This window comes from Colwellia sp., from assembly GCF_013214175.1.
Lineage (GTDB): Bacteria > Pseudomonadota > Gammaproteobacteria > Enterobacterales > Alteromonadaceae > Colwellia.
In genome coordinates this window covers 634388-865073 of the sequence record NZ_JABSPA010000002.1, presented here as the reverse complement: position 1 = coordinate 865073, position 230686 = coordinate 634388, and the positions used below count along the sequence as shown (strand labels likewise).

Annotated in this window: 184 protein-coding genes, 1 other RNA gene and 1 riboswitch (2 of these 186 cut by a window edge); of the genes, 71 read left to right on the top strand and 114 right to left on the bottom strand. The window is 39.6% G+C overall.

The features are described 5' to 3' along the window. The 4 genes from asd to HRT55_RS06695 all read left to right on the top strand — a co-directional run. Positions 1–131, top strand: the final stretch of a protein-coding gene (gene asd, locus HRT55_RS06710) for an archaetidylserine decarboxylase (protein WP_291619846.1). It extends 763 nt beyond the left edge of the window; the window shows 131 of its 894 coding nt (coding positions 764–894); its start codon lies off the left edge, out of view; its stop codon occupies positions 129–131. Between the two features lie 152 nt (positions 132–283). Then, on the top strand, positions 284–664 hold the full coding sequence (locus HRT55_RS06705) for a BlaI/MecI/CopY family transcriptional regulator (protein WP_291612721.1): 381 nt from the start codon (positions 284–286) through the stop codon (positions 662–664). A 99-nt stretch (positions 665–763) separates the two neighbouring features. Next, entirely contained in the window at positions 764–2836 is a 2073-nt protein-coding gene (locus tag HRT55_RS06700) for a M56 family metallopeptidase (protein ID WP_291619844.1), read from the top strand. Positions 2837–2943: 107 nt separating this feature from the next. Continuing rightward, the gene (locus tag HRT55_RS06695) at positions 2944–3948 is read left to right on the top strand and encodes an alpha/beta fold hydrolase (RefSeq protein ID WP_291619842.1); all 1005 of its coding nucleotides are present in this window, start codon (positions 2944–2946) and stop codon (positions 3946–3948) included. Between the two features lie 12 nt (positions 3949–3960). Here HRT55_RS06695 and HRT55_RS06690 read toward each other — a convergent pair whose 3' ends face one another. After that, a complete protein-coding gene (locus HRT55_RS06690; RefSeq protein ID WP_291619840.1) occupies positions 3961–4881 on the bottom strand; it encodes a cation diffusion facilitator family transporter in 921 nt (306 codons plus the stop codon). An 80-nt stretch (positions 4882–4961) separates the two neighbouring features. Here HRT55_RS06690 and trmL point away from each other — a divergent pair, with 80 nt between their 5' ends. Further along, the gene (trmL, locus tag HRT55_RS06685; protein ID WP_291620446.1) at positions 4962–5426 is read left to right on the top strand and encodes a tRNA (uridine(34)/cytosine(34)/5-carboxymethylaminomethyluridine(34)-2'-O)-methyltransferase TrmL; all 465 of its coding nucleotides are present in this window, start codon (positions 4962–4964) and stop codon (positions 5424–5426) included. Positions 5427–5789: 363 nt separating this feature from the next. Here trmL and gpsA read toward each other — a convergent pair whose 3' ends face one another. Genes gpsA through HRT55_RS06665 form a run of 4 tightly spaced genes read right to left on the bottom strand, consistent with a single transcriptional unit; the run spans position 5790 to position 8140 of the window. Beyond that, a complete protein-coding gene (gpsA, locus tag HRT55_RS06680; RefSeq protein ID WP_291612731.1) occupies positions 5790–6794 on the bottom strand; it encodes an NAD(P)H-dependent glycerol-3-phosphate dehydrogenase in 1005 nt (334 codons plus the stop codon). Positions 6795–6843: 49 nt separating this feature from the next. Beyond that, positions 6844–7341 carry a protein-export chaperone SecB gene (gene secB, locus HRT55_RS06675; RefSeq protein ID WP_291612733.1) on the bottom strand — a complete coding sequence of 166 codons (498 nt, stop codon included), beginning with the start codon at positions 7339–7341 and terminating at the stop codon, positions 6844–6846. Between the two features lie 54 nt (positions 7342–7395). Continuing rightward, positions 7396–7656 carry a glutaredoxin 3 gene (grxC, locus tag HRT55_RS06670; protein ID WP_291620444.1) on the bottom strand — a complete coding sequence of 87 codons (261 nt, stop codon included), beginning with the start codon at positions 7654–7656 and terminating at the stop codon, positions 7396–7398. A gap of 58 nt (positions 7657–7714) precedes the next feature. Then, entirely contained in the window at positions 7715–8140 is a 426-nt protein-coding gene (locus HRT55_RS06665; protein ID WP_291612734.1) for a rhodanese-like domain-containing protein, read from the bottom strand. Positions 8141–8349: 209 nt separating this feature from the next. On the opposite strand from HRT55_RS06665, the gene gpmI reads away from it, so the two are divergent. The 3 genes from gpmI (at position 8350) to HRT55_RS06650 (ending at position 12098) form a co-directional block, all read left to right on the top strand. Then, complete coding sequence (gpmI, locus tag HRT55_RS06660; protein WP_291620442.1) at positions 8350–9915, top strand: 2,3-bisphosphoglycerate-independent phosphoglycerate mutase; 1566 nt, start codon at positions 8350–8352, stop codon at positions 9913–9915. Between the two features lie 59 nt (positions 9916–9974). After that, entirely contained in the window at positions 9975–11210 is a 1236-nt protein-coding gene (locus HRT55_RS06655; protein WP_291619838.1) for a peptidoglycan DD-metalloendopeptidase family protein, read from the top strand. 108 nt (positions 11211–11318) lie between these two features. After that, positions 11319–12098 carry a divergent polysaccharide deacetylase family protein gene (locus HRT55_RS06650; protein ID WP_291619836.1) on the top strand — a complete coding sequence of 260 codons (780 nt, stop codon included), beginning with the start codon at positions 11319–11321 and terminating at the stop codon, positions 12096–12098. Between the two features lie 18 nt (positions 12099–12116). Here the strand turns inward: HRT55_RS06650 and HRT55_RS06645 are convergent, their stop codons facing one another. Continuing rightward, positions 12117–12881, bottom strand: coding sequence for a serine protease (locus tag HRT55_RS06645; protein ID WP_291619834.1), 765 nt, complete (start codon positions 12879–12881; stop codon positions 12117–12119). A 197-nt stretch (positions 12882–13078) separates the two neighbouring features. On the opposite strand from HRT55_RS06645, the gene HRT55_RS06640 reads away from it, so the two are divergent. From HRT55_RS06640 to HRT55_RS06620, 5 genes are all read left to right on the top strand, one after another. Beyond that, entirely contained in the window at positions 13079–13918 is an 840-nt protein-coding gene (locus HRT55_RS06640) for a patatin-like phospholipase family protein (protein WP_291619832.1), read from the top strand. 123 nt (positions 13919–14041) lie between these two features. Further along, positions 14042–15682, top strand: a complete 1641-nt coding sequence (locus HRT55_RS06635) for an acyl-CoA ligase (AMP-forming), exosortase A system-associated (protein WP_291619830.1) — start codon at positions 14042–14044, stop codon at positions 15680–15682. Between the two features lie 17 nt (positions 15683–15699). Further along, complete coding sequence (locus HRT55_RS06630) at positions 15700–16950, top strand: pyridoxal-dependent decarboxylase, exosortase A system-associated (protein ID WP_291619828.1); 1251 nt, start codon at positions 15700–15702, stop codon at positions 16948–16950. An 89-nt stretch (positions 16951–17039) separates the two neighbouring features. After that, positions 17040–17864, top strand: a complete 825-nt coding sequence (locus tag HRT55_RS06625; protein ID WP_291619827.1) for a PEP-CTERM/exosortase system-associated acyltransferase — start codon at positions 17040–17042, stop codon at positions 17862–17864. A gap of 77 nt (positions 17865–17941) precedes the next feature. Then, positions 17942–19615: an FAD-binding protein gene (locus HRT55_RS06620; protein WP_291619825.1), complete on the top strand. Its 1674-nt coding sequence runs from the start codon at positions 17942–17944 to the stop codon at positions 19613–19615. Positions 19616–19724: 109 nt separating this feature from the next. Here HRT55_RS06620 and HRT55_RS06615 read toward each other — a convergent pair whose 3' ends face one another. From HRT55_RS06615 to arfB, 3 genes are all read right to left on the bottom strand, one after another. Further along, positions 19725–20576, bottom strand: coding sequence for an HDOD domain-containing protein (locus tag HRT55_RS06615; protein WP_291619823.1), 852 nt, complete (start codon positions 20574–20576; stop codon positions 19725–19727). A 115-nt stretch (positions 20577–20691) separates the two neighbouring features. Next, positions 20692–21543, bottom strand: coding sequence for a DUF2797 domain-containing protein (locus HRT55_RS06610; RefSeq protein WP_291619821.1), 852 nt, complete (start codon positions 21541–21543; stop codon positions 20692–20694). Between the two features lie 133 nt (positions 21544–21676). Then, positions 21677–22090 (bottom strand): alternative ribosome rescue aminoacyl-tRNA hydrolase ArfB, encoded by a 414-nt coding sequence (gene arfB, locus HRT55_RS06605; protein ID WP_291614126.1) that lies wholly within the window; start codon positions 22088–22090, stop codon positions 21677–21679. A gap of 53 nt (positions 22091–22143) precedes the next feature. On the opposite strand from arfB, the gene HRT55_RS06600 reads away from it, so the two are divergent. Both HRT55_RS06600 and HRT55_RS06595 read left to right on the top strand, forming a co-directional pair. Beyond that, entirely contained in the window at positions 22144–22452 is a 309-nt protein-coding gene (locus HRT55_RS06600; protein WP_291619819.1) for a GIY-YIG nuclease family protein, read from the top strand. Positions 22453–22601: 149 nt separating this feature from the next. Continuing rightward, positions 22602–23324 (top strand): DUF3581 family protein, encoded by a 723-nt coding sequence (locus HRT55_RS06595; RefSeq protein WP_291619817.1) that lies wholly within the window; start codon positions 22602–22604, stop codon positions 23322–23324. Between the two features lie 13 nt (positions 23325–23337). Here HRT55_RS06595 and HRT55_RS06590 read toward each other — a convergent pair whose 3' ends face one another. Beyond that, a complete protein-coding gene (locus HRT55_RS06590) occupies positions 23338–23889 on the bottom strand; it encodes a hypothetical protein (protein ID WP_291619815.1) in 552 nt (183 codons plus the stop codon). 131 nt (positions 23890–24020) lie between these two features. Between HRT55_RS06590 and HRT55_RS06585 the strand changes: the two genes are divergently transcribed. After that, positions 24021–24959 (top strand): DNA ligase, encoded by a 939-nt coding sequence (locus HRT55_RS06585; protein ID WP_291619813.1) that lies wholly within the window; start codon positions 24021–24023, stop codon positions 24957–24959. A gap of 14 nt (positions 24960–24973) precedes the next feature. Here HRT55_RS06585 and HRT55_RS06580 read toward each other — a convergent pair whose 3' ends face one another. Continuing rightward, entirely contained in the window at positions 24974–25873 is a 900-nt protein-coding gene (locus HRT55_RS06580; RefSeq protein WP_291619812.1) for a class I SAM-dependent methyltransferase, read from the bottom strand. Between the two features lie 156 nt (positions 25874–26029). Beyond that, entirely contained in the window at positions 26030–27454 is a 1425-nt protein-coding gene (locus HRT55_RS06575) for a sodium-dependent transporter (RefSeq protein WP_291619810.1), read from the bottom strand. A 248-nt stretch (positions 27455–27702) separates the two neighbouring features. Here HRT55_RS06575 and HRT55_RS06570 point away from each other — a divergent pair, with 248 nt between their 5' ends. Then, entirely contained in the window at positions 27703–28620 is a 918-nt protein-coding gene (locus HRT55_RS06570) for a hypothetical protein (RefSeq protein WP_291619808.1), read from the top strand. 132 nt (positions 28621–28752) lie between these two features. Here the strand turns inward: HRT55_RS06570 and HRT55_RS06565 are convergent, their stop codons facing one another. The 7 genes from HRT55_RS06565 to HRT55_RS06535 all read right to left on the bottom strand — a co-directional run bounded on the left by HRT55_RS06565 (position 28753) and on the right by HRT55_RS06535 (position 38830). Next, positions 28753–29595 carry an HDOD domain-containing protein gene (locus HRT55_RS06565; protein ID WP_291619807.1) on the bottom strand — a complete coding sequence of 281 codons (843 nt, stop codon included), beginning with the start codon at positions 29593–29595 and terminating at the stop codon, positions 28753–28755. Between the two features lie 146 nt (positions 29596–29741). Beyond that, positions 29742–30218, bottom strand: coding sequence for a winged helix-turn-helix transcriptional regulator (locus HRT55_RS06560; RefSeq protein ID WP_291619806.1), 477 nt, complete (start codon positions 30216–30218; stop codon positions 29742–29744). Positions 30219–30367: 149 nt separating this feature from the next. Then, the gene (gene putA / locus HRT55_RS06555) at positions 30368–34207 is read right to left on the bottom strand and encodes a bifunctional proline dehydrogenase/L-glutamate gamma-semialdehyde dehydrogenase PutA (RefSeq protein ID WP_291619805.1); all 3840 of its coding nucleotides are present in this window, start codon (positions 34205–34207) and stop codon (positions 30368–30370) included. Between the two features lie 302 nt (positions 34208–34509). Continuing rightward, complete coding sequence (locus HRT55_RS06550; protein WP_291619803.1) at positions 34510–37089, bottom strand: EAL domain-containing protein; 2580 nt, start codon at positions 37087–37089, stop codon at positions 34510–34512. 108 nt (positions 37090–37197) lie between these two features. Beyond that, positions 37198–37500, bottom strand: a complete 303-nt coding sequence (locus HRT55_RS06545; protein WP_291619802.1) for a hypothetical protein — start codon at positions 37498–37500, stop codon at positions 37198–37200. 148 nt (positions 37501–37648) lie between these two features. Then, entirely contained in the window at positions 37649–38371 is a 723-nt protein-coding gene (locus HRT55_RS06540; RefSeq protein ID WP_291619801.1) for a 16S rRNA pseudouridine(516) synthase, read from the bottom strand. 30 nt (positions 38372–38401) lie between these two features. Continuing rightward, on the bottom strand, positions 38402–38830 hold the full coding sequence (locus tag HRT55_RS06535; RefSeq protein ID WP_291619800.1) for a hypothetical protein: 429 nt from the start codon (positions 38828–38830) through the stop codon (positions 38402–38404). A 518-nt stretch (positions 38831–39348) separates the two neighbouring features. Here HRT55_RS06535 and HRT55_RS06530 point away from each other — a divergent pair. The 5 genes from HRT55_RS06530 (at position 39349) to HRT55_RS06510 (ending at position 46745) form a co-directional block, all read left to right on the top strand. After that, on the top strand, positions 39349–40587 hold the full coding sequence (locus HRT55_RS06530; protein WP_291619799.1) for an HlyD family efflux transporter periplasmic adaptor subunit: 1239 nt from the start codon (positions 39349–39351) through the stop codon (positions 40585–40587). Positions 40588–40681: 94 nt separating this feature from the next. After that, positions 40682–41431 (top strand): ABC transporter ATP-binding protein, encoded by a 750-nt coding sequence (locus HRT55_RS06525; RefSeq protein ID WP_291619798.1) that lies wholly within the window; start codon positions 40682–40684, stop codon positions 41429–41431. Next, positions 41428–43920 (top strand): ABC transporter permease, encoded by a 2493-nt coding sequence (locus HRT55_RS06520; protein WP_291619797.1) that lies wholly within the window; start codon positions 41428–41430, stop codon positions 43918–43920. Before HRT55_RS06525 ends, HRT55_RS06520 begins: the two co-directional genes overlap by 4 nt. Positions 43921–44050: 130 nt before the next feature. Next, positions 44051–45403 carry a sigma-54 dependent transcriptional regulator gene (locus HRT55_RS06515; protein ID WP_291619795.1) on the top strand — a complete coding sequence of 451 codons (1353 nt, stop codon included), beginning with the start codon at positions 44051–44053 and terminating at the stop codon, positions 45401–45403. Next, a complete protein-coding gene (locus HRT55_RS06510) occupies positions 45393–46745 on the top strand; it encodes a PAS domain-containing sensor histidine kinase (RefSeq protein WP_291619793.1) in 1353 nt (450 codons plus the stop codon). The genes HRT55_RS06515 and HRT55_RS06510 overlap by 11 nt, the downstream gene beginning before the upstream one ends. Before the next feature lie 102 nt (positions 46746–46847). Here HRT55_RS06510 and HRT55_RS06505 read toward each other — a convergent pair whose 3' ends face one another. The 6 genes from HRT55_RS06505 to HRT55_RS06480 form a co-directional block, all read right to left on the bottom strand. Beyond that, positions 46848–51146 (bottom strand): collagenase, encoded by a 4299-nt coding sequence (locus HRT55_RS06505; RefSeq protein WP_291619791.1) that lies wholly within the window; start codon positions 51144–51146, stop codon positions 46848–46850. Between the two features lie 389 nt (positions 51147–51535). Continuing rightward, positions 51536–51991 carry a hypothetical protein gene (locus tag HRT55_RS06500; protein ID WP_291619789.1) on the bottom strand — a complete coding sequence of 152 codons (456 nt, stop codon included), beginning with the start codon at positions 51989–51991 and terminating at the stop codon, positions 51536–51538. Positions 51992–52412: 421 nt separating this feature from the next. Further along, positions 52413–52871, bottom strand: coding sequence for a hypothetical protein (locus HRT55_RS06495; protein ID WP_291619787.1), 459 nt, complete (start codon positions 52869–52871; stop codon positions 52413–52415). A gap of 338 nt (positions 52872–53209) precedes the next feature. Further along, on the bottom strand, positions 53210–53929 hold the full coding sequence (locus HRT55_RS06490) for a DUF4238 domain-containing protein (protein WP_291619785.1): 720 nt from the start codon (positions 53927–53929) through the stop codon (positions 53210–53212). 106 nt (positions 53930–54035) lie between these two features. Next, positions 54036–54491 (bottom strand): PH domain-containing protein, encoded by a 456-nt coding sequence (locus HRT55_RS06485; protein WP_291619783.1) that lies wholly within the window; start codon positions 54489–54491, stop codon positions 54036–54038. Between the two features lie 134 nt (positions 54492–54625). Further along, positions 54626–54985 carry a hypothetical protein gene (locus HRT55_RS06480; RefSeq protein WP_291619782.1) on the bottom strand — a complete coding sequence of 120 codons (360 nt, stop codon included), beginning with the start codon at positions 54983–54985 and terminating at the stop codon, positions 54626–54628. 586 nt (positions 54986–55571) lie between these two features. On the opposite strand from HRT55_RS06480, the gene HRT55_RS06475 reads away from it, so the two are divergent. Both HRT55_RS06475 and HRT55_RS06470 read left to right on the top strand, forming a co-directional pair. After that, positions 55572–56204: a protocatechuate 3,4-dioxygenase gene (locus HRT55_RS06475; protein WP_291619780.1), complete on the top strand. Its 633-nt coding sequence runs from the start codon at positions 55572–55574 to the stop codon at positions 56202–56204. Between the two features lie 540 nt (positions 56205–56744). Then, complete coding sequence (locus HRT55_RS06470) at positions 56745–62018, top strand: hypothetical protein (RefSeq protein WP_291619778.1); 5274 nt, start codon at positions 56745–56747, stop codon at positions 62016–62018. A 154-nt stretch (positions 62019–62172) separates the two neighbouring features. Here HRT55_RS06470 and HRT55_RS06465 read toward each other — a convergent pair whose 3' ends face one another. The 18 genes from HRT55_RS06465 to HRT55_RS06380 are packed head-to-tail and all read right to left on the bottom strand — an operon-like array spanning position 62173 to position 78040. Continuing rightward, complete coding sequence (locus HRT55_RS06465) at positions 62173–63072, bottom strand: hypothetical protein (RefSeq protein ID WP_291619776.1); 900 nt, start codon at positions 63070–63072, stop codon at positions 62173–62175. Beyond that, positions 63072–63971 carry an FAD:protein FMN transferase gene (locus HRT55_RS06460; RefSeq protein ID WP_291619774.1) on the bottom strand — a complete coding sequence of 300 codons (900 nt, stop codon included), beginning with the start codon at positions 63969–63971 and terminating at the stop codon, positions 63072–63074. Before HRT55_RS06460 ends, HRT55_RS06465 begins: the two co-directional genes overlap by 1 nt. Positions 63972–64029: 58 nt before the next feature. Continuing rightward, positions 64030–65250, bottom strand: coding sequence for a DUF3570 domain-containing protein (locus HRT55_RS06455; RefSeq protein WP_291619772.1), 1221 nt, complete (start codon positions 65248–65250; stop codon positions 64030–64032). Positions 65251–65285: 35 nt separating this feature from the next. Further along, positions 65286–65894, bottom strand: a complete 609-nt coding sequence (locus HRT55_RS06450) for a DUF4266 domain-containing protein (RefSeq protein ID WP_291619770.1) — start codon at positions 65892–65894, stop codon at positions 65286–65288. Next, positions 65891–66427, bottom strand: coding sequence for a thioredoxin-like domain-containing protein (locus HRT55_RS06445; RefSeq protein ID WP_291619768.1), 537 nt, complete (start codon positions 66425–66427; stop codon positions 65891–65893). The genes HRT55_RS06450 and HRT55_RS06445 overlap by 4 nt, the downstream gene beginning before the upstream one ends. A gap of 11 nt (positions 66428–66438) precedes the next feature. Continuing rightward, positions 66439–67764: a hypothetical protein gene (locus tag HRT55_RS06440; protein WP_291619767.1), complete on the bottom strand. Its 1326-nt coding sequence runs from the start codon at positions 67762–67764 to the stop codon at positions 66439–66441. Then, a complete protein-coding gene (gene tadF / locus HRT55_RS06435) occupies positions 67754–68359 on the bottom strand; it encodes a tight adherence pilus pseudopilin TadF (protein ID WP_291619765.1) in 606 nt (201 codons plus the stop codon). The genes HRT55_RS06440 and tadF overlap by 11 nt, the downstream gene beginning before the upstream one ends. Beyond that, positions 68349–68852 (bottom strand): TadE/TadG family type IV pilus assembly protein, encoded by a 504-nt coding sequence (locus HRT55_RS06430; protein WP_291620441.1) that lies wholly within the window; start codon positions 68850–68852, stop codon positions 68349–68351. The genes tadF and HRT55_RS06430 overlap by 11 nt, the downstream gene beginning before the upstream one ends. Position 68853: 1 nt before the next feature. Then, the gene (locus tag HRT55_RS06425) at positions 68854–69696 is read right to left on the bottom strand and encodes a tetratricopeptide repeat protein (RefSeq protein ID WP_291619763.1); all 843 of its coding nucleotides are present in this window, start codon (positions 69694–69696) and stop codon (positions 68854–68856) included. Next, positions 69696–70595 (bottom strand): type II secretion system F family protein, encoded by a 900-nt coding sequence (locus HRT55_RS06420; RefSeq protein WP_291619761.1) that lies wholly within the window; start codon positions 70593–70595, stop codon positions 69696–69698. The genes HRT55_RS06425 and HRT55_RS06420 overlap by 1 nt, the downstream gene beginning before the upstream one ends. 11 nt (positions 70596–70606) lie before the next feature. Continuing rightward, positions 70607–71539, bottom strand: a complete 933-nt coding sequence (locus tag HRT55_RS06415; RefSeq protein WP_291613072.1) for a type II secretion system F family protein — start codon at positions 71537–71539, stop codon at positions 70607–70609. Then, the gene (locus tag HRT55_RS06410) at positions 71536–72999 is read right to left on the bottom strand and encodes a CpaF family protein (RefSeq protein WP_291619758.1); all 1464 of its coding nucleotides are present in this window, start codon (positions 72997–72999) and stop codon (positions 71536–71538) included. The genes HRT55_RS06415 and HRT55_RS06410 overlap by 4 nt, the downstream gene beginning before the upstream one ends. Further along, the gene (locus tag HRT55_RS06405) at positions 72999–74306 is read right to left on the bottom strand and encodes an AAA family ATPase (protein ID WP_291619757.1); all 1308 of its coding nucleotides are present in this window, start codon (positions 74304–74306) and stop codon (positions 72999–73001) included. Before HRT55_RS06405 ends, HRT55_RS06410 begins: the two co-directional genes overlap by 1 nt. After that, complete coding sequence (locus tag HRT55_RS06400; protein ID WP_291619755.1) at positions 74306–74908, bottom strand: CpaD family pilus assembly lipoprotein; 603 nt, start codon at positions 74906–74908, stop codon at positions 74306–74308. Before HRT55_RS06400 ends, HRT55_RS06405 begins: the two co-directional genes overlap by 1 nt. A gap of 44 nt (positions 74909–74952) precedes the next feature. Then, positions 74953–76389: a type II and III secretion system protein family protein gene (locus tag HRT55_RS06395; protein ID WP_291619754.1), complete on the bottom strand. Its 1437-nt coding sequence runs from the start codon at positions 76387–76389 to the stop codon at positions 74953–74955. A 1-nt stretch (position 76390) separates the two neighbouring features. Further along, positions 76391–77287, bottom strand: coding sequence for a Flp pilus assembly protein CpaB (cpaB, locus tag HRT55_RS06390; RefSeq protein ID WP_291619753.1), 897 nt, complete (start codon positions 77285–77287; stop codon positions 76391–76393). Between the two features lie 26 nt (positions 77288–77313). Beyond that, positions 77314–77802 carry a prepilin peptidase gene (locus HRT55_RS06385; protein ID WP_291619752.1) on the bottom strand — a complete coding sequence of 163 codons (489 nt, stop codon included), beginning with the start codon at positions 77800–77802 and terminating at the stop codon, positions 77314–77316. Positions 77803–77839: 37 nt separating this feature from the next. Further along, positions 77840–78040: a Flp family type IVb pilin gene (locus HRT55_RS06380; RefSeq protein ID WP_291613057.1), complete on the bottom strand. Its 201-nt coding sequence runs from the start codon at positions 78038–78040 to the stop codon at positions 77840–77842. 186 nt (positions 78041–78226) lie between these two features. Between HRT55_RS06380 and HRT55_RS06375 the strand changes: the two genes are divergently transcribed. Beyond that, positions 78227–80341: a hypothetical protein gene (locus tag HRT55_RS06375; RefSeq protein ID WP_291619751.1), complete on the top strand. Its 2115-nt coding sequence runs from the start codon at positions 78227–78229 to the stop codon at positions 80339–80341. Here the strand turns inward: HRT55_RS06375 and glpK are convergent. The 8 genes from glpK to rsmI all read right to left on the bottom strand — a co-directional run bounded on the left by glpK (position 80338) and on the right by rsmI (position 94987). Continuing rightward, positions 80338–81825, bottom strand: coding sequence for a glycerol kinase GlpK (gene glpK, locus HRT55_RS06370; protein ID WP_291619750.1), 1488 nt, complete (start codon positions 81823–81825; stop codon positions 80338–80340). The two genes, HRT55_RS06375 and glpK, sit on opposite strands and share 4 nt — an antisense overlap. A gap of 263 nt (positions 81826–82088) precedes the next feature. Beyond that, positions 82089–84491 carry a penicillin-binding protein 1C gene (gene pbpC, locus HRT55_RS06365; protein ID WP_291619749.1) on the bottom strand — a complete coding sequence of 801 codons (2403 nt, stop codon included), beginning with the start codon at positions 84489–84491 and terminating at the stop codon, positions 82089–82091. Continuing rightward, positions 84472–89451, bottom strand: coding sequence for an alpha-2-macroglobulin (locus tag HRT55_RS06360; protein WP_291619748.1), 4980 nt, complete (start codon positions 89449–89451; stop codon positions 84472–84474). Before HRT55_RS06360 ends, pbpC begins: the two co-directional genes overlap by 20 nt. Positions 89452–89863: 412 nt before the next feature. Further along, positions 89864–90276, bottom strand: an RNA gene (gene rnpB, locus HRT55_RS06355) — RNase P RNA component class A. Between the two features lie 54 nt (positions 90277–90330). Beyond that, positions 90331–91329 (bottom strand): hypothetical protein, encoded by a 999-nt coding sequence (locus HRT55_RS06350; protein ID WP_291619747.1) that lies wholly within the window; start codon positions 91327–91329, stop codon positions 90331–90333. Next, positions 91319–91855 carry a sigma-70 family RNA polymerase sigma factor gene (locus HRT55_RS06345; RefSeq protein WP_291619746.1) on the bottom strand — a complete coding sequence of 179 codons (537 nt, stop codon included), beginning with the start codon at positions 91853–91855 and terminating at the stop codon, positions 91319–91321. The genes HRT55_RS06350 and HRT55_RS06345 overlap by 11 nt, the downstream gene beginning before the upstream one ends. Before the next feature lie 99 nt (positions 91856–91954). After that, a complete protein-coding gene (locus HRT55_RS06340) occupies positions 91955–93799 on the bottom strand; it encodes a VWA domain-containing protein (protein ID WP_291619744.1) in 1845 nt (614 codons plus the stop codon). A 336-nt stretch (positions 93800–94135) separates the two neighbouring features. Continuing rightward, positions 94136–94987 (bottom strand): 16S rRNA (cytidine(1402)-2'-O)-methyltransferase, encoded by an 852-nt coding sequence (rsmI, locus tag HRT55_RS06335; RefSeq protein ID WP_291619742.1) that lies wholly within the window; start codon positions 94985–94987, stop codon positions 94136–94138. Positions 94988–95159: 172 nt separating this feature from the next. On the opposite strand from rsmI, the gene HRT55_RS06330 reads away from it, so the two are divergent. From HRT55_RS06330 to HRT55_RS06315, 4 genes are all read left to right on the top strand, one after another. Continuing rightward, positions 95160–97205, top strand: a complete 2046-nt coding sequence (locus tag HRT55_RS06330; protein ID WP_291619740.1) for a penicillin-binding protein activator — start codon at positions 95160–95162, stop codon at positions 97203–97205. Continuing rightward, complete coding sequence (locus HRT55_RS06325; protein ID WP_291619738.1) at positions 97192–97587, top strand: YraN family protein; 396 nt, start codon at positions 97192–97194, stop codon at positions 97585–97587. The genes HRT55_RS06330 and HRT55_RS06325 overlap by 14 nt, the downstream gene beginning before the upstream one ends. Before the next feature lie 67 nt (positions 97588–97654). Further along, a complete protein-coding gene (locus HRT55_RS06320) occupies positions 97655–98245 on the top strand; it encodes a phosphoheptose isomerase (RefSeq protein ID WP_291616811.1) in 591 nt (196 codons plus the stop codon). Beyond that, the gene (locus HRT55_RS06315; protein ID WP_291619737.1) at positions 98246–98860 is read left to right on the top strand and encodes a BON domain-containing protein; all 615 of its coding nucleotides are present in this window, start codon (positions 98246–98248) and stop codon (positions 98858–98860) included. A gap of 88 nt (positions 98861–98948) precedes the next feature. On the opposite strand, the gene HRT55_RS06310 is transcribed toward HRT55_RS06315, so the two are convergent. From HRT55_RS06310 to rplM, 7 genes are all read right to left on the bottom strand, one after another. Continuing rightward, positions 98949–99428, bottom strand: coding sequence for a ClpXP protease specificity-enhancing factor (locus tag HRT55_RS06310; RefSeq protein WP_291619736.1), 480 nt, complete (start codon positions 99426–99428; stop codon positions 98949–98951). Continuing rightward, complete coding sequence (sspA, locus tag HRT55_RS06305; protein WP_291616817.1) at positions 99428–100069, bottom strand: stringent starvation protein SspA; 642 nt, start codon at positions 100067–100069, stop codon at positions 99428–99430. The genes HRT55_RS06310 and sspA overlap by 1 nt, the downstream gene beginning before the upstream one ends. Positions 100070–100161: 92 nt before the next feature. After that, positions 100162–100884, bottom strand: a complete 723-nt coding sequence (locus HRT55_RS06300; RefSeq protein WP_291619735.1) for a cytochrome c1 — start codon at positions 100882–100884, stop codon at positions 100162–100164. Next, positions 100884–102161, bottom strand: a complete 1278-nt coding sequence (locus HRT55_RS06295) for a cytochrome bc complex cytochrome b subunit (protein ID WP_291619734.1) — start codon at positions 102159–102161, stop codon at positions 100884–100886. The genes HRT55_RS06300 and HRT55_RS06295 overlap by 1 nt, the downstream gene beginning before the upstream one ends. Next, positions 102161–102763, bottom strand: coding sequence for a ubiquinol-cytochrome c reductase iron-sulfur subunit (gene petA, locus HRT55_RS06290; RefSeq protein WP_291619733.1), 603 nt, complete (start codon positions 102761–102763; stop codon positions 102161–102163). Before petA ends, HRT55_RS06295 begins: the two co-directional genes overlap by 1 nt. Positions 102764–103436: 673 nt before the next feature. After that, positions 103437–103829 carry a 30S ribosomal protein S9 gene (gene rpsI, locus HRT55_RS06285; RefSeq protein ID WP_291617123.1) on the bottom strand — a complete coding sequence of 131 codons (393 nt, stop codon included), beginning with the start codon at positions 103827–103829 and terminating at the stop codon, positions 103437–103439. A 3-nt stretch (positions 103830–103832) separates the two neighbouring features. After that, positions 103833–104261, bottom strand: coding sequence for a 50S ribosomal protein L13 (gene rplM / locus HRT55_RS06280; protein WP_019027184.1), 429 nt, complete (start codon positions 104259–104261; stop codon positions 103833–103835). Positions 104262–105011: 750 nt separating this feature from the next. Here rplM and HRT55_RS20945 point away from each other — a divergent pair. From HRT55_RS20945 to yacG, 7 genes are all read left to right on the top strand, one after another. Continuing rightward, positions 105012–105437, top strand: a complete 426-nt coding sequence (locus HRT55_RS20945) for a prepilin-type N-terminal cleavage/methylation domain-containing protein (protein WP_367241201.1) — start codon at positions 105012–105014, stop codon at positions 105435–105437. Between the two features lie 396 nt (positions 105438–105833). Further along, positions 105834–107534 (top strand): type IV-A pilus assembly ATPase PilB, encoded by a 1701-nt coding sequence (gene pilB, locus HRT55_RS06270; protein WP_291619732.1) that lies wholly within the window; start codon positions 105834–105836, stop codon positions 107532–107534. A 111-nt stretch (positions 107535–107645) separates the two neighbouring features. Further along, positions 107646–108905: a type II secretion system F family protein gene (locus tag HRT55_RS06265; RefSeq protein WP_291619731.1), complete on the top strand. Its 1260-nt coding sequence runs from the start codon at positions 107646–107648 to the stop codon at positions 108903–108905. Positions 108906–109055: 150 nt separating this feature from the next. Further along, positions 109056–109922 (top strand): A24 family peptidase, encoded by an 867-nt coding sequence (locus HRT55_RS06260; protein WP_291620439.1) that lies wholly within the window; start codon positions 109056–109058, stop codon positions 109920–109922. A 215-nt stretch (positions 109923–110137) separates the two neighbouring features. Then, positions 110138–110746, top strand: a complete 609-nt coding sequence (coaE, locus tag HRT55_RS06255) for a dephospho-CoA kinase (protein WP_291619730.1) — start codon at positions 110138–110140, stop codon at positions 110744–110746. Positions 110747–110811: 65 nt separating this feature from the next. Continuing rightward, positions 110812–111564: a cell division protein ZapD gene (gene zapD, locus HRT55_RS06250; RefSeq protein WP_291619729.1), complete on the top strand. Its 753-nt coding sequence runs from the start codon at positions 110812–110814 to the stop codon at positions 111562–111564. A 272-nt stretch (positions 111565–111836) separates the two neighbouring features. After that, positions 111837–112073 carry a DNA gyrase inhibitor YacG gene (gene yacG, locus HRT55_RS06245; RefSeq protein WP_291619728.1) on the top strand — a complete coding sequence of 79 codons (237 nt, stop codon included), beginning with the start codon at positions 111837–111839 and terminating at the stop codon, positions 112071–112073. Positions 112074–112096: 23 nt separating this feature from the next. On the opposite strand, the gene mutT is transcribed toward yacG, so the two are convergent. From mutT to HRT55_RS06230, 3 genes are all read right to left on the bottom strand, one after another. Then, complete coding sequence (gene mutT / locus HRT55_RS06240; protein WP_291619727.1) at positions 112097–112540, bottom strand: 8-oxo-dGTP diphosphatase MutT; 444 nt, start codon at positions 112538–112540, stop codon at positions 112097–112099. Positions 112541–112639: 99 nt separating this feature from the next. Further along, a complete protein-coding gene (gene secA, locus HRT55_RS06235; RefSeq protein ID WP_291619726.1) occupies positions 112640–115321 on the bottom strand; it encodes a preprotein translocase subunit SecA in 2682 nt (893 codons plus the stop codon). Between the two features lie 101 nt (positions 115322–115422). Further along, positions 115423–116319, bottom strand: a complete 897-nt coding sequence (locus HRT55_RS06230; RefSeq protein WP_291619725.1) for a M23 family metallopeptidase — start codon at positions 116317–116319, stop codon at positions 115423–115425. Positions 116320–116377: 58 nt separating this feature from the next. On the opposite strand from HRT55_RS06230, the gene HRT55_RS06225 reads away from it, so the two are divergent. Beyond that, positions 116378–116884 carry a DUF721 domain-containing protein gene (locus HRT55_RS06225; RefSeq protein ID WP_291619724.1) on the top strand — a complete coding sequence of 169 codons (507 nt, stop codon included), beginning with the start codon at positions 116378–116380 and terminating at the stop codon, positions 116882–116884. A gap of 148 nt (positions 116885–117032) precedes the next feature. On the opposite strand, the gene lpxC is transcribed toward HRT55_RS06225, so the two are convergent. The 17 genes from lpxC to HRT55_RS06140 all read right to left on the bottom strand — a co-directional run bounded on the left by lpxC (position 117033) and on the right by HRT55_RS06140 (position 138420). Then, the gene (gene lpxC / locus HRT55_RS06220) at positions 117033–117950 is read right to left on the bottom strand and encodes a UDP-3-O-acyl-N-acetylglucosamine deacetylase (RefSeq protein WP_291619723.1); all 918 of its coding nucleotides are present in this window, start codon (positions 117948–117950) and stop codon (positions 117033–117035) included. 281 nt (positions 117951–118231) lie between these two features. Next, the gene (gene ftsZ, locus HRT55_RS06215) at positions 118232–119392 is read right to left on the bottom strand and encodes a cell division protein FtsZ (protein WP_291619722.1); all 1161 of its coding nucleotides are present in this window, start codon (positions 119390–119392) and stop codon (positions 118232–118234) included. A gap of 145 nt (positions 119393–119537) precedes the next feature. Beyond that, entirely contained in the window at positions 119538–120773 is a 1236-nt protein-coding gene (ftsA, locus tag HRT55_RS06210; RefSeq protein ID WP_291619721.1) for a cell division protein FtsA, read from the bottom strand. A 13-nt stretch (positions 120774–120786) separates the two neighbouring features. Then, on the bottom strand, positions 120787–121656 hold the full coding sequence (locus tag HRT55_RS06205; RefSeq protein ID WP_291619720.1) for a cell division protein FtsQ/DivIB: 870 nt from the start codon (positions 121654–121656) through the stop codon (positions 120787–120789). Between the two features lie 21 nt (positions 121657–121677). Then, positions 121678–122640, bottom strand: coding sequence for a D-alanine--D-alanine ligase (locus tag HRT55_RS06200; RefSeq protein ID WP_291619719.1), 963 nt, complete (start codon positions 122638–122640; stop codon positions 121678–121680). Next, complete coding sequence (gene murC / locus HRT55_RS06195; RefSeq protein WP_291620437.1) at positions 122640–124055, bottom strand: UDP-N-acetylmuramate--L-alanine ligase; 1416 nt, start codon at positions 124053–124055, stop codon at positions 122640–122642. The genes HRT55_RS06200 and murC overlap by 1 nt, the downstream gene beginning before the upstream one ends. Before the next feature lie 133 nt (positions 124056–124188). After that, positions 124189–125421 carry an undecaprenyldiphospho-muramoylpentapeptide beta-N-acetylglucosaminyltransferase gene (gene murG, locus HRT55_RS06190; RefSeq protein ID WP_291619718.1) on the bottom strand — a complete coding sequence of 411 codons (1233 nt, stop codon included), beginning with the start codon at positions 125419–125421 and terminating at the stop codon, positions 124189–124191. After that, positions 125421–126662: a cell division protein FtsW gene (gene ftsW, locus HRT55_RS06185; protein WP_291620435.1), complete on the bottom strand. Its 1242-nt coding sequence runs from the start codon at positions 126660–126662 to the stop codon at positions 125421–125423. The genes murG and ftsW overlap by 1 nt, the downstream gene beginning before the upstream one ends. A 110-nt stretch (positions 126663–126772) precedes the next feature. Further along, positions 126773–128188 (bottom strand): UDP-N-acetylmuramoyl-L-alanine--D-glutamate ligase, encoded by a 1416-nt coding sequence (gene murD / locus HRT55_RS06180; RefSeq protein WP_291619716.1) that lies wholly within the window; start codon positions 128186–128188, stop codon positions 126773–126775. A gap of 91 nt (positions 128189–128279) precedes the next feature. After that, positions 128280–129362, bottom strand: coding sequence for a phospho-N-acetylmuramoyl-pentapeptide-transferase (gene mraY / locus HRT55_RS06175; RefSeq protein WP_291615737.1), 1083 nt, complete (start codon positions 129360–129362; stop codon positions 128280–128282). Further along, complete coding sequence (gene murF / locus HRT55_RS06170; protein ID WP_291619715.1) at positions 129362–130957, bottom strand: UDP-N-acetylmuramoyl-tripeptide--D-alanyl-D-alanine ligase; 1596 nt, start codon at positions 130955–130957, stop codon at positions 129362–129364. Before murF ends, mraY begins: the two co-directional genes overlap by 1 nt. Continuing rightward, a complete protein-coding gene (locus HRT55_RS06165) occupies positions 130954–132561 on the bottom strand; it encodes a UDP-N-acetylmuramoyl-L-alanyl-D-glutamate--2,6-diaminopimelate ligase (RefSeq protein ID WP_291619714.1) in 1608 nt (535 codons plus the stop codon). The genes murF and HRT55_RS06165 overlap by 4 nt, the downstream gene beginning before the upstream one ends. After that, on the bottom strand, positions 132554–134317 hold the full coding sequence (locus tag HRT55_RS06160) for a penicillin-binding transpeptidase domain-containing protein (protein ID WP_291619713.1): 1764 nt from the start codon (positions 134315–134317) through the stop codon (positions 132554–132556). Before HRT55_RS06160 ends, HRT55_RS06165 begins: the two co-directional genes overlap by 8 nt. Before the next feature lie 107 nt (positions 134318–134424). After that, a complete protein-coding gene (gene ftsL / locus HRT55_RS06155) occupies positions 134425–134733 on the bottom strand; it encodes a cell division protein FtsL (protein WP_291619712.1) in 309 nt (102 codons plus the stop codon). Between the two features lie 2 nt (positions 134734–134735). Then, complete coding sequence (rsmH, locus tag HRT55_RS06150) at positions 134736–135686, bottom strand: 16S rRNA (cytosine(1402)-N(4))-methyltransferase RsmH (RefSeq protein WP_291619711.1); 951 nt, start codon at positions 135684–135686, stop codon at positions 134736–134738. Positions 135687–135746: 60 nt separating this feature from the next. After that, a complete protein-coding gene (gene mraZ, locus HRT55_RS06145) occupies positions 135747–136205 on the bottom strand; it encodes a division/cell wall cluster transcriptional repressor MraZ (RefSeq protein ID WP_291620433.1) in 459 nt (152 codons plus the stop codon). 379 nt (positions 136206–136584) lie between these two features. Then, entirely contained in the window at positions 136585–138420 is a 1836-nt protein-coding gene (locus HRT55_RS06140; RefSeq protein ID WP_291619710.1) for an acyl-CoA dehydrogenase C-terminal domain-containing protein, read from the bottom strand. Between the two features lie 454 nt (positions 138421–138874). On the opposite strand from HRT55_RS06140, the gene HRT55_RS06135 reads away from it, so the two are divergent. Then, a complete protein-coding gene (locus HRT55_RS06135; protein ID WP_291619709.1) occupies positions 138875–139834 on the top strand; it encodes a hypothetical protein in 960 nt (319 codons plus the stop codon). A 95-nt stretch (positions 139835–139929) separates the two neighbouring features. On the opposite strand, the gene HRT55_RS06130 is transcribed toward HRT55_RS06135, so the two are convergent. From HRT55_RS06130 to HRT55_RS06110, 5 genes are all read right to left on the bottom strand, one after another. After that, complete coding sequence (locus tag HRT55_RS06130; RefSeq protein ID WP_291619707.1) at positions 139930–140859, bottom strand: Dyp-type peroxidase; 930 nt, start codon at positions 140857–140859, stop codon at positions 139930–139932. A gap of 92 nt (positions 140860–140951) precedes the next feature. Beyond that, positions 140952–141872: a hypothetical protein gene (locus tag HRT55_RS06125; protein ID WP_291619706.1), complete on the bottom strand. Its 921-nt coding sequence runs from the start codon at positions 141870–141872 to the stop codon at positions 140952–140954. A gap of 13 nt (positions 141873–141885) precedes the next feature. Further along, positions 141886–144774 (bottom strand): ATP-binding protein, encoded by a 2889-nt coding sequence (locus tag HRT55_RS06120; RefSeq protein WP_291619704.1) that lies wholly within the window; start codon positions 144772–144774, stop codon positions 141886–141888. 384 nt (positions 144775–145158) lie between these two features. Next, complete coding sequence (locus tag HRT55_RS06115) at positions 145159–148398, bottom strand: efflux RND transporter permease subunit (RefSeq protein WP_291619702.1); 3240 nt, start codon at positions 148396–148398, stop codon at positions 145159–145161. 2 nt (positions 148399–148400) lie between these two features. Further along, on the bottom strand, positions 148401–149633 hold the full coding sequence (locus tag HRT55_RS06110; RefSeq protein WP_291619700.1) for an efflux RND transporter periplasmic adaptor subunit: 1233 nt from the start codon (positions 149631–149633) through the stop codon (positions 148401–148403). A gap of 432 nt (positions 149634–150065) precedes the next feature. On the opposite strand from HRT55_RS06110, the gene HRT55_RS06105 reads away from it, so the two are divergent. Further along, positions 150066–150920 carry a S1-like domain-containing RNA-binding protein gene (locus HRT55_RS06105; protein WP_291619698.1) on the top strand — a complete coding sequence of 285 codons (855 nt, stop codon included), beginning with the start codon at positions 150066–150068 and terminating at the stop codon, positions 150918–150920. 186 nt (positions 150921–151106) lie between these two features. Here the strand turns inward: HRT55_RS06105 and HRT55_RS06100 are convergent, their stop codons facing one another. Continuing rightward, the gene (locus HRT55_RS06100; RefSeq protein ID WP_291619696.1) at positions 151107–153620 is read right to left on the bottom strand and encodes a TonB-dependent receptor; all 2514 of its coding nucleotides are present in this window, start codon (positions 153618–153620) and stop codon (positions 151107–151109) included. Between the two features lie 128 nt (positions 153621–153748). After that, on the bottom strand, positions 153749–154078 hold the full coding sequence (locus HRT55_RS06095; protein ID WP_291619694.1) for a hypothetical protein: 330 nt from the start codon (positions 154076–154078) through the stop codon (positions 153749–153751). 202 nt (positions 154079–154280) lie between these two features. Here HRT55_RS06095 and traF point away from each other — a divergent pair, with 202 nt between their 5' ends. Further along, positions 154281–155564, top strand: coding sequence for a conjugal transfer protein TraF (traF, locus tag HRT55_RS06090; protein ID WP_291619692.1), 1284 nt, complete (start codon positions 154281–154283; stop codon positions 155562–155564). A gap of 253 nt (positions 155565–155817) precedes the next feature. On the opposite strand, the gene HRT55_RS06085 is transcribed toward traF, so the two are convergent. From HRT55_RS06085 to HRT55_RS06075, 3 genes are all read right to left on the bottom strand, one after another. Then, the gene (locus HRT55_RS06085) at positions 155818–156960 is read right to left on the bottom strand and encodes a succinylglutamate desuccinylase/aspartoacylase family protein (protein ID WP_291620431.1); all 1143 of its coding nucleotides are present in this window, start codon (positions 156958–156960) and stop codon (positions 155818–155820) included. Positions 156961–157005: 45 nt separating this feature from the next. Beyond that, a complete protein-coding gene (locus HRT55_RS06080) occupies positions 157006–158253 on the bottom strand; it encodes a PLP-dependent decarboxylase (RefSeq protein WP_291619689.1) in 1248 nt (415 codons plus the stop codon). A gap of 177 nt (positions 158254–158430) precedes the next feature. After that, on the bottom strand, positions 158431–159180 hold the full coding sequence (locus HRT55_RS06075; protein WP_291619687.1) for a 2,3,4,5-tetrahydropyridine-2,6-dicarboxylate N-succinyltransferase: 750 nt from the start codon (positions 159178–159180) through the stop codon (positions 158431–158433). Positions 159181–159351: 171 nt separating this feature from the next. After that, a riboswitch (Lysine riboswitch) is annotated at positions 159352–159603 on the bottom strand. Positions 159604–159770: 167 nt separating this feature from the next. On the opposite strand from HRT55_RS06075, the gene HRT55_RS06070 reads away from it, so the two are divergent. The 3 genes from HRT55_RS06070 to arcA all read left to right on the top strand — a co-directional run bounded on the left by HRT55_RS06070 (position 159771) and on the right by arcA (position 163351). After that, positions 159771–160835, top strand: a complete 1065-nt coding sequence (locus tag HRT55_RS06070) for a methyltransferase (RefSeq protein WP_291619685.1) — start codon at positions 159771–159773, stop codon at positions 160833–160835. A gap of 23 nt (positions 160836–160858) precedes the next feature. Beyond that, complete coding sequence (locus tag HRT55_RS06065; RefSeq protein WP_291619683.1) at positions 160859–162493, top strand: sensor histidine kinase; 1635 nt, start codon at positions 160859–160861, stop codon at positions 162491–162493. A 156-nt stretch (positions 162494–162649) separates the two neighbouring features. Then, on the top strand, positions 162650–163351 hold the full coding sequence (gene arcA, locus HRT55_RS06060; RefSeq protein WP_291619681.1) for a two-component system response regulator ArcA: 702 nt from the start codon (positions 162650–162652) through the stop codon (positions 163349–163351). Between the two features lie 122 nt (positions 163352–163473). Here arcA and HRT55_RS06055 read toward each other — a convergent pair whose 3' ends face one another. Next, positions 163474–163830, bottom strand: a complete 357-nt coding sequence (locus HRT55_RS06055) for an Hpt domain-containing protein (protein WP_291619679.1) — start codon at positions 163828–163830, stop codon at positions 163474–163476. A 249-nt stretch (positions 163831–164079) separates the two neighbouring features. Here HRT55_RS06055 and folE2 point away from each other — a divergent pair, with 249 nt between their 5' ends. The 3 genes from folE2 to HRT55_RS06040 all read left to right on the top strand — a co-directional run bounded on the left by folE2 (position 164080) and on the right by HRT55_RS06040 (position 171526). Then, the gene (folE2, locus tag HRT55_RS06050; RefSeq protein WP_291619677.1) at positions 164080–165006 is read left to right on the top strand and encodes a GTP cyclohydrolase FolE2; all 927 of its coding nucleotides are present in this window, start codon (positions 164080–164082) and stop codon (positions 165004–165006) included. A 610-nt stretch (positions 165007–165616) separates the two neighbouring features. Continuing rightward, the gene (gene gltB, locus HRT55_RS06045) at positions 165617–170077 is read left to right on the top strand and encodes a glutamate synthase large subunit (protein ID WP_291619675.1); all 4461 of its coding nucleotides are present in this window, start codon (positions 165617–165619) and stop codon (positions 170075–170077) included. A gap of 9 nt (positions 170078–170086) precedes the next feature. Next, positions 170087–171526, top strand: a complete 1440-nt coding sequence (locus tag HRT55_RS06040) for an FAD-dependent oxidoreductase (RefSeq protein ID WP_291619673.1) — start codon at positions 170087–170089, stop codon at positions 171524–171526. 144 nt (positions 171527–171670) lie between these two features. On the opposite strand, the gene folA is transcribed toward HRT55_RS06040, so the two are convergent. The 4 genes from folA to rplU form a co-directional block, all read right to left on the bottom strand. Further along, positions 171671–172198: a type 3 dihydrofolate reductase gene (folA, locus tag HRT55_RS06035; protein WP_291619671.1), complete on the bottom strand. Its 528-nt coding sequence runs from the start codon at positions 172196–172198 to the stop codon at positions 171671–171673. Positions 172199–172347: 149 nt separating this feature from the next. Then, the gene (cgtA, locus tag HRT55_RS06030) at positions 172348–173511 is read right to left on the bottom strand and encodes an Obg family GTPase CgtA (protein ID WP_291619669.1); all 1164 of its coding nucleotides are present in this window, start codon (positions 173509–173511) and stop codon (positions 172348–172350) included. Between the two features lie 182 nt (positions 173512–173693). Beyond that, positions 173694–173951, bottom strand: coding sequence for a 50S ribosomal protein L27 (rpmA, locus tag HRT55_RS06025; protein WP_011045240.1), 258 nt, complete (start codon positions 173949–173951; stop codon positions 173694–173696). Between the two features lie 16 nt (positions 173952–173967). After that, positions 173968–174279 (bottom strand): 50S ribosomal protein L21, encoded by a 312-nt coding sequence (gene rplU / locus HRT55_RS06020; RefSeq protein ID WP_291611503.1) that lies wholly within the window; start codon positions 174277–174279, stop codon positions 173968–173970. Between the two features lie 271 nt (positions 174280–174550). Between rplU and ispB the strand changes: the two genes are divergently transcribed. Continuing rightward, entirely contained in the window at positions 174551–175534 is a 984-nt protein-coding gene (gene ispB / locus HRT55_RS06015) for an octaprenyl diphosphate synthase (RefSeq protein WP_291619661.1), read from the top strand. A 265-nt stretch (positions 175535–175799) separates the two neighbouring features. Here ispB and mdh read toward each other — a convergent pair whose 3' ends face one another. Next, a complete protein-coding gene (gene mdh / locus HRT55_RS06010) occupies positions 175800–176735 on the bottom strand; it encodes a malate dehydrogenase (protein ID WP_291619659.1) in 936 nt (311 codons plus the stop codon). Between the two features lie 238 nt (positions 176736–176973). On the opposite strand from mdh, the gene argR reads away from it, so the two are divergent. After that, a complete protein-coding gene (argR, locus tag HRT55_RS06005) occupies positions 176974–177447 on the top strand; it encodes a transcriptional regulator ArgR (RefSeq protein ID WP_291611595.1) in 474 nt (157 codons plus the stop codon). A gap of 43 nt (positions 177448–177490) precedes the next feature. Here the strand turns inward: argR and HRT55_RS06000 are convergent, their stop codons facing one another. Next, a complete protein-coding gene (locus HRT55_RS06000; protein WP_291619657.1) occupies positions 177491–180916 on the bottom strand; it encodes an ATP-binding protein in 3426 nt (1141 codons plus the stop codon). Positions 180917–181162: 246 nt separating this feature from the next. After that, on the bottom strand, positions 181163–182584 hold the full coding sequence (locus HRT55_RS05995) for a PhoH family protein (RefSeq protein ID WP_291620429.1): 1422 nt from the start codon (positions 182582–182584) through the stop codon (positions 181163–181165). 331 nt (positions 182585–182915) lie between these two features. On the opposite strand from HRT55_RS05995, the gene rapA reads away from it, so the two are divergent. The 3 genes from rapA to HRT55_RS05980 all read left to right on the top strand — a co-directional run bounded on the left by rapA (position 182916) and on the right by HRT55_RS05980 (position 187686). Continuing rightward, positions 182916–185843 carry an RNA polymerase-associated protein RapA gene (rapA, locus tag HRT55_RS05990; RefSeq protein ID WP_291619655.1) on the top strand — a complete coding sequence of 976 codons (2928 nt, stop codon included), beginning with the start codon at positions 182916–182918 and terminating at the stop codon, positions 185841–185843. A gap of 125 nt (positions 185844–185968) precedes the next feature. Beyond that, positions 185969–186652: a pseudouridine synthase gene (locus tag HRT55_RS05985; RefSeq protein ID WP_291619653.1), complete on the top strand. Its 684-nt coding sequence runs from the start codon at positions 185969–185971 to the stop codon at positions 186650–186652. Between the two features lie 74 nt (positions 186653–186726). Then, positions 186727–187686: a DUF3530 family protein gene (locus HRT55_RS05980; RefSeq protein ID WP_291619652.1), complete on the top strand. Its 960-nt coding sequence runs from the start codon at positions 186727–186729 to the stop codon at positions 187684–187686. Between the two features lie 96 nt (positions 187687–187782). Here the strand turns inward: HRT55_RS05980 and djlA are convergent, their stop codons facing one another. Continuing rightward, positions 187783–188598 carry a co-chaperone DjlA gene (gene djlA, locus HRT55_RS05975; protein WP_291619651.1) on the bottom strand — a complete coding sequence of 272 codons (816 nt, stop codon included), beginning with the start codon at positions 188596–188598 and terminating at the stop codon, positions 187783–187785. A 168-nt stretch (positions 188599–188766) separates the two neighbouring features. Here djlA and HRT55_RS05970 point away from each other — a divergent pair, with 168 nt between their 5' ends. The 7 genes from HRT55_RS05970 (at position 188767) to HRT55_RS05940 (ending at position 198156) form a co-directional block, all read left to right on the top strand. After that, a complete protein-coding gene (locus HRT55_RS05970) occupies positions 188767–191079 on the top strand; it encodes an LPS assembly protein LptD (RefSeq protein ID WP_291619650.1) in 2313 nt (770 codons plus the stop codon). Positions 191080–191133: 54 nt separating this feature from the next. Next, complete coding sequence (surA, locus tag HRT55_RS05965) at positions 191134–192435, top strand: peptidylprolyl isomerase SurA (protein ID WP_291619649.1); 1302 nt, start codon at positions 191134–191136, stop codon at positions 192433–192435. Further along, positions 192435–193415: a 4-hydroxythreonine-4-phosphate dehydrogenase PdxA gene (gene pdxA / locus HRT55_RS05960; protein WP_291619648.1), complete on the top strand. Its 981-nt coding sequence runs from the start codon at positions 192435–192437 to the stop codon at positions 193413–193415. Before surA ends, pdxA begins: the two co-directional genes overlap by 1 nt. An 18-nt stretch (positions 193416–193433) precedes the next feature. Beyond that, a complete protein-coding gene (gene rsmA, locus HRT55_RS05955) occupies positions 193434–194339 on the top strand; it encodes a 16S rRNA (adenine(1518)-N(6)/adenine(1519)-N(6))-dimethyltransferase RsmA (protein ID WP_291619646.1) in 906 nt (301 codons plus the stop codon). A gap of 269 nt (positions 194340–194608) precedes the next feature. Continuing rightward, complete coding sequence (locus HRT55_RS05950) at positions 194609–195460, top strand: symmetrical bis(5'-nucleosyl)-tetraphosphatase (RefSeq protein ID WP_291619644.1); 852 nt, start codon at positions 194609–194611, stop codon at positions 195458–195460. A gap of 194 nt (positions 195461–195654) precedes the next feature. Next, positions 195655–197673 (top strand): methyl-accepting chemotaxis protein, encoded by a 2019-nt coding sequence (locus HRT55_RS05945; RefSeq protein WP_291619641.1) that lies wholly within the window; start codon positions 195655–195657, stop codon positions 197671–197673. Between the two features lie 276 nt (positions 197674–197949). Then, positions 197950–198156 (top strand): cold-shock protein, encoded by a 207-nt coding sequence (locus HRT55_RS05940; RefSeq protein WP_057182578.1) that lies wholly within the window; start codon positions 197950–197952, stop codon positions 198154–198156. Positions 198157–198542: 386 nt separating this feature from the next. Here HRT55_RS05940 and murA read toward each other — a convergent pair whose 3' ends face one another. From murA to mlaF, 7 genes are all read right to left on the bottom strand, one after another. After that, on the bottom strand, positions 198543–199805 hold the full coding sequence (gene murA / locus HRT55_RS05935) for a UDP-N-acetylglucosamine 1-carboxyvinyltransferase (protein WP_291619639.1): 1263 nt from the start codon (positions 199803–199805) through the stop codon (positions 198543–198545). 111 nt (positions 199806–199916) lie between these two features. Beyond that, entirely contained in the window at positions 199917–200177 is a 261-nt protein-coding gene (locus HRT55_RS05930; protein WP_291619637.1) for a BolA/IbaG family iron-sulfur metabolism protein, read from the bottom strand. Positions 200178–200209: 32 nt separating this feature from the next. Further along, complete coding sequence (locus HRT55_RS05925; RefSeq protein WP_291619635.1) at positions 200210–200512, bottom strand: STAS domain-containing protein; 303 nt, start codon at positions 200510–200512, stop codon at positions 200210–200212. A 3-nt stretch (positions 200513–200515) separates the two neighbouring features. After that, positions 200516–201304 (bottom strand): ABC transporter substrate-binding protein, encoded by a 789-nt coding sequence (locus tag HRT55_RS05920; RefSeq protein ID WP_291619634.1) that lies wholly within the window; start codon positions 201302–201304, stop codon positions 200516–200518. Beyond that, positions 201297–201770: an outer membrane lipid asymmetry maintenance protein MlaD gene (gene mlaD / locus HRT55_RS05915; protein WP_291619632.1), complete on the bottom strand. Its 474-nt coding sequence runs from the start codon at positions 201768–201770 to the stop codon at positions 201297–201299. The genes HRT55_RS05920 and mlaD overlap by 8 nt, the downstream gene beginning before the upstream one ends. Positions 201771–201837: 67 nt before the next feature. Continuing rightward, positions 201838–202614, bottom strand: coding sequence for a lipid asymmetry maintenance ABC transporter permease subunit MlaE (mlaE, locus tag HRT55_RS05910; protein WP_291619630.1), 777 nt, complete (start codon positions 202612–202614; stop codon positions 201838–201840). 55 nt (positions 202615–202669) lie between these two features. Beyond that, positions 202670–203485 (bottom strand): phospholipid ABC transporter ATP-binding protein MlaF, encoded by an 816-nt coding sequence (gene mlaF / locus HRT55_RS05905; RefSeq protein WP_291619628.1) that lies wholly within the window; start codon positions 203483–203485, stop codon positions 202670–202672. A 560-nt stretch (positions 203486–204045) separates the two neighbouring features. On the opposite strand from mlaF, the gene HRT55_RS05900 reads away from it, so the two are divergent. From HRT55_RS05900 to mgtE, 12 genes are all read left to right on the top strand, one after another. Continuing rightward, positions 204046–205026, top strand: a complete 981-nt coding sequence (locus HRT55_RS05900; protein WP_291619626.1) for a calcium/sodium antiporter — start codon at positions 204046–204048, stop codon at positions 205024–205026. Positions 205027–205051: 25 nt separating this feature from the next. Continuing rightward, complete coding sequence (locus tag HRT55_RS05895; RefSeq protein WP_291619624.1) at positions 205052–206017, top strand: KpsF/GutQ family sugar-phosphate isomerase; 966 nt, start codon at positions 205052–205054, stop codon at positions 206015–206017. Next, on the top strand, positions 206017–206562 hold the full coding sequence (gene kdsC, locus HRT55_RS05890) for a 3-deoxy-manno-octulosonate-8-phosphatase KdsC (protein ID WP_291619622.1): 546 nt from the start codon (positions 206017–206019) through the stop codon (positions 206560–206562). Before HRT55_RS05895 ends, kdsC begins: the two co-directional genes overlap by 1 nt. After that, positions 206559–207128, top strand: a complete 570-nt coding sequence (gene lptC / locus HRT55_RS05885; protein WP_291619620.1) for an LPS export ABC transporter periplasmic protein LptC — start codon at positions 206559–206561, stop codon at positions 207126–207128. Before kdsC ends, lptC begins: the two co-directional genes overlap by 4 nt. Then, positions 207091–207735, top strand: coding sequence for a lipopolysaccharide transport periplasmic protein LptA (lptA, locus tag HRT55_RS05880; RefSeq protein ID WP_291619618.1), 645 nt, complete (start codon positions 207091–207093; stop codon positions 207733–207735). The genes lptC and lptA overlap by 38 nt, the downstream gene beginning before the upstream one ends. Continuing rightward, a complete protein-coding gene (lptB, locus tag HRT55_RS05875) occupies positions 207725–208480 on the top strand; it encodes an LPS export ABC transporter ATP-binding protein (RefSeq protein ID WP_291619616.1) in 756 nt (251 codons plus the stop codon). The genes lptA and lptB overlap by 11 nt, the downstream gene beginning before the upstream one ends. Before the next feature lie 106 nt (positions 208481–208586). Beyond that, positions 208587–210104, top strand: a complete 1518-nt coding sequence (locus HRT55_RS05870; protein WP_291619614.1) for an RNA polymerase factor sigma-54 — start codon at positions 208587–208589, stop codon at positions 210102–210104. 26 nt (positions 210105–210130) lie between these two features. Continuing rightward, positions 210131–210418: a ribosome hibernation promoting factor gene (gene hpf, locus HRT55_RS05865; RefSeq protein WP_291611565.1), complete on the top strand. Its 288-nt coding sequence runs from the start codon at positions 210131–210133 to the stop codon at positions 210416–210418. 109 nt (positions 210419–210527) lie between these two features. Beyond that, positions 210528–210998, top strand: coding sequence for a PTS IIA-like nitrogen regulatory protein PtsN (gene ptsN, locus HRT55_RS05860; protein ID WP_291619612.1), 471 nt, complete (start codon positions 210528–210530; stop codon positions 210996–210998). A gap of 21 nt (positions 210999–211019) precedes the next feature. Further along, positions 211020–211874 carry an RNase adapter RapZ gene (gene rapZ, locus HRT55_RS05855; RefSeq protein ID WP_291611569.1) on the top strand — a complete coding sequence of 285 codons (855 nt, stop codon included), beginning with the start codon at positions 211020–211022 and terminating at the stop codon, positions 211872–211874. Between the two features lie 30 nt (positions 211875–211904). After that, positions 211905–212180: an HPr family phosphocarrier protein gene (locus HRT55_RS05850; RefSeq protein ID WP_291620427.1), complete on the top strand. Its 276-nt coding sequence runs from the start codon at positions 211905–211907 to the stop codon at positions 212178–212180. 194 nt (positions 212181–212374) lie between these two features. Continuing rightward, a complete protein-coding gene (gene mgtE, locus HRT55_RS05845; RefSeq protein ID WP_291619611.1) occupies positions 212375–213733 on the top strand; it encodes a magnesium transporter in 1359 nt (452 codons plus the stop codon). A 205-nt stretch (positions 213734–213938) separates the two neighbouring features. On the opposite strand, the gene pmbA is transcribed toward mgtE, so the two are convergent. Continuing rightward, positions 213939–215300 (bottom strand): metalloprotease PmbA, encoded by a 1362-nt coding sequence (pmbA, locus tag HRT55_RS05840; protein ID WP_291619609.1) that lies wholly within the window; start codon positions 215298–215300, stop codon positions 213939–213941. Positions 215301–215553: 253 nt separating this feature from the next. Here pmbA and yjgA point away from each other — a divergent pair, with 253 nt between their 5' ends. Beyond that, positions 215554–216078: a ribosome biogenesis factor YjgA gene (yjgA, locus tag HRT55_RS05835; protein WP_291619607.1), complete on the top strand. Its 525-nt coding sequence runs from the start codon at positions 215554–215556 to the stop codon at positions 216076–216078. Between the two features lie 127 nt (positions 216079–216205). Here yjgA and tldD read toward each other — a convergent pair whose 3' ends face one another. From tldD to HRT55_RS05790, 9 genes are all read right to left on the bottom strand, one after another. Then, positions 216206–217651, bottom strand: a complete 1446-nt coding sequence (gene tldD, locus HRT55_RS05830) for a metalloprotease TldD (RefSeq protein WP_291619605.1) — start codon at positions 217649–217651, stop codon at positions 216206–216208. Between the two features lie 46 nt (positions 217652–217697). Beyond that, positions 217698–218585 (bottom strand): carbon-nitrogen hydrolase family protein, encoded by an 888-nt coding sequence (locus HRT55_RS05825; protein WP_291619603.1) that lies wholly within the window; start codon positions 218583–218585, stop codon positions 217698–217700. Continuing rightward, positions 218578–222546: a YhdP family protein gene (locus tag HRT55_RS05820; RefSeq protein ID WP_291619601.1), complete on the bottom strand. Its 3969-nt coding sequence runs from the start codon at positions 222544–222546 to the stop codon at positions 218578–218580. The genes HRT55_RS05825 and HRT55_RS05820 overlap by 8 nt, the downstream gene beginning before the upstream one ends. A 49-nt stretch (positions 222547–222595) precedes the next feature. Beyond that, positions 222596–224053 (bottom strand): ribonuclease G, encoded by a 1458-nt coding sequence (gene rng, locus HRT55_RS05815; protein WP_291619599.1) that lies wholly within the window; start codon positions 224051–224053, stop codon positions 222596–222598. Between the two features lie 22 nt (positions 224054–224075). Further along, entirely contained in the window at positions 224076–224705 is a 630-nt protein-coding gene (locus HRT55_RS05810; RefSeq protein ID WP_291619597.1) for a nucleoside triphosphate pyrophosphatase, read from the bottom strand. A 165-nt stretch (positions 224706–224870) separates the two neighbouring features. Next, a complete protein-coding gene (gene mreD / locus HRT55_RS05805; protein ID WP_291611585.1) occupies positions 224871–225350 on the bottom strand; it encodes a rod shape-determining protein MreD in 480 nt (159 codons plus the stop codon). After that, entirely contained in the window at positions 225350–226249 is a 900-nt protein-coding gene (mreC, locus tag HRT55_RS05800) for a rod shape-determining protein MreC (RefSeq protein ID WP_291619595.1), read from the bottom strand. The genes mreD and mreC overlap by 1 nt, the downstream gene beginning before the upstream one ends. A gap of 174 nt (positions 226250–226423) precedes the next feature. After that, positions 226424–227467: a rod shape-determining protein gene (locus tag HRT55_RS05795; RefSeq protein ID WP_291619594.1), complete on the bottom strand. Its 1044-nt coding sequence runs from the start codon at positions 227465–227467 to the stop codon at positions 226424–226426. A 180-nt stretch (positions 227468–227647) separates the two neighbouring features. After that, positions 227648–230686: the 3' portion of a LamG domain-containing protein gene (locus HRT55_RS05790; protein WP_291619592.1), read on the bottom strand. The gene runs 2013 nt beyond the window's last position; the window shows 3039 of its 5052 coding nt (coding positions 2014–5052); its start codon lies beyond the right edge, outside the window; its stop codon occupies positions 227648–227650.

Here is a 230686-nt window from a genome sequence, read left to right as displayed (position 1 = left end):
TTAAGCTGGGTTCAACGGTAGTTAGCACCTTCGCTCCAAAAATGTTGAGTGAATTTGCAGTAAATGCTGGTTCTGGCACAGTCACCCGCCTTGGCGAACTCTATGCTTCATTAGATACGACGGAAAAATAGACTATTTACTCAGTACGAATACCAAGCAACAAAACGGTTGCTCATTTAGTGTACTCGATATAAGCTTAGACAAAATACGATTAAGTTCGTAACTTGTCTAAGTATTATAATAATAGTTAGCCTGATAAAAAACATCAAAAAAGGAAGTGTACATGGCGCATGATAAATCTACTCTGAAGCCCACAGAAGCAGAGTTAACATTACTCAATGTTCTTTGGAAAATGGGTCCCGCTACTGTAAGACAGGTTCATGATGTTGTTAGTTCGACGCAAAAAACTGGTTACACCACCGTTTTGAAAATATTACAAATAATGCATGAAAAGACATTAGTCATTCGTGATGAAAGCAATCGAGCTCATGTTTATGCTGCGGCAAATAGCCAAACACAAACGCAAACATCACTTATCAGAGATTTAATCACAAAAGCCTTTGGTGGCTCTACCTCTAAACTGGTAATGCGCGCTATTGATGACTCAACCAGCACTGAAGAAATTAATGATATTCGTCAGCTGCTAAATTCATTAGAAAAATAGTACAACTCTACTTTGACTATGTTTGATCAATTATTTAATAGCCCTTTTTTATATAGCTTATCGCTAACCTTAGTGCACTTTGTGTGGCAAGGCTTATTGGTGGCCTTCATTCTAAAGTCGGCGTTATTTATTATTGATAAAAACAAGTCGATATTGCGTTATGCCGTGGCAACATTGGCAATGTTTTCAAACGCAGCACTAGCACTACTTACCTTTTTCATGGTGTACCCAGATACAAGCTCAGGTATTAATAGTAATCTTAGCCCTATTCCGTTAACCAGTTTAGTCAATGAGTTAACTCAGAAAAGTGCATTATTAAGCTATCATGAACTACTGCCTTCAATATTAGCTCACTCCTTGCCTTACCTTTCATTGCTTTGGCTGACGACAATTACCATACTGGCTTGCAAGCTTTTAATTGAAGTTCGAAATGTAAATAACTTACCTTTGCATTCGAGTATTTCCCCCTCTTCCGCTTTGCTCATCCGCTTTAATGAATTAGCTCAGCAGATAAAATTAACTAAAACGCCCAAGTTACTCATCTCATTAAAAGCCGAAGTACCTATGGCAATAGGCTGGTTAAAACCTGTAGTTTTACTACCCGCTAGCATGGTCACTGGCTTAGATTCTGCGCAACTTGAAATGCTTATTTTACATGAACTGGCTCATATTCGTCGTCATGATTATTTAGTTAACTTTTTACAAACACTTATCGAGTTATTATTTTTCTTCCATCCAAGCGTGCATTGGATTGGTAAACAAATGCGTAATGAACGAGAATATTGCAGTGACGATATTGCCGTACAGCATTGTGGTGATGCCATTGCCTATGCGCACACGTTAACGGATACCGCCTCGTTATGCGCCAAAAACCATTTTCACACCATTCCAACCATGGCAATGGCAGCATCGGGTGGTGATTTAAAAGCGCGCGTACTGCGCCTTGTTGATCACCATTGTGCACCGAGTAATAACACCAGTAAATGGCTCGCTGCCATTAGCCTTTTGCTAGCATTAACCTTACTTAGCATAAATCAATTGCTGACCATGCCATTCGCCCAACAGCTAAATGATCAATTCCCATGGCAAGAAAGTAATTCACTTAGCAAAAATATATTCCAATCAAGGTTAACTGGCTTTGATAACAGCCATGCAGAAAAACAGACAATGGCAAACGACTCAATTGCTCAGCAATTACTAAGTCGTGAAAATAGCTTTGCCAAACCTGCCCTCGTCGGCATAGCTAATAATGAAAATAATACTAAGACAGCATTTATTAATAACAGTAAATTAACGACTGCGGCACTTAAATCTTTAGCGGTTATACAGAGTCAAGTGTCTGTCGAGCCAGTACTTAAAACAGCGCCTATCTTTAACCAAGAGTTTGGCAAGGATAAAATAAAAACAGCTGAGCTTGCCCTTACCTATGAGCAAGTAACATTCCAGAAACAGCTGGACAACTCGAATGAAAAACAAACTTTAGCTCAGCTTAACCTAGCTAATGATGAAGTAAGTAAGATCAAGGGTGACTTAGTAGGTAAAACATCGGCACAGACTATTATTGAGCCTAAGCAGACTATATATACGCCAACAATGAACACCCTAACTCAATCAAGCCAAATAACGAAAGCCAAGCAAGCGTTTAAGTCAGCCGTTATAACTACTAAGCTGGACCCCATAGAAAGTTTCGATAAAAAGTTTCCGGTGACATTCAATAACGCATTGCCGAGTAATACCAGCGCTTATACTCACGTGTCATATCGCCAAGAGATCGACCAGTTAGCCCGACAAAATGATCTATATGTCGCCTCACACGCTCTTAATTCAATAACTAGTGTGATAAACAAAGTAAATGAATTAGCTGTTTCCTCTAACCAAACAGCCATAGAAGCACCAAGTTCACATGAAGCTAAGTTGTTGAACTCAATCAGCCCAGTTTATCCAAGCCTAGCTAAACGTCGTGGCATTGAGATGGAAGTGAAGGTAAATTTCACCATCGATCGTTATGGTAAAGTAAAAGATATTAATTTTAGTCCGCAGAGTAAACTTATCTATTTCAAATCGGCTATCCGCTCAGCAATTCGGAAATGGCGCTTTAGTCCCGCAACAAAAAACAACCGCACAATTGAAAGTAAAATGAGTAAAATATTCTCTTTTAGCTTGCATGCATAATTTGCATATTTCATAGTAAAATTTAGAGTAAATCCTGCTTCACCCCGAGTAATATCAATTATACTGTTCAGTAATCATTACTGTTTATCTACTTATAGGGTTTCTACGTGAGCCATTCCGCACAGTTTAATCAAGAAGTAAATCTTAAAGGGAAGTTGCCTGAGCAAATAACAACCTTCTGGCAGCAAGGCTTGTTTAATTCTTTTTTAGGAACTGATGAAGTAAGTATTCATTACGCACAGTTTATTCAGCAAGAAGCTGAACGACCAACAATCGTCATAGTACCTGGTCGATGTGAAAGCTATTTAAAATACCAAGAACTCACCTTTGATTTATACCAGCAAGGCTATAGTATTTTTATTATCGATCACCGAGGTCAAGGCTTATCAGGACGATTACTTACCAATTTGAACAAGGGTTATGTTGTTAAATTTCAGCACTACGTAGAGGATTTACGATATTTCATTGAAAATATTGTAACTCAGCACTGTTCCGATAAACCCTACCTATTAGCTCATTCCATGGGTGCTGCCATTGCCACTCGCTTTATGCAAGATTCAAGCAATGCCATTAAAGCAGCAGTAATCTCATCACCTATGTTGGGATTCAATTCAGGGCTATTACCAACGGCCATCGCTGAAATGATGATAGCGGTCAAACTAGCACTCAATAACTTAATCAGTAATAACCCTTGGTATTTTTTCGCTCAAAAAGACTACTCACCAGTCAGTTTTGACCATAATAGGCTAACTCACTCAGTGCAGCGCTACCAAATATTTATCAACTTATACAAGAATAACAAGAGCATTCAACTTGGCGGAGTCACTAGCCATTGGTTAGCAGAGGGCATAGCAGCACAAAAGCAGATTTTCACTCAGCTAGCTCAACTTAAGACGCCGATATTACTGTTGCAAGCAGGTGACGACATTGTAGTTTGCCAACGAGCACAAGATGATTTTTGTCAGCAGTTACATGCCTTACAACCGCAATCTTGCCCCAAGGGAATACCAAGTAGGCTTGATGGCGCCTTGCACGAATTATTCTTTGAAGTAGATGATTATAGAAACAGCGCCTTAAATCAGAGCCTTGCTTGGTTTAAACAACATAAGTAACACCTTAAGAATTTAGCTTGTAGTGTTTTTAGACTGCTCACTTTGCACCACAGAGCTAGGATCGTGGTGAATAAAGACTTCACAAGGGGCGAGCAAGTGGCAAATTTCAGTTTCAATTTCGTCGCCAATGCTATGCGCTTCAAATAACGATAAGTCATCACTTAATTCTAAATGAAATTGCACAAAACGCTGCACTCCCGACTGTCTAGTACGTAGCTCATGAATGCCTTTTGCTTGGCCATGGTTTAATACAATAGCTCTTATCTGTGCTAGTTCATCATCACTTAACTCACTATCCATTAACTGGGCAACACTTTGCACCATAATTTGACCCGCGCCAAAAACGAGGTATAAGGCAACTAATATGGTGAACACACCATCCGCATGTAACCATATACCTTGACTCAAAATAATGGCCGCTAAAACCCCTAGGTTGAGCAATAAATCTGATTGATAATGCAAGGCATCACCACTGATAATAATGGAGCCTGTACGCTTTATTACATAGCGCTGAAAAGCAACTAAACAGAGGGTTAAGGCAATAGAGATAATCGTCACCCAAATAGCCACTTCACCTTGCACTATCGGTTGCGGATTAAGTAAACGAGAAACACCACTAAAAATAAGGATTATGGCCGAGCCAAGTACAAATGCTGCCTGCACTAGCCCAGCTAAACTTTCAGCTTTACCATGACCAAAACTGTGCTCTTTATCGGCTGGAGCCAGAGCAAAACGCAGAATAACGATACTCATTATCGAAGCAAATAAATCTAAAATAGAGTCAGTGGTAGATGCGAGCATAGCACTCGAATCTGTGACCAGCCAAGCATAGAGTTTAATCACTACTAAGATCAAGGCTATTGAGGTTGAAGAGATAGCGGCTAGCCGCACCCAGAATGCATATTCATCCGTTGATATTGATCTTTTCGCCATAGCTAATCCTTGAAGAAAAATTAAGATCTGAAAGTCATTAATCGTTATAATAACAAAAATTTAATCAGATGATGATTGTTATGCTAGATGTTGTACTTTTTCAACCGCAAATCCCGCCAAATACTGGCAATATAATCCGTTTATGCGCCAATTCAGGCTTTCGTTTGCATTTAATTGAGCCATTAGGTTTTGATTTAGATGATAAAAAATTACGTCGTGCTGGATTAGACTATCATGAATTTGCTGCGATACAACGTCATGCAAACTTCAAAGCCTTCATTGATAAAGAGCAGCCAAAACGAATATTAGCCATAACTACTAAGACCAACAATTTTTACGGTGATGTTAGTTTTAAAACCGGGGATTATTTATTGTTTGGCTCAGAGACGGCAGGATTACCCGAAGAAGTTCGTGTACAAATCCCTGATGAAGATAAAATTAGAATTCCGATGTTAAAAGAAAGCCGCAGCATGAACTTATCAAACGCAGCAGCCGTAATTGTTTATGATGCCTGGCGTCAACTAGGTTTTCCTAACGCGGTATAATACCAAGTCCATTAAGTTAGTTCTCACTCAGAGCTTGCCAGCGGTTTGAGAATAAATAGAATTTTTTTGCATATAGTCACTCTATATGAAAGAAATTCTGTGCAGTTATCGAATCACTGGAAAGCTCCCAAAGGGCGAGCTTAAAAGGCTTACATGCTGCGTTATTGATTTTGATAAGGGAATAACCATTATCTACAATCAATGCCTTGCCTCTAAGCCTTTTAACTCTCGCTGATTGGGAAGAAACTTATTGGAATTGGTATAATCAGTTTTCTATAAGTGATAGCAACAAAAAAGGGTAAATCAGTCTTTGACCGATTTACCCTTTTTAATATTCACATTATTGATAAAAAAGTGAAAGAATTACTCAAATTTCTTATCACGAGAAAGTAAGTCAGCAGCTGCTAACTTGGCATCCTTTCCGCGGTAAAGTACTTGATAAACTTGCTCAACAATTGGCATTTCCACACCATGTCGTTGGGCTAGCATATAAACTTCTCTAGTATTACGATAGCCTTCAACTACTTGACCGATATCAGTAATCGCTTGCTCAACTTCACTGCCCTTACCTAATGCTAAACCAAAACGACGATTACGAGATTGGTTATCGGTACAGGTAAGTACCAAATCACCTAAACCCGCCATGCCCATAAAGGTTGCTGGCTCAGCATTTAACGCTAAACCTAAGCGGGTCATTTCAGCTAAACCACGGGTAATTAAGGCTGTACGTGCATTAGCACCAAAGCCAATACCATCGGCTATACCCGCCGCAATAGCGATAACATTTTTAACGGCACCACCGAGCTGTACACCAATAAAATCTTTATTAGCATAAACTCGAAATAGTTTTTCACAATGCAATAAGTCTGACAACTCAGCAACAAAATCATCATCCTCAGAAGATAACGAAATAGCGGTAGGAAAACCTGAAGCCATTTCTTTTGCAAAGGTAGGGCCTGATAACACCGCTAAAGAAACATTGTCACCGAGTATTTTAGTGGCAACTTTCTGCAACAAATCACCGGTATCAGGATCCAAGCCTTTGGTAGCCCAAGCAATTTTTTCATTGCCCGTTAACATTGGTTTAATTTGTTTAAGCATATCTGCAAAAGCATGGCTTGGCACCACAACTAAAATATTATTACTTGCTTGCACTGCCTTTTTTAAATCAGCTTCTAACACTAATGCTTCAGGAAAAGGACAGTCGGCAAGATATTTATTATTTTCTCTATCTTGTGCCATAGTAGCGACATGATTAGCATCACGCCCCCACAACAAGGTTTTATGACCATTTCTGGCTAAACAAATTGCTAGCGCTGTGCCATAAGACCCAGCACCAAGCACAGTAATTTTTGCAGCTAAAGACATATACAACCCAATTTATAAACTAATGATATTTTCAACGAAGTGCTAATAACTAGTGTGTTTCAGTACTTTGCGGCACGTTTTCTTGTGCGGCACGTTGTTGTACATAAGAAGCATATAAACCTTCAAAATTAACGGGTGTTAAGTTAAATTGTGGGAATGAACCACGGTTTACTAGGCTTGCTACTGTCTCACGAGCATACGGGAATAATGTTGTTGGGCAAAAAGCACCAATAGTATGGGCTAACTGTGCTTCAGGTAAGTTACCAATAGTGAAGATACCCGCTTGTTGTACTTCAGCTAAGAAAGCAGTTTTGTCTTCTACTGTAGCCGTAACAGTTACCGATAAGACAACTTCATAAGTATTATCAGCTAATTTAGTGGAGCGAGTATCAAGATCTAATTTGATTTCAGGTTTCCAATCTAGTTGAAAAATTGCCGGAGAATTTGGCGTTTCAAAAGAAACATCTTTAGTAAAAATACGTTGAATGGCAAATTCTGGAGATTGTGCTGCTGCTTCATTGTTTGCTACTTGATTTTCTTCAGCCATGAGAGGCTCCTATTTTATAATTGTTATAATTTTTTAATTTAATGGAATTGAGTATTAGTTTACGGCTAACAGTCCATCCAACTGATTATTCATTTCTAAGGCCACTAACTGATCGCAACCACCGACATGTTCATCATTAATAAATATTTGTGGAACGGTATAACCACCATTACTGCGTTCAATCATGGTACTACGTTTAGTCATATCACCATCGATCTTGATTTCATTGTATTCAACTGACTTACCTTTTAGTAAGGCAAGAGCATGGGTACAATAAGGGCAGTACATTTTGGTATATATATCAATTTTTACCATTTTTATTTCTCTGTCATAAATGAGTGACATGGATCAGTTCTGTGGTCCAGCTATATAATTACTTAGCTACAGGTAAACCTGCACCTGTCCAACTGTTCATACCACCTTTAAGCACACTAACACGGCTGAAACCAGCTTTAAATAAATCGTTAGCTATTTGCACTGCACTCATGCCGGCAGCACATACTACAATGATGGGTTTGTCTTTATATTTTTCAAGACTAGTCAGGCCTTTTTCTTTGATTTTTTCACTAGGTAAGCTGATAGCCTCAAGAATATGACCGGCTTTAAACTCTTTGTCCTTACGGATATCAAGCGCAATACCTTCTTCTCTATTCATTAAAAAAGTTAAATCTTGTGTGCTTATTTGTTTAATCGGTGACATTTTCATTTTAATTGTCGTGACGATAATCATTACCACTAAGGCAACCCAAACCGCGCTCAGCATGCCATTTTCGCCTGCAAAAGTAATTAATTGTTCCATAAATAAAGCCCATTTTTATCAAATTTCGAATCGGCACATTATACGCAAACCACTTAAAATTGCGAGCATATCCCGCGAGCTACAACTTAGTAAGCCAACATGGAACATTTCAATGTTAAATCCTTAGTGAATAACACCATCCTAGGGTGTACAATACTTGCCCATAAAGCATGGAAAAGACTAAACAAAAACTAAATATAACGGGGAAAATAATGGCGAATAAGAAATCAACGGTACTGATGATTCTAGATGGTTGGGGATACAGAGAAGAAACTAGCTCAAACGCGATTCATCGAGCGCACACACCAGTATTAGATGATTTAAAAGCCAATTACCCTAATATGCTGATTGATACTTCAGGCATGGCAGTTGGCCTACCCGAAGGGCAAATGGGTAACTCTGAAGTAGGTCATGTAAACTTAGGTGCTGGCCGTGTGGTTTACCAAGACTTTACTCGTATTACTAAAGCAATCAGCGATGGTGAGTTTAAGCAGAACCCAACCTTGTGCCAAGCGGTCGATAAGGCTGCAGCTAGCAATAATGCAGTGCATATTTTTGGGTTACTTTCTCCTGGCGGCGTTCATAGCCATGAAGAACATATCTTTGCCATGATGGAGTTAGCCAAACAGCGTGGCGCTAAAAAAGTTTATTTACATGCATTTTTAGATGGTCGCGATACGCCGCCACGAAGTGCACAAGCCTCTTTAGAAAAAGCCCAACAAAAATTCTCCGAACTATTTACTGATGCTGACACAGGTGAAGGACAAATCGCTTCTGTTATTGGTCGTTACTATGCCATGGATAGAGATCAACGCTGGGAACGCGTTGAAGCGGCTTATAACTTGATGGTTAGTGGTACAGGGTTACATCAATACACTAGTGCCTTAGATGCTCTTGCAGCGGCCTATGAACGTGATGAAAATGATGAGTTTGTCGGCGCCAGCGCAATAACTACGCCATCGGGTGAAACTATCAAGGTAGCTGATGGTGATGCGTTAATTTTTATGAACTTTAGAGCAGACCGAGCACGTCAATTTAGTCGTTGCTTCACTGAAGAAAACTTTGACGGCTTTGCCCGCAAAAGCATTCCTGCTATCGGCGACTTTGTTATGCTGACCCAGTATGCTGCTAGTATTGATGCACCTTCGGCCTTTGCGCCAGCGACACTCAATAATGTTATGGGTGAATGGTTAGCTAAACATAATAAAACTCAATTACGCATTTCTGAAACAGAGAAATATGCCCATGTCACTTTTTTCTTTAGTGGCGGTAAAGAAGATACTTTTACTGGCGAAGAACGAATCTTAGTGCCATCACCCGATGTGGCAACCTACGATTTACAGCCTGAAATGAACTCTACCCTACTTACCGATAAACTCGTTGGTGCAATTGACAGTGGTAAATACGACTTTATCGTTTGTAACTATCCAAATGGCGACATGGTTGGCCATACGGGTAACTTTGATGCTGCAGTGAAAGCCTGTGAAGCTGTAGACTCTTGTGTTGGTCGAGTAGTTACTGCTTTACAAAAAAATGGCGGTGAATGCTTGATTACTGCCGATCACGGTAATGCCGAGCAGATGGAAGATCCTATTTCAGGTCAAGCGCATACAGCCCATACTTGTGAACCTGTACCGCTAATTTATGTTGGTCGTCAGGCTACCCCAGCAACATCTGGCACGTTAAGTGATATCTCACCCAGTATATTGCACCTAATGGGCATGGAACAACCAGAAGAAATGACCGGTTCAATCTTAATGCCACTTACGAAGTGATAGTAAATCTATAGTCCATACCCATGAGGTCTCGATAAAAATCTTCACCTTGAGATAACATGGGTTTAAGTGATATATTGGCTGTTGATTTATTGTCACTTTCGATTACGAGATTGTTTATCCACACTTATTTATCAAATAAACACCTATCGCCGCTTGCCGCCGTAAGCTTATTAATACTAAGTTTACTGTGTGCTTTTCCCGCGCAAGCTGAACAAAGTAATCGTAATAAAACAACACAAACACAAAACCGTGCCAAACTCAGTGATGTTCAACAAGCCATTGCTAAGCAAGAATCCAATATTTTTGATACCAATAAACAACGCAGCAATCTAGAGCAACAACTAAAAACCGATGACCTTGCTATTGCTAAAGTCGCTAAAGCAATCAATAAAATTGAGGTTGAGCTCAGTAACACCCAAGTAAAAATAACCACGCTAGCCAAAGAAAAAAAGCAATTAACCTTAGCAAAACAACAACAAGAGCGTTTATTAGCTCAGCAACTTAGAGCTGCATATACCACAGGCCAGCACGATTATTTGAAATTACTGCTTAACCAAGATCAAAGTGAGAAAATTCAGCGTACCATCAGTTACTATCAATATTTAAATCAGGCAAGAACAAAAGAGATAGATCAATTTCAAGTGACCATAGCGCAATTACTGCAAGTAAGCACAGAACATCAAGAGCAAGTTGAGTATCTACAACAGCTAAAAATAGAGCAATTACAGCAAGATACCCAATTACGGTCCAGTAAAACTCAGCGAAGTAAAACCTTATCTAAGCTAAGCCGAAAATTACTTTCCAGCCAACAGCAATTAAATAAACTTAAAGCCGAAGAAGATAACTTAAACCAAGCATTAAATAAGCTAGCCGCAATTATTCAAGCAGAAATAGATTTAACCGGCTTAAGCAAGTTAAAACGAAAGTTATCTTGGCCTGTTAAGGGACGCATGTTGCACCGCTTTGGCACTCGAAAACAAGGTTACTTAAAGTGGAAAGGGGTATTAATTACTGCGCCAATTAGTCGCCAAGTACAAACTATTCATAATGGTACCGTGTTATTTTCTGACTGGCTGAAAGGTTATGGTTTATTAACCGTTATTGACCACGGCAATGGCTATATGAGCCTTTACGCGCACAATCAAACCTTACTCAAATCCGTTGGCGATCGTGTCGAGACTGGTGAGCCTATCGCTTTAGTCGGCCAAAGTGGCGGCCAAGAACAATCAGGGCTTTATTTTGAAATTCGTCACCGAGGCAAAGCCCTTAATCCAAAGCTATGGTGTAAATAAGGCGTCAGCATTTATTTATTCAGGTAATTGAGTTAAAAGCTATTTTTTTTAGCTAAATTACTGCTAGGCTTTTATTAAATATAATAATTATAAGAATCCCATTATCCTGTGCTAATTACTCTTTTAAAAAATATGCCTTTTAAATCTACGCTTTCCCTAGTACTTTTTTCGCTGATAAGTTATCAAAGTCACGCTGAAACTAATCAAGTTGCTATTATTATCGATGATATGGGTTATAGATACACAGATAAACACGCCTTAACCTTACCGGGTGATATTACTTATGCCTTTTTGCCGCATACCACCTACGGAAAAAAACTTGCCATACTGGCCAATAACGACAACCACGATGTGCTAATTCATATTCCAATGGAGTCTAAGAATAGAGAGAAATTAGGTCCTGGGGCGTTAACTAGTGCTATGGATGAAGATGCCTTTAAAAAAAGTTTAACCAAATCCTTTGCTGAAATCCCGTTTGCAATTGGTATTAATAATCATATGGGCAGCTACCTCACGCAACTTTATCAACCTATGGCTTGGACCATGGACTTTTTAAAACAACATGAGTTACTCTTTTTAGACAGTAAAACCAGCCCACATTCAAAGGCGAAACAAGCGGCGCTAGACTATGGCGTGCCAGTAAAATCAAGACACGTTTTTTTAGATAATGAATTAACTGATGAATATATTAGTCAACAATTTAAACAACTAATAGCGATTGCCCAAAAACATCAAACTGCAATTGCTATTGCTCATCCGCACCCTGAAACAATGGCAGCATTGAATAAGTTGATCCCAACATTAGCCTTACATGGGATAGAGTTAGTGCCGCTATCCCATTTATATCCAAACTCAAGTGCGAGTATAGTTACAGCGGTTAGCGAGTAGAGCCTATGGAAAGGTTTGCTATATTGAAATATCATGCTCTCTAAGCACTTGCTGTAAATACTTTACTGGAATTGCGTAAGTGATACCGCTGGGATTACTAATAACCGCTTCTTTTGTCGACTGAACAAACACTTTATTGATTATGCCAACAACCTCGCCAGTTTTCATATCATACATAGCGCTACCACTATTCCCCGGGTAGGCAGTGGCATCAAGTTGATAAACTAAGTAGGGGTTGCGCATTCTTTTAAGCATTTTTAAATTGATTTGCTCCGCAGATACTGCCGGGACAACGGTTGGTGTAATGCTGGCGATGATACCTCGGTGAGTAACTGGGTATAAACCTAACACGCCGCCAATAGGGAATCCGGTAAAAGCAATAAAACTACCGTCTGGGATAAATTCACCACTAGCTAGTTTCATTGCCGGTAAGGCAGGTCCCGATATTTTTAAAATAGCTAAATCATATAAACTGGAAGTCGCCACGATTTCAGCTTCTCTGACTTTGGCATTTTTACCTGTGCCAATAAAAACTGCCATTTTTTGTAATAGGCTTTCATTTAATAAGGTCGGTAGTACATGGTCATTGGTAACTATGTAACGGCCATCACCAATGACAAAGCCGGTGCCCCTTAAGATGTTTTGCGGGCGACTAGTCGGAGTATGCACGCCAATACCAACAACTGATGGTTTAATTTTTGCAACGACTTCAACAAAGTCTGCATGAGCGTATGGCATAACAAAAAAAACAAAAAAACTAATAATCTGTAGGTATCGTCTCATAATTTTCCCTAAATAATTGATGCGATAATGGTGAACAAAACAAAGTCTACCCTAAAGCCTCGCTGATATAAAATACTTTACCTTATACTTGCTAGACAATAATTTTCGCAAAATCGCTAACTTTGTTCATAATTAAGGCTGAAGTCTGCAGTTAAAAATGTAATTAGCCGAGCTATCCTTTGTTATAAGGGGGTTAAATGAATAATACTATTGTACCTATATTTGCTGGTGGCGGTACTCGTCTACCGGCTCATTTAGGTGTGTTAAAAGCACTAGAGTTACTTGATATCAACTTTGAAGATTTAGTTGGCGTATCTGGCGGTAGCATTATTGCCAGTTTTTATGCCGCTGGTTTAACATTAAATGAGATTAAAACCATTGCTTTGAAAACTAACTACAATGATTTTCGTGGTTTCTCATTACTTAAGCTTATTCGTCACGGAGGGTTATGCTCAGGCGATGCTTTTGAGCGTTGGGTAGACAATCATTTACAGGGAAAAACGTTCTCTCAATTAGAAAAGAACCTTCATATAGTTGCTACCGATGTCACTAACGGTAAACCCGTTATTTTTGATGCTGAATTAACCCCTGATATGAAGGTGTCACAAGCAGTACGTTTTTCCATGTCTATCCCACTAGTCTTTAGCTTTAAGCCCTTTGGCAAGCGAATTATGGTTGATGGTAGTATTTTATCTGAAGATGCCTTACATCGAGATTGGGATCATAAAGGTACACCAGTGCTATGTTTTCGTTTACGCGGTGAGCATGAATATGATCAACTCGATGTTAATGGCTTATTTCCTATATTTAACTATGTCACCTTACTTATTCGTACTTTTATGACCACTATTTCCCGTGAATATATTAACGAGAATTTTTGGCATAACACCATAGTGATTAATATAGGTGAGTATTCCGCAGTTGACTTTAAAATGACGACAGAGCAAAAACATCAGCTCTATAAAATAGGCTTTCAAACAGCAATGGAAGTTATTCCGCTAAAAGTGAATATGGTAACTCATGAGATAGCTCATTAAATTATAAGCATTCATTTAACAGCACTTGCCTAGATGATGCTTTCACCGTCATAATAGCCTTGATAAATATACTTATATAACTAACCTGAGCTCAGCTTAGTTAGTCAATTTTCAGGAAGATAAATGACCACCTTTGTTCATGAGCTAATTAGCCATAGTGCACAGCGCTCTCCCAATTCAATCGCGCTGCAAATAAAAGCTAACCAGCTTAGCTATGCTCAACTTGAAAAAGAAGTGAATAAGGTAGCACAAGGTTATTTATCACTCGCTATTAGCCAAGGCGATCGAGTAGGTGTTTATTTAGCCAAGAATCAAGAAAATGTACAAAGCATGTTTGCTTGCTCTTTACTCGGTGCTGTTTTCGTCCCTATTAACCCAGTATTAAAAGCCAAACAAGTTCACTATATTGCCAATGATTGTCAAATAAAACTGCTCATTACCAATAATTCCCGACTAAAGGCATTAGCACCATTACTGGAAAGATTTAGCTCTTTAGTAACCATCATAGTCATTGATGCCGATGAACAAGCATTAGCGCAACAGGCTTTTAGTGAACAATTAACTATTACTAGTTGGCAAAGCTTTATAAACCAAGGTCAACAAGTCAGCAAAGACCTGAAAAATTCTATTGACCCTAATGATCTAGCCGCCATTTTATACACCTCTGGCAGTACCGGACAGCCAAAAGGTATTATGCTGAGCCACGAAAATATTATTCTCGGGGCAAAATCAGTGAGTATGTATTTACAACAGAGCGCTCACGACAACATTCTCTCGGTATTACCCTTAAGTTTTGATTATGGCCTAAATCAATTAACCAGTTGCTTCCTCGTAGGGGCAAAATGCATATTACTCGATTACTTAATGGCAACCGATGTAATAAAAGTCATTGCCAAATATGAAATTACTGGCTTAGCCGCGGTGCCGCCACTTTGGCTGCAGCTTAGTAAAGCAACATGGCCAAAAGGCACGGCACAATCAATGCGTTATTTTACCAACTCTGGCGGCGTACTCCCTTTGCCAACTTTAGCCGCATTACGAAAAAACATGCCCCAAGCTAAGCCCTATCTTATGTATGGTTTAACTGAAGCTTTCCGCTCTAGTTTTTTATCACCACAGGAAATAGACAACAGACCCAACTCAATGGGCAAAGCCATTCCTTATGCGGAAATTTTAGTTTTACGAGAAGATGGTAGTACCTGCGATAGCGATGAAGTAGGCGAATTAGTTCATGTTGGCCCATTGGTAACCTTAGGTTACTGGCAAAATGCAGCAGCTACTGCCGATCGCTTTAAAACAACACCTAAACAAGCAATCAATGCTCAAGGCACACCACTAGCGGTATTCTCTGGTGACTATGTTAAACGTGATGCCGACGGGTTCCTCTATTTTATTTCAAGAAAGGACGCCATGATTAAAACGTCTGGTTATCGGGTCAGTCCAACAGAAATAGAGTCGGTATTGTTACAACTACCCCAGGTAGATGAAGCGGCGATAATCCCTAGCCCCTCAATTGAATTAGGCCAAGCTATAATCGCACTTGTTGTCTGCTCTAGCGACAACAAAGAAGAAGTCCAAACCCAAACCCAAACCCAAACCCAAACCCAAAAAAGTATCATCAGGCATTGCCAACTTAACTTACCTAACTATATGATACCAAAAGAGGTAATATTTTTACCGGAATTACCGCGTAATGCCAATGGTAAAGTAGATACCAAGCTATTGCAGAAGAATTATAACAAACAAGCATACTCACTTAATTGATAATAACTGGTAGCAACATGAAGCAATCACAGACCAACTTAACAACATCACTCAAGGACTTTCTACCGACAAGTAGCGAACTTTCTGTTGGTAAGTTATCGTTAAATCAAATAGAAAAACTGGTATCAAAGACACCTTTTTATGCTTATGACCGACAGCTCATTATCAATAGAGTCAGTCAATTAACCAAAATTTTACCGAAAGAGGTTTCGCTACATTACGCCATAAAAGCCAACCCTTACCCTAGTTTGGTGCAATTGATGGCTGGACAAGTGTCAGGCTTTGATGTTGCCTCAAAAAAAGAAATGCTCTTGGCAATTCAAACGGGAATGCCGGTAAGTAAAATTAGTTTCGCTGGCCCGGGGAAAACTGTCGAGGATATTGAGGCCGCCATAATTGCCGGAGTAACGCTGCATGTTGAGTCAGAGGGTGAAATAGCTAAGATTGAACTGGCTGCCAAACATTTAAAGCTAAAAGCAAATATTGCCATTAGAGTTAATCCTCAATTCGAGCTTAAATCCTCAGGTATGAAGATGTCAGGTGGCGCTAAACCTTTTGGTATTGATGAAGAGAAAGTTCCTCAGGTGCTAAAAGACCTGCCTCTAGCACAAGTAAACTTACGCGGTTTTCATATTTTTGCTGGCTCACAAAACCTCAATGCCGATGCAATCATCTCAGCCCAACAACAAACATTTGCTTTAGCACAACAATTAGTCGAATTAGCAAATAAGTTAGCTAAAACAAAAATAGCTTACCTTAATATTGGTGGCGGTTTTGGCGTGCCCTACTTTGCTAACGAGCAACCATTAGCCGTTACCCTAATTACTGAGAACTTAACCGCTCTTATAAAGCAATATAAAACCTTAGTTGAAGGCGTAGAACTTATCTTAGAATTAGGTCGTTATTTGGTGGCAGAAGCGGGTATCTATGTATGTAAAATTGTTGATATTAAGGTCTCTCGTGGCACAAAATATTTAGTGTGTGATGGCGGTTTGCATCATCACTTGGCTAATTCAGGTAATTTTGGCCAAGTTATCCGCAAGAACTATCCGCTGGCCATTGGCAACAAACTCAATGGCAATGAGCTAGAGCAGGTTAACATTGTCGGGCCATTATGCACGCCGCTTGATATTTTAGCCGACAAAATCATATTACCTAAAGCCATTCTTGGCGATTATGTTGTAGTCTTTCAATCGGGTGCATATGGTGCTTCAGCAAGCCCTAAGGACTTTTTAAGTCAGCCCCAATTAAGTGAAATATTACTTTAAACCATAATTTGACATTAATGATAGCTAAACTAGGTTAACGACTATACTCGTATTAACCTAGTTATTTTCAATTTCATCATGGAATAATAATGAACTGGAATAAACGATTGTTGAACACACCTATTATTGGTGTAATCACTAAAAAAATTGTCTCTGCGAAGGCAAGTAGAGAAGCGCATAGTATTTCAGATCATTTCACTGAATTTTTGCAACCTCATGTTGCCTTAAACCAAGAGTTAAGAGAAGAAGCCTTTAAAATTCGTCATAATGTTTACTGCGAAGAGCTCGCTTTTGAAGATATTAGAGAAAATGGCCAAGAAACAGATGAATTTGACTCTCAATCTCTTTTTTCGTTAATTAAGCATAAACCTACAGAAACATTCACCAGCTGTGTGCGTTTAGTTACCTCAAAAGGCCCTGATGAATTGCTGCCCATAGAAAAATATTGTATGGACTCAATAACCAACGAAGAGCTTAGCCCTAAACGCTTTAACCGTGCTGAAATAGCGGAAATATCACGACTAGCGGTAAAATCTGATTTTCGCCGTCGTAAAGCCGATCACTATAAGGGCTCAGGTACAGGGGTTATTAGTGAGATTAGCTATTCGGAAACAGAATTACGTTGCTTCCCTTTTATTGCTATAGGTTTATATATGGCAGCAGCAACCATGGGCATGAACACGGGTATACGCCATGTCTATGTAATGATGGAACCGAGACTCGCGCGAAGCATGAAATTTATTGGCATTACCTTTCAACAACTTGGCCCTCCCGTTGATTACCATGGTTTACGCGCTCCCTATTACATCAACCCTGAAATATTTATGAAAGATCTTTCCCCCGGCTTTAAAAGTCTTTATAAAACTATTGAAAAAGACATCTGCTTGCAACTAAAACAAATGGACTTAACTTAACTTAACTTAACTAAGCTTAATTTAATCAAAATATAAACTACTACAACTTAACAGCGGCTTACCGCTAAGTGCCTCTCATGTCACCACAACTTGCTTCCCTCATTGAAAACGTCCTGACTAGCGATTCTAGTTTTTCATTTGACTCTCAGCAGCTTTCACCTTTTATGCTGGGCACAGAAGGACTCGCTTTCTTTGATAAAAAACAAAGACAGCTAATGGGCGTTATTACACTGAGCCAAGCTAGCGAGATTAAGCTAATACTAGATTTAGCCAACCAATGCGCCAAAAATGAAGAACTCGCTTTTTCTTTATATCCAATCAGTACTGGCAACAATTGGGGCTATGGCACTAGTCAACCAACGGGCCTAAGTAATAATATTATTCTTTTAGATTTAGGCCGCTTAACAAACATAACTCACTTTGATAGCGAGTTAGGTCTAGTTACCCTAGAGCCAGGAGTCACCCAGCAACAATTAAGTGACTTTTTACATCAGCATAATCATGATTATATGGTGCCCGTCACGGGCGCTGGCCCGAGTTGTTCCATACTAGCCAATGCGTTAGAGCGTGGCTACGGTATAACGCCTTATACCGACCATTTTAGTGCCGTTACCAGTATTCAAGGATATTGGGCTAATGGCAGACCTTATCAGTCTGCGGTTAACGAACTAGATGCCAGTGAGGACAAGTTAGTTGATAAAACCTTTAAGTGGGGACTTGGTCCTTATCTAGAAGGGCTTTTTACTCAGTCAAACCTTGGTATTGTCAGTCAAATGACCATTCGCTTAGCGAAAATAAAACCTGATTTCACTTCTTTTTTTATCCAAATGCAAGATGATGCCTTGCTTGAAAAAGCAGTGCCTTTGATCAGGGACGTATTACAAAGCTATGAAGGAATTGTCGGGGCAATTAACTTAATGGATCAACGTCGCTTATTATCAATGTTTGCCAAGAATCCGAATGGTAGCGATGCTCACCAAGTCATGCATAGTAAAGATATTAATGAGCTAGCTACCGATTTAAGAGCGCCTAGCTGGACAATTGTTGGCAGTATTTACGGTACTACCCGAGTCGTTAATGCGGTAAAAAAAGAAATAAACAACATTTTCAAGCAACTACCATGCAAGCGTATCTACTCAAATAGTCCGACCATTGTCCTCGCAAATAAAGTGATTGATACTTTACCCCCCTGGTTAATCAAGAAAATACCGACGCTAACTAAGGTCGCTGAGCAGCTTGATTCATTTAATAAAGGTAAAGAAATAATGCTAGGCAAGCCTAATAAAGTTGCCTTGAAATTGGCTTATTGGCGGCATAAAGACGCAGATGGCTTTGATAAGGAGAAGCTATCACCTGGTCAAGACGGTTGTGGTTTACTTTGGTATGCGCCTTTAATTACCATGAAAGCAAAAAAAATGCGCGAGTTTGTCGAGTTTATTAGAGAAACTTGTCCAAAATTTAATATTGAACCTTTTATTACTTTTACCAACTTAAAACACGACTGCGTTGACAGTACCATCCCTATTGTCTTTGATTTAAGCAACCCCAAGGCGGTTAATGATGCCCATAACTGTTTAAAAATGCTGGTTGAAGAAGGGCTGAAAAAAGGTTTTGTTCCTTATAGGCTTAATGTTGATCAGCAGCAATGGCTACTCAATAAAGACAGTGACTTTTGGCAAACCGTTAATCAACTCAAAACTAGCTTAGACCCTAATAATATTTTGAGTCAAGGAAGATACAACCCTCGCTAATTAAGCCCGGTATCATCATGCAAGGTTAGCCTTACTTACTTGCACAAAAAAGCCCGATAAGTTTACCTTTATCGGGCTTTATATAAATCGTAGTTAACTTAAAGTTAGCTTAATAAAGCATAGAGGCGCCAGGGTTTAATATTGTTAATAAACTAAAACGCTCTAAATCACAATAATTAACGGCATTTTCTAACATGTCTTTATCAATACAAAGTAGCTCTAATTGCTCTTTGGTTAACAAATCACTGTAATCTAAACTTTGTCCTTTAAAGACCTGGGTTTTGCTCATCACTCGTTTGGCAACATATAACAGCTGTGTTTCGGTACTGTATTGACTTAAATCGTCAACATCTTGGTCACGAATGGGGGCAAAAATGCTATAAGGTAATTGCCATTCTTTTAGTAGTCCGGCAGAGCATTCTCCAAAGGTAAAGCCCAGCACCTCAGATTGTTTAACCCAAGGTAATAAATTGATATCCTGACTTGCACAAGCACTCTGCTTATCGGCTGCAATTTGATGAACAAGTAACTCACCTAAATTATGCAGTAAACCTAAAATAAATAGGCGTTCTGCATGAATAATCCCTAAGCTAGTACCTAAAAACTTCATTAGCAAAGCACAATCAATACTCTTAATCCAAAAGTCATCAAGGTAATCTTGGTTAGCATCAATTTTCTTAAAGGCTTCAGTGGTAAAAAAAGCAATAACTAGGTTATAAACTTCAGTAATACCTAATACCAAAACAGCTTTAGAAATGGTATCTATTTTACCCGGATAATTAAAAAACGGACTATTCGCAAGTTTTAGAACTGTACCCGCAAGGGCAGGATCAAGCAGAATAACTTCTGAAATATCATCTATGGTTGATGCTTCATCATCAATTAACTCTCTAATTCTAATAAAAGAATCAGACAAAACAAAAATTTCACTAGCTTGCTCTACATAATCATCTGCGGTCATACTTTTTCCTTAAACACTGCAGTCTAAATTCCGACATCTTAAGTTACTTAACTTAGCTATTTGCTCTTAGGATAATTATAGCTAAGTGTAATCAGTTATTCTCAAGTTCAAACAACTAATAGTCAATACTTATTTGATATGAGCTGAACTTTCTCATATTGATAACACCCTTATCAAAAATCAAATACTGACCTTTAATACCCAATAATACTCCGGAAACTATCGGTGTTTTATCAAAATTAAAAGAACTAATTTTTGTTAAGTACTCACTTACAGGGAAATGAATATCTTGTACATTTGCATCCAACTCTTGCACCGCATCACTACCAAATTTAAGCCTAAGTTGCGATAAGCGCAAACTAATCTCGGGGATTAACTCTTCTGCTTTAGCCTTTAGGTCTATCGGCTCAGGTTCACCTTTTAACATGGCGCGCCAATTGGTTTTATCGCTAATAAACTCTGCCAATGCGGTTTCGACAAGGCCAGACTGTAAGCGCGTGCTCACTTTAAAAATAGGTAAAGCCTGGCAAGCGCCTTGGTCTATCCAGCGAGTCGGTAATTGAGTGTGTCTGGTTATACCTACTTTTAAGCCTGAACTATTTGCCAAGTAAACATAATGGTCGACAAAACAGTTCTTTTCACCCCACTCAGGCTCACGACAAGTACCTAAATGAAAGTGACAAGTTTCAGGCTTCATAATACACATGTCACATTGGGCAAGTTTACTCATACATGGGTAACAATACCCCTGAGAATAACTCTTTTTAGTGCGCTTGCCACAGTGCTTACAAGCTATATCACCAGTAAAATGTAAGCTTATTTTTTTACCTATTAAAGGATTCAATTCAATACTTTGCTTAGTACCATCTCTGTTAAGACTCGCTAAAGGCAGTTGGTACTGTACTAAATTATTACTATCAAGTTGCGCGGTAAGTTTTTCTATCGCGCCGACTTCACTCATTGGCATAGTTGCTCTCTATTTTTATGGGTATCAGGTTTTATGTTTTTTCGTAAAGGACTTTTGAATTTCATTGCTTGCTCAACCGCTTAAGTATTATCTTGTTAATAACAAGGTAATACTTAAGCGGTTTTCTTTAACATTAGAACTGTACTTTCTTTCGTGTTTGTTTGACGACTTTCCGATTTGCTTTGCCAGCTAAGCGTCTCTTCACCGAACCCTTGGTTGGTTTTGTCGCTCGTCGATTTTTTTGTACTACCATCATTGATAGAATAAAATCTTTTAAACGCGCTAACGCATCCACTTTATTCATTTCTTGGGTACGAAATTTTTGTGCTTTGATGATAACAACGCCATCTTTAGTTACACGACTATCTTTAGAAGCAAGTAAGCGCTCCTTATAGACGGCAGGTAATGAGGAACGCTTAATATCGAAACGCAGGTGAATAGCTGTTGCCACCTTATTAACACGTTGGCCACCATTACCCGTAGCGCGTATTGCACTCAACTCTATTTCCCAATCCGCCAAGCTGACATTATTTGATATTTCAAGCACTTTTATTTACCATTATTTACTTTTACTTTCTTTGATATTGATTATTGCGTTATATGACTACAGATAACATGACAACACAGAGCATGACAGAACATAACAAGACAACGGCTTGGTGGGTTTATTTACTTCGCTGTAACGATAATAGCTTATATGCTGGTGTTACCACAGATATTCAACGCCGAGTTACCGAGCATAATAACAGTAAACTTGGCGCAAAATATACCCGTGCGAGACGACCTGTTAGCTTGGCTTACCTCGAGGCAGCAGACAATAAAAGCTCGGCTTGCAAAAGAGAGTATCAAATCCGCCATCTCACGAAAAACAAAAAAGAGCAACTAGTCCGTAGATATCAAGGACCCTGAAACAAATATTTTTCAGTGCCAATAAGTATCCATAAACAAAAGTAACAGGTCTGCTCAGTTAGAGATGTGCACTATTTTTTCGATTTAAAGTAAAAGTGCTGTTAGAATGCTGCGATCGAATATGTTTTACTCAATATGAAGTTGCACTGATGTCTATTAAAGAAATGTTTATTGAAAATTATTGTCCTATTAGCGCTGATAAAATCAGCTTCACTCGTCAACAAGCTAGTGACTTTGCTAAGCAAGTAGCAGATGATTTTAACCCTTTACATAATATCGATGCTAAACGTTTCTGTGTACCCGGTGACTTATTGTTTTCAATCATTATCGCAAAATCTGGGCTTCATCAACAAATGACCTTCAATTTTTCTGGTATGGTTAACGACAATGTTCATTTAACCTTTCCACAGCAAATTGACACTAACTTTGATATCAAAGATGAGAAAGATAAAACCTGTTTGAGTGTTAATGTTAGTGGTGAAAAAACACATAACCCGACATTAATCAATGCGCTAACAAAAGCCTATGTAGATTTTTCTGGTCACACTTTCCCTGATATTTTAGTTAAGTTGATGGCTGAAAATAAGGTAATGATCAACCCAGCTCGCCCTATGGTAATGTATCAATCTATGTCTATTGACTTACATACTTTAGAAGCTGAATCTGTCACTTTGCAACTTGCTAAAACAAGCTTATCTATAGAGGGTAAACGCGGTAATGCTTGGCTTGAATTTGATTTATTATCAAACGGTAAAGTTATTGGTCATGGTAAAAAGCACATGTTATTAAGTGGCTTACGTGCTTATGATCAAGAAGTTATTGATACCATGGTTGAGCAATACCATGCAAGTAAAGCAGATTACCAAGCTTAAATCGGCCACTAAATCATCTGCTGTACTTTTGCTCAAATAAACCTTGTTTTTGTAATTTATCTTCAGTGCAATAAGCAAAAACATTAAGATTCTTGGGGCTCTGGCACTTCATCGGTTGCTGATAAAACTGTAACCAAGCCAGCCTCTTGTCTCCTTGATATTTTGCTTTAATGACAATTGCGCTATCTTGATTAAAGGTTACCCGCTGCTTTGATGAATTTAAGATTTCTTTATTCATTTTTGTGTAATAAGTACTCTTACTTGCCAACACCTTTTTCTTTGATTTCTTTTTTGACTTTTTCTTTTTTGTGCCGTATTTCGACTTAAATGACGCTAAAGAGCTATTCTCACACTGCCACCACTTATCTCTTGCTTTATCCTCTTTGGCCCGTAAAGTTTGCCCCCTTTTTAAAGAGTAGCTTTTACGCTGCGTAGCTTGAATATTATGGAGTTTCTCTAGCAAAGGCTTGCACCTTTTTTTAGCGGATGAAGCCGTGCTAAATGTTAACAGCACAGCTACGATAGCGGCATATACAACAGTAAGAAAAGTAAATATTTTCATCATAGCAATCCTTGCTAACCTAGTTAGTTTAACCGAAATCACTCAGCTAAAGACCTTAATCATTAAGGTATTCATTTTCCAAATATAGACTAAACTTTACTTTTTACCAAGATCGAATTACATGGAAGTTAGTGATGAAAAAGTACAGTTTACTTATTTTATTTACCCTAATTTTAATAATCGGCCCGCCCGTAAAAGCACAGCAAGAACCGCCCAATAATCGACAAAAGAACCCTCAACAAAATCAACAGCAGAAGAAGCCTAGCAAACCTAAGCTACAGCACGCTATTAGCTATCGTAAAGTAGCGGATATTAGTCAGTATTTTGTTTCTGAAAAACTTGATGGTGTACGCGGTTATTGGGATGGCAAACAATTAATCACTCGCCAAGGTAACTTAATTAACAGCCCTACTTGGTTCACTCAATACTGGCCTACTCAGCCTATGGATGGTGAATTATGGATAGCACGAAGTCAATTTCAGTCATTACTTTCCTGTGTGAGTAAACAACAGGCAGAAGAAAATCAAACAATTAGCTGCTGGCGAAATATCCGTTTTATGATGTTTGATCTACCAAACCACCCAGGAGACTTTAGCAAGCGGGTTAAAAAAATGCGGGCTTTATTGACACAGATCCAATCACCCTATTTAGCTATGATCAGCCAAGTGCGATTTTACAGCTTAAGTGCCCTTGAGGATAAATTGAATGACGTAGTCACAACGCAAGGTGAAGGGCTTATGCTGCACCTTGCCAGTGGCCACTATAAAATTGGCCGTAACTCCGCATTAATGAAGCTGAAGAAAAATCAAGATGCAGAAGCTACTGTCATTGCTCATACCAAGGGAAAAGGTAAGTATCAAGGGCAGCTTGGCGCCATTGAAGTTAAATTAGCAAATGGCGTTGTTTTTAAGATAGGCTCTGGCTTTAGTGATTACCAACGTGCCAATCCGCCAGAGATTGGCACTACCATTACCTTTAAATATAACGGACTAACACAGGCAGGTATCCCCAGATTTGCCCGTTTTTGGCGCATTAAAACCATTGAACGGCAAACCCGCAAAGCTAGCCCTTAAAAAAATTCATATTGTTAACTTGGCTGATAAGTGAAGATCAAAACTTTAAGGCCTTTACCCTCATGTGCTTCTTTAAAGACTTCAGGGTTTTCTATGCGCTGTTCAAATTTACAATCAGGGCATTCACGCGCCACTTCTTCTTTTAAAAAGTTGTCATCTAAATCTGGGGAGTTTAAACATAACATCAAGGTTGCACCGGGGTTCATCCACTGTGGAATTCGGCGAATTATCTTGGCGTAGTCACGCTCAATATTGACACTACCTTTCTGGAATGACGGCGGATCGCAGATTAAAATATCATAAGGGCCATATTTTTTAATACGGCTGTTCGATTTGAAAATATCGACACCTTCAAAAACAATGTGTTTACCCTGTTTTTTAGCCAACAAGTTAAGCTGGTGATTTTCCCTACCTTTACTTAACGAGGCTTTACTTAAGTCGATATTAACTGTCTTACTGGCGCCACCAGCGATAGCACTTAATGAAAAAGCACAGGTATAAGCAAATAGGTTTAGAACATTTTTGTCTTGTGCATGCTGCCTTAGCCAGGCTCTACCATTACTCATATCCAAAAATAAGCCACTATTTTGTGCCTTGCCAAACTCGATATGATAATTAAGCCCTTGCTCACTGACCACAGTGTTACTTATTGGCTCCCCGAGTAATAATTCTGTTGGCGAAAATTTTTCATAGCGATGCTGTACTTGCACCGAGCGACACTCTTTAACTAAGGCTTTTAATGCATTAGCTTGCTCTGCCAGCCATTTGCTATCTACCGCTTGATATAAGGTGATAAGAATAACTGGCGATAACCAATCAACATTAACGTGGTTTAAGTTAGGGAAAGCATGTCCTCGACCATGAAATAGTCGTTGGGCGTCGGTAAAGTCGGTACTAGTAATATGTTCAATCATGGCTGGTAATATGTTCTATCGTGGCTGAGGTTCGGATATTTAATAACTAAGAGTTAAAAGTAAAAAACGCCCAATAATAACATTAATACGAAATCTATTAAGTTATTGTTGAGCGTTTAAATCGGTTAGAGCGTTTATATCCGCTGAAGTGCTTAACTAAAAACCAAACAGGCTTACCGCGAAAAATTTAGTTGCTACGGTATTAATAAAGATAAGTAAAACTATGGCTGGGATAAAAGTACCCAATGAAAAGTTAATATATTTCTCTACCCATGAGCCTTTATAATTTTCGTTACCAATACTTAGCTCTTCCGATAATTGCTTCTTCTTCCAGCGATAGCTAACAAAAACACAAACTAAGAAGCCATTCAGCGGTAAAATCGTATCGTAGAAAACATCATAAACAACATCAAAAAATGACTTAGTACCACCGGCATAGGAAGTGAACTCAGTAAAAAATGACACCATACCAAAAGACGCCATGGCAAATAAAGTTAATATCCCAGCAGTAACGGTTAAGTAACCTAAGGCTTTTTTACGGCTTTGTTTTTTCTCAGTAACTAAATATGAGACCGGTACTTCTATGATAGAGACCAGTGATGTAATAGCAGCAAAGAAAACTAATAAGAAAAAGAAAGCGGCTACGGCACTAGCACCAACATAACCTAATGAGGTTTGCAGAGCTAAAAATATTTTAGGTAAGAAAGTAAAGATTAATGATACTGAACTGTCACTGAGTTCAGCAGGGTTAATTTCAGGATTAAATGAAAATACCGCCGGTAGAATCATCAAACCAGCAATAAATGCCACACCGGTATCGGTAAGTGCTACCAGCTTAGCAGAGTTAGGAATATTGGTTTCTTTATTTATATAAGAGCCATACGTTAGCAATATGCCCATACCTAAAGACAAGGAGAAAAAGGCTTGTGATAAAGCGCCATTAACCACGCTCGGCGTTATTTTACTAATATCGGGTACTAAGAAGAAAGTCACACCTGCCATGGCATTATCAAGAGTTAAGACAAATGCCACCATTATTATCAGCATCACCAACAAAGTCGGCATTAAGGTTTTAGCGGCTCTTTCAATGCCATCTTTTACCCCTGCGGCCAGAATAAAGCTAACAATGCCTGCTACTGCGACTAAGGCAAGATACAAATAAGGACTGTTAATAAACTCACCAAAGCCGGCACCACTTGCTAGGTAATCTAAATGCCCAGTTAGCGTTAAAACAATATAACCAAAAATCCACACCGTGATAACCATATAAAAAACAGCAATCATAAACGGAGTCAATACTCCTAAGAAGCCAGCAGCCCCCCAAAACTTACTGCCTTGGCTTAAACTTTTAAATGCCCCAACAGGCTCTTTAGCGGTATTGCGACCAACAGCCATTTCAGCAATCATCACAGGTAAACAAATAAGAAAAACAAAAACCGCATACATTAGTAAAAATGCTCCGCCACCATTTTTCGCGGCATTGACCGGAAAGCCAACTAAATTACCAATACCCACGGCAGAGCCTGCGGCTGCTAAAATAAATCCAATTCGTGAGCTAAAGTGCTCTCTTGAAGCCGACATACTTATCCTTTTTTTTATAATTATTATGATAACGTGATAAAACTGATCTCTCGATGCTAGCAAGCTTTAACAACTTTGTCTTCTTTTTAGCTAAGCTATACTTTGATCAATAAAATAACAAAGTGCTACTGTGTATATTCTTGATTACGGACTCAAGTAAAACATCTAACATATGGGCTTTTTCTACTGTTAAATGACTCGTTTTATCAGCCGATAAAACCATAACTCACTTACAGGTCAGCTATTTAATGCAAAAATCTTTCATCATTATCATTTTATTATTTTTTTGTTGTTATTGCCCGACGAGCATTGCACGAGATAAAATATACTGGTTCAGCTATGATGAAAAAAATTCTAGTCTGTTAAATCAAGCCACTAGTGTGCCAACCTCTACGGTAATAGATACCACGCGCTTGTTGATGAAATCCTTACCGCAATACCAATTTAGCGTTGAATTTGCCCAAAGCCCGAGTATCGCAAGGTTATTAAAAAAACTTCCCAACAGTTGTTCGCCAAATAGAGTTAAAACGCCCGAACGTTTAAGGGATAATATTTTTAGTTTACCGCTTAATATTGCTTTAGATTTACGTCTTTATTATAAAGGAAATTCTATAGCTAGCGCTCTACCGCAAAGTGCCCTAAATAAAGACCAGCAGTTGATATCATTAGCTTCGTTATTTACCAGTAATTCTACTTATACTTTAGGCATTGATAGAGGTAGGTCTTTGGGGGTGTTCTTAGATAAGCAAATAGCTAGCTTGGACAAACATAACCTAGTGATTAGGAGTGGCGGAGAGTCCACTACTTCGCTGGTCAAAATGCTATTAAAAAATCGCATTGATTACATTATTGATTATCCAATTAGTGTTAATGAGGCACTAAAAAATTCAGTAACAACTATCACACTAGACTCGTTAGAGATAGCGGGCTCGCCAGGATATATTATTGGTTATGTCGCTTGTAATAAAGGCCCTTTAGGTCAAAAAATCATCGCGGATATTAATAAATCATTACAAAATCTTTATCTTAGTTATAGCTTTTACCAGGCACACACCCGTTATTTAGATAACAATGATTTAGTAAACTTTAATCAAGCTTATCAAGCAGTATTTCAAGTTCAAATTCCTCTAGAAAATAACCTTTGGAAAATGAACGCTGAAAAGTAACCTCTGACAATCGAGCACTAAAAATGGACCTCTGATTTGCCAGAAGCCAAAGCTTAGCAAGCGTTTTGTTAGAAAAAGTTAGATTAGAAAACTTTAGATTAGCGGCATAAACAGCCATTGAATCGAGATGATTTATTTAGAAAAAAGCTTGGGATTCATAATAGATAAAATACTGGTTGCTTCACTTTCGGCAAACTCAGCAGCTTGCGAGAGATCCTCTGCAGACAGACCCAGCGACTGACATAAAGATTCATCAATTACATCATCATAAGAAAATTCGCTACTGTGGCTATCAATTAACGCCAGCCGGGAAGCCAAATTTAGAATTTTAACATCTTGATTAATTTCAATACTCGCTGCAGCATTAAAATGGCGAATAGGTAGAATAATTTTTTCGGGCAGCTGCCATATTTTGAGTAAATCAGCAGATACATCCGTATAGGTAAAACCTAAGGCAAGCTCTTGCAACTGCCAGGGTAGTTGATCTTTACCATATTGCTCACAACGCTGAGCAACTTCTGGATTTATTTTAGCGACTAATAACTCGCCGAAATTTTGTAATAAGCCGGCAATAAATAAGCGCTCAATATCACGTTTGCCAGCACTAATAGCTAAGTTTTTAGAGGCCAGGCCGCAATAAACACTCATACGCCAAAAACGTTTTAAATCAATGGCTTGATTTTCAAAGTGCTTAAACGCGGAGGCGGCAACATCGACTAGCATCATATTATAAATAGCCTGCGTGCCAATGATGGTAATCGCGCGCGAAATAGTACTAATTTCGCCAGGGAAGCTATAAATGGCACTGTTGGCTATTTGTAATAATCGAGAGGTCATCGAAGGATCAATACCAATAACATCAGCAAAATCAGAAATTTCAGCGCTGTCATCGGCCATCAAGGCTTTTACTTTAAAGCAGGCATCAGGTAGAGCAAACGAGCCGTTAGCTTGTAATGCGTATTCATGTGCGTTCATAGTCACTCCTTAAGATAGACCCTTGAAGTAAAACATTATAAATCTAGACCTTAAATATATAGCAAAGCTATATCCGCTTAACAATGTTAATTTTATCTTAAAATCAGACGATTACCGAAAATTAAGCTTAGCTAAGTAAGGTTAAGCTAGTCAAACGGTACGCCTCTGTCATGCTTGATATGTTCTGTCACCATATAGGTACTTGTTTGTGCAATGGCCGGTAAATCAGTTATTTTTTCTAATACTTGTCGGTAACCTTCCATATCAGCAAAACGAATTTTCAATAAATAGTCATAACCACCGGCAATTAAATGACATTCGACCACTTCTTTAATGGTTACCACTTCTTTTTTAAATATCTTAAAAGTATCGGAAGTGCTGCGGTTTAAAGTCACCTGCACAAAGGCAGTCATGCTGTAATTAAGTTTACTAGCAGATAAAAATGCCCCGTAACGCTCAATATAACCTTCGCTTTCTAAACGCTTGACTCGATCTAAACAAGGGCTAGCACTTAAGTTAACCTTTTTAGCTAACTCAACATTTGAAATTCTACCATCGGCTTGTAGCGTAGATAAAATAACTCTATCGATTCGATCTAAGGGCTTTGTTTTGTTATTAGTCATATAAACACTATTTAGTAGGGGTTATTGTTGATACTGCCATATCAATATTAATATAACTTTAGCAGAAAAAAAACAAAAAACGCGAACTCTACTCAAGAGTAAAGTTCGCGCTTTATTTAAAGTCACTTGAAAGTTGTTACATCAACTAACTAGTCTTCTTCAACCATGGTCATTAGTGAAGTATTACCACCTGAGGCGGTAGTATCAATACTAATGGTTTTCTCAGTAATTAAGCGTTGAATTAAGTTATCAAAATACTCAGAGCTTATTACCGGTAAAATAGCGCCGTAACGTTGTGCTAATTTTTCACTGACATAGTGCTTATTCTCACAATTACTATCAACCACCACACCCGATAAAGCAGGGTGAGCTAGCAAAGTTTCTAAGTGACATAATTTAGCCACTTGAAAAACACCTTTACTGGCACCGGTAGCATTAAACTTATCTCTAAAGGCTAACGCTTCTTGGTAAAACAAGTCAGAAACAACAGTAATAACGGTATTACCGGTCGCAAGTGCTGTCACTATCGATTGTACCCAGAAGTGGAAGCTGACTTTCTCATCGGCATAACAAATAATATTACCGCGGTTTTCCAAGTAAATAATATTGGATTCACCCGTTGGCCCAGGTAATTCTTGTGGCTTTTTCAAACGTTTTTCAATATTAATAAGCTGCGAACGTGCGGCGGCTAAAGTCAGGTTTAAATCGTCGGCTAAATCATCAACAATTTCTACATGGGCTATTTTAGCAAGTAACTGACGTACACAAGAAATACGAGTGTTTAACTCAGTTAAGCGCCACTCTTTCTCGGCCCAGTTCGCTTTGTCCATTAAACGTGTAGCTTCATGCTTCTCTGCGGCACTGCCAGTTAAGTTAGCAATTTTTTCTATCGGTAAATTAAAGCTGCTAGCATCTGGCGTTGCCTTTTCTTTAACTAAACGTGTTAAGTAACTTGGACCACCCGCTTTTGGACCAGTACCCGAAAGACCACGACCACCAAAAGGCTGTACACCAACAACAGCGCCAATCATATTACGGTTAATGTATATATTACCGGCACGCGATAATTTTGCTAGTTCAATGGCTCTTTGCTCAATACGTGTATGAATGCCCATAGTGAGACCAAAACCGGTGCCATTAATTTTATCAACAACACTTTCAATTTCATCCCCTTTGAAACGCACAATATGTACACAAGGACCAAAAACTTCTTTCGTTAATACGCTAATATCATCAATTTCATATAAGCGTGGCGCAAAGAAGAAGTGACCCTCTTCATCAACTACTTCATCAGAAAACTCACATTGGTATAATAATTTACCATGAGACTTCATATACTCGGCGTGGGCATTAAGCGCATCAAGGGCTTTTTGATCAATTACCGGGCCAATATCAGTGCTTAATTTTGCAGGGTTACCAACATGTAATTCAGCTAAGGCACCTTGCAGCATAGTAATAACATCATCAGCAATGTCTTCTTGTAAAAACAGTACTCGCAGTGCCGAACAACGTTGACCAGCACTTTGGAAACCCGATGAAATAACATCGTCTACCACTTGCTCAGGTAAAGCCGTTGAGTCAACGATCATACAGTTCTGACCGCCAGTCTCAGCAATTAATGGTACTTGGTCACCACCACGTTCAGCTAGGGTTTGTGAAATTAATGTGCCTGTTTCTGTCGAGCCAGTAAACATAACGGTTTGGATACGGCTATCAGGAATAATAGTATTACCTACCGCACTACCGCGCGCTATAACCGCTTGTACTACGTTTTCAGGTAAACCTACAGACTTCATTAATTCAATGGTACGTAAGGCAATTAAACCGGTTTGCTCAGCAGGTTTTGCTAGCACGGTATTACCGGTAGCAATTGCCGCAGCGACTTGCCCTAAGAAAATAGCTAGCGGGAAGTTCCACGGGCTAATACATAAGACGACACCACGAGCTTCTAGTCTTTCATCATCGCTTAATTCAATCGCGCGAGCGGCGTAGTAACGACAAAAATCAACGGCCTCACGTACTTCATCAATACCATCTTGGGCGACTTTACCGGCTTCTTTGATACACAAAGCGATAAGCTCATCGGTATGGCGTTCTAAAATATCAGCAATGCGGCACAGTAACGCGGCACGTTCAGTGACAGGTGTTTGTGACCAAGTAGTAAACGCAGTGTCAGCTTTACCAATCATTGCCAACATATCATCTTTGCTAGCATGTTGATGGAAACCAATAATTTCAGAGCGCTTAGCTGGGTTCATCACCGCATTAGCCCCTTCAGGTACATCATTTTTGTTAAGTAAATGCTCAACAAACCAAGTATCTAAAGACGCTTTTAGTGGCGTAATTTCATTAATATCGCTTAAGTCTAAACCCTTAGAATTATCACGACCTTGCGTTCCTTCAACTTTCTCTTCACCACGATACAGATCAATAGGCATCATGATTTGATTATTGTATTTAGCTTTTAAACGCTGAGTTTTTTCTACCGGATCTTCTAATAATGATTCAACTGGTTGTGACTCATCAACAATGGCATTAACAAAAGATGAGTTAGCGCCATTTTCTAATAAACGGCGTACCAAGTAGGCAAGTAAGTCTTCATGATGACCTACCGGCGCATAAATTCGACATTGAATGCTTTCATCTTTAACAATTTGATCATACAGAGAATCACCCATGCCATGTAAACATTGGAATTCAAAGCCAGCTTTATCATCGCCAGCGAGTTCAACAATAGTTGCCGCAGTGTAAGCATTATGCGTGGCAAATTGTGGGTAAATAGTATCGCGGTATTCTAGTAATTTGTTGGCACAAGCATGATAAGAAACATCAGTCGATGACTTACGGGTAAAAACAGGGAAATGACTTAAGCCATCTTTTTGAGCATTTTTAATCTCAGTATCCCAATAAGCCCCTTTAACTAAACGCACCATCATTTTTCTGTTTGTGCGCAAGGTTAAATCACGCAACCACTCAACCACAAAAATGGCGCGTTTTTGGTAGGCTTGTAGTGCTAAACCAAAGCCTTGCCAATCACCTAGGTCACTATCACTAAACACAGCTTCAATAATATCTAAGGAGATATCTAAACGCTCAGATTCTTCAGCATCAACCGTTAAGCCAATGTTGTATTGCTTAGCTTGTAAACATAACGCCTTTAACTTAGGTACTATTTCTGCCATGACTCGGCCTTTATGAGAAAACTCATAACGCGGATGAATAGCAGATAATTTAATTGAAATACCAGGTACTTTACGTGGATCATTTTTACCTGAAGCAACGGCTACTTCACCAATGGCAGTAATAGCATCTTCATAGGCTTTAAAGTACTTATCGGCATCAGCCATAGTACGTGCGCCTTCACCCAGCATATCGTATGAATAAACATAACCTTGCTGCTCTTTGGTCGCAGCACGCACAGTAGCGGCTTTAATGGTTTCACCCATAACGAACTGTTTGCCCATAATTTTCATGGCATAGTTCATTGATTTACGAATGACGGGTTCACCTAAACGGCCAATAGTTTTTTTCAATAAACCAAAGTGATCTTTTTTACGTTTATCTGCGTAATCAACCATAGAGCCAGTCAATAACAAGCCCCATGATGAAGCATTAACAAATATGGAATCACTGGCACCTAAGTGAGAGCTCCATTGACCTTGAGAAATTTTATCGCGAATAAGTTCATCTTGTGTATGTTTGTCTGGCACACGTAATAACGCTTCCGCCAAACACATTAATACCACACCTTCTTCTGAAGAAAGTGAATACTCATTTAGTAACGCATCAATTGCGCCTTTACCTTCCTGATCTTGACGAATTTGCACTACCATCTTACGGGCACGTTCCCAAGCACGACTACGGGCGCTAACGTTAACTTCAGCAATAGGTAGAATGTGGTCAACGGCAACATTTTCATCGATACGATAAAATTCACGAATTTTTTGTCTAATCGGGCAATCAGTGATTAATGAACCAGTAAAAAGCATGGCTATTTCCTTAAATGCAAGCAGGCTAATTCCTGCTTTAGTTATAGTCGAATTCCTATTAATAAATAAAACATTAATAAGTGACAACATTAAATATATAAGCGAAGTTTAGGAGAACAGCCACAGAATGTGCTGGTTATTTTGCGGACTTTCCGAATTATCCTAGGGTTAAATGGCGAATTGTCAGAATAATATACTGAAAATCATCCATCTAATGAGTTACTGGATGATTTGTGTGCGGGCAGATTGTCGACGTGAGTGGATTCTTACCAAGTGAGTTACTTAGTTATTTACTTGGTTTCTTACTTAGTTATTTTCTCAATAATATAATCAGTGGCATCTTTTGGCGACATCGGTTTGGCAAAATAATAGCCTTGTCCGTATATACAGCCTTTTTCTTGCAATAATTCAGCATCAGCTAAATTTTCTATGCCTTCACCGACAGTAGCCATTTGTAAGTTATTAGCTAAATCGACTATGGTACGAATAATGGCACTATGATTTTCATGCTCATGGACATTACTAATGAAGGAGCGATCAATTTTTAGTACATCAATGGGGAAGCGGTGCAAATAACCTAAACTTGAGTAGCCAGTACCAAAGTCATCGAGCAATATTTTCACGCCCATATCCTTTAAAGCTTGCATATTAGTCAGTACTATTTCAGCATTTTCCAACAAAGCGCGCTCGGTTAACTCAACCCGTAAGTTGTGCGGCGCTAACCCTGTTTCTCGCAACACCTTCTCAATATCTTGCGGTAAGCTAGTACTAAAAAATTGTTTAGAAAATAAATTACAGCTGACATAAAGGTCATCACAACCAATCTCATCCTGCCAAAGTTTAAGCTGCTGACAAGCTTTCTCAATAATCTGCAGATCAATGACTTGAATTAAGTCGGTATCTTCAGCCAGTGGGATAAAATCATTAGGATAAACAAAACCGCGTTTAGTACTTTGCCAGCGAGCTAAGGCCTCAAAGCCTTTAAGCTCTAGGTTATCGAGTTGAATTATTGGTTGAAAATAAGGAATAAACTCCTGCCAAGCAATCGCTTCACGAATATCCGCCTCAAGACTTAAAGCGTTTTGTACTTTTTGATGCATACTGTCATCAAAGACTTCATAACGCCCTCTGCCATTATCTTTGGCATGATACATAGCCGTATCAGCATCTCTTAGCATGGTATTAGCATCATCATAGCGCTTATTACTAAACGAAATACCAATACTAGTCCCTGTGTATACCAGCTGATTATCGATAGTAAAGGGTTCTTGTAGAAATGTGGTGATGCGCTCTGCTACGTCAAAAGCTTCATCATTTGAAGGTAAGTCTTCAATTAAAATGACAAATTCATCGCCACCTAAGCGAGCAACGGTATCTTTGTCACGGACAATAGCCAGTAATTCTCGGGCGATTATTTTTAACAGCAAATCGCCAGCATGATGCCCTAAACTGTCATTAACCACTTTAAAACGATCTAAGTCTAAAAACAGTACCGCAAAAGAAAAATCATCTTTGCGCTTAGCACAGGCAATCGCGTGATTAAGTAAATCAAGAAACACAGTTCGGTTCGGTAGCCCGGTTAAACTATCATGGGCAGCTGTGTGCTTTAATAATTTTTCCGCTTGTTTACGCTGGGTAATTTCATCTTCAAGGGCTAAGGTGCGCAGCTTAACTTGCTGTTCAAGTAATTCATGACTACGTCGCTCAAAATCGGCTAGCTCTCGGCGTTTAATGGCCACAGAAACATGGTTAGAAACGAAATTAAGCAGCTCGGCATCTTGTTGATTGTAAGTAGTTTTATAATGGTAGCTTTGTAACACCATAACACCGAGTAACTGCCCTGAATAAATCAGCGGCACACCAAGCCAAGAGTGAATATCGTCTTGTGGTTTCGAAGTTTCACCGGCAAGGTGCAAGCTCATCATTTCTTGATAGGTCAATAACACAGTTTCTCTACGGCGTAACACTAATTCAGAATAGCGGTTAGAGAGCTTTCTAGTTTGGAAATCGTTAATTAAATTACTAGGATGTTCGTCTTCATAATAAGAAAAATGTAACGTTTGGCTATCTTGTTCATATTTGGCAATGTAGAAATTTTTGGCATTAATCAACTGACCAATAATATTGTGCACCTTACTATAAAAGGTATCTATATCGATTTCGATATCAGTAGTTAACTCAGATATTCGGTATAATGACTCTTGTAATAACTCTGACTTTTCTCGCTCACGAATTTGCGCCATTAACTCTTTAGTTCGGGCATTCACTGCATTTTTTAAGCGTTGCTGATCTTGTAAACGCACCATAGCACCAACAACGTGTTGGGCGGCGAAAGTAAGCAGATTTAAATCAGCTTCGTTATAACGAATATGTTCATCATAACTTTGTATGGTGATTGTGCCGATAACTAGGCCATTGTGCAGTAAGGGTACACCTAACCAGTCAGTACCTCGGGCACCAAATTGTTTAATTTTATAGTTATCGAAAAGTTTTTTTTCTAAGTCAGGCGTCAGTAGTAGCGGTTGTTTTGACTCAATAACTAAATTAGTAAATGAGCCCTCATAATCTTGATAATCGATAAGGCCTGAAGGCATTTCATCTTTTTCATCGATAAAATAAACAAACTCTAAGGTATCAAAAGTTTGATCGTATAAAACAATAAAAAAGTTTTCCGCGGTCATCAACGAGGCAATAGTGTTATGCACTTGCGGATAGAAGCTATCTAGATCATTACACTCTTGGGATAAGTGATTAAGTTTAAATAAGGCGGTATAACGGGCTTGTAAGTCGGCATTTTTTTTCTCTAAAAAATCAACGTTTTCAGACAGCTTAACAATACTTGCTTCTTTAGCATGTATTAACTGTTCTGCAGATTTACTCATTTTAGTCTGTTGATTTTCTGCTTTCAAAATTACCATACCGTTTAATTATTTCGCTCTCGTATACCTTAAGCATTTGATAAATAAATTAACAAACATAACGGAGTTTGTTTATTGCTGCGCTTCTATATCAGCTGATTTATTCACTGCTTTTATCTTATGTTTATTACCGCAGATAGCCGCTTGATGTTCATCACGGTAATAACGAATTTCAATACAATCTTGTTGGTAGCGACGCTCTAACTCAGTACGAATAAGTACATCACCTTTGGCATTCACAATTTGTTTGTGCAATACCTGACACTGTTGAATTTGTTCCGATGCTAGAGTGACATCTTCACAGGCATTCTCAACACTCGAACAACTTGCCAATAAGATAATAACCGGCACAACCAATAACAATGATTTATTCATTTAACAATTCCATTAACAATTACTTTAACTTTGATACATTATTTTACGCTATGACATTATACCCAAGCAAGACTAAAATGCGAGTACCGATATTATTATCAATAACATCAATCAATTAGCAGAAAAAACATCTGTTTTCGATTCATTTTTAAGCACTTATGTTAAGCACTTCGGCTGCCGATAACGGCCGACTTGCACCACTGCTTAATGTTTCATCTAAGCTCAACTGGCCAATAGCATAACGATGTAATACGACAACTTTATTATCAAAGCGCCCAAACATACGTTTTATTTGATGATAACGCCCTTCGGTTAAAATCACCTTGGCCTTAAAAGGGGAGATAATCTCCAGCTCTGCCGGTTGTGTGGTTATTTTTTCATAGGAAAAATACATACCTTGGGCAAAAGCACTGATGTATTCATCGGTTAGCGGCTTCTCCAGTGTCACATGGTAATGCTTGGCAACCTTATGCTCAGGAGAGGTGAGGCGCTCAGACCAGCGGCTATCATTAGTTAACAATACCAACCCAGAGGTATTTAGATCGAGGCGCCCTACTATATGTAAACTCTCTCGAGTTTCCTGCTCAAACTGTCCAATAAGTAAATCAATGACTGTTTTATGTTTGTCATCTTTGGTGGCGCAAACAACACCCACAGGCTTATTGAGCATAATGTAATATGTTTCATTCGCTTGTAAGACCGCATTGTCTAAGGTGATATGTGAAAACTGATCAACAAGTTGCGCAATATCACTTGCTAACACACCATCGACATAAACGCGTTTTTGCGCTAAAACCAAACGTACAGCTTTGCGATTAAATTTGCAGAACTCACTAATAAAACGGTCTAAGCGTGTGGTATTAATAGCCATAAACTTTATTTCCTCCCGAGATGCTAACAATCATATGCTAGCCAGAGACTGCTGCTGAGCGATTAAATTGAGTACTTTATGTAACTTTTTTTCGATAAAACCAGTGAGTATCTTTGGCTGCAATTCGAGTAAAGTCAGCTCTGAATCAGTAATAGCTATAATACAAAGTAATTGCTGCTCAGCTTCATTAAAGCTACTAATCACGTCATCAGAGAAATGGCTGACAATGACTTCACTTGCTGGTAATTTTTCAATTTCTTTATGCCGCTTATTAAAACTGGTGGGCGTTTCTAAAGATAACTGAATAATTAAAATATCATTTTCGTTGCCATACCAATTAGCTGTTAAGGTTTGAAAATTAAACTGTGCCTCAAGCTTATTACTAATGGATTTTATTTTGGCAAATTGGTCGAGTAAGTCATTATTTACTTTAATAGTCAGTGGTAGCGCGTCGGTCATATTTTAGGCTCTGTATCGATGAAGTAATAAAATCGCTAGATAAACCTAACCTAAGCACCGTCTAGACATAACATTGGCACAACTTTAAAAACTGTTTGCTATGCCGCATATAATACCCCTGTTACCAACAAACTTCAGCTTGTTCAAGCAATGACATGTAAATGAATTGCCCCCTGTGATTAACAGCTAAAGACCATTTCGCCGTTGCTAGAAAATTTTGCTCAACAACTTTGTTAATCTAGCCCAGATGCCAAAAAGAGAACATTACACCACATTACAACAGCCAAGATAAATAAGGTGTTCACTCGCTACCTACAAAGCTGGCATCTCATTCATAAATAAGCTCATAAGCAAAACCATAAATGAATTCACTTTCGAACATCAGCCATTTAAAAACGAACATAATTAACTTTATATAATCCAACAAAAACACTAAAACACTGATTTAATGACAATTATAATATTGGCACAGTTATTTCATTACTACTTTCATCAGTTAAGAATTACAGTGAAACTTTATGAAAATTGCGCTAACTAAAAAGCAACCTTGGAAGAAATGGACCGCCATTGCCAGCTTCACTTTATTAATGGGCTACGCCGGCTATAGCGTCAGTGGTAAAGCAACAAAATCTATCCCGCTGAGCCAACTAAGCTTTCAAACGGTAGCTAAAGGCGACCTAGATATCTATGCTAGTGCCTATGGTGAATTTGCTTCCGCGAAAGAACGTCTATTAACCGCGCCTGCTTTAGGTAAGGTCTCTGAAATTTTAGTTCGCCCTGGTACCAAAGTTAATCCTGACACTATCATTTTACACTTAACAAACCCAAAATTAGTGCAGGAAGTAAACGCCGCCAATGGTCAGCTTGCTCAACAATTAGCGCAAAGAGAAGCCTTTAAATATGAACAACAAAGTGAACGCTTAAACTACCAAGGCCGTATTGCTGATATTGAAGCTGAAATTGAAAAAGCGCAGTTAGAGCTATCAGTGAACAAAAACCTAATGGATTTAGGCGTTTCTTCAAAAATAGAATTACAACGCGCTAAATTAGCCGTTAAGCAAGAAAGTAGAAGGCTAGGTTTTGAAAAGAAAAAATATAAACAGTTTATTGAGATGCAAGGTCATCAGCTAACCCAGCGCGACATCACCATCACTCAGCAACAAGCACAAGTTGCCCTACTTGAGCAGCAGCTTGATGATATGAAAGTCAAAGCCGGCATTAAAGGCTCACTGCAAACCTTAGAAATTGAATTAGGTCAAAGTGTACAATTAGGTCAGTCGTTAGCAAAAGTCGGTAGTGACGAAGAGTTAATTGCTCGTTTACGTTTACCACAGAACCAAGCAGATCAAATAGATATCAATGCTCTGGTATTGATTGATACTCAAAAAGGCATTATCAAGGGCCATATCACCCGTATCGAAAGTGTGGTCAGTAACGGCTCGGTTCTAGCTGAAGTGGTTATTGATGAAGCATTAACATCCAATGCCCGCCCAGCGTTGTCCATCTCTGCACAAGTTTTTGTTAGAAATCAACAAGGCGCTAACTACATAGAGCAAGTACCCGGTTTTCGCCCACGCAGCAAACAAAGTGTTTTTGTCCGCGATACTAACAACAACTTGAACCAAAGAAACGTCACTTTTGGCGAGCTTTCAGGAAATAAATTAGTGATCACTGCCGGACTCCAGTCTGGCGAGCAACTCGTCAGTAGTGATACGCAAAAATATAACCAGTATCAACAATTGAGCATCACCGACTAGCAAGTTAATTAACAGCATAAATATACAAAAAATAACAAACAATAAAACTGACGGCTATGCCTGCAGCAATAACGATAATATTAAGGAAAATGCCATGAAAAACGTAGTTACCATGTCCAACATTCACAAGCGTTACGACAGCCAACAAATCGAGACCCACGCCTTACAAGGTATTAGTTTAGAAATAAACCAAGGTGAGTTTGTTGCCATCACCGGTCCTTCTGGCTGTGGTAAATCAACATTATTGTCAATTATGGGTTTGATGGACTCTGCCAGTGAAGGTGATTATCAGCTGGCTAATATTGCCACCAATGACTTAAAAGTAGATCAACGTACACAAATTCGTAATGAACATATTGGTTATGTTTTTCAGTCTTTCAATTTAATTGATAGCTTAACTGTATTTGAAAATGTTGCATTGCCGTTAGAGCACAGAGGCTGTAAAAAAGCAGAAATAAAACAACGAGTAGAAGAAGTACTCAGCCAGGTTGATATGTTGCACCGACAGCATTATCGTCCAAATCAACTCTCTGGTGGTCAGCAACAACGTATTGCTATTGCTCGTGCCCTTGTAGGTAAACCCGACTTGATCTTAGTTGATGAGCCAACGGGTAACTTGGACAGTAAAAACGGTGACCAAGTGATGTCTCTACTAGCGCAACTTAACAAAGCTGGCTCCACCATAGTGATGGTAACTCATGATAGCCGTTATTCACGTTGTGCTAGTCGTCAAATCCAACTGCTAGATGGTCAAATTGTTTCAGAAATAAGTACTGACCCGAGCGTAGAAAATGACCCTGGAGTACACACTCTAGATGAAAAAACATTGCAGGGGGTTGCATGAGTTTATTAAAAAAAGCCTTATACCAAGGCATAAACCGGATATTTTCATTACCGCGCTTAAGTGTGCCGTTAATTTTAACCCTTGGCTTAACCTTAGGCGCGGTTTTAAGTGTTGTGTCAATTTCATCGACCTTGCTCTATCAACCGCTGAAAGGCGTTAAAAACGAGGCTTCACTGCAAACCTTTGACTATCGCTTTAATATGTCAGATACCTTAAGTGTTTCCTATTGGAACATGAATCGCTTAGTCGACTTTAGTGAGCACTTTGCTGATGTCGGTGAATGGGCAGCTATTGCCCCCTCTGAGCAAGATGTTGTCGTTAATAACACCACCTTTGCTACTACCCGTTATGACGCCTCCAGTAACATTATTTCAGTGCTAGGTAGCCAGTTATTATTGGGCGATGATGTCACGGTTGAATCCCCAGAAAAGTATGTCTGGATATCACAAAGCCTTTGGCAAAGCGCATTTTCTGGCGTTAAGTCAGTCATTGGTAAACAAGTTACCATTACCAATAAAAACTATATCATTGCCGGCGTTATTGAAGATGTTATGGCAATAAAAAGTAACCAAGCGATTTTAGCGCAGCAAGTGTGGTTTATCGCCAACCTGACTAAAATAAAAGCGCAAAAAGATAATATCGGTAATATTAGTAATGATATTGATAACCTTATTCTCAAGTCGGCTAATGGCCAAGCACAGCTACCATCACAAGCAGAAGTTGATGCTTGGTTAGAAGACTATGTCACCCGTAATGTCGATGATGAGCAGGTACAAATGTTTTTGGACTTTATTACTACTACCAATAAAGTCGCTAAGGCCAGCAGTTATCGCAGCAATATGTTAGGGGAAACTGAAAGTTTACTTATCGCCTTATTTACCGCAGTAATCGGCTTGTTATTAATGGCGACACTTAACTTACTGAATTTATTTATTGCTCATTATCAAGGCAGAACCAAGGAGTTTGCCATTCAAATAAGCTTAGGCGCCAGTCTAACAAAAGTTAGATTACTGGTATTACTTGAGAACCTACCAAGCTTTATTCTCGCGGCATTAACAGGCTTATTAGTTACCGGCTGGGCGATAAGAAGTTTACCGTTAATTGCCGGTGATAGCTTACCTATGATGGATGCCATTGCAATTAATAGCACTACCGTATTAGCTTCAATCACCATCATCTTAGTACTAAGTGTATTATTTAGTGCCCTTGCACTGGTTGATATTGATAAACAGGCTTTAGGCAATAACTTAAACAGCAGTGGTAAAGGCATTCAAGCACAAAGTAATCAATGGTTAAGCCGGGTATTAATGGTACTGCAATTATCTATTGCCTCGATATTACTGACCGCTTCAGTGATGATCGCCATGCAAAGCTATCAAGCTGTTTACCAAGAAACTGGTTATGATCTTGGCAATAGCTATGAAATTTCCATGACAGTTAGCGATGAAGAGTACATTACCCAGTTAAATACCTTCGACTCTTACGGTAAGAGTGAGGCTAAACAGCTGCTTGATGGCTTATCTCGTTTAATCGAGCAACAAGTACCTAATAGCCAAGTAATTGCCCCTAACTATGGTCCACTATCTGATTCATTACGGGTAAATGTTTTTCGTGATGATGTATCAGGTGAGCGGGTTATTCATCAAATAAAAATCTTAGGGGCTAATTATTTCTCAACCTTTAATATCCCAATGTTAGCTGGAGCTAATGTCAGCCAAGCGCAAATCGATAATGATGAAGATCGAATTGTCATTGATGAAAATATGGCAAAATTATTATTCTCGGAATTTACTTACCAAGAGGTTATTGGCAAGACCATTCAAATGAGCCCTGATGGCTCTATGCCTCCAGTAATTGTTACTGGCATAGTTGGTAATACCTTGAGTCAAACAGGTATTGCTGACCCGTTAGGTTTACCATCCATATATTCTCATAGAGTAAGACCTGGCACTACCATGCAGTTTACTGTGATGTTGCCTGAAGGAGCTACGGTTACGCCAGCAATGTTAGCCAGTGAAGTTAAACGCCAATTCCCGCGTTTAACAAATGTCACGGTAGAATCATTAGCGGATGTTTGGCAAAGACAAACACTCAATCAAAGACTTAGTTTATGGATAGTACTGGCTATGACTGGCTTAACACTTTTCCTTGCTGCCATAGGTGTCGCAGGTCTTACACAAATGACCACTAACCACAGAAAGTATGAACTTGCCGTGCGTATGGCAACTGGCGCTAAACAAGCTAAATTAGTTAGCTTTATCTTAAAAGATGCGCTGGCAATGTTAGTGGTAGGTTTAGGTTTAGGTTTTATTGTCTCTGTCTTAGGTTATGCACAAATATCACAAAACTTAGAGATGTTACCTGACTTTAACTGGTTAGCCATGGTTGGCTTAGATGCAGCCTTGGTTGTTATCGTTATTATGTCGGTCATTATGCCCGCATGGCGAGTAATTAGTAGCGATCCTATGCAAGCTTTGCGTGAAGATTAATTACCTCAACCATGGTAGTGTGGCATAGAATTAACAAAGGAAACGACTGACCTCGTTTCCTTTTCTTTTACTTTGCTTTACCTTCACTTATACCTTAGTGAAACTCACCGCTTAACCTTATGGAAACCCTATGACCAATGCCACCATTTTAATTGCTGATGATGATGAAGATATCCGTTTAGCGTTAAATTTATTACTCAGCTCTGAGGGTTACCAGATCATTGAGGCGGCCAATGCCAAAGAGATCATCATTCAAAGCAATCGGCAACAGCCAGATTTAGTGCTGCTCGATATGAATTTCTCTCGTGATACCACCAGTGGTCAAGAAGGCTTAGCCATTTTAGAACAGTTACAGCCACTAAATATTCCGGTAATTTTAATGACAGCATGGGGCTCAATTGAGCTGGCAGTGCAAGGTTTACAAAAAGGCGCTAGTGACTTTATCGAAAAGCCATGGAATAAACTAAAACTGTTAAACAGTATCAAACAACAATTAAGTTTCTCTCGGGTAAAAGAGCAAAACCAAGGCTATCGACAATTACTAGCCCCAGAAAATAAAAAGGCCTGGGTTTGTCAATCCCCTAGCATGCAGGCCATTGAAACCTTAATTGGACAAATAGCGCCAACCGATGCCAATATTTTAATTTTAGGTGAAAACGGTACCGGAAAATCACTGCTGGCCGAGCGTATTCATCAACTATCTTTACGCCAGCATGCACCATTAATCACGGTAAATATGGCCGCTATTCCTGAAAATTTATTTGAAAGTGAACTCTTTGGTCATCAAAAAGGCGCTTTTACCGATGCCAAACAAAATCGTATTGGTCGCTTCGAGCTTGCCGATAAAGGTACCCTATTTTTTGATGAAATTGGTTCCTTGCCACTATCACTGCAACCTAAATTATTACGGGTTTTAGAAACCGGCCAATTTGAAATTTTAGGTTCAAGCCAAACGCAAGTGGCTGATGTGCGTTTAATTAGCGCCACCAATGCCGACCTTAACCAACTAGTCAGTAAACAAGCTTTTCGCCAAGACTTGTTATATCGCTTAAATACCTTGGTGATTACCATTCCGCCACTGCGCGAACGCCTTGAAGATATTGCCGCATTAGCTGATAACTTTATCTCCAAGTTCAGTGACAAATATGGCAAGCATGCTTTAGCTATCAGTGCTTGTGCGCTCAATAAATTAAAACAACATAATTGGCCCGGGAATATCCGCGAATTAAGCCATGTTATTGAACGCGCAGTTTTACTTAGCACTACCAATGAAATAACGGCGCTACAACTGTTATTAGATAATGCCAACAACATTAGCGATGAGGTGGTATTACAACCGCTAGAACAAGCAGAAAAACAGCTAATTGAAAAAGCCATGACAGTCACAGGTGGGCAAGTAATAGAGGCGGCGAAATTATTAGATATTTCACGTAATGCCCTTTATCGCCGCTTAGAAAAATTTGCCATTCATCATGCGGAGTAGTCAAAAAACAAATAGCCTGAAGGCGCTAGCCAAACCGCTAACATTTAAGTTTAGTCATGAACAATGGCTAGCTTTTGGCTTAGCTTGCACACTCACCATTATATTCAGCTTAACAGCAGCGCTTACTTATAAAATGGGCTGGAGTAAGTTGGCAATTGCTACTTTACTATTTTGTCTCTGCTACCCCTTAATTTGGCTCGCTTGGCGAAGTTATCATTTCTGGCGACAAGCTATTATGCAGCTAACTACCTATACGCAAGTTATCCGCGAGGGCGAAACCAACTTACGTTTTAAAGCACAACACCCAGACAATTTACTGGCTGAATTACAGCAAGAAATATCGGCACTCGCCATAGGTAACGCCGATAAAGTACAACAAAACCAAACACTGGAAAATGTGCTTAGCCACATTCTCGACTCTTGGCCTATTCCGGTGTGTTTGTTCGATGAAAATACTCAGTTAAGTTATCGCAATATTGCCATGAAGGAAAAAATCCAGCAGCCCATGCTTATTGGTACCAAGGCAGCAGATTTAGGCTTTTTCATGGAAAATGGCAATTTAAGCCATAAGCAGTTTAATCATCAATGGCAGTGTCAAAGTATTAGCTATCTATTTCAACAGAAGAAATGTCATATCTTTTCTGCGTTAGATATTTCTCAGCCCTTACATCAACAACAAAGCATTACCCAACAAAACCTTATTAGGGTATTAGCTCATGAACTACGTAATTCGTTAACACCAATGGCATCGATGGCAGATACCTTATTATGTAACGATAGCTTTAATGAAGAACAGGTCCGCATGGTACTGGGTAGGATTAAGCTACGTAGTGAGCGCTTACTCAGCTTTATTAATCAATATAGTCAACTAAGCCACTTGCCAGCACCTAAATCAACTTGGTTTGATTTTAATGACTTACTTGATGAAGCCAAAGCCATGATCACTGAGCCCTGCACTATACATTATCAAGGTAGTGCCCAATGTTATGCTGACGAACAACAAATGGTGCAAATATTAATTAATATTTTCAAGAATTCTCAAGAAGCTTGCGATAAAGAACACTGTGCAATCAGCATCAGTCTTTACTACCAACAAGACAGCATGCAAGCTCAGCAACAAGGCAAACAGATTATTGAAATTATCGATAATGGCCCAGGCTTTGCTAATCTTGATAACGCCTTAACACCTTTTTACACCACTAAAAGTCATGGTTCAGGTATAGGTTTGTCGCTTTGTGCGGAAATAACCCGTAATCATGGTGGTGACTTCACCCTAGAAAACACTGGCAATGGTGCAAAAATCACTATGTCATGGCCGGTAGGTAATAAAACTTCCCCGTAAATTTAACACTGCATTTTTAACTAGCATAAAAAACGGGCCTAATGGCCCGTTTCAATTTAGTAACTACCTTTTATCAATAGTTACTCATTTTAGCTATTTATGCTATTTCACATCAACTTGCACAGCTACGTCACTTCCTGCGCTCTCAACTGCAATATAAAACCAACCTGTTGGCGGGTTATTAACAGTGATGCTTTGCTCAGTAGTACCTGCATTTGTAGACTTATGGCTATGACTAGCGGCAGTAGGCCAGCTAGTTCCAGTATAAAGTTCAACTGCACCAGTACCATGGGCAGTATTCACTTCAATACTGGTAACGCTGTCATCTAAATAGATGTAATAACTATTATGGCCATTACCCGAACAAACCGCAGCACCAGTTTCTAAAGCACCATAAGTAAATGGCGCTAATGTAGTACAAGCGTTAGTAATTGTACCCGTTACTGGCGGCTCTACTGGTGGTGTTACTTCGCCAGTTAAACTTACTTTGAAAGTAACATCAGCATAATTACTGGTACTTTCTAAAGTAATGTAGCGCCAGCCTCGGTTTGCGGTAACTTGCAAGGACTGCGTTGTGCCTACAGCTGCAGAAGACCCTTGCGCATTTGCTGCGGTAGCCCAATTATCGGCGTTAAAATAAATACCGACATCACCGTTACCACCAGCTGTGCTTAAGAATAACTGGGTATTATCTGCTTCAACCCATACGTAGAATGAACCACGACCGCCTGCAACACATTCGTTATTTTCCAGTGTTAATTTGCCACTAGTAATAGTTGCTGCGCCACAATCAGGTACGGTAACACCGCCGCCGTTAGTTGCATCATTTGGATACGGGTCAGAGTTATCACCCATGCCGTCACCGTCAGAGTCTAACCATTCAGTTGCATCATTAGGGAAAGCATCACTGTTGTTACCATGACCGTCGCCATCAGTGTCTAACCATTCAGTTGCATCATTAGGGAAAGCATCGCTGTTGTTACCATGACCATCACCGTCAGTATCTAACCATTCAGTAGGATCGTTAGGGAAAGCATCAACACTATCTAAATGTCCGTCGCCGTCAGTATCAACATCACCATTCGGCGTTGGATCGCTGTTGTCGCCAATACCATCACCATCAGTATCTAACCATTCAGTTGCATCAAAAGGGAAAACATCGGCGTTATCACCAACACCATCACCATCACTATCCTTCGTTTCCGTTGCATCAAATGGGAAAGCATCTAAGCTATCAATTACACCATCACCATCTGAATCTAATGGCTGAGTACCGCCGCCACCGCTTAGCTCATTAGTAATAACATAATCATTGCTAGTGTTTTCTTCGGTCATTACCGCAACACCTAAACACTGATTGCTTTCATCAGTAATTGCCGCACGGCGGTTACCAAACCATTTCCAGGTAGCAACACTGTCATAGCTTTCGCCAGTAGCAAGCGTAGTAAAACCAAAATCAACATTTAGCTCACCAGTTACATTATCAACGCGATGAACACGCACTGGTTTGTCACTGTTATTGATAAAGGAGAAGTCTGCTTCAAATGGACCGGTTAAATGTTGCTGCATCAATGCACAACTACCTATGGTATTTGCTGCTGGAATCACTTCTGCAGCCGCGGCATTAGCTACCATAGTTTGGTCAACAGTAAAGCTAGCAATAGCATTGTTTAACACACCAACACTTAAACAATTTAAACTGCTGTCAGTTACCATTAAGCGGCGATCACCGTACCAAACGTCATTGCTGTAACTTGCGCCCGGCTCTAATACGCCATAACCATGAGTAAAGCCAGTACCACCACTGCTGGTGATTATGCTGCCCTTGGTATTATCAATTCTAAATAAACGAACGGCGGTGTCAGAGGTATTAGTAATAGTAAATTCATGGGATTGATCCATAATCAAATGCGGTTGCGCTAAAGCACAACTACCCATTTGGTTTAAGGCAGGAATCACTTCAGCTACTACATCTTTTACTAATTCAGCTTCAATAGTGAAAGTATTAGTATTTTCAGCCATCACGGCAACACCAATACAGTTCATGTTGTTATCAGATAACATCATGCGATCGTCAACTTTCCAAGTACTTGAACTGTAACTGTCACCTTGATTTAAAGTTTTATAATTCTTGCCAAAATTAGCTGTACCTTTAGTGCTATCTACCCAGAATAATGACACGGGTGTATCTGTGGTATTGGTAAAGCTAAAGTTGGTGGTTGCTGCATCAAAATAACGAGTATATTGCTGAACTAAGTCACAGCTGCCAATCATATCTTGTGCTGGTATTTGTGCAGCAATTGGTGCAACCGTTGTAGAGTTGGCCAGCATATAAGTCTCAAAACCTGCTCCGGTGCGTTCTACTGCACCTTTAAGCGCAGCTTTATAAGCGGCATTGTCGCCAGATTTTAGGGTTGCAGCAATAAGTTCGACTTCATTTTTATGCTCTTCACCTAAGTAACGCATTGCAAAGTAACCCCAAGGATATAAGTTATCGTACTCATATCCCATAAAGACGATGTTATACAATGGTGGAATGGTTTCACCTGATAAAGTATTTAACGTACGGGTATGATCTTTACCCATAGCCATGTATTCAGCCATACCTTCAGCCCAGGCAGCATTAGGATCAAAGGTGCCATATGAACCGGCTTTATTATATCGGCCATCAAGGTAATGAACGAACTCATGTCGTAAGTTATAGATTTGATCAATATATTGACATGAACCGCCTAACCAAGCGTCAGGACATTGCATAGCAATAAAGCGTGCTTGGTTGCCTTGCGCAGTTGGAGTACCTTCTAAATACATACCACCGTTATCGGTAGCTATGCCAAAAAATTCTGGCGCATATTTTTCATAATCTTCCGGGCTAGCAAAAGCGACAACTTCAATGTGTTCATTTAAGTCACCGGTAACCGGCGTACCTGCAGTATTGAAGAATGCATGGAATTCCGTTTCTTGTAAGGCCATATCAGCACAAGATTGATCAAGTGTTGCTTGGCTAATAGAAGCTTGTGCACGAATAGTGATATTCGCAGTACAATCATAACTAACCGTTAAAATATCAGCTTCTTTTGGTGGTACAACACAACTACCAAATAACGGGTCACCTGCTGAACAAGTACGTCCCGCATTTTCTAAGTATTTTTTGGTGATAATTGTTTCTGTTGTTTCAACAGAGATAGTTGCAATAACTTTTTCACGAGCTTCTAAAATAGTGCTATCAAAACGAGCTTTCGCTTCATCAGTGGCAATTGAAGCGAGTTTACCCATAGCGATAAATGAATGTGGCATGATCCACTTTCTATCCGCTTCTTTACTCCAACGCATATCAAGAGAGGTTTCACCTAAAAAGATAAATGAGCGCATTACCGATAACACATCAAGCATGTTGGTATTGATAGCAGACTTTATTGAAGCATCACCATAATAAGCGGCATCACCTAGCGCGCCCATCAATGCCATTGTGGTATCGCCACCATTACTGATGCCAAACGGATTGCTTTGCTCAGAATAATATTGAATTATCGCTAATAAATGCGGTAGCTGATCTTTAAAATAAGCTGAGCTAGCGTCATTTCTGAAATTTGATAAGGCGGTGGCATAACCTTCTTGGATGACACTACCTGCCGGAGCAATGAAGTTGCTCATTTGACTAACGGCTAAAAGCGCTGTGCTTAACTTTGAGGCTTCGGCATCAGTTAATGCGGCGGCATTATATTTATAAGAGGCTAAGAAATATAATAATTGGTTTAAATCAGGATCGGTTAAATCATCGGCTTTGGCTAGGTAATGAATCGCCTGCGATACATCATCAATAGGGTCATTAGCCGCGCCGGCAATACCAGCAAAGTCACTATAACTTGCCACTAAAATTGCTGCTATAGCGGGGCCATATTGTGCTTTAGACGAAATAGTGGCCGCTGGTACATCGACAAAAACATTAGTATTGTAAATGACGTAATCACCCATTGGTGGTGGCACATCACCACCGCTGATGGTTACAGTTAAACTAGTCTGCTCAATATTACCGTCAATTTTAAAGTAACGTTCACCTGCACGTGAAACAAATGTCAGGCTTTCTTCATTTGTACCCGGGGTAATACTACTTAGCTCGACATTGCCGCTCCAATCATTACCATCGTAAAGCTTAATAGCGGCATCAGTACCGTTAAATGTTCCGCCGGAAGTGGTAATAGTTACGTTACTATTTTCATAAGGCACAGTCACATATAAGTAATGACCATAATCGGTGATACAGTGAGTTTGGTTGGCAGGAACTTCGCCTTGACGGTCTAAGGTTTTAGCGCCGCACATTGTTGCTGCTTGAACGCTGGTCATGTTTAACGATAAAAATATCGCGCTGGCTAGTAATGTTTTCTTAGCAGTTAGTTTCATATTTCTTAAGCCTATTCTTAATATAGCGATTAGGTATTTCGTCCGTGTAGCAAAGTAAGCATATTGTATTTTTTATTACTCTCATTGCATCTAACGCGTACATCCCTCTCTGGTCGAAACAAATGTGTAAAGATGTTTCAATATGTTTTATATAATATTTTGTATACAATATTCAAGCAGTATATTAATAAGAATTTCTTCGTACTTTATTAACGAAACTTTTATCGTTTGTTATTAGGATGTTACGAGATATGAATAATTAGACATAAAAACAGTGGAATTACTCAAACTTGAACGTTAAGCAGAAATTAGTAACTTGATTTCAAAGTGGAGGGGATTAAACATTATCAACAACAACAACCGATATCCTTATCGGTTTATTGAACTAATTAGCCTTTAGTTTCTTGGTTTGGCAGTGGCTTTTTCGGCTCTCCTGGCGGTATTAATGAATTGTTTTCAGGATGTCTGTGCTGATTTTCATGACCATGAGCTTTTGGTTGCTGAGCACTGCGGTGATCTGCTGGCTGTTGATGTTTATTTGCCAAAAGTCTGGCGTTACTATCGCTGTTAGCTGAAGGAGCTGCGGCGCTAATAACGTCACTATCTCCCTCGGTATTTTTCCGACTGTTGTTCACAGTATTCAATGGAGTAGCGGTTAACTGAGCATTATCCGCAAGCCCGTCATTTTTACTGCTACTTTCCAGTGTACTGGTCAATACTTTTTTGTCCTCTATACCATGCTGAGCTTGGTTGGCTGGTTGTATTTGGTTATAAATAAGCCCAGCAGTAATTCCAACAAAAAGTATACCGAGTGCCACCTTAGTTTTATTCATGCTTTTATTCATATTGACTCTCCAATCAAATCAAAAAACTGTATATTGAATACAATAAGCTATCATGGAATTTGATTTAGGTTCAAGTGTAATTAAGTTACTCCTCCTGCAACTTGGCTTGAAATATCTTTTACTGCAGATAAGGAATTGATAGCAAGTCATCAGTAATAATGATGAAAGTTAAGCTAAAAAAGTAAGTGTTCCAATACTTTAAAGAATTCTATTTAATAAAGAGGTAACGCTTAATTAACGTCATTTAACTCATGCTTAACTCGGTATTTATCGGTGTGATGTAATGATTAAATTACCATGATTTGTGACTACGCATCATGACTTTTGAAATAATCAGTAGCGGTGATTTGGATTAGATTTTTTATCGATAACGCCCGTAGTTGTTGAGCGCTGCTTTTTGCGCTTCCACAGCATACGTTTGTTAAGTAGCTGATTCCCGTTTACTGACTTTTTCAACAAACTTAATTTCCGGGTGTTCGTCGGCCACAACTTCGACACATTCATCCTCTGTAGAAATTAAATGAGACCATTCATCTTCATAACCCGATATAAATGTGATTGGACTTTCTTTGCTCCATAGATGCCCTTTGATAAGAGCGCAGTTGGGGGACTTCTTTCCGGGTGTCCATAGTTCAAGTAAACCACCTTCATCTAATAAGCGAAAGCCACTAACAACTTTGAACATTACATCATAAACAGCTTCAGTTTCTAAATGAAAAACACTTACAATTAAAGCATAATCGCTGTGTCTCTTAGATCCTCGAAGTTCATAGGCTGGACCCTTAGGATACTCAACAGAAAAGTTCTTTCCGTTCCAAGATAAATCAACGATAAATATTGTACCTTCGTTGAAAGGTGTGTCCCACTCTTTAACTTCCATACATTCTCTCTTAATGCCGGACGAAAGCTACTTAACGCCCTGTTAATGACTTGCAATAAAACACATAACAAAGCAAATACAACAACTTACAAGTGCAACCATTGAGTACCCTTGTTATTTGTAGCACATGTATAGCGTTTTTATTTACAAATTTATTGCGTGAACAATATCACTAAAACGTCGCTAAATACCACCAAGAGGTCATTAGCGGTAAACTTATTTTAACTATCCATTGGTTAAAAGATAATGCTCACTTTTACCACTTTGCTGACATTAGCATTTAACCTGCAATATTGATTTGGATTAGGTTTTGTATTGATAATTACCATAGTCACTTGTTAAGCGTACTCTGCAACAGTTCTACCAAATATTATATCCTTTGATTTTATAAATGACCTTGTATTAGCATCAATTGATTGATCTAGTGATAATTCGTGTACCGGTTGGCCTGTAAGTAAACACATAGATGGTGTTATGGGGATAAATAGATCATCTTCAGGTGTATCAGGAACGATTAAGTCTCGGTGAGGACTATTAACTAAGCACCAATTTAAATTGTCATAACTTCTTTCATACATCATAACTTGCCCTCGTAGTTCAAAGCCTCTTATGTTCCTTGCTGGAAACGTACCACTTTCATCTACATAATGTACATGTAACTCATCTAAATGATTTTTTTCATTCAGCTCTGTCACTGTTGAAGTAAGTTTAGAAGCCTCATTTACGAGTCGTTCTTCGCTATCCAGAGCTGCACGATATTTCCATAAAGCCAAGAAGCGGGTAATAACTCGATGCTGATCCTTTGGTATTTCATAACAACCACGTTGTAATATTTTCTCGGTTACAGATTGAAATTCGTCTTCGATACGCTTACCAAAACTTTTTTCAGTTGATTGATCCCACACTCGATTAACCCAAAACACCGTGTTATTAGGTTTAGCTAAAAATCTTTTACCTGAGGCTTTTCTAAATACTTCAACACTTCCGCCTTCTGCACAAAACCTCTTAATAGAGCGAGACGGAAAAACATGCTGTTTTTTAACTATGATACTACTCATACTTACCTGTACGCTTAACGCCTTGCTAATCGGAAAATAATGGTTGGCTATAATCTCGAAGCGATGGTTAACTGTTATTTTTCCGTTTCAGCAATTTGTTATAATTTTAGTTCTGCTGAGTATCTATGGCTTGCATAGCTTCTTTTCGAAAGATAAGTGGAGCATCTATATTTGGTATTGGGGTTTTTCCACCACCAGTACCATTAATAATTAAAGTACCAAAGCCAAAAATCCGACCCAATATACTTTGATCGATAATAAAACTCTCTACCTTATTGTGATTCAACTCAACAGTGTTTCTGCGAATAAACCCTGTTTTTGCTATAATACGTTTTGAGGTCACTGCTAATTCAGTTGTTTTTCTAATTACAAATGCCTTTATAAACATATAAATAGAAAACATAAATAAAAAGGCTCCAAATGCGTTCACCCCTTCTTTTTGCCCTATTAAAAATATACTTAAAGCAAAAGCTATAATGCTTGGAATAAAAATAAACCAATGAATAGACGCTTTATGTATGACCTTTTCATCATTTAATAAATTTTTATTTACATAACTCAATTTTAAATCTCCTTATATTTCGATAAATTATAACGCCTAAATAACAGGCTAAGTAATGGTTAGCTAAAATTGTGTAGTAAAGTGACACGTAGCCAACTGTTATGTCCTTGTTGATTTTTATTATGTTTGATGAGTTACCAAGTTAAATTTTGTTTTGAAGCTTTATTTTGCTCGTTGTACATCATGAAAATTGTATTGTAGTTACACATTCCGACACTACAATATTGGCGAATTACATTATCAAGTAATTTCCTATTATCGACTTTAGTTAACTTCTTGAAAGAATTAAGCTCTTCTTTTTCCATCATTCGAAGGGTTGAAGGATCTCCCATGCCAATCTGGCTATATGTTTTTTTTACACTTAATTTTATTTGTTGAATTACTTTCTTTTTTTCTGCGTCACCACCTTTGAAGTCTAGAGGGTGAATTATACTCGCAGCTATTGCTCCTGTTGAAACGAATATTGATAATAGTAAAACAATACACTTATTCATTATTTTCTCCTTAATGCGAATTAAAAACATAACTCTAATTTAATTCGTATTAATATCCCATATTTTCAGTACCTTATAAACTGAAAACATTATATTTCTGAGACTTATCAGTAATATCCAATATAGAAATAGATCCTATTTTACACAATATCAATGAGTTAGTATTTAGAATGGTTGATTTGGGCTTATTACTACGACTTATCAGTAATAAGCCACCATTCATTTATTAGAAAATATATGGCAAAAAAATATTAACCTAAGGTCTATATAGCGCACTCAGTTGCCATTATTTTATAGCTATTTATAAAATATTTTTTAATTTTCTCACTACTTTTGACGAAAAATAGAGTTGTTGATCATAATAAAATGAGACGCCTTAACCATGGGTCGTTCCGCATCCTAGTGGACGCAGCTTCAAGTGGCTTGGGTATTAATAAAATGATACAAAAAGTCGCTAGCCAGTTGCTTAATTAAACTGATAACTTTCAATCTGGAAATTAGTTAAAAGCTGCGGTTAGGCTATTGATAAGCTGACTGCTAGCTAGTGATTAGCCTTGATACATTATTTATCAGTAAGGGAATACAAGTGAAAGAAATACAGCGCCGTAAATTTTTAAAAACGACCTTACTAGGCTCAGTGGCCAGCCTATTTACTAGCAGTTTACAGGCAAGAGTAATCACGCCAAGTGAAATGGAAGGGCCTTTCTACCCCATCACACCACAAAAAGATCAAGATGCTGATCTAACCAAAGTAGCAGGTAAAACTGGCCTTGCCCAAGGTGAAATTATTGAAGTATTTGGTCAGGTATTAGACCAAGAGTTAAACCCTGTTGAAGATGTAAGTATTGATCTTTGGCAAGCCAATAGTTTTGGCCGCTACCATCATCCTCATGATACCAATGAAGCCCCCTTAGATGAAAACTTCCAAGCTTGGGCTATTCTACAAAGTGGCGCTGAAGGTCACTATAGTTTTAAAACCGTTATCCCCGGTGCATACCCGATAAGCACTAGCCGACAAAGAACACCTCATATTCATTTTAAAATATCAAAAAAAGGCTATGAATCGCTGCTGACACAAATGTACTTTCCAAACCAAGAACTAAATGACCAAGATGTTTTATTCAACAGAAAGTCTGTTGAGCAACAAGCTATGATGACAGCTAAAACAACGAGTAAAAACAATAAATATCAATATAATATCATTATAGATAAGTTGTAAATCAGTGCAGAGTTAACATAAGCCTTACCTTGTATAAGTAGTTTCGGATTTTCGATTAGGCTCCGCATCAATATTAACTAGCTCTTGTAACACCACCTTTAGCCTTACATGCTCCACAAAGATTATCGGGCCCTTCTCTGCCCTACACTTATCATCAGCTCACTCCGCCCATGCTTCAACTAGTCATTTGAGCCTATCAATTTTGGGCAGGTAAAACCCCTTCACCAATACAAGCTATCAACGAAGGTAATTATTTATCTGCCTGCCTACTTGCCTACCTACATAATGAATAAAGCTTAGTCATGAACATAATAAGTTAACCAAGCAGAGCATTAGAGTTAATTATTCCCCCTCAGTAGAACATATTTAATAAATAATCAATAAAACAGCATAAAGACTTACAAATGATAACGATTCGCATTATAATTCACACGGAATTTTTACAGATGCTTAACAATTAGCTTAGTCTTTCTTTTATTAATTAAAGAATTTAAAAGCATTCGAGGTTAGGTATATCTAGTTAATAAAGGAAGTAAACTCATGAGACTTATCAGCCCCCAATTGCTGGCACTTTCATCGCTCTTGTTAGGTTTAACTGGCTGTGGTTCAGACAGTAAAACAGAACCTGAGCCTATAGCGGCAACTCAACAAATTTCAGGTGTTGCCGTCGATGGTTATTTAGCCATGGCAAAAGCTTGTATAGATATAAATAATAATTTTCAGTGTGATGGCGACAGTGAATATCAAGTACTCACTGATCAAGATGGTCGTTTTGAAATAGTCGCTCCCGAGGGCTTAGATGTTAAAGCGCCATTACTTGTTACCACGTCAGCGGGTATCACCATAGATAGTGACCATCCAGGACAAACCATAAGCCAAGCCTATTATTTACTAAGTGATTATAAAAAGCCTGAGGTAGTTTCACCGCTAACTACCTTGGTTTATGCAAAAACACATACTTTAGGCGATAGCGCCCAAGCCGAAAAAATATTAATGCAACAGCTAGGTTTATCCGATGTCAGCATGCTTTATACCGACTTTGTCGCAGCAAAAAACGACACAAGTTTAACAGCAGAACAAAGACTAGAGCACAGCAGGCTACATCTTTTTTCTCAAGTAGTTACTGATATTATTGCCCAAGGTTTAGCTCAGTCTGCAACTAACACTAGTGATGAAGAAAAATCGCAAGTAGCAAAACTATTTACCGATAAGCTAGCTGACTTGCCAGTAGAACATGTTAGTGAGCAAGTGAATGAAGCTATCAACACGGGTGAGGAATCAAGCACACTAGCCGAGGTGTTTTTACAATCCACACCTAGTTTAATTGTTTCAAAAAGCGAGATAGACTCTGGAATAATAACGCCGGTTATTATTCCAGGTCCGGTTACGCCAGGTCCGGTAACACCTGGTCCGGTAACACCTGATCCGGTTACGCCTGATCCGGTAACACCTGATCCGGTAACACCTGATCCGGTAACACCTGATCCGGTAACACCTGATCCGGTTACGCCTGATCCGGTAACACCTGATCCGGTTACGCCTGATCCAGTTACACCTGATCCGGTTACGCCACCAGCAATAATTAATCCAATAGCACCAATAAATGCAGTTATTGACGATGCTGCCAATACATTTGGCTGGAGTCTTGTGACTGGTTATAGCCAATTAAGTGACTACCAATACTCAAATGACAACGGCACCAATTGGCAAGATGTCAGTGCAAACCCTCAGTTATTAGCAAACCAGTATTATCCAGTAGGCACTGTGCAGGTTCGCATTAAAGCTGACAGTACAATTTCCCGTAATGCTGGAGCAATATTAGCCAGCAATACAGCCTATTTATTAGTACCAAGTGCGCCAAGTAATGGCGTAGTAACTAACGGAGGCCTTAGTGGTAGCAGTAGCTTTGCGTTCGACTTAGTTACCGGCTTTAGCCAATTAAGCCATTATCAATACTCAACCAATAGCGGACAAACTTGGCTGGCAGTTAGCGCCAAGCCAATTGTATTAGCAGAAAAGATATATGCGATAAATCAAGTACAAGTCAGAGTTAGCAGCAACCTTGCCGCTGGTAACCTTGCTGGTTTTGCCCTCAGTAACCAAGAAGAATTTATTTCTGAACTAGCACCAGCACCCAAAGCCGTGCTGATTAAATATTTGTATAAAAACAATGGTATACGTTGGGAAATGTTAGGGGCATACCGAGAAGCAAGCCATTATGAATATACCAATGATAAAGGTATTACTTGGCAACCTGTAGTTAGTAACACACAACATATTGGCCATAAAGCTTATGATAGAGCTGATGTTGGCATACGAGTCAAAGAGCTCGCTAACGGTCAAGGTGCTGCCGCAGGTGAAATCAGTTGGGTTGCAGACAGTACTGCTACCGATATTTTTAAAGAGCTAGCTTATACCTGGTTAAATGAAAGCAGAGAAGCAGAAAAGTTAAGCTTATATGGTAGCTGGGATAAAAGTGATAGCAGTTGTTTAATTGATCACAATGCCACAACACCTACTTACTGGTTAAAAGTCACTTCGGTAAAAACTGCTCAATTTGATCAGAAATTCGATGAAGCAATAGCTAACAGCCCATGTGGGATCAGCGGCTGGCAGTGGTTAACTCCTGATGAACTAATATTAATGTCTCAAGCAGCTACTCATACCGAGTTGGCTGACTTCAGTGATAATGGTAACTATGGTAAAAAATATTTAACAAAAAACAATAGCAATGATGTCGTTGCTATTCGAGGCGGTGCACTGGTTAGTAACCCCCCTTCATATAAATCAGAAAATATGCTGTTAAGATGGCAATACCCCGGTGCTAGCCAAGCTATTACCAAGATCAATGCCTTAGTGACTAAGTTACAAACAGAAGTTAGCAACAATAGCAGTGATTATGATACTGCTCGTTTAGATACTGATGCACTTTTAGCTTCATATACTAGCGCCAGCAGTGTCGCTAATTACCTAGCAGTAAATAATAACTTAGTGGCTAGCCAAACAAGTTTAAATACTGGCGCTTTACTGGTTAATACGCAGTTAGTTACTAGCACTAATGACTTTAACAGCTTATCGTTTTTAGCTAATTTTGTCAGTCAAGACGTATTAGCAAGTACCGCAGAAAAACAAGCTGCGCAAACGGCAGTAACCTTGGCAACAACAGATTTAGCCACGCAAAAAAATCATGATGAGCAGTTAATTTCCCTGCAACAACAATTAAGCCAATTAGAGCAAACCCTAATTAACATTGATGCTGCCCTAGTTAGTAAAGCCGATCTTGATAACTCAACTACAGCATTAACAACAGCGCATACTAGTTACCCGGCAGCAATAAATGCTTTAGGTGGTGCAGAGCAATACACCCTAGCTATGCAAGCAGCAACAACTTGGTATCAAATAAATGGACAATTTACTTTAGCTACTGAGCAATTAACTCACTACCAAAGTCTCCTTGATGCATTACCACTAGATATGCATATCGATGCTTTAGCTGAGTTGACCTTGACACAAACAGACCTTGATACTGCGGTATTACCCTTTAGCGTGGCTGGCTTTATTAGCGATCAGCAAACCATTAAACAAGCATTTGAGACCGCTTACCAAGCGGGTTTTGTCACAGCTGTGGCTGATGCCATGGTAGGTACACACTTTGCCAAACTCGATTTAGCAGGTCATTATATGCCGACAACAGCCACTTTTCAGCAAGGATGGCGCTGTGTTGCTGACCTTAGGCACGAAGGTAAAAGTCGTATTTGGTCGCTCATGGAAAAAGGCACCACAGGCAGTGTTGATAATGTTGCTTATGCTGATAGCAGCGGACGCAATCTAACTCAAGTTGGTGGTTTACAAGCCTTATACAATAGTCAGGCTATTTGTGGGTTTGATGATTGGACTATCCCAACACCAAATCTATTAGAGTCATTGGCGACAGTCGATTACACCAGCAGCAAAAAAACCATTGATGGCACGGTATTCCCCCATCATCAAGGAGCCACCAGCGAATATTATTATTATTGGAGCAATCAATCAGCCTCTTCAAACACTAAACATGTTGGCTATGAGTATCATGGCGATGAGAGTGGCTACAATAACAAACGCAGTATCAGTAATGATGGCGAAGAAGACTATCTAACCTTTGGCCGCTTATACCGTCAACTGCAGCAACAGCTATTAAACAATGATGGCAATGTTGTCACCGATATCGCAGATGCCTACTGTGCCAAAGATCAATCAGGGCTAATTTGGCAACTGCCGAAAACGGACGATGTTGATAGCCGTTATCAAACCGTCGCCAAACTCACCGGATTTAACGATGATGGCACAATTGAAAGCGATAACATTGCTAATGAGTTAAATACCTCAGCAAGCCCATTGTGTGGAAAAACCAATTGGCAATTACCAACCCTAGCCCAGTTGCAGGGCTTATATAATCAACCACTTAACCTTGATTACTTCCAACATTGGATCGTGAACAGTGATGGCTATAATGATCAAGATTATTACCTAAGTAGTGATATCGGCATATATTCACGTAACCGCTGTCTGTCACTCGATGGCAGCGAGAATAGCTCTGGCTGTAGTCGCAAAAATTACAATGGTGCGCCACCTTATCAATATACTTACATGATGATAAGCGAACCTAGCAAAGCAGCACCAGCCGCGCCAACTAATGGTGTAGTAGTCGATAGCGCCGATGACAACAGCTTCGGCTGGGATTATGTTAGCGGTTTTGCTATCCCGAGCGATTATCAATACAGTGTTGATGGCGGAATTTTATGGCGCGATGTTAGCAGCAATCCACAAGCACTTAACGATGCCAATATCGCTCTTGGTGACATGCAGATTCGCCTTAAAGCTCAGCCGACTGAGTACTTGCCGGCTGGTCAAGTATTACTAGCGCAGCAAGAATACATTTCCCAAGGTGGCTGTCTTGGTTATCAGGAAAATGGCCTGTGTTATAGCTACGTGGCCCAAGAGTTAGATCATGATGGCGCACAAGCTTATTGTCAGGCTGAAAACTCAAGTTTGGTCTCAAAAGAAACGCCAGTGTCATGGTCTGCTTTAGCCCAGTCATTCAATTTGGATTATAGCCAAAAATATTGGCTAAAAGAGATCGACCCTAGGTATAGTACAGATGCTTTCTATTTCCACTATTCTGCTGATTGGGCTGTGGCTCCCTATTCAAGAAGACGAAGTAATAGTTATGCTTTTGTTTGTGTCGAGCTTGGCCAAACACCAGCGGCGCCAACCAATGGCGTAGTCGTTGATAGTGCCGACGTCAATACGTTTGCTTGGGACTTAGTTACTGGTTATAACGTGGCAACAGATTATGAATATAGTATTAATGCAGGTACTATCTGGGCAGATGTCAGCGCCAACCCGCAATCACTCAGAGACTTTAATATTGCCCAAGGTGCGATGCAAGTAAGGGTGAAGGCGCAACCGGCATTATATATCCAAGCAGGAGAGGTATTATCAGCCAGTCAAGCTTATACTTCTTTAATAACTTGTACAGGCTTTGAAGATAATGGCCTTTGTTATACCTTAGTTACTGACGGGAAGACACATGATGATGCCATTTCCCATTGTCAGAACTTAGGAGCTGCGCTTATTTCAAAAGATGCCAGTATCAATTGGACTGCAATGGAGGCTGGCTTAAGTATGGATAGAAGCTCATTCTACTGGCTACAAGAGAAATATGCACCTTCCCCTAGTTATGCCTATTCTATTAGGATCAGTAGCGGTGTCTGGGATGTTGATAATGCACTTAAATATATCAGCACCAACCAAGCTTTTATCTGTGTTCAATAGTCATTTAAATTGTTAATAACAAAAACCCCGAATTACTCGGGGTTTTTATTGGCTAAAGCTTTATCAAAATCAGTTTAACTAGTCAAAAATCACAGACAAAAAAGCCGACATATAGCCGACTTTTGATAAAAAACGAAACAAAACTAGAGCAAATTTAAAAAACAAAGTGCCAATAAATACCGGCATGGCGGGCATCAAACGCCACTTCACCTGTGTTAGTGTCTAGAACCTGCTCTGGGTTAGCAATATTGCTAGTCACATCGGCTTTATAATCAATAAATACAGCTCTAAATTCCACCTTACTGTGCCATTGTGGTAACTGATATACCAGTGATGCCAAATAACCTGTCGCAGTGCTAAAATCAGCTTGTGAGTTAATAACTAAGTCATCATCTGTACGCGCTTGTCCATTGATTAGTCCTTGTGCCTGTGGTGCTAACATTTCAGAAAATTCGTTAAATACGCGTAATTCAGTATCTTCTTCACTTCGTGCCGGTTTTACCAAAAGCGGTGTAGATTGCTCATCTAACTTAATATTAAGATGACTAACAAGCCCTAGGCCAAGCTGTAAAGTATCGGTAAGCTGGTAGTAAGGTATAAGCTCAAGTTCAAGACGAGTAAATTTTATATCAGGATCACTAATACGATCCCAATGATAAGCACCGTTTAACTGAATGCTAAAACGCTCATCTATTATATAATTTGCACCTAGCCCTAATACGGCAAAGCCGCCCGTTTTAAGTTTTTCACTGTAGCTAACACCAGTTACCTGCTCTCCATCTCGACTATAAGTCACGTCTGTACCACCAAGAGCCATGGTATCTCCACCATTAGTAATACCAGCAAAAATTGACCATGAGAACTTCTCTTGCGGTGAAAGCTTTTGCATTGAAAAGTTTTGCTGTGAAAAATCTTGCTGCTGATACGTTTGTGCTTGTACAGAACTTGGGCTGGCAAGTGTTAACCCCAAGGTAATAGCAAATGCTAACGGGGCTAATGTTAATGGCGTTAATGTTAACGGAGATGATGTAATTGCCGTTTGTTGCATGTTCATTAAATGGCTTCCTTGAGGCTGTGCTTAATGCAGCCTGTATTTGATAAAAATTCAATATCTTGATGAAAGTTCATCGCTTCATCGATAAATATTGCTTTGATATGCTCCTGGGCATAACGACTATTAACTAACGTTGGCTCAATACTCAGTGCCGTACTAAAAACACCACTGGTGAGCACGCTTTGACTTAACACCGAAACAGCTAACACTTGTTGGGCAACACCTTGACCAGCAAGAATATGAGAACCTTGCTCAGCGCCGTAATTAAACTGTCGATGATAATGACCTGAGCTAGCTAAAGCCTGATCAGACAGAGCAATGCTGCCACAAATTTTATCAACAACTTTTGGGTGCTGAATAGCTACGCGAAAGGCGCTATTATCTGGCTTACGACCCCAAGAAATAATATCGCCACCAAAATTAATTAAACCCGCTGTTATGCCCTGTTTTTTACACAGCGCCATTGCAAGGTCAACACTGTATTCTTTCACTACGCCACCTAGATCAAACTGAGTATTACTGTTATTAAACTGCAAGAAGTTGCCACTAATTTGCCAACTGGTTAAGCCCATAGCATCTTGGTATTTGGCAAATAGTTGCGCTCTAGTTAACTGCGGCCTTTGTGTTGCTGCTTTTTTAATGGTGCCAACACAAATATCAAATATCCCTTGGCTTGCTTGTGATAATTCACGAACACGGGTAAAAATAGCTAAGCTTTCTGGCTCAAGATGTACTTGCGATAAAGCACGATTATTCACCGCTTTATTTAACCAAGAGTCTGCTTGATAAAAGTTATATTTCTTCTCTAACGCTAAGGTTTGTTTTTGCACCGCACTGGCAACTTTATTGGCATGCTCAATATCATCTGCCACTAATAATAATTGACAGTTAACCGTCATCGCACAAAACTGCCAATTATAAATTTGTCTTTGCTCAGGCCGATCCGCAGCTTGGCTACTAGAAGCGATAATTCACTCCCATTACCGCCCAGCTCGCCGCAAACTGATTGCTTTGTTGGTAACGATTAACGGCTAAATCGAGTTGCCAATCACTGGTCACTTGATAGCTGATTATCAAGCCATAGGTATCAGCAGAAAAATCACCTAAGCGAGTATCATTACTGCCGTCACCACTAGCGGTAAAATAAGGCTCTTTAACGTTGGGATTAAGATAAAACTCTGCTTGGCCTTGTTGGTAACGAATGTATTCGGGGGTGATAAATACGCCATCAAATATTTCAAAACTTAAACTTGCACTAGCGGTATGCGAGTTTATGCTCCAACTATCTTGATAATAACGGTAACTAAACTGCCCGGTAAGCCATGGCCAAAATTGCGTGGAGTAACTTAATTTAGTACCAAAACCATTGCGCACATCTGGTCTGCTATCGGATGCTAAAAAATACTCGTCATCGGTAATAACATCATCTTCATTAATATCTATGCCGCGCAATATGGTCAGATAATGATTACTCAAATAGCCATTATCGTGATTGAAAAATAACTTCACATCAAAAACACTGGTTGGTGACAACACCTGAGTAAGTCCGGTTTCAAAGTTAATCACCTGAATTTTTTCCTCCGTGCGGCTTTGGTAACCCGTGCCAAACACTAAAGTTTTGTCATTTAAGTAAGCAAAACCTATATTAACCGAGCGGTTTTTTCCTTTATCTAAAAACAACAAATATGAGGCTGAAACACTGCTACTTTTGTAATCATCTTCTTCTGAATGAGCAAGACCAAGAACCCACTCATTACGGTAGACATCGCGTATGGTTAACGCTGCTGCTGCTGATTTTCGGGTATCTTCTAACGGCACTCTTTGTATTTGGTACTGACTCACATCATGGGCATAACCTAATAAGGTTTCCTCTGTCATCGCCTGACCCTGTTCTAACTCATTTTGACGAAACAGGGCTTCGTTGGCTGATATCTGCCCCGAATTGGCTATTTGCCAAGTAGGTGATGCGCCAGTAACCGAGTCATAACCAAGTGATAAGTCCAAACTATAATCGACACCAAAATCTAATTTTAGCGCCAGTGAGGTATCAGCAACCTTAATGCGATCATCATCTTCTTGGTATTGCATTTGATGCAAAGACAATACTTGCTCAGCATGAGCTAGACCAGAGCCAATAGCTGTACAACTAAGTAAACTGATTTTAATTTTTTTATTCATAACTTCTCTTTTTAATCGCGCTAAATAAACTCAGTTTATTTACAGCCACAACCGCCACCGGCAATACCATCACCGCCAAAGGTGGCAGCTTTTGAAATATATATTTTGCTAGCAAATTTTTTCATCACTGGTGCGACACCAGCGGGTGACATAACAGGCTCAGCTAATTTAGCTTTTTGCCAAGGCTTCACTTCTTTGTCGATAAACCAATCATCAATCCAAGTAAAACCTTTATTTAACCATTGCCCTGCAGGGCTAACCGATGGTGGTGGTTTTTGATCTATTGCGACTAATGCCAACAAAGGTTTAACCTGCTTAGCTGATCCTACTGAATTCCCTGCATTATTCTTTTTTTCAGCCAAAGTAATTGTTGTTAACGATTTGCCTTGCTCTCTTCCTTGTTCCGTATGTTCATCAGTGGCTGGATATTTACTTGTTGCACTAGTACGGCCCTTAGTTTTGTATTTTTTCACCACCCGAGCATTACTCGTTCCTGGGTTGGGTTCTTGGGCAAGCGCATAACTAAATTCTTCGCTGCTCATTTGTTTATCAGCCGGCAGTAAGGTTAGTTTTTCTGCAGCAATAACTTGTCCTGAAAAAACCAGCACTACCGCGCTGATTAGAAGGTTAATGTGTGATTTCACTTAAGCGCTCCCAATTGGGTTAAATCCTGCTTGATGACCTCGCCAATTTGAGGGATAGCACCAAACCTAATACCCAAAACTTTATTGTGCTGAATGTAATACAAGGCAGGCATACCAATAGGTTCAAAAACACCTATGACTTCCTGGCTTTGATCATCAATAACACGGAACGATAGCGCTATTTCTTTTAAAAACTTTTCGCCTACTTCAACATCTTCATCAACTTGTATACCAACAAACTCAACGCTTTCACCTTTTAATTCTTTTGACAAATGATCAACTTCAGGCAGCTCTATGCGACAAGAAACACACCAAGAGGCAAAAAAATCAACCATAGTAATTTTTTCGGGATCAAGTGCTAGTTTAGCGGCTAGCTCTGGCGGTAAACTATCGCCGCGCTGCAATGCTTGGGCAGTGCCTGTCATGGCAAATAACATAGTTAAACTAAGTAATACAGCTTTAACACCGTTAAAAATATCCGGCATTCTACTCAGGGTAAAACATTGCTTATTGGGGAAAGTTCTAGTGTTCATCTGGGGCCTCATTAAGGGGTTAGCACTAAGGTGCGTTCGTCATTTAATTTATCAATAATTTCTTTAAATACGCCTTTTAAATCACTGGCGTAATTTGCGGTATAAAAAGAGTTGTCACTGGCGCAGTAACGCATACGCTGCTCAGCTTCTTGGTCGTTGTAACTATTAGGAAAATACAAGGAGACTATACGTACACCAAGGGTCTCCTTGATATAACTGCACAGCGGTAGTTTATCTAAACGACAAATATCATAGCCGCCCGCAGAGTAACTGCTCTCTTGCTCAATTAACTTACACCAAGGAGTACGGCCGCCTGGGTCACCATCAGAAATGAGCAATACAACTTTCTCTGTACCTACAAGGTTAAATTCGCTCGGTAACTCTTCATCGGAGAATTCTTGATATTCTTGCCACTGTGGCGTTAACATACGCAAGCCCCATAACAGACCTTGATCTATACTGGTGCCGCCACTTGGTGCATTGCTTTTGCCTGCATCGACAATAGCTCGGTCTATTTTTTGCCTGTTATCGGTTAACAAAATTCGCTTAGCATTGGGACCGGAGCAACCTGAGTCGGTGCTCTCTTCTTCTAAACTGACATCAACTGTTTGCTGTAATTGGGCATAATCTAGGTACTGGCTAATCCAAGGATAATTTGGATTCCAGATGTCACTACCACTACTGGTCAAGTATTCGAAACAGTGATTCGACTGCTCATAGTAATCATTGGTCAATGAGAGGGTAATGCCATCACTAAAAGGCGTAATGGCAATTTTTGCTTGTTGGTAGCTGCCATCTTTTATGGTGAGTAAATCGGTTAATTGCGCCAGCGTAGCTTGCATTTCATCGGTTTCTCCGTACATAGAGCCGGAGTAATCCATAATAATACTGAGTTCTAGGTTATGTTGGTTAATGCCACTTACAAGATTTGTTGAACCTTTTATACTTATGACTCCTTGATCGCCCAGTAAGAAATATTCAGACTCACTACTTATACTCAACTGATAAATGCCATTATCTTCATTCATATGCACACTATCAGTGCCGATATCAGCTAAACCATTAAATTGCTTGATAATTGCTGTTGCTGCCGATAAATCAGAGCCGGTTTGCTTATCTTCATGTGAGGCGTCACGTATGGCGATATACATGCTGGCAACTTCACTGGCATTGCCAAGCTGTATTTGTTTAGCAAAAATAAAAGATACGGTAATGGCCATTGCGCCTAAAGCGATTAACGGCAAGGTAACCAATAATGCGGCAACAAAAATCATACCTTGCTGTTTTTTTAGAGAGTCAACCCGGTAAGGTAGGACTTTCATCCTGTTAGTCATCATGTCGTTTCTCCCTTTTCACCATCACTGAACGGGCATATAAATGACTAAAATCACTGGAGTCGCTGAACTTGGCAAATAAACTTGTGCCATTTATGTCTTGGCAAAGCTGTACCATGAAAAGTCCCGGCTCTTCTTTGCCATTACTTGCTTGCGGTAAACTTTCGGCAACGGCACCGGCGCTGCGCCAAGCACAACCACCACTACCATGACTAAAAATAATAGGATCGCCGCCATTACCGGTATGGTAATTATTAAACTCATAAACCCGCACCGCGATATCGTCTTGGGATAATTCATTGCGGGCAATGCGCGTTAATTGTGTGACTTGCTCTTGGCTAAGTGGCAGTACTACTTTTTCGCCTGAGCTTGAAAGCTCAGAGTAATATTGCTCTCTGTGACTAATAATGGTCGCCAAGCTATAACTTAAGCGCTCAAGCTTACCCTGCTTTTGCACATAACTGGTTAAATCAAAGGTCAATAAAACTATCATCAATAAAAAGGGCAGTACTGCAAGAAACTCAACCAGCACAACGCCTTGTTGCTGAGCTAAACCATGATGGTTAGATATAGTGTTAACACGCATATTATGCTTCATCTTCAAGCTCAGGCTCATGTTTCACCAATATTTCCGCACGAAAAGGAAACAAATTTTGCAGCCAAGGGCTAAGCAAAGTCACTTGATAGCTGACTGTGTATTTCGCCAGCAGACCATTGCTGTCTACGGCACTATCGTTTGGCTCTTGATCGGCAAGTTTCTCTGGTGAGCTATAAAATTTCGCCTGTTCAACCACCAGTTTATTGCTGTCTAATAATGAGGCAGGATTAGTTGTCATTTCATCTAACAGCAGGCTTTGGTAATTCGCGCCCGAGGCAGTAGATAATTTTACCTGTCGAGCCGCTTCGCTCAGCACATGATTAAGGCTGGCATAAATGATAAGGCCGCGCGCTAGCTCTAAAGCACTAAAGACAATGAATAAAAATACTGGCAGTAAAAAAGCGACTTCCACCATCATGCTGCCCCGTTGTTTATATTGTTTATATTGTTTAGTGCATTTATGTTGACCATCTTGCCAACTGCCCATACTCACATTAACCAAGGTCTTGCTCCGTGATTAAATTAAGCTTGCTGGCATGACTAAATTGCAGATAATATTTTATGTTCTGCTCTATTTGCTCTTGGTTATAATCTTTAGATAAAACCCGTTTTGCTTGGTTTTTATTGCCATTAAGGGTTAAAGCAAAGGCCAAGTTATTACGCATTTTTTCACTACTACGCTGTTGGCGATATAAGGGTAATAATAATTTTATTGCCGCTAAATATTGCTCACGCAAAATATGATTTAAGGCCAAGTTATTTTTAAACTCTAAACTGCCAGGTGATAACGCCAGTGCTTGCATTAAGTATTGATGAGCTGATTGGTAAGAATGCTGCCAACTATAACTGACCCCCAAACCATTGAGGCTGGTGATATCAAAAGCATTAATGGTAATTGCTTGGCTAAATGCCTGCTCAGCTGATTGGTAGTCTTGTTGATCTAAATAATTTAAGCCCAGTTGACGCCATGCTGCTAAGTTGTTGGTCGACAGTACGGTGACTTGTTTGAGGTAATGTACCGCCAACTCATTTTGCTCAATACCGCGATACGCTGAAGCTAAAGACAATAAAACATCAATTTTTTCCACCGTTTCTTCAGCGCTAGCACTATAGTCTTCACTTGCTTGTCTATCTGCGCTAACCAATAGCTTTTGATACAAGGCAATGGCGCTGCGCATATCACCACTTTGCAAAGCAATATTTGCTAAGGTGGTTTCTGATAATTCAGCTTTTATTTCAGGTACTGGCGTTTGACAGCCGCTGAGTACAACAAGCATGATAAAATTCAGCAGTAAAAGAGTGGCTTTCATTTGCTTAACTATGGATTTTTTATTCACTATTGCATTCCTTTGAGTGCATCCGTTAACAGCGCAACTTGCGGCGCAACTAAAATAAGTAACAAGGGAAAAAATACCAGTAACAGCATAGGTAAGGTGATTTTAGCGCTGAGTTTGGCGATATTTTCTTCCAACTTTAGCTTACGCAACTCTCTAATTTCATCAGAAAAATTGCGTAAGGTTTGTGCCAACGGTGAGCCAAAACGTTCGGCTTGAATCAAGACCGTGACTAAGGCGTTAATTTCTTCTGATTGGTTACGCTCTGCTAATGCTATTAAGGCTACTTTTTTATCTGGATCAATTTTCATTTGTGCCAAGGTCAATTGCCACTGCTTAGAAAGTTGAGGATAAACATCCACTAATTGCTCACTGACAATAGTCAGGGCACGTTCGAGGGTGGCTCCCGACTCTAAGCAGATAACTAACAAAGCTAAACTATCCGGCAAAGCTTTAACTATTTCTGCTTGATTGCGCTTTTGTACTTGCTCTAAATAGTAATCTGGGATTAAGTTGGCAATAAAAGCCATACCGGCAAATAACCATAACTTGCTACTGCCTGCGCTCGCTTCGTAGCCCAAAAATAACCAAGCCAATAAAAATGCCAATAGCGCACATAGCAGTTTTGTTAATAATAAGTACGCCAGCGCCTTAGGCTGAAAGAAACCAGCGCCATGAAGCGCAGCTTGCAATTTTACGGTTTCTTTTTTTAACCAATGCACCTCTTGTTTAGTGGTAAAAAGTGCTTCGCCACTGGCAGAAATTTGTACTGTGTTGTGAATATGCCGTTGTAATCGTTCTTGCTGCAGCTCTTCACGCAAGGCTTTTTTGGCCAGCAGTAAGGTTAAACTACTACCGCTAATAAAAAGAAATACACTGATCAGCATCCATAAATCATCCAAAATTAAGGCCTCTACTCATCGACTTTACTCATTTTTGCTATGATATAAAGCCCTAAAACTATGCTGATAAAGGAATAAATTGCTATCACTTGCCCACGTTCGTCAGAAAACAAATAATCAAAAATATATCGGGCTTGGAACCAAAATAACAGGAGAAACATAGGCGGCATTAGCGCAATAATTTTTGCTGAGGTGCGCGGTTCAGCGGTCATGGCTAAAACCTTTTGTTGCAAGGCTTTACGTTGATGCAAGTTCTCCATCAGTTGCCTTAATATTTGCGACAACTGACCACCCGCATGTTGATTTAATAACAAGGTCACGGTAAAAAACTTAAAACTGGCAAGTTGTATCCGCAAAGCGGCATCTTGTAATGCCTGCTCCAATGAAGTACCTATGGCTAATAAATCATTGATACGGGTAAAGGTCTCCCCGACAGGACCAGCCATTTCTTGGCTTACATGAGCAATGGCTGCGGGCACCGATACGCCAGCACTTACCGCGCGGCTAATACTGGCAATAGCCGTGGGAAAGTCAGCTTCAAAGCGTTGTAATTTCCGGTGTTGTAACCAGCGGACAATAAATAGACTTGCGCTAAGGTAAACGCTAATAAGAACGAACAATTGTCCGTAAATTGGCAATACAGAGGTGCTCCACCATAAAACAGGCGCCAACAAAGCGGCAACCAAGCCAAGGCGCCTCGCTAATTTCATTGGCATCACAGCAACAAACCTTTGTTGGTTACTATATAACCACAACCGCCAGCCTTGGTATTGGCTATTTTTTTTGAATAATAATAACTCAGCGCTACCACTAGGCTTTTCCGTAGCTAAATTAAGGTAGCGTTTGATACGGGTTGCATGTAAACGCTGCTCTTGTTGGTATTTAAGCCAATAAAAGACACAAGTTAGTGCTAAAAAAATAAAAGTCAGCAACAACAATATCATGACAATCCCATTGACTTTAATAGTTGTGACTCAAGGCCAAAGTAGCGAACTTTATCCAGACAATAAGGCTGTATTTTATGGCTAATAAATTCACCATCTAGTTCACCATTGCTTAATTCATGGCTGAACTTGTAGCTAAATAAATCTTGCACTAAGAGGTTATCACCTTCGATGCCAACCAACTCACAAATACTGGTGATACGGCGCTTGCCATCACGCATACGTTCAATATGCATAATAATATCAATGGCTGAATTCATCTGCCTTTTAAGTGCTAACGGCGGTAAATTAACTTGTCCCATCAGCAGCATATTTTCTAATCGAATTAAGGCGTCACGGGCAGAGTTAGCATGTAAGGTAGACATAGAGCCATCATGACCGGTATTCATTGCCTGCATCATTTCAAAGGCCTCTTCACCGCGCACTTCACCTATGATGATGCGATCTGGTCGCATGCGCAGAGCATTTTTAAGCAAGTCTCTTAGCGATATTTCTGCGCCACCCTCTAAAGTAGCCGGACGGCTTTCCAGGGTAACCACATGGGCTTGTTGCAATTTTAACTCGGCCGCATCTTCGATGGTAACAATACGCTCTTGCTCATCTATTTGATAAGACAAGGCATTTAGCAACGTGGTTTTACCGGCACCGGTACCACCAGAAACTAAGATATTTAGTCGACAATGGCTGATGATTTTCAAAAAAGTGACCATGCCAGCAGACATAGCACCTTTTTCGGCTAGGTGTTCTAACTGTAAACCCATGGTGGAGAATTTTCTGATTGAAATAGTGGTACCAGATAAACTTAGCGGTGGAATAACAATATTGACCCGACTGCCATCGGCTAACCTAGCATCAACCATAGGTTTACTTTCATCGATACGACGCCCAACCGCCGAGGCGATACGACGCGCAACATGCAATAAATGGTTTTCATCTCGAAATTTTGCTTTAGTTAGTGATAACTTACCACCACGCTCAACATAAACTTTATCAAAGCCATTAATCAAAATATCATTAACACTGTCATCATCAAGCAATGCCTGTAGCGGGCCTAAACCGATCATATCGGCTAATAATAGTTGCGCTATTTGCTGCTGCGCTTGAAAAGTTAATGGCAAGCGCTGCTGATTGGCGATGGATGTCACCGCTTGTAAAATTCGCTCGGCAAGTTCATCTTGTTTTAACTTGGTTGCCACTGAGGGATCTATGCTGGCAAAAATTTGCTCACGGATCACTTGATATACTTGTGCATCTAACTCAACATCCTCGCTGCTGTTATCATGCTGACTTTGTTGAATTCCTTGCTGAATACCTTCCTGAGTATTGGCCGACAAAACTTGGCGACTGAGCTGTGGAAGCTCGGTTGTTAATACAGTATCAGTTTTAGCTGCTGTTACTGCCTCGCTATCAGGCTGGCAAGCGGATTGATTATCAGGTTCACTCACCTTACGACCAAACATTAGGCTTTACCTCTGGCTTTTTTATACCAGCTACGCAAAGGTATAAAGCGTGCCAATAACGAGTTATTAGCTTGTTGGCTAACACCTAAAATATCATTGCTTAGTGCCAATAAACTTCGACCAACCCCATGAACCTCACTTAATAGCGACTCACCCAGCTCTGCCGCTTTCAACACCTTTTTCGGCGCATAAGGTAGTACATGATCAAAACTGCGTTCTAGGTGCTGCTCTAACATGGTTTGCGATAAACTATGCTCGCTATTGCCGTGCAATAGGTTTAACACCAATAAAGTCCGCTGTGCATACCTTTGCTGGCCCAGTTGAGTTAATAAAGCTTTACACTGACGCAAACTTGCTAAAGTGGGACTACAAACTATCACTTGTACATCGGCATTAAACAAGGTGTCGGCAATGCCTGGCTCATTGAGTAAATGTGCCGGTAAATCCCAGACCAGATAGTTAAACTCTTCCGCCAACACTTGCGCTAATTTCTGATAGTTTTGGCTGTCAAAATGATACTTTTGCCCTAGAGATTTCAATAAATACAAACGCGGTGCTATTTGCAAACAAGATCTTTCTATCAATAACTTATCAATACTTTTCTGTTCATTAAGCAAGGTCACCAAACCAACACCAGCATGGGTACTGGCATTGAGTAATAAGTCGATATCACCGCCGTAACAATTAAGATCTGTCACTAACGTTTTAGAGCCATGATTAGCAAATGCTCTAGCTAAATTTGCCGCTATGGTAGAAACCCCTACACCACCACTACAGCCGGCAATCGCGATACTTTTGCCACTGCCGACCCTAGCAGTTTGGTGCACCTTGCCTGTTGCTCGCCCTAAAACATGCAACAACAATGATTGATTTAGTGGCTTACATAAATAATCATCAATACCCATATTTTTCAGTTCACGATACAAGTCGACATTGTCACTGCTACCAATGACCAATACACGTGTACCAGGCTCGCATACGTGAGCGAGTGCGTTTATTGAGCTAATGACTTGCTCTTCTTCATCTATGTCGACAATAAGAATTTTCGGTGATTGATTATCACGCAAATAGTTGATGGCATAGTCTATATTGCCATTAATAGCCTTAGTGATACCGCCATCGCTTTCCGGTGTGCCCGAATTAAGGCTTTGCATAGAGGTTGAAAAATTACTGAATACTTTATTCAATAACAGCTCATTGCTTTTATCGGTAACAAAAGCAAGTAAGCTAGCCGCTTGTTGCTGACTTTTGTGCTGACTATTCTGCAGAGTAAGGCTTTTCGGGGCATTGATTACTGAAGTCGTCATTACTTCACCTTGGTCAAATTAACTAGGGTTTCGCTTTTTGGCGCTTCAGTGGGGTGACGATAACGTTTAATCGCCTCCGTAGCTTTAACCCCGTCCATTGGCGCTAAGCTAGCACCGCGTATTAATTGCACTGGATCGGCAACCATCATGGCGAGGTTGCGACTGCTAGCGCAGCCTAAATCAGCATAACTAGTACGATGACATGCTGGCGCAATAGCGCGAAAATACTCACTAGTAATAATTAAGCTATTAGCAGATTTGTCGCTATAACGAAAAGCAATATTAGTTGCCTGTATACCCAGCGTTAATAACAATTGACGTAATTTTTCTTGGTGGCGAGTAATTAACTGCTCATTAGCAGTAACTATGACTCGCTGTGGGTAGCTATTGCCTTGCAAGGCAATAAATTTGTGCAATGTCGCTTGTTGTTGGCCACTAAGCGTTTGAGCTAATGGCGCGAGTTCAAGCTGAGCATTTACAAGTTCTAGCTCTATCGCTACGGCTTTGGCTGCTACTGGCACATCCGTGTATTGGCTAAGGGTATAACTACAGCCAGTTAGTAGCATAACTGTGAATATCATTAAGGGGGTCTGGAATAACATAAAATATCTTCTTGTTGCTGCGGTTACAGCGTTTGTTGTAGCTATCAATAGTAAAAGCCGTTATCGCCAAGCAGCCTAGGTTGCTTGTCATTAACCGGTAAATCCGGTACCAGCGCATCTTGTTGCCAAGAGACATTAAATAAACGCTCTAGATCACTGTACGGGGTATAAAAATCTGTTGGCAGGGCCAAATTCTTTTCGCGCGATGGCTCCACCACATAGGCTTCGGCAATAATCACTAACTCAGTTTCGTTGCGGTTATAGCTAGTTGAGCGAAACAAGGCGCCAAGTATGGGGATATCACCCAGGAAAGGAAATTTACTAACACTATTACTTTCATCATTCATCAGTAACCCTGCCAGCATAAAGCTTTCGCCACTGGCCAGCTCAACGGTGGTTTTAGCACGTCTGACCTTAATGCCAGGTACAGATAAACCATTAAAAATCTGGGCACTATTGTGATCCAAGCTGCTGACTTCCGGTTCAATTTGTAAACTAATACGCCTATCACTTAGCACTGTTGGCGTTATGTTAAGTAATACGCCATATTGCTTAAACTCGATAACCACTTGACCATTTGGCGTTAAACTCACCGGAATAGGGAATTCACCACCAGCCATAAAAGTGGCTGTTTCGCCAGACATAGCGGTTAAGTTGGGCTCAGCTAATATTTTTGCCGCCCCCTCTTTTGCTAGGGCATCAAGCATTATGCTGTGCGAGTTAAGCTTTAGACCGAAAATTTTATTTAAGCCTCCAAAGATATCAACGCCAATGACTTTACCAACCGCTTGATTGATATCCATGCTCGAACTTTCCAAGCTGCCCTGACTCCAATTGGCATTTTGTATACCTAAAAAGTTTTCCCCTGGATGCAGACCTAATTGGGTAGTAACTGTACGAGCAACTTCAGCAATACGTACCCGGATATTGACTTGATTGGGTAAAGTGACCGACAGCTGGTTAATTGGCTCTAACACTTGGTTATTGCTATTATCACTGGCATTTTTTTGTTCATCACCAGTACCTTCATTATCGACAGAAACCATATAGCTGCGCGCTAACTCAATGACCGCCGTGGCCATAATGGCTGAGGGCACTGTGCCCTTTAGCAATAATTGGCCATTATTTGAAATAGCCTCGACTCTTGCTTGTGGATATAGTTCAGCAACTTGCGAATTTAATTCACTAATATTGTGCTGCACTTTTATTTTTTCTGAAAAAATAACCGAGCCACTATTATCAAGGGCATATAAATTAGTGCTGCCCGCTTGACGACCAAAAACAAAAATTTTATTCGCCGCAGGTACCTGATAGCTGGCAATATTAGGGTTCGCAATAAAAATAGTTTTGGCATTACTGGGTAAGTTAATTAAATAACCTTCACTTATGCTTAATTCTAAAGCTAAGCTCTGCCCCGCATAAATGAACAATAAACTAGCTAAGGCCAATTTAACTTGGCAAATAAAAGATTTAGCAGTCATCTTACTTATCTCCTGATTGCTTTTCTTTAGCATGACTAAGTACCTGTTTTTCGCCTTGCATTAACACCATCTGTGCGCGCTGAGCGTGTTGGTAAAATTGCGGTAAAATATCGGAAAATACAGTATTGGTGCTATTATCTTCAGTGGCCGCAAGTTGGCTATATTGTCCTGATGAGCCACGCAATAATAAACTTAAGCGGCCCAGTTGTTGTGCCATCGCTAGTTTTTGCCCCTGCTTAACCGTTACTTCTAAAGTAACAGTACTGTGATCATCGTATTTAATTTTACTGCCCTTACGACTATCATCATCAGCAACTTTTTGCTTATTGAGTTGTCGGTCAACGGCAATTAAACGCACATTAGTAACCAGTTGTCTTACCGAGGCACTGGCGTTAATCTGCCAAACATCTTGTTCTTCACTACGTTTTAACTTGTGATAAAAAATCACATCAACTCTATCTCCGGGGCTAACTAAACCAGCAATAGCTGATTGCGCATCAACCTTAATGGCCATAGCACGCTTACCTTTAACTAACGAGGTAGTGAGAAAGTCACTGTCATGTGGCAAAACTAAACTATCAAGACGAATATAATCGCCATTTGCTAGTGGGTAGCGACTGATGGCACCTTTAAATTTTTTCAATTTAAAATCTTGACGTTTAATTAAACCAACAAGATTTTGTGCTTGTTGCTCTGAGATTAACTGCCAACTAAAATATTGCGCTAAAATAGCTTTTCCGGCATCAAGGTCGGTATTAAGTGTTAATACCGAAATCGGCGCTTCATTTGCTATTGCAGTGTTAATTGCTTTAGTGCCACTTAGCTGCAAGTAAATACCAATAACACCAATAACCGCGATGCTAAAAGTTAGATAAATTATATTTCTGGTCGAAAACATCGAAACCAGCACTCCTAAATCTGTAATTAAAATAAAACAAGGGCAGTGCCAAGTGAGATAGCTATGCCATAGGGAACTGTGGTGATTTTTGTTTTATTGCTTTGGTAACGGAAACTAAGCAATGTTAAACAAAGGTTGTAGCAGATAATTATTAGCGCTAAAAAACCGCCTATGAGTGTTGTTAGCAGCAAAAAAGTCTTGAGCTGTTCAAATTCAAACCAAACAGATAGCGCAGCAATAAGTTTGATATCGCCAGCAGCTAAACCACCTAAGTAATAAACCGGCAATGCTGCCAGTATAAGTAGCAAAGCAGTTAACATTCGCAGCCCTAATTCATCATACGATGCGCTAGCAAGAGCTTGCTGTAAGAGAAGAGTTGCTACCCCACTAAACAACACCAGTAGAGACAACCAGTTCGGCAACTGCCGATAGCGCCAATCTAAATATACTGCGCTAGCTAATAACACTGCTAACAAGTAATAAAGCCAAGTGATGAACAGGGTAATGGTAAGCATTGCTTAACTTCAGCTTTTCAACATCAAGCTTTGCTAATTACTCTGCTGCAGTAAGTTCTGTAATCTTAGTTTTAATGGTTTCAAAAGTTTGCTCAATAATAGAACTCAAGCCTTCATCACCACCAAATGCTGACACCAGTAAACCAACAATAATGGCGGCTAATACGGCGTATTCAATGGCAGAAACGCCGCGTTGGTCTTGTAAAAAAGTTTGAAAATTACGATAAATTGTTAACATGATGCTTCACAGGGTTAATTAATGTTAATTTTTGGTTATTTTACCTAGAGAAAACAAATAACGCAAACAAAAATAATTATCATTAAGGTTGTTGATCTTATTATCACCTAATGGGATAATTTGGCTAATCCCCCATTAGTTGACCAATTCTCCATGCACTTAAAATACTTTTTTTTAGTTAAAATTATGATAGTAAGTTTGTTATTTGGCTGTAACAGTGACACTGATAATAATGACGCTTTAATCCCAGAATATGAACAAGCTAAATACAGTGCCAATAAGTCCAGTTGCATTGACAGTAATTTAAATGGTCAATGTGATACTGGTGAAGCTGAGCTGTTAGCAAGTGAACAAGAGTTGTTAGTAAATCAAAGTCCGATTCTTGCTGTATATGATGACTTTACCCTTTCTGCGATTGCAGGTAGCACATTAGTAACGCCATTTACTACCTTGATAAATAATGAAGTTATGTATAACCCACTAGTAAATGGCAGCATAGATCACGCTAAGTCCTACTTAACTGAAAAACTCAATATAGATTTTAGCAAGTTAGATAAATTTGATGGCCCGATCAGTGAAGGCAACCAAATCATTGCCTCAATTATTAAAGCCCAAACCATTACTGCTGATAATCGCTATTTGCCTATTGCAGCTATGGTTGACTTGATGATTTATAGCAATAATCTTGCAGTGCAAACATCGCAACTTCATGCTGATGCCCTCGTTTATCCAAACTTAGTGACAGGTAATTCATATTTGCTTGATGAAGATAGTAGTGTCAGGTTTAGTCAATTTGATTTACACCCTATTACCGGACGAGCCATTATAGTAACCAGTAATAATAAATTAATTAGCTTAAATGCCAATAGTGGTGCTTATGCCAATATTGAGAACCAGGCCAAAAGCAAAAACACCAGTACCGCAAGCAAGCAGAAAAATGCACAGGTGCGCGCGTACAGTCAACTAAGTGTTGCTTCAGCAAAGGATGATGATGACCACGACGATCATCATGATGATGACGACGACCATGGTGATGAGGATGATTTTGATTGGTTTGATTATTTAAACCAAACCCGCAGCACGGATATCACTAAAATAAAGCAGCATGTTAATAGCAATAACTTCTTTATATTAACCAGTAAAGCAGCATCTGGGATAACGGATGTTTGTAATACTAGCGGTGAGCATGGTTTATTTTTATCCAATGTTCAGGCTAATAAAGATGATGAAGAGCAAACACCCAGAGCTAAGAGCAGGAGTCTGACAGCAAGTCATATTGATGGCTTTACTTCGGCATCTACATCTCTCCCCGTTATCAATGTACCTACCGTAATTCCACCTATTTTTGATAGTGAAGCCAGTTGCTATAACGATGCCATGGTTACCATGGCCAGTAGTATCGACAGTAAGTTATTAGCGGTAGTACTTGATGATGGCTTAGGCCATATAATATATCGCCTGTCAGGTGAGAGCCTAGCATTAGCACCAGACTTTGGTTATCGGGTGCCTGACTTTATCGAACTTGAGCACATTGCCTTATCTCCCAATGGCGAGTTACTCGCTTATACCGAACCAGAAAGTGGTAAGTTATCGCTAATTGACACCAATAACATGAAATTATTAGCAAGTTATCAGTATGGTAATCAAAAGCTCAGTCAAGTTCACTTTAGTGGTGATAAACAACTTGCCGCCATCAATATTGCACAAGAAGAGCTCAGTTTTATAGATATTGTTGATAATAAACTTATCTTGAATAAGAGTTTAGTGTTGCCTTATCCACCAAGTATTTTAAGTAGTAATGCTATAACAAAAATGACTGTTGTGGCAAATGACAAAAATATAAGCTTGGTTAAACACAAGAACAATGACTTTACCGTCAAAGCAATACTTACTGACTTTGATAACACCATAGAGCAAGTCGCAGTGCTCTCTGACAAGGTGGTTTACACTACCGGTGACACCTACCTTTTCGGGGCTGATACCATCAACTATTTAAGTACAAACAGTATTATTGGTTCGCCACTTAGTGCTGCACAGCAATTTTTAACCGCTGGCATAATAATGGAAAATAGGACTGGCGTTTACTATCGCAGCGGAGCATTTAATTTACCAAAAAATCTTGATAAATATGATATTGAAGGTATCAGCATCGAGTGGTCGAGCAACCGTAATGATGAAATTGATTTAGACAATGGCGCCGTGAGCAGTAGCTTAGCAAAAGGTAGCTTACTCAAGGCGACAATTCGCGGTAATTTCCGCTTCGAGCCAGCAACGATAACTAAAACGTTTAGAGTGAATTAGTTCAAAGCAGAAGTAAGGCACTTATTAACGGCATTGTGCCAACCCGCAAGTAAAGTTTTCCCCTGAGCTTGCGGCATGTTTCCGGTAAAAGAGTCTATTTCACCATATAAACTTGCTGGTATAGTTTCAGCGTTCCAAATACCTTGCCCCATAGCCGCTAAAATAGTCGCGCCTAATACGGTTGATTCTATATTGGCTGGTCGCTCAATGGTGACGCCCAATAAGTCCGCTTGAAATTGCAGTAGAAAATTATTGGCACAGGCGCCGCCATCAACTTTCAGTTGCTCAATGTTAAGAGTACTTTCTTGCTGCATCAACTGCATCAGATCATAGCTTTGAAAAGCAATAGCTTCTAACGTGGCTCTAACTATATGCGCTTTAGTACAGCCCTGAGTTAACCCTGTTATCGCCCCTGTCGCCTGCATATCCCAATGTGGCGCGCCTAAGCCGCTAAAGGCCGGCACGAAATAAACACCATTATTATCACTGACACTTAAGGCTAACGTTTCAGTTTCACTGGCATGGTCAATAAGTTGTAATTGATCTCTAAGCCATTGCACCGCCGCTCCTGCGATAAAAACAGCCCCTTCAAGTGCATAAGCTGGCTGACCATTTTTGTCGCAAGCAATGGTAGTCAATAAACCTTTATTAGATAAGTAAGGTTGGTCACCGGTATACATCAACATAAAGCAACCTGTGCCATAGGTGTTTTTGATCATACCCGCTTGGGTACACTGTTGAGCAAATAAAGCCGACTGTTGGTCGCCAGCAACACCGGTAATAGGAATTTCTGCGCCAAGAAAGCCATCGGCAGCACTATGACAGAATAAACCTGCTGAGGTTTTAATGCTTGGCAATATTGACTTAGGAATATCAAAAAACGCCAGCAGCTCATCATCCCATTGTTGCTGGTGAATATTATAAAGCATGGTGCGCGAGGCATTGCTATGGTCGGTGCAATGCGCCTTACCGTGACTTAGTTGCCACATCAGCCATGAATCTATGGTGCCAAAAGCAAGTTCATCCTTTTCTGCCAAGGCTTTTAACTCTGGCTTTTCATTAAATAACCATTGCAGTTTAGTGGCACAAAAATAGGCATCAGGCATCAGGCCGGTTTTTTGATGAAGCCAGTCTGCTTTACCCAAGGTTTTTATTTTTTGACAAAGCCCCGCTGAGCGCCGGCATTGCCAAACAATGGCATTATATACCGGCTTACCCGTCTTTTTATGCCAGACAACTGTGGTTTCCCTTTGATTGGTAATGCCAATGCAAGTGATATCAGCAGAGGTTAACTTAGCTGATTCTAATGCCTGTAAGATACTATCTTGAGTAACTTGCCAAATTTCCATGGCATCATGTTCAACCCAAGTTGGCCTAGGGTAGAATTGTTGAAATTCATTATATGCCGCGCCAACTTCCTGACCTTGAGCCGTGGTAATTCTGATAGTTGTGCCGGTAGTGCCTTGATCTATGGCTAGAATCATTATTAATGCCTTAGCTGCGCTTTAAAGTATTTAGCTAGCTAAAAAGTAAAAATGCCACTAGCCAGTTTAATAGGAGCTTATCATATTCGTCATATCGAACGCTTAATGAGTTAGTCATCAAGTTCTCAATATTGTTAGCTAGATTGTAGTTTAATGCCATTAAGACAAAATACTATCCTTTGAGCTAGCAAAGCATATTTTTTCGGGGGGAAGTATTGCTTGGTTTAGCTAAGAGAAAATCATCACTTAATGAGAAGTCAAACTTATCTAGCGTCACTTACCTGAAAGGTGATCATGTCACTGTTACCATGTGAGTCAATCACCGCTATTTGCTGCTCACCATAACTCTTAGCTGCGTAAAAAAAACTTTGTTTACTGGCTAAGCTTTTTACAAAACTGCCATTGTGATACCAATCAAGCTGGCCGCTACTGCCCAAAACCGAAAAATTAATTACCGGTGGTTTATTAACACTGAGACTTATTATTTCAGTGTGTTTCGCTAAGCCAATTATTTTAATATCGCCAAAGTTTGGTGTCGTGAGCTTGGTACAGTGTTGGCTTTTTTTCGGTAACATTGCCGCACGGGTGAACTTTTTCGGTAACCAAGGTTCAAGTGACTTTGGCCACAACGCCATATACTTTTTGGTTTTTTCTTCAGGGCAAGCAAAGTCAGTCAATAATCCCGTTGCTGTTTCTTGCCAATAAGGCTGTGGGTTCATTTGCCATTTATCATGATTAATCGCTGCTAATGAATTCGGGGTTAACCCTGCAAGGGTAAATGCTTGGTGTGAAACATGACATAAATCTTCAGCGGTCTGCTTTTTGCTTTTACCCAGAGGCCAGCAGATTTCTGTTGTACTAACTTTTTCAGGCTTGTTAAGCCAAACATGATCATTTTGATGCAGGACATCTGAGACATTAAATAACAGCGGTGCTGCCGTTAAGCCGCCATAGTGACCTGGTTGTGGAGTGCCATCAGGGCGTCCTAGCCAGACACCAAGGGTATATTTTGCACTTGTGCCAATAGCCCATGCATCTCTAAAACCATAACTGGTACCCGTTTTCCAAGCTATATCATTGGTAGTTCTGCGAATATTTTCACTTAATAAAGCATTGGGCCTAGGGTTATCAATAAGCATTTTATAAGTAATCCAAGCGGCACTGTCACTCATTAGATAACGTGGTGAATCAGCCGTTTTGTTTTGAATTTCACTTTGATTGTCAGCAGCTACGGGCTCATTATAATAACGAGGAGATAATACTTTTCCTTGATTAGTCAGACTTGAAAAAGCTTGAACTAGTTGCCATAAACTAATGCCTGCACCGCCTAGCGCAATAGATAAGTTAGGTTTTGCGGCTTTCGGTAAAGTTAATTTAATGCCCGCTGATGCTAATTGATTATAAAAATTTTGCGCGCCTAAATGCTCAAGTACCTGTACGGCAGGTACATTTAATGATCGTTGTAAGGCGCTTTGCACACTGACCGGGCCGCTGAACTGACCAGTAAAATTTTCTGGTTTGTAATCAGAATAATAACGAGGGCTATCGTTTAGCAAGCTATGTGAATGTATTAAGCCTTTATCAATCGCGCTGGCGTATATAAAGGGTTTTAAGGTTGAACCCGGTGAGCGAATAGCGCTAATCATATCAACATTACTAAAGCGAGATTTATCATTAAAATCAGCGGAGCCAATATAAGCTTTTACCGTGCCTTTTTTATTATCAATTACCAATACTGCGGCGGAGCTTTTATCTGGCTGGTTACTAATAAAGTTTTTTAATAGGTCTTCAAGGCCGATCTGCAAATCATAATCTATGGTGCTGTTAATTTTTTTATGTTGCGGAAACTCTCGTATCAATTTTCTTGCCAGCAAAGGCGCGTAGTTAGGTCTGCTTGGCTTAGCCGCATACACTTGTTCTTGCTGGGCACTTTTTATTATTGCAGCTGACCATACCTGCTGACTAGCTAAACGTTTTAGTACCTTGTTACGTGCTTTTTCAGCTCTGTGTGGGTAACGGTCAGGGCGTATTTTTGATGGGCTTTGCGGTAATACGGCCAGCAATGCTGCTTCAGCATGGCTAAGTTGCTTTGCTGATTTGCCTAAATAAGCCTGACTTGCCGCTTCAACACCTTCAACAGTACCGCCAAATGGTGCATAGTTTAAATAGAGTGTTAAAATTTCTTCTTTCGATAAGCTTAGCTCTAATTGCAGTGTCCTTAATATTTGTACTAACTTTCCAGAGATAGTGCGGCTATGAGGATGTAAAATACGCGCAACTTGCATGCTAAGGGTTGAACCGCCAGAAACGATACAGCCACAACGCCAATTTAAATATAAAGCGCGCAATAACGATACTGGATTTACGCCAAAATGCGACCAAAAATACTGGTCTTCATAGGTTAATAGCGCTTGAATATAAAGTGGTGAAACCGAGTTAAGGTCAGCTTGTTGGCGCCATATACCATTGCTATCAGCAAAAGCACGCAGCGCACGACCGTCATCAGCATAAACCACTTGAGCAAAGCTCTTTTGTGCTTTAGGAATATTAAGAGGGTAGGCAAGATGTAAGCAGTAAAATAATAGCAACATGCTAGCGATAATGGTGCCGAGCCAAAATCGCTTAGTGCCTGCCGCTTGCTTTATTTTATAGGTTAGTAATTTCAATGGTATCTAGGGTATCACCCACTGCGTTTTTATCTGGTTGATACATGTTTTCAACTAACGGGGCTGGTACTAGGTATTTTCCTGGTGTTACCGCGCGAGCTAAATAAAATAAGTAACTAGTGCCTCTATAACCGACATCAATCGCAGCAACATAACGATCGTCTCTAAACTCTTGATGTAATATATTGGTTTTCTTTTGCCATTCACTAGCGGGTTTACCATCAAAGATAATGCTGTCGAGTTTAATTGCGTGGCTTAAATTCTGATTCTCTAATTCTAAACCAGCAGGTAATAAATCAACCACTAATAAGTCCGGGCTTCGGCGCTCGGAATAAACACGAATAGCTACTAATACCATATCGCCAACTTTTAACTTACTGGCATCTATCTGCTGACCTTTGCTGTCGTAGTAGTCTCGTTCAATGGTCAAATCACCCGTTGTTGCTTGCGGTTTTGTTTTACTAACACCTTGATAAGCAAAGTTAACATACAGACGATCAGCAGAGTTATTTGTTAAGCTTAACCCTTGCTGTAAATCAGTTGCCGATAATTTTTGTGTATAAGCACCTGCTTTTTTTATCGTTGATTTCGCTTGATTAAAGCTAAGTAGCGCTTGCCAATCCTTTTGCTCGCCTTGCTCTAAAGATATGCTGGCAAGAAAAAGTGCATTACGCTCTTGTGTGCTTAAATACTTTTTATCGGCAAGTATTTTTGAAAGTGCTAGAGCAGTATCAAAGGCATAATCAAGTTGATATTCATGTTTAATTAATAAATGAATTATCAGTGCCTTATCGCGAATAACCGAACCATAATCACTTAAATATTTCGTGCCACGTTCAAGCACTACAGCTTTATCAAACATGGCTTGGCTGTTAACGTCATCACCTTGATTTTTAAGCGCTAAGGCTAAGTGAATTAAAGCTAACTGACTTTCAGCATCTTTGCTTTTGTGTTTAGCCAGATCACGTAACTTGGCTAATGACGCTTTATTGTGTCGAGATAACACATACCCCGCATAAGCACGGTAAGCAAAATCGTAATGTTTTACTGATTCTGACCAACGGTTGGTATAAGTACCATTTTGATTTTTTAAATAAGTCGTTAAGCGAGCCATGGTTTTTTGGTATTGCTGGCGATTAACTTCAATACCTTGTTCTTTAGCATCCGTTAAAAAGTCTCCGACGTAAGCAGTTAACCAATGCTCTTCTTGACTGGTATTGCTCCATAAACCATAACTACCATTTTTCAATGCTTTGGCTTGAATGCGTGATAAACCATAGTTAATGCTTTCCAAGCGATGTTTATTAGACGTATTTTTTAAATCAAGGGAGTCTAGTATTTCTTTATTAGCATATAACCAGGGGTAGGTTGAACTGGTCGATTGCTCTAAACAGCCATAAGGATATTTTAGTAAATGTTTCATTTGTTCGCGGCTGTTAAATTCAACCATATTATTTACCGATAACACCGCCTCAAGAGTATTTGCTTTTAAATGAGCGTAATCACTTGGGCTAAAACTAAAAGATTGATCTTTAATTAACGTGGCATTTTTATACTCAATTAATGCTGGATAGGCTGATCGTACGGCGATATGCCAGTTTCTATCGATGGGATAGCCCTCAACCCCTTGTACAGATAGTGATACTTTCGATCGTCCTTCTTGGCTACCAACCGAAACAGGGTAGATCAAAGTGGTTTTTTCTTTGGCTGCTAAGGTGATTTCTTGGCTATTGTTGGCAGTAGCATCACTCTTCGAGTTGCTTTTAGAATCAGCACTAGTGAGACTAACGGGGCCTGTCGTGGTTAAAGCCACGGTTAATGTTTGCGTTTGTTCGGTGGAGTTGTGTAAATCAAGGGCAAAGGTTGAATGGTCACCGGTTGCTAAAAAGCGCGGCATGGCTATTTGACTAACAATAGGTGCAGCGATAGTCATTTCACTTTCCGCAGAGCCAAATTTATCATCGGTAAAAGCGATCGCCATTAAGCGTACTCTGCCGTTAAAGTCAGGAATATCAAAAGCGACAGTTGCGTAGCCCTTGTTATCTACAGCAACTAAGCCACTAAAGAGTGACAGTATTTGTACTTCAGCTTGCGCTTTTTTACCGCCGCGACTTAATTCTGCATCGCCACCAAATTTTTGTTTCGCTAGTGGCGCATCATTTAAGTCAATTAAGTTTTGATACAAGTCTCGGCTATCTACTTGAAAACGTCTTGGTTCAAAAAAGAACTGGTGAACATCAGGTGTATCAAAATCGGTTAGGCTTAAAACGCCAACATCAACCATAGCTAAGGTTAATTTAGCTTGTTGATCAGCATGACCATTCACTTTTACTTTAACTTGGTAGCTTTGGTTAGGATAAATTTCCTTAGCAGACTCTATCTCAAGCTCAAGCTTACGTGACTCGCGGTTAAGTGGTAAATGAATTAAACCGATGGCGCGCGTTGGGGTAATGCGTTTTTTATTATCGCCGTACTGTAAATGCACAATTGAGGCATAAATGTCATGGCGTTGCCATTTTTCATCAATGTTTATCGCAACATTAAGCCCCTCAGCAGGTATGGAAATGCGCTGTGAATAAAGCAGCTTGTCCGACTCTATCAGCAGTAATGCTTCACCTGCTTTTGGTGGCACTATGCTTAATTGTGCAACATCACCTGCGTTATACGAAGCTTTATCCCAAGCGAGCGATACTTTATCTGGACGAGCGGCTTGCGATGATGATTGATTATTTCGCCATGAGCTATACCAGTCATGACCGGCAAAAAATCGTACACTGGTCATTGTTTTAGTTGCCGCATCGCTAATTTCTAAACGATAACGGCCGTATTCAACGGGCACGTCTAACTGACTGGCTTTATTAGCATTGGTATCGACAGCACTGTTGTATTCAACAAATTCACTGTCTGACCAACGATAATGCCAGCCATCACTATTGTTAAACTCCCAAAAATAACGACGGTCTTCTCTGACTAATTTAACATCTAAGGCAGCGTTTTTAGTTAATTTACCCTGTGCATTTGTGGTAACCACATCAAAGGTAACTCGGCTATTGTGCTCTGGGTTATTTTTAAAATGAGGTTTAATGCCAATGAGCATATTACCCGAAATAACGGTTGTTTGATGGCGTCTTGAAATTGCTCGACCACCCGTTTCAAATAAACTTGCTTGTAACGTTACTTGCACAGGTGATTTAACCTTAGCCCAGCGATTTTCTATGGTGATTGTTGTTTTGCCTTGGGAGTCTAGTTTTACATCGGCTAATTTATATTGTTGGCTTAGGTTTTTTTCAATAATATTACCAAACTGAAAACCTTTTAATGCATCAAAAGGCTGACGCTGGGGAGTAATTACAATACGTGATTCAAAGCGATTACCCGATGCTGGCGCACCATATAAGTATTCACCTAAGACATTAACGGTTAGCTTGTCATTAAGTTGATACAGTTTAGCTGTTTCGCCTTGGTTAAAGGTAAGCTTCAAACGCTCGGGCAAAAATTCTTCAACTTTAAATTTATAGCTCGCTAATATGTGTTTATGTTTACGAATTTCTAGCAGCCAAGTTCCTGTTTTTGCATCTTTTGGTATAGTAAATTGCTGATGAAAGTAACCATCGCTGTTACTGCGCCAAGTAAAATCTTTAGCCGTTTGACCACTGGGATCTTTAATGTTTGCTTTCAGGGCTATTGCCTTAATGCGTTGACCATCTTGATCTCGTAATAAGGCATTAAAATCAACCGATTCACCTGGACGATATAGATCACGAGCACTATAAACAAATATTTCATCGGAAACAAAAGGACGTTGTGCAAGGGTGAATTCAGATAAATCCAATGCGGGCCCAGTAAGAGAAACGACAGAAAAAGAGGCACCTGACTGAGCAACTATATATCTAGCATCAGTTTTCGTTCTTAGTGTGCCCAAGCCATCGGGTGAGCTTTTAAATTGGTCTATTTGTTTGCCGTTATTATTTAATAAAGTGACTTTTACTGCTGAAAGCGGTTTTTGATTGGTTAAACTATTTAAAGCAACTTCTAATTGGTTTTTATAAACACGTACGTGCATGCCTATATCGGTCACCATAAAATGAGTCATTGAAATATCATTGTAAACATCGTTTGGCTCAGTCATTACCGCGAGGTAAATACCCGCGGAGGACAAAGCCTCAATATTTTGGATCGGTAAATTAAAAGTTCTCCGCTTATTTTTTTGCCCATTAAACTGGTAGCGTGCCGAATAAACTTGCTCTGCACGGCTAATACTCTGTTGTGCGTAATAACGGTATACTTTATTTTGAAAAGAGCTTTTATTAGTTAGAAATTGCACAACTTGATCATCAGGCACTTTAAAGTAATCAACATTAACTGCTTTAATATTAACTAACTCAATAGGTAAGCCGTTATGTTGTTTTAACGGTAAAAAAGAGCCTTTACTGGAAAAGTTATAGCTGGCTATTATCTGACGAGTTTTTATTGCTTTAAAAGTATCTTTTTTTAATGTAGAGCCATTATTTGCGCTCAGACCTTTATATACCGTTAGTTTGTATGTGCTTGAAGGCTCAATAAACGGAAAGTAAACCACCTTGTTATTTTTAGACAAGACAATACTATCATCTACCTTAGCACCAGATTTTTCAGTCAGTGAAAAATAATCATCATGTTTCAATTCGGGGTTTAACGGTGCAGAGAAGGTAACTGCTATGGCATTGCCGCCATTAAAACTGCGCTCAGCAATATCTAAAACTTCAACTTTTCGATCACTATAATCTGGCTGACTTTTTTCTTTGATAGTTTTGTTATTACCTTGGATGACAGCAATACTTGGCTTTTCCACAGGCTTTATTGCTGACTTTTGCGTATTATTTTCAGTTTGAGTGCCGGTACTTGCTGGTTTTTCCGAGCAAGCACTAAGCAATAAAAGCAAAGGTAATATTACTTTTAACGTTGTTAGTCCTTTAACCATGTGTTTATCTCTTTGTTAGATACTAATATTTGTTACTGTGTGGCCGACTGATACAGACGGAGAAAATCTCAATTTCCGACTTACTTTTAAATGGCTAATCATAAATTTTACCATTGAAAAAAGACAACCATTAACTAGATAATAACAACTCATAGTTTTGTTGGAAAGGTTAACTATACCGCAAAGCCAATTATGACAAGTTATAGCGATAGTAAAGTAGCAGCTAGTATGAAGAGAGTATTTTATTTAAATTACATTAGTAAAGGCTTGAGCCTTAGCGGCAACTCTATAGCGAAAATTAATAGGTATTATTTCTAATGGGGATATTTTATTTATGTACCATCTTATGTTTCAAAGTTAGCACCAACAAAATCAATTGCAGAAGCCCCGTTTTACCGGGGCTATCTTAGAATAAGTGAGTTGACCACATAAGCCGGGTTTTGTATCTCTTCCGAAGAAGAGTGACAATCATTCGTCTAGGCCTTAAATCGCTCTAAGGCTCAAGCAACCTACCCGGTTTCCACGCGAGCCACGCTTATATTATTAAAGCTTACGCCTAAATAATCATGAAACCCTATTTGGTCTTGCTCCAGGTGGAGTTTACCCTGCAATTACTGTTACCAGCAATCCGGTGCGCTCTTACCGCACCCTTTCAGCCTTACCTGTGAATCCTCGAAAGGAAGCCATCGGCGGTCTTCTCTCTGCTGCACTTGTCGTCGGCTCACGCCGCCCAGGCATTACCTGGCACCCTGCTCATTGGAGCCCGGACTTTCCTCCCGCTAGAAATACTTACGCAAACTAGCCAGCGATTGTCTGGTCAACTCGGGGCGCATTCTACCCTAATATTTTTGTTGCGCCTATAAGTTGACGAAATTATTTTTAATCGAGTACTTCTATCTGTTCAAAGGAATGTTTATGTTCGATGTCATTTGCCAAACTACTCACATGGTCACCCGCTGTATTTCGAGTTAAAACATTAATATTAAAATGTTTTTTTAATAGCTTATATTGAGTAGCTTTATGTTCACTATCGAAAACATCAATTACATAGTATTGCTCACTCTCGTTACGTAAAAACCATTGCTTGTTTTGCTTTTTAAATAATTGATATTGCTGCAATGACAGCAATAGCATAGGGATTGAGCCTTCGAGCTTGCTGAACGATGATTTTTCTTTCAACGTTGCCATTTCTTCGCTGGCTCTTCTTCGCAGCTGTTCATCTGACGAAATTCTACTCGGTGGTGCTTTAAAATCTGGCAGAGCAGGCATCTCAACCGCGACTTTATGATCCTGTTTCCTTGCCGCTTTAACGGGTGGTTGAGCTGATACTTGAGCTAGAGCATGAACAGATTCTTCAATCAGTGTGCTAGCATTTTTCTTAGCTTGATGCCTGCTTTGCTTGGCAAAATCTCGACTTTGTCCTTGCGCCATAACATTTTTTTCAGCAATGCCTATTCTTTTAGTGCTTAGTGCCTGTTCAGCTTGAACAGTTCTTGGCGCTAACATAACATCGCGATTTGGCAGCACAGACTCTTCTCCTTGATTAACAACCAAGGACACCACTAATACCGTTGACGCGGCTAGGCTAAGCGGAACATGCCAAGCGCGTGACTTTTGATTTTTTGATGGTTTTTCTCCATTTAAATCAATTATTTTTGGTTTTGAATCAACAGCTTTATGCGCTGCTGCTAAAATGCGTTGTTCGAGTGAAGCGCTCGGTTGTTCAGTGAACAGCTTATCAGTAGGATTAGTGGTTAGTTCATTTTGCTGTGTATTTTTCTGTGCGCTTTCTAGTTCCGTTTCTAGCTCAGCATAAAGCGCAGCAATGAACTGTTCATCATCGATGGTGACTTTGTTTTTATCATGTTCAGTTGACATAAAAACTTAACCCCTTACGCATTTTTTTTAAAGCATAACGCCATCGGCTTTTAACCTTTTCTTTGTTCTGCTGAGTAATTTTAGCAATATCATCAATACTAAATCCGGCTTCTTGTTTAAGCAAAAACACCTCTCGCTGTTCAAAGGGTAATAATGATATTTGCTGTTTTAAGGCAATGCTTAACGCTTGTTTATCTGGTTCAGCCTGTTCATCATCTGCGTTAGATTGCATTGATTCTTGTGAATATACTTCGTCATCTGCTGTTGTCACTTCACATATGTGGCTTTTCTTTTGCTGATAATCAATTGCTAACCTTCTAGCAATCGTAAATAAATAAGTGGTGAATTTTGCCGTGACTACATAGCTTTGACGCGCATTAATAATTTTTAGCCAAGTATCGTGAGCCAGCTCTTCAGCCACAGTATGTGTCAAATTTTGCCGAACAAAAAAACGAAAAACAACCAGTTTATGGCGATGGTAAAGCAGATCAAACGCTGAAGCATTACCAGTGGCATAGCTAAGCATAAGTGTTTCATCCGCTTCATCTTGGCTCAGTTCATCTAAAATTAGCGTCTTTCCTTAATAACTTGGGTTTTAGTAAATTGGGCATTAGTACTGTAGGCCTTAGTAATTAGTGTCAAATTGAGTGGCTGCTAAAACTATATCTGATTGAACAGCCAAGTCATTAAACGTTAAGGCATCACTGAGTTTCACCATGTTAATAAATTCAGCCCTATAACCATATTTATCATCACCTTTGGCTACTTCAGCCAACTTTATAACGTCGTTTAATGTCATAGTGGTAAGATTTTTACCGCCACGTAATATTTGCCCAAAACCAGCGACTGCCGCTGAAAACCTAAAGTTGTTGCTGCTAACAGACAAACTAGCTTTCATTGAACCAAGTAAAATCGGCGTCTCAATTAATTGACTGTGTTCTTGGTCAGGCAACTTATAACGTAAACGCAAGAAGGCAAGTTCATCGCTTTTATTGCTCTCACGGTTTGAGTTCTTTGCCTGCTGACTAAGCTCTTGATAACGTAAATCATCAATCAATTTATTTTTGGCATCAACAAAACTGACTTCATAAAGCGCGGTTACCGTATGACCAGCACCTATATCACCCGCATCAACTTTATCATTATTAAAGTCTTCGCGCTTTAATGCTCTTGTTTCATAACCAATCAAACGATATTCACTAATAAGGTTTGGATTAAACTCTAGTTGAATTTTTACATCTTTAGCAATAGTCATTAACGTTGCCGTCAACTCCTCAACCAGCACTTTACGTGCTTCATTTAGCGTATCAATATAATAGGCATTACCGTTACCATTTTGGGCAAGTTCCTGCATTAAAGCATCGTTATAATTTCCCGCACCAAAACCTAAAACACTTAAAGAAATTCCTGATGCCCGTTTTTGTTCGATGAGATTTTTTAGTGCTTGTTGATTAACTGTACCAACATTAAAGTCACCATCTGTTGCCAATATAACGCGGTTGATGCCCTTTTTAACAAATGCTTGCTCTGCCAACCTATAAGCAGCTTGAATACCCGCACCACCATTAGTTGAACCACCAGCAGATAAATTAGCGAGTGCACTAGTGATTGCATGACGGTTATCGCCAGCGGTAGGCTCAAGTACTGTACCGGCACTTCCGGCGTAAACAACAATTGCAACGCTATCACGCTCATCAAGTTGTTTAACAAGCATTTTTAAAGAGTTTTTTAATAATCCTAGCTTATTAACGTTATTCATCGAGCCGGAAACATCAATAAGAAAAACCAAGTTTGCTGCTGGTCGTTTGGCTTTATCAACAGTTTTACCTTGAATTCCTATATGAATTAAATGTTTATCGCGATTGAATGGGCTTGGCGCAACCTCAGTATAAACAGAGAACGGTTGCTTAGTTTTAATGTTTGCTTTGGGGTAGTTATAAGAAAAATAATTCACTAATTCTTCAACACGAATCGCGTCATGTTGGGGTAAATTGCCCTGATTTAGTAATCGACGAATATTGGCATAAGAAGCTGTATCAACATCAATTGAAAAGGTAGACACCGGTTTTTCACTTACCGATTTGACACTGTTTTCAATTATTTGTGGATATTTTTCACGATCTAATGATATCGGTGCAATTGGCGGGTAATGAGAATAAAAGTTGCTCGGCGCTCTTATATCACGGCTCACAGCCATAATACCTTGCTGCATTGCTGGGCCTGTTTTTCTTACGCTATTTTCAACTCGCCGCTTTTGGGCTAAGGGAACAGCAGGGTAACTTGTCGCAGGTGTTTTTTGTGGTTCAACCGCACTGTTGATTTTTTCAACAGCCTCATTCTCAACGGTTTGCGCTATGACAATGTCTTCTTCATTTTGCTGATTTTTGCTGTCAACTTTAGCTTCTTGTGCACATGCCGCTAGTAATAACACACTTGCACATAATGCAATTTTAATAATCTTGGTCATCATTATTCTCCTTTGGTTATTGTTATAAACGCAGGAGAAACGAAAAGGGGTTAATTAAAATGATATTAATTATTTAAATACCCAAACTTATTTAAATGACCCTAATCATATTGCTTGAAATCCAAAAAATCATGCTTGGGGCAGTTATGCCAATGGTGATGATTTTATCAACTTGAAGCCTATCTCAGTTTTATTCATTACTCGCTAACCAATGCTGGAGATAGTCTAGATACGCTGTTTAGAAATGGCGGCAGCTGGTTTTAATTTTTCATAATAAACGAGCGCCAAAAAAATTAATTTTTTGGCTATTCAAAAGTAGCGCGCAAAGTCATCGCTCGACTAATCTTTTAAAGATAAGGCAACTTCATATAGTGCATTTTTCTTAACACCATAAATTTCAGCAGTAATAGCACATGCTTTTTTCGGCTTCATCTCAGCAAGTAATAGCTTTAAAGTATTAATCACCTCTGCTGAAATTTCATTTTCAACGGCTTTATAGCCTTCGATAATCAGTACCATTTCACCCTTTAGTTGATTAGCATCTTGCTCAAGCCATGCCAAAAAGTTTTCAGCGGTATCACTGTGAATGGTTTCAAAGGTTTTAGTCAGTTCTCTCGCAATAACAATATAACGCTCGCCACCTAAGGTGGTGACGATGTCACGTACTGTATCAATGGCACGGCGCGGCGCATCATAAAAAACCATAGTACGAGGCTCATCAACCAAAGCCGTTAATGTCGCTTGCCTAGCGCCTGATTTAGAAGGCAGAAAACCTTCAAAACTAAATCTATCGGTAGGTAAACCCGCAACTGATAAAGCAGCAATCGCGGCACAGGCTCCAGGAATAGGCGAGACATTTAAACCCAGGCTCCGACAATGACGGACAATATGAAAGCCAGGATCACTGATTAGTGGTGTGCCCGCATCTGAAACCAAAGCAATTGTCTTGCCTTCTTTTAACATATTAGCCACTTGATCTTGGCGCTGACGCTCATTATGGTCATGCAGTGACATAGTTTTGTTTTTTATTGAAAAAGCCGAAAGTAACTTGCCGGTATGACGAGTATCTTCACAAGCAATAACATCCACTTGCGTTAGTATATCAATAGCTCTTTGGCTGATATCACCTAAATTCCCAATAGGGGTTGCAACAATATAAAGGGTGCCTGGGGTTAGGGTTATTTCACTCATGTACTTATTTCACTCGATTTGATAGTTATATTTGGGGTATTTAGTTGTGACTAACTTCGTTGGCGTTTATTATAACCCCATACCGACAGCAATATGCACGGATTTATTTATTGTGGTAAAAACAGTGTCCCTACTTGTAAGAATAAAGCCAACAGGATTAAATATTTTTTCAATGTCTTTTCAAAAAATTAAAACTCGAATCTTACCGGCGTTATTGCTTACTTTATTAGCAAGTTGTAGCACTAAACAAACACCTGTACCTCCCACGGACACTACTGCAGTTACTGAAATTGAAGAAATAGTCATAGAGTCTAGTACGTTATCGGCAGAGCAACATTTAGCCCTGGCAGAAACTTTATCCAGTGATGAAGCAGTGCCTGAGTTAATTACAGCGACTAAGTTATTTTTTCAACAAAAAAACCACCTTAAAGCGCTCTGGCTTGCCGATAAAACCTTGCCTTTAGTAGATGAAGCAGTAGCTAACTATATTCAAGAGCGTGTGCAATTGGTGTTAATTAAAACCAGTAGTTTGCAGCACCTTGGCTATTACCCTGAAAGTCAGGTGCAACTAAAACAACTTGAGCAGTTCAGTGCTGACAATGAAATTACACTCTCTGCGACATACTACCGATTATTGAGTAGTGCCCTGCAAGAGCAGCAGCAAGTAATCTCGGCATTGAATGCCCAATTACACGCTTTTTCTTTGACTGATAGCTCTTCACAAAGTCAGCAACAAATTGAAAACATTTGGCATAACTTTCAAAATTTATCTCAATGGCAACTTAGCTTACTCGCTTTAGATAAAGCGCCGGAAAGTAAAGGCTGGTTGGGCTTAATTGCTTTAGCTAATAAATATGGTGGCAAGCAAGAGCAAATGCAGTATCACCTCTCTATGTGGCAAAGAAAATTCAAACTTCACCCTGCTAACATCATTGCCAAGCAACTTGCCGAGCGAAGTATCATAGAAAAAAGTATCGAAAATATAGCAGTTATACTGCCCCTAACGGGAAATCAGAGCTCTGCTGGCTTAGCTATCCAACAAGGTATTATGGCTAGTTTTGCTAATAATGAGACTAAAAAACTACACTTTTTAGATAGTAATACCGTTAACTGGTATGGCTTAAGTAATGAGTTGTCGACCTTAAAAGTTGATTATGTCATTGGCCCATTGCTAAAATCTAATGTCGATAAATACATCACTCATACCAGCTCCCAAGCACAGTCACAAAATGACTATATGCTGAATGCTAACTCTGGCTTGTTTGACCTTAACCCTAACAGTGACCATGAGGTTTTGAACACAGTAAGTAGTGGCCTCGAACAGCCAGTTGACTATATTAGTGCCATTGATAGCCCGTCGGCTATAGAGAGTTATCTGCAGCCTGCGTCTAATTCCAGAGCCATATCGACTTTGTTACTAAATATCCCAACAAATACCTCACTAACTGATCGGCATACTGTGTTGTCTATGCGTCCAGAAGATGAAGCTAAGCAAGCGGCCGCAACATTAAGCCGTCAATACTATCAACATCCTATTGTATTAAGTCAAAAAAACATTGTCAGTAAACGTATAGCTCAAGCTTTTGTAAAACAATGGCAGCGTATTACTGGTAACATTATAGAAGTTGTTTATTACGATACCGGCGCGCAAATGCAAGCGAATATTAAAGCCAGTTTATCGGTAGATAAGAGTAAAACTCGCATTGCTAAGCTTAAAAGTCGCCTTAATCAAAGTATAAAAGCACAAGCAAGAAATCGCCGTGATATTGATATGATCTATCTTGTAGGCACCCCTGAACAAACACGACTAGTGAAGCCTTATATTGAAGTTAATATCAGTCCATTTGCTCAAGTAATACCTGTTTTTGCTAGTTCACGCAGCCATAGTACCCACAGTGATTACAGCAGTAACAGCGATCTACGCGGATTAACGTTTACCGAAATCCCTTGGTTATTAACCAGTGAGCAAAATAGCGAGTTAGCAGCACTGAGCCAAGAGCTATGGCCAAAGCGCAGTGGTGGCTTATCGCGCCTTTTCGCTATGGGTTATGACAGTTATCAACTTATCAGTAAAATCCCTTTAATGCAGCAGGCTCCTTACCTGCAACATTGGGGACAAACTGGTACTTTAAAACTCAATGAAAATAGTATTTTAACGCGCAGTCTACTCTGGGGCACTTATAAGAAAAACAAGGTAGTATCTATTGCTATGGAATAAACCTACTCCGGCTCTAAACGACACTGGTACTGGTACCGATAAAGGTAAAGTTACTGAGCAGTTTGCTGAGCGTTTTTTAATTAAACAAGGCTTAAGCCTTATTGAAAAAAACTACCACAGCCGTCAAGGGGAGATCGATCTGATTATGCTTGATGGTGATACTTATGTGTTTATTGAAGTAAAATACCGTAAAAATAAGGCCTTTGGCGGTGCTATTGCCGCTATTCCTGCCAGTAAGCAGAAAAAAATTAAACATTGCGTAACATTTTATCTGCATCAAGTTGGTTTAAATGAATATAATACTCCTTGTCGTGTTGATGTTGTGGCGCTCGAAGGTGATATCAGTCATCCACAAGTAACCTGGTTAAAAAATGCTTTTTAACCTTATTAACTATAGACATTAATTTCCAACATACCAATTAACAATAACGTCGCGGAGCCAGGCTTCAATGCTAGAACAGATTAAAAATAACTTTAAAGAAAGCATACAAACACAAATTGCTGCTAGCGAGCTATTAGCCCCATCTATTGAACATGCAGGGATGATGATGGTGCAATGCCTATTAAGTGGTAATAAAATCATTTCTTGTGGTAATGGTGGCTCAGCTGGGCATGCACAGCATTTTTGTGCGCAATTACTCAATAAGTATGAAACAGAGCGCCCTAGCCTACCGGCAATATCTCTTAATAGTGATATTTCTACCATCACCTCTATCGCCAATGACTATCAATATGATGAAGTATTCTCTAAGCAAATTCGAGCGCTAGGTCTTAATGGCGACGTATTATTAGCTATCTCTACCAGCGGTAACTCCCGCAATGTCGTAAAAGCTATTGAGAGTGCAGTATCGCGTGATATTCCTATCATTGCCCTTACTGGCGGTGATGGTGGTGATATTGCGGGTTTATTAGGTGAAAACGATGTTGAAATACGTGTACCTTCGGCGAGAACTTCAAGAATTCAAGAAGTGCATTTAGTTGTTATCCATAGTTTATGTGAAATCATTGATACTACCTTGTTCCCTCAAGGTGACCTGTAAATGCCTAAGCCACCAACGTACTCATCGGTATTTGTTAAAGGCAAAGCTACGCAGATTGCTGCCCTATTAATGCTAATATCTGCTCTACAAGGTTGCGCAGTTGCCACTGTGGTAGCAGTAACTGCAGGCGCAACTATGGTCGCCGACAGACGCAGTTTTAGTAAACAAATAGATGATCAAAGTATTGAGTTTACTGCCCATAATGAACTAGCCAAACAAAAGGCTTTAACAAAAAATACTAACTTACACGTGATTAGTATGAATGGTACCGTCTTAGTTATTGGTCAAGCACCTAATACTTATCTTCGAGATCTTGCCATTAAAACAATACAAGATGTAGCGGATATAGTCACTATTCACAATCAAATACGCATTGGCTCTACTATATCGGTAACCACAAAAAGTAATGACATTTGGCTAACCTCTAAAGTTAAATCGGCTCTACTTACCAACAGCGGAGTAAATGCTAAAGATGTAAAAGTAGTAACTGAAAATGCTGAAGTCTTTCTTTTGGGATTAGTTACTAAAGAAGAAGCAGACATTGTGGTGGAGATAACCCGTAACATTAGCGGTGTCAGCCGTGTATATAAGGCTTTTGAGTATATTAGCATCTAGCTGATAACTTTATTTCAAAGCAAAAAAATCCTGTAAGTATCAACGATATTTACAGGCTTTTATTTGGCTTTATAGCGAACAGTTAAAGCTATTTAATAATTTTCAAGCTAGCTTTGCTTTTACCTTTCGGCTTGTTCGATTTTCCTGTCTCACTACCCGTTGAAGCAACACTCATTAAAGTAGATTTTGGTTTTTCAGGTACTTGCTCAATTATCTCATCTTCATCCTCAACAGGATGTTCGATAGGTAATGAAGTTCCCGCACCGTTTTCTTTAGCGTATATTGCACCTATAGCACCATAAGGTACGGTAATGTGCTCTAATATACCGCCAAAACGGGCACTAAACTCAATAGTTTTATCACCCAAGGCAATAGTACCAACTGCTGAACTAGCAATGTTTAGTACAATCTGCCCATCAGCAACATAACTCATCGGTACTAGCACACCGTAAACATTGACGTCTACCATGATGTATGGCGTTAGATCATTGTCTGAAATCCACTCATAGAAAGCCTTAACTAAATAAGGCTTATTAGAGCTCATTGAGCTAGGTGTTGCGTCATCCATTAGGCAGGATGACCAAAGCGTAATTCACGCTCAGTTTCGGTCAATGAAGCTTGGAATGATTCACGTTCAAACAAACGTAACATATAAGTTTTAAGTTCTTTTGAACCTTGACCAGATAATTCAATACCAAATACAGGCAAACGCCATAATAGTGGTGCGATATAACAATCAACCAAGCTATATTCTTCACTCATAAAGTATGGCGCTTCATTTAAAATTGGCGCAATGCTTAGTAAGCTTTCTGTTAACTCTTTACGGGCTTTCGCTGCTTCTGTTGCAGTGCCAGACATAATGATTTTTGTAAGGCTATACCAATCTTGCTCGATACGGTGCATCATTAAGCGGCTACGACCACGTGATACCGGGTAAACTGGCATTAATGGTGGATGAGGAAAACGTTCATCTAAATACTCAACAATGATTTTAGCTTCGTAAAGCGCTAATTCACGGTCAATTAAAGTTGGCACTGTACCATATGGATTTAAGTCCAATAAGTCTTCTGGCAAATTAGCTAAATCAACTAAGTTGATGTCAACACCAACACCTTTTTCTGCTAAAACAATGCGCGTCTGATGACTATACATATCATCGGCATGAGAGAACAACGTCATCACAGAGCGTTTATTTGCTGCTACGGCCATAGAGCCTCCTAAAATCATTTACATTAAAAACTAACAAAGGGGAATTTGATATTTTACCATCAAATTCCCCTGAAATATTTTACATCAATAACTTAATGTACGTCTTTCCAATATTCTTTCTTAAGGAAATAAGTAAGAATAAAGAAGAAGAACAAGAAAGCTAATACCCAATAACCAATCGCTTTACGCTCAAGCTTATTTGGCTCACCAACATATTCTAAAAAGTTAGTTAAATCACGAACAACTACATCATACTCTTCAACAGTTAAAGTACCACCCATTGCTGGAGATAGCTCACCATGTTCGTCAATAGTGCTAACACCTTGCAAGTCTTGCAATACGTGCGGCATACCAACATCTTTAAAAACAGTGTTATTTACGCCAAATGGACGTGCTTCATCAATATGGAATGAACGTAAATAAGTATAGATCCAATCAGGACTACGTAAACGTGCTTCCAAAGTTAAATCAGGTGGCGCGCTACCAAACCATTTTTCCGCTTCTTTTTTCGGCATGCTATTTAGAATATGACCACCAACTTTGTCACCTGAGTACATATAATTAGCAATACCGTCCGCTTCTTCAATACCTAAATCGTCAAAAGTACGACCGTAACGTTGGTACTGTAGCTGATGACAACCTAAGCAATAGTTGATATAAGTTTTAAAGCCTTTTTTCAAAGACTCTTTATCAGTTAAATCGTTATTTGCTTTATCTAAATGAACACTTGGTCCAGAAGCAATCGCGGAGAACGGCACAAGTGCCGTTACACTGCAAAGCATGCCGAAAGTAACGGCGATAATTAATTTTTTCATTAGTCAGCAATCCTCTCAGGCATTGGTTTAGTATTTTCATTTTTACTGTAAAACCATAAAGCAACGAAGAAACCAAAGTAACCAAAACTAGCAATTACACCGATCATATTAGCAACAGGTGTAGCAGGCATAGTACCTAAAGCACCAAGCACTACAAAACAAATCGCAAATTGAATTAAGTTGATTAAGTGCCACTTCGAGCGATAACGCACAGACTTAACCGTACCGCGATCAAACCAAGGTAATAAGAACAACACTATAATAGCGGAGAACATACCAACCGCACCTAATAACTTATCAGGAATAACACGTAAAATAGTGTAGAAAGGACCAAAGTACCACACTGGTGCAATATGCTCAGGTGTTTTCAAGCCATTTGCTGGCGTGAAGTTTGGTGCTTCCATAAAGTAACCACCACCCTCTGGCGCAAAGAACATTACCCAACAGAATAAGAATAAGAAACCAACAACACCCATAATATCTTTAACTGTGTAATACGGGTGGAAAGGTACTGCATCAACAATGTCATAGTTAGCACTGTATTGCTTGTGGAAAGTAAACTTACTTAATTCTTCTGGTTTAACACTGCCTTTAGGCTTCTTAATGTCAATACCTTCAGGGTTATTTGAACCCACTTCATGCAAGGCAAGAATATGTAAAAATACCAAAATAACTAGCACTAACGGCATAGCAATAACATGTAAAGCAAAGAAGCGGTTTAAAGTAGCACCCGATATGACGTAATCACCACGTATCCACAGTGTTAAGTCATCACCTATGATTGGCACAGCGCCAAACAAGGAAATAATTACTTGCGCGCCCCAATATGACATATTGCCCCATGGTAATAAGTAACCCATGAAAGCTTCAGCCATTAATACTAAGAAGATCAACATACCGAAGATCCATAGTAATTCACGTGGCTTTTGATACGAACCATACATTAGGCCGCGCATCATATGCATATAAACTACTACGAAGAATGCTGAAGCACCGGTAGAATGCATATAACGTAATAACCAACCGAAGTCGACATCACGCATTATGTATTCAATTGAGGCAAACGCGCCGTCGCCAGATGGTTCATAGTTCATTGTTAACCAAATACCAGTAAGGATTTGGTTAACTAGTACTAACATGGCTAAAGAGCCAAAAAAGTACCAAAAGTTAAAGTTCTTTGGTGCTGGGTATTGTGCTAAATGTTTGTTCCAAGCATCAGTCACTGGTAAACGTTTATCTATCCAGCCCATGAAATCGGTAAATAACTTCATTAACATTATGCGTCTCCCTTATTTGCATCTGGGCCAACACCAATTAATAGGGTGTCATCACTAATAAATGAGTGCTCGGGAACCACTAAGTTTAATGGTGCAGGAACGCCTTGAAAAACTCGGCCAGCCATATCAAATTTACTACCGTGACATGGACAGAAGAAACCGTTTGGAACGCCTTCAACGAATTCCTCAAAATCACCGCCATGGTGAGTTGGAGCACAACCTAAATGAGTACAAACACCTAAGGCAACTAAAAACTCAGGTTTAATTGAGCGATAAGCGTTGGTTGCATAACTAGGCTGTTGCGCCTTTTCTGAATTGGGATCTCGCAACTGGTCATCATGCTTAGCTAAATCACTAACTGTCTTTTCCGTTCTACGGACGACGTAAACGGGTTTACCTCGCCATTCTGCACGGATTAATTGACCAGGCTGTATTTTACCTACATTAACTTCAACTGGAGCACCCGCAGCTTTCGCGCGAGCACTTGGGTTCCAGGAAGCAATAAAAGGCACAGCTGCTCCGACCACACCAACACCACCAACAACAGCGGTAGCTGCAGTTAGGAAGCGTCTGCGGCCGTTATTCACAGGCACATTGCTCATTTATACTCTCCAACTAAGACTCTAACAAAACAGTTATTTTTATACCAAACGAAGCGTAATATAGATTATACGCCATATGTGGGACTGCTGTTTTTATTAGCTCAAATTTATACCAAGTGGTATATCGACAAAAAAATTTTTACGATCATAAAGAAATAGCGCGTTTTTTACAAGGTAAAAAGGGGCTTAGGTACTGTAAAAGCAGAAATAATTTGAAATACTTTGAAATAGAATAAATAAAGCTTATTTATACTAGAAGAAATGAAACTTGATACTTAAATGAAAGGAAATGATAGATATAAAAAAACCGACACTAGGTCGGTTTTTTGAAGCCATATACACGCTGTGTATATGGCTCATATTTTCTAAATGTTCGGCAATTAGACAAGGCGTTGAATTAAGAGTCCCTACTTATTTTAGCTAAAAGTAGATTAACTAAATGATTAGGACGAATAATAGTAACAACACAGCGTACTCATATTTCAGGCATAAAAAAACCGACACAAGGTCGGTTTTTTGCAGCCATATATACATATTGCATATCTGGCTGCTATTTTCTAAATGATCAGCCTTTAGGCAAGGCGTTGAATTAAGAGTCCCTGAATTTAGATAAACTAAATGACTGGGACGAATAATGATAACAACGCAGCATAAATGTTGAGCATAACGAAAATTAACGTTTTGAGAATTGTGGCTTCTTACGTGCTTTATGAAGACCAACTTTCTTACGTTCAACTTTACGCGCATCACGAGTAACGAATCCAGCAGCACGTAGAGAACCACGTAAAGTTTCATCGAATACCATTAATGCACGAGTAATACCGTGACGAATCGCGCCAGCTTGACCAGAAATACCACCACCAGTTACAGTGATGTTAAAGTCAAACTTTTCTACCATTTCAACTAACTCTAATGGTTGACGAACAACCATAACAGCCGTTTCACGTGGAAAGTATTCCGCGATATCACGTTTATTAATTGTGATTACACCGTTACCAGCTTTCATAAACACACGAGCAGTTGAGCTCTTGCGACGACCAGTACCGTAATATTGATTATCAGCCATTGCTTAAAGCTCCAAAAGTTGTGGTTGTTGTGCAGTATGTGCATGCTCTGGGCCTGCATATACTTTTAATTTGCGGAACATTTCACGACCTAAAGGACCTTTAGGTAACATGCCTTTAACAGCAAATTCAAGAACGCGCGTTGGTGCTTTTTCAATTAGCTTTTCAAAGCTAATTTGCTTAAGACCACCAGGGAACTCAGTATGCGAGTAGTAAATTTTACCTTTCGCTTTGTTACCTGTTACACGTACTTTCTCAGCATTGATAACAACGATATAATCGCCAGTATCTACGTGAGGAGTATATTCTACTTTATGCTTACCGCGTAAACGGCTTGCAATTTCGGTAGCGATACGACCTAAAGTTTTATCTTCGGCGTCCACTAAGAACCATTCGCGTTGTACGCTTGCTGGTTTAGCTACAAAAGTTTTCATTAAAAAACCCAATCTTATAAATGTTACTTAAATAACAATAAAAGCCAATAAGCTTATATTGTCCGTTAAATGGACTACGCCACTGCCCCTTCGAGCATCGAGTCCAGCGCCACTGTTTATAGGGGACTTAACAAGAAACCACAAAACAATAGGCATTTGTAACGCAGGGAGCGCGGATTATACAGAAATAAATAGCAAAGATCACCTATATTTGCCATTGTTTTTTAAATAATGTCTTCTACTATGAAGAGGTTTACTTGTTTGTGTCATTGAATGAGGTTCAAATTAAGTAAATATCGTCAAAGAAACGTAAGTGTAAGGCTAAATAGCTTGTGTTTGTAATAGCCTGTAATAGCCTGAATAACTTTATTACTGTATCTTTCAATATGTCAAAGGTCACTTAGCTTATTGTTAGTAATAACCGAGCTTAGTACATTGAGATTTATTACTGCTATTACCTATAAGGGAGTCATCATTTTAAGAAAACTCATTTTAAATTGATCACAACTTTGATCCATTTATATTGAAGCTGATAGCCCTTAGCGTTATTTAGGTAATAGAGTAAAAATCCTCGGGCAAAAGTTAACCTTTAGTTAATAATGGGTTACAAAATAATCGATTGATGGTTAACCAGTAATAAAAATAAAAAAAAGTCGCAACAAAGTTTTACATTTAATAAAATTTGTCGCAGTATGAAGTTAGCCCCCGTAAAAAACAGATGGAAATATAATTATGAAAAACTTACAACAAATGAAAAAAAGTACACAAAAAGGTTTTACTCTAATTGAATTAATGATCGTTGTAGCGATTATCGGTATTTTGGCGGCAGTAGCAATACCGCAGTACCGTGAATATACTAGAAATGCCACGGCTCAATCGACAATAACAGAAGCAGGGGCATATAAATTAGCTGTATCTTTATGTATTCAAACTAATGGCGGCGTTGCTGCCGGCTGTGACGCTGGAGGTAATAGAATACCTGCTGCCACAGGTATTGTTACTGGTGTTACAGATGGCGTTATTGCAATTACTTTAGGCGATATTGACGGTGATGGTACGGATGAAACAGTGATAAATACCCCTGTACCAACTGATACATTGGTTACATGGACTATTACGTCAGCTGGTGGTACTGATGTTTGTGCCTCTGGTTGGGTTGATTGTACTTCTATATAATCCAACGATAAAAATTAAATAGCTTGTTAATCAGTTATTCATGCTAAAGCTCCTTCGGGAGCTTTCTTATTGAAAGACTATAGAAAACTCTGTTTATTCTCGTTTATTTTTTCCCTTATCTATAGCTATACTTTCCGGTTAAGAAACGTCATCCATATGATTAACATAGCTTTAACACTCTAAAAAACATAATTAATACTTTTAATAACTTGCTAGATTGTATTAGTCAAATTGTAATAACAAAACACATTTCCTCCTGAAATTTTTGTGTCAGCCATTTAGTTAACTATATTCAGCTTCTAAGTATAAATCCCTTTGTTCTTTTATACTTTTATAAGTTACACTGATTCTATTAAGCACAATTTTAATATTTCCAAAAGGTTATCTCTAAACGTTATGAAAGGAAGTCATCAGCAATCTAGTGTTTTATCGGCACTGTCCAAGCAGAACCTTATTCCTCTAGAATCAATTGATGACATTACCGCGGAATTCGTCGGAAAAAACAAACCCTTTATTCGTTTTCTAATCGAAAATAAAAATATAGATGGTAAAAGTATTGCCAAAGTACTGTCTAAAAGCTTTGGCTATCCACAAATTAAACTGAATAACTTTGATACTACTCTTGTTCCTGATGGAATACGAAACGAAAAACTGATAATAAAACATAATGCGCTACCACTATATTTACGTGGTAAAGTGCTTTTTGTTGCTATGTCAGATCCCACGAACTTAGATGCACTTGAAGAAATTCAATTTAATACTGGTTACAGCACCGAGCTGGTGTTATGTGAAGAGACAAGCTTACAAGCTTGCATTGAAAAAGTTCTCGAAGATGAAAGTGATGCCCTAGATATCAGTGATATTGACTCCGAAGAATTAGCGGGCATAGATGTCGAAGAAGCCAAGAAAGAAGAAGACAATGCTAACAGGGAAGATGATGCCCCCATTGTAGTATTTATCAATAAAATTTTACTTGATGCTATTAAAAAAGGCGCCTCCGATTTACATTTTGAACCCTATGAGAAATCCTTCCGCATCCGTTTCCGTATTGATGGCATATTGTCTGAAATAGCTAAACCGCCGGTGGCCCTAGCCTCGAGAATGGCTGCCCGCTTAAAAGTCATGTCGAAATTAGATATCGCTGAGCGCCGAGTACCACAAGATGGTCGCATTAAGTTAGCACTGTCAAAGAAAAAATCCATAGATTTTCGTGTCAGTACCCTTCCCACCATGTGGGGTGAGAAGGTGGTAATGCGGATATTAGACTCCTCCAGTGCCATGCTTGGCATTGATATGTTGGGCTATGATCCTGAACAAAAGAAAATATACATGGATGCCTTAGAACAACCCCAAGGTATGATTTTAGTTACTGGACCAACGGGCTCAGGTAAAACAGTGTCCTTGTATACCGGTTTAAATATCCTCAATACGGAAGAAAGGAATATTTCCACCGCTGAAGATCCGGTGGAAATTAACCTTGAGGGAATTAACCAAGTACAAATTAATAACCGTGCCGGTTTAACCTTCCCCAGTGCCTTGCGGTCATTTTTACGACAAGATCCCGATATTGTTATGGTCGGCGAAATTCGTGATCTTGAGACTGCTGAAATTGCCATTAAAGCAGCACAAACTGGCCATTTAGTATTATCGACACTTCATACCAACTCAGCCGCGGAAACCTTAACTCGCTTATTAAATATGGGCGTGCCTTCATATAACGTTGCCAGTTCTGTGTCTATAATTATTGCCCAGCGCTTGGCAAGACGGTTATGTCCACAGTGTAAAGAAGAAGAGCAGCTATCTGAGATGCAATTAGCTGAGCAAGGCTTTCCTGCTGATAAACTCTCAGAAATAACACTATTTAAACCGGTAGGCTGCAGCCACTGTACTGGCGGATACAAGGGGCGAGTAGGTATTTATGAAGTAATAAAGATTAGTCCAACCATAGCTTCTATTATTATGGAAGGCGGTAACTCTCTTGACATTGCCACTCAATGTCAAAAAGAAGGCTATAACAATTTACGTCAATCTGGCTTGATAAAAGCAATGAGCGGCATGACTAGTTTAGAAGAAATTAACCGCGTGACTACCGCATAAGATAGAACGTTGTTAAATTACTTACTCTTAAGTAAATAAGTTACGATTAATAAAAACTTTACTCACGTCATCTAAAACTAGAAGTAAATAAATTCATGGATAAGGTTAACTATGGCTATTACAACTACAAAAAAATCGGCTAAGAAGCTAAATAAAGTCAAAGAGCAAGAAATTTTTATTTGGCACGGCGTTAACCGAAAAGGCAAAAAAATCAACGGTGAATTGCCAGCTAATAGTATTATCGAATTAAAAGCGCAACTTCGTAAGCAGGGAATAACACCTAGTAGAGTCAAGAAAAAGGCTAAACCTTTATTTGGTCTGGGTGGTGGCGATAAGGCTATAACTCCAGGCGATATTGCCGTTATTACCCGTCAAATTGCCACCATGTTAGGCGCAGGTGTGCCGCTAGTGCAAACTATCCAAATGATTGGTAAGGGCCATGATAATGGCAAAATGCGTAAATTACTCGCTGATGTAGAGTCAAAATTGTCCTCAGGTATTCCATTATCGGACTGTTTGCGTGATCACCCGCTTTATTTCGATGATCTTTATTGTGATCTAGTGGCATCTGGTGAACAATCAGGTTCATTAGAGACTATCTATGGCCGTATTGCCACCTATAAAGAAAAAGCCGAAGCATTGAAGAGCAAAATTAAAAAAGCGATGACTTACCCTATTGCGGTTTGTATCATTGCTTTTGTTGTAACCTCTATTTTATTAATCTTTGTTGTCCCTGTTTTCCAAGAGGTTTTTTCCAGTTTTGGTGCTGAGTTACCTGCTTTCACTTTATTTGTCATTGGAATATCCGACTTTATGCAGTCTTATTGGTATTTAGGACTTGCCGGAATATTTACTTTTAGCTTTTTATTTAAACGCGCCCATAGGAATAGCCTAAAACTAAGGGACACTGTTGATAAAAACATATTAAAACTTCCAGTTATTGGGAATTTATTAGAGAAAGCGGCAGTTGCTCGTTATGCTCGCACCTTATCAACCACTTTTGCTGCCGGAGTGCCATTAATTGACGCCTTAGCTTCTGCTGCTGGAGCTTCCGGTAATGCAGTATTTAGGGATGCCATTCTTGAAGTTAGAACAGAGGTTTCTTCGGGTATGCAGATGAATTTAGCCATGCGTAACTGTAAAATATTTCCTGATATGGTTATTCAAATGGTAGCTATTGGTGAAGAGTCAGGTGCTGTTGACGACATGTTATCCAAGGTGGCTAATGTCTATGAGCAGCAAGTTGATGATGCTGTTGATGGTTTAACTGCGTTATTAGAACCATTAATTATGGCTGTTTTAGGTGTAGTTATTGGTGGCTTGATCATTGCTATGTATTTACCCATATTTCAAATTGGTGCGATTGTATAAATACAATCAAAAGTAATAGAGTCTGATCTAGTAAGGCTCCATTACTGCTGCCTCTCGACTTTCCCATAAACTTCAATTAAAACTTCTTAAATTTAGATGTAGGTAACCCATTTGTTAGATAATAGCTTTTCTTTCTTAAATCATTTAATTATGTCATTGCAGCAATCTGCCACTTTGTTTTATTTCAGTGTTGGCTTAATTTCATTGACCATTGGCAGCTTTCTCAATGTGGTGATTTATCGTACTCCAAAAATGATGGAATATACTTGGTACCATGATTGCCGAGAATTTTTAGCTGATGAAGTTACTAATGTAAAAGCTAAAAAACTTACTGCTATGACCTTATCTAAACCTGATTCTAGCTGTCCCTGCTGTAATCATAAAATTCGATTCTATGAAAATATTCCTGTCTTGAGTTGGTTATTATTAAAAGGGAAATGTAGTCAGTGCGCCAATAAAATTTCTGCTCGCTACCCCTTAGTTGAACTATCAACAATGCTGCTAAGCCTTATTGTTGCTTATCACTTTGGCGCTACGGCTGAAACATTTTTTGCTTTGATTCTTACCTGGGGCTTAATAACATTAACCATGATAGATTTTGATCATATGTTATTGCCTGATCAGATAACCCTGCCGCTACTATGGTTCGGTTTACTGATAAATATCAATGGTACATTCGCCCCGTTAACCGATGCTGTTATTGGCGCCGCAGTGGGCTATATGAGCCTATTCTCTCTCTTTTGGTTTTTTAAGTTACTAACCGGTAAAGAGGGCATGGGTTTTGGCGACTTTAAATTATTCGCTGTTTTTGGTGCTTGGCTAGGGTGGCAATTATTGCCGCTACTTATTTTAATGGCATCCGTTGTCGGCGCTATTGTTGGCATTGCCTTAATGTTATTTAGAAACCATCAGAGAGAGCAAGGTATCCCTTTTGGCCCTTATTTAGCGATAGCAGGTTGGATCACTTTATTATGGGGTGAAGGTATTTGGTCATGGTATTTAGAAAAGCTACTCTAATACCATTTTCATTAAGTTTGTGATCTTGTTGTGCATAGGAAAAATTAATCAGGTCAAGGTGCTCGATTGAGCAATACTCCCTATTGGGATTGAGAGCAACGCCGACATGAAGTATTTTAACCAGCACAAGTGGGCAATAATTTAATGAGATTGGTATAATTAATAAGTTTATATTCTTTGTCTGAGCAATTTCATCATGTCTAAGTTATTTTATTATGTCTAAGTTAGTTATTGGCCTTACCGGCGGTATTGGCAGTGGTAAATCCACTGTTACACATTATTTTCAAGAATTAGGCATTGAGGTTATCGATGCTGATATCATTGCCAGAGAAGTTGTTGCCATTGATAGTCCCGCATTAAAAGCCATTGCAGAGAATTTTGGTGATGACTATATACAAGCAGATGGTCAACTTAATCGAGGGCTATTGCGCAGTAAGATCTTTGCCAATGAGTCAGATAAACTCTGGTTGAATAAACTATTGCACCCTTTAATACGAACCCAGCTAATAAGTAAAACTGCAACAGCAAAGAGCTCATATTGTATTTTAGTGGCGCCTTTACTGATTGAAAATAATTTATTGCACCTTGTTAACCGAGTGTTAGTCATTGATGTCACTGAAGAGACTCAGCTAGAACGCACCATGCATAGGGATAGCAGCTCCTTAAAAGAGGTGAAGGCTATTTTAGCGAGTCAGACTAGCCGCAGTGAAAGACTTGCAGTAGCTGATGATATAATTAACAACGACAAAGCTTCACTATCTGAGATCAAGGCAATGGTGTTATCGCTTGATAAAAAGTATTTAGCCTTGACAACAATGCTTTAAAAATCAACAATGAAATAATTCGTGCTTTAATTTCAATCTCAGGTTAACTGGTTACAAAACTTTGTATGTCTACCGTCTTATATGAACACCCGCTCAATGAGCGGATTCGAAATTACCTAAAACTTGAGCAACTCTTCGCTCAGGCCTACTCATGTATTAGTAACAAGCTCACTATAGCAACCAGCCACCAAGTATTCTTCAATGCATTGTTTGCAATTGTCGATACTTTAGAGCGAAATGACATCCGCGGGGATTTAATTAAAGATTTAGAGAAGCTTGAGCAAAATTTAGTTATTTGGTCAAAAGCTCCAGATGTAGACACCAGTGCTCTAGAAAAAAATTTAGCCGAAACGGTTAAGTTAGTTAGCCACCTCAGAAGTCCTCGCCCCACTTGGTGGCAATTAAAAGAAGATAAACTACTCACTTGCTTAAGGCAACGTTTTGCCATTCAGGGTGGCAGTTCTAGTTTTGATTTACCCCAATTACATTTTTGGCTGCACCAAGATGAAACAAAAACAACACTAGAAGTTCAGCAATGGCTTAAGTTATTGAGTGATATTTCATCGGCTCTGGCCCTAATACTGAAATTTATCCGCCAACGCGCTGAATTTGAATCGATTGAAGTTGATAGTGGCTTTTATCAAGATAATGGTGAAGGACTTTTGTTATTGCGGATAAAGTTAGCGCAAGATGCTGAATATTATCCAACCATTAGTGGCAATAAGTTCCGCTACTCCATTCGTTTTATGCTGCCCTGCCAACACACAGGCCGTAGATACGCCAATCAAGCGACAGAATTTCAACTAGCCCGCTGCTAACTTCTCATACCAATTTCATTAAATTATTGCTCACTTGTGCTGGTTAAAATACGACATATCAGCGTTGCTCTCAATCCCAATAGCCAGCTATTGCTCAATCGAACGCCTTGCCCTGATATATTTTCCCTATGCACAACAAGATCACAAACTTAATGAAACTGGTATCACTAATGATACAGCGAATACTTTTTATGTCCTGTGCTGTTGATTCAATCTATTAAGCTTTAGTGTATAATTAACATTACTTATAGTTTTTAAAATGATATTACACCATGACCTTAAAAGTTCCTTGCCCTCAATGCCAAAAAGCTGTTGTATGGCAAGCAAGTAGTGAGTTTAGACCCTTCTGTAGTGAGCGATGTAAGCTGCTTGATTTAGGTGAGTGGGCCGATGAAAGCAATAAAATTAGCCAACCTATACATGCTGACTCAGCCATATCTGAAGAAATGCTCGATGCAATGGAAGATGAATTTTTACAAAACAATAATTTTTTTGTCGAGCCTGAATAGATCGACAATTGAACTGGAGCTTGTTAACTATTTGAAGAGGTAAGCTCGCTAATAATTACTTTATTAGCAGCTGGAAATTCAAGTGACTGTAACTCTGCAAGTGAAAACCAGCCTTGTCCTTGCCCTTCCTGTGCACTTGGCTCGCCAGTAAAGTTATCCACGACAAACACATCCAAACAAACGGTTTTATCTGCTCCGCCGCCATCTTTACTTCCCTTTTTACCTAAATAGGTATGCTCAACCTTAATTAATGGCTGACAGGATAAAACATCAATTGCCACTTCCTCTTGAAGCTCTCTAGCAAGTGCTTGGGCGACAGTTTCGTCTTTTTCCACCTTACCACCAGGAAATTCCCATTTACCACCTTGATGAGCCTGTGCTAAGCGTTTAGTTAAGAAATACTGAGTTCCTTCTTCCTTACAGCTTCGGGTGATAACACCCACGGCAACATGTACTACTTCATTCATAACTCTCTTCCGTTGTTAGCCACTCTACTTCAAGATGAAGAAGCTAAAATAAAAATGCCAGTCATGTGACTGGCATTGATTAATATTAAGGCTAGTTAATTAAGCTAACTTGCCATGACATTGTTTGTATTTCTTACCTGAGCCACATGGGCAAGGTTCATTACGACCTACACGAGGCATCTGTTCTTGTTGACCAGGGCTTGATGCAGATTGATGTTGGAAGTCCATTGGAACTTCTTCAGCCCTTCTATGCTGCTCTTCAACCGCTTCAACATCTGACTCAGCGCGAATTTGTACTTTAGACAAAATGCCAACAACATCATATTTCAAGTTGTCTAGCATTTCAGTAAATAACTGAAATGACTCACGCTTAAATTCTTGCTTCGGATTCTTTTGCGCGTGGGCACGTAGCCCAATACCCTGGCGAAGATGATCCATGGCTGATAAATGCTCTTTCCAATGAGAATCTAAGCTCTGTAGCATTACCGCTTTTTCAAATTGACGTAAAACATCTGCGCCAACTGCTTGCTCTTTATCTTTATAGGCTTGCTCAAACTCAGCAACGATCTTTTCACGTAAGCTTTCTTCATGAAGTTTATTATCTTCTTCAAGCCATTTTGCAATGGTTAACTCAGTTGAAAACTCACCTTTTAGTTGCTCTTCAAGTCCCTGAATATCCCACATTTCATCTAATGACTGTGGCGGGATATGCTGCTCAATAACACCATTAATAACATCACTGCGAATGGCATTTACAACTTCACCAATCTCATCATTATCTAATAATTCATTACGTTGCTCATAAATAACACCACGTTGATCATTGGCAACATCATCATATTCTAGTAATTGCTTACGCATATCAAAGTTACGACCTTCAACTTTACGTTGCGCATTTTCAATACTGCGGGTCACCCAAGGATGTTCTATCGCTTCGCCATGCTCCATACCTAATTTACGCATCATATTAGAAATACGTTCTGAAGCAAATATGCGCATCAATGAATCTTCCATTGATAAGTAAAAACGTGTTGAACCTTCATCACCTTGTCGTCCTGAACGACCACGCAGTTGATTATCTATTCGTCTAGACTCATGACGTTCTGTGGCAACTATATGTAAACCACCTAGCTCTAGAACGCGCTCATGGTCAATTTTCCACTGCGCTTTAACTTTAGCAATGTCATCTTCACTCGGATTAGTTAACTTAGCGATGATGGCATCTAAATTACCACCTAAAACGATATCTGTACCACGGCCAGCCATGTTAGTAGCAATAGTAACAGCACCCTCTTTACCTGCATCGGCGACAATTTCAGCTTCTTGCTGATGGAACTTAGCATTCAGTACCTTGTGCTTAATTTTTTCTTTCTTCAAGAAATCAGATAAGAACTCAGAGGTTTCAATGGCAATAGTACCAACAAGTACTGGTTGGCCGCGTTTAACACAATCTTGAATATCAGCTAAGATTGCTTCAAACTTTTCATCTCTGGTTAGGTAAATCAAATCAGCCATATCTTTACGAATCATTGGCTGATTGGTAGGGATAATCACAGTCTCTAGACCATAAATGTGATTGAATTCGAATGCCTCAGTATCGGCAGTTCCTGTCATACCTGACAGTTTCTGATAAATTCTGAAATAGTTTTGAAAGGTAATTGAAGCTAGGGTCTGGTTTTCATTTTGAATATTGACGCCTTCTTTTGCTTCTACTGCTTGATGAAGACCTTCAGACCAACGACGACCTTCCATCGTACGGCCAGTATGTTCATCAACAATAACTATCTCATCATCTTTAACAATATAGTCGACATCTTTTAAGAATAACTTATGAGCACGAAGCGCCGCCATAACATGATGTAATATCGTTATATTCGCCGCTGAAAACAATGTATCACCTTCAGTTAACAGCTCTTTTTCAACCATGATCTCTTCGATATGAATTTGACCACGTTCTGTTAAATAAACTTGTTTAGCTTTTTCATCGATAGTGTAATCGCCGGTGCTTTCTTCACCTTCTTTATCTTCTTCTGCTTGTTGCTCTAATGTAGGCACAACAGTATTAATAATTTTATACAGTGCTGAGCTATCTTCGGCCTGACCAGAAATAATAAGTGGTGTTCTAGCTTCATCAATTAATATTGAATCGACTTCATCGATAATGGCAAAGTGCAGTGGCTTTTGTGAACGTTCTTGTGGTGAGAACACCATATTGTCACGTAGGTAGTCAAAACCAAATTCGTTATTGGTACCGTAAGTGATATCAGATTGATATGCGGCTTGCTTACCCTCAGTGGTCATGCCTGCAACATTACAGCCGACAGTTAAGCCAAGAAATTCAAATAAAGGACGACTCCAATCAGCATCACGAGTAGCAAGGTAATCATTGACGGTAATAACATGCACGCCGTTGCCGGTTAGTGCATTTAGATATGACGGTAAGGTCGCCGTTAATGTTTTACCTTCACCGGTACGCATTTCAGCAATTTTGCCATCATTAAGTACCATACCACCAATCATTTGCACATCGAAATGACGCATGCCAAATACGCGTTTACTGGCTTCTCTTACTACAGCAAAAGCTTCCGCTAACAATTGCTCTACTGTTTCTCCTTGAGATACACGCTCTTTAAATTCAGTGGTTTTAGCTTTTAATTCTTCATCACTTAACACTTCTAAAACAGGTTCAAGTGCATTTATTTTAGTTACTTCTTTGCCCATCAGCTTTAGTAATCTATCATTTCGACTACCAAATAATTTTGTTAACAAATTTCCAAACATCTTATTTAAACCATTTATTGAGAATTATCAGTGACTTGTTCCGCCACCTTGAGTGAATGTATTATGATAACCGTTTAACGTATTACTTACGAATTAGTCGGCTACTTCCCTTTGCGATAAACAAATTTTATTGGGTCAATTTGTTTATTATTTCGTAATATTTCATAGTGGACATGTGGCCCTGTAGAGCGACCAGTACTGCCCATACGTGCAATTTCTTGTCCTTTATTAACAACCTCACCGACACTGACCAGTACATTCTTGTTATGACCATAACGAGTAGCTAAGCCATCACCATGATTGATTTCAATCAACTGTCCATAGCCATAACGTTTACCTGCCCAGGTAACAACTCCCCCTGCAGTAGCAATAATAGCGGTATTTTCTTTACCGGCAAAATCTACGCCTTTATGCAGGGTTGGCTTACCGTTAAAAGGGTCTTTGCGCACGCCATAATACGAGGATAACCAACCTTTAGTAATTGGTCGCCCTGACAAATATGCATTATTTTGTATATGGTGACCAAAGGTTAAAGATTCAAGCATTTGTAATTGTTTTTCTTCGTAATTTATCTTGTTTTCAAAATGCTCTATTTCAACAAACAATTGCTCAAGCGTTTTATTATTGACTGGCAATGTGTCTGATGAAGGCCCACCACTTACTGGCAGCTGGCTGAAATTAAATTCATTTGCCGGGATGTTAGCATCATCCGCCAAGCGATCACCAAGGGCATTTAAACGTAAGACCTGACTTTGTAATTCGGCTAGCTTGATGGTTAAGGCGGTGATTTTTTGATCTTTGATCAAGTTTGGTGCCGAAGCAACGTGTGATACAACGCGGTATTGCTCACTGTTGGGTTGCCATTTGTTACTGGCAATGAGGTGGACAATCAATCCTGAAAGCAAGGCAAACGCGCACACTGCTGACAACCAATGCAATTTAGTCAGTTGCATTGAGAATCTGACGTTTTTTCCTCGGTATAGTAGTGTTAAACTCATAGAACTCTATTTTGTTAATTTACTCAGTATGCTTAGGTACTGAATTTAGGTAGTTACAATGGCTAGAAAATCAAAAAAACCTATTAATATGACAGCGCTATTGCAAACAACGACAGGCACTTTGGCACATATTCAGTCAAAAACCAACTCTTTGACAATCTTGGCAGACATTGTACGGCAAATATGCCCTGATTTACCAGTAGATGCTTGGCATATTGCCAATTGCCGCAAAGATACTCTTATCATAGAAGTGAAGTCACCCGTTTGGGGGCAAAGGTTACAGTTTGAGCGCAATAATATATGTAACGCCTTGGCAAGCGATACTGATGGTAGCTTTCATAAAATAGAGATTAAAGTTAATCCGCAAGGCTTTCGCCAGCAACGCCATGAAATTACTGAAAAGATACGTACTGAGCTTATGCAATCTGCTCCGGTAATAACGGCTGATAGCAACACGGTCGTTAATAAAAAAACCGCTGAGCAATTTTTAGATATCGCCAAAAATGCCCCTAAGGGCTTGAAAGAAAAGCTGGAAAAGTTAGCTAGGGTTGCTGGAAAGAGGTAAATTCGAGTGCAGATTTACTTAGGGTCAAACTCAGTTTATGGTGAGAATTTGTACAGAAGGTTTTACCTGGCCTGGAGAATTAACTTAGGCGAACACAGTGTTTAGTGTTCGCACTATAAAAGCATCAGGTAGAGTATTTTAACACTGACTAAAATGCCGCGGCATTTATTTCCTGATATTCTATTGGCGAAGGCTTATCATCTTCATAGGTTACCCATTCCCAAGATTCAGTTTCTTTAAAAACCTTTCTTAGCAAGATGTTATTTAAACCATGACCAGACTTAAAGGCATTAAACTCACCTAAAATACTGGCACTGCCCATATACAAATCGCCAATAGCATCGAGTATTTTATGTTTGACGAATTCATCATCATAACGTAATTCATTTTTATTTAGCATGCGGTATTCATCTAGCACTATGGCGTTTTCTAAGCTGCCGCCTAAGGCTAGATTATGAGATCGTAAAAACTCAATGTCTTTCATAAAGCCAAAGGTTCTGGCTCTACTAATTTCTTTAATAAATGAGCAACTAGAAAAGTCCATACTCATCGTTTGACAGGTTTTTTCAATAACAGGGTGTGAGAATTCAATGGAAAAATTGACTCTAAAACCTTCATAAGGCAATAACTCTGCCCACTTATCACCCTCTTCAACACGGATTGGTTTTTTAATACGTAAAAAACGTTTCGGTGCATTCAAGGTCTCGATGCCGACCGACTGAATTAAATAAACAAAAGGTAAGGCACTACCATCCATAATAGGAATTTCAGCCGCATCAACTTCAATAATTAAGTTATCGATGCCTAGGCCGGCAACTGCTGAGAGTAAGTGCTCAACAGTTGAAACCTTAACTTGCTGTTCATTAACTAAACAGGTACATAACGTAGTTTCACCAACAGCTTCGGGTGTCGCTTTAATTTCAACCACAGGGTTGAGATCAATTCGACGGAAAACAATACCGGTGTTTGCTAGCGCAGGACGGAGAGTAACCTGAACTTTTTCACCTTTATGTAAACCAACACCTACGGTTGAAACACTTGTTTTTAATGTACGTTGCTTAATCATATCAGCCTCGCTTACCTTGCTTTTCATCTGTAATAAATGCAATTACTTTCATAGATGTTTCATCAAGCAGCTAAGCTAGATAAAGGTATCTACTACCAGAATTTCCCCATCGTTAAATGTACTTGCCAGCAACTCCCATATTTAATGAACAGTTAAAACAGCCAAGCCAATTTAACGGGCGCATAATATACCAAATAAAAGCGCTAAAATCAATAGCAGCCTATTACTACTGGACTTAGTTGATAGCCTATCAGTAGATATAGCGTAACTAACTAGTAAGATTAGTCCGCTTGTTTGCGCAAAAATGCCGGAATATCTAAATAGGTATCAAGATCAGTAGCAACCATTTTTTGGGCATTGCTATCAGTCATTGCTACTGGTTCAATTGCTGCACTAGGCTGTGCCGCCGCTGCTGTATAATCTGCACCAACAACTTTTGGCTCAGCTATTGGCATAGGGTTCACTAAAGTAATATCAGGTTTACTTTCAGCGCCAATACCGGTGGCAACAACCGTAACGCGAAGTTCATCGGTCATATCCATATCAATGACAGCACCAACAACAACAGTAGCGTTTTCAGAAGCAAAAGCTTTTACTGCATTACCTACGGTTTCAAATTCATCGATGCTAATGTCCATACCGGCAGTAATATTTACTAGAATACCGCGAGCACCCGCTAAATCAACATCTTCTAGCAGGGGACTTGAAATAGCTGCATCAGCTGCTTCTTGTGCTCTATCATCGCCAGAAGCCGTACCTGAGCCCATCATAGCAGTGCCCATTTCAGACATTACCGTGCGTACATCGGCGAAATCGACATTAATTAGACCTGGACGGGTAATTAATTCAGCAATACCTTGTACCGCGCCAAGTAAAACATTATTAGCGGCTTTAAAGGCATCTAATAAACTTGTGCCTGGGCCAAGTACTTTTAATAATTTTTCGTTAGGGATAGTAATGAGCGAGTCAACGTTTTTAGATAAAAACTCAATGCCTTGATCGGCATAGTTCATGCGTTTTTTACCTTCAAACGGGAACGGTTTAGTGACTACTGCCACAGTTAAAATACCCATTTCCTTCGCTATTTCAGCAACTACAGGTGCCGCACCAGTACCTGTGCCACCGCCCATACCTGCTGCGATAAAGATCATATCAGCACCTTGTAGGGCTTGCTTAATAGTTTCTCTATCTTCTTCAGCTGCACAACGACCAATTTCAGGGTTTGCACCAGCGCCTAAGCCTTTAGTGACGTTTGCGCCAAGCTGTAAAGTAACATCTGCAGAAGAGTTTCGTAACGCTTGTGAGTCAGTATTTGCCGTAACAAATTCAACACCTTCAATCGTTTGTGAAACCATGTGTTCAACAGCATTACCACCACCGCCGCCAACGCCGATAACTTTAATTATCGCTTCTTCGTTATGGTCTTCCATTAATTCAAACATTCTCTCTCTCCGTTTTACTTACAATTACTTAAAATACTTAATTTGTTGTTGCTAATACTACTGCTTAACAACAACACGAGAATACTGTTACTTCCTGTAACAGCTCACCACACTATTTCTTTAATCTAGCTTTTAGCTCTTTCCTCTAGAATTCGCCTTTAAACCAGGCATGAATTCTTGACCAAAAATCACCAACACTTTCGCGTTTTTTAGTTAAACTTTCGGCTTCACTGGCGGCTTGCATGCCATAATGCAAAAGACCAACAACAGTGGCATAACTTGGGTCATTAACATATTCTTTTAGCCCTTGTACTGCCAAAGGACTGGCAATACGAACTGGCATTTGAAATATTTCTTCGGCAAATTCAAGTACACCTTCCATTTTTGCCGTGCCGCCGGTTAGTACATAACCCGCAGCAATTTGATCTGCTAAGCCTGATTCTCTAATTTCATCTTGAATTAGCTCAAATAACTCTTGATACCTTGGCTCTACTACTTCAGATAAGGTATGACGTGACATAGAGCGTGCCGGACGACCACCAACACTTGGCACATCGATACTTTCTTCCATGCTAACTAATTGCTTTAACGCACAAGCATATTGCACTTTAATATCTTCAGCATGACTTAATGGTGTTCTAAATATTTTAGAAATATCACTGGTTACTTGATTTCCGGCCACAGGTATTACCGCGGTATGTCGTAAAGTACCGCCAGTAAACACTGAAATATCCATAGTACCGGCACCCATGTCAACGACACAAACGCCTAATTCTTTTTCATCATCGGTTAACACCGCATAACTTGACGCTAGCGCTGAAAAAATTAATTGGTCGGCAGTTAAATCACAGCGTTCAACACATTTAACTAGGTTTTTCGCCATATCATTGGCACAAGTTACTATATGAACTTTTGCCTCCATGCGAACACCTGACATGCCAATAGGGCTTTTAATACCATCTTGACAATCAATACTATATTCTTGCGGCAGCACATGTAACATACGACGTTCCGCTGATATTGGCACTGAACGGGCAGTGTGAATAACATTGTCGACATCTTCTTGAATAACTTCGTTGTCATTAATTGGCACCATGCCATTTTCATTTTGACAACTAATATGTTTACCAGAAATACCTAAATAGATTGAGCTTATTTGGCAATCGGCCATTAATTCAGCTTCATTAATGGCACGTTGAATGGCTTGAATAACTAAATTCAAGTCATTAACTCCACCTTTATCCATACCGCGAGCTGGCTGATTACCGACACCAATAATACTTAACTGGTTGTCTGGGGTAACTTCTCCAACGGCGACAGATATTTTTGAAGTACCAATATCAAGGCCAACCACTAATTTTCTTTCTGCTGCTTTAGGCATTTAACTTAAACTCTTAACTGATTGTGCTCATTTGAGGCACTGCTTTTAGGTGATTATTATCATTATTTTTTAGCAATTTATTCTGGCTTATTTTATCTACAGTTTTCCAACCAACAGCCAATCCCGTATCATACCGTAAATCGATGTAATCAACTGCCTGATTTTGCTGTTTTTCCGCAATTATTTTTGCTTTGAGCTGTGCTTTGATTATTGGATAAACATCCATAAAGCGTTGAATCCGCTCAACTCGCTCTTCACGCCCTAAATTTAGGGTTACGCCATCGTCTAAGGTTAGTTGCCAAGAGAAGCGTTCACTCAGCACTAACTCATCTATCGACAGTGCTTTAAACTCAAGTAAACCGTTGAGATCTCGATAATTTTCTAACGCCAGCAACTCACTTCCTTCCGGGCCAAAAAAGCTAGGCAGATAATGATTTATGCGACTCATTTCTGCCTGAAAAACGTGACCAAGCTGATTAATTAGAAAGTTACCATTCCAAAATGCAACTGGTTTTTGATCGACCACATAAATTTTTAATTTGTTTGGCCACTGTTTTCTTACTGCGACCGAGTAAACCCAAGGTAGCGTAAGCACATAACTTTGCACTTCGTTGACATCTACTTGGAAGAAATTGCCCATATCAACTTGCTCAATTGCATTAAGGATATCGTTACGTTGGCTATAGGGCATTTCCCCGGAAATGACGATAGAAGTTACCGGCGCACTTTCTTGGCCAATAAAATGCTGGGTAAGCCACCAACTGATGGTAATTAAACTAAACAGCACGACAATAAAAAACAGCAAACCCAAACCAAAATACAAGGCTGTACCTTGGCCTAATTGGCGTGTTTTTTTACTATCTACTTGCTGTTTTTTTACCATAATATCCTTCTTACTCTGGCCTTATGCTTTTATGCTAAGCAATAAAATTTGCGTCACTAGCTCACTGAAATTCAAACCGTATACCTTGGCGGCTTTTGGTACCAATGATGTTTCTGTCATCCCTGGTACAGTATTCACTTCTAATAGCTGCCATTCTCCCTTGTTATTACGCATAATATCTACCCGACCCCAGCCTTGAGCACCGGTGGCATTAAAGGCTTTAACAGATAAGGCTTTCAATTCATTTTCATCCTGTTCACTTAAACCACATGGGCAGTGATACTGGGTACTTGTTGATTGATATTTTGCTTCGTAATCATAAAACTCACGTGGTGTTTCCATATGAATCGCTGGTAACGCTTTATCACCGAGAATAGCGACAGTATATTCAGGGCCATCAATCCAGGCTTCAAGTAATACTTGTTGATCAAAACCAAAAGCTTCAATTAAGGCATTGCGCAGTTGCTCAATGGTTTGTGCTTGTGCCATACCAATGCTTGAGCCTTCATTAGCGGGTTTTACCATGACTCGACCGCCTAACTCAGTCAATATAGTCTTTAATGACAAGTCTTCGAAGTCGTTCTTATCAACAACGGCGAAGGGCGCTGTTGGTAAGTCACAGGCTTTAAAAATTTGTTTACTGCGTACCTTATCCATTGAAAGCGAAGAGCCTAAAACATTCGAGCCAGTATAAGGAATGCCCATGTACTCAAGCGCACCTTGTAAACAACCATCTTCGCCGCCCCGACCATGCAGAGCAATGAAAACCCGGTCTATTTTTTTACTAAGCAAATCAGTCAAAGACACAAATTTGGTATCGATTAACACCACATCAAAACCTGCTTGCTCAAGACCATTAGCAATAGCTTGTCCAGAATTAAGTGACACTTCACGCTCTGCAGAGTTACCACCGTAAAGCACAGCAATCTTCTCTTGCTTAAGCTGTTTTAGCTGCACCAATTCACTGCTGATATCGCTAGTCATTACTCAGTACCTTTAACAGCGGAATTAACATGCAATAAACTATGTTCGGCTAGGTTTTTGGCTACGGCGCCTATACTACCGGCGCCTTGGGTAATCACCATGTCATTATCTTGCAGCTGGTTGGCAAGTAATTGCGCTAACTTATCAACATCACTGACATAAACAGGCTCTATTTGACCACGTTGACGAATTGATCGCGCTAAGCTTTTACTATCAGCTGTTGAGATGGGTGTTTCTCCGGCTGCATAAACATCGAGTAAAAATAGACAGTCAACATCTGAAAGCACTTCAACAAAGTCTTCATATAAATCACGGGTTCTAGAGTAACGGTGTGGTTGGAAAACCATGACTAAACGCTTATCCGGCCAACCTTGGCGCATAGCTAGAATAGTGGCTTTTACTTCACTCGGATGATGACCATAATCATCGATTAAAACCATATCGCCGGCAGCAGTAGTCAAACCAGCTAGTTGCTCGAAACGTCGACCGATACCGGCAAACTCGGTTAATGCTTGGCATATGGCGTCATCATTAACACCTTCGTCTTTGGCAACGGCGACACCAGCCAAGGCATTTAATACATTGTGTTGACCCGGCATGTTTACACTCATAGCTAGTGGAGCTTGACCGGCAACCTCTACAGTAAAATGACTAACAGCGCCATCTTGTTGGTAATTTACCGCTCTGACATCGGCATCTTCAGAAAAACCATAGGTAATCACTTGACGGCTAATGCGTGGTAATAACTCCCGCACTACCGGATCATCGATACAGACAACAGCTAGGCCGTAGAAAGGTAGGTTATGTAAAAACTCTATATAAGTGTCTTTGAGTTTTTCGAAGTCACCGCCATAAGTTTCCATATGGTCGGCATCGATATTGGTGATCACAGCAACCATTGGTTGTAAGTGTAAAAAAGAGGCATCACTTTCATCGGCTTCAGCTATCAAGTAGCGACTGCTACCTAATCGTGCATTGGTACCAGCACTGTTGAGTAAACCGCCAATAACAAAGGTAGGATCCAATTGTCCTTGGGCAAAAATACTGGCAATTAAGCTAGTTGTTGTGGTTTTCCCATGAGTACCCGCAATAGCAATACCATGGCGAAAACGCATTAACTCGGCCAACATTTCTGCGCGTCTAACCACGGGAATACGTAATTTATTTGCCGCAACTAGCTCAGGGTTATCACTACTGATCGCGGTAGAAACAACAATTACGCTCGCCTGGGCGACATTTTCTGCTTGATGGCCAATAATAATATCTGCACCTAAGGCTGTTAAACGTTTAACTACCTGGTTTTCACCTATATCCGAGCCAGAAATTTGGTAGCCTTCATTAAGCAATACCTCAGCAATTCCGCCCATGCCTGCGCCACCTATACCAACAAAGTGGATACGCTTAACCCGACGCATTTCAGGGATCTGAACTGCGTATGAGTTGCTAGCTTTACTTGATTTAGTACTTGAGCCCGTACTAATAGCTGAGCTAGTAATTGAGTTGGTATTTAAATTAGTTTGCTTAATCATATTTTCTCTTCATTACTTCTTATTTATTAGCGCTAAGTTCTGCGCCATTAGCTGGTGCAAGCTGTTGGCACAATTCTGCGACTTTTTGACTTGCATCACTGTTTGCCGCGGTAAAAGCAGCTTTAGCCATCTTTGCCAATGTTTCCGGCTGGTCAAATAGCTCGGTAATTAACGCTGTTATAGTCGCTTCATTTAATTGTCTTTGTGGTAACAGTTTTGCTGCATCACGGTTGACCAAGTAAAGGGCATTTTTTGTTTGGTGATCATCTACTGCATGCGGCAGAGGCACAAAAACAGCTGGCGTTGCTGCCATGGCTAATTCTGAAACCGTTAAAGCGCCGGCACGACAAATGACAATATCAGCCCAATGATAGGCTTGGGCCATATCCTTGATGAATTCAGTGATTTTCACCTTACCCGTTGCCAGACCTTGCTCTGCATAAGATGCAATAACTTGCTCTTGTTTACTTGCGCCTGTTTGATGCCAAATTGAAAAATCATCATCACTACTCGATAAGCAAGCAAAGCTGCTGGGCATCACTTCATTTAACACTTGTGCACCCAAACTGCCGCCAACCACCAATATATTTTTACTCGGCTTTTTATCAACAATTTCATGTTCTGCTTGCTTAGCTGATTTTTTCTGAGATAACGAGTCTTGCTGGCCAATTGAAGCACGCAAAGGGTTGCCAACTACTTCGACATCAATATCACTAGCAAAGGCATTAGGGAATGCGCAACATATTTTATTGGCAATGCGCGCTAATAACCTATTACTTAAACCTGCCGCGGCGTTTTGCTCATGGACAATTAAGGGGATTTTACTAAGCCATGCTGCCAAACCGCCCGGGGCGCTGGCATAACCGCCCATTCCTAAAACCACATCTGGTTTAATTGTTTTAATAACCCGTCGGGCTTGTATTAGCGATCGCAGCAATTTAACTGGCATAACCAGCATTGCTAACAAGCGTTTACCACGCAGACCGCTGATGTTAATAAAAGAAATATCATAGCCATGCTCAGGTACGATTTGAGCTTCCATACGATCTGCGGTGCCCAGCCAATGAATATGCCAGCCTTGCGCTTTTAGCTCATCCGCTACCGCAAGACCTGGGAATATATGACCACCGGTACCACCCGCCATAACGAGCAAGGTTTTTGCTTTAGCTTGCTTAGTTTGGTTAGTTTGGTTAGTTTGGTTAGTTTGGTTAGTTTGGTTAGTTTGGTTAGTTTGGCGATTATTAATGACCATTATTTATCACCACTATTCTTAGCACTTGGCATCTGACCTTTGTTCGTAACTTTCTGAGTAACTTTTTGAGCAACTTGCTGCAAGCCTTTAGCACTTGTTCTTTTTGAGCTAGTAGCTTGGATACTCTGTAAACGAATTTCATGGTCAATGCGTATTAAAATAACTAAAGCTATGGTCATAACTATCAAAGAGCTACCACCATAACTAATCAGTGGCATGGTTAAGCCCTTGGTTGGCACGAGACCTGCGCTAGCACCAATATTTACCGCCGCCTGAAAACACATCCAAATGCCTATTGAGTACGCCAAGAAACCTTCAAAATACTTTTCTTTAGCCAGTGCGCAACGTCCTAGAATAAGTGCTTTGTAGACCAAGGTCATACTCAGTAACAGCACCACACTGATACCAACAAAGCCAAACTCTTCGGCTAAAACCGCCATAACAAAATCAGTATGCGCTTCTGGTAAATACTCTAATTTTTGTATGCTGTTACCTAAACCCTGGCCTAAAACTTCACCACGACCGTAGGCCATTAATGACTGCGTTAACTGATAGCCACTACCAAACGGGTCTTGCCATGGGTCTAAAAAGCTAGTTACTCGTCGCCAGCGATAAGGTTCAAAATAAGCCAACATGCCTAGTGCAGTTGCGCCAACCGAAGCCATTGCCATGAATTGCCATAACTTAGCACCTGCTAAAAAAAGCAAACCGAAAGTGGTGACAAACATAACTATCACTGTGCCTAAATCAGGTTGCATTAATAGCAATACTGCCATAACACCAAAAACAATTAGCGGCTTAATAAAGCCTTTTAAGTTTTCCATGACCTGCTCACGACGTCGCACTAAGTAGGCTGATAAATAACAAAAGAAGAAAAGTTTCGCTGGCTCTGCTGCTTGTACCGTAATAGGGCCGAGCACAAGCCATCGGGTTGAGCCATTAACTGAACGACCAATAAGCAAGACACTAACTAGCAGTACTATGGCAAAGCCTAATAAGTAGCTACTGTTTTTATGCCACCATGACATAGGGATTTGTAATGCTACTCCAGCAATAGCGAGACTTAAGCCAATATAGATACCGTGGCGAATGACAAAATGAAACGGATTATTAAATAATCGTTCCGCTACCGGTATTGAGGAAGATGCCACCATGACGAGTCCGATCATATACATGATCAATCCCAAGACTATAAAACTGCGATCAAAGGCGCTGGCACCATATTGATTTGGGCCGGCCATAAAGCGGTTAATCCATTCAGGTACAGGCGGTACCGGTACTTTCGAGAGGGTTTTAGCTATTGCCTGAGTAGTTCCTAAGGACATAGTTCTTGCTAAGCTCATGGTTTTTTCTAACGACATGAGTTCTCCTTAGCTTGAACTGCAGCAATAAATTTCTCACCTCGAACCTGATAATTTTTGAACATATCAATACTGGCGCAGGCTGGTGAAAGTAATACCATATCACCTGCTGCCGCTAACTTTTTAGCTTGTTGCACTGCCTCAATGAGTGTTTCAACCTTAATGGCATTACTCACTAAATTGGCAATCTCACCGCCATCTTTTCCTAAAGTAATCAACTGACTGACTTCATCATTAAACATAGCTTTAAGCGGATAAAAATCAGCACCTTTGCCATCACCGCCAGCAATAACAATTAACTTGTTTTTATTGGTAAGCGTCGGCGCTAAACCAGTAATTGCCGCTAGTGTTGCGCCCACATTGGTCGCTTTAGAGTCATTAACCCATTGAATACCATCGTCACTTGCTACCCGTTGGCAACGATGTGCTAAGCCGGTAAATCCCGCTAGTTTTTCAACCATGGCAGATAAAGGCCAACCCGCATTATAACCAAGTGCCAAAGCCGCCATATAATTTAAGGCATTATGCATACCAGCAAGGGGTAATAGCTCGGTGGAAATTAACGCTTGCTCACCAAACATTAGCATCGGCTTGTTATCAATAACCGTCAGGCCAAAATGGCCTGGCTCTGGCTTAGTTAAGCCAAATGACATAATTTCTTGCTCGGCAACTAAACTGTTAGTCGCTTGATCTTCTCTATTTACCACAGCAATTTTCGCTTGTGGATAAATGCCTTGTTTAATAGCCTGATAATTAGCTAAGGTTTTATGTCGGTCTAAATGGTCATCACTTAAATTAAGCACACTTGCGGCAATAGCTTGCATGCTAATTAATGTTTCTAATTGAAAGCTGGATAGCTCAACAATAGCAATATCTGCTTGATTAGCATTCAAGCTGTCGTTTGTTTGCTCAAGTTGCAGTAAATCAAGTATTGGTTCGCCGATGTTACCAGCCAGAGCCGCATTTACGCCAAGCGCTTTCGCTAAATAAGCAAGCAATGATACGACGGTAGATTTTCCATTAGAGCCAGTGACTGCCAACATTTTCATTGGCTTAATCCGACTATTATTGACCAGACAAAATAATTCAATATCACCAATAACTTGGCAGTGCTTGGCAATAAGTCCAGCAATGCCCTCACCCGCTAAATCAATACCAGGGCTAGCGATAATGATATCGGCATTGGCAATTAAGCTTGCTTGCCATTGCCCAAAAATAAATTTAGCCCGAGGAAAGTCCTGCTGGTATTGTGTTTGTTCACTTGCATTGGCAAAAGGCATAGCACGAGAATCATTAACAGCAAATGACAAACCTTGCCCATGCAAAAAGCGCAGGCATGACAAACCTGTCATTCCGGCTCCAAGCACAACAATATTTTTATCTTTAAACGCTGTTAACCAAGTCATAATTTTTTTAGCTTACCTTCTTTACTTAGTGTTCTTTATTTAACGCTCTTTGTTTAATGTTCTTTGTTCAACGAGCTTTGCTTAATGCACATTAACGCAACTTAAGTGTCGCTAAACCTATCAATACTAATATCAATGAAATAATCCAAAAACGTACAATCACCCGGGGCTCTGGCCAGCCTTTTAATTCATAGTGGTGATGAATTGGCGCCATACGGAAAATACGTTGACCACGTAATTTATATGAGCCGACTTGTAAAATGACCGATATGGTCTCCATCACAAATACACCGCCCATAATAAATAGCACCAATTCTTGGCGTACTAACACAGCTATAACGCCCAGTGCTGCACCTAAAGCAAGTGAACCAACATCGCCCATAAAGACTTGCGCCGGGTAGGTGTTAAACCACAAGAAACCTAAGCCAGCGCCCACAATCGCAGTACAAACCACGACTAATTCACTGGTTAAGGCGATATGAGGAATATTAAGGTAGTCAGCAAAGTTAACGTTACCCGTGACATAGGCAAATAATGCAAAAGCGCCGGCAACCATGATAGTCGGCACTATGGCTAAACCATCAAGTCCGTCAGTTAAGTTAACGGCATTTGAAGTACCAACAATAACGAAATAGGTCATCACCACATAAAAAATACCAAGCTGAGGTAACAACTCTTTCATAAAGGGTATTAACAAGGCAGTCTCATTTGGACCTTGGGCAATATAATATAAAAATAGTGCTGTGCTTAAACCAATAACCGTTTGCCAGAAATATTTCCAGCGAGCAATCAGACCATTAGAGTCTTTACGAATGACTTTGCGATAATCGTCAACAAAACCTATGGCACCAAAACTAACCACTACAAAGAGCACCACCCAGACATAAATATTGCTTAAATCTGCCCACAGTAAAACACTGATAACAATGGAAGCGAGTATTAATATGCCGCCCATAGTTGGCGTGCCCGATTTAGATAGGTGACTTTCTGGACCATCCGCTCTTATCGTTTGACCTATTTGCATTTTTTGCAAATAGCGAATAAGTTTTGGACCAAAATATAATGATATAAACAGCGCGGTTAGCGTGCTGATTATGGCGCGAAATGTTAAATAAGAAATAACATTAAACGCTGAATAAAATTGAGTTAAATACTCACCTAACCACAATAACATTAAGCTTTACCTTCTTTACTTTGATTTTCACTAGCTTGATTTTTACTAGCGTTACTTTCATTAGCACAGCTTTCTTGGCTAGTACTTTGTTGACTATTCATTTGTTCAAACCAGTGCATTATTTCAGTTACTACATGCTCCATATGAGCACTACGAGAGCCTTTAACTAAAATGGCAATGTCTTGCTGACCAGCCGCCAATTGCTCGTTTAGCATAGTAAGCAAATGAGCCATCAAATCATTCCTTTGGCTAAAATGCTGGCTTAGCTCATTTTTGTCATTGTTTTGAGCAAAAGCATCACTAGCACTTTGACTCAATACACCTAATGACAATAAAGTATTTAACTGCAGGTTTTTGGCAAACTCGCCTAGCTCTTGATGATAACTACGCGCTTCACTACCCAATTCTCCCATATCACCTAGGATCAGTAATTGCTTGCCTGGGTAACTTGATAACAACTGCGCTGCCGCTTTCGCTGACTCCAGATTGGCGTTATAGCTATCATCAATAAGTTTGATGTTACAACCGCTTGTTTTATCGTGCAGTTGATATAAATTCAGTCGCCCTTTTACTGGCTGCATTTGCGCTAAACCTAAAGTTATATCCTCAAGGCTGGCGCCAAATTCTAAGGCAATACAAGCAGCTGCTACGGCATTACAAACGTTATGTTTGCCTGGTATAGTTAAGTTAACTTCACAACTGCCCAGCTCGGTTTTTAAAGTAAAACTCGCGCAACCACTTTCATCTAAGTTGATATTTTCGCTATAACAATGGGCTTTATCAGCACCCGTACTAAAACAAGAAAAGGTACGCACCGTTTTATCCGTTAAGCGCCACTGCCATTTATTAGTATATTTAGTGTCTTGGTTATATATGGCGACACCCTTTTCACCAAGGCCAGAGAATATTTCGCCTTTAGCACGCGCAACACCACATAAATCACCAAACCCTTCTAAGTGCGCTGCAGCAATATTATTAATCACGGCAACGTCAGGCTGAGTTAACCCTGTGGTATAGGCAATTTCACCGATGTGATTAGCGCCCATTTCAATAACAGCAAAGTCATGGCTGCGGTCTAAGCGAAGTAAAGTTAATGGCACGCCAATATCGTTATTAAAGTTACCTTGAGTTGCCAGCACCTTGCCTAAGCGCGACAAAATTGCCGCGACCATTTCTTTGACCGTGGTTTTACCACTACTACCAGTGATACCGACGGTTTTAGGAGCAAGCTCTTTTTTAACAAAAGCGGCAATTTTGCCTAAGGCTATACGAGTATCGCTAACCACTAATTGCGGCGTATTGGTCACTGCGTGCAAGTGATGATCAACGATAAGTAACTGACACCCTTGCTCAATAACTTGCTGAGCGAAGCGATGGCCATCAAAGCTAGGGCCTTTAAGGGCAAGAAAAGCGGATACTTTGGTAGAATTTTCATCGATAGCACGACTATCAGTAACTAAATCATCGATATATAAATCATCAATAGTTAAGTCGTCAATAGCCGAGTCATCAAGACTGTGCGAGCTTTGATTATCTGCAGTAAAGAGTTCACCATGGGTAATTTCAGCTAAAGTGGCCAGTGAAATTTTGATCATAATTTTGCCTTATTAGCCAAAATGGCTAAACTAGCGTGCTGTTGATAAAAGTTGGCGACCACTAAACGTTCGTTATAGGCTAATTTCTGCGTACCTATAATGGTGCCTTTGTCATCATGTTGACCGACAATGACATAATCTTCATGTCCCTTGCCTGCCAATAAGACGATATCACCCGTTTGTGCTGTTTGCAGAGTATTCAATACGGCTTGTTCTCGTTCTAAAATAATGGTTATTTGATTGCCATGTGGCTTGGTGAAACCGGCAATAATATCATTTGCTATTAACTGAGGATTTTCACTGCGTGGATTATCATTAGTCACCACTATGTAATCGGCATATTTTTCTGCCGCTTGTGCCATTAATGGCCGCTTACCTTTATCTCTATCACCGCCGCAACCAAAGACTAGATAAAGCTTTCCTGAGCAATGCTGACGACAGGCTTGTAGCGCTTTTTCTAATGCATCGGGTGTATGGGCATAATCAACTACGGCGGTAGCTAAGTTATTGGCACTAGTAGCTTCCATTCGCCCAGCTATACCACTTACTTGCTTAACTAATTCAGCAACGTCGGTTACTGGTACACCTTGAATAAGCAGAACACTGACTGCAGCCAATAAGTTATCGATATTGAAATCACCTAATAATGGACTAGTAATTTCAACACTGCCTAAGTGACTTATTAGGGTGAAGGATACACCATGACTGTGGCGATTAATGTTATTTGCGGTTACAAAACATTTATAAGAATCTATTTTCTCTGCTCGGCCATAAAGCCAAACAGCTTGTTGCTCGGGCCAGTTTTCTAGCCAGCTCTTGGCTTGTTCATCAGCAAAGTTCACTACCGCAACTTGACTATTGTCACCGGTGAAAATTTGTTTTTTTGCTGCGCCATAACTTGCCATAGAGCCATGGTAATCAAGATGGTCTCGGCTTAAATTGGTAAACACCGCGATATCAAATAAATCGGCTTGCACACGTTGTTGGCATAATGCATGGGAAGAAACTTCCATAGCAACATGGCTAAACTTACCATGGACAGAGTGCTCATCGTTAAAACGGTTGAATAATTGGTGTAACTCACAAGCGCCAGGCGTGGTATTTTCTATCGACTCTAGGTTATCGAGACTACCCGCACCATTAGTACCAATAATGGCGCAAGGTTTATTATAATTACTAAGCATCTGCGCCAATAACTGACTTGTAGTGGTTTTACCGTTTGTGCCGGTAATACCCACTATGGTCATATGATCTTGCGGCGCTTGATAGTAACTTTTTGTTAGGGTAAATAAATGTCGATTAAGTTGATAAAACTTAACCATAGTGACGTATTTTTCACTTGTGGCAATGACAAGTTCACCATGCTCGGCAGCACTTTCACACTCCGTAATGACTAACTTAGCACCTTGGTTAATCGCCTGTTCAATATATTGGCGACCATCTTGCTGGTGGCCAATAATGGCGCAGAAGATATCACCTTCGACAATTAATCGACTGTCGTTGTGCAGATTGCCATTAAAACCCGTTAAATTAACCCTAGATGGCATAACAATATCGAATTCAGCTAAAGCGCTAATGATATTTTGCGTGGCAGGTTTAGGCATTATGTTCTCCGGCAATGATTTTTTGCTCCGGGTCTGTTGGCTTAACGACTTGATTAGCTGCTTGTTTTTTTTGCGCATCTGGAGCGATATTAAGCACACGCAGCGCGCCTTTCATCACACGTGAAAACACCGGCGCTGCAACTTCGCCACCATGATATAAATCGCCGCCAGGATCATTAATAACTACCACCACCACTATTTCAGGGTTGGAGATGGGCGCCATACCGGCAAACAAACCAACATAATCATTGCCATAACCACCAGCGACCGCTTTAAATGAAGTGCCCGTTTTTCCACCGACGCGATAACCGTCTACTTTTGCTTTTGGCACATGGTCATCTACCACTTCCTCAAGCATATTGACTATGGCTAAGCTGTTTTCCTTGGAGAATATTCGTTCTCCTTCTGCTGGTTTATCTCTTTTAATTATTGATAACTCACGTTTAATACCACCATTTGCCAAGGCAGCATAAAATCGGGTTAGTTGCATAGGGGTTATCGCTAAACCATAGCCAAAAGATAAGGTAGCTAATTCAAATTTTGACCAACGTGACCTATCATGCATCATACCGGCACTTTCTCCGACCAGATCAGTGCCCGTAGTCTCAGCAAAACCGGCATCAAAGAATTTATCAAGCAAGTAATTTTTTGGTACTGATAATGCTAATTTAGCCGTGCCGACATTAGACGACGTGACTAATATATCCTCAACAGAAAGTTTACCGCGATTTATTGGGTCACTGACTCGGCGTCCGCCTAAGCGCATCCAACCTGGGCTAGTGTTGATAATACTATTAGCCTTAACAGAGCCAAACTCTAACGCGGTCAATGCAGTGAGTGGTTTCATAGTTGAACCAGGCTCATAGATATCAGTAATGGCCCGATTTCTAAATCTATGAATGGCAGTATTACGGCGATTATTGGGGTTATATGATGGGCTATTGGTCATCGCCAGTATTTCACCGGTATGAACATTAACGACCACTACGGAACCTGAAGACGCTTTAAAAGCTTGTACCGCACCTTTTAACTCTTTATAAGCAATGGCTTGAATTCTTTGGTCAATACTTAAGGTAATATCTTGTGCTTGCTCGGCTTCTTCAACAGATATAATTTCAATTTTTCGACCTTTAGCATCTTTTCTAAAACGTTTTTCGCCACCGGTACCGGTAAGTTGCTTATCATAAATACGCTCTATGCCTTCAATACCTTTATCATCAACATTAGTAAAGCCGATAATATGAGCACTAATTTCCCCTGCCGGATAAAAGCGCTTCGATTCCTTGCGCAAGTGAATGCCGGGAATTTTTAACTCTTTAATATAATTAGCAACTGCAGGTGAGATTTTCCGTTCAAGATAAATAAAGCGTTTACGAGGATTTTTAAGTACACGAGCGGTCAATTTATTGATATTTTGATCCAGCACATCGGCTAAAGCTTGCCAGTGTTCAGTCATGGCTAAAGCCTTATTGTCCATGATAATCTTAGGATCGGCCCAGACTGTTTCCACGGGAACACTGATGGCAAGTTCAGCGCCATTGCGATCAAAAATAGAACCGCGTTGTACTGTATTTGCGGTGACACGTAATGAACGTAAGTCACCTTGCTTTTTCAGCATATCGGGTTCAATTATTTGAATATAAGCGGTACGCGCCATCAAACTTAGATAAATGAGGGCAACAATAACCAGCACTAAATAATAACGCCATGGGGCGGTATTTAGTGGATTATTATTTTTGGCTGCTTTTTTATTCACACCGTTCTCATTTATATTATTGTTTTATTCGTGTCTTATCGTGCCTTTCCATACATTAAAGGCATCGAGCTTGTTATTGGCTAAACAAGCTCTAACGCTCAACGTCACTACTTCAAGCTAACAATCACTTCCGAATCCCTGTCGGGCCGTTTCATACCTAAAAGCCTTTTCGCTTTACTCTCAATCGCGCTATGCTCGGCTAAACTGCTTTGTTCTAACAATAAGTTGCGCCACTCAATATTTAATTCATCTTTTTTCGAAAACAAGATTTCAAGTTCACTGGTGGTTTGTCGATTAATATGACTGTAATAAATTACAGAAAATGCTGACATCACCACAAATACCAACAAAATATAAGTAACGCTATAACGAACAATATCTTGCCAAATATCGAACACTAAGGCACGAGCGGCCATAACTAATCAGTGTTTCTTGCTAAGCGCTCAGCTACACGTAAAACTGAACTACGCGAGCGTACATTTTCTTCAACTTCTGTTTTACTCGGTTTTAATCTTCGACCAATTAACAAGAATTTTTTACTCTTGTTTAATTCAACTTCACTAATCGGTAAGCCACGCGGAACTTTTCTACCCTGTGAGTGTTTTTTCATAAACTGTTTAACTAAACGGTCTTCAAGAGAATGAAAACTAATAACAACAAGACGGCCGCCTTCGGCTAGCACATCAAGTGATGCAGCCAGAGCTTTTTCAATTTGCTCTAGTTCGCTATTGATATACATACGAATGGCTTGAAAGCTTCGTGTTGCCGGGTGCTTTTTGATTTCTCTTTGTGGTGCTGTGGTTTTAATCAGCTTAGCTAATTGACTGGTTCGGGTTAACGGTGTTTCATCTCGGGTGTCAACAATTGCATTAGCAATGCGCCAAGCATGCTTTTCTTCACCGAAGGTTCTTAATACCCAAGTAATATCTTCAACATCGGCAACGGCTAGCCACTCGGCTGCGGTTTGGCCTTTACTGGTATCCATGCGCATATCAAGGGGACCATCCTTCATAAAGCTAAAACCACGTTCAGCTTCATCTAACTGAGGAGAAGACACACCTAGATCAAGTAAAATGCCATCAACCTTACCTGTTAGCTCATGCTTCTCGACAATGTCAGCTAAATCGGCAAAACCTTGATGCTCAATTAAGAAGCGTGAATCATCTTTAAATTTTTCAGCGGCAACGATTGCTGTTGGATCACGATCAATAGCAATTAAGCGACCATTGTCAGATAATTTAGAAAGAATTAATGATGAGTGTCCGCCACGACCAAAAGTACAGTCGATAAAGCAACCATCACCGGTAATAGCTAAGCCATCAACAGCTTCATTGAGCAATACTGAGATATGAGTGGTGTCTAATTCCATGTTATTTTTTTTATAACCTTTGTTAACGCATTTATTTTTATAAAGTGATTTGAATAAAGACTAAAGTGATAAGTCGAGCAAACGTTCAGTCAATTCAATTTCACCTGTTTGTATGTTACTAATACCTTGCTGCATCAGCTCTTGCCATGCAGTATCATGCCAAATTTCAAATTTATTCAATTGGCCAACCAGCATGATGTTCTTCTCTAAATTGGCATGTTGTCTTAAAGGGCCGTTGATTAGTAAACGACCATTTTTATCCATCTCGCAATCACTGGCATTACCCAAAATTATTTGTTTGAATAAGCGCTCTTGTCGGTTGGTGCTAGACAAGCTAGCCAAAGCTAATTCTATTTCTTCCCATTCAGCTAAGGGATAAAGCAATAAGCAAGCTTGCTGAATATCAACAGTACAGACCATTTTTCCTTGGCAATCAGCAAATAGCTCTTCACGATACTTAGTTGGTATCGTGATCCTATTTTTGCTGTCAAGGGTAATTGCGCTGGTGCCTCTAAACATATCTGCTGCTGTTTCGCCGTTTTTAGGTTGATTAATAAACAAGTGATATAGCATGGAACTTCAAGATCCACATTTATCCACTTTTTTCCACATTGCTACAGTTTAGAGAAAAAAGCAAGGCACTGTCAAGTAAGGAAAATGAAAAACAACTGACTAAATACTGGCTATAACACCAGTAAAATTAAGGGTCTTGAGGAAGTGAATGAATTTGTGGGGTTTTGTGGTACACAATCCCACAAAAAGTACTGAGAAATATTTATTTTACCAATAAATAGTAAAAAATTAGCAGTGGTGGTGGTCAAAATGGTAGTTGAGGGTTAGTTTTGCCCAAAAAGCAAAAACTAACCCTAACAACATCAGCTGTAGCTACTTGAACAGCTTAAAAAAGCTCATCATCGATAGCAAACAAGGTATGACAACCCGACTTGATTGTCGCCAGCAGAGATAAACGACGTGGCAATAAACGGGCAAAATAGTATCTTGCAGTGTGTAATTTACTCTGATAAAAATCAGCGCCATACTCACTTTGTTCATCACTAGTTTTTTCAAGTTGAGCAAGCTGCTGCAATGAGACATCTGCCATCTTAGCCCAAATAAAGGCCATAGCAGTGTAGCCAAATACGTGTAAGTAATCATTGGCTGCTGCGCCAATTTCATTTAAGTCATCAACAGATTTTGTTATTAACAACTCAGATATTTCGGTCAAATCAGCTAATGCACTTACTAACGGCTCAACAAACTCAGCCATGGCAGCGTTGCCCTGCTGAGATTCGATGTAGTCACTTACTTCTTTAGTAAATACCTTAATCAAAGTGCCTTTGCTGCCAATGACTTTACGCATCAGTAAATCCATGGCCTGAATACCATTGGTACCTTCATAGATTTGGGCAATACGAGCATCTCTAACTAATTGCTCTTGTCCCCACTCTCGAATATAGCCATGACCACCCAGAACTTGCTGTCCTGCAACCGTGCTTTCAAAGCCCAGATCGGTAAAGAATGCTTTAGCTAAAGGTGTCATTAAGGTAGATAACTGCTCACCCTTTTGTTGCACCTCACCTGTGGCAAAAGTCGCATAATCAAGCTGCATAGCAATATAACAACTTAATGCCCGTGAACCTTCATTAAAGGCTTTCATCGAGAGTAACATACGGCGGACATCACCATGAACCATGATTGAGTCTGGCTGAGCTGATTTCTTTGACGATTTAGTTAGTGACCTACCTTGGCGCCTATCTTTAGCATACTCAAGAGCATTTTGATAAGAGCGTTCACCTGCTGACATACCTTGAATACCAACACCGATACGTTCAAAGTTCATCATGGTAAACATACAAGCTAAACCTTTATTTAACTCACCAATCAAGAAACCTTGCGCACCATCAAAATTCATCACACAAGTAGCTGAGGCATGAATACCCATTTTTTCTTCAATAGAGCCACAACTAACATGATTACGGTCACTTAAGTTTTCATTATCATCAACATTGAATTTTGGCACTAAGAAAAGTGATATACCACGAGGGCCATCAGGCGCATCCGGTAATTTAGCCAAAACTAAGTGAATGATATTTTCGGTGAGATCATGTTCACCACCGGTGATAAAGATTTTACTACCGCTGATTTGGTAGCTACCGTCTGCTTGTGGCAAGGCTTTGGTTTGGATAATACCAAGATCTGAGCCCGCATGCGCTTCAGTTAGGCACATTGATGCCGACCATTGGCCACTATATAATTTAGTTAAGTAACGTTGCTTTAATTCTTCACTACCGTGCTTGGCTAATGATAAAGCAGCACCTGCGGTGAGTATTGGGTATAAGGCAAAAGAAATGTCAGTACTACAAAGCATCTCTTCCATAAAAGCACTGACTATTTTTGGCATGCCCATGCCACCATAGTTAACATCGCCACCAAGGGCGCACCAACCGCCTTGAGCAAAAGTGTCAAAAGCCTCTTTATAACCCGGCGCCGTTGTAACTTGGCCGCCAACACCTTCATCATTAAGGGTAAAGCTTACACCGACTTCATCACCTTGGCGGGCAATGGGATCGATTTCTTGCTCAGCAATCTTTGCACATTCTTGTAATATTGCTATCGCTGTTTCTTTATCAACTTGTTCACTGAGCTGGGGTAACTGTTGCCACATTTTATCGGCATTAAACACTTGATATAACAAAAAATTCATATCAGTTAATGGCGCTTTATATTCAGCCATGTAGACCTCCTTTTGAGAAAATAGATTACGTGTGGCAAACACACAATTAAAACACGTGTTTGAATATAATATAAATCAAGCTAAAGTAAAGCGCTAATCATCAAAGCTTTTCATTATTTTAGTCCCCAAGGAGACAATTAAGATGAATAACTGTATTTTATTTGCTGAACTTTATCCGCCGTTTAGTATTATCTTCAAAACTAAGTTAATGTCTTATTAAGGGTTTATACTCATATTATCCGTAGCTAAGTTGCTAAAGCTGAGTTAATTTAACCATAGACTAGTAAAGCTTAAGCGATAATAAAATTAATGACTGTGCTAACCAATGGCAGTACAAACAACCGTTCTAACAGCAGTAGTAAAGAGTAAAGATAACGTGACTTTAAATTTATGGTATTCATTTTTTCAAAAGCACCAGCGCTTATTAATAATAGCGACCCTGATGCTATTTTTTATGGCTAAGGGACAAGCTCAGCAATTAAGCTTTACTAAAACTCAAATAGAGCAAGGCTATAGTTTTCATTATCAATGGCTTGATCACAGTAAAACAAAACAAGAAATTAGCTTTACCCTAGCGCAAGAAGGGCTATTTGAGCGCTTTAGAAACTTTAAAAACTACCAAAATAGCTATGCGCAAAAAACAATTCTTCGTCGTATAAAAAAGCATATGCAGAGAAACCCTATTGCCGGCGTGCAAATACGTTATCGACAACAGCAGGATAATTATTTCATTGAAGCCAGAGGCTTAGATAACGATAAAGTAGCCTATGCCTATCAAGAATTAGCTCGATTAGAAGCTAAAATAACCAAGGAGTACTTAAAGGAGACTTATTACCAAGCTTTTACCAATCATCAGCAGATCAGTGGCATTAAGGTGAACCATGTCAGTATTGCTAATGATTCGGTGGCAGATTTGAAAGTTTTAAAGCCGATAATTTTAGAGCAGGTATCTATCCAAAACATCCGCAAAGCGACTAACTTTGTATTGAGTTTTGTGCAGAGTATTCCTTATAGTACTTTAGAATCACGACTCACTTCTTCTGGTGCCGGTTTTAACCCACCATTGCAGCTACTGTGGCAGAACCAAGGGGATTGTGATAGTAAGATGACGTTAACCGCTGCCTTACTCAGGGCTTTGATGCCTAGAATTGAAATGGCATTAATCTATATTGATGGTCATGCATTTCTTGGTATTAATATTCCAGCAGAAGCGGGAGAAGTAGCCATTGAGCATGAAGAGGTAAATTACTTATTAGCCGAGCCAACAGGGCCAGCTTTATTACCTTTAGGAAAACTAGCACCAGAGTCAGAACTAGCAATTAATCAAGGGCACTACATTGCCGAAAATTATCACGAAGTGATAACTGCAAAACCAACGGAGCCAGCCGTGCTAGCCACAGAACAGGAACAATAAGTTACCCTGCTCTGCTTACCTCTTAACTTACCGAAGCTAACTGACTTAATTTAGTTGGCTTAAGCTAACTTGGCCTGACTAAACAAAGACAATAATTAGTCAATATCAGCCACATGGGCAAGAAAGGTTAAACTCGGCGCAAAAAAGGCGCTACCGGTTTCTGCTTGGGTATATTTAAGTAAATGATCAGAATTACCATGGCCATCACCATGAATCATACTTTTCAGCATGATCTCAAATGGCTTAGGTGACTGACAATAAGACACAAAGAACAGCCCTTTACGTTTCATGTCACCATAAGGCATGCTTTGTCTAACAATTTCAAGACTATTGCCCTGCTCATCTTTAAGACTAGTGCGTCTGGTGTGTGCTGTTGGCGCCTTATCAGCACTTTCATATTCAACGTTATCTAGCTTAGTTCGGCCATAAACATCTTCTTGCTCATGCTCGGCAAGTGACTCCCAAAGTTTTAAATTATGCTGATAGCGCTGGGTATGTAGATAGCTGCCGCCAGCAAAGCTAGCATCATCTTGCTCTTTAACAAGCGCTACTGTACGGCGGTGTAAACCTTGTGGGTTTTCAGTGCCATCAACAAAGCCGGTTAAGTCTCGACCATCTAAAAACCTAAACGCTTGTACTTGTTCGATTAACTCAACACCATCACCAAGTAACTGGCATACTTTAGTGCTGACAATATGGTTAACATCAGCACGATCACTACGGATTTCAACGTATATATCATAACTATTTTTCGGTGCAATTCGATCATCACTATGCATAGCAGGAAATGGCGCTAATAGTGCAGGACGGGCTTGAGGATAAAATTCATCCCAATACGCTTCACCTATGGCAACAACACCAATAAGGTTGGCTTCAGAAAACTGCTCAGCATAATTTTCAAATAACTTAGGTAAACGAGAAATTGCCGCACGAATAAAAGCATTTTTATCATCCAAAGCATTGAATAATAAATAATTTCCATGCAAGTTTGGTTCTGCACAAACACCAAATTGTTCTCTAGCCATTTCACTTCCTGTTAACGTATTTAATTACCAAGTTATATTGTCAGTATTGTACACAATATAGTATGTCTTACCATGAAGTAAGCGGGAAAAGCTTAAATCACTTTCCATAAACCTTTGTCATCAATACACATTAGCTCTTTGAGGGTTTCTTTTTCACTGCCAAAATGATTATTAAAAGTGACATTAAGACATTGCTGCTTATTACGGGTAGTCACTTTACCCTTAATAATAGTGCCTCGATTACCACTGTCCGTATTTTGCCAAACCGATTTTCTTTGGTTGTCATCATTAAGTAAAGTGACAACTTTTTCTTGCATCAGTGCAACATCTTGCGCGGTTAAATACTTAGCAGAACGAGAGTCTTTATCAACAATGCCAGTTAAGCCTGCTACCATTTCAAATGGCAGAGATATCACCCCTTTAAAAAAACCTGACACTATGCCACTACTTGCTTCTGAGCCAATTGTTTTAGCGTCAACAATGGTATTTTCAATACGTGTAAGGTACAGCGGGATATATTCTCTGGACAGCTCAATTTCTGCTAGGTATTTCGTTGAGTGAGGCCGCCACAGGGCAACTTCTGCTGTGGTATTATTTGTAGTTTTAACAACGGCATCAACACGTTTAAGTATTGCCGGCATTGAAGCTTGTAGTTTTGCCACTTGCTGCTCTATGCTCGCCAGTTGACTTAGCACTGTAGGTAACTGTCTTGAATAATGCTCACTTTCCGCTATGGCTTGTTGCACGACAGGCAGCGAGTCTGCTACTTGCGATAAAATAGCTGGGGTTTGTTGTAAAACTAATTCTCTCACTTTACCAATTTCTACTCTGACGAGGGCAACCTCATTGACTATATCATCTACTTTCGGACTTACTGAATCGACTGTTTTAGTAGTTTTATCAATAATACTGATAATAGCGGGCAGGTGCAGAGTGAACTTGAATAACGACAAGGCTAAAAATGCAATAGCAAGCGCCAACAGGGCTTGTGAATAAGAAAACGGTTTCGTCATAATTTAATACCAATTACTCTTGTTCTATTAAGCTAATTTCATCAACTAGACAATGCGCCAACTCACTAATTAACACATGATCGGGTTTATCTGTCGCTGATTCTCTCTTAATTATAATCTCTAATTCTTTTGCTGCTTGGTTAAGCTCATTAAAACCAAACATTTGAGCCGCGCCCGCTAAGCGATGAGCAAGGTAAGCCTGTTTTTCTATATCATGATCGCCACTACTAACTAACAAGTCTCGTTTATCGTCACTAAGGTTTATTTTAAATTCACTTACTAAGTCACTCAAGTCAATCTGAGCAAGGCTTTCTTCAGCTTTAGTAACAAGATCAGTGTTAGAGTTATTGTCACTATGAGAGCTGAAGTATTTGGTTATGGTGGCTATAAAGGTCTGTCGTTCTATGGGCTTCTTTAAGTGTCCGGTAAAACCTAACCCTAGGTATTGACTAACTTCATGAGACATAGCGTTCGCCGTTAAGGCATAAATAGGCTGCTTATAGCCTAAATCACGTAGTGCTTTAAACGCTTCAACACCATCCATCTCCGGCATTTGAATATCCAAAAGCACAATAGTTGGCTGATGTTCAAGGCAAAGTTGTACCGCTTCCTTACCATTACTAGCGACAATGACCTCTAAACCTAAACCGGACAATAGTCGGGCTATCAAGCGACGGTTATCATCATGATCTTCAGCCAAAAGTATTTTACCGCTAAATAGGTTAGCACTGTCATGCTCTATGGGAGAATCGGTTGTGGTACTTAGACGGTCGTTGTTATTATGCATGCAGGGCAAAGTTAAACAGAAAGTACTACCCTGCCCTAACTTACTGGTCACAGAAATATTGCCTGACATTAATTTTGCCAGTTGGTTTGATAAACTCAAGCCAAGTCCAGAGCCACCAAAACGGCGGCTAATACTATTATCCGCTTGAGTAAATATTTCAAAAACTTGTGCTAAGTGATCTTTACTCAAACCAATGCCGGTGTCGGTGACAGTGAAAATCAATTGTCCATTTTGCCAATTAATATCAAGTGTTACCTGACCTTTTTCGGTGAACTTAATCGCGTTGGCGCATAGGTTCAATAGTATTTGTTTTAAGCGCAAGCTATCCACTTGAATAATAAAGGGTAAAGATAATTGATGTTCAATAGTAAAGCGTAACTGCTTTTGCTGAGCTTGATCAGTAAAGGTATGGGCTAAATCTTGAATTAACTCGCTTAAGTCCAATGGTTGTATTTCTAATTCAAACTTATTCGCTTCAATTCGACTTAAATCCAAAATATCATTGATTAACTCTAATAAATGTAAACTATTGCCATGGATAACGGCGATATCTTCTTGAACTTTATTTTTCTCAATATCACCATGAATAATAGCTTCTGAGTGACCTACAATAGCGGTAAGTGGTGTGCGTATTTCATGACTCATATTAGCAAGAAATTGACTTTTAACTTGGTTAGCTTGAGCCAATTCATGGGTTAAATCTTCAAGTTCACGGGTCCGCTGTTTAACACGAAACTCCAACTCTTGTGTTAAGCGCTTTTCAAGGTAACGTCGGTAGATAAAAAACACTACCACTAGAATAAGCACTAGAGCTAAAATGATAATATTGCGTTGCTGCTCTATTTTAGCTGATCGTAAACTCTGTAGTTTTCTGCGCTGCTCCAAATCAACTATTCTCTGTTTTAACTGCTCTGCCTCAAACTCCGCTAGCTTATCGTTAAGCAAGTTATTAGAAATAAGCAGGTAACTTTTTTCATAGCCTTGTTGTTCAGTCAGTGCTTTAACATACTCATGTTTCCCTGCATAAATTAATGCGGAAATGGCCATGTTTTCGGTCAATAGCAACTGGTAATCTATTTTTTTTCCAACTGCGATAGAACGTTCAATGTAACTATTTGCCAGGGGTAAATCGCCTGAATAAAAGGAGGCTTTAGCCAGGCTTTGTAAACTACCCGCAATTGCTTTTTGGTGGCCCAACTCTTCGCTAGCCGTTAATGCTTTTTTACCATAAAAAATTGCTTGTTTAACATCAAAGGCATCATTATAAAGCTCAGACATATTATGCAATTGTGAAGCAATATCATGTTTATAATCATGTTCTTGAAAATAACTCAATGCTGCTAATAAATGTTCTTCCGCTAATTTAAATTGCCGAGAGTGTTTATAAGCAATACCTAAGTCTGCTCTAGCCTTAGCCACACCATGTTCGTCTTTAAATTGCTGACGTTTTCTGATAACAACAGTCAACATATCAATGGCACTATCAAAGCGCCGTAAACTAATATGCAGGGCGGCAATGTTATAGCGAACGTCAACTCTATCGACTTCATCGCCATAACGGGCATATAAGGGTTCAGCCAATTGATAATTTATTAAAGATAAATTAGGTTGCCCTAATGAGGTATAAACAAGTGCAATATTATTTAATAGGTTTGCTCGTTCAATGGCAAAAGTATTAACGTTATTCACTTGATTATCATCATAATAAGTAAGGGATGTTTGATACGCTTTTAAGGCTGGTTTTAGCTCGCCTTGATAATACAGCAGGATGCCAAGCATTTTATTTGCTTGTGCTGCTAAGCTAGCTAAATCTGCCTGCACGGCTATAGCTCTTGCCTGTTGAACGATTTCAATACCTTGATTATATTGATGCAGGCTAAATAGAGTTTTAGCTTGTTGTAGTGATATCAATACTTTTTCTGCCGCATTAAGGGCTGGGGACTGAATCAGTTGCGATAATTCCAGCAAGGCTTGCTGTTTATTTGTATTCTGCTTTATTTCGCTAAGCTGTTGTTCTACCGAGCGATGCTGCGCCAAAGCTTTATTGAAGCCTACTAAATTGCTGATGGTCAAGACAAAAAAGAGCAGTATTATTTGTTTTAGTGGTTCCATCATGGGGTATTTAGAGCTCAACTTTTCGCTATTATGTGCTGATGCATTTTATTAGCAGTATTAAGAGGGCATTTCTTAGCAGTATTAAAGGTCATTAGTTATAGCATTAATTTCCCTTAAAAAACATCCTATGATAAACAGCTTTAACCAAAGTATTGCCGCAATATAAATAACATAGCCAATTTATAGCGCACAATATCTTTACTAGCCAATGGCTTAATTTTTAGCTTACCTAGCTATCTTCCTTTTGACTAGCCTAGTGTTCGCCAAATAATGCCATTAACAGGGCAATAAAAAACCACCGACGAAGCGGTGGTTTTCACTAAATGATTATTGCCTGCCGATTAAACGGCGCTGGCTTAACTGAGCTAAGTTAACTTAGCTGCCTTAAGCTTTAGTTGTATCCGCAGCATCCGTACCAAATAACATGCGTTTAATGGCGTTGATAGTGCGTCTTGACAGCATACGTATATCTTCAATGATCAAGTAAAGGCTAGGAATAAACACTAAGGTGACTATAGTGGCAAATAACACACCAAACGACAGTGATACCGCCATGGGGATCACTATTTGCGCCTGAGCACTGGTTTCAAAGAAAATAATAGGTACTAGGCCAATAAAAGTAGTAATTGACGTTAACATGATGGCGCGAAAACGCTTGGTGCCCGCATGTATTACTGCATCTTTTAAGCTCTCACCACGCTGCCTGGCCTTATTGACAAAATCCACCATCACCAAAGAGTCATTGACTACCACGCCCGATGCCGCCGCAATACCAAACATGGATAACACACTTAAGTCCAAGCCTAATATCAGGTGACCGAATACCGCACCAATGACACCAAAAGGGATAACGGTCAAAATCATCATTGCTTGTGAGTAAGACTTTAATGGAATAGCCAACAGTGAAAATATAATCATGATTGAAATCATTAGGTCACGGAACTGCTCCGCGGCACCATCCATTTCTTCCTGAATACGTCCAGACACTTCACTTTTCACCAATGGGTATTTACGCAATAACTGTGGCACAAAATTATCACGGATATCTTTAGCCACTTTAAAGGGCTCAACTTGTTCGGCATCAACACTGGCCCAGACATTAATAGTGCGGTTACCATCTTCACGACGAATACGCGTAACACCATCGGTTAATTTAATTACAGCAAGCTCAGATAAAGGCAATTCCGCGCCGTTAGGTGCTTGGATCATGACATCATCAACATGGCCAACACTGCTACGTTGTTCAAGCGGATAACGTACCATCACTTTAACTTCTTCACTATCGCGTAAAATACGCTGCGCTTCTAAGCCATAAAAGCTATAGCTGACTTGTGAGGCAATATCTTCCAACGTTAAACCTAAACTATAGGCCAAGGGCTTTAATGAGAACTGCACTTCCTTAGCACTGGTTTGGCGAGAGTCATTAACATCACCGACACCTTTAAGTGAATTAAGTTTCAGTTTAAGTTCTTGCGCTGCCGCCAGTAACTGAGCATCGTCCTGACTTTCCAGTCTAAAGGCAATATCACCATCATCTCGGCCACCGCCAAACAAATTATCACTAATGGTTAGCGATTTAACACCTGGGTAATTAGGAATTGCCTTACGCCAGAGATCGGCCAGTTCAAAAGTGTTGATAGCTCTTTCTTTTGGAATAACTAGCTTAACCATCACTTGACCGTTAGTTCTGCTACGCAAATCAACTTGCATATCAGAGATCATTGAACTGCCATATTCAGCTTCAATATCTTTATCAATTTTATGAATAATACTTTCAATGCTGAGTAGGGTATTTAAGGTGGCTTTTTCCGAAGCATCTATGTTCATTTCTACAGAGATACGAGGGAAATCATGAGGGATTTTAGGTTGGCCAACATAGCGAACTAAACCACCACCAAATAAACCGGCACTTATTAACATCAAGCTAATAAAAAACATCAGCACCGCATAGCGATATTCAATAAACCTTATTAAAGCCGGACGATATACATTTTCAATAAAGTTTTTTAACTTAGTATCAATCCAGGCCCTAAGTCTATCCAGCGGGTTTCTAGGATTAAACTTTTTCACCTTCATTTTAACCAAATGCGCCGGTAAAATAAGTTTTGATTCAATGAGTGAGAATATTAGACATAAAACCACCACTCCACCAATGGCTTTACCAAAAGCAGCGGACGGACCTTCACCAAAGAGGAAGGGTAAAAATACCGCAATAGTAGTTAGTACACCAAAAGTGGCAGGCATAGCGACACGTTTAACACCGCGAATTACATTGTCAGTAGTGTGACCGTGCTCTTCAATTTCATCGTGGGCACTTTCCCCCATAACGATGGCATCATCAACAACAATACCCAGCACCAATATAAAGGCAAACAAACTAATAACGTTGATACTGACACCGATAAATTCCATCGGCATAAATAATAACGTGCCTAAGAAACAAACAGGCAAGCCCATCATTACCCAGAAGGCTAGGCGCACCCGTAAAAATAGCGCTAACATCAAGAATACTAATACCGCACCACTTTTCATGTTGTCGAGCATCATATTCAAACGGCCATTGAGGTAATAAGTCATATCAACCCAAGTTTCTAGCTTAACTCCTTGCGGTAAAATAGAGGCTTTATCTTCAACATAGCGATTCATAATATCGGCAATATCCGTAATACTTTGATTCGCTGAAGCGCCGATAAAAATAGTGATGGAGTTTTCACCATTAAATTTGGAATATTGTAAACCTTCCTGGAAACCATCATTAATGGTAGCAAGCTCACCAAGTAGTACTTTGCTGCCATCTTCGAGGGTAATAACAGGAATTTGTGCAAACTCATGGCCACGATAGGCTTGGTTTTCCACCCGTAAGTTGATATAGCCATTAGCTGCGCGTATCTGTCCCGCCGACATATTGCGGGAAAAACTACGTACTGAGTTAGCGACATCGCGGAAACTTAAGCCGTATTCACGTAATTTATCTTTACTGACTTCAATCGATATTTCATAGTCTAAGCCACTGTATAATTCAGAAATACTGATGCCAGGTAGTTGCTGTATTTCATTATGAATTTTACGACCAAGCTCTTTTAACTCACCATTGGTTAAATCACCATAGAGTGAAATATACATTACTTCTTGACGGAACTTCTCTCGTTCCACCTTGATTCGTTCCATACCGTCTGGAAAACTTGGAATCGCGTCAATGGCTGATTTTACCTCCTCCAGTACAACTTGCGGATCATAATCAAGCTCAACTTCAAACCAACCGTTGGAGTAATTTCGGTTAGAATAAGTTATCACTCGCTTAAGACCTTGCACTGATTTCAGCGCCTCTTCGACCTTAATGGTAATGCCTTCTTCAACCTCTTGTGGTGCGGCTCCTGGATAAGGTGCGGCATATGAAATCCAGTTAAATTCTAACTGCGGAAACATTTGTTTATTAATGGTCAGTGCCGTTAAGCTGCCACCAATCAAAATAAAAAACATAAGTAGGTTGGCAGCAATACTATTACGAGCAAACCAGGCAATAATGCCTTTATGGGTATCTATATCATCATGAGGTCGATTCAAGTTTTCGCTATCATTTTGCTCATTACTTCTTTGTTCATTAGTTTGGTCATCAGAGCTCATTACTATTCTCCTGACTCTTTGTTACTTGCCATTTGAGTTTCACTTTGCTCAGCTTCAAGCTCTTTTTCTTCCAGTTGCTTTTCATCACTTATTAAGGCTAGCTGCATACCATCAACAGGATAATCAAGTGCAGAAACAATCAGTTGATCACCATCAGCTAAACCGTTAGCAACAACAACATGGCTGCCTTGCTGACGAACAATATCAATGGCAGCATAATGTAATTTTGACTCACTATCTAAGATAGCGACTTTACCATTAACCACTAAATAGCGCGGCACTAAGCTTGCTTTGCTGATGTCATAACCCATAATTTTAGCATTAACATAACTACCAAAACGTAATGGTGCAGCGCTGCTATCACTTGATTTTTTTAATCGATAAGGGTCGTTAATTTCAGCCACTAAATAACTCATACGGCTTGTGCTATCAATAACACCTTCACTGCGCGCTATTTTTGCTTGCCATAGCGTGTCCTGGCCAGCATAAGTGCCAATAAGGTTAACTTGGGCATTAACGCCTGCTTTAGTGGACTTTGTTTTAACTAAAAAGGCTAATTGATTATCTGCCACGGGCAAGCGAATCTCTGCAATTGCAGTGCCCAATACATGACCAATTTTACTACCAACACTTACAAAGGAGCCTAAGCCAACATTACGACTGTCAATCATGGCATCATAAGGTGCGCGAATTTCGGTGCGTTCTAAATTGCGTTCGGCACGTAAAACTGAAGCTTGCGCAGCTTTCACCCGTGCTAGTTCTTGCGCTAGTTGTGGTTTACGTAAACTTAGCTCTGTTGGTGAGCTATTTTCAATTTGTCTCCACTCACGCTCAGCTACTTTACCTTGGGCAAGCTCAGTTTCTAATGCCGCTCGTGCCGAAGCCATTGAGGCTTGGGCATCAATCAGCGCAGCATGATAATCACTGGGATCAATACGTGCTAATAACTGATCTTTTTTGACAAAGCCTCCGCGAACAAAGATATCACTCAGCTCAACAATTTCACCATTAACCTGAGCGACCAATTGTGTTTCATATTTAGGTTTGACCATGCCGTAAGAATTTACTTCTAGGGTCATTGGTGCCACGGATATATTTTCCACGGCAACGATAGGTGTATTATCTACTTTCTCTTTTTCTTCCGGTGGCTTTTTCATACTAGAAAAGCCCACCATTACGGCAATGCCGGTAACTAAGATAACTATTGGTATAATAATTTGTTTTTTAGTGGCCACTTTTAATCCCTTTCTCTCTAAAAGTTTAATGTTTTTTATTTGCTCTAGCGCTTTCTTGCTGGCAAATTTATATTTATTTTATCCTGCTAGAATAACCAATTATTGATTACGGTTATTAACAAAGATGTAACTCGGTATTACAAAATCCACGCCAGGTACTAAATTTGCACATTAAAAGCTTAGCGATAACAATTAAAACCCCTTACTTCCAAAGAGTTACAGATTATTTTATGGCGGACAATATATAACATCTAAATTCACAGCAAAATAAAATTATTTCTGTTTTAGTCTATTTCACCATTTCTTTAGTTATTTATGCATTAGCATCGACAAAATCACCACTTATGCCGAAACCATAAGCAATATTGAAATCATTGGGTATACCCCTGTGAATGCGTTACAATATGACAAATTCTCTCCACGGCACCTCCCATGACAAACCCACAAATAACCACGCAAGCCACCATTGGTAAATACAATCAACTAAATGTTGTTGCCATGGCAGACAATGGCGCTTACTTAGATGCGGGTGACTTAGGTGAAATCCTATTACCTAAACGTTATGTACCAGAGTCATGCCAAGTCGAAGATACTCTTGCCGTGTTTATTTACCGCGATTCTGCAGATCGATTGATTGCTACCACGGAAACACCTTTAGCGCAGGTGGGCGAATTTGTTTCTTTGAAAGTTATTGAAGTCAATAAAATGGGCGCTTTTCTTGATTGGGGCTTGCCTAAGGATTTATTGGTGCCTTACAACCAGCAACACACCGCAATGGAAGTGGGTAAATATTACTTAGTCAGAGTTTTTCTTGACCAACTCACAGACCGTATAGCCGCCTCAAGTAAGTTAGATAAGTTTATTGATATATGGCCGGCAGAATACCAACAAGGTGATAAAGTAAACTTAACTATTGGTGGTAAAACAGATTTGGGTTTCAAAGCTATTGTTAACGATCTACATTGGGGTTTACTTTACGATAATGAAATTTTTCAACATCTTAGAGTTGGCAAAAAAATCACCGGTTATATTAAACAAGTTCGTGAAGATGGCCGTTTAGATCTTATTTTAACCCGTGGTAGTAAAAATAAGGTTAATGATTTTTCTGAGAAGTTGTTAGCACATATTGCTGACCGTGGTGGTATTAGCCCACTACATGATAAAAGTTCGCCAGAGTTGATTCAAAGAACGTTAGGGGTGAGTAAAAAAACCTTTAAAGCGACAGTCGGAAACCTATTGAAAAAAGGTAAGATTACTATTATCAAAGATGGCATAAAGTTAGTTTAATGCCAGTTTCATTAAGTTTGTGATCTTGTTGTACAGGTAAAAAAATCAAATAAAAAAGAGGCTATAACAATGTTATAGCCTCTTTTTTTATACTTGACTCGTCCTAAATAAGGTTGACACTTAGCTATCCTGATAATAGCCGAACCAACAACTTTATTAACGTAAGTGGCTCGGTATTAATAAACCTTAAAAACTACCACGAATACCAACACTAAAGTTACGTCCAGGTAATGGCGCTACCTCTTTTAGAAAAGATGAATGCACTCGCGCATGTACATTGGTTAGGTTTTGCCCTTTCATATACAAGGTTAAATCATCACCAACGCCTGCAAGGTAATAATTAAGATGCGCGTCAACCATGGTATAACTATCCGTGGTAGTTTCTAGCTCGGCAATATCCGTTTGTTCAAAGTAATGACTAAAACTCAGTTCACTATCAAAGCTATCAGCTTGGTAATTGACAATAGCGCCAATTCTCATTGGTGGGATACGTGGTAGATTACCGTCCTCGTTATTATCAATCAGTTTAGCTCGAATATAGTCGGCAAATAAGCTGGTTTTAACTGCCGATGACACTTGATAAACAAATTCAGCTTCAGCGCCATACATTTCAACATCAGCTTGTTGATAAACTAAGATAGGTAAGCCACCTTCATTCTCATGTTCATCTGCATGACCATGGGTGTGATCTTCGACAAAAAATAAGCCGGTATCTTGTTGGTAATAATAATCGTCAATGCGATTATAAAAGGCACTAACAACATAGCCAAAGTCACCTTTAAATTTTCGTAAAGTCACATCTAGGTTCAGTGATGTTTCGACGCTAGGCCCTTGCTCAGCTAACTCGATATGAATTTCATCACCGTGTTGATGAACATCAAACATTGCGCCTACTTCAAAGGTATTGGTGCCTATATGTGGACCAAAAGAAAATAATTCTCCCGAAGTGGCCGCACGTTGTGAGAAAGCCACTGACAGCCCTAAATTATACCCGGGTTGGTAATCCCATACTAAACCTGCTGAAGCACTAATGGGGGTAAATGATTGCTGCTCGAATGATATTAAGGTTTCATGATGATCATGACCTGATGGCTCAGAATGCTGACCCTGGTGAGAATCTTCAAAACCAATTAAGCTATCATCGGCATCTATAGTAACTTGCTCAATTCTAGCGCCCAATTGCAATAAGACCGGACCAAAGTGTTTCTCTTCTAACCATGCAGCAGCGAACATTTCCGACTTAGCTGGCGGCGAGAAAGCCTCCTCCCCCATTGCTTTAAAATCTGATGATTTATAATGTAATGTCCACGCACCTTGCCAACCGGAAAAGTCGTGATGGAAAAGGTCAACACGCGCTTCAGTACTTTTATTGGTAAAAGTTGTGCCAACCAAGCCCGACTCAATTTCTTGATGTTGATAATCACTGTAGGAAAATTTTGTACCGACTTTACTAATAAAGCTTTGTTCAAAATTATACTCGCCCAGCACTTGCCACCTATCTTGCTGCATTTTGGCATAGACACCTTCATCTACATCAAGGCTAGTGGTTAAATGCGGAGCATGCTCTTCACCATGGCTATGTCCTGGAATTCCGTATTCTCTATTCATAAAGCCATAGGAAAAGCCGATAAAGCCATTATCAAGTAAGTAACTTGAACCAAAGGTGGCACCACTGGCAGTAGAGGCACTATTTTCTAAGCGGTCCTTGCCGTGCTCTTCATGCTCAGCATCCGCTGTATGATGTTCTTCGTCATGACCTTCATCATGCCCTTCTCCATGAGAATCAGCTTCACCGGCCAGTTTATAATCTTTAGAATCGCGCCAAAAACCATCTAAATGAAAAGCGATATTATCGATACCCGTTTGGATATTGATTGCCGCCTGTTTTTCATTGGAAACATCGTTATATTGTAACAAGTAGTCAACTTGTTCATCAGTACTTGTTGGTACACGATCATCAACCACATTAACCACACCACCAATAGCACCACTACCGTAAAATAGCGTTGCTGGGCCACGTAATACTTCTATTTGAGTAGCCGTACTCGTTTCGGTTGCCACAGCGTGATCAGGACCAATACGTGATGCATCGCCAACGTCTAAACCATTTTGGGTAATAAGTACCCTAGGTCCATTTAAGCCCCTAATGATAGGAGTACTGGCAACGGGGCCATAATAACTAGAGTGAACACCCACTTCATTTTTTAGTGTTTCACCTAAGGTTGACGCTTGTTTCATTTTTAATTCATCGGCACTGAGGACATTTATAGGCAATGCTGACTCTATTGAAGAGGTATGTAATGGCGTTGCATGCACATCAATGATTTCCATCACCGAGGCTGACAAAACAATATTTAAACCAGAGATATTACTTTCACCGACAATAACTTGCTGATTACTATGACTGTAATTTTTTGCACTGATATGAAGCTCGAAATTTCCTTGTTTAATATCGGTGAAATTAAATATTCCTTGTTTATTGGAACGTACTTGCTGTGAGCTATTACCTAATGCCACCATAGCATTATGAATTGGCTGGCCTTGTTTATTTAGTACAACCCCAGATAAACTCTGGGCTAAGCTAACATGACTAAAACATAACAGGGTGCCAAGGGTAGATATTACACTGGCCTTCACAATTTTTTTAACAGGTGATTTCACTCGAGTATTGATACTCTTTTGAGAGACAAAAAATGACATAAACGGGTTTCCGATAATTTTTTAGGGGATGTATGCCGCCTGATAATTAAAATTTACAGACAGGCAACTAGGAGAGGAGTTAGCTATTTGAACTAAGCTCTTCACCATAAAAAGACACAATAATAAAATTACAGAGAGTTTGGCGGTGCTCTTAACTGCGGGGTAACATATGCAGAGGTAGCAAGTACGACCCTGATAATTCGAACTTTTATTATACTGGCTATACCCGTTGATACTAGGTATAGGCCAATAGAGTTCGGTGGAGAATCAATGCCTTGTTGGCATAAGTGACAGTCATGCTGTTCAAAATTTGAAAATGCGTCAAACTCTACTTGAGTATAATGCTCACTATGCGCAAAAAAAGTCGCACAAAAGAGCAAGAGCGTTAAAACACTCTGGCGAATTTGTCGCTTATTTATTAGAAGTCGAAGTTGACGTATAGCTAATGCATAGTTCATAGATGTTATACTATAACACTTAGCCAACTAACTCAATAATTGCTTTTCTTGCCATAGTGAATTTTTCGTCTACCTCCAATACAGCTATAAATAAAGGATTGAAATCATCATGCTAAACAGCTGCGCTATACTTTGTCCTGTTAGCCCTATATTTCTATTGGGTTGATTTGCTATGTTGTCTTATTAACACAAGGATTTATTTATGGCCTATTGCACTAATTCCCCGTTAAATATTACCTGCCGTCAAACATTTAAAAGAGCATTATTGTTAATTCCAGTCATGGCTATGACATTACCGAGTTACGGCGAAAGCTTTACCGCTAAACGTACCGGACAAGGCTTTACCGGCCTAACCCAAGACTTCACCTCATCATTGAGTAACCCTGCGTTACTGACCAAATTTGATAACGATGATGATGTTTTCTTCTCATTAAATGTTGGCGTTATGGCATCGGATAAATATGATGTTGCTGATACTGCCGAAGATATTAGTGACAACCTTGATAAATTAGCCGATGACATTAACGGAATTCAATTGCAAAATGTCCAATCATCAGAGCAACAGCAGAATTATTATAATGATTTAAATGAGCAAGTAGATGTTATTATTACTGACTTTAAAAAGATCGATGGCAAAGTTGTTAAGATCCGCAATGGTTTGAATTTCCAAATTCTCATTCCCAACCAGTATATAAGCATTGGCTTTTTCACTAATCAATATGGTCGCATCGGCGGTACCATGGATTACAGTGAAGGTGATGAAGCTATACTAGACCAAGCGGTGAATGACTGTACCAATATGCTTGATTGTAACTTAAACCTAAATAACCTTGAATCGGCCACTACAGCCGTAGGTTACTCAATTGCTGAAGCTGGTGTTATGGCCGCTTACCCTGCGGTTAAACACGCCAATTATGATTTAAGTATTGGCGCAAAATTAAAGTACCAACGCGTTGATCTTTATTTTAATCGCGTGCAAATTAGTGACTTTGATGATGATGACTTTGAAATTACCGATGACGAGAATATCACCGATGAAAGTGGCAGTAATATTGACTTAGGTTTATATATCGCTTGGGGAGTAGAGCGTCAATGGCACGCTGCGCTTGTTACCAACAACTTGATTAAACAAACCGTACATCATGTCGAACAAGATATAACCTTTACCTTAAAAATGACCAGTAGCTTTGGTTTGAGTTATCAAAATGACTGGCTCAGCTTAGCGACAGAAATAGACTTAACCGACCGAGAACAGTTTGCCTCTTTAGCGCCGTCAAAATATGCTGCCGCGGGTGCTGAGTTTCGTTTCTATGAACATATTCAATTTCGCTTAGGTTATCGTACTGACTTAAATGATGCTGATGATGACATTTATACTGCTGGTATTGGTATTTCACCTTGGGATGTCTTTGCTATTGATATTGCCGCTTTCACCGGCGATAACGATACTATTGGTGCGGCATTGCAGCTCAGCTTAAAAATATAGTCAGCTGCATAGGAAGGTAAATAGATTCACTTCATGGATATACTCATAGACACCTGCCTCAGTGAACGAGGGGAAATCCTGTTTAGCTCGCTCCTAGATATCCCTATCTCCGCGAACTAGCGTACATCCTGTTTTGCTCACTCTTAGATATCCCTATCTCCGTGAGCTACCGTACATCCTGTTTGGCTCGCTCTTAGATATCCTATCTCCGCGAGCTACCGTACATCCTGTACATAATAATAAAAGCTAAAGATTACAGTTTAAAGTAATTACAAAGTACCTTATACAACTCTGTGCCCTGATTAACGCTAGCAGAAGCAAAGTGTAAAATAGGAATAACTTCTTGCTCAAGCGAGACATAATGCAATGCCTCACCATCACCGTAATTATCCATACGCAGGATCCGTGCTAATGGCTCGCCGGCAGCTAAAGGTTTGCCAAATTCCGCAAGATAATCGACCATGCCACCCATAGGCGAATATAACGCTTTATAATCTTTCAAGTAACCTGCGTATCGAGTCATTTTTTGTGGCTGGTATTGCTCATTATCAATAACACCCTGATATTGTAAATAAGATAAAATACTTAAGGCATCTTGCTTAGCTACATCCAAGTCTATTTGCTCTTGCGAGCCAAGTTCAACAGTAAAACTTTCCTTATTAAAAGCCCCCTGTCCCATGGTGAATTTTCGCCCTAAAGTCTGGTAAGCCTGCTGTAAACTCCACCAAGGACAAAATGTTGCCTCATCCATAGCGCCACCGAAATCATTGGGAATTAATAACGTATGTTCAATATCAAAATATTTAGCACTGTCTTGAGCATATTCAGGGCAATATAAATGTTTACTGGAAATTGGCCCTGTATGTAAGTCCAAAACGATATCTGCTTGGTGAGCAAGACGCTGCAATTGATAAGCAATACGTTGTCCCGTAGTGAGCCCCCAAGTATTTTGCTCTAGCTTACTTTCAACTTCATTAACTAATAGTTGTTGGAATTTATCCTTTATATCGTCTTCGCTGGCATCTAAATATTGTTGTGCGAAAGGCTCAATCACACTTTCATCAAAGTGGTACATACGATTCCAGTTTACCCCAGTGATAGGATCAAAACGACCTAAGGTATACTCACCATTTTTGTGATTACAAGCGACGGGATTTGCATAAGGCACTAAAGTAATATTACCTTGTAATTTACAGTGCTGTAGTAGTTCAAGTAACTGGAAAATTACCGCGTTACCTTGTACTTCCGCACCATGCATGTTTGCCTGTATATAAACATTAGAACCAGTGTTGGAACCCGTATTGTTTTCAGCTTTAAAAGCATATACCGGTACGGTGAGTTTAGCGCCACTGGCCATTTCGCCCACTGACATAACTTCTTTGGTAAATTTATTCATCATCTTCTCTCAACTATCCCTTAACAATTGCTTAACTATTCCTAACTATGCCAAATATGATGAAGCTGGCTGAGCAGCTCTCACTTGAATAAGACTGCCATTTTGATAAACGTACTCGGCAGCTAATTCATGACATAAGAAAAATGGCATACTTTCAGTAAAACCATAAGCGCCGCAATAACCAAAGATTAACTGCTCACCAACAGCAATATCGCTAGGTAAATCTAACTGTCCGAGTTTATCCATGCTAGTACATAAAGGACCATGAAGATCAAAAGCCTGCATAGTGGTATTTTCACTTGTAAAACCTTCGCGTAGTATTTGTACCGGAAAGGGTTGTTCAGTAATTGCTGGACGTAATAAATGATTGATACCTGCGGCTAACACCAACTGCTCTTTGTCATAATTCATTTTCCTATCAACGACTGGCACAACATAATAGCCACACTCAGCAACAGCAAAGCGCCCTAATTCCAGCCACAATTCCTCTACGCCAGCTTTTTCTTTGATGATGGCTAAATCTTCAATAACTTTCGGCCAAGACAAAGTTTGCCCTGCGCCTAAATAATCAATACCTAGACCACCACCTAAATCTAGCACTTTTAAGCTCATACCTATGCTATTAGCTAACTCAGTTAACGGCGGTATCATTTGCGACCATAATGAAAACATTTTTTCATTACTGAGCATATTTCCCCATTGGAAAATATGTAAACCACACAGATCCAAGGCAGGATAGTTATCTGCATGAATATTCTGCCACTCAGACACCGATAGACCAAACGGCGTTAAACTATTACCACCTAGTGGGTTTTTCTCACCTTCATGCCATTGCAGCTGCACTCTAAGTAGCACTTTAGGCTTGTCTGCCTCAGCTGATGACAACTCCTGCTCCAGCACGACTTCATTGAGCCAGTTCAGTTGGTTTAAACTCTCAACGACAAAGGTACGTACTCCTTGCTTAACAAAGGAACTTATTTGCTTCTTTGATTTAGCTGGACCCGTATTCAATACTCGGCTTGGATCTATCCCCTGCGCTAATACTTGCGTTAACTCACCCGCACTGGCGACATCAAAATCAAAGCCAGCACCATCTAGGGTTTGAATAATTTTGGATAGCGGATTAGCTTTTACAGCAAACCATAACTTAATAACGTCTTGCTGCTGCAAGCTAGCCAAATGTGTTTTGAGCGCATCAAGTTGATAGACAAAATAGCCATGTTCATCGTCAGGTGATTTATGGTTGATTAACGCGTTTTCGATAGTGGTGTCGAACCAAGTGGGTTTAGTCATGATAAATGTTCTTTTAGGTGTTAAGACGTTAGGAATTTATATCGAGGGGTAAAATCAGCTATTAATTATTCAGCTTTAAGTTGTAAGGCTCAAACTAAAAGAAAAAGCACGGAGTTGATGAATATCAATGAGTACTTTTGATGCCTAGTTTGGACCTTACAGCGACAAGGTGAATAATTAACGTAAAATAGATTCTAACTCTAGAGAAGCATCACTTTGTTCATCACGGTATTTTACGATAAGTGCACAAGCCATGCTTAAACCTTGCGCTTGTGCCCACTCACCTTTGACAGGACGAGTACCAGGTACAACCACAGCACGTTCAGGAATTTCAGCACCCTTTTCACGCATAACTTGCTTTACACAATCATAAACAGGCACTGACTTAGACAGAGATACGCCCGGTGCTAATACTGCACCTTTTTTAACAACAATACCTTCAACAACCACAACACCCGCACTTAAAAAAGCATCGTCTTCAATAATTACCGGGCTAGCACCTATTGGCTCTAATACTCCACCAATTTGCACAGCAGCTGATACGTGAACATTTTTTCCTATTTGTGCACATGAGCCAATTAACGCATGGCTATCAATCATAGTACCAGTATCGACAAAGGCACCGACATTGATATAAGCAGGAGGCATAATAATAACGCCTTCAGCAACATAGGCACCAGCACGTACTGATGAGCCACCAGGCACTAAACGAACACCGTCTTCTGGTGAAAACTGACGAGCAGGTAAGTTATCTTTATCGACAAAACCTTGATAATTATCACTAAAGGCAACGTTTTTACCCGCTTTAAAAGCAGCTAAAATACCTTGTTTCACTTCAATATTTGCATGCCAGTTACCGGCTTCATCTTGGTTTGCCGCTCGTAAACTACCTGATTCTAACTGTGCTAATACATCTTGCCAGTTCATTTATTACTCCGCTTATCTGATAAAAGTCTATAGAAAGATATTGAGTATCAGCATTATCAAAACAGGCATAAAGATGCAGGGTTAATAAAACTAGATACAGAGTGCGGAGGACTGGGCGATTACAAAGAAGAGCATAACAACAGCGAGGCTGGCATTTTGGCTAATATGCAACAGGCCAGAAGCTCCCCACTTAAACAACCAATATGGCTATTATTCAAAGTGACAGTTGTTGGGATTCAGCCCACTACTCTATAAGGTATAAAGTAAACAACCGATAAACAGCCAATCAAATAGCCATCTATCTCGGCGTTAATCCCCCTCATTACCCTCTACAGAGTTTGATCTCTGTTTTTGACTGTATGAAAAAACACCATACAAACAAAACAACGGTAATTACCTGGTTAACGCTCCTCTTCTGGCCCTATTAATATTTAGCGGTTAGTTGATTAACCACTAAATAGGAATTAGGGACATTTGCTATTTAAGCATTTTTTTTACCTTGGTACAATTAACTTCCAGCAAATTTCCCTATTCCCTTATACTAATTTACCGTAGAATATAACCTTTATTCTTTCTCTGTTTATTGCCCTATGTCTTTGTCGAATCCTAGCCAAGTTTTATTACGTAATAGTGAATTACTTATTGCTAAAGCACCATTATTGATTAATTTACCTGAGGATGGCTTTATTGATGCGCTTATTGCACTAGATCAGCCAGAGAGTATTCATTGCTTTAATACTAATTTTATCGATTATCAGGCAATTACCAAAAAAAATGACGGAGCAAAGAGACAAGGTGTTCATGCTACGTTCGCTAGTACGTATCAAACAAAGACTTGTCATGACCTTGTTATAATAGCTTTCCCTAAAAGTAAGGCTGAATTAACTTTTACCCTAGCTATGATTGCTCATTGCATAAATGAAACCACAAAAATATTACTGGTTGGCGAGAAAAAAGGTGGCATTCAGTCCGCGCCTAAATTAACCAAAGACCTACTGAGTTGTTGTCAGAAAGTCGATGCTGCTCGCCACTGTCTGCTTTTTGCCGGCTTGTTTCAGCCAGAAAAATTATCTGTCGTCTTTAACTTACAAGATTGGTTTAAAAAATATCAGATCACTGTTGAAGGAGTTGAACTAACAATCGCCTCACTACCTGGCGTATTCAGCCAACAAAAACTTGATACCGGTACGGCTTTATTATTGAGTAATTTACCCGACAAAATGTCAGGGAAAGTTCTTGATTTTGGCTGTGGGGCGGGCGTTATTAGCTGCTTTATCGGTAAGAAACATATCGACACTAAATTGTATCTACTTGATGTCAGCGCCTTAGCGTTGACTTCAGCACAAGAGAGTTTAGCTTTAAACGGCTTATCGGGTAAGGTGTTCCCTTCCAATAGCTTATCTGATGTTAGCGAAAAGTATCAACACGTTGTTTCGAATCCTCCTTTTCATCAAGGTGTCAAAACGCACTATGAAGCCAGTGAAGACTTTTTAGCTGGAATAAACAAGCAACTTACCAAGCAAGGCAGCATAACCATAGTTGCCAATAGTTTTTTACGATATCAACCCATCATGCAAGCACATATAGGCAATACCCGTGTTATAGCAAAAGGCAAAGGGTTTACTATTTACCAAGCTCAGCTATCATCAAAGTAATAGAAGTTAATTAATTGGTTACCATGGCAAAAGCAACTCAAAAGATGTCACTGCATAGTCGCTTAGTACGAAGTATTATGGCGTTAAGTACCATTACTTTACTTATTGCTGCGATAAGCATAATTAATATGGTTGATAAAGAGGGTGATGAAACCATTGCCAGTGAAACACGTGCTTGGGCAAATATATTAGCTAAGAATAGTAGCCGATTTCTCGAAAGTGACAATGACGTTAGCCAAGTAAAACTAAAAGAAGAACTTAAAGAATTAATCACCACGCCAATTATTAACCATATTCATGTCTATCGATTAAATGAAGATGGCAGTGTTGAGTATTTCACTAGCTATAATAAAAACCATAGGTTTCCAGCAATTAGTAATAAAATCGACCAAATATCACAATTGAGTACCATTCAATACCAAAGTAATCATCTAGAGCTCATCGTTAAAATTAGCCAAGGGCAACAGACTTTAGGCTACTTATTTATCCAATCGAGCCTCCTTGAAAAACAGAGCTTTATTAGAAAATTAACTTATATGACTTTGGCCTTCTTAGTTTTAACCTTGATGCTTGCTTTTGCCATTTCCCAATGGATTTTTAGAACAACGACTCAACCCATGGTCAAGCTCATTGATGATATTAGTAAAATATCTCAAAGTAGAAATTATCAGACTCAATTAACGAGGCAGCCCTATAAGGAGCTTGATATTTTAACTAAAAGTATCAACGTATTATTATTGCGCACCGACAAACATGTGAGTAACTTTGTCGAAGAGCAAAAACATGTAGAGTCTAAAAATCAAGCGCTGGAAAACAGACTAAGTGCCAGAACAGACGCATTAAAAGAGTCAAATCAAGAGTTATTATCAACATTAGAGAAATTACACGAATTCCAAGATCAATTAGTTGAAACAGAAAAAATGGCTTCCCTTGGTGATATGGTTGCCGGTATTGCTCATGAAGTAAACACGCCAATAGGTTTAGGTGTTACTGCTTCGAGTTTATTGGCAGATAAACTAAGTGAAATAAAAATGGCCTTTGATAATCAAACTCTCAAATCTAGCCAACTAAAGAAATTCTTAATCGATAGTGATGAAAATGTTGCTATTATATTCCGAAATTTAGAGCGTGCCGCTAAGCTAATATCAAGCTTTAAAAAAGTTGCAGTAGATCAATCAAGTGCTGAGAGTAGAACATTTAATGTCAGTGGCCTAGTTGACGAAGTATTATTAACAATATCAGCAAAAATCGAATCAGCTAATGTTAATGTCAAAGTAAACTGCCCTGAAGAGTTATACATCACCAGTAAACCAGGTCCCATCAATCAAATATTAATAAACTTAATCCTTAATTCGATTTTTCATGCTTTTGATGGCCTTGATAATGGTACAATTACCATCAACATTATGAACTTAAGCGATCAATTACATATTAATTATCGTGACGATGGTAATGGTATTGATGAATCAATAAAAGCCAAAATTTTCGACCCCTTTACGACTACCAAGCGTGGTAGTGGTGGCAGTGGACTAGGTATGCATTTAGTATATAACCTAGTAACTCAGGCACTAGATGGTCATATTACTCTTGAAGAAGAAGAAGAGCGGGGCGTGAGTTTTGATATCACCTTTCCCGTGGAGTTAGCAGCAAGTGAATGAAATAAAAGCCTTTAAAAATTGTTTTTTCATTTTCACTTGACTAAAATAGTTAAATAAATGTAAATAGTTAAATATATGTAATCTGATTACACCAGTTCTACCCATTAAAAAAATAATAATCACAATAGCCATTTAAAATATTAGGTAAATTCCACTATGCAAACTTATCAAATCTTAGTTGTAGAAGATGAAGATGTCACCCGCTTTAACTTACGCAATTTATTTGAAGCTGAAGGTTATATTGTTTTCGAAGCTGTTGATGGCGATAGTATGGCTGAGCAGCTGAAACTAAATACCATCAACCTAGTCATTATGGATATTAATTTACCTGGAAAAAATGGCTTGTTATTAGCAAGAGAATTAACCGCCAATAAAGACTTAGGTTTGATTTTCCTAACGGGTCGAGATAGCGACATTGATAAAATACTTGGTTTAGAAATTGGTGCTGATGATTATTTAACTAAACCATTCAACCCTCGTGAATTGACTATCAGAGCACGAAATATTTTAAGTCGCATTGGTCAATCAAATACTGAAGTTGTACAAAGCGTGGTTAGTTTCAATCAGTGGACTTTGGATGGTAACTCCAGACAAATGACTAGCCCAGACGGTGAAGTTATTGCGATTCCTCGCGGTGAATACAGAGCATTAAGCTTACTTATAAAAAATTCCGGTAAAATTATTACTCGCCAACAACTGATTAAAGAAATGACAGGTAGAGATTTACGCTCCAATGACCGTACGGTTGATGTCACCATAAGACGCTTGCGTAAACACTTTGAAATGAATAAAAATACTCCTGAGCTTATTAACACCATTCATGGTGAAGGTTATCGTTTTGTCGGTACACTAGATTAAGAGCCGCTTAACTAACTAAATTAAGTTAAGTTAAGTTAAGTTAAGTTAAGTAAGCAGCCCATCATTTCAATAATTAAGAAAAGGGCTGCTGAATTACAACCCTCCCTGTAACTTATTTATAACTAACGACTTGCCAACCAATCTTTGAAAGCAAGCATTGCTTGTTCATTTGCCAACTTTAACTCGGTTAATAAAACAATTTTTTGTTGCTGTGACTCATCGGTGTGCTCTAATAATTTTAACTGGCCATGTAATTTGTACATACCAACACTGGCTGCTGCACCTTTCATTTTGTGACAATGCTCTTGCCAACCAACAAGTGAATTATGCACTTGCGCACTTTCAATATCATTAAGGTAAATCTCTACCTGCTGACAATATAAAGCAAACATCTGTTCAACAATAGGTTTACCCAAACTGTCTAAATAGCCTTGAAGTAACTCTATATCTAAGTAATGACTTGATTGCTCAGTTTCCACAGACACACCTTTTGCGGCAAATAATAACGAGTAGCCCTATATTAACGCAGTAATATAACTCAAACAAACTTATTGAAAAATAGAAGAAAAGGCTTCAATCCTGGCTGTTTTTTAGCTAGAGAGCAACAACAATAATGATTACCATTAAAAAATAAGCTAGAATATGCGCCCTTAGATCTACTCTTCGTATTTATTTCAAAAATACCCTCGGAGTTTAGTTAATAACTATCGTTTTAAAGTGGAGTCGAAATGACGACATCAATGCCAGATATCGCCAACCATACAACAGCTCAAACCGAAGGTACACTTGACTGGGTCGGCATGAGTAACATTGAAATGCCTATTATGGTCGCTTCAAAAGACCAAGGCGAGCGTATGGTCTCAGCTCATATAGATGCCTTCGTCAATTTAAAAGACGCACAAGCTAAAGGTATACATATGTCTCGCCTTTACTTACTTATCGATGAGTTATCTACAAGTAATGTGCTTAATTATCAAAGCTTAGTCAGCTTACTTGATGGCTTTATTAGTAGTCATCAAGAGTTAAGTGATCAAGCTAAAGTGCAATTTAACTTTGAATATCACTTACGCAGAAAGTCATTAATAAGTGGTAAAGAAGGCTGGAAAGCCTATCCAGTAACACTTACTGGTTACTTAAATAAAGGCAAACTCACAATAGAGTTAACCGTTGATGTCCCCTATTCATCAACTTGTCCTTGCTCTGCTGCCTTAGCTCGTCAATTAATACAAAAAGCCTTCCACGATAAGTTTGTCCAACAAAGTGAATTTGCCTTAACCGATGTTCATGATTGGCTTGGCAGCACTGACGGTATTGTCGCCACACCACATTCACAACGCTCAGTTGCGGAAGTAAAGGTGAAGCTTAATTCTAGTGTTAATGATTTCCCTATTACTGAGTTAGTTGACCTTATTGAAAACTCATTGAAAACACCAGTACAAGCCGCAGTTAAGCGCGAAGATGAACAAGAGTTTGCTCGTCTTAATGGCCAAAACCTAATGTTTTGTGAAGACGCAGCACGTCGCTTACAATACAGTATCAATCAAATAGCTACTTTCGATGACTTCTGGTTACGCATCAATCACCTAGAGTCACTGCATGCTCACGACGCTGTTAGTATCACTACCAAGGGCATCGAGGGCGGCTATCAGCCTTAGGCTATAACCAACCCCTTTCAACATGCTAAAAGCCAATAGTGATATCACTATTGGCTTTTTTGTTTTTATTGCTGCAATTTTTGCGTTATACCATTTTCATTGAGTTTGTGATCTTGTTGTGAGTAGGGAAAATAAATCATGGCAAGGCGCTTGATTGAGCAATAGCAGGCTATTGGGATTGAGAGTAACGCCGCCTTGGAGTATTTTAACCAGCACAAGTGGGCAATAATTTAATGAAATTGGTATTAGCAACAAAAACAAACCATAAACTGCATAAATACTGAATATAACCACGAACTATAAAGCCCACCATAATGTAATTTTATTTCATAAAATTTCACTATATGAAAGACTAAACACATCAACAAAACAACAAAGCCTTGACAAACAATGAGATACAAATAGTTAATTTCATTAGCCGATTACAAAACAGTAAAAAGATGTAAATTAATTACGAGCAAAAGCTCTATTTTAATTGACGTTTGCCCTATAACTGAGTAATGTTGAATGTCCACTTACTTAATAAGAGGAGTATTTATGCATTTTTTCCATGCCTTTATTCTTCTTTGTCTGTCCTGTGAGTAAGTTGGCTTATTATTAGGAGAAAAACATGCAGCTTTATGATCATAGCGTCCAAAAAGACAACTGTGGTTTTGGTTTAATTGCCCATCAACACGGTGAAACCAGTCACAAACTAATTAAGACCGCTATTTCCGCTTTAGATCGTATGCAACATCGTGGTGGTATCGCCAGTGATGGTAAAACAGGTGACGGCTGTGGTTTGTTATTACAAAAACCAGATAGCTTCTTTCGCGCCGTAGCCGCAGACAATAACTGGAAGCTAGGTAAAAAATATGCTGTCGGCATGATTTTCCTAAACACTGATCCGATTGAAGCTGCACTCTGTAAAAAAGTATTAGAAGAAGAGTTAGCCAATGAGAGTTTAACTTTAGTTGGCTGGCGTACAGTGCCTATTGATACCTCTGTACTTGGGGAAATAGCCCAAGGCAACTTACCCAATATTGAACAAGTATTTGTTGATGCGCCTCCAGGTTGGCGTAATCGCGACTTAGAACGTCGCTTATATATGGCACGTCGTCGTGCTGAAAAACGTATTACCGACGAAAAGTTTTATGTGGCGAGTTTGTCTTGCTTGGTCACTATTTATAAAGGTCTAATGATGCCAAAAGATTTGGCAAATTTTTATTTAGATCTAGCTGATATTCGCATGCAAAGCGCTATCTGTGTTTTCCATCAGCGCTTTTCTACCAATACTTCGCCAGAATGGCATTTAGCACAACCTTTCCGCTATCTGGCACATAATGGTGAGATTAATACCATCAATGGTAATCGCCAATGGGCACGTGCGCGTACCTATCGCTTTAAATCTCCGTTATTACCTGATTTACAAGATGCAGCACCTTTTGTCGGCCAAACCGGCTCAGACTCATCGTCATTAGATAATATGCTTGAGCTATTTTTAGCCGGTGGTATGGATTTATACCGTGCTATGCGTTTATTAATGCCACCTGCATGGCAAAATAGCCCGTTAATGGACGATGACTTACGTGCTTTTTATGAATTTAACTCTATGCACATGGAACCATGGGATGGCCCTGCAGGCGTAGTAATGACCAATGGTCGTCATGTTGCATGTAACCTAGATAGAAACGGTTTACGCCCGGCCCGTTACGTTATTACTCGTAATGGTTTTATTACCCTTGCCTCAGAAGTCGGTATTTGGGATTACAGCGAAGATGAAGTGGTAGAAAAAGGTCGTGTCGGCCCCGGTGAAATGCTCGCCATTGATACCTATACCGGTAAAATTTTTCATTCAGCCGATATTGATAATGACTTAAAAGAGCGTCATCCATATCGTGAGTGGTTAGATAAAAACATCCGTCACTTAGTACCGTTTGATGAACTGGAAGCAAATTTAATTGGTACCCGCGCATTTACTGATAAAGAAATGGCTCAGTATCACAAAATGTTTAATTACAGTTATGAAGAAATTCAGCAAGTGATCAGAACATTAGCGGAAAATGGTCAAGAAGCTACCGGCTCAATGGGTGACGATACCCCGATGGCGGTACTATCAAGTAAAAGCCGCACCTTATATGACTATTTTCGTCAGCAGTTTGCCCAAGTAACTAACCCGCCAATTGATCCTTTGCGTGAGCGTTATGTTATGTCACTCGGCACCTGTATTGGTCGTGAGCATAATGTTTTTAACGAAACCTCAGGCCATGCCGATCGGATTCTATTTTCTACTCCGGTACTAATGTATACCGGGTTAAAACAGCTACGTGAATTAGATCCAGAACATTATCGCTCTGATACTTTATCATTGCATTATGACCGTACAGAAGGTTTAGAAGCAGCAATTATTCGTCTTTGTGATCATGCAGTCGATTTGGTACGTAATAAAAATACCGTTATTTTAGTGTTCTCAGATAGAAATATTGAGCCTGATTTATTAGTGATCCCCGCCGCTATGATTGTTGGCGCTGTGCAAAAACGTTTAGTGGATGAACAATTACGTTGTGACTCCAACATTATTGTTGAGACGGGTTCAGTACGAGACTCTCATCAATATGCAGTATTATTAGGTTTAGGTGCAACGGCAATTTATCCGTATTTAGCTTTTGAAACCATTGAGCAGTTAGTCACACAAGGGCAAATAGAAATGACTGCCCGTGACGCTATTGTTAGCTACCGAGAAGGTATTAACAAAGGCCTATTGAAAATACTCTCTAAAATGGGTATTTCCACTATTGCCAGTTATCGCTGTGCCGGTTTATTCGAAATTATCGGCCTTAACGATAACATTATGCAGTTGTGTTTTAGCGACTTACCTAGCCGTATTAAAGGCGCTGACTTTAGCGATATCGAGCAAGACGGTATTAATTTAGCGCGTAACGCATTTTTAGCTCATAAAAAAATGTCTCATGGTGGTTTATTAAAATATGTGCACGATGGTGAGTATCATTCATACAATCCCGACGTCGTTAACCATTTACAACGCGCAGTAAATACCGGTAATTATAGCGATTACCGAAAATTTGCTGATGAAGTAGATCAACGCCCTATTGCTACGCTTCGTGATTTACTGAAACTCAAAGATGATTGTACGCCAATAGCCCTTGATAAAGTCGAACCAGAAAGTGAAATGTTTAAACGCTTCGATAGCGCGGCTATGTCAATTGGTGCATTAAGCCCTGAAGCACATGAAGCGCTAGCCATAGCGATGAATCGTTTAGGCGGCAGCTCAAATTCTGGCGAAGGTGGTGAAGATGAACGCCGCTTTGGTACCGTTAAAAATTCACGTATCAAACAAATTGCTTCCGGTCGTTTTGGTGTTACGCCACATTACTTAGTGAATGCTGACGTATTGCAAATTAAAGTAGCGCAAGGAGCAAAACCCGGTGAAGGTGGCCAATTGCCGGGTGATAAAGTATCACCTTTAATTGCTAAATTACGTTACTCAGTGCCAGGGGTGACCTTAATTTCACCACCACCACATCATGACATTTATTCTATTGAAGATTTAGCCCAGCTAATTTTTGATTTAAAACAAGTAAATCCAAAAGCGGTTATTTCAGTTAAATTAGTCTCAGGCCCAGGCGTTGGTACTATTGCTGCCGGTGTTGCTAAAGCTTACGCTGACTTTATTACCATATCGGGTTATGACGGCGGCACCGCTGCTAGTCCATTAACCTCGGTTAAATATGCCGGTTGTCCATGGGAGCTAGGTCTAGCTGAAGCGCAACAAGCCTTAGTGACCAATGGTTTACGTCATAAAGTACGTTTACAGGTTGATGGTGGTTTAAAAACAGGTACCGACATTGTTAAAGCCGCTATTTTAGGCGCTGAAAGCTTTGGTTTTGGTACCGCACCTATGGTGGCTTTAGGGTGTAAATTCTTGCGAATTTGTCACTTAAATAACTGTGCTACCGGTGTTGCCACGCAAGATCAAGTACTGCGAGACGAATTCTTTAAAGGTATGCCTGAGCAAGTAATGAATTATTTTAAATTTATTGCTCGTGATGTCCGTGAAATATTAGCTCGTTTAGGCGTTGAAAGCTTAACGGCGTTGATTGGTCGTGTTGATTTATTATCACAAATTGAAGGCGTTAGTGCTAAGCAACAAAAGCTTGATTTATCACCTATTATCGCGCCAGTTATTGCGGGTGACAACACTGCATTATATAAAACTGAAGAAAACACCGCTTTTGATCAGGGTGAATTGAATAAGAAGATCTTGAGTACTGCAAGTGATGCTGTTGCTCACAGTAAAGGTGGCGAATATAGATTTAACATTCAAAATACCGATCGTTCTGTCGGTGCAATGCTTTCCGGCGAAATTGCTCGCCAACATGGCGATCAAGGCATGGCACCTGCGCCTATCACCTTACATTTATCTGGCACTGCTGGACAAAGTTTTGGTGTTTGGAATGCTGGTGGATTAAACATGATCTTAACTGGTGATGCCAACGATTATGTAGGTAAAGGCATGGCTGGTGGTCAATTAACTATCAAAGCACCTGTCGGTGTTGATTATTTAAGCCATCAAACTCCTATTATGGGTAATACTTGTTTATACGGAGCAACGGGCGGAAAGTTATACGCTGCAGGACGTGCAGGAGAACGTTTTGCCGTGCGTAACTCAGGTTGTCTTGCCGTTATTGAAGGCACCGGTGATCACGCATGTGAATACATGACTGGCGGTATAGTAACCGTTATTGGCGATGTTGGTGTTAACTTTGGCGCAGGCATGACCGGTGGCTTTGCTTATGTCTTAGATGAAACTGGTGATTTAGATATTCGTTTGAATAAAGAATCCATTGAAATGTTAGAGATGGGCGACTTAGCCATTCATCAAGAACATTTACGTGGCATTATCGATAAACATTTTAACGAAACTGGCAGCTTACGTGCGCAAGAAATTTTGCAAAACTTTGATAAATTCTCGCCATTATTTAAATTAATCAAACCCAGTGCTACCGATGTTAAAACCCTCTTAGGTCATCGTAGTCGTTCAACAGCCGAACTTCGTGTTCTGATAAATTAGGAAGTAGTTATGAGTAAGAATGTTTATCAATTTATGGACGTTGAACGTATTGACCCACCTAAAATGGCAATCGCAAAACGCAAAATAGATTTTGTCGAAATATATCAGCCTCTTGGGCAAGATCAAAGTGCTGGCCAAGCAGATCGTTGTCTTGATTGTGGTAACCCGTATTGTGAATGGAAGTGCCCCGTGCATAACTATATTCCACAATGGTTGGAATTAGTCACCGAAGGGCGTATTTTTGAAGCTGCGGATTTATGTCATGAAACCAACAGCTTACCGGAGATGTGTGGTCGTGTTTGTCCACAAGACAAATTATGTGAAGGCTCATGTACCTTGGATGCTGATTTTGGCGCAGTAACCATAGGTAATATTGAAAAATTCATCACCGATACCGCATTTGCCCAAGGTTGGAAACCCGATTTATCTGGGGTAACTAAAATAGGTAAACGCGTTGCTATTATCGGTGCTGGCCCAGCAGGCTTGTCCTGTGCCGATGTATTAACTCGTAACGGTATTGATGCAGTGGTATTCGACCGTAACTCTCAAATCGGTGGTTTATTAACCTTTGGCATTCCGTCATTTAAATTAGAAAAAGAGGTGATTCAGACTCGCCGAGAAATCTTTGAAGGCATGGGCATCGAATTTCGCTTGAATGTCGAAATAGGTGTTGATATTAGCTTTGAAGAATTAAGCAATGAATATGATGCTGTTTTCTTAGGTTTAGGTACTTATACCGATATGACCGGTGGTTTTGCCAACGAAAAGGCCCCTGGTGTCTACAACGCTTTAGATTTCCTTATTGGCAATACTCAAAAGATAATGGGCATTACTGATTCAGCTAATGCTGATGATAAGAAAAACCTTAAACCTTATGTCAGCTTTACTAAGCAGAAAGTGATTGTTTTAGGCGGTGGTGATACGGCAATGGATTGCGTACGTACTTCTATTCGACAAGGCGCAACCCAAGTCACTTGTGCTTATCGCCGTGACGAAACTAACATGCCTGGCTCACCACGCGAAGTGAAAAATGCTAAAGAAGAAGGTGTGATCTTTGAGTTTAACATTCAGCCACTTGATATTGCTGTTGATGAGCAAGGCAAGACTATCGGCGTTAAGTTTGTTAAAACACAATTAGGTGCGCCTGATGAAAACGGTAGACGTAACCCTGAGCCTATTGGCGGCAGTGAGTTTGTCATGGAAGCCGATGCAGTAGTTATCGCCTTTGGTTTCTTACCAAGCCCGCCTAAATGGATGGTGGATGCTGGTGTAGAATTAGATTCACGTGGCCGTGTTATTGCCGTTGCTAGCTCTGACTTTGCCTTACAAACCACTAAACAAAACGTCTTTGCTGGTGGTGATATGGTATTAGGATCTGACTTAGTGGTTACTGCGGTAGATCAAGGCCGTAAAGCTGCCATGGGTATTCTAGATTATGTCACTCAATAGCTATAATTAGGTGAGTTACCTTAGCTAAATAGGTAATTTCCTTAATTAAGCACTTAATAAACAAAAAGCTGCACGCTAATAACGTGCAGCTTTTTATTATCTCTATGCCTTGTCAAAGGATACTAACAAGCAGGTTAAGTTTAATTACTTAGCGGTACGCTCATAGACACAAAAATCTAATTGATGGATATTCTTCTCATCACTGTCGCGTATTTCACTGCTGACCTTTTTCCAGCTAGCATCATCATAATTGGGAAACTGGGTGTCACCAGCAATATCCGCTTTAATATGAGTGACATATAATCGATCCGCTTTAGGTAAACAATGCGCATAAATTGCACCGCCGCCAATAACCATAATCTCGTCAACCGCGTCACTACCATCAGAGCCATCGACCAAGGCAAGTGCTTGCTCAACTGAAGTGACAGTATCGACACTATCAGCACCTTTGCCTTGTGGTTTGTAGTTTTCATCACGAGAGATAATAATATTACGTCGTCCTGGTAAAGCCCTACCAATGGACTCAAAGGTTTTACGCCCCATAATAATAGGCTTACCCAAGGTCACTTTTTTGAAGTAGGCTAAATCGGCTGGCAAGTGCCATGGCATAGTATTATCTTTGCCAATGATATTGTTATTAGCAGTGGCAACTATCATAGATAAAATGGTCATTTGAAACTCTCAAAATTATTTTTTGGTATTATCGTTAGTAAAAGGCGGAATAAAAAACTAAGTTAAAAAACACTGAATTATACGCATAAAAAAACACTGCTTTAAGTAAATAAACCAGTGCTTATAATATCAATTATTGTGATAAAAACTTATTGGCGATATTCTACTTCAACATCGTAGTCATCTTCATTCCAGTCTTCATCATCTAAGTCGTCATCTGATTCATGAGCAGCTATCGTATCTTCATGATAGGTGTCCCATTTAAATTCAACAGTTTTACCGTCAATCACTTCTTCCTCTTCAGGAGGTAATTCTTCGATAAAGGTCATCACCTTTTGTGATAACTCTTTTGTTCCAGTGCGATTAAATGCTGAGATGCTATGCACCTGACCTTTCCAGTCAAGACCAGCTAAAATTGCATCAGTAATTTCTTTAGCTTCTTCTTCAAGCACTAAATCAAGCTTGTTAAAGACAACCCAACGCGGCTTGCCTGCTAATTTTGCATTATGCTGTTCTAGTTCACTGATAATGACTTTAGCGTTCTCTAATGGGTCTGTGCCATCAATAGGCAGAATATCAATAACGTGTAGTAATATACGACAACGCTCAAGATGTTTTAGAAACTGCGTACCTAAACCAGCACCCTCAGCAGCACCTTCAATAATGCCAGGTATATCGGCAATAACAAAACTACGCTGGGTATCTAAACGTACTACACCTAAATTAGGCACTAAGGTAGTAAATGGATAGTCAGCCACTTTCGGTGTTGCTGCTGAAACGCTGCGAATTAGGGTAGATTTACCGGCATTAGGTAAACCAAGTAGGCCAACATCGGCAAGCAATAGTAACTCTAATTTTAAGTTACGGATTTCACCCGGTGTGCCATCTGATTTTTGACGAGGCGCTCGGTTAGTACTGCTTTTAAAACGAGTATTACCTAAACCATGCCAACCACCTTTAGCAACTAGAAGTTTTTGCCCTTTATGGGTCAAATCACCAATTTGCTCACCGGTATCTTGATCGACTACACGAGTACCAACCGGTACTTTTAGCACTAAGTCGTCAGAGCCTTTGCCAGTACAATCACGACTTTGACCATTTTGCCCACGTTTAGCACGATGGAAACGCTCAAAGCGGTAATCAATTAGGGTATTGAGACTTTCGCTCGCCTCTAAAAATACGTCACCGCCATCACCACCATCACCGCCATCAGGACCGCCAAATTCAATGTATTTTTCTTTACGGAAACTGCTACAGCCGTTGCCGCCATCACCCGCTTCAACTCTGATCTCAACTTCATCTACAAATTTCATGGTATCTCAATAACCCTAATGTGGTAATGCTTGTGCTTAAGAGCAATCGGACTAATCCGTTTGCTATATCTACCGCTAGTATAAACTATTTTTGACCGACTAAAAATCATTCTTAGTAGGTCAAAAAAAAACTAAAAAAAAACCTCGCTGTGAAGCGAGGTTTTTATAAATCTAAGTTCTTATTAGTCAGCGATAATGCTAACGAACTTACGACTCTTTGGACCTTTAACTTCAAATTGTACTTTACCGTCAGATAAAGCAAATAAAGTATGATCTTTACCGATACCCATGTTGCTACCAGCGTGGAAACGAGTACCACGTTGACGAACAATAATGTTACCAGCTAAAACAGATTCACCACCAAAGCGTTTAACACCTAGGCGTTTTGCTTCTGAATCGCGACCATTTCGTGTACTACCTGCAGCTTTCTTATGTGCCATGTCAAAATGCTCCTAATTAGCCGTTAATACCAGTAATCTTCACTTCAGTGAACCATTGACGATGGCCCGCTTGCTTGCGTGAATGCTTACGACGTTTAAATTTAACAATGGTAACTTTAGCAGCACGAGCTTGAGTAACAACCTCAGCTATAACTTTACCACCAGCAACGTAAGGCGCGCCTACATTGATGTTATCGCCATCTGCGATCATTAAAACGTTATCAAATTCTACTGTTGCGCCTACTTCAAGCTCAAGCTTTTCTAGACGAACTGTTTGTCCTTCGGTTACACGATGCTGTTTACCACCGCTTTGGAATACCGCGTACATAGCTACTCCGTACTGCGCCATCAAATATGTGACGCTAATTTTAAAAATATAGGGCGCAAATTCTACGCGAAGAATATAATTAGGGCAAGTATAAATATGATCATTTATTAACTTTATTGACCTTTTATGCTTTTATTTTGCTTTTGGCCTAAGAATTAACACAAAGCCACTAGAAAACTACTTTTGCCTAAAATTTAGTGTAAACTTTGCCATCTTCACCAATTGAATATTTTTGATTGATATCTAGTCAAAACAGCTAAAGAAAAGCAGCATGGGCAATAAAGTAAATATTAAAGCAATACAGGCATTAGCGCAAAGCGACATGACAGCAGTCAATGATCTTATCTATGATCAATTACAATCTGATGTCGCATTAATTAATCAACTCGGTATTTATATTGTTAACGGCGGCGGTAAACGTATGCGCCCTATGTTAACAGTGCTTGCTGCTAGAGCTTTGTCGTACCAGGGCGAACAGCACTTGGATATTGCCGCCATTATCGAATTTATTCATACAGCAACGTTATTACACGATGATGTTGTTGATGAGTCTAATATGCGCCGCGGCAGAGAAACGGCCAATGCTTTATTTGGTAACAGCGCCAGCGTACTCGTTGGTGACTTTCTTTATACTCGCTCTTTCCAAATGATGACCAAATTAGGTGATATGCGCATTATGGATATTTTATCTGAAGCCACTAATATAGTTGCCGAAGGTGAAGTATTGCAGTTGATGAACTGCAATGATGCGAGCACCACAGAAGAAAGTTATATGCAGGTCATTTATTGTAAAACGGCTAAATTGTTTGAAGCGGCAACCCGTCTTGCTGCAGTAATAGCACAAAAAGATGAAAAAGTTGAACAAGCCATGGCTGATTATGGAACATTTCTTGGGACTGCGTTTCAGTTAGTAGATGACATTATGGATTACACTGCTGATGCCAAAGAAATGGGCAAAAATGTCGGTGACGACCTTGCTGAAGGCAAACCTACCCTACCACTGATTTATGCCATGAAACATGGTAATAACGCTCAACAAGCACTGATCAAAGAAGCGATTGAACTTGGTAATGGCATGGATAACCTTGATTTAATACTCGAAGCTATGGAAGAAACTGGCTCTTTACGTTATACCCAGCAACAGGCTGAAATTGAAGCGGACAAAGCCATTAAGGCACTAGACATTATTGCTGACAGTGAACACAAGCAAGCATTAATTGCCTTAGCGCATATCGCCGCCAATAGAAGTCATTAATTCCCCCCTTTAATCCCATAAATATATCACAGTAGTTATTTGCTGTGATTCTCTATCATGAGCACCTTTCATCAGCGTCTTTCATGGTTACCTCTTGCGACTACCTATCGGAATTAACACCTGAAAACCAGGCATAAAAAAACACTATTACCAATAAGTAAAAACCAATCGATAACAGCGTTTTTTTATAAGGTATATGCCCAAACCACTTGAAGGCGCGTTTTTCAAGACGCTTTAGCGGTTTAGGTATAAGTTTTATGGCAGCTTAGCTAGCCATAAAATCAACACCTTCTTTGATGTCTTTCTTTAATGTCGCTAGCATATCTTCTTTTGCTTTTTGCTCAAAAGCACTTAGCTCGCCGTAAGATAAAATTTCACTAACACCATTTACGCCAAGACGTACTTGTTGTGCGAAAAACAATGCATCTTCGCCTTTGCCTTCAACATAAGCGTAATCAACAACATCTTCGCCTTGTAAACCTTTAACCAAAGACATACAAAAACGAGCAGCAGCTGCACCCATTGAAAGTGTTGCAGAACCGCCACCCGCTTTTGCTTCAACAACTTCAGTTCCAGCATTTTGGATGCGAGGAGTAAGCGTAGCAACTTCTTCTTCAGAGAAAGTAGTACCTTCAACTTGAGAAAGTAATGGTAAAATAGTTGTACCTGAGTGGCCGCCAATTACTGGAACCTTAACAGTCGCAACATCAAGGCCTTTAAGCTCAGCAACAAAAGCTTCTGAACGGATAACATCTAATGTAGTTATACCGAAAAGACGAGCAGCATCATAAGTGCCCGCTTTTTTGAATACTTCTGCAACAATTGGCACAGTACCGTTAACTGGGTTAGTAATTACACCAACTAATGCTTTTGGACAGTTTGCCGCAATGCCTTCAGCCAATACTTTAATAATGCCAGCATTTACGTTGAATAAATCAGCACGATCCATACCCGGCTTACGTGGCATACCTGCTGGAATCAAAACAATATCAGCACCTGTTAACGCACCGTTAAGGTCGTCACGACCAAAACCAGCAACTTTAACGTCAGTTGGGATGTGTGATAAATCTACAGCAACACCAGGAACTACAGGGGCAACATCATATAAAGATAACTCAGAACCTGCTGGAAGTTGAGTTTTTAATAATAAAGATAATGCTTGACCAATACCGCCTGCGGCGCCTAAAACAGCTACTTTCATGTGATTTCTCCGAAATTAAGTGGGGTTTATTTGTTATACAATGAATTATTAAAATATTATTCGAGTAAATACGTTAATTTTTGCAGAGCAAAAGATATAGTATAAGCAGGTAAAAAACAATTGTTATAACCTTATACCGGATATTAACTTCCAGTATGATGACACGATAACGTATACTAGCGTTTATCACACTGATTACAAACGCCACTTTAGTCTATTACAGGGTTAATTACGCATGATGAGCGCTTTACAAAAACAAGAAGCACTAGTACAAGCATTTAAAGGTTTATTAAAACAAGAACAGTTTGGCTCTCAAGGTGAAATTGTTGAGGCATTAAAAGCCAATGGTTTTGAAAATATCAGCCAATCAAAAATATCTCGCATGCTCAGTAAATATGGTGCTGTACGAACCCGTAATGCTCGCCAAGAAATGGTTTATTGTTTGCCTGCAGAGTTAGGTGTACCAACAGCACAAAGCCCACTCAAGCAATTAGTGTTAGAAATAGAGCACAACGAAGTAATGATTATTGTGCAAACAAGCCCAGGCGCAGCGCAGTTAATAGCTCGACTACTTGATAGTTTAAGTAAAAGTGATGGTGTACTTGGTACTATTGCCGGTGATGATACTATTTTTATTGCTCCTACCGATGTTAGCAAAATCAGTGATACCATCAAAAAATTAGAGCAACTCTTCTCTAAAAACTTAAGCTAAAAATTTAAGCTAACTATCGAACCTGAAAACTTAGGCTAATAGCTTAAGTTTCTACCTCACTAAGAACTTGTTTTATGCAAGTAAGCAAAGCTTGCCCGGTAACGGGTTTAGGCATATGCAAGTTCATGCCTGCGGCTAAACTTTGTTGTTTATCTTCGTCTCTAGCATGAGCGGTCATGGCCACAATAGGTAAATGTTGATATTTACTTTGCGCTCTAATAAGTTTAGCGGCGGTAAGGCCATCCATAATTGGCATTTGAATATCCATCAATACCACATCAAAATGATACTCTGCTAGGGTATCTATAGCCCGTTGACCGTTATCAGCAATAGTGACCTTAGCGTGCATATTCAGCAGTAGCTCTTTAGCAACGAGCTGGTTAACTAAGTTATCTTCCACTAATAAAACTGAAACACCTTGTAAGCTCTGTTCGTCTTTTATCATTAATGGCTTTTGTGTATTGCCCCTTGCTGTTTGATTGCTTGAGCTTGGTCGATAAGCTTGGCTATGTCCTCTTTTCATGACAGTACTATTCACGCCAGCACTTTTATATTGTTCGGTGGCAGAGCCGGATTTAGCAAGTAAAGCCTGTGATATTTGATCAAGGGAATAACGAAATAACGGCATATCAACCAGTAAATAGGGAGCAGATAGCTTATCGAGGTAATCACAGGTTTCATTACTCAATTGCGTTAATGCCGGCTGACACAGACAAAGTAATCTAAACGCTGTTAAGGGCATAATAGTGTCTTGTCGGCTTTGCTCGGCAACAAAGGCTGCTTCATCAATAAATAAGACACTGTTTTCGACAATCTCTAATTGATACAAATCGTCAACACTGTGCACCTCATGCAATAACCAATTCATCTGAGTAATACTTTCGACAAAGCTCGCCGATAACTTTTGATTTATCGCATAAATTGTAATACCTGTGATTAGCGGCTGAGTTAATTCTGCTGGTAGCTTTGATATTCCTTCGGTCGAATGATGGTTTGACTGAAGAAATAACGTATCAGCAATTACTTTATTGCTGCATTCAAACTGAGCACGCTGCAGGGGTATAACAAAGCTCAGTTCACTGCCTTGCCCTAATTCACTGGTAAGACTGATCTCGCCACCGAGCAACTTAATAATTTGCTGACAAATGGATAAACCTAAGCCTGAGCCACCATATTTTCGCGTCATTGACTCATCAGCTTGACTAAAGGCGTTAAATAAATGACTTTGATTGTCACTGGCAATGCCGATACCCGTATCGATTACCCGAAAGCGTACTTGAACCTCACTATCATTAGTCGACAGTGCATCAACAATTAACTTAATTTCGCCTTGCTCGGTAAATTTGATGGCATTATTAAATAAGTTAGCCAGCACTTGCACTAAGCGCATTTCATCACTGATGACATTGCTGGGCACCTCTACCGCCATATCAACGGTCACTTCGACCCGTTTATGATCAACATTACTTAAGTTTAACTTTAACGCCTTATCAATTATGGTCGGCAGATTGACCACATCTTGACTGACGATCATTTTACCCGCCTCAATCTTAGATAAATCCAATAATTCATCAACAAGGTGTAGCAAGGTTGAGGAAGCACCCTGCGCGTTGACTAAATAATGTTGTTGGCGATTATCTAAAGAGGTATGTGCCAATAAGTCCATCATGCCTTGCATAGCATTTATTGGCGTTCTGACCTCGTGACTCATATTGGCAAGAAACTGTATTTTTACTTTATTCGCGTATTCCGCTTGGTCTTTTGCTTTTTCCAACGCTGACTGTGTTTCTTGCTGTAAAGTCACATCATGAAAAATACTGATAGAGCCAAGAATATTACCTTGCTCATCGGTGAATTGATTACAAAAGCCTTGGTAAATATAATCCCCTGCCCTTATGAGTGCTTGTTGAGGGTAAATATCATTACATGTGGCGTTTAAACGATTCACTTCTTGCGCTAATGCAGTAGGCATAAAACTCACTGATTTAAATCCTAACATTTGCTCAACTGATTGATTAGCCAATCGTTCAAAAGCTTTATTACAGCCCATTAACAAGCCGTTTGGGTCATTAAAGACAATCAATTCGGGAATGGCATTCATCACCGAGCGTAATAGCGCATAATCACGTTGATGTTTTGCACTCGTTTCTTGTAACGCTTTGGTTTTTTCTATAACACGACTATCGAGCACATCATTTTGTTCAGTCAGTTGTAAAAGTAGGCTTCGATTCTGCACAAAGATATCTTCAACCACTTGAAACCAATGTAACCAATCAGCTGCGGGGGTAATTTTACCTGGGTCACCTTCGGCACAATATTGTATATGGCTAATAAATTCTGTGGTTGGCTTAATAAAAGTACGCTTTGTCATGGTATTAACTAACATAAGAAAAGCTAACAAACCAATAAACAGCGTGGCAAAGACGAAAACAAAATCACTGTACTGAGGCGCAGAAAAACTCTCATAACTTTGATATTTAAGTAACGTCCAGCCGTTAACTGCAAGCACTTGCTTTTCTATAAACCAATCACCAAATCGCTCCGAATCACCTACTTTAGTTAACTTTTCGGCGCTCAAACTCTGTAATGATTTCGGCAGTAAATCTTGCCAAGAAGCACGATAACTTAACGACTCTTTTCCCAGGCGCTTAGCCAATAAAATATCATTATTTTGATTGTATAAAATAAGCCCTTGATCACTTGATTCTAGCTCGGTCAAACTAGCATGTAAACGCGATAAATTGACATCAATAACGACTGCGCCTAACAGCTTGTCACGATGAAAAACACCTGTACCCACTGAAGCATTCATGCCTCCACCGGCCGCATCAAGATAAGGAGGGGACCAGAGCACACGATTATTACTTGACGTAAGTGTACGCACTTCTTGGTTATATGGACTCATTAAGGTTTTATGACTAAACTGCCAAACTTCTCGGTCAACCCAAGGGTAGATATTGACAAAGTCACTGAAGGAAACATAATAAAACCAAGTCGCTTCTTCTATGATATTTTGTGCAGCAATAAATGCCGGTGTTAGTGCATTAGCCATAGCGATTTCTTGTTTTTTAGCCTCGCTAAACTGACTCACTTGCCCTATACCAGTAATATTACTGCTTAAACGCTTACCTTGTTTAATGACATCATGCAGGGGCTTGTTTAAATAAAACATCTCTCCTTGCTGTGATAAGGAAGGCATAGGGATATTGATTTCATTAGGGTGTTTCAGAACATATTCGGCAAATTCTTCTATACCCACCACAGCTTGAGCGCTTTGCTCTAGCATATTATTTAGCTGTTGAGCTTCTTGACTAAGCTCAGCCAAACTTTGCTGTTTATGTTTGGAAATCTGATTAAAATAACGAAAAGAAGCAGCCGAAAAGGCTACGAGAATAATAACAATAAAGGCAACCACAACTGTGGTGTTATAACGCCTAAAAACTGTATTTATGCCCGCTTGGTAATACACTAAATCGCCTTAATTTTTTTATATAGCCAGTTAACTAGATAAGTTAAAGCAGTCACCCCATTTAAACAAGAGTTAAACAAGGAAAAGCACCGCTGAAATTAACTTTTAGCAGTGCTTTATTGTTTTCTATGCATTTTCTAAACCTTAATGGAAAAGGCTTAATAAAATAGATCGAAAAAATAGAAGCTCATTCAGTAAGGTTTAATCACCTTACTTAGAAGTCGTTGCTACTTTCTCTATGAAAAGTTACAAATTCTCTTCGGCAAAAGAAGCCAGTCGGCTTCGCACCACGCCATTTAAATTAACCGTAGCAGAACCAGGAAAGTCCTTAAAACGCTCAACAATATAAGTTAACCCTGAAGTAACTGCGGTTAAATAGTTACTATCAATTTGTGCCAAATTTCCTGAACACACTATTTTAGTGCCTTCGCCACAGCGGGTGATAATAGTTTTTAGCTGAGCCGCGGTTAAGTTTTGACATTCATCAAGAAGTACTAGCGCATTTTGAATACTGCGGCCACGCATAAAGTTTACCGACTTAAATTGAATATTGGCTTTTTCTATAATGTAATTCAAACTGCCATGCATACTTTCATCTTGTTTATGCAATACCTCAAGTGAATCGGTTATTGCGGCCAACCAAGGCGCCATCTTTTCTTCTTCAGTACCAGGTAAAAAACCGATGGACTCGGCAATTTCCGGCGTACTTCGCGTGACAATAATTTTGTCATATAAACCACGTTCTATCACTTGCTCTAAAGCAGTTGCCAAGGCAAGTAGGGTTTTACCACAGCCTGCCGGTCCGGTAAGAATGACCAAATCAATATTAGGGTCAAGTAAAGCGTCCATCGCCATGCCTTGATAAACATTTTTAGGATGAATACCCCAGGCATTTTTGGCTAACAAGCGCTCTCGACCAAGATCTAATATGGAAATACGATCATCATCCCAGCCTGTAACTTTACCAGCAAAACTATCGCCATCATCAAGCAAATATTCATTGATATAAGCTAAAGGCACTGCATCGCGAGCAACATAATGAGTGGTATTTCGTCCTTCTGTCTCAGTATCTACGGACTGAATTTGTTGCCAAAAATCCCCTTCAAATCGATGATAACCTTTAGTGAGAAATTGGATATCATCAATCAGTTGATCTGTTCTATAATCTTCAACATGCGCCAGCCCTGCTCCCTTAGCTTTCAAACGCATATTAATATCTTTAGTCACTAAAACAATTTTCTTGTGTGGGGTTTTCTTTTGAATATGTAAGGCGGCGTTAATGATACGGTTATCATTTTCATTAAAAGATAACGTATGCGCTGTTTGTTTTAAGGCATAATCATTAATAATAGCGAGACAACCACTGGGATGCTGTTCATCATTTTGTGGCAGTTTAACGCCAGCAAGCACCTCCTCTGGACTGGCATCTCTTAGCGTGTCTTCCAATGCTCGAATTGCAACTCTAGCATCACGACTAACATCTTTACGTCTATCTTTAATTGAATCGAGTTCTTCTAGCACTGTCATAGGCACAACTACATCGTGCTCTTTAAACGATAAAAAAGCGAAAGGTTCGTGCAAAAGGATATTGGTATCTAAAATATAGACAATTTGTTGGTCGGCGGTCTCTTCGGCTGAAGATGGATGGGCTAATTTATCACTTAACATATTCTCATTATTCATATTCTCTTTAGTCATGGGCTATCTCCGTGAGTCACTGACAAAACAAATATAAAAGAGCAATACTTTAATCTATACCTACTAAAGTATAGCTTATACCAAGCCTATTAATGCGGCGCTGAGCTAGCAATAAATTAATAGAATTGGTCTGTTCCACAATAATCTCTAAATTATCGTGAAGCAAGCACAATTTTTTAATGATTCCGTCTATGATAAAGAGTATTATAGCGCCCTTTTTTTACCCCAAGTTTTTAATGCTTAGTCTCTAGTTTTATTAAATAGAAAGTAATTACTAAGCAATCGTCGGAGAAGTAAGTTTATGCCATTTCAGCTAGGTCAGCGTTGGATCAGTGACAGTGAATCAGATCAAGGATTGGGTACAGTAACTGGGGTTGAACACCGCTTTGTTAATATTGTTTACACTGCGACCGGAGAGTCTCGACAATATGCTAAAGAAAATGCTCCTTTAACCCGTGTTATCTTCAATCAAGGTGACCTTGTTCCCAGCCATGAAGGCTGGATGTTAAAAGTAGAGTCAAAGAGTGAATCACATGGTATTTTGACTTATGCGGGCATACGTCAGGACACCAAAGAGCAAGCAAGCTTAAAAGAAGTGATGATAGATCATTTTATTAAATTCAATAAGCCGCACGACCGTTTGCTTAATAGCCAAGTAGATCGTTTAGATTGGTTTCGCTTGCGTAAAGACTGTTTACAACATCAATATCAGCAGCAACAATCTGACTTAACGGGCCTAACAGGTGGTCGAGTTAGCTTGATACCACATCAACTCTATATTGCCGATGAAGTGGGTAATCGTTTTGCTCCTCGTGTTTTACTCGCCGATGAAGTGGGTTTAGGTAAAACCATTGAAGCAGGCTTAATCATTCATCAACAATTAGTTACTGGCCGCGCTAAAAGAATTCTCATCATAGTACCAGAGTCTTTAATGCATCAATGGTTAGTAGAAATGCTACGCCGTTTTAATCTTAATTTTAGTATTTTTGATAATGAACGTTGTGTTGAAACCAGCCAAGATAATTATGTTGATGGTAAAAAAGCTAACCCTTTTAGTTCAGAGCAACTGGTACTGGTTAACTTAGGCTTTATTACTAATAATCCAGAATGGTATGACGCACTTGTCAGTGAAGACTGGGATTTAATGGTCGTTGATGAAGCGCACCACTTAAACTGGCAACAAGACAAGCCAAGTATTGAATACCAATGTATTGAGCAACTTGCAAAAGTTATCCCTGGGGTTTTATTGTTAACAGCTACCCCTGATCAATTAGGTCATGAAAGCCACTTTGCCCGTTTACGTCTACTTGATCCTGACAGATTTTATGATTATCAAAAATTTACCGAAGAAGAGTCCCACTATAGCGAGGTTGCTGATGCCGCTAATGCTTTAGTCGATGGTGAAAAACTTAACGCTGAGCAAGAAAAAACATTGGCTGACTTGTTAAAAGAAACCGATATCAGCGCCCAGTTAACTGAATTAAATCAGGCTGACTCGGCAAGTTCAGCCAAGGTACGCCAAAATTTATTAAAACAATTACTCGATAGACATGGTACTGGCCGTATTTTATTTAGAAACTCGCGCAACACAATTAAAGGCTTTCCGGCACGCCAAGTAGTACCCGCACCATTAGCTATGCCAGAGCAGTATCAAGATAACATCAATGAATTTATGCTTAGTGACTGCCCAGGAGTATTAGCTAAATCTAAGCAAGCTAAGTATATATTTACCCCGGAAATGCTCCATGGTTTAAACCTACAAAATGACACTTGGACTGATTTTGATCCTAGAGTTGATTATTTAATTGAGCTACTGCAATCACTTAATAAAGAAAAAGTATTAGTAATTTGTGCCCACGCGCAAACTGCCATTGATTTAGAAGCTGCTCTGCGCATTAAAGAAGGTATTCGCAGCGCAGTGTTCCACGAAGGTTTATCAATATTTGATCGTGATAAAGCCGCCGCTTATTTTGCTCAAGATGAAGATAGCGCACAACTTTTACTCTGTTCTGAAATCGGTAGTGAAGGGCGTAATTTCCAATTCGCTCATCATTTAGTATTGTTTGATTTACCAAGTAATCCTGATTTATTAGAGCAGCGTATTGGTCGCTTAGATCGTATAGGTCAAACAGAGATAATCCGTATTCACGTGCCTTACTTTGAAGACTCTGCACAGCAATTATTATTTGATTGGTATCAGCAAGGTATGCAAGCTTTTGAGCACACCTGTATTACCGGTCGAGTAGTATTTGAAAGCTTTGGCGAGCAATTATTATCGCTAGCGTTAACTTGCCAGCAGCAATCCGCTGAGGCCGAAGCGCTTATTAGCGATACTTGGCAAAAGCACTTAACCATCAAAGCTGAGCTAGAGTCAGGGCGAGACAAATTATTAGAACTGAACTCTTCGGGTCAAGGGCGCGCACTTGAATTAGTTGAAAAGATTCGACAAGCCGATGATGACATAGGGTTGCCGCAGTTTATGTTTCAAGCGCTGGATGTTTTTGGTGTGCAACAAGATGATAAAGCCGATAATGCCATTGCCTTAAATCAAAGCGAACATATGCTTAATAGCAACTTCCCTTGTTTACCAGAAGACGGCACCACAATTACTTTTGATAGAGATACTGCTTTAGCCAATGAAAACTACCAATTACTAACTTGGGATCATCCTATGGTGCGTGGCGTCATGGACTTAGTCTTAAGTGATGAAATTGGTAATGCCAGTATTGGCTTGTTAAAAAATGAAGCGCTACCGGTAGGCACCTTCTTCCTTGAGTGCTTATTTACTGTGGAAGCAACTGCGCCAGCACATTTACAACTAGGTCGTTACTTACCGACTACGCCTATTAGGATTTTAGTAGATAAAAATGGCACTAACTTAGCGGATAAGGTCAGTGAAAAAGTACTTGATAAACAATTATCGCCAGTTAAAAAACAAATGGCCTTACAACTTATCAAAGCGCTTAAACCTCAAATTACACCTTTGGTTGCTAAAGCCGAAACCCACGGTACTAAGCAAGTTAAAGCTATCCAAGAAAAGTCCTTAGCGGCGATGAACGATAAACTTTCTTTAGAGCAACAACGATTAACCGCGTTAAAGGCAATCAATCCAAGTGTTCGCCAAGAAGAGATTGATTTTATTAGCCAACAACAAGATGAGTTAAGCCACTATATTGATAAGGCACAATTGACCTTTGAAGCAATTCGCATGATAGTGGTTACCCATTAATAAAAAATCAGTATAAAAAGTGACCTCTTATTTATGCGGATTGCTATAACAGCAATTGTATTAAATTAATGACGCAGGGCTAGGTTGTTTTGAGTTTAGCTCTGCCATAAATTCATGAGAAAGTAATGAGCGCAAATCCCGATTTTATCTACCTCCCCACCATGTCACCTTATCTTGATATTATTTACCAAGATGATGATTTTGTGGTTATAAACAAAACGAGTGGTATTTTAAGTGTGCCAGGGCGTTTACCTGAACACCAAGATTGTTTACAAAACCGTGTGCAAAGAGTATTACCCACTGCCACTATTGTGCATAGATTAGATATGGCAACCTCAGGCATAATGATTATGGCATTGAACAAACCTGCCCATGTCGCCATTAGCCGTCAATTTGAACAGAGAAAAACCAAAAAAAGTTACCTTGCCCGAGTTTTTGGCTCGGTCGCGCAAGATGAAGGCAGTGTCGATTTACCCTTGATATGTGATTGGCCCAATAGACCAAAACAAAAAGTAGACCATGAAAATGGCAAACAATCATTAACCCATTATCGCGTGCTTAGCCGTAGTAATTCAACAGATGAACATGCAAGTACCTTGCTTGAGTTAACACCTATTACTGGCCGTTCACATCAACTTAGAGTACATATGCTCGCCTTAGGCCATCCTATTCTAGGGGATAGACTTTATGCTCCAGAGCCAGCATTAACAATGAGAAATAGATTACAGCTACATGCTTTGCAGTTAAGTTTGTTTCACCCAAGTACTGAGCAAGCCATTAGTTTTAACGCGCCTTGTCCATTTATTTAACGTTATTTCTTTCACGCTTTTTATTCTATGGTCGATATAAAGCGTAGGAAGTTTAGTCCGTAGAGGAAAGATAATTGCAACAGATAAGTCTTGATAAAGAAATTCGAAGCACAAACAGTCAAAGGAAAGGCAGTTCAAAGTTATGGGCTTTACTTATCTGCTCGCTTATTTATATTTGCACAATCGCTCCCTCGGTTGCTGAAGAAAAAAAAGCTGATACTGCACAAGATAAATCTCAAAAGAAAGCTAATACTGCAACAACAATAAAAGAACCGATCCCGTTAACCAAGCAATATAAAGCAGACCTCAAACACTACCTAGCAAGTGAACAAGTGAAACCTTTATTGGCAGGACCTGATGATTATCTAACGTTAGTGAAAAGGTATACCAGTGCGAATAGTAAAGGCGTGGCTATTTTATTACCTGAATGGCAGCAAGGAGCTACCAACCCAAAAGCGATCAACTTTTTACGTAATGCTTTACCTGCGCAAGGTTGGAGTACCATTGCCATACAACCTAGTAACAAACCAGACAATTATCCCTCGACGGCGATAACAGTTGCCGAGCAGAAAAAAGAAAATGAATTAATACTTAAAGAGTATAAAAACAAACTTGGGGCAATGCTGAATGCCGTGATGAATACAGCAAAAGAATACCCTGGCATAGTGCTGGTCATTGCTCAGGGGAATAATGCCGCTCTATTGGTAGACTTATATAGTAAAACAGGTAACCAATTACCAAACGCGCTTATATTACTAAGTGGCTATAGAAAAAGTAATCAAGCTCTGACCAACAGCGTCAATGAAGAGTTTGCCCGTCAATTAGCCTTTACTGAACTACCAGTACTTGATCTATACCTTAAACACGATAACCCACTGGTATTAGCAAAAGCAGCACAAAGAAAGTCTTTTGCCCAACAAGAAATGAAAGTGTATTACCGCCAGCGCCAACTCAATAACAATGTTACCGGCTATTACCCGGAAAAGGAGTTATTGAATCAAATCAATGGGTGGCTAAAAGCTATTGGTTGGTAAAGCTCTCTGCACACAAGTACTAAGACTATTCAGCTTTACTTTCTTCTTTATCTTTCTACTTTAGCTTTCTGCATGAATTTCCTAACTTAATTATGATTACTTTTGCTGTTTAACAATCACATCATAGGCTGCTTGAATATCTTGAGTTTTTTGTTTGGCACTTTCCATCATTTCTGGTGGTAGACCTTTGGCAATTAATTTATCAGGATGATGTTGAGACATTAATTTTTTATAAGCTTTTTTGATGGCAGGCATCGCTGTACCTTGCTCAATACCGAGTATTTTATAGGCATTGGCAAGTTGTTGTCCGCTAGTAGGTGCTTGCCCTCGCTGACGGTAGCCGCTACCTTGCTGCTGAAAGTTAGCACCGGCAATAATCATTTCCAGCAAATTATCAAGCTCACGAGCGGAATAGCCTAGAAACTTAGCGATGGTATGCAGAACTGAACGCTCGGCACTATCTAACTCGCCGTCACTAAAAGCGACTTGAATTTGAATCTCCAGAAACATTAACAATAAGTCATGTCTATTGCCCATCAAACGCTTAAATTTTACCAGACGGTCTTTGAGCGGAAAGCCTGAAGACTTACCTTCCCGAAAGGCATCTTGAGCTTGCTGTCGTAATTCAGTACTTAGTCCCAGTTTATCCATATAGGCACTAGCAAAAGCAATTTCATGGCTAGTCACCTGCCCTTTAGCTTTGGCTACATGGCCCATAACCGAAAAAGTGGTGTAGAAGAAGGCGGCTTGTCTAGAGATATCATCTTCTTTACCGCCAGATAAACCATTAAAATTAAAACCACGGCCACGATCAAAAATATGACCAAGCCAAAGGCCAAGTAAAGCACCAAATATGGTTTTACTGAGCATAAAGCCAAACAAAAACCCTAAAACCTTACCCCAAATATGCATATTTTTGAGCATTCCTTATAATAATATCTTGTTTACTGGTGAACTATGACAGAAGAATTTAGTCCAACTGAAAAAATTGCTATATCATAAAGCAATTAGCCGTTAAAATACTTGATTCACCATTAGAAAATCAATTTATAAAAACTTTCACCCTTTATCGGACAATAAATGCTTTTTTCCCGTACATTGAAATTTACCTTAGTTACGTTGCTAGCATGCTTATCAAAAGTCACGCAAGCGAACGCTGATGTAAAAAGCCAAGCGCCTGAAACTCAAATAATGATATGCCCATTACCTGAGTTTGATGATATTGCCATCGACATTCCTGAGGTCCTTGATGACAACATCCGTATTTCATCATTACACGCCAGTATTAAACAAGATCAAATAGCTCAATTTAATGGCTCGGTTATTTTGGTTGATAAAAGCCAAAGAATACTTGCCGACCAACTGGCCTTCGATCGATTAAAAATGCAAATAGAAGCGGTTGGCAATATTCATTACCAAGGCAAACAAATTAACATTTTTGCAGAGACCCTTAGTGCAAGTAAAGTAGATCGCGCCACAAAGATGACTGCTGCCTCATATCAACTCCACGGTAATCCTGGCCACGGTACAGCAGGAAGTTTGTCCATTGATGGTGATGGCCTACTCAGTTTAGTGGACTCAACGTTTACTACTTGCTTGCAAGAAGTGCCTGACTGGCAAATAAAAGCCGCTGAAATTAATTTATCTGCCAGTGGCGATTTTGGTGAAGCTTACCATGCACAATTTAGGGTATTGGATGTACCAATATTTTATGTGCCTTATTTTTCTTTTCCAATTTCAAAAAAACGTTTGACCGGTTTTTTATACCCTCAAATAGAAACAAGTACCAATACTGGCTTTGAAGTTACCGCACCGTTTTATCTCAATATTGCCGAAAATTATGATGCCACCATTACACCACGTTATATGTCTAAGCGTGGCTTGCAATTACAAACTGAATTTCGTTATTTAAATGATATGCAATCAGGTAAAATTGATCTTGAGTATTTAGATAATGACAAAGCAATAAAGTCTAATAACGATCCACGTTATTTAGCCCGCTTTCAACATGTAGGTACTTTTTCTGACGACTTCCGCGCTTATATCGATTATACCACCATCAGTGATGATAATTATTTAGTCGATATTGGCAGTAAGCAATATAACTCAAATGATGCTTACCTTTATCAAACGGGTGAGTTGGCATACTTTGGTGAGCAATGGCAAGCGACAATGCAAGTACAAGATTTCGAAGTACTAGGTGATCATCAACCGAGTTATAAAACTTTACCGCACATTGAATTATCAGCCCAGCAACCGTTAAATTTTTTAGCTGGCCAATTTGAACTTTATTCCGAAGTAACGAGTTTCCAAGCCTCAGAAAAAGATCAAGTAGAAGCTAATCGTTACCATGTTGAGGCGGGCTTTATTTTCCCTATAGTTAGACCTGCTTGGTTTATAAATTCTGAAATAAAAGTAATGCACACTTATTATCAGCAAGATAATATTACTCAAGGAAGCAACTTGGATGAGACTGTCGAAAGAACCTTACCGAAAGTGCGTCTTCATGGTGGTATTAATTTTGATAGAGAGCTAGTTGCTTTTGGGCAAAGCTACCGTCATACCTTAGAGCCACAGTTACAATACCTTTACGTGCCAGAAAAAGATCAATCAAACATTGGTTTATACGATACCACGCTCTTGCAAGACGATTTTCATGGTATATTTCGAGATACAAGTTACAGTGGTTTAGATAGAATAGCAGCAGCTAACCAGTATACCTGGGGGCTTACTAGCCGATTGCTTGATGAAGAAAACATGGAAATAATTCGAGTGAGTATTGGCCGCATTCAATATCTTGGTGATAAAAATACTGACCTTGCCAATGACCCCTTGTTAATTGATAATGACAGCATTAACGATAATCAGTCCTCAGTCGCAGCTGATTTGTTTTATCGGGTTAATCATCAGTGGCAGGTGAGTGGCGATATTCAATACAATACCATCGAAGACTTTACCAACAAAGGGCAAGTCAAAGTTGATTATCAAATTGATAAATATAATCTAGTACAATTGAACCATCGCTATACTCGTAATGTCTCAGGAGATAGCTTAGAACAAGTTTCACTATTAACTAGCTTCGCGATTAACAAAAACTGGGCCTTTGTCGGACGTTTAACGCAAGATTTACAGCAAAATAGAAGTTTAGAATCATATGCAGGCTTTCAGTATGAAAGCTGTTGCTGGGCAGTACGTATTGCCTATCATCGCCATATTAATTCTAATTTAGACCCAGCTAGTTTTGCTGAGGAGAGTAGAGAAGAGTTTGATACTGGCATTAGCATCAAGTTCATCATTAAGGGCTTAGACGGCAAGCAATCAGCCATCGGCACTCAAGAAATGTTTGATAAGAGCATATTTGGTTATAAACGCCCTTATCATTTGCAAAATTAACATAAAGAAATTAGCACCTTCGAAAATTATAAAATATAAAACAAGACCTAAATAATGAAAAATACCATTAAAACAATATTGTTAGTATCTAGCCTTATCGTTAGTGCTGTATCCCCCGTTCACGCCAATGAGGAATTGCTCGATAGAGTAGCTGCCATAGTTAATAGCGGCGTAGTACTTGAATCTGAAGTTAATGATTTACTTGCCAGCATAAAACAACAAGCTAAAAGTAATAACCAAGAACTACCATCGGATAAAGCTTTACGTATTCAGGTGATGGATAAATTAATTAATGACAGCCTGCTTAGCCAAATGGGCCAGCGTATGGGTATCCAAATTAGTGATGCTCAGCTGGATCAGACGCTAAACAATATGGCTAAAGACGATAAAATGACTTTAGCTCAATTTCGTCAAAAAGTTATTGATGAGGGTAGTAGCTATGAAAAATACCGAGAAAATGTCCGTACCGAGCTAATTTCTGGCGAAGTAAGCCGTAATAGTGTTCGACGTCGGATATTTGTCTCACCACAAGAAATCGATAACTTACTCAACATAATGAAAGAACAAACCAGTAATAATGTTGAATATCATTTAGGTCATATTTTAATTGAGTTCCCCGCTAATGCGAGCCAAGAGGACTTAGCCGCAGCAAAAACTCGCGCCGATAGAGTTGTTGAACTACTCAATGATGGCTCTGACTTTGCCAAAATAGCCATTACCTCATCAGGTGATGCTAATGCTTTAAAAGGTGGTGATTTGGGGTGGAAAAATATTAATGAAATGCCGACTCTTTTCTCCGAGCTCATTAACGAAAAGCCTAAAGATACTATTGTTGGCCCTATCCGTACGGGCTTAGGTTTCAGCATAGTTAAAGTACTCGATATTCGTGGCCGAAAAATTGTTGAAGTCGAAGAAGTAAAAGCACGTCACATATTAATTAAACCTTCGATTATTTTGAGTGATGCAAAAGCACAGGACCTACTACAAGGTTTCTTAAACCAAATTAACGCTGGAGAAGCCACTTTTGAAGATTTAGCTAAAGAGCACTCTGAAGGGCCGACGTCTGTACGTGGCGGTGATTTAGGCTGGGCAGATCCAACCAGCTACGATCCAGCCTTTAAAGATGCGTTAGCATCAATGAAGAAAGGCGAACTACATAAACCATTCCGCTCATCTTTTGGCTGGCATATAATTCAGTTGAACGATCGCCGCATGGTTGATGCCACCTCACAAATGAATACAAATCGCGCTCATCAAATTCTCTTTAACCGTAAGTATGGTATGGAGAGTACTCGCTGGTTGAAAGAGACTCGAGATGAAGCCTACATTGAAATTTTCGAACAGGATAACAAGTAATGACTCAGCGCATTGCAATAACGCCAGGCGAGCCTGCAGGTATAGGTCCCGATATAGTCATTAGTATTGCCCAGCGAGATTGGCCAGTAGAAATGGTGGTGATTACTTCAAAAGCATTACTATTAGAGCGTGCAAAACTACTCTCTTTACCATTGACCATAATCGATTATGATCAGCATGCTCCCGCAAGCCCACAAAAATCTGGAAGTTTAACAGTGCTTGATGTCGAACTGGCTGAGCCCTCTACCCCTGGGACCTTAAACAGTGCCAACGGTGCTTATGTGGTAGAAACGTTGCGAATAGCCAGTGAAAAAAATATCTCTGGCGAATTCGATGCCATAGTTACTGGCCCAGTACATAAAGGCTTGATAAACAAAGCTGGCATTGCCTTTAGTGGTCATACTGAATACTTTGCTAATCAAGCTAATTGTACCGACGTGGTGATGATGCTGGCGACTGAAGGCTTAAGAGTCGCTTTAGTTACCACACATATACCGCTAGCCTATGTTGCTAAAGCTATAACGGCTGAACGTTTACAAAAAGTAACCCGTATTTTACACCAGGATTTACAAGAAAAATTTGGTATTAAATCACCTAAAATTTATGCCTGTGGCATCAATCCTCATGCCGGAGAAGACGGTCATTTAGGCCGTGAAGAAATTGACGTAATGGAGCCTGCTTTTGCCGAGCTTCGTGCCGATGGCATTGATATCATTGGTCCTTTGCCTGCGGATACCATTTTTCAAGAAAAGTACCTTGTTGAAGCGGATGCTATTTTAGCCATGTACCATGATCAAGGTCTGCCCGTGCTAAAATATAAAGGCTTTGGTTCATCGGTAAATATTACCCTTGGGCTACCTTTTATTCGCACTTCGGTCGACCATGGCACAGCACTAGATCTTGCTGGTACAGGTACCGCGGATTCAGGTAGTTTCATTGAAGCGATGCGCAATGCTATCAACTTAGCCAGTAACAAATAGATTAACAAAGAAAGAGTTATGAACGATAAAAAACATTTAGGTCACCAAGCCAAAAAACGCTTTGGACAAAACTTCCTCCATAATGAAGCTGTTATCAGTGATATTGTCGATGCTATTAATCCAGAGCCCGGTGAAAACCTTGTAGAAATAGGCCCGGGTTTAGGCGCATTAACTGAGCCAGTGATTGAACGAGCAGGTAAAATATCGGTAGTAGAATTAGATAGAGATCTAGCTCATAGACTGCGTCACCATCCTTTTATAGCCGATGACTTAACCATCTATGAAACAGATGCCTTGAAATTTGATTTTGCTCAGTTAGCTAGCGAAGAAAAACCATTACGAATTTTTGGTAACTTACCTTATAACATTTCCACGCCACTAATTTTTCACCTACTTACTTTCAAAGATAAAGTGAAAGATATGCACTTTATGCTGCAAAAAGAAGTGGTCGAGCGTATGGCCGCAGGTCCTCATTGTAAAGCCTATGGTCGTTTATCAATAATGACTCAATACCAGTGCCAAGTATTCCCTGTGATGGAAATTGGTCCAGAAGCATTTAAACCCGCACCGAAAGTTGATTCTGCCATTGTTCGGTTGATCCCGCACGAACATATTGCTAACCCTGTTAAAGATATCAAGGCCTTAAATACTATTTGTTTAGCCGCCTTTGGTCAGCGCAGGAAAACTATACGAAATAGTTTTAAGAAACTAGTTAGCGTAGCGCAGCTAGCTGAATTAAATATTGATGCAAATTTACGCCCAGAAAACCTAAGCATTGATGAATATATTAAGCTTGCCAACTTTATTTTTGATAACCCACCAGAGGTTGAGCCAGTAAAAGAAAAAAGACATATGTCAAAAAGCAGACTAGCTCAACGTGCTAAAAACGATTTAAATAAGGACTCTGCGCCAGAAGCAGAGTAATACCAATTTGACTCAGTTTGTTCCCACTCATAGCTTATCAGCGGTTTGAGAACAAATTGAATTTTTTACATTATAGTTATTTCTATATGAAAGGAATTCAGTGCGGTTATCGAGTCGCTGACAAACTCCCGAAGGGCGAGTTTAAAAGGCTTACATCCTACGTTATTGATTTTGATAAGGGAATAACCATTCTCTTCAATCAATGCCTTGCCTCTAAACCTTTTAACTCTCGCTGAGTGAAAAGAAACTAAATCAAAATGGTATAGCTTATGGCGATCTATCTGGTAGGCGATATACAAGGTTGTTTTAACGAATTAACGGCTCTGTTAGTGCAAGTTAATTTTGATGACAAGAAAGATACCCTCTACCTTGCGGGCGACCTAGTCGCTCGCGGCCCTGATTCTTTAAAAACCTTACGCTTAGTAAAATCTCTTGGTGAAAGTGCCAAGGTGGTCTTAGGCAATCACGATTTACATTTATTAGCAGTGCATGCTGGTATTAAAAAAGCTAAAAAATCAGATCAGTTAGCTGCACTATTGGCTGCTGATGATATTGATGACTTGATGGACTGGCTAGCGGCGCAACCCTTATTACAAAAAATACCTCAGCTATATTCTCAAGCTAAACAACAAGCCATAACTAATGATGCCTACATGAGCCATGCGGGCATATCCCCACAATGGCAACTAGCCGATGCCATAGAGCAAGCTCAGTTTGTCCACTCTAAACTTGCCAGTAGTGAACGTAATACCTGGTTAGCACTTATGTATGGTGAAGAGCCTAATAGTTGGCTGCAAGCAAAAAGTGAAATTGACAAGTTTCGCTATAGTATTAATGCCTTTACCCGCATGCGCTACTGCTTTAGTGACGGCTCATTAGAGTTTAACCAAAAAGAATCTCCTGATGATATTAATTTTCCCAGCATAGTGCCGTGGTATGAGTTATCTAAAACTATCAATAATACTGCTTGGGTTTTTGGTCATTGGGCTTCGTTAATGGGCCAATGTTCACACACTAATATTTATCCCTTAGATACAGGGTGTGTCTGGGGGAATCAATTGACCATGCTTCGCTGGCATGATAAAAAATACTTCAGTCAAGCGGCAATACTGAGCATATAGAATAATAAAGAATTTTATATAAGATAAAAGCAAAGAATCCATAGCGGATATATTTTCACTTAGTATAATGTTAACAGTAGTTGGAAATAAAATTAAATATTTCCTATTGCGCGCCGATACAAGCTAAACTTGATAAATATCAAAACAAATTAACGTATTAACTAGGCAAGTAGCCTACCAATTGGGTGGATTCTATGAATTTAACTGTAGCTGTAAAAATTATTGGTGGCTTTGCCATTATTTCAATTTTACTGGTAGTAATTAGTATCATATCGCTATCGAACTTAGATACTATAAGTGAGGCCACTCAGCAACAAAATACTTTGGCAATCCCAACTCTTAAAGCCAGTAATAAACTTGCCCTTGAGTTGAGCCAAATGAGTAATTTAACTTTAAAAGGTTACTATCAAACAGATCTTAATCTGTTAGCTCAACAGCTGAGAGATTATAAGAAAATTAATAGTCTTTTCTCAAAAGAATTATCAGAGCTAAAACAAATTGTTGCTACCGAGCAAAATTTGTTAGCAAACTTGGGACAGGTAGACAAACTTTCCGCTAATTTTCACAGTGCTGGCCTTGGTTTATTTAGTAGCCATAAAATAAGTATCGAACAACAGCAACAATTAATAGAAAAAATAGATACTTTAGAAGAGCAAGCTGATGACACAGTGATGTTACTTTTAGATCTAGCTGATCATGAGCTTGCTGACACTAAACTACAACGTGCAATCAGTTTAAGCGAACATTTAGAAAACCAATTTAACTCCATAGTATCTTCCTCATTTGAATACCGAGATATCCTCGATGCAAGTACCGCCAAACTCATCGAGAGTGAGCTTTCACGCAGCCTAAGTGAAGCAAACAAGTCTGTAGACGATATCATCTCTGAATTAGATACCCATAATATCGGCGACATTTCACAGCAAGTCAGCCTAGCCTTTAAGGAAATTCAAGCACTTTTATCTCAAGAAGATGGCATTCTTGCTCATAAAACAGCGCAACTTGCCGCTAATAAAAAAGCAGCTCGTATGCTCAAGCAAGAAGAGCTATCGGCTAAACAAGTTAATAGCGCTTTAGAAAAACAAATTGAGTTAGCTAATCAAACCACCATCAAAGCAAGTCAGTTGATAGAAGACGCTGTAAGTAGTGGTAATACCCAAACAACAGTTATCATGCTTATCTCAATTGTTGTCGCCCTATTTATTGCTAGAGCAACGCTTATCGGCATTACTCGCCCACTAGCTCGCGTTAATGAAATGCTTAATATTGTTGCCTCTGGTGACCTTTCAATGAAACTTGATGAAAGTGGTAATGATGAGTTTGCTCAGCTATCAAGAAACTGCAATTTATTAATAGATAGCTTACGTAACCTGATAGAGAGTATTGTTAATCGCTCCGCTCAACTTGCTGCCGCCGCAGAGCAAACATCTGCAGTTACCGCGCAAAGTACCACTGCCATTGAAGAGCAACGCAATCAAGTAGAACAAGCCGCTTCTGCCACTACAGAAATGAGCAGTACTGCTCAAAGCGTACTGGCAAGTGCTAATGATGCATTGAGCGAAATAAAGCATGCCGATGACGAAGCTGAGCGTGTTAAAGTTATTTCAGCGAGAAACCGCCAGACGATAGAATTATTAGCCAGTGAGGTTGACTCAGCATCTCAGGTTATCAATCAATTACAGCAAGACAGTGCTTCAATTGGTGGCATTTTAGATGTAATTCGTGGAATTGCTGAACAAACAAACTTACTAGCTTTGAATGCGGCCATTGAGGCAGCTCGAGCGGGTGAACAAGGTCGAGGCTTTGCCGTAGTTGCTGATGAAGTACGAACCTTAGCAAGCAGAACTCAAGAGTCGACTTCAGAAATTCAAACCATGATAGAGGCGCTGCAAACCGGCGCAGGTAAAGCGGTAACGGTAATGGATGCCGGTAAAGCTAAAGCCAGTGATTGTGTCAGCCAAAGTGAAGAAGCAGATCAAGCACTGGAAGTCATTACCCATGCAGTGCATGAGGCATTTGATCGCAGTACACAAATTGCTACGGCAGCCGAAGAACAAAGTGTTGTCGCCCATGAAATTAGTGAAAACCTTGAGTCTATTGTGACTATTGCTGAGCAAACCACTGCTGGTTCGCAACAAACTGCAGCATCAAGCAGTGAGGTTGCTCGTTTAGCAGAAGAACTACAGCAATCGGTGCAAGAGTTTAAATTATAAGGATAAACATAAGCTGTAAGTATAATATTCTAGTTTACTTGCAGCTTAAAGCGCACTTATGGTTGACATATGGCGCGCTAACTATATAATGCCCCCAGCTTGAAGTTAGTTTATTTTTTTGTACACCATTTCGATGTTATCTCATGCTTACCTTAGATAAGATATCTGTAACACGTCCTGATTTATAAGTAATAGCAACTCTTTTTAGCAAACCCGCTAGCTATTTGCATAAGCAATTGGCAGCACAATTACTCTTAAATATATATAGGATACATTATGTCTACTACTACTGGTACAGTAAAATGGTTTAACGAAGCTAAAGGTTTTGGTTTTATCGAGCAAGAAAACGGTCCAGACGTTTTTGCTCACTTCAACGCTATCGTTGGTGACGGTTTCAAAACTCTTGCTGAAGGTCAAAAAGTTGAATTCACAGTTACTGAAGGTCAAAAAGGCCCTCAAGCTGAAAACATCGTAGCTCTTTAATTAGCAATTGTTAAGTTAGCTATTAGCTAACTAACATTAGATGTTTGAAAAAGGACATTCCTGTAAAGGATGTCCTTTTTTATTGCCTTAAATTTATGCCTTGGAAAATTTAGCTCTCAAACAGATCCCTTCAATACAACTAATTAACTTAAGCTTTAATCATCTTCAGTATCTGACCGCGCCTCTTTATATAGCCTAACTACTAGGAAAAATATTTAAGCCCTTTGTTACCATGCAAAAATTTCACCTCCATAACTATCGCTGCAACTTTTATTTTATTCACTTTCTGCAGACACAAAAAAGGCCAGAACTTTTGCAAGTACTAGCCTTTATAGTTTTGAATTAATACTGCCGCTAGCGATATTAATTCAAACCCTAGTGGATAATTAATCCGCTTTAATACGGATAATATCAGCGCCTAAGCCTTGTAACTTACCTTCGATACAAAGGTAGCCACGATCGATATGATAGATACGATCAACTTGGGTAGGTGATTTAGCCACTAAACCTGCTATTACCAGGCTTGCTGAGGCACGTAAATCTGTCGCCATCACCTGTGCACCATTAAGGCTAGTAACGCCCTTAACTATCGCCGTATTACCTTCTAGCGTGATATCAGCGCCCATACGTTGTAATTCTGGAACATGCATAAAGCGATTTTCGAAAATAGTCTCGATAACGGTTGCTGTACCTTCAGCCAAAACATTCATGGTCATGAATTGTGCTTGCATATCAGTAGGAAAAGCAGGATGTGGTGCCGTTCTAACATTTACCGCTTTCGCCGGTGCAGTCATTTCAAGCTCAATCCAATCTTTACCGGTAGTGATTTTAGCGCCTGCTTCTTGCAACTTGCTTAACACTGCTTCTAATGCCGTGGGATCAGTATTTAGACACTTGATATGGCCTTGAGTAACGGCAGCAGCCACTAAAAATGTACCTGTCTCTATACGGTCAGGCATCACTGTGTACTCTGAGCCATTCAGCTCACTCACACCCTCAATAGTTAAAGTATCACTTCCAGCACCGGTAATTTTAGCACCCATACTTGTTAAACAATTAGCCAGATCAACAATTTCAGGTTCACGCGCCGCATTTTCAATGACTGTGGTACCTTCGGCTAAAGCTGCTGCCATCATTAAGTTTTCTGTGCCGGTTACACTAACCGTATCCATAAAAATAGTGGCACCAGTTAAGCGACCTTCTTTTTTGGCAACTATATAACCGTCTTCAACGGTAATATCGGCACCCATCAGTTTTAAACCTTGAATATGAAGATTTACCGGTCTTGCCCCTATAGCACAACCACCTGGTAAAGAAACCTCAGCATGACCCATACGCGCAAGTAAAGGACCAAGTACTAAGATTGAAGCACGCATAGTTTTAACTAAATCATAAGGTGCGCGACAAGTATCAATAGTACTAGCATCGATCATTAATTTGTTTTCGCTAAGCCACTCACTTTTAGCACCTAGCTGACCCAATAACTTAACCGTAGTTAAAATATCATTAAGCTGAGGTACGTTACTAAAAACGATTGGCGTTTTAGACAACAATGCCGACATTAAGATAGGAAGAGCTGCGTTTTTTGCCCCGGAGATCACGACATCGCCGCGAAGTGGATTACCACCAATAACTTTAAATGCGTCCAAAATAACTACTACTTACTTAAAATGATGAAACAATATTCAGCCAGTATACACAAAAATGCCCAGCATTAAAAAGCTAGGCATTAAAAATACAATTAAGTAACAACTTAACCATTAATTAAATAATTTATCACGCTGCCATTGCGCCTTATTAAAGGTTTTCACGGTTACCGCGTGAATTGTGCCGTCTTTTATAATATCAGCTAACGGCTTAAGCACAGCTTGTTGACGCTTAACGCGGCTTAAGTCATCAAACATATCACTCACTGCATTAATACGGCATTGTGAGCCATCAAATTTCACATGCACTTCATCAAGTTCTAGTGCTTCATTAATCAGTTTACTTACTAAGTCTTCAATTTCTTTAACTTCCAAGGGAGTCTCCTATGTACGTTATTTTATGGTTACTAATCAGATGCTAAGGGCAATAAACCGTCCACGCCACTTAAACTAATTAGTTTAGTTAATTTCTCAGGAACATTACTAAAGCTTAATTGGCAGCTATGATGAGATGCCTGCTCCAAAAGGTAAAATAACCAAGCAAGTCCAGCCGTATCGGCCTTGTTGACTTGGCTTAGGTCAACGTTCACCGCACCATGGGCAAACCAGTTAACATAGGCATTTTTTTTAATTTCGGCGACACTATGACGGGTTAATTCACCCGCAATAGTAAGAGTACCATGATTTAGAACTATATTCGCTTTACTCACGATTTACCCTTGCTGTGCTTTTTTTGCAGTTGTGCCACTGTCTTTGGCTGCACGACTTTTAAAGACAATGTCTCGAGTGCTTTTTCTTTTTAATAATTCAGTCACATAAGGTAGGCCCTTTTGCCTAATGATACTACCTAACTCGGCTTGCTTTGAGTCAAGTAAACTTATGCCTTCTGCTACCATATCAAACGCTTGCCACTCTTTAGTCTTTTTATTAAGTCTTACTTTGAAAGCAACATTAATATTAGCTCTACCTGGCATGATAATGCGAGTATTCACCGCAACAATTCTTTTACCCTCATAAGACTTTTCAGGGGAAAACTCCACCGCTTGATTATCATATAAAGTAAAGACTTGTGCATAAGAGCTCACTAAGTATTCACGAAAAACAGGTACAAATGCGCGACGTTCAGCGTCGGTTGTTTTCTTTAAATGCTTACCAATAACTTTAAAGGCAGAATATTTATGATTGATATAAGGCATAAGCTCTTCACGAACTATATCCTTTAGCAAATTGGGGTTTGCTTGGATAGCTTGTTGCTCTGCAGCAAAGCGCTTAAAGGTCTGTTCGGCAGCACCTCGTACCATTTTATAAGGATTACTTTGGTCAACAAGAAGTCTAGTTGGCTGTGAAGGGAGATTAGTAGCCTCTACAGGTAACTTAGTTGCTGCGGCTTCTGTATTAGCCATAGCTGTATTATTCAGTAGCAGGCCTAAAACTAAGCCAACAAAAATATTACTGTTGCACTTACCTATATATAGCTTACTTATATTCTCTAACTTATTCATCACCACTTCCTTGGCTAAATAAAAACTGTCCAATTAACTCTTCTAATACTAAGGCTGGCTTAGTATCTTCAATAAAATCACCTGGTTGCAAAGTATCAACCGACTCATCGACAAAGCCTGGTTGCACACCTAAATATTGTTCACCTAATAAACCGGCAGTTAATATTGCCACAGAAGTAGCCTCTGATAACTTATTGTATTGAATATAAATATCAAGAGTGACTACAGGTGTATAATCTTCGTCATCTAGCGATATATCGCTGACACGGCCGACAACAACGCCACCAATTTTAATAGGCGAGCGCACTTTCAAACCGCCAATATTATCGAACTTAGCAAAAAGCTGATAACTTTCACTACCACCGCCAAGACCTGCATCTGCAACTTTTAGCGACAACATTAATAAGGCAGCTATGCCTAATGCAACAAAAAAACCTACCAATAACTCTACTTTCTTAGACACCATGTCTTTCACCAACGCCTTGTAATAAAAAATTCAATATAAACATCTGACTGATTAACTCTTACCGTGATTATTTTACGAACATTAACGCCGTTAAAATAAAATCTAGACACAAAACCCATAATGATGATTGTACCACAGTAGAGGTAGTTGCCCGACTAATGCCCTCTGAGGTAGGCTCACAATCATAGCCTTTGTATACCGCTATCCACATCACTACAAAAGCAAATACGACACTTTTGATTACGCCGTTGAGGATATCTTTTTCAAAATCGACTTGATCTTGCATCACTGACCAAAAAGTTCCGCCATCAACACCCAACCAATCAACACCAACGACGTAAGCACCGAGTATGCCCACCATTGAGAAAATAGCGGCCAATAAAGGTAAACTAATAAAACCGGCCCAAAAGCGTGGTGCAATAATTCTTCTTAATGGATCAATGGCCATCATCTCTAAGCTTGATAATTGCTCAGTGGCTTTCATTAAACCTATTTCAGCCGTTAGAGCAGAGCCTGCTCGGCCAGCAAATAATAACGCGGCAACCACAGGGCCAAGCTCTCGTAATAACGACAGCGCAACCATAGGACCTAAGCTAGCTTCTGCGCCATAGCCGACAAGAATAGTATAGCCTTGTAAAGCTAACACCATACCTATAAACGTACCCGAGACGATAATTATCAATAAAGACAAAACACCGACACTATAAAGCTGCTGGATAAGTAAAGGTGTACCCTTACGTATATTAGGCACATGCATTAACGCTGATACCAACAAAATTACTGCGCGTCCTAAACCACTTATCATGCTAAGGGTTTTTTTACCTAAATAATGTAACTTTTGCACTAATTAACGCCTCGAATTTTACTATTTCGAATAAGGTTCATTTACTCACTATCCCTTAAGATATTTTCATAAGTTCATCACGATAAGCTGGCGCTTCATAATGAAAAGGTACTGGGCCATCAGCTTCACCTTGCACAAACTGCTGTACCAAAGGCGAGGTATCTTGGCGTATTTGCTCTGGGGTACCATGACCAATGATTTTCTTTTCCGCTACAATATAAATATAATCAGCGATACTCATAACTTCGGGGACATCATGTGAAACGACCACTGAAGTTAATCCTAACGCGTCACTTAATGAACGTATTAATCGCACTATTACCCCCATTGAAATAGGGTCTTGGCCAGCAAAGGGTTCATCATACAAAATCAGCTCGGGATCCAAAGCGATTGCACGCGCTAATGCTACTCGACGAGCCATACCGCCAGAAAGTTCACTAGGCTGTAAATGCCTTGCACCACGTAAACCAACGGCTTCTAGCTTCATTAATACTATTTTTTCAATGATGGCTTCAGATAATTTGGTGTGTTCTCGAATGGGGAAGGCTATATTGTCAAAAACATTCATATCGGTAAATAAGGCGCCACTTTGAAAAAGCATACTCATATGTTTACGTGCTTCATATAACTCGCTACGTGATAGCAAAGGTATGTTTTTGCCAGCAAAGAGTATTTTACCACTTTCTGGTTTTATTTGACCGCCAATTAAACGCAGCAAGGTTGTTTTGCCTATACCACTGGGTCCCATGATTGCGGTCACTTTTCCTTTCGGAATAGACAAGCTGAGATCGTCAAAGATAACTCGCTCACCCCGTTTAAAGGTTAGGTTTTCAATTTCAACCAAATTTTCTTCAGATGCAGGCTTTGTCATTGTTCAACGTCACTGTTAATTTATTGCCGCAGACCATTAGACTAAGTCCGCAATATAATTTCTTTAGTAGCCCGTGATTTTACCTGAGCCATAACAATTCTTCATTAGAAATAAACCAATAACGAGGCAATAAGTGTAAAAACTCTAAGCTAAATTGTAAGAAAGTGATCGTTTTCGCTTAAAACTAAGACAAATTAATACTATTTGCCTGTTGTTGACATTATTTACTTCTTTTTTGCTCAACAACCAGCGACAATTTGCTCATAATACCAATTCGATTCAGTTTGCTCCCAACTCAGAGCTATATTAGCGAGCTTAAAACAAGAAAAATTGATTAAACATAGTCATTCTATATTTCATTAATTTTGGGCAGTTATCAGTTTGCTAATAAACTCCCAAAGGGCGAGTACCTAATATATAGGTAAAGGTTCATATGCTGCGTTATTGATTTTGACAAGGGAATAACCATTCTCTGCAATCAATGTCTTGCCTCTAAACCTTTTTAATTCTCGCTGAGCGGGAAAAAACTTAGTCGACTTGGTATCACCTTGGAGTCATTAATGCTAGAACAAATTTTTATATTACTCATTGCCCTTATTGCTTTAGTTTGGAGCGCCGATAAATTCGTATTTGGTGCTTCATCATTAGCGAGAAATTTAGGCATTTCACCCATGATTATTGGTTTAACCATTGTTGCAATGGGTTCTTCAGCACCCGAAATGATGGTAGCGGCAACGGCATCTTTGCAAGGTAATCCAGATACCGCCATTGGTAACGCCATTGGCTCAAATATTACTAATATTGCTTTGGTGCTTGGTATTACCGCCTTGTTACAACCTTTAACTGTATCATCACAAACAATAAAACGGGAAATCCCACTGATTTTAGCCATCACCGCATTAGGCTATTGGGTACTTAGTGATAACCACTTTAGTTTTTATGAAGGCATTATTTTAATGTCCGGCTTTGCTATTTACATCATTGCGCTACTCGTTATCACATTAAAGAAAACTCAAGGGAAGCCCAGTGATGACCCCTTAATTATTGAAGCTGAACATGATGTTGCCCCAGCAGTAAGTATGAAGTTATCTTTACTTTGGTTAGGTATTGGAATCATTTTATTACCATTAAGTGCGAGCTTTTTGGTGGATTCTTCGGTATTTATTGCTAAAGCATTTGGTATTAGTGACCTAGTGATTGGCTTAACCATTATTGCTATAGGTACTAGCTTACCCGAGCTAGCCGCGTGTATTATGAGCATAATCAAAAAAGAAGACGATTTAGCCTTGGGTAATATAATTGGCTCAAATATCTTTAATATTTTAGCGGTATTGCCACTAGCGGCCCTTATTTCTCCCGGTGATATTGACCCTTCAGCCGCCAGTAGAGATGCCCCCTATATGTTAGGTGTTACTTTATTGCTATTTATTTTATGTTTTAGTCGCCGATTGGGCGCATTTAGAATTACTCGTGCAAAAGGCGTATTATTACTGTTAAGCTTTATTGCTTATCAAGTATTACTTTTTAGTCGATTATCATAAGCAGAGTTGATATAAATTAATCATTATGAAAAATTTCAAACAGTTAGCAAAAAACGTAATTGAGATTGAGCAGCAAGCCATTGCTGAATTAGTGCAATTCATTGATGATAGCTTTGAACTTGCCTGTCAACTTATGTTCCATTGTAAAGGTCGAGTGATTGTTATTGGTATGGGCAAGTCAGGTCATATTGGTGGAAAAATAGCAGCCACCCTTGCTAGCACTGGCACACCGTCATTTTTTGTTCACCCCGGCGAAGCCAGCCATGGTGACTTAGGTATGATCACCGGTAACGATGTAGTGTTAACCATCTCTAATTCAGGTGAAACCAGCGAAGTACTCGCTATCATCCCGGTGATTAAGCGCATTGGCGCGAAACTGATTTCAATGACGGGTAATAAAGACTCTACCCTAGCTAAATTAGCCGACACCCATGTTTGCATTAAAGTCTCTGCTGAAGCTTGCCCACTTGGTTTAGCGCCAACATCAAGCACGACCGCCGCCCTAGTAATGGGTGATGCCTTAGCTGTAGCTTTATTAAATGCCCGTGACTTTACCGCTGATGATTTTGCCTTATCTCACCCAGGTGGTAGTTTAGGTAAACGCTTATTACTGCGCCTCAACGATATTATGCATCAAGGTGAACGAGTGCCAGTGGTTTCTGAGCATGCACTTATCAAAGATGCCTTGGTTGAAATGTCATTGAAAGGCTTAGGCATGACCGCGATAGTTAACAATGAACAGCAAATAGTCGGCTTATTTACTGATGGAGATCTTCGCAGAGTACTGGATAACAGAATAGATATTCACAGCGATAGTATTAGTACAGTAATGACCCACAACCCGCAGGTTGCCCAAAGCGATATGCTCGCGGCGCAGGCCCTAAAAATAATGGAAGATAAAAAAATTAACGGCCTGATTATTGTTGATAACAACAATACTCCTGTTGGTGCCATGAATATGCATGACTTATTAAGTTCTGGAGTACTTTAATGAATACCTTATACGGTGATGTCCACAACAAAATTTTAGTCAAAGCTGAGCAAATAAAGTTACTCATTTGTGATGTTGATGGCGTATTTTCTGACGGTAGAATTTATTTGGGTAATGATGGTGAAGAACTAAAAGCTTTCCACACTAAAGATGGTTTTGGCATAAAAGCCTTAGGTGCAAGTGGTGTTGCGGTAGCAATTATTACCGGTAGGAATTCTGCTATCGTAGCAAATCGTATGAAAGCTTTAAATGTCGCGCATATTATTCAAGGTCAAGAAGATAAATTACCGGCATTAATTAATTTAGCTCAGCAATTAAACATTGACCTTAACGAAGTAGCTTATATAGGTGATGATGTCCCTGATTTAGCTTGTATTGCAGCGGTCGGATTAGGCATTTGTGTCGCAGATGCTCATCCACTGGTATTGCGTGGCGCTGATTATATTACTTTTACCCGCGGCGGTTTTGGCGCGGTACGAGAAATTTGTGACTTAATTATGCAAAGCCAAGGCAACTTAGATGGCGCAACAGGCGCTAGTGTATGAACCGATTAAATAGCCTAGCGCTATTTGTTTTACTGCTTAGTGCGCTAATATATGGCATTATCGAATGGCGTACGGCAGCCATTGAACAAGATACCTTAATTGTTGATGTAGAGCGCCCTGATTTTATCGCTGAGAAACTAAAAAGTAGAATTTATAATGAAATGGGGCAATTATCTCACACCATTGAAGCAGAGCGAATGGAGCATTATGCTGATTTAGAGGTGAGTTACTTTGAAGCGCCACATTATACTTTGTACCCACAAAAAGATGGTCAGCCATGGAAAGTTAGCGCTCAAGAAGCGACACTGTACAAAGATAATCGTGTTGAACTCAAAACACAGGTCCATATTCAGGCAACTGAAGTTGATAGCTTAATAAAAGAGATTTATTGCAAAACAATAGCATTAGATTTAAAAACCAATATCATTAGTTCAGAGCAAGCCGTTATTGTGGTCGGCAAAGACTTCACCATGTACGGCTCAGGATTAATTATCGATTTAAACACTAAAAAAATGACCCTAACCCAGCATGAACGTACTATTTATAAAAAACATGATGAAAGCTAATTTACACCCAAGTGCATTAAAAGTACTGGCCCTAACTTGCAGTCTATTCTTATTCACTAGCGCCCAAGCTGCTAAAGAAGATTTAGAGCAAGAAATAACTATTAAATCACAACGCCAGTCTGCCGATCTTAAAAACAAAATTGCCAGCTATTTAGATAATGTTAGCATCCAACAAGGCTCTATTTCTATTACCGCCGATATAGTTATGGTCTTTAGCAGTATCGATAAAAACAGCGGTGAGAAAACTGATACCTATCTAGCCAAAGGTAATCCAGCGGTCTTTCAACAGAAACTCGAAGACGGTAGCTTAATTAAATTACAAGCCGATGAAATCACCTATATCCCTAACGCTAATATGATCACAATTTCAGGTAATGCTTTAGTCAAGCAAGCAGGTAGTGAAGTCCGAGGTAATGAAATTACTTACAATACCTTAAGCGAAAAACTAGAAGCACAAGGCTCAGAGAATCAGTCTGTTACTACCGTCCTGCAACCAACAATATTAAAGAAACAAAAAGAAACTTACGAAAAGTCTAAAGCAGAAAAAGCCTCTGATAAAGTAGTTGATAAAAAATCAGAAAAAAAAGGTAATGGCAGTGAAAACTAATATCGATAGTACCTCCCCTAAAAACACTTTAATTGCCGAGGGTTTATCTAAGTCTTATAAAAGCAGGCAGGTTGTCAAAAATGTCAGTTTGCAAGTTGATGCTGGGCAAATAGTTGGTTTATTAGGGCCCAATGGTGCAGGAAAAACCACCTCGTTTTATATGATCGTTGGCTTAGTACCTAATGACAATGGCACCATTAAACTGAACGGCGAAGACTTAACGCTTGCTCCTATGCATGAAAGAGCTCGTCGTGGCATAGGTTATTTACCGCAAGAAGCATCAATTTTTAGAAAACTTACCGTTTCTGACAATATCATGGCTATATTACAAACACGTAAAGAGCTTAATGAAACACAACGCGCAGAAAAGCTTGAACATCTCTTAGAAGAGTTTCATATCTGTCATATCAAAGATAATACCGGTATGAGCTTATCAGGTGGTGAACGACGACGTGTTGAAATTGCCCGAGCATTAGCGGCAGATCCACAATTTATTTTATTAGATGAGCCTTTTGCCGGTGTTGATCCTATTTCGGTTGGCGATATTAAAAAAATAATATTACAATTAAAGCAACGAGGTATCGGTATATTAATTACCGATCATAATGTAAGAGAAACTTTAGACGTTTGTGAACATGCTTATATAGTTAGCCACGGTGAAATAATTGCCCAAGGCAACGCCGAGCAAATTCTTGCGAATCAAAAAGTGAGAGATGTATACCTAGGCGAACAATTCACGCTATAGTAAAGTTATATAAAGTAGCTCTAGCCAGAACAGTTTAATAGCAAAGTAGTTAAACATTACCCGTGATAACTACTAAGAATAATAAATAGGAAAACATATAACCTAGATGCGCCCTACATTACAGCTCCGTATTGGACAACAATTAACCATGACTCCCCAATTGCAACAAGCAATCAAACTGCTGCAATTGTCGACATTAGAGTTACAACAAGAAATTCAAGAAATTTTAGAAAGCAATCCATTACTTGAGCTTGATGAAAAAGTTCAAAGTGAAAGTACTGGTGAACAAAATAATCTAGAAGAAGCTTTTTCAACCAGTCCCGCTGAAACTAGCACTGAGTTGCCAACAAGTGATGGCAGTGAAGAGCAACCGGCAAGTATTGACGAAATTAGCACCACTGAGGCCATGGAAAAAAAGGACATCCCAGAAGAGCTTAATATCGATACTACCTGGGAAGAGAGTTACAGTGCTGGGGTTTCAAATACCGGCGCAGTCAGCAGTCCCGCAGATGATTATACCTATCAAGGTGAAACCACTGATTCCATTCAAGATCATCTATTGTGGCAAATGGAATTAACGCCGTTCACTGATACCGATAAAACCATTGCTATTGCTATTATTGAAGCGGTTGACGATGCCGGGTACTTAACAGTATCACCAGAAGATATTCTAGAAAGTGTTGGCACTGAAGGCCTTGAGCTCGATGAAGTGGAAGCGGTCTTAAAACGTATTAATATGTTTGACCCCATTGGTGTCGCTGCTCGCTCAATTCCTGACTGTTTACTTATTCAATTAAATCAATTTAGTGCTGATACCCCTTACCTAAAAGAAAGTAAATTAATTATCAATGAACATATTGATTTACTTGGTAACCGAGATTATCGCCAGTTAATGCGGAAAACCAAGCTAAAAGAAGATCAACTGCGTGAAGTTATGCGCTTGATCCAAAGCTTAAACCCTCGCCCAGGTGATGCTGTTATTAAAGGCGATGACCAATACGTTATTCCTGATGTAACCGTTGAAAAGAAAAATGGTCGTTGGGTGGTTGAATTAAACTCTGACACAGCGCCAAAGCTATCTATTAATCAGCAATATGCAGCTATGTCTAAAACAATGAAATCATCAACCAATGATGGTCAATTTATTAGATCTAACTTACAAGAAGCCAAATGGTTTATTAAGAGCTTAGAGTCTCGCAATGACACCCTGCTTAAAGTATCTAACTGTATTGTGCAACGCCAGCAAGGTTTTTTAGAACATGGTGCTGAAGCGATGCGCCCTATGGTTCTAAACGATATTGCCGAAGCAGTTGATATGCATGAATCGACCATATCGCGAGTTACTACACAAAAGTATATGCACACCCCTAGAGGCATCTTCGAGTTGAAGTACTTCTTCTCCAGCCATGTTAGTACTGAAAATGGTGGTGAGTGTTCGTCTACAGCAATTCGCTCTTTAATTAAAAAACTTATCTTAGCGGAAACGCCTGCTAAACCGTTAAGTGATAGTAAAATGGCTGATATATTGGCCGAGCAGGGAATAAAAGTGGCACGACGCACTATTGCTAAATACCGTGAATCATTAGCGATACCGCCGTCTAACCAACGTAAGAGTTTACTTTAGATCACTACAATAAAAGGATCATGCTTATGCAAATTAATCTTTCTGGCCATCATGTAGAAGTAACACGTTCATTACGCGAATATGTAGATACGAAATTCTCAAAACTAGAGCGACATTTTGATCATATCAATAATATTCACGTCGTACTTACCGTAGAAAAGCTTAACCAAAAAGCAGAGGCCAATGTCCATATAAATGGCAGTGAAGTTTTTGCCTCAGCGGTTAACGGCGATATGTATGCCTCTATTGATACTTTAGTTGATAAGCTTGATCGACAAATCCTTAAGTATAAAGGTAAGCTAGCTCAGCACTAAGCTGAACTAAACCATAACAACGCTTTAAATGAAATTAAAGCATGTAAATCTGGCGCCCTAAGCTAAATGAATTAGCACGATTGGGCGCCTAAACACTACTAACACCATTATGCAATTAACAGAAATATTAACTATCAGCTGTACCAGTTGTGATGTAAAAGTTACCAGTAAAAAACGCATTCTAGAAAGAATTTGTCAACTCGCCGCCAACCAAGTTGGAGATATAGAACAAGATGAGCTATTAGAAAGTCTACTCAATAGAGAGAAAATGGGTAGCACAGGCATAGGTAACGGCATTGCCATACCTCATGGTCGATTACCTAATACCAGTAAAGCTGTCGCCGTATTAGTAACAACCGAGCAAGCGATTGACTTTGATGCCATAGATAATAGAAACGTCGATATCTTCATTGCTTTATTTGTCCCAGAAAACAGCTGCAAAGAACATTTAACTACCTTACAAAGTATCGCTAAGTTATTTAGTGATAAAAAGGTGATTAAGCAAGTGCGAAGGTGCCATGATAATCAAGCCCTCTATAACTTAATTCAACAAGCTAGTCATACCATAGATGCCATATAGTAAAGTACACGGAATTCAAGAATGAAACTACTTATAGTCAGTGGCCGCTCAGGCTCAGGTAAATCAGTTGCCCTACGCGTGTTAGAAGACCTTGGCTACTATTGTGTCGATAACATCCCAATTAATCTCCTGCCGGCATTAACTCATACTGTAATTAATGACTATGAAAACGTTGCGGTCAGTTTAGATGTGCGTAATTTACCTAAAGACCCACAAGATATTCCGGAAATTATTGCTTACTTACCCAAAGCAGTTGACGTTAATACGCTATTTCTTGATGCTGATGATAAAGAGTTAATCAGACGTTTTAGTGAAACACGTCGTTTACACCCGCTTATTAAAGAGAATATGGCCCTTGAGCAAGCAATTGCCCTAGAAAAATCATTATTAGAGCCAATATCAACTAATGCCGGTTTATACATAAATACTAGCCAGCTGACTCCTCATCAACTAGCTGATTTAGTTAGGGAAAGAATTTTAGGCAAGAAGACTGGTTCCATGGTCCTAGTCTTTGAGTCGTTTGGTTTCAAACATGGTATTCCTGCCGATGCTGATTATGTTTTTGACGCAAGGTTTTTACCTAACCCTTTTTGGGAGAAATCTCTTAAGGGTAAAACAGGCGTCGATCAAGAGGTCAAAGATTTTCTTGCTAGCCAAGCAATAGTTACTAAGTTTATATGGCAAATTAACAGCTTTATGATGACATGGTTACCGCATTTAGAACGTAATAATCGTAGTTATGTCACCATAGCTATTGGTTGTACTGGTGGTAAACATAGATCTGTTTATATCGCAGAAATGTTAGCAAAAAACTTCCGTAAAGAGCGCGAAGATATTCAAACGCATCATAGAGATATTCATATTAAATCAACCTAACCAAACGGATAATCAATGAGCGCGATAGTACTGCAAAAACAATCTCAACAAGTGACCATTTGTAATAAGTTAGGCTTACATGCTCGTGCGGCTACTAAACTCGCGCAATTAAGCCAAAAGTTTTCCGCAAAAATCACCCTGGAATTGGCAGGAAAAAAAGCCGACGCGAGTAGTATTATGGCGCTGATGTTATTAGCGGGTGGCCAAGGAAAAACCGTCAACATTACCGCTCAAGGCGAAGATGCCCAGCTAGCGTTAACTGAAATATGCCAACTTATTTCTGATAAATTCGATGAAAACGAATAACATAAACCGACTAAAGCAGTACCTAGCTCAAGATAAAAAGCTGATAAAACCACTGAGTTACGATAAACTTGAACTATTTTCCAAAGAAAGCTTTTTTTCTTTTCATCATCAAATAACCCTAAGTCTCGCCAATTTTCTCAGCGATACTCTCTTGAAGGGTTTCTGTGCACAAACACTAAAGAAGCAGAGTCGCTATGCCAGAAGTATCAGAACAAGAATTTAACCAAAAAAGATTACAGCAAGTTAACGAAGCACTTAGCAGTGGTATGTTCGTCTATGTACGAAAACTACTGCAAAACATGCCGGCTTACGATCTCGCCCTTATATTAGAATCCTCCACTGCAAAAAGTCGACCGGTACTCTGGCAACTTATTGATCCTGATTTTCATGGTGAAGTACTCGAAGAGCTTAATGAAGAAGTCCGTAAAGGTATTCTTAAAAGCATGCGACCGGAAAAGCTTGCGGCTGTTGCCGAAGGTATGGACGTTGATGATTTAGCTGAAGTTTTACGTACCCTACCTGACAGTACTTTTAACGAAGTGCTTAATTCGATGGACTCGCAAGACCGTAGCCGAGTCGAAACGGCATTATCTTATGAAGAAGATACTGCTGGCGGCATAATGAATACCGATACTATCACCCTACGTCCTGACGTAAGTGTTGATGTAGTGTTACGTTATTTACGTCTAAAGGGTGACTTGCCCGAGGCAACCGACTCCTTCTATGTTGTTGACCGTAATAATCGTTTTATTGGTGTAGTGTCACTTGCTGCCATAGTGACAGCCAAAGCAGATATGATTGTATCTCGTTTAATCAAGGCGGAAGTTGAAGCGGTTCAAGCCGATATGGATGAGCAAGATGTTGCTCAGCTCTTTGAACGTCACGATTGGTTTTCTGCCCCCGTTATTGATAAACATGGTCACTTACTCGGTCGTATAACCATTGATGACGTCATCGATATCATTCGTGAAAACGCAGAGCATTCCATGATGAGTATGGCCGGTTTAGACGATGAAGCAGATACCTTTGCTCCTGTACTCAAGAGTACTAAGCAGCGCTCATTGTGGCTGGGTGTTAACCTTATTACCGCATTAATGGCTGTAGCCGTTACCAGTATGTTTGAAGGTGTCTTTCAACAACTAGCTATTCTAGCCGTATTGAACTCTTTGGTTCCTAGTATGGGTGGCGTTGCCGGTAATCAAACCTTAACACTGGTTATCCGTGGTATGGCATTAGGTCATGTCGGTGACAGTAATGCTCGGGCATTATTGAGTAAAGAGGTAGCGATTGGCTTTTTAAATGGCATTATTTGGGCGACGTTAATTGCTACTGTCGTAGCTATTTGGAAACAAGATTTAATGCTTGGTGGCGTTATTGCTTTCGCCATGTTGATGAATATGACCGCCGCTGGCCTTGCTGGTGTAAGTATTCCATTGATATTAAAACGTATGAAGATAGACCCTGCTCTGGCAGGTAGTGTGATTATTACCACAGTAACGGATGTAGTAGGTATCTTTGCTTTCCTAGGAACAGCAACGCTGCTGCTTACCTAGTAATAGTTAGTTAGCTAAATATTACTCAACAAAAAAGCGTTACCTAATCAAATAGATAACGCTTATTCTACTTATTCCACAGAGTAGTGGTTAAGTTTAAGTCAACTTTCTAACTTGATAGTTTTGCTTAATTCAAGAAAAACTTACGCGTCAATAGGAAGCCTATTGCAAGTCAGTTTGCCGATGAAGTAAGTAAAAATAGCGGTTAGTGTCCCGCGACTTGCATCTCATCAATCAAAATAGAGCCAGTTCTGATACTGCCGCGTAAATCCACATCAGAGCCAACAGCAACAATACCTTTGAACATCTGCGCTAAATTCCCAGCGATAGTAATTTCACTCACTGGGTAGGCAATTTCTCCGTTTTCGACCCAAAATCCTGCCGCGCCGCGAGAGTAATCACCATTAATAACATTAACGCCTTGGCCCATTAATTCAGTTACCAGTAAACCTGTTCCTAGGGTTTTTAACATAGCATCAAAGCTACCATCATGACCTTGTGCGTCGACGAACCAATTATGAATACCACCGGCATGGCCTGTAGTAGTTAGCCCTAATTTACGGGCTGAGTAGCTAGTCAGTAAATAGGTTTGTAATGCACCTTGGCTAATAATCTCCCTATCTTGGGTTAATACGCCTTCACTATCAAAAGCGCTACTGGCTAACGCTTTAGCAATATGAGGTCTTTCACTGATATTCAAAAACTTAGGGAATACATCATTACCAATGGCATCAAGTAAAAATGACGATTTACGATATAAATTGCCGCCACTGATCGCGGCAATAAAGTGTCCCCAAATGGTATTGGCAATATCTGCTCTAAATAATACCGGTACTTTTCCGGTCGCTATTGTTTGTGGTTTTAGGCGAGATAACACCTCTTGCGAAGCTTGTAGACCAACATTTTTGGCACTTTCAAGTAAAGAAAAATCTCGATTAACCGTATAGGCATAGTCACGTTCCATATCGTCACCATCGCTGGCAATCATCACACAGCTTAAACTATGGCGAGTGCTTGGGTAACCCACCAACTGGCCATGGCTATTACCATAGACTTTAAAGCCAGAAAAACTATCAAAGCTCGCGCCGTCTGAATTACTAATACGTGGGTCAACTGCTAATGCGCTTTCCTCACATTCTTTTGCCAGCTCAATTGCTTCTTCGGTACTTATTTCATGTGGATGATATAAATCTAAATCAAGTGGCTGCATTGCTAACAGTGCTTTATCCGCTAAACCTGAGCAATCATCAACCGAAGTATACTTGGCAATGTTTACTGCAGCGGTAACCGTTTTAGTGAGTGCTTGTTCAGATAAGTCAGCTGTAGAAGCACTGCCTTTACGCCCCTGCCGATAAACAGTAATGCCTAAAGCACCATCATTGGTAAATTCAACATTTTCTACTTCACCCATACGGGTACTAACACTTAAACCTTGTTGACGGCTCATTGCAACTTCAGCACCATCTGCGCCAAGAGATTTAGCGAGTTCAAGTACAGTGGCAACACGTGCTTTTACTTCACTGAGTTGTTGGTAGATTAGATCATTCGATTTGGAGGCTGGGGTCATATTGGTTTCTACTTTCTCTTTTCTTTTTAAGGAGTAACAAGGTTAAAACAGTAACTTTACATATTAAGTACTGTGAACTATCGAGATTATATTAAGCTATTTTCTTGGCGCGACTAAGCTGGATACCGCTCGCCGTGATTAAAACGCTTTTATCTCGAACAAGGTTTGACCGCAAAAGATCAACAGCCCCTATAAATTTAGTGATATAATAAGGGTAATTATTATTTATTTTACCATGGTATTAGACATTATTATGCCCCAGTCAGCCAACGATATCGACGATTCATCACAAGAAATGGAAGAAGAATTTAAAAGTAAAACCGAAATAAAACGTGAAATGCATCAATTGCAAGATTTCGGCCAAAGCTTAGTGGACATGTCTAAGCATCAGCGTAGTCGCTTGCCTTTAAGTGAGGACCTAAAATACGCTATGGTTTTAGCTGACAAAATCTCCAATAAACATGAAGCTTTGCGTCGTCACATTCGTCATATAGCTAAGATATTATTGGAAACTGACCTAGAGCCAATTCACCATGCTATCGAAGTTATGGCTAATAAGCATCAACAAGAATCGGCAAAATTTGTCCGTTTAGAAACTATTAGAGATGAATTAATAGCGCAAGGTAATGACGCTGTTGAAGCATTAATAAGTGAATTTCCTAAAATTGAGCGACAAAAAATCAAGCAGTTAGTTCGCAATGCCGCGAAAGAGAAAAAAGCTGAAAAACTAGGTAAACATTATAAAAACTTGTTCACTTACCTAAAAGCTAATGCCTAATTAAAGCACCTAAAAGTTAATACCGTAAAATATTAGCTAAAAAGGTAAAGCTACTAAGTATCAGCAAGCACTAATTGAAAAGTCAGTGCTTGCTAACATATCAAGGTTAGCTGTTAACTAAGGCTAATTACTGGGTACCACCAATAGTCATCTCATCAATTTTCAGCGTCGGTTGACCGACTCCAACAGGTATACTTTGGCCATCTTTACCACAGATACCAACACCGCCATCAAGCTTTAAGTCATTACCCACCATGCTGATTCGTTTCATCGCTTCAGGACCATTACCTATCAAGGTAGCGCCTTTTACTGGTGAGGTTATTACACCATCTTCAATTAAATACGCTTCTGACGTGGTAAAAACAAATTTTCCAGAGGTTATATCAACCTGACCACCGGCAAAGTTTGGCGCATAAATACCTTTTTTCACTGACTTTATAATATCTTCAGGGCTAGACTCACCAGCTAACATATAGGTATTAGTCATGCGAGGCATAGGTAAATGCGCATAAGATTCACGTCGTCCATTACCTGTGGGTTTTACCCCCATTAGACCGGCATTATGTTTATCTTGCATGTAGCCTTTTAAGATACCCTTTTCGATTAAGACGTTATATTGTCCAGGTGTACCTTCATCATCTATAGTAATAGAGCCTCGACGATTAGCTAAGGTGCCATCATCAACAATGGTACAAAGCTCGGAGGTAACTTGCTGACCAATTTTACCAGAAAAAGCCGACGAACCTTTACGGTTAAAGTCACCCTCTAAACCATGACCAACGGCCTCATGCAATAATACTCCAGGCCAACCAGCTCCCAGCACCACTGGATAAGTACCTGCGGGGGCTTCAATGGCAACTAAATTAACTAACGCTAGTCTAACCGACTCTTCGGCATAAGCCAGGTAACGGGCTTTGTTATCGCCAGGTTCAACTTCAAAGAAGTAACTGTAATCAGTACGTGCACCACCACCAGCACTTGCGCGCTCTCGTTTGCCATTTTCTTCAACTAACACTGAGCAGTTTAACCGTACTAATGGACGGATATCCGTACCATAAGTACCATCGCTGGCACTGATTAAAATAGTTTCATAGACACCAGAAATACTCGCAATAACCTGTTTAACCCGACTATCAGTTTGACGCGCATGTGCCTCGATCTTGTGCAGTAAATCAATCTTTTGCTCTTGGCTTAAACTGCCAAGTGGCTCAACGGCTTGATAAACCTGAATAGGTGATTGACGAGTAAAAGCTTTAACGGTAGCGCCTGTACCACTATCAGCAATACCTTTAGCTGCATCAGCGGCCTGTTGCAGTGCTTCAGGAGATATTTCATCCGAATATGCAAAGCCGGTCTTTTCGCCGGAAATTGCTCTTACACCAACGCCACGCTCAATATTATACGAGCCTTCTTTAACAATACCGTCTTCTAGCACCCAGGATTCATGCTGACTTGCTTGAAAATATAAATCAGCATAATCAACTTTTCGTCCCATCATGCTTCTTAAGGTTTTTGCTAATACTTCATCATCAATATGACTATCACTTAATAAGGATTTTTCAACAATATTCATTAGGTATAAGCTCTACTTCTATGTTCTTTAATTATAAGCGCTGCAATTAATTATTCAGCGGCGTGTTTAAAGGTGTAGTCAAAGGCATGCTTTGACGTATACGTGTTACTTCTTGTTGTTGGTATTCAACGGTAATAAAACCTTCACCCGTGGCGATACTCTGTTCAACTTCACCCCAAGGGTTAATGATCATTGAATGTCCCCAAGTTTCCCGGCCATTTTCATGAACGCCTTCTTGTCCTGCGGCAACAATATAGACTTGGTTTTCTATCGCGCGTGCTTGCAATAATGTTTGCCAGTGTGCTTTCCCTGTTACTCTAGTAAAGGCACTGGGTACGGTAATTATCTCTGCCCCCGCTTTTACTAGTTGTTGAAACAAGTTAGGAAAGCGTAAATCGAAACAAACTGATAGACCAATGTTAGCAAATTCGGTGTTAACAACCTTTATTTCTTTACCAGCTTGGGTATAACGCGATTCACAATAACTGTTAGTACTATCACTGACATTGACATCAAATAAGTGAATTTTATCGTATTGCCCTATTAATTCGCCATTAGGACTAAAGACACAACTGCTGTTAGTAAATTTTTTAGCTGAAGACGTTAGAATAGGCACAGTACCTGCGACTAGGTATACCTTAAAGCGCTTAGCTAGTTGTCCAAGCGAAGAACAAAGATCGTTCGCGAGTGCTGATTTTTTTGCCAAACTTAGCTGTTCGCTGTCTTTGCTACCAAAGTATAAACAACACTCAGGTAAAACCACTAAATGCTGAATCGGCTCATTAACAGTATCATCATGTTTACCTATGTTAGTACTGCCGTTTTTAGCCCTTATCGGACCCGCGGTAATTTTAGCGAGTAACTCAGCTATTTTAGCAAGGTTGGTGGCAACATTAGCCGCTGATGATAATTGTATCGCTGTCAATTTAACCATCAATTACCTCATTACTTATAGCTGCTAGTGGTTTATCACCCTTTGACTCATCTTGTTTTTCATCTTCAGTTGGCGCTGTGCCCTTGAGACTAATGCTCTTACTTTTACGATCAACTTCTTTAAAGTCAGGATTATCCACAGTGCCAGTTAGTTCAAATTTAACTTCAGAGATAACTTGAGACCTAACGACTTGATCAATGGCAACGCCTGCAAGAAAAGTCACTGGATTCAAAGATGTAGCTATCCAAGCAAGTACCGGTAAACTAGAGGTCAGATTCGGTTTGTAAGACATATCATAAGCTAGCTCACCCGTTACTAAATTGGTATGCCCCGTCATAAACAAATCACCGGCAGTACCTTTCATTTCGGTATTATTTGTAGTTAACAGCCCCTGACTTAATTGATAGTCACCGGTGATATTACTGTAAAACATACCGTCACTAAAGATATCACGGAAGTCCAGCGTTAGCTTACGTACTAAAGATTGCAAACTTAGCACAGAAAAAATCTTTGCTTTATCACTAACATCCGCTAAATAGCCATCATCAAGACGACCATTGATAGTACCGTTTAACTGACTAACATCGAAGTCATGTAGACCTCCCGCCCAGTTTAGGTTTACTTTGAATTTAGCCCCACTGTCTTTAATTATGGAGTCATAACCCGCGGCTTTTAATTCTGTCTCTATATCAGCCACCGATAGATTACCTACTAACGAGGTTATCGATTCTTGCTCGTTATGAAGCCAGCTACCGGTAAGGTTTAATTGTGTTTCCCCACGTTTAGCGGTTAAGTTAGTAAACTCTATGGTTTGTTTGTCAATGCGCTTAATATTTACATCAACTTCCCCTAGCTCTACTGAGCCCATAGCGCAACTATCACAATGAAATTTTATCGGCGGGATATTGGCAAAGATATTATCGTTTTCCGCTTTGTCTGGCTGTTTATTTAGTAAAAGCAGCTCAGCCTTCGGTATTGATTTTTTAGCTAGTGTCAGTTTTAAAAATTCAGCATTGATATCTAAACCTTGGGCTAGCCAATCGGGATAAATTTTTATTTGGCTACGAGTTTCTTTGGCATCCAGTTGTAATAGCCACCACTCAGGCTTATCTAACAAGTTAAAAGAAACATTATTGAGCTGCTGGCCTAGTATTTTTAACTGACCAATTGAGCCTCTTATTCTTTTAGGTTTCGCTAAAAAAGGCGTAGTATTTTCTAACTCTGTAGCTGCAGTTATACTTGTGCTTGTGCTTATAGTTGGTTGATTAATACTGTCGAGAATATCGCTGATCAGTGGTTGCCATAATGAAAAATCTGCTTGATCTAACTTAGTCGTTATATGAAATCCGTCACTTGCCAATGCCATAGTGCCTTGACCCAGCATCAAATTAGCACGAGTGAATGCCGTAGTGTCGTGCTCTAATAAGCCGGAGAATTGCATTTTATCGCCATAATTGAGCACGACTTTAGACTGCTCCATCTGACCATTAATTTGCACCGATAAGTGATTTTCTTGTTTTTCGCTACGATCATAAGGTGGCGGTAACAATAACTGAGTTTTATTTAAGTCAGAATAAAAATTGGCATTGTAAGAAAAGCCACCTTGGTGGTGCTGGTGTAAGGATAAATCCCCTTGCCATGGCAGTTCACCTTGGGTATATCGTTGTAATTGCTGCGGTACATTAGCCAACCATTGCCCTTCTTGCCATAAAGCAGAAAGTTTAATATCAGTATCGTAATAATCAGCTTTGTCCATGCCAGTAATATCAAGGGCAATAGGTAAACCTTGCCAAACAAGGGTTAAATTTTTAGTACTAATTTTATCATTACTAAAACTTAATTGACCGTTAACCTCAGTAAAATTCATCTGCGGTGTTTGCAAACTAGCCTTATTATTAGCAAAGTCGATAGTACCACTTGCCAATGCTTTTTCATTATCGTTCAGTGGTAAATTTAAATGAAACTCGCCACTGACCTCACCCGTTACTTTTAATTGCTCTAAAACACTACCAACGCTACCTTTAAATGGGCTTTGATTCATCAAATCGCCAATAAAGCGCGGTTCTGTTGGTTTTATCTCTGCATCTACCGTTAAAATTTGGCCATGGGCTAAATCAGCAATACCTGCACGCACTCCAGTTACATCCAAGCCGGTCAATTTTCCCCCTCGACCGGTAATTAACATAGAATTATTAGTGAAGTTTAAATTAGCAACAAAGTCAGTGATGGCTGGCCAGTTTTCAACAAACTTAAACTCAGATTTACTTAATTCGGCATCAACAACAAAAATACCACTACCATCGGTGAAAGGAAAACGACTGATAGGACCATTTATTAAGATCTGGGCATTTTCAACACGACCAGAGACAACCGCGGAATTAAGATAGCTAACTAAGTTATCACTCATAATAGGTAAAGGTAAGTAACGGCCCACCAAGCCCGCATTGGCATTGGAGACATTAGCCAGTAGCGCTAGCTTCACTTCGCCATCAAGCGGCGCCTCGACTTTTATTTGTGCCGATAAGTTAATTTCTTTTGAAGTAAAATCAAATTTTTCAACCGTTAATGCCCAACCCTTATCATCAAATTCTGCATTGAGCTGTCCTGATAAACCTTGATAGGGAAAGGCTTGTACAAACAACTTATCAAAATCTAACTTACCCTGCTCGGCGTTAAAATCAACAGATAGATAATTGCCAACAAAACTTAGCTTGCCAGAAACATTTTCTAAGCCCGGTATACCGTGACTAAAGTTGTTATTAAATGAGGTAAAACTTGTCAGTATTTGCAGCTCGTCATTATCTCTACGAATATGTAGATTTTCAACTTTCCCCGTTAAACTCATATCTGCTAGCACGTTACGTGTTGCTTTTTTCGCCACGATTAACGGCGCTAATTGCGCTAACATAGCAACATCTATTTCGGAGAGGTGTAGTGAAAAATCATCGCCCTGCTTCGCTAGCATAGCGGTAAATTGTTGAGGTGCTTGTTCGTTAAACTGTAATGATAACGGCGTACTATACAGCTTAAAACTTTGCTCTGCCTTACCTTTAACCAGTAATACTTGCCCGTTATTTAAAATCAGCTTTTGCTGCTTTTGGTCAAATAACCAATTCATACTGCTTTGTGCGATATCTATTTGTAAGCGATCATACTCACCGTTATTGACACGTAACCAAGCGGAAAAATTAATATCGGTTTTAGTTTTATCATCTTCAAGTACTAAAACACTATCTAACCAGGGAGTTATATCGATATGATTTGCTTGTAAGTAAACTTGTCCAGATAAAGTACGACCCTGCTCTCCTTGCAAATCTACCTTCAACTGTAAATTATTCGAACTTAAGCCATTTAAGACCACACTGCCTTGTCCTTGATGACGCCCATCGGTATTTAACCAATCTAATTGATTGAGGCCAATGTTACGGGCAATCGCCTTATTTCGAACCGTCAATTGGCTTTCACGAATAGAAAAGCGCTTTATACTATGCAGAAAAAGATTACTGATAACTTCAATATCATTGGCTTCATTTTTTGTATCGACGATCTCGGGGATATTGTCTTCTTTTGATGATAGCCACAAGCTTTGGGAGATATCAACTTGAGCACCGGAAAGAATTAGGTTTTTAGTGATAAGGCTTTGTTCTGTCAGAGAGCGCCAAAAATCAACTTGCAATTCAAGTCGTTTAATAAAGACAGAAGCCCTTTCAGTTTCAAGTATTTGCACATCACCAATAACAAGAATAGGCCCTGACTGCTGCCAAGTCATACTTAAGCTGCCAATGGAAATATTCGTTTGCGATATTTCGTTTAAATAATCTTGCAGAGGGATCTTGTAATGCTGCACATAAGGTAAAAATAAACGAAAGGCACTAATTAATACCGCTAACAGCACCAATAAGATGGCAACTGTTTTATAAAGGCGATTTAGCCAACGATTAGAAGTGCTTACAATACTCATTAAAGCTTAGATAGTCCTATATTTGTTATGCTGTAATCGTGCTGGGGCATTACATCATAACAACGTCAAATTGTTCCTGATTATACATGGGTTCGGCTTGTACTTTAATCACCTTACCAATAAAAACTTCAACTTCAGCTAAGTTATGGTATTCATCATTAAGCAAAGACTCACTAACCGCACTTGAAGCATAGACAGTGAATTTATCTGCGTCATGGGCACGATTTACCCGAACGATTTCTCTAAGGACTTCAAAGCAGACTGTTTCTACTGTTTTAAGGTGGCCACGGCCAGTACAAAGTGGACATTCACCACACAATACATGTTCTAAGCTTTCGCGGGTTCGTTGCCGTGTCATCTCAACTAAACCAAGAGCTGAGAAGCCATGTAGGCTGTATTTTACTTTATCTTTACTCATCGCCGTATCTAGGCTGTGTAATACCCGACGTTTATGATCTTCATTGTGCATATCGATAAAATCGACAATGATAATACCACCGAGGTTTCTTAACCTTAGCTGCCTGGCAATAACTTGAGTCGCTTCAATATTGGTACTAAAAATAGTATCAGCTAAGTTACGATGACCAACAAAAGCGCCGGTATTGATATCTATGGTAGTCATAGCTTCGGTTTGATCTATGATCAAATAGCCACCCGATTTAAGCTCTATTTTACGATGCAATGCTCGCTGAATTTCGTTCTCGACAGAAAACAAGTCAAAAATAGGACGTTCACCTGGGTAATATTCTAACAGTGGCGTCAATTCAGGGACAAATTCTTTGGTAAAAACCTCCAACTCTTGGTAAGTAAGATTAGAGTCAACCCGAATACGTTCTAATTCAATACCAACAAAATCTCGCAGTACGCGAAATGACAATGACAAATCTTGATATAAAGGTAACTTGGTTTGTTTACGTTGTTTACGGGTTAATACTTTTTGCCATACTCTGCGTAAGAACTCGGCATCATGTTGTAGCTCAAGCTCGCCGGCACCTTCACCTGCGGTTCTGACGATAAAGCCTTGTTGCTCATCACAATAGGGGCTAACAATATCTTTTAGTCGTTCACGCTCTTTCTCATCTTCAATGCGTAATGAAATACCTGCATGTTGAGAGTGAGGCATCAACACTAAATAACGTGAAGCTATGGTTATATCTGTAGTTAATCGAGCGCCTTTCGAGCCAAGCGGATCTTTAACCACTTGCACCATAATTTTCTGCCCTTCGTGCACTAAGGATCGAATATCGGCTACTTGCTCATTATCTTCATTTAAAATAAGTTTACTTTTAATATCAGAAGCGTGCAAAAACGCCGCTTTTTCTAAATTAATATCAATAAAAGCGGCTTGCATACCCGGTAAAACACGAATCACTTTACCTAAATAAACATTGCCAACAATGCCACGCTTGCCTTGACGCTCAATATGCACTTCTTGCAGTGAACCATTTTCCACCAAAGCAACACGTGTTTCACTAGGAGTAACATTAATTAATAACTCGGCACTCATATATAGCCCTTACTTCAATAAATTATTTTGCATGAATAGCGCCAATAAATCCGGCCTTAGCCAGCAGTTGGGCTGTTTCATATAACGGTAAACCCACTACAGCTGAGTAGCTACCGTTAATGGATTTAACAAACTGTCCGGCAATCCCTTGAATACCATAACAACCCGCTTTATCTTGCGGCTCACCGGTTAACCAGTAAGCTTTAATCTCTGCTGTTGTCAGCGTTTTAAAAACGACATCGGTGGTAATTACCTGCCCTTGCACTCCTGCTTGGCTAGCTAAGGCAACGGCCGTTAATACTTGGTGCTGATTATTGGATAATAGCGATAAAGTCTTAATACAATCGGCTTCGTTATCAGGCTTACCTAAAATCTGGCCATTTAATACCACACAAGTATCTGAGCCTAACACCTGGCTGTTGATTTGCTCCGCTTCAGGCAATAAATCCTGTATATGTTGCGCTTTTTGCTTGGCTAAGCGTAGTACATAATCATAAGCGGTTTCAGTATCTGCTACTGTCTCATCAATATCACTGACCTGTACGGTAAATTGATAGCCTAATTGAGCTAACAACTGCCTACGTCTTGGCGATTGCGAAGCTAAAATTAGCTTTTGACTAGTATTTTTTGAATTAGCTATAGGGTTTGTCATAAAAATTATTTACTGCTGTTGTAGCTAGCCCTTGAAGAAATGTCGGATTATGTGCTGCTTACTTATTGTTAGTTACTAGATAGCGCTCTGTTACTTAATGCATGATTACTTGAAACATTGTTATTTAAAACATCGCTATTTAAAACGTAGTTACTTGATACACCGTTATTTAATACGAAAGTGACGACGAACACGGCGTAACAATAAAAATACCCAAGGCCACAAGACTATAGTCGTTAACACTGGATATAAATAATTCGGCAGGAAAACCACATCACTTAAGAAACGTTGTAGCCAAAAAACAACCAGATGATATTGTGCTGAAAGTACACCAATAATGAGTGCTTGCTGCCAAACTGAAAAATTTCTAATTTTTTGAAAATTAACGACAACAATATAAACAGATAAAGCCATTGCACAGGCGTGAACGCCAAGCACGGAACCAAGTAATACATCAAGAATAAAGCCCATCACCCAAGCGGTAATAATGTTTACTTTATTCGGTAAAGCTAAGCACCAGTAGACTAAAACAATGAGTACCCAATCAGGGCGAAAAGCATCGACACTAAGTGGCATAGGGGTAATGCTGGCCATCAATGCGATAAGCAAAGTTAGCAGAATAATAAAACCATTATTACTAAACATTAGGATTTACCCGCAATTGCTTTAATACTCTTGGCAGAGTTAGCATCATTAACTGAAGGTGATGATGACTGCTTGTTAGACTCTTCTTTAGAAAGCAATAACATATAACGTAACCTATCGATTTGCGCGACTGGCTTGCTATAAATAGTGGCAAATTCGCGTGACTCATCGGTGCGCACAAATACTACGCGAGATACTGGATAACCTTCTGGGTATTTACCACCTAAACCTGAGGTAACTAATAAATCACCTTCTTTTATATCGGCACTGTGTGGCACAAAGTTATGAATAAGACGATCAATTTGGCCACTACCCGAGGCAATAAGCCTTATGCCGTTACGTTGAATACGCACTGGAATAGCATGAGAAATATCACTTATTAAAATCACTCGGGAGCTACTAACACCGACATGCAGTATTTGCCCAACAATGCCCTTTTCATCTAGGACCGGCTGACCTTCGTAGACACCATCATTAGCACCACGGTTAATCACCACTTGATGGGAATAAGGGTCGCTATCTACCGAGAGGATTTCGGCAAACATTTTTTTTATTTCATCGCGAACTGGAGAGGAAAGTAATGAGCGTAAGCGTTCATTTTCTTGTCGAACCATACTCAGCTGCATCCCTTGTTCATGGAAAAACAGTTCATTTTCACGAAAGGCTTGATTCTCTTTCATCAATTGCTGACGAATAACGATATTTTCTGCAGCCCAAGTCATCATTTGCTTAGGCGCATTAGCCATATATTGCAAAGGACTCACTAACGACTGTAAATAACCACGGGCGGTTTCAAAACTTGCCATTTTATGGTCGAAAAAAATCAAGGCCGCCGAGCAGAAAAGTACCAAGATAAGTCGGTGTGCTGGGGATGTGCCTTGATTAAAGATTGGGTTCATAAAAGTCAGTTATGAAGGGTACTGTGAAAAAACAACAGTAAAAAAAGAAAGTTAAGCTGAGATGTTTTTGCAGCTAGTTAATCCAAGTACAAGGCAATAGCACGGAGTTGACGCTAGTCAATGAGTACTTTTACCGAAGTAATTGGACTAAGTAGCAATAAAAACTTCCAACGACTATTCGTAAGAAAAGAGGTCGCCACCATGCATATCAATCATTTCTAAGGCTTTACCACCACCTCTGGCAACACAGGTAAGAGGATCATCAGCCACAACAACAGGAATACCGGTTTCTTCCATTAACAAGCGGTCAAGGTCTTTCAATAAAGCGCCACCACCGGTTAATACCATGCCGCGCTCTGAAATATCAGAGGCTAGCTCAGGTGGTGCTTGCTCTAAGGCCACCATAATGGCACTAACAATACCACTCAATGGTTCTTGTAATGCTTCTAAAATTTCATTGCTGTTTAAAGTAAAGCTACGTGGTACACCTTCAGCAAGGTTTCGGCCACGTACTTCAATTTCAATAAGTTCTTCACCTGGATAAGCAGAACCAATTTCATGTTTAATGCGCTCAGCCGTTGCTTCACCAATTAAGCTACCAAAGTTACGGCGAACATAGTTGATAATGGCTTCGTCAAACTTATCACCACCAATACGGACAGATGATGAGTAGACAACACCGTTTAATGAAATAATACCCACTTCGGTAGTACCACCACCGATATCGACCACCATAGAGCCAGTTGCTTCAGATACTGGCATACCAGCACCAATAGCGGCTGCCATTGGCTCATCAATTAAGTAAACTTCACGAGCCCCTGCGCCCATGGCAGATTCACGAATGGCACGACGTTCAACTTGGGTTGAACCACATGGAACACAAACTAAAACTCTCGGGCTTGGACGTAAGAAGTTATTGTTATGCACTTGTTTAATAAAGTGCTGTAACATTTTCTCGGTAACGAAGAAGTTAGCAATCACACCATCTTTCATTGGGCGAATCGCTTCAATATTCCCTGGGGTTCTACCCAACATGGCTTTTGCAGCAGTACCCACAGCGGCAACACTTTTAGAGCCACCAGAGCGGTCTTGACGAATAGCGACTACAGAAGGCTCGTTTAACACTATACCTTGGTCTTTTACATAAATAAGTGTATTTGCGGTACCTAAATCGATGGAAAGATCGTTAGAAAACATGCCGCGTATTTTTTTAAACATAAGCTCAAAATGTCCTGTAAAGTGCTAATTAAATAGACGCTGTTAAGATGCGAATAACAGATCGGATAATCATACCTTAGTATTTAGTTAATGTGTTGCTTTTTTAAAAGAAAGCACTAAAGAAGCGCAAAAAAAAATGAGACGCTAGTCTCATTTCATAATGCGACTGATAAAACTAATTTATTTTTCTATCTCACGCTGGTAAATAATACGGTCATTACCGCGATAAATGCCAAAGGTAGCAACTGCGCGTGGATTATCGTTAAAAAGACCATCTACTCCTTCAGTGTCATAAGCCCAATCGTATTGCAGCCATTCGCTGATAGTATAAATAACTTCTACTTGCCCAATATTGATATCAGTTGGGCCCGTTGTTGGCGCCGTTAGTATAATGCTGCGGGTTTCACCGAAAGGTAATTCATCTGTAAATTTACCATCCACAAGGGTTTTCACTGCGGTTTTTGATTCACCTAAATCAATATTAGTTAACGCAATATTCGTAGAATTATAGAGAGTACAGGTATCAGTTGCACTAAGCACATAACCGTTTGCTGTAAAATAGTTAATTGATAACGTTTGCGGTAAGTCTGATGTATCTGGTCCATAGCTGTTTTCAAGTTGAGCGCGACCAAAACGAATTTTTGGTGCCGTTGGGTTTAAGGTAAATATACCATTACTAACATCGTTATCTTCATCTTGAGTAACAACAGTATCACCATCAATAATTGATACCATGGATAAATCTATATCCGCTGGAAACTCGATAACCTCACTATTACTTTCGTGGGCATAAATATAGTTATCATTATTATGATAACTATAAGTAATTACCCCTTTATCATCATCAAAACTACCATCACCTAAATTTGCCGTTAACCTTACCTTAGTTAATGGGTCTTTTCCTGGAGTAGTAGCATCTTCAATGGGCGCTAAAATAGGATTGTTATTAGCGTACTGTAAAGTCAAACGTGTAAAAGAAGCATCCGTAAGTTTAAAAAAAGTATCAATATAATTTTGAGTGAGTTCATCTTTTTTATTGCGTGCTTCAATAATAAAACCAGGTGTAACCTCATAAACTAATGCGCCACTGCTTGAATCATTAACAAGCATTTGCCCACTATAGGCAAAAGGTATACTTTCAGTTTGCATAACACTAGAATTACAATACGCCCATATATCGCCATCAATAAGCTGGGTAACTTTAAAATTATTAGGGATAAAACGGCCAACATAAGGTGCATACCCCTCGATATCAACACCATCTATCAATAAGTATTTATTACGCCTAGCGGTAAGTGAAACAATCCCCACTTCGTCATAGCTGATTTTATCGGTTTTAGTTCCATTAATAAATTGTGCTGTGGTATCTAAGATATCTAACGCGTCTGTAATACCACCAATCGGCGCTACTTCGTTATAGTTTAAACTTGTTAAAATTTCATTAGTGTAATTAGTCGTTGTAACATTAGAAGCTGAAATTTCATCTTCATCAGGCATACCATTGGCATCAGTATCATCACCTGCTTTCCAAGCTACCGCGCGATAAGTAATTAATAAACTTTGCCCTGCTACGGTAAAAATATCACCCGTAGCACTCGTTGTCGCTGGATTAACTTTATACCCTAAATCTGAATTATCTAAGTTAGTTTCAATAAACATATCAAAAGCAAACGGACGAACAACTATAGAGTTAGAGGTACCTTTAATGAAATTACCTGAAGGATTACCATCATCATCAGGTAACTCATAACGGGCATTTAAAACTACGGAACCAGCATCAGGATAATTAAATATATATTCAGCGCTATTTTGAGTATCACTGCCAAAATTTAAGAGAACCGAGGTAAAGGGTAAACTATCAAATGCAGTACCACTAACAGCCGTACCGATATTCTGTCCTGCGATATTAACGGCTTGTGTACCTGATATTGGTGATTGATAAGTCGCAGCCATATCTATACTTTCACCTGTCACCAATAATGGAGCACAAGCTCCTGAGTTATCAGTTTTGACAGCTTCAACTTTTAAAATATCTGCATTAAAGCCAATGTTTGATGGTTTACCTGCAAGCTGAATAGGTAAACTCGTTCCCGCTGTACTGATAAACCTAAAGCCTGCATCAGCAAAAGTGACATCACAATCAGTAGGAGAACCATTTATACATTCATAGGTTTGATCTAAACTTAACTCAGCATTGCCCACGCTAGTATGGGAGTAACTTGTACTGGTACCATTGACTCCTGACACGGTAACCGTTTTATTTTCAATATTATTAATAAATAATTTAACATCGACCGCATCTGGATTAACAGTACTACATGATGCATCAGCGCAAGCTCTGATAATGATTTGATCCGCCTCGCAAGTTAGGCCTTGCGCATTTAAGGTATTAATTTCAAAATGATCTATGACATTACAACCAAAACTCTGGTTCATATCTGCTTGAATTTCAACTGATGTCAATACACTGTTATAGACTCTGACTTCATCATAATTACCACGTGATGAATACGGTGAAGCGATATTTGAGTTTCCTGTTTGAGTATAATTTGAAGCGTTATCACCAAAGACTATTTGGTTGAGTTCCCCCATAGCACCATTAGTATTTCTGCTTTGCTGAATTTGTAGTGTTCCATCAACATAAATGGCAAAGTCATTAGCAAGGTAATCCCATGTAACAGTTAAGTAATACCAAGTATCTGCGGTTCTGTTATTTGTTGATGACTCAACTAAATTAAAATCGGTATCAGCGGAGTCTTCAAAAGCAAATTTCAGTCGACCATCTTGCTGAATTTCTAATACAAAATACTTATCGCTAACTGAATTACCAATGCTAGCATCAAACAACACTCGCTCTTGCCCTTGATTCCAGTCAATCCTACTGTTAAACCAAAAACTAATGGTGCCTTGTAAGCCAATATCATCATTAACATCTAAACTTGAACGAAAAGCATCTGTTATGCCGTTATAATCATTTCGGCTTTCACTCTCAAAACCCCGACAGTATTTACCATCCGGTGTAGATAAACCGCCAAAAATATTTTCCGCATGATTATTTAAACCACTGGTATCATCTATTTGGCTAGTAAAATCTGTTTGTTCAAATTGATAAAAGGCTAATAATGTTGAACAAGAAACCGGTGCACGGACACTAGCATCATAATTATTCCCAGCTAGCTGATTATCATAGATGCTTAAGATATCCGCTGCGCTAAGCGC

Coding starts and splice junctions, on each gene's coding strand:
- HRT55_RS06705 (WP_291612721.1), top strand. CDS start 284: ATGGCGCATGATAAATCTACTCTGAAGCCCACAGAAGCAGAGTTAACA.
- HRT55_RS06690 (WP_291619840.1), bottom strand. CDS start 4,881: ATGGCGAAAAGATCAATATCAACGGATGAATATGCATTCTGGGTGCGG.
- trmL (WP_291620446.1), top strand. CDS start 4,962: ATGCTAGATGTTGTACTTTTTCAACCGCAAATCCCGCCAAATACTGGC.
- gpsA (WP_291612731.1), bottom strand. CDS start 6,794: ATGTCTTTAGCTGCAAAAATTACTGTGCTTGGTGCTGGGTCTTATGGC.
- secB (WP_291612733.1), bottom strand. CDS start 7,341: ATGGCTGAAGAAAATCAAGTAGCAAACAATGAAGCAGCAGCACAATCT.
- grxC (WP_291620444.1), bottom strand. CDS start 7,656: ATGGTAAAAATTGATATATATACCAAAATGTACTGCCCTTATTGTACC.
- HRT55_RS06665 (WP_291612734.1), bottom strand. CDS start 8,140: ATGGAACAATTAATTACTTTTGCAGGCGAAAATGGCATGCTGAGCGCG.
- HRT55_RS06655 (WP_291619838.1), top strand. CDS start 9,975: ATGGGTTTAAGTGATATATTGGCTGTTGATTTATTGTCACTTTCGATT.
- HRT55_RS06645 (WP_291619834.1), bottom strand. CDS start 12,881: ATGAGACGATACCTACAGATTATTAGTTTTTTTGTTTTTTTTGTTATG.
- HRT55_RS06640 (WP_291619832.1), top strand. CDS start 13,079: ATGAATAATACTATTGTACCTATATTTGCTGGTGGCGGTACTCGTCTA.
- HRT55_RS06635 (WP_291619830.1), top strand. CDS start 14,042: ATGACCACCTTTGTTCATGAGCTAATTAGCCATAGTGCACAGCGCTCT.
- HRT55_RS06630 (WP_291619828.1), top strand. CDS start 15,700: ATGAAGCAATCACAGACCAACTTAACAACATCACTCAAGGACTTTCTA.
- HRT55_RS06625 (WP_291619827.1), top strand. CDS start 17,040: ATGAACTGGAATAAACGATTGTTGAACACACCTATTATTGGTGTAATC.
- HRT55_RS06620 (WP_291619825.1), top strand. CDS start 17,942: ATGTCACCACAACTTGCTTCCCTCATTGAAAACGTCCTGACTAGCGAT.
- HRT55_RS06615 (WP_291619823.1), bottom strand. CDS start 20,576: ATGACCGCAGATGATTATGTAGAGCAAGCTAGTGAAATTTTTGTTTTG.
- HRT55_RS06610 (WP_291619821.1), bottom strand. CDS start 21,543: ATGCCAATGAGTGAAGTCGGCGCGATAGAAAAACTTACCGCGCAACTT.
- HRT55_RS06600 (WP_291619819.1), top strand. CDS start 22,144: ATGACTACAGATAACATGACAACACAGAGCATGACAGAACATAACAAG.
- HRT55_RS06595 (WP_291619817.1), top strand. CDS start 22,602: ATGTCTATTAAAGAAATGTTTATTGAAAATTATTGTCCTATTAGCGCT.
- HRT55_RS06590 (WP_291619815.1), bottom strand. CDS start 23,889: ATGATGAAAATATTTACTTTTCTTACTGTTGTATATGCCGCTATCGTA.
- HRT55_RS06585 (WP_291619813.1), top strand. CDS start 24,021: ATGAAAAAGTACAGTTTACTTATTTTATTTACCCTAATTTTAATAATC.
- HRT55_RS06580 (WP_291619812.1), bottom strand. CDS start 25,873: ATGATTGAACATATTACTAGTACCGACTTTACCGACGCCCAACGACTA.
- HRT55_RS06575 (WP_291619810.1), bottom strand. CDS start 27,454: ATGTCGGCTTCAAGAGAGCACTTTAGCTCACGAATTGGATTTATTTTA.
- HRT55_RS06570 (WP_291619808.1), top strand. CDS start 27,703: ATGCAAAAATCTTTCATCATTATCATTTTATTATTTTTTTGTTGTTAT.
- HRT55_RS06565 (WP_291619807.1), bottom strand. CDS start 29,595: ATGAACGCACATGAATACGCATTACAAGCTAACGGCTCGTTTGCTCTA.
- HRT55_RS06560 (WP_291619806.1), bottom strand. CDS start 30,218: ATGACTAATAACAAAACAAAGCCCTTAGATCGAATCGATAGAGTTATT.
- putA (WP_291619805.1), bottom strand. CDS start 34,207: ATGCTTTTTACTGGTTCATTAATCACTGATTGCCCGATTAGACAAAAA.
- HRT55_RS06550 (WP_291619803.1), bottom strand. CDS start 37,089: ATGAGTAAATCTGCAGAACAGTTAATACATGCTAAAGAAGCAAGTATT.
- HRT55_RS06545 (WP_291619802.1), bottom strand. CDS start 37,500: ATGAATAAATCATTGTTATTGGTTGTGCCGGTTATTATCTTATTGGCA.
- HRT55_RS06540 (WP_291619801.1), bottom strand. CDS start 38,371: ATGGCTATTAATACCACACGCTTAGACCGTTTTATTAGTGAGTTCTGC.
- HRT55_RS06535 (WP_291619800.1), bottom strand. CDS start 38,830: ATGACCGACGCGCTACCACTGACTATTAAAGTAAATAATGACTTACTC.
- HRT55_RS06530 (WP_291619799.1), top strand. CDS start 39,349: ATGAAAATTGCGCTAACTAAAAAGCAACCTTGGAAGAAATGGACCGCC.
- HRT55_RS06525 (WP_291619798.1), top strand. CDS start 40,682: ATGAAAAACGTAGTTACCATGTCCAACATTCACAAGCGTTACGACAGC.
- HRT55_RS06520 (WP_291619797.1), top strand. CDS start 41,428: ATGAGTTTATTAAAAAAAGCCTTATACCAAGGCATAAACCGGATATTT.
- HRT55_RS06515 (WP_291619795.1), top strand. CDS start 44,051: ATGACCAATGCCACCATTTTAATTGCTGATGATGATGAAGATATCCGT.
- HRT55_RS06510 (WP_291619793.1), top strand. CDS start 45,393: ATGCGGAGTAGTCAAAAAACAAATAGCCTGAAGGCGCTAGCCAAACCG.
- HRT55_RS06505 (WP_291619791.1), bottom strand. CDS start 51,146: ATGAAACTAACTGCTAAGAAAACATTACTAGCCAGCGCGATATTTTTA.
- HRT55_RS06500 (WP_291619789.1), bottom strand. CDS start 51,991: ATGAATAAAAGCATGAATAAAACTAAGGTGGCACTCGGTATACTTTTT.
- HRT55_RS06495 (WP_291619787.1), bottom strand. CDS start 52,871: ATGGAAGTTAAAGAGTGGGACACACCTTTCAACGAAGGTACAATATTT.
- HRT55_RS06490 (WP_291619785.1), bottom strand. CDS start 53,929: ATGAGTAGTATCATAGTTAAAAAACAGCATGTTTTTCCGTCTCGCTCT.
- HRT55_RS06480 (WP_291619782.1), bottom strand. CDS start 54,985: ATGAATAAGTGTATTGTTTTACTATTATCAATATTCGTTTCAACAGGA.
- HRT55_RS06470 (WP_291619778.1), top strand. CDS start 56,745: ATGAGACTTATCAGCCCCCAATTGCTGGCACTTTCATCGCTCTTGTTA.
- HRT55_RS06465 (WP_291619776.1), bottom strand. CDS start 63,072: ATGAACATGCAACAAACGGCAATTACATCATCTCCGTTAACATTAACG.
- HRT55_RS06460 (WP_291619774.1), bottom strand. CDS start 63,971: ATGACGGTTAACTGTCAATTATTATTAGTGGCAGATGATATTGAGCAT.
- HRT55_RS06455 (WP_291619772.1), bottom strand. CDS start 65,250: ATGAATAAAAAAATTAAAATCAGTTTACTTAGTTGTACAGCTATTGGC.
- HRT55_RS06445 (WP_291619768.1), bottom strand. CDS start 66,427: ATGAACACTAGAACTTTCCCCAATAAGCAATGTTTTACCCTGAGTAGA.
- HRT55_RS06440 (WP_291619767.1), bottom strand. CDS start 67,764: ATGATGACTAACAGGATGAAAGTCCTACCTTACCGGGTTGACTCTCTA.
- tadF (WP_291619765.1), bottom strand. CDS start 68,359: ATGAAGCATAATATGCGTGTTAACACTATATCTAACCATCATGGTTTA.
- HRT55_RS06415 (WP_291613072.1), bottom strand. CDS start 71,539: ATGATATTGTTGTTGCTGACTTTTATTTTTTTAGCACTAACTTGTGTC.
- HRT55_RS06410 (WP_291619758.1), bottom strand. CDS start 72,999: ATGTTTGGTCGTAAGGTGAGTGAACCTGATAATCAATCCGCTTGCCAG.
- HRT55_RS06405 (WP_291619757.1), bottom strand. CDS start 74,306: ATGACGACTTCAGTAATCAATGCCCCGAAAAGCCTTACTCTGCAGAAT.
- HRT55_RS06400 (WP_291619755.1), bottom strand. CDS start 74,908: ATGTTATTCCAGACCCCCTTAATGATATTCACAGTTATGCTACTAACT.
- HRT55_RS06395 (WP_291619754.1), bottom strand. CDS start 76,389: ATGACTGCTAAATCTTTTATTTGCCAAGTTAAATTGGCCTTAGCTAGT.
- cpaB (WP_291619753.1), bottom strand. CDS start 77,287: ATGTTTTCGACCAGAAATATAATTTATCTAACTTTTAGCATCGCGGTT.
- HRT55_RS06385 (WP_291619752.1), bottom strand. CDS start 77,802: ATGCTTACCATTACCCTGTTCATCACTTGGCTTTATTACTTGTTAGCA.
- HRT55_RS06380 (WP_291613057.1), bottom strand. CDS start 78,040: ATGTTAACAATTTATCGTAATTTTCAAACTTTTTTACAAGACCAACGC.
- HRT55_RS06375 (WP_291619751.1), top strand. CDS start 78,227: ATGATAGTAAGTTTGTTATTTGGCTGTAACAGTGACACTGATAATAAT.
- glpK (WP_291619750.1), bottom strand. CDS start 81,825: ATGATTCTAGCCATAGATCAAGGCACTACCGGCACAACTATCAGAATT.
- HRT55_RS06360 (WP_291619748.1), bottom strand. CDS start 89,451: ATGGTTAAAGGACTAACAACGTTAAAAGTAATATTACCTTTGCTTTTA.
- HRT55_RS06350 (WP_291619747.1), bottom strand. CDS start 91,329: ATGTCAACTGAACATGATAAAAACAAAGTCACCATCGATGATGAACAG.
- HRT55_RS06345 (WP_291619746.1), bottom strand. CDS start 91,855: ATGCTTAGCTATGCCACTGGTAATGCTTCAGCGTTTGATCTGCTTTAC.
- HRT55_RS06340 (WP_291619744.1), bottom strand. CDS start 93,799: ATGATGACCAAGATTATTAAAATTGCATTATGTGCAAGTGTGTTATTA.
- rsmI (WP_291619742.1), bottom strand. CDS start 94,987: ATGAGTGAAATAACCCTAACCCCAGGCACCCTTTATATTGTTGCAACC.
- HRT55_RS06330 (WP_291619740.1), top strand. CDS start 95,160: ATGTCTTTTCAAAAAATTAAAACTCGAATCTTACCGGCGTTATTGCTT.
- HRT55_RS06320 (WP_291616811.1), top strand. CDS start 97,655: ATGCTAGAACAGATTAAAAATAACTTTAAAGAAAGCATACAAACACAA.
- HRT55_RS06315 (WP_291619737.1), top strand. CDS start 98,246: ATGCCTAAGCCACCAACGTACTCATCGGTATTTGTTAAAGGCAAAGCT.
- HRT55_RS06310 (WP_291619736.1), bottom strand. CDS start 99,428: ATGGATGACGCAACACCTAGCTCAATGAGCTCTAATAAGCCTTATTTA.
- sspA (WP_291616817.1), bottom strand. CDS start 100,069: ATGGCCGTAGCAGCAAATAAACGCTCTGTGATGACGTTGTTCTCTCAT.
- HRT55_RS06300 (WP_291619735.1), bottom strand. CDS start 100,884: ATGAAAAAATTAATTATCGCCGTTACTTTCGGCATGCTTTGCAGTGTA.
- HRT55_RS06295 (WP_291619734.1), bottom strand. CDS start 102,161: ATGTTAATGAAGTTATTTACCGATTTCATGGGCTGGATAGATAAACGT.
- petA (WP_291619733.1), bottom strand. CDS start 102,763: ATGAGCAATGTGCCTGTGAATAACGGCCGCAGACGCTTCCTAACTGCA.
- rpsI (WP_291617123.1), bottom strand. CDS start 103,829: ATGGCTGATAATCAATATTACGGTACTGGTCGTCGCAAGAGCTCAACT.
- rplM (WP_019027184.1), bottom strand. CDS start 104,261: ATGAAAACTTTTGTAGCTAAACCAGCAAGCGTACAACGCGAATGGTTC.
- HRT55_RS20945 (WP_367241201.1), top strand. CDS start 105,012: ATGAAAAAAAGTACACAAAAAGGTTTTACTCTAATTGAATTAATGATC.
- pilB (WP_291619732.1), top strand. CDS start 105,834: ATGAAAGGAAGTCATCAGCAATCTAGTGTTTTATCGGCACTGTCCAAG.
- HRT55_RS06265 (WP_291619731.1), top strand. CDS start 107,646: ATGGCTATTACAACTACAAAAAAATCGGCTAAGAAGCTAAATAAAGTC.
- HRT55_RS06260 (WP_291620439.1), top strand. CDS start 109,056: ATGTCATTGCAGCAATCTGCCACTTTGTTTTATTTCAGTGTTGGCTTA.
- coaE (WP_291619730.1), top strand. CDS start 110,138: ATGTCTAAGTTAGTTATTGGCCTTACCGGCGGTATTGGCAGTGGTAAA.
- zapD (WP_291619729.1), top strand. CDS start 110,812: ATGTCTACCGTCTTATATGAACACCCGCTCAATGAGCGGATTCGAAAT.
- yacG (WP_291619728.1), top strand. CDS start 111,837: ATGACCTTAAAAGTTCCTTGCCCTCAATGCCAAAAAGCTGTTGTATGG.
- mutT (WP_291619727.1), bottom strand. CDS start 112,540: ATGAATGAAGTAGTACATGTTGCCGTGGGTGTTATCACCCGAAGCTGT.
- secA (WP_291619726.1), bottom strand. CDS start 115,321: ATGTTTGGAAATTTGTTAACAAAATTATTTGGTAGTCGAAATGATAGA.
- HRT55_RS06230 (WP_291619725.1), bottom strand. CDS start 116,319: ATGAGTTTAACACTACTATACCGAGGAAAAAACGTCAGATTCTCAATG.
- HRT55_RS06225 (WP_291619724.1), top strand. CDS start 116,378: ATGGCTAGAAAATCAAAAAAACCTATTAATATGACAGCGCTATTGCAA.
- lpxC (WP_291619723.1), bottom strand. CDS start 117,950: ATGATTAAGCAACGTACATTAAAAACAAGTGTTTCAACCGTAGGTGTT.
- ftsZ (WP_291619722.1), bottom strand. CDS start 119,392: ATGTTTGAATTAATGGAAGACCATAACGAAGAAGCGATAATTAAAGTT.
- ftsA (WP_291619721.1), bottom strand. CDS start 120,773: ATGCCTAAAGCAGCAGAAAGAAAATTAGTGGTTGGCCTTGATATTGGT.
- HRT55_RS06205 (WP_291619720.1), bottom strand. CDS start 121,656: ATGGTAAAAAAACAGCAAGTAGATAGTAAAAAAACACGCCAATTAGGC.
- HRT55_RS06200 (WP_291619719.1), bottom strand. CDS start 122,640: ATGACTAGCGATATCAGCAGTGAATTGGTGCAGCTAAAACAGCTTAAG.
- murC (WP_291620437.1), bottom strand. CDS start 124,055: ATGCGTCGGGTTAAGCGTATCCACTTTGTTGGTATAGGTGGCGCAGGC.
- murG (WP_291619718.1), bottom strand. CDS start 125,421: ATGGTCATTAATAATCGCCAAACTAACCAAACTAACCAAACTAACCAA.
- ftsW (WP_291620435.1), bottom strand. CDS start 126,662: ATGGCCGGCCCAAATCAATATGGTGCCAGCGCCTTTGATCGCAGTTTT.
- murD (WP_291619716.1), bottom strand. CDS start 128,188: ATGACTTGGTTAACAGCGTTTAAAGATAAAAATATTGTTGTGCTTGGA.
- mraY (WP_291615737.1), bottom strand. CDS start 129,362: ATGTTATTGTGGTTAGGTGAGTATTTAACTCAATTTTATTCAGCGTTT.
- murF (WP_291619715.1), bottom strand. CDS start 130,957: ATGATCAAAATTTCACTGGCCACTTTAGCTGAAATTACCCATGGTGAA.
- HRT55_RS06165 (WP_291619714.1), bottom strand. CDS start 132,561: ATGCCTAAACCTGCCACGCAAAATATCATTAGCGCTTTAGCTGAATTC.
- ftsL (WP_291619712.1), bottom strand. CDS start 134,733: ATGGCCGCTCGTGCCTTAGTGTTCGATATTTGGCAAGATATTGTTCGT.
- rsmH (WP_291619711.1), bottom strand. CDS start 135,686: ATGGAATTAGACACCACTCATATCTCAGTATTGCTCAATGAAGCTGTT.
- mraZ (WP_291620433.1), bottom strand. CDS start 136,205: ATGTTTAGAGGCACCAGCGCAATTACCCTTGACAGCAAAAATAGGATC.
- HRT55_RS06140 (WP_291619710.1), bottom strand. CDS start 138,420: ATGGCTGAATATAAAGCGCCATTAACTGATATGAATTTTTTGTTATAT.
- HRT55_RS06135 (WP_291619709.1), top strand. CDS start 138,875: ATGGCTAAGGGACAAGCTCAGCAATTAAGCTTTACTAAAACTCAAATA.
- HRT55_RS06130 (WP_291619707.1), bottom strand. CDS start 140,859: ATGGCTAGAGAACAATTTGGTGTTTGTGCAGAACCAAACTTGCATGGA.
- HRT55_RS06125 (WP_291619706.1), bottom strand. CDS start 141,872: ATGACGAAACCGTTTTCTTATTCACAAGCCCTGTTGGCGCTTGCTATT.
- HRT55_RS06120 (WP_291619704.1), bottom strand. CDS start 144,774: ATGATGGAACCACTAAAACAAATAATACTGCTCTTTTTTGTCTTGACC.
- HRT55_RS06115 (WP_291619702.1), bottom strand. CDS start 148,398: ATGAGCTCTGATGACCAAACTAATGAACAAAGAAGTAATGAGCAAAAT.
- HRT55_RS06105 (WP_291619698.1), top strand. CDS start 150,066: ATGACAAACCCACAAATAACCACGCAAGCCACCATTGGTAAATACAAT.
- HRT55_RS06100 (WP_291619696.1), bottom strand. CDS start 153,620: ATGTCATTTTTTGTCTCTCAAAAGAGTATCAATACTCGAGTGAAATCA.
- HRT55_RS06095 (WP_291619694.1), bottom strand. CDS start 154,078: ATGAACTATGCATTAGCTATACGTCAACTTCGACTTCTAATAAATAAG.
- traF (WP_291619692.1), top strand. CDS start 154,281: ATGGCCTATTGCACTAATTCCCCGTTAAATATTACCTGCCGTCAAACA.
- HRT55_RS06085 (WP_291620431.1), bottom strand. CDS start 156,960: ATGAATAAATTTACCAAAGAAGTTATGTCAGTGGGCGAAATGGCCAGT.
- HRT55_RS06080 (WP_291619689.1), bottom strand. CDS start 158,253: ATGACTAAACCCACTTGGTTCGACACCACTATCGAAAACGCGTTAATC.
- HRT55_RS06075 (WP_291619687.1), bottom strand. CDS start 159,180: ATGAACTGGCAAGATGTATTAGCACAGTTAGAATCAGGTAGTTTACGA.
- HRT55_RS06070 (WP_291619685.1), top strand. CDS start 159,771: ATGTCTTTGTCGAATCCTAGCCAAGTTTTATTACGTAATAGTGAATTA.
- HRT55_RS06065 (WP_291619683.1), top strand. CDS start 160,859: ATGGCAAAAGCAACTCAAAAGATGTCACTGCATAGTCGCTTAGTACGA.
- arcA (WP_291619681.1), top strand. CDS start 162,650: ATGCAAACTTATCAAATCTTAGTTGTAGAAGATGAAGATGTCACCCGC.
- folE2 (WP_291619677.1), top strand. CDS start 164,080: ATGACGACATCAATGCCAGATATCGCCAACCATACAACAGCTCAAACC.
- gltB (WP_291619675.1), top strand. CDS start 165,617: ATGCAGCTTTATGATCATAGCGTCCAAAAAGACAACTGTGGTTTTGGT.
- HRT55_RS06040 (WP_291619673.1), top strand. CDS start 170,087: ATGAGTAAGAATGTTTATCAATTTATGGACGTTGAACGTATTGACCCA.
- folA (WP_291619671.1), bottom strand. CDS start 172,198: ATGACCATTTTATCTATGATAGTTGCCACTGCTAATAACAATATCATT.
- cgtA (WP_291619669.1), bottom strand. CDS start 173,511: ATGAAATTTGTAGATGAAGTTGAGATCAGAGTTGAAGCGGGTGATGGC.
- rpmA (WP_011045240.1), bottom strand. CDS start 173,951: ATGGCACATAAGAAAGCTGCAGGTAGTACACGAAATGGTCGCGATTCA.
- rplU (WP_291611503.1), bottom strand. CDS start 174,279: ATGTACGCGGTATTCCAAAGCGGTGGTAAACAGCATCGTGTAACCGAA.
- ispB (WP_291619661.1), top strand. CDS start 174,551: ATGGGCAATAAAGTAAATATTAAAGCAATACAGGCATTAGCGCAAAGC.
- mdh (WP_291619659.1), bottom strand. CDS start 176,735: ATGAAAGTAGCTGTTTTAGGCGCCGCAGGCGGTATTGGTCAAGCATTA.
- argR (WP_291611595.1), top strand. CDS start 176,974: ATGAGCGCTTTACAAAAACAAGAAGCACTAGTACAAGCATTTAAAGGT.
- HRT55_RS05995 (WP_291620429.1), bottom strand. CDS start 182,584: ATGTTAAGTGATAAATTAGCCCATCCATCTTCAGCCGAAGAGACCGCC.
- rapA (WP_291619655.1), top strand. CDS start 182,916: ATGCCATTTCAGCTAGGTCAGCGTTGGATCAGTGACAGTGAATCAGAT.
- HRT55_RS05985 (WP_291619653.1), top strand. CDS start 185,969: ATGAGCGCAAATCCCGATTTTATCTACCTCCCCACCATGTCACCTTAT.
- djlA (WP_291619651.1), bottom strand. CDS start 188,598: ATGCATATTTGGGGTAAGGTTTTAGGGTTTTTGTTTGGCTTTATGCTC.
- HRT55_RS05970 (WP_291619650.1), top strand. CDS start 188,767: ATGCTTTTTTCCCGTACATTGAAATTTACCTTAGTTACGTTGCTAGCA.
- surA (WP_291619649.1), top strand. CDS start 191,134: ATGAAAAATACCATTAAAACAATATTGTTAGTATCTAGCCTTATCGTT.
- pdxA (WP_291619648.1), top strand. CDS start 192,435: ATGACTCAGCGCATTGCAATAACGCCAGGCGAGCCTGCAGGTATAGGT.
- rsmA (WP_291619646.1), top strand. CDS start 193,434: ATGAACGATAAAAAACATTTAGGTCACCAAGCCAAAAAACGCTTTGGA.
- HRT55_RS05950 (WP_291619644.1), top strand. CDS start 194,609: ATGGCGATCTATCTGGTAGGCGATATACAAGGTTGTTTTAACGAATTA.
- HRT55_RS05945 (WP_291619641.1), top strand. CDS start 195,655: ATGAATTTAACTGTAGCTGTAAAAATTATTGGTGGCTTTGCCATTATT.
- HRT55_RS05940 (WP_057182578.1), top strand. CDS start 197,950: ATGTCTACTACTACTGGTACAGTAAAATGGTTTAACGAAGCTAAAGGT.
- HRT55_RS05920 (WP_291619634.1), bottom strand. CDS start 201,304: ATGAATAAGTTAGAGAATATAAGTAAGCTATATATAGGTAAGTGCAAC.
- mlaD (WP_291619632.1), bottom strand. CDS start 201,770: ATGGTGTCTAAGAAAGTAGAGTTATTGGTAGGTTTTTTTGTTGCATTA.
- mlaF (WP_291619628.1), bottom strand. CDS start 203,485: ATGACAAAGCCTGCATCTGAAGAAAATTTGGTTGAAATTGAAAACCTA.
- HRT55_RS05900 (WP_291619626.1), top strand. CDS start 204,046: ATGCTAGAACAAATTTTTATATTACTCATTGCCCTTATTGCTTTAGTT.
- HRT55_RS05895 (WP_291619624.1), top strand. CDS start 205,052: ATGAAAAATTTCAAACAGTTAGCAAAAAACGTAATTGAGATTGAGCAG.
- kdsC (WP_291619622.1), top strand. CDS start 206,017: ATGAATACCTTATACGGTGATGTCCACAACAAAATTTTAGTCAAAGCT.
- lptC (WP_291619620.1), top strand. CDS start 206,559: ATGAACCGATTAAATAGCCTAGCGCTATTTGTTTTACTGCTTAGTGCG.
- lptA (WP_291619618.1), top strand. CDS start 207,091: ATGAACGTACTATTTATAAAAAACATGATGAAAGCTAATTTACACCCA.
- HRT55_RS05870 (WP_291619614.1), top strand. CDS start 208,587: ATGCGCCCTACATTACAGCTCCGTATTGGACAACAATTAACCATGACT.
- hpf (WP_291611565.1), top strand. CDS start 210,131: ATGCAAATTAATCTTTCTGGCCATCATGTAGAAGTAACACGTTCATTA.
- ptsN (WP_291619612.1), top strand. CDS start 210,528: ATGCAATTAACAGAAATATTAACTATCAGCTGTACCAGTTGTGATGTA.
- rapZ (WP_291611569.1), top strand. CDS start 211,020: ATGAAACTACTTATAGTCAGTGGCCGCTCAGGCTCAGGTAAATCAGTT.
- mgtE (WP_291619611.1), top strand. CDS start 212,375: ATGCCAGAAGTATCAGAACAAGAATTTAACCAAAAAAGATTACAGCAA.
- pmbA (WP_291619609.1), bottom strand. CDS start 215,300: ATGACCCCAGCCTCCAAATCGAATGATCTAATCTACCAACAACTCAGT.
- yjgA (WP_291619607.1), top strand. CDS start 215,554: ATGCCCCAGTCAGCCAACGATATCGACGATTCATCACAAGAAATGGAA.
- tldD (WP_291619605.1), bottom strand. CDS start 217,651: ATGAATATTGTTGAAAAATCCTTATTAAGTGATAGTCATATTGATGAT.
- HRT55_RS05825 (WP_291619603.1), bottom strand. CDS start 218,585: ATGGTTAAATTGACAGCGATACAATTATCATCAGCGGCTAATGTTGCC.
- HRT55_RS05820 (WP_291619601.1), bottom strand. CDS start 222,546: ATGAGTATTGTAAGCACTTCTAATCGTTGGCTAAATCGCCTTTATAAA.
- rng (WP_291619599.1), bottom strand. CDS start 224,053: ATGAGTGCCGAGTTATTAATTAATGTTACTCCTAGTGAAACACGTGTT.
- HRT55_RS05810 (WP_291619597.1), bottom strand. CDS start 224,705: ATGACAAACCCTATAGCTAATTCAAAAAATACTAGTCAAAAGCTAATT.
- mreD (WP_291611585.1), bottom strand. CDS start 225,350: ATGTTTAGTAATAATGGTTTTATTATTCTGCTAACTTTGCTTATCGCA.
- mreC (WP_291619595.1), bottom strand. CDS start 226,249: ATGAACCCAATCTTTAATCAAGGCACATCCCCAGCACACCGACTTATC.
- HRT55_RS05795 (WP_291619594.1), bottom strand. CDS start 227,467: ATGTTTAAAAAAATACGCGGCATGTTTTCTAACGATCTTTCCATCGAT.